The sequence below is a fragment of the Sporosarcina sp. So3-204 genome, from assembly GCF_058068165.1.
This window is the reverse complement of the sequence record NZ_CM176485.1, coordinates 1-230,686: the sequence shown is the minus strand read 5'-3', so window position 1 is coordinate 230,686 and position 230,686 is coordinate 1. Positions and strand designations below refer to the sequence as shown.

The 230,686-nt window shown below is 38.6% G+C and carries 204 protein-coding genes, 13 tRNA genes, 12 rRNA genes, 1 other RNA gene, 1 pseudogene, 1 riboswitch and 1 other annotated feature (1 of these 233 cut by a window edge); of the genes and pseudogenes, 57 read left to right on the top strand and 174 right to left on the bottom strand.

The features are described 5' to 3' along the window. Positions 1-1,225, bottom strand: partial view of a M20/M25/M40 family metallo-hydrolase gene (locus AC3RV6_RS01155; protein WP_489747654.1) — the 5' portion only. Its footprint begins 380 nt before the window's first position; only the first 1,225 of its 1,605 coding nucleotides appear in the window; its start codon is at positions 1,223-1,225; the stop codon falls past the left edge of the window. A 504-nt stretch (positions 1,226-1,729) separates the two neighbouring features. Between AC3RV6_RS01155 and AC3RV6_RS01150 the strand changes: the two genes are divergently transcribed. From AC3RV6_RS01150 to AC3RV6_RS01140, 3 genes are all read left to right on the top strand, one after another. Then, the gene (locus AC3RV6_RS01150) at positions 1,730-2,470 is read left to right on the top strand and encodes a metal ABC transporter ATP-binding protein (RefSeq protein WP_489747653.1); all 741 of its coding nucleotides are present in this window, start codon (positions 1,730-1,732) and stop codon (positions 2,468-2,470) included. Then, a complete protein-coding gene (locus AC3RV6_RS01145; RefSeq protein ID WP_489747652.1) occupies positions 2,470-3,330 on the top strand; it encodes a metal ABC transporter permease in 861 nt (286 codons plus the stop codon). Before AC3RV6_RS01150 ends, AC3RV6_RS01145 begins: the two co-directional genes overlap by 1 nt. A gap of 71 nt (positions 3,331-3,401) precedes the next feature. Next, positions 3,402-4,391, top strand: coding sequence for a metal ABC transporter solute-binding protein, Zn/Mn family (locus tag AC3RV6_RS01140; RefSeq protein WP_489747651.1), 990 nt, complete (start codon positions 3,402-3,404; stop codon positions 4,389-4,391). Positions 4,392-4,437: 46 nt separating this feature from the next. Here AC3RV6_RS01140 and AC3RV6_RS01135 read toward each other — a convergent pair whose 3' ends face one another. From AC3RV6_RS01135 to AC3RV6_RS01115, 5 genes are all read right to left on the bottom strand, one after another. Next, positions 4,438-5,265: an undecaprenyl-diphosphate phosphatase gene (locus AC3RV6_RS01135; RefSeq protein WP_489747650.1), complete on the bottom strand. Its 828-nt coding sequence runs from the start codon at positions 5,263-5,265 to the stop codon at positions 4,438-4,440. Between the two features lie 6 nt (positions 5,266-5,271). Further along, positions 5,272-5,883, bottom strand: coding sequence for a DedA family protein (locus AC3RV6_RS01130; protein ID WP_489747649.1), 612 nt, complete (start codon positions 5,881-5,883; stop codon positions 5,272-5,274). A gap of 508 nt (positions 5,884-6,391) precedes the next feature. Continuing rightward, the gene (locus AC3RV6_RS01125) at positions 6,392-8,014 is read right to left on the bottom strand and encodes a long-chain fatty acid--CoA ligase (protein WP_489747648.1); all 1,623 of its coding nucleotides are present in this window, start codon (positions 8,012-8,014) and stop codon (positions 6,392-6,394) included. Between the two features lie 138 nt (positions 8,015-8,152). After that, positions 8,153-9,301, bottom strand: a complete 1,149-nt coding sequence (locus tag AC3RV6_RS01120; RefSeq protein ID WP_489747647.1) for an acyl-CoA dehydrogenase family protein — start codon at positions 9,299-9,301, stop codon at positions 8,153-8,155. 15 nt (positions 9,302-9,316) lie between these two features. Then, positions 9,317-10,438: a thiolase family protein gene (locus AC3RV6_RS01115; protein WP_489747646.1), complete on the bottom strand. Its 1,122-nt coding sequence runs from the start codon at positions 10,436-10,438 to the stop codon at positions 9,317-9,319. Positions 10,439-10,627: 189 nt separating this feature from the next. On the opposite strand from AC3RV6_RS01115, the gene AC3RV6_RS01110 reads away from it, so the two are divergent. The 5 genes from AC3RV6_RS01110 (at position 10,628) to AC3RV6_RS01090 (ending at position 14,075) form a co-directional block, all read left to right on the top strand. After that, positions 10,628-10,978, top strand: a complete 351-nt coding sequence (locus tag AC3RV6_RS01110; RefSeq protein ID WP_489747645.1) for a lmo0954 family membrane protein — start codon at positions 10,628-10,630, stop codon at positions 10,976-10,978. 15 nt (positions 10,979-10,993) lie between these two features. Next, the gene (locus AC3RV6_RS01105) at positions 10,994-11,632 is read left to right on the top strand and encodes a PspA/IM30 family protein (protein ID WP_489747644.1); all 639 of its coding nucleotides are present in this window, start codon (positions 10,994-10,996) and stop codon (positions 11,630-11,632) included. An 82-nt stretch (positions 11,633-11,714) separates the two neighbouring features. After that, a complete protein-coding gene (gene liaF / locus AC3RV6_RS01100; protein ID WP_489747643.1) occupies positions 11,715-12,416 on the top strand; it encodes a cell wall-active antibiotics response protein LiaF in 702 nt (233 codons plus the stop codon). Beyond that, a complete protein-coding gene (locus AC3RV6_RS01095) occupies positions 12,413-13,468 on the top strand; it encodes a sensor histidine kinase (RefSeq protein ID WP_489747642.1) in 1,056 nt (351 codons plus the stop codon). The genes liaF and AC3RV6_RS01095 overlap by 4 nt, the downstream gene beginning before the upstream one ends. Then, positions 13,443-14,075, top strand: a complete 633-nt coding sequence (locus tag AC3RV6_RS01090; RefSeq protein WP_489747641.1) for a response regulator — start codon at positions 13,443-13,445, stop codon at positions 14,073-14,075. The genes AC3RV6_RS01095 and AC3RV6_RS01090 overlap by 26 nt, the downstream gene beginning before the upstream one ends. Before the next feature lie 147 nt (positions 14,076-14,222). Here AC3RV6_RS01090 and AC3RV6_RS01085 read toward each other — a convergent pair whose 3' ends face one another. The 6 genes from AC3RV6_RS01085 to AC3RV6_RS01060 all read right to left on the bottom strand — a co-directional run bounded on the left by AC3RV6_RS01085 (position 14,223) and on the right by AC3RV6_RS01060 (position 18,952). Then, a complete protein-coding gene (locus AC3RV6_RS01085; RefSeq protein WP_489747640.1) occupies positions 14,223-14,438 on the bottom strand; it encodes a hypothetical protein in 216 nt (71 codons plus the stop codon). 226 nt (positions 14,439-14,664) lie between these two features. After that, positions 14,665-14,877, bottom strand: coding sequence for a hypothetical protein (locus AC3RV6_RS01080; RefSeq protein ID WP_489747639.1), 213 nt, complete (start codon positions 14,875-14,877; stop codon positions 14,665-14,667). Between the two features lie 107 nt (positions 14,878-14,984). Further along, positions 14,985-17,240: a sensor histidine kinase gene (locus AC3RV6_RS01075; RefSeq protein WP_489747638.1), complete on the bottom strand. Its 2,256-nt coding sequence runs from the start codon at positions 17,238-17,240 to the stop codon at positions 14,985-14,987. Then, a complete protein-coding gene (locus AC3RV6_RS01070; protein ID WP_489747637.1) occupies positions 17,237-17,416 on the bottom strand; it encodes a hypothetical protein in 180 nt (59 codons plus the stop codon). Before AC3RV6_RS01070 ends, AC3RV6_RS01075 begins: the two co-directional genes overlap by 4 nt. Then, positions 17,394-18,086 (bottom strand): response regulator transcription factor, encoded by a 693-nt coding sequence (locus tag AC3RV6_RS01065; protein ID WP_489747636.1) that lies wholly within the window; start codon positions 18,084-18,086, stop codon positions 17,394-17,396. Before AC3RV6_RS01065 ends, AC3RV6_RS01070 begins: the two co-directional genes overlap by 23 nt. A 272-nt stretch (positions 18,087-18,358) precedes the next feature. Further along, positions 18,359-18,952 carry a DUF1836 domain-containing protein gene (locus tag AC3RV6_RS01060; RefSeq protein WP_489747635.1) on the bottom strand — a complete coding sequence of 198 codons (594 nt, stop codon included), beginning with the start codon at positions 18,950-18,952 and terminating at the stop codon, positions 18,359-18,361. A gap of 138 nt (positions 18,953-19,090) precedes the next feature. On the opposite strand from AC3RV6_RS01060, the gene trhA reads away from it, so the two are divergent. Together trhA and AC3RV6_RS01050 are read left to right on the top strand one after the other, a co-directional pair. After that, positions 19,091-19,738 carry a PAQR family membrane homeostasis protein TrhA gene (gene trhA / locus AC3RV6_RS01055; protein ID WP_489747634.1) on the top strand — a complete coding sequence of 216 codons (648 nt, stop codon included), beginning with the start codon at positions 19,091-19,093 and terminating at the stop codon, positions 19,736-19,738. Between the two features lie 131 nt (positions 19,739-19,869). Then, complete coding sequence (locus tag AC3RV6_RS01050) at positions 19,870-20,100, top strand: excisionase family DNA-binding protein (protein WP_489747633.1); 231 nt, start codon at positions 19,870-19,872, stop codon at positions 20,098-20,100. Positions 20,101-20,146: 46 nt separating this feature from the next. Here AC3RV6_RS01050 and AC3RV6_RS01045 read toward each other — a convergent pair whose 3' ends face one another. The 10 genes from AC3RV6_RS01045 to AC3RV6_RS01000 all read right to left on the bottom strand — a co-directional run bounded on the left by AC3RV6_RS01045 (position 20,147) and on the right by AC3RV6_RS01000 (position 28,371). Next, positions 20,147-21,133, bottom strand: a complete 987-nt coding sequence (locus AC3RV6_RS01045) for a homoserine dehydrogenase (RefSeq protein WP_489747632.1) — start codon at positions 21,131-21,133, stop codon at positions 20,147-20,149. A 188-nt stretch (positions 21,134-21,321) separates the two neighbouring features. Beyond that, positions 21,322-22,611, bottom strand: coding sequence for an O-acetylhomoserine aminocarboxypropyltransferase/cysteine synthase family protein (locus AC3RV6_RS01040; protein WP_489747631.1), 1,290 nt, complete (start codon positions 22,609-22,611; stop codon positions 21,322-21,324). A 114-nt stretch (positions 22,612-22,725) separates the two neighbouring features. After that, a riboswitch (SAM riboswitch) is annotated at positions 22,726-22,842 on the bottom strand. A 102-nt stretch (positions 22,843-22,944) separates the two neighbouring features. Further along, on the bottom strand, positions 22,945-23,724 hold the full coding sequence (locus tag AC3RV6_RS01035; protein ID WP_489747630.1) for a sulfite exporter TauE/SafE family protein: 780 nt from the start codon (positions 23,722-23,724) through the stop codon (positions 22,945-22,947). A 59-nt stretch (positions 23,725-23,783) separates the two neighbouring features. Then, the gene (locus AC3RV6_RS01030) at positions 23,784-24,011 is read right to left on the bottom strand and encodes a sulfurtransferase TusA family protein (protein WP_489747629.1); all 228 of its coding nucleotides are present in this window, start codon (positions 24,009-24,011) and stop codon (positions 23,784-23,786) included. A 29-nt stretch (positions 24,012-24,040) separates the two neighbouring features. Continuing rightward, positions 24,041-25,165 carry an MBL fold metallo-hydrolase gene (locus AC3RV6_RS01025; RefSeq protein ID WP_489749150.1) on the bottom strand — a complete coding sequence of 375 codons (1,125 nt, stop codon included), beginning with the start codon at positions 25,163-25,165 and terminating at the stop codon, positions 24,041-24,043. Positions 25,166-25,170: 5 nt separating this feature from the next. Further along, the gene (locus tag AC3RV6_RS01020) at positions 25,171-25,740 is read right to left on the bottom strand and encodes a sulfurtransferase TusA family protein (protein WP_489747628.1); all 570 of its coding nucleotides are present in this window, start codon (positions 25,738-25,740) and stop codon (positions 25,171-25,173) included. A gap of 54 nt (positions 25,741-25,794) precedes the next feature. After that, on the bottom strand, positions 25,795-26,088 hold the full coding sequence (locus AC3RV6_RS01015) for a rhodanese-like domain-containing protein (protein ID WP_489747627.1): 294 nt from the start codon (positions 26,086-26,088) through the stop codon (positions 25,795-25,797). A gap of 30 nt (positions 26,089-26,118) precedes the next feature. After that, positions 26,119-26,598, bottom strand: coding sequence for a DsrE/DsrF/DrsH-like family protein (locus AC3RV6_RS01010; RefSeq protein ID WP_489747626.1), 480 nt, complete (start codon positions 26,596-26,598; stop codon positions 26,119-26,121). A gap of 63 nt (positions 26,599-26,661) precedes the next feature. Then, complete coding sequence (locus tag AC3RV6_RS01005; RefSeq protein WP_489747625.1) at positions 26,662-26,925, bottom strand: metal-sensitive transcriptional regulator; 264 nt, start codon at positions 26,923-26,925, stop codon at positions 26,662-26,664. Between the two features lie 63 nt (positions 26,926-26,988). Then, on the bottom strand, positions 26,989-28,371 hold the full coding sequence (locus AC3RV6_RS01000) for an MBL fold metallo-hydrolase (RefSeq protein WP_489747624.1): 1,383 nt from the start codon (positions 28,369-28,371) through the stop codon (positions 26,989-26,991). 260 nt (positions 28,372-28,631) lie between these two features. Here AC3RV6_RS01000 and AC3RV6_RS00995 point away from each other — a divergent pair, with 260 nt between their 5' ends. The 4 genes from AC3RV6_RS00995 (at position 28,632) to AC3RV6_RS00980 (ending at position 31,904) form a co-directional block, all read left to right on the top strand. Beyond that, positions 28,632-28,856, top strand: coding sequence for a DUF2187 family protein (locus AC3RV6_RS00995; protein WP_489747623.1), 225 nt, complete (start codon positions 28,632-28,634; stop codon positions 28,854-28,856). Positions 28,857-28,994: 138 nt separating this feature from the next. Next, a complete protein-coding gene (locus AC3RV6_RS00990; protein ID WP_489747622.1) occupies positions 28,995-29,657 on the top strand; it encodes a lysoplasmalogenase in 663 nt (220 codons plus the stop codon). A 36-nt stretch (positions 29,658-29,693) separates the two neighbouring features. Continuing rightward, entirely contained in the window at positions 29,694-30,920 is a 1,227-nt protein-coding gene (pepT, locus tag AC3RV6_RS00985) for a peptidase T (RefSeq protein WP_489747621.1), read from the top strand. 12 nt (positions 30,921-30,932) lie between these two features. Then, a complete protein-coding gene (locus AC3RV6_RS00980; RefSeq protein WP_489747620.1) occupies positions 30,933-31,904 on the top strand; it encodes a DMT family transporter in 972 nt (323 codons plus the stop codon). A 206-nt stretch (positions 31,905-32,110) separates the two neighbouring features. Here the strand turns inward: AC3RV6_RS00980 and solA are convergent, their stop codons facing one another. The 5 genes from solA to AC3RV6_RS00955 all read right to left on the bottom strand — a co-directional run bounded on the left by solA (position 32,111) and on the right by AC3RV6_RS00955 (position 36,543). Continuing rightward, on the bottom strand, positions 32,111-33,232 hold the full coding sequence (solA, locus tag AC3RV6_RS00975) for an N-methyl-L-tryptophan oxidase (RefSeq protein WP_489747619.1): 1,122 nt from the start codon (positions 33,230-33,232) through the stop codon (positions 32,111-32,113). A gap of 102 nt (positions 33,233-33,334) precedes the next feature. Further along, a complete protein-coding gene (locus AC3RV6_RS00970) occupies positions 33,335-34,447 on the bottom strand; it encodes an ABC transporter substrate-binding protein (protein WP_489747618.1) in 1,113 nt (370 codons plus the stop codon). 14 nt (positions 34,448-34,461) lie between these two features. Then, positions 34,462-35,250 carry an ABC transporter ATP-binding protein gene (locus AC3RV6_RS00965; protein ID WP_489747617.1) on the bottom strand — a complete coding sequence of 263 codons (789 nt, stop codon included), beginning with the start codon at positions 35,248-35,250 and terminating at the stop codon, positions 34,462-34,464. A 4-nt stretch (positions 35,251-35,254) separates the two neighbouring features. Next, positions 35,255-36,076, bottom strand: a complete 822-nt coding sequence (locus tag AC3RV6_RS00960) for an ABC transporter permease (protein ID WP_489747616.1) — start codon at positions 36,074-36,076, stop codon at positions 35,255-35,257. Positions 36,077-36,189: 113 nt separating this feature from the next. Next, positions 36,190-36,543 (bottom strand): rhodanese-like domain-containing protein, encoded by a 354-nt coding sequence (locus AC3RV6_RS00955; RefSeq protein ID WP_489747615.1) that lies wholly within the window; start codon positions 36,541-36,543, stop codon positions 36,190-36,192. 150 nt (positions 36,544-36,693) lie between these two features. Here AC3RV6_RS00955 and AC3RV6_RS00950 point away from each other — a divergent pair, with 150 nt between their 5' ends. After that, positions 36,694-37,401: a hypothetical protein gene (locus tag AC3RV6_RS00950; RefSeq protein ID WP_489747614.1), complete on the top strand. Its 708-nt coding sequence runs from the start codon at positions 36,694-36,696 to the stop codon at positions 37,399-37,401. Positions 37,402-37,753: 352 nt separating this feature from the next. Here the strand turns inward: AC3RV6_RS00950 and AC3RV6_RS00945 are convergent, their stop codons facing one another. The 7 genes from AC3RV6_RS00945 to AC3RV6_RS00915 form a co-directional block, all read right to left on the bottom strand. After that, positions 37,754-38,029 (bottom strand): hypothetical protein, encoded by a 276-nt coding sequence (locus AC3RV6_RS00945; protein WP_489747613.1) that lies wholly within the window; start codon positions 38,027-38,029, stop codon positions 37,754-37,756. 102 nt (positions 38,030-38,131) lie between these two features. Then, positions 38,132-39,211, bottom strand: a complete 1,080-nt coding sequence (locus tag AC3RV6_RS00940; RefSeq protein WP_489749149.1) for an AI-2E family transporter — start codon at positions 39,209-39,211, stop codon at positions 38,132-38,134. Positions 39,212-39,451: 240 nt separating this feature from the next. Then, on the bottom strand, positions 39,452-40,570 hold the full coding sequence (gene menC, locus AC3RV6_RS00935) for an o-succinylbenzoate synthase (protein ID WP_489749148.1): 1,119 nt from the start codon (positions 40,568-40,570) through the stop codon (positions 39,452-39,454). A 30-nt stretch (positions 40,571-40,600) separates the two neighbouring features. After that, on the bottom strand, positions 40,601-41,392 hold the full coding sequence (locus AC3RV6_RS00930; RefSeq protein WP_489747612.1) for a GNAT family N-acetyltransferase: 792 nt from the start codon (positions 41,390-41,392) through the stop codon (positions 40,601-40,603). 115 nt (positions 41,393-41,507) lie between these two features. Beyond that, entirely contained in the window at positions 41,508-42,329 is an 822-nt protein-coding gene (gene tatC, locus AC3RV6_RS00925) for a twin-arginine translocase subunit TatC (RefSeq protein WP_489747611.1), read from the bottom strand. A gap of 8 nt (positions 42,330-42,337) precedes the next feature. After that, entirely contained in the window at positions 42,338-42,529 is a 192-nt protein-coding gene (gene tatA, locus AC3RV6_RS00920) for a twin-arginine translocase TatA/TatE family subunit (RefSeq protein WP_489747610.1), read from the bottom strand. Positions 42,530-43,002: 473 nt separating this feature from the next. Beyond that, the gene (locus AC3RV6_RS00915; protein ID WP_489747609.1) at positions 43,003-43,413 is read right to left on the bottom strand and encodes a hypothetical protein; all 411 of its coding nucleotides are present in this window, start codon (positions 43,411-43,413) and stop codon (positions 43,003-43,005) included. 179 nt (positions 43,414-43,592) lie between these two features. Here AC3RV6_RS00915 and AC3RV6_RS00910 point away from each other — a divergent pair, with 179 nt between their 5' ends. Further along, positions 43,593-43,781: a CsbD family protein gene (locus tag AC3RV6_RS00910; protein ID WP_489747608.1), complete on the top strand. Its 189-nt coding sequence runs from the start codon at positions 43,593-43,595 to the stop codon at positions 43,779-43,781. A 132-nt stretch (positions 43,782-43,913) separates the two neighbouring features. Further along, the gene (locus AC3RV6_RS00905) at positions 43,914-44,144 is read left to right on the top strand and encodes a hypothetical protein (RefSeq protein ID WP_489747607.1); all 231 of its coding nucleotides are present in this window, start codon (positions 43,914-43,916) and stop codon (positions 44,142-44,144) included. A 64-nt stretch (positions 44,145-44,208) separates the two neighbouring features. Here AC3RV6_RS00905 and AC3RV6_RS00900 read toward each other — a convergent pair whose 3' ends face one another. The 6 genes from AC3RV6_RS00900 to AC3RV6_RS00875 form a co-directional block, all read right to left on the bottom strand. Next, entirely contained in the window at positions 44,209-44,493 is a 285-nt protein-coding gene (locus AC3RV6_RS00900; RefSeq protein WP_489747606.1) for a hypothetical protein, read from the bottom strand. A 145-nt stretch (positions 44,494-44,638) separates the two neighbouring features. Next, entirely contained in the window at positions 44,639-45,340 is a 702-nt protein-coding gene (locus AC3RV6_RS00895) for an ABC transporter ATP-binding protein (RefSeq protein WP_489747605.1), read from the bottom strand. Beyond that, positions 45,333-46,106 carry an ABC transporter ATP-binding protein gene (locus tag AC3RV6_RS00890; RefSeq protein ID WP_489747604.1) on the bottom strand — a complete coding sequence of 258 codons (774 nt, stop codon included), beginning with the start codon at positions 46,104-46,106 and terminating at the stop codon, positions 45,333-45,335. Before AC3RV6_RS00890 ends, AC3RV6_RS00895 begins: the two co-directional genes overlap by 8 nt. Beyond that, positions 46,078-47,061: a branched-chain amino acid ABC transporter permease gene (locus AC3RV6_RS00885; protein WP_489747603.1), complete on the bottom strand. Its 984-nt coding sequence runs from the start codon at positions 47,059-47,061 to the stop codon at positions 46,078-46,080. The genes AC3RV6_RS00890 and AC3RV6_RS00885 overlap by 29 nt, the downstream gene beginning before the upstream one ends. A 4-nt stretch (positions 47,062-47,065) precedes the next feature. Then, a complete protein-coding gene (locus tag AC3RV6_RS00880; RefSeq protein ID WP_489747602.1) occupies positions 47,066-47,950 on the bottom strand; it encodes a branched-chain amino acid ABC transporter permease in 885 nt (294 codons plus the stop codon). A 109-nt stretch (positions 47,951-48,059) separates the two neighbouring features. Next, entirely contained in the window at positions 48,060-49,253 is a 1,194-nt protein-coding gene (locus AC3RV6_RS00875) for an ABC transporter substrate-binding protein (protein WP_489747601.1), read from the bottom strand. A gap of 409 nt (positions 49,254-49,662) precedes the next feature. Here AC3RV6_RS00875 and AC3RV6_RS00870 point away from each other — a divergent pair, with 409 nt between their 5' ends. Continuing rightward, positions 49,663-50,574, top strand: coding sequence for an EamA family transporter (locus AC3RV6_RS00870; protein ID WP_489747600.1), 912 nt, complete (start codon positions 49,663-49,665; stop codon positions 50,572-50,574). A gap of 20 nt (positions 50,575-50,594) precedes the next feature. Here the strand turns inward: AC3RV6_RS00870 and AC3RV6_RS00865 are convergent, their stop codons facing one another. Next, complete coding sequence (locus AC3RV6_RS00865) at positions 50,595-51,581, bottom strand: c-type cytochrome (RefSeq protein WP_489747599.1); 987 nt, start codon at positions 51,579-51,581, stop codon at positions 50,595-50,597. A gap of 678 nt (positions 51,582-52,259) precedes the next feature. Here AC3RV6_RS00865 and AC3RV6_RS00860 point away from each other — a divergent pair. Next, positions 52,260-52,688, top strand: a complete 429-nt coding sequence (locus AC3RV6_RS00860) for a GatB/YqeY domain-containing protein (protein WP_489747598.1) — start codon at positions 52,260-52,262, stop codon at positions 52,686-52,688. 265 nt (positions 52,689-52,953) lie between these two features. Here the strand turns inward: AC3RV6_RS00860 and AC3RV6_RS00855 are convergent, their stop codons facing one another. After that, a complete protein-coding gene (locus AC3RV6_RS00855) occupies positions 52,954-53,853 on the bottom strand; it encodes a M23 family metallopeptidase (protein WP_489747597.1) in 900 nt (299 codons plus the stop codon). 246 nt (positions 53,854-54,099) lie between these two features. Next, positions 54,100-55,770: a ribosomal protection-like ABC-F family protein gene (gene abc-f / locus AC3RV6_RS00850; RefSeq protein ID WP_489747596.1), complete on the bottom strand. Its 1,671-nt coding sequence runs from the start codon at positions 55,768-55,770 to the stop codon at positions 54,100-54,102. Positions 55,771-56,577: 807 nt separating this feature from the next. Here abc-f and yiaA point away from each other — a divergent pair. From yiaA to AC3RV6_RS00790, 12 genes are all read left to right on the top strand, one after another. Further along, on the top strand, positions 56,578-57,048 hold the full coding sequence (gene yiaA / locus AC3RV6_RS00845) for an inner membrane protein YiaA (RefSeq protein ID WP_489747595.1): 471 nt from the start codon (positions 56,578-56,580) through the stop codon (positions 57,046-57,048). Positions 57,049-57,281: 233 nt separating this feature from the next. Beyond that, the gene (locus tag AC3RV6_RS00840) at positions 57,282-58,058 is read left to right on the top strand and encodes an NUDIX domain-containing protein (protein WP_489747594.1); all 777 of its coding nucleotides are present in this window, start codon (positions 57,282-57,284) and stop codon (positions 58,056-58,058) included. 72 nt (positions 58,059-58,130) lie between these two features. Next, positions 58,131-58,679, top strand: coding sequence for a cysteine hydrolase family protein (locus tag AC3RV6_RS00835; protein ID WP_489747593.1), 549 nt, complete (start codon positions 58,131-58,133; stop codon positions 58,677-58,679). A 47-nt stretch (positions 58,680-58,726) separates the two neighbouring features. Next, positions 58,727-60,199, top strand: a complete 1,473-nt coding sequence (locus tag AC3RV6_RS00830) for a nicotinate phosphoribosyltransferase (protein ID WP_489747592.1) — start codon at positions 58,727-58,729, stop codon at positions 60,197-60,199. Positions 60,200-60,212: 13 nt separating this feature from the next. Further along, positions 60,213-60,836 carry a nicotinate (nicotinamide) nucleotide adenylyltransferase gene (gene nadD, locus AC3RV6_RS00825; protein ID WP_489747591.1) on the top strand — a complete coding sequence of 208 codons (624 nt, stop codon included), beginning with the start codon at positions 60,213-60,215 and terminating at the stop codon, positions 60,834-60,836. Positions 60,837-61,183: 347 nt separating this feature from the next. After that, positions 61,184-62,716 carry an AbgT family transporter gene (locus AC3RV6_RS00820; protein ID WP_489747590.1) on the top strand — a complete coding sequence of 511 codons (1,533 nt, stop codon included), beginning with the start codon at positions 61,184-61,186 and terminating at the stop codon, positions 62,714-62,716. A gap of 320 nt (positions 62,717-63,036) precedes the next feature. Beyond that, the gene (yedE, locus tag AC3RV6_RS00815; RefSeq protein WP_489747589.1) at positions 63,037-64,245 is read left to right on the top strand and encodes a selenium metabolism membrane protein YedE/FdhT; all 1,209 of its coding nucleotides are present in this window, start codon (positions 63,037-63,039) and stop codon (positions 64,243-64,245) included. After that, positions 64,235-64,474 carry a sulfurtransferase-like selenium metabolism protein YedF gene (yedF, locus tag AC3RV6_RS00810; protein WP_489747588.1) on the top strand — a complete coding sequence of 80 codons (240 nt, stop codon included), beginning with the start codon at positions 64,235-64,237 and terminating at the stop codon, positions 64,472-64,474. The genes yedE and yedF overlap by 11 nt, the downstream gene beginning before the upstream one ends. Positions 64,475-64,870: 396 nt before the next feature. Further along, entirely contained in the window at positions 64,871-65,368 is a 498-nt protein-coding gene (gene sigV, locus AC3RV6_RS00805) for an RNA polymerase sigma factor SigV (protein WP_489747587.1), read from the top strand. Further along, positions 65,365-66,237, top strand: a complete 873-nt coding sequence (gene rsiV, locus AC3RV6_RS00800; protein ID WP_489747586.1) for an anti-sigma-V factor RsiV — start codon at positions 65,365-65,367, stop codon at positions 66,235-66,237. The genes sigV and rsiV overlap by 4 nt, the downstream gene beginning before the upstream one ends. Positions 66,238-66,342: 105 nt before the next feature. Continuing rightward, positions 66,343-67,236, top strand: a complete 894-nt coding sequence (locus tag AC3RV6_RS00795; protein ID WP_489747585.1) for a polysaccharide deacetylase family protein — start codon at positions 66,343-66,345, stop codon at positions 67,234-67,236. 354 nt (positions 67,237-67,590) lie between these two features. Beyond that, on the top strand, positions 67,591-67,764 hold the full coding sequence (locus AC3RV6_RS00790) for a sulfurtransferase TusA family protein (protein ID WP_489749147.1): 174 nt from the start codon (positions 67,591-67,593) through the stop codon (positions 67,762-67,764). A 104-nt stretch (positions 67,765-67,868) separates the two neighbouring features. Here AC3RV6_RS00790 and cls read toward each other — a convergent pair whose 3' ends face one another. The 3 genes from cls to AC3RV6_RS00775 form a co-directional block, all read right to left on the bottom strand. Next, positions 67,869-69,323: a cardiolipin synthase gene (gene cls / locus AC3RV6_RS00785; RefSeq protein WP_489747584.1), complete on the bottom strand. Its 1,455-nt coding sequence runs from the start codon at positions 69,321-69,323 to the stop codon at positions 67,869-67,871. 400 nt (positions 69,324-69,723) lie between these two features. Beyond that, positions 69,724-71,022, bottom strand: a complete 1,299-nt coding sequence (locus AC3RV6_RS00780) for an arsenic transporter (protein ID WP_489747583.1) — start codon at positions 71,020-71,022, stop codon at positions 69,724-69,726. A 15-nt stretch (positions 71,023-71,037) separates the two neighbouring features. Continuing rightward, complete coding sequence (locus tag AC3RV6_RS00775) at positions 71,038-71,385, bottom strand: ArsR/SmtB family transcription factor (RefSeq protein WP_489747582.1); 348 nt, start codon at positions 71,383-71,385, stop codon at positions 71,038-71,040. A 280-nt stretch (positions 71,386-71,665) separates the two neighbouring features. Here AC3RV6_RS00775 and AC3RV6_RS00770 point away from each other — a divergent pair, with 280 nt between their 5' ends. The 5 genes from AC3RV6_RS00770 to AC3RV6_RS00750 all read left to right on the top strand — a co-directional run bounded on the left by AC3RV6_RS00770 (position 71,666) and on the right by AC3RV6_RS00750 (position 78,581). After that, a complete protein-coding gene (locus tag AC3RV6_RS00770; protein WP_489747581.1) occupies positions 71,666-72,787 on the top strand; it encodes a DNA topoisomerase in 1,122 nt (373 codons plus the stop codon). A 119-nt stretch (positions 72,788-72,906) separates the two neighbouring features. Next, positions 72,907-73,974, top strand: a complete 1,068-nt coding sequence (locus AC3RV6_RS00765) for a tyrosine-type recombinase/integrase (protein WP_489747580.1) — start codon at positions 72,907-72,909, stop codon at positions 73,972-73,974. Beyond that, on the top strand, positions 73,971-75,995 hold the full coding sequence (locus AC3RV6_RS00760) for a tyrosine-type recombinase/integrase (protein WP_489747579.1): 2,025 nt from the start codon (positions 73,971-73,973) through the stop codon (positions 75,993-75,995). Before AC3RV6_RS00765 ends, AC3RV6_RS00760 begins: the two co-directional genes overlap by 4 nt. After that, entirely contained in the window at positions 75,985-76,368 is a 384-nt protein-coding gene (locus AC3RV6_RS00755; protein WP_489747578.1) for a DUF6262 family protein, read from the top strand. The genes AC3RV6_RS00760 and AC3RV6_RS00755 overlap by 11 nt, the downstream gene beginning before the upstream one ends. A 53-nt stretch (positions 76,369-76,421) precedes the next feature. Beyond that, a complete protein-coding gene (locus AC3RV6_RS00750) occupies positions 76,422-78,581 on the top strand; it encodes a type IA DNA topoisomerase (RefSeq protein ID WP_489747577.1) in 2,160 nt (719 codons plus the stop codon). A gap of 308 nt (positions 78,582-78,889) precedes the next feature. Here the strand turns inward: AC3RV6_RS00750 and AC3RV6_RS00745 are convergent, their stop codons facing one another. From AC3RV6_RS00745 to AC3RV6_RS00725, 5 genes are all read right to left on the bottom strand, one after another. Further along, on the bottom strand, positions 78,890-79,174 hold the full coding sequence (locus tag AC3RV6_RS00745; protein ID WP_489747576.1) for a hypothetical protein: 285 nt from the start codon (positions 79,172-79,174) through the stop codon (positions 78,890-78,892). Between the two features lie 1,006 nt (positions 79,175-80,180). Further along, the gene (locus AC3RV6_RS00740) at positions 80,181-80,375 is read right to left on the bottom strand and encodes a DUF6980 family protein (RefSeq protein WP_489747575.1); all 195 of its coding nucleotides are present in this window, start codon (positions 80,373-80,375) and stop codon (positions 80,181-80,183) included. Positions 80,376-80,426: 51 nt separating this feature from the next. After that, positions 80,427-80,693 carry a CPCC family cysteine-rich protein gene (locus tag AC3RV6_RS00735; RefSeq protein ID WP_489749146.1) on the bottom strand — a complete coding sequence of 89 codons (267 nt, stop codon included), beginning with the start codon at positions 80,691-80,693 and terminating at the stop codon, positions 80,427-80,429. A gap of 125 nt (positions 80,694-80,818) precedes the next feature. Continuing rightward, entirely contained in the window at positions 80,819-81,295 is a 477-nt protein-coding gene (locus AC3RV6_RS00730) for a hypothetical protein (protein ID WP_489747574.1), read from the bottom strand. A 62-nt stretch (positions 81,296-81,357) separates the two neighbouring features. Next, a complete protein-coding gene (locus tag AC3RV6_RS00725) occupies positions 81,358-81,777 on the bottom strand; it encodes a hypothetical protein (RefSeq protein WP_489747573.1) in 420 nt (139 codons plus the stop codon). 450 nt (positions 81,778-82,227) lie between these two features. On the opposite strand from AC3RV6_RS00725, the gene AC3RV6_RS00720 reads away from it, so the two are divergent. From AC3RV6_RS00720 to AC3RV6_RS00695, 6 genes are all read left to right on the top strand, one after another. Next, positions 82,228-82,728, top strand: a complete 501-nt coding sequence (locus tag AC3RV6_RS00720; protein WP_489747572.1) for an RNA polymerase sigma factor — start codon at positions 82,228-82,230, stop codon at positions 82,726-82,728. Continuing rightward, positions 82,725-83,576: an anti sigma factor C-terminal domain-containing protein gene (locus tag AC3RV6_RS00715; RefSeq protein WP_489747571.1), complete on the top strand. Its 852-nt coding sequence runs from the start codon at positions 82,725-82,727 to the stop codon at positions 83,574-83,576. Before AC3RV6_RS00720 ends, AC3RV6_RS00715 begins: the two co-directional genes overlap by 4 nt. Positions 83,577-83,722: 146 nt before the next feature. After that, on the top strand, positions 83,723-85,600 hold the full coding sequence (locus AC3RV6_RS00710; RefSeq protein ID WP_489747570.1) for an ABC transporter permease: 1,878 nt from the start codon (positions 83,723-83,725) through the stop codon (positions 85,598-85,600). 1 nt (position 85,601) lies between these two features. Continuing rightward, positions 85,602-86,459: an ATP-binding cassette domain-containing protein gene (locus AC3RV6_RS00705; RefSeq protein ID WP_489747569.1), complete on the top strand. Its 858-nt coding sequence runs from the start codon at positions 85,602-85,604 to the stop codon at positions 86,457-86,459. Positions 86,460-86,464: 5 nt separating this feature from the next. Beyond that, positions 86,465-87,094 carry a hypothetical protein gene (locus AC3RV6_RS00700; RefSeq protein WP_489747568.1) on the top strand — a complete coding sequence of 210 codons (630 nt, stop codon included), beginning with the start codon at positions 86,465-86,467 and terminating at the stop codon, positions 87,092-87,094. A 798-nt stretch (positions 87,095-87,892) separates the two neighbouring features. Beyond that, a complete protein-coding gene (locus AC3RV6_RS00695; RefSeq protein WP_489749145.1) occupies positions 87,893-88,921 on the top strand; it encodes a type IA DNA topoisomerase in 1,029 nt (342 codons plus the stop codon). Between the two features lie 48 nt (positions 88,922-88,969). Here AC3RV6_RS00695 and AC3RV6_RS00690 read toward each other — a convergent pair whose 3' ends face one another. The 5 genes from AC3RV6_RS00690 to AC3RV6_RS00670 form a co-directional block, all read right to left on the bottom strand. Further along, positions 88,970-89,263, bottom strand: coding sequence for a hypothetical protein (locus AC3RV6_RS00690; RefSeq protein WP_489747567.1), 294 nt, complete (start codon positions 89,261-89,263; stop codon positions 88,970-88,972). Between the two features lie 84 nt (positions 89,264-89,347). Then, the gene (locus tag AC3RV6_RS00685) at positions 89,348-89,968 is read right to left on the bottom strand and encodes a zf-HC2 domain-containing protein (RefSeq protein ID WP_489747566.1); all 621 of its coding nucleotides are present in this window, start codon (positions 89,966-89,968) and stop codon (positions 89,348-89,350) included. Then, a complete protein-coding gene (locus tag AC3RV6_RS00680; RefSeq protein WP_489747565.1) occupies positions 89,958-90,467 on the bottom strand; it encodes an RNA polymerase sigma factor in 510 nt (169 codons plus the stop codon). Before AC3RV6_RS00680 ends, AC3RV6_RS00685 begins: the two co-directional genes overlap by 11 nt. 359 nt (positions 90,468-90,826) lie before the next feature. After that, a complete protein-coding gene (locus tag AC3RV6_RS00675; RefSeq protein ID WP_489747564.1) occupies positions 90,827-91,129 on the bottom strand; it encodes a hypothetical protein in 303 nt (100 codons plus the stop codon). 128 nt (positions 91,130-91,257) lie between these two features. After that, complete coding sequence (locus AC3RV6_RS00670) at positions 91,258-92,049, bottom strand: EcsC family protein (RefSeq protein ID WP_489747563.1); 792 nt, start codon at positions 92,047-92,049, stop codon at positions 91,258-91,260. 570 nt (positions 92,050-92,619) lie between these two features. Here AC3RV6_RS00670 and AC3RV6_RS00665 point away from each other — a divergent pair. Beyond that, complete coding sequence (locus AC3RV6_RS00665; protein ID WP_489749144.1) at positions 92,620-93,327, top strand: DNA alkylation repair protein; 708 nt, start codon at positions 92,620-92,622, stop codon at positions 93,325-93,327. Positions 93,328-93,473: 146 nt separating this feature from the next. On the opposite strand, the gene AC3RV6_RS00660 is transcribed toward AC3RV6_RS00665, so the two are convergent. The 18 genes and pseudogenes from AC3RV6_RS00660 to gabT form a co-directional block, all read right to left on the bottom strand. After that, positions 93,474-94,025: an S-layer homology domain-containing protein gene (locus AC3RV6_RS00660; protein ID WP_489749143.1), complete on the bottom strand. Its 552-nt coding sequence runs from the start codon at positions 94,023-94,025 to the stop codon at positions 93,474-93,476. Continuing rightward, positions 94,017-95,804, bottom strand: a pseudogene (gene ggt / locus AC3RV6_RS00655) (gamma-glutamyltransferase); the annotation flags it as partial. The gene AC3RV6_RS00660 and the pseudogene ggt, both read right to left, overlap by 9 nt. Before the next feature lie 393 nt (positions 95,805-96,197). After that, the gene (locus tag AC3RV6_RS00650) at positions 96,198-96,824 is read right to left on the bottom strand and encodes a nucleotidyltransferase family protein (RefSeq protein ID WP_489747562.1); all 627 of its coding nucleotides are present in this window, start codon (positions 96,822-96,824) and stop codon (positions 96,198-96,200) included. Between the two features lie 17 nt (positions 96,825-96,841). After that, positions 96,842-97,657 carry an XdhC family protein gene (locus tag AC3RV6_RS00645; RefSeq protein ID WP_489747561.1) on the bottom strand — a complete coding sequence of 272 codons (816 nt, stop codon included), beginning with the start codon at positions 97,655-97,657 and terminating at the stop codon, positions 96,842-96,844. Positions 97,658-97,678: 21 nt separating this feature from the next. Then, the gene (locus AC3RV6_RS00640) at positions 97,679-98,002 is read right to left on the bottom strand and encodes an XdhC family protein (RefSeq protein ID WP_489747560.1); all 324 of its coding nucleotides are present in this window, start codon (positions 98,000-98,002) and stop codon (positions 97,679-97,681) included. A gap of 5 nt (positions 98,003-98,007) precedes the next feature. Further along, entirely contained in the window at positions 98,008-99,198 is a 1,191-nt protein-coding gene (locus AC3RV6_RS00635) for a vWA domain-containing protein (RefSeq protein WP_489747559.1), read from the bottom strand. A gap of 33 nt (positions 99,199-99,231) precedes the next feature. Continuing rightward, positions 99,232-100,104, bottom strand: coding sequence for an AAA family ATPase (locus AC3RV6_RS00630; RefSeq protein ID WP_489747558.1), 873 nt, complete (start codon positions 100,102-100,104; stop codon positions 99,232-99,234). Between the two features lie 91 nt (positions 100,105-100,195). Next, a complete protein-coding gene (locus AC3RV6_RS00625) occupies positions 100,196-101,053 on the bottom strand; it encodes an FAD binding domain-containing protein (RefSeq protein ID WP_489747557.1) in 858 nt (285 codons plus the stop codon). After that, positions 101,050-103,398 (bottom strand): xanthine dehydrogenase family protein molybdopterin-binding subunit, encoded by a 2,349-nt coding sequence (locus AC3RV6_RS00620; RefSeq protein WP_489747556.1) that lies wholly within the window; start codon positions 103,396-103,398, stop codon positions 101,050-101,052. The genes AC3RV6_RS00625 and AC3RV6_RS00620 overlap by 4 nt, the downstream gene beginning before the upstream one ends. Continuing rightward, positions 103,395-103,907 (bottom strand): (2Fe-2S)-binding protein, encoded by a 513-nt coding sequence (locus AC3RV6_RS00615; RefSeq protein WP_489747555.1) that lies wholly within the window; start codon positions 103,905-103,907, stop codon positions 103,395-103,397. Before AC3RV6_RS00615 ends, AC3RV6_RS00620 begins: the two co-directional genes overlap by 4 nt. A 29-nt stretch (positions 103,908-103,936) precedes the next feature. Continuing rightward, entirely contained in the window at positions 103,937-104,383 is a 447-nt protein-coding gene (locus AC3RV6_RS00610; protein ID WP_489749142.1) for an SRPBCC family protein, read from the bottom strand. A 171-nt stretch (positions 104,384-104,554) separates the two neighbouring features. After that, positions 104,555-105,319, bottom strand: a complete 765-nt coding sequence (locus tag AC3RV6_RS00605; protein ID WP_489747554.1) for a LamB/YcsF family protein — start codon at positions 105,317-105,319, stop codon at positions 104,555-104,557. Positions 105,320-105,328: 9 nt separating this feature from the next. Further along, entirely contained in the window at positions 105,329-106,684 is a 1,356-nt protein-coding gene (locus AC3RV6_RS00600; protein WP_489747553.1) for an acetyl-CoA carboxylase biotin carboxylase subunit, read from the bottom strand. A gap of 17 nt (positions 106,685-106,701) precedes the next feature. Next, positions 106,702-106,956 (bottom strand): acetyl-CoA carboxylase, encoded by a 255-nt coding sequence (locus AC3RV6_RS00595; RefSeq protein ID WP_489747552.1) that lies wholly within the window; start codon positions 106,954-106,956, stop codon positions 106,702-106,704. 19 nt (positions 106,957-106,975) lie between these two features. After that, positions 106,976-107,947 carry a 5-oxoprolinase subunit C family protein gene (locus AC3RV6_RS00590; protein ID WP_489747551.1) on the bottom strand — a complete coding sequence of 324 codons (972 nt, stop codon included), beginning with the start codon at positions 107,945-107,947 and terminating at the stop codon, positions 106,976-106,978. After that, complete coding sequence (locus tag AC3RV6_RS00585) at positions 107,931-108,815, bottom strand: 5-oxoprolinase subunit B family protein (RefSeq protein ID WP_489747550.1); 885 nt, start codon at positions 108,813-108,815, stop codon at positions 107,931-107,933. Before AC3RV6_RS00585 ends, AC3RV6_RS00590 begins: the two co-directional genes overlap by 17 nt. Positions 108,816-109,257: 442 nt before the next feature. After that, positions 109,258-110,649 (bottom strand): NAD-dependent succinate-semialdehyde dehydrogenase, encoded by a 1,392-nt coding sequence (locus AC3RV6_RS00580; RefSeq protein ID WP_489747549.1) that lies wholly within the window; start codon positions 110,647-110,649, stop codon positions 109,258-109,260. A 39-nt stretch (positions 110,650-110,688) separates the two neighbouring features. Beyond that, positions 110,689-111,990 carry a 4-aminobutyrate--2-oxoglutarate transaminase gene (gabT, locus tag AC3RV6_RS00575; RefSeq protein WP_489747548.1) on the bottom strand — a complete coding sequence of 434 codons (1,302 nt, stop codon included), beginning with the start codon at positions 111,988-111,990 and terminating at the stop codon, positions 110,689-110,691. 106 nt (positions 111,991-112,096) lie between these two features. Here gabT and gabR point away from each other — a divergent pair, with 106 nt between their 5' ends. The 5 genes from gabR to AC3RV6_RS00550 all read left to right on the top strand — a co-directional run bounded on the left by gabR (position 112,097) and on the right by AC3RV6_RS00550 (position 118,723). Then, positions 112,097-113,512 (top strand): MocR-like transcriptional regulator GabR, encoded by a 1,416-nt coding sequence (gene gabR / locus AC3RV6_RS00570; protein WP_489747547.1) that lies wholly within the window; start codon positions 112,097-112,099, stop codon positions 113,510-113,512. 590 nt (positions 113,513-114,102) lie between these two features. Beyond that, on the top strand, positions 114,103-114,435 hold the full coding sequence (locus tag AC3RV6_RS00565) for a DUF485 domain-containing protein (RefSeq protein WP_489747546.1): 333 nt from the start codon (positions 114,103-114,105) through the stop codon (positions 114,433-114,435). Positions 114,436-114,450: 15 nt separating this feature from the next. Further along, entirely contained in the window at positions 114,451-115,998 is a 1,548-nt protein-coding gene (locus AC3RV6_RS00560; protein ID WP_489747545.1) for a solute symporter family protein, read from the top strand. A 180-nt stretch (positions 115,999-116,178) separates the two neighbouring features. Beyond that, positions 116,179-118,017, top strand: a complete 1,839-nt coding sequence (locus AC3RV6_RS00555) for a DUF294 nucleotidyltransferase-like domain-containing protein (protein WP_489747544.1) — start codon at positions 116,179-116,181, stop codon at positions 118,015-118,017. Positions 118,018-118,057: 40 nt separating this feature from the next. Next, complete coding sequence (locus tag AC3RV6_RS00550; RefSeq protein WP_489747543.1) at positions 118,058-118,723, top strand: 3'-5' exonuclease; 666 nt, start codon at positions 118,058-118,060, stop codon at positions 118,721-118,723. 115 nt (positions 118,724-118,838) lie between these two features. Here AC3RV6_RS00550 and AC3RV6_RS00545 read toward each other — a convergent pair whose 3' ends face one another. From AC3RV6_RS00545 to AC3RV6_RS00380, 34 genes are all read right to left on the bottom strand, one after another. Next, on the bottom strand, positions 118,839-119,228 hold the full coding sequence (locus AC3RV6_RS00545) for a hypothetical protein (RefSeq protein WP_489747542.1): 390 nt from the start codon (positions 119,226-119,228) through the stop codon (positions 118,839-118,841). A 75-nt stretch (positions 119,229-119,303) separates the two neighbouring features. Continuing rightward, positions 119,304-120,686, bottom strand: a complete 1,383-nt coding sequence (locus AC3RV6_RS00540; protein ID WP_489747541.1) for a sensor histidine kinase — start codon at positions 120,684-120,686, stop codon at positions 119,304-119,306. After that, a complete protein-coding gene (locus tag AC3RV6_RS00535; RefSeq protein ID WP_489747540.1) occupies positions 120,683-121,357 on the bottom strand; it encodes a response regulator transcription factor in 675 nt (224 codons plus the stop codon). The genes AC3RV6_RS00540 and AC3RV6_RS00535 overlap by 4 nt, the downstream gene beginning before the upstream one ends. Positions 121,358-121,701: 344 nt before the next feature. After that, positions 121,702-121,817, bottom strand: a 5S ribosomal RNA gene (gene rrf / locus AC3RV6_RS00530). A 154-nt stretch (positions 121,818-121,971) separates the two neighbouring features. Next, positions 121,972-124,927, bottom strand: a 23S ribosomal RNA gene (locus AC3RV6_RS00525). 232 nt (positions 124,928-125,159) lie between these two features. Continuing rightward, positions 125,160-125,235: transfer RNA gene (locus tag AC3RV6_RS00520), tRNA-Ala, on the bottom strand. 12 nt (positions 125,236-125,247) lie between these two features. Further along, positions 125,248-125,324 (bottom strand) — tRNA-Ile (locus tag AC3RV6_RS00515). Between the two features lie 307 nt (positions 125,325-125,631). Further along, positions 125,632-127,187 (bottom strand): 16S ribosomal RNA (locus AC3RV6_RS00510). A gap of 250 nt (positions 127,188-127,437) precedes the next feature. Beyond that, positions 127,438-127,510 (bottom strand) — tRNA-Ala (locus AC3RV6_RS00505). Positions 127,511-127,521: 11 nt separating this feature from the next. Next, positions 127,522-127,595: transfer RNA gene (locus tag AC3RV6_RS00500), tRNA-Pro, on the bottom strand. Between the two features lie 21 nt (positions 127,596-127,616). After that, positions 127,617-127,693 (bottom strand) — tRNA-Arg (locus AC3RV6_RS00495). A gap of 46 nt (positions 127,694-127,739) precedes the next feature. Then, positions 127,740-127,828: transfer RNA gene (locus AC3RV6_RS00490), tRNA-Leu, on the bottom strand. An 11-nt stretch (positions 127,829-127,839) separates the two neighbouring features. Then, a tRNA-Gly gene (locus tag AC3RV6_RS00485) sits at positions 127,840-127,914 on the bottom strand. A gap of 8 nt (positions 127,915-127,922) precedes the next feature. Then, a tRNA-Leu gene (locus tag AC3RV6_RS00480) sits at positions 127,923-128,004 on the bottom strand. A gap of 39 nt (positions 128,005-128,043) precedes the next feature. After that, positions 128,044-128,116, bottom strand: a tRNA-Lys gene (locus AC3RV6_RS00475). Between the two features lie 5 nt (positions 128,117-128,121). After that, positions 128,122-128,197, bottom strand: a tRNA-Thr gene (locus AC3RV6_RS00470). Between the two features lie 13 nt (positions 128,198-128,210). Then, positions 128,211-128,286 (bottom strand) — tRNA-Val (locus AC3RV6_RS00465). A 70-nt stretch (positions 128,287-128,356) separates the two neighbouring features. Continuing rightward, positions 128,357-128,472: ribosomal RNA gene (rrf, locus tag AC3RV6_RS00460) — 5S ribosomal RNA — on the bottom strand. A gap of 153 nt (positions 128,473-128,625) precedes the next feature. Further along, a 23S ribosomal RNA gene (locus AC3RV6_RS00455) occupies positions 128,626-131,581 on the bottom strand. Between the two features lie 389 nt (positions 131,582-131,970). Then, positions 131,971-133,526: ribosomal RNA gene (locus tag AC3RV6_RS00450) — 16S ribosomal RNA — on the bottom strand. Together the 16S, 23S and 5S rRNA genes with 11 tRNA genes alongside form the textbook arrangement of a ribosomal RNA operon. Positions 133,527-134,154: 628 nt before the next feature. Then, positions 134,155-135,645 (bottom strand): lysine--tRNA ligase, encoded by a 1,491-nt coding sequence (gene lysS / locus AC3RV6_RS00445; protein WP_489747539.1) that lies wholly within the window; start codon positions 135,643-135,645, stop codon positions 134,155-134,157. A gap of 379 nt (positions 135,646-136,024) precedes the next feature. Further along, positions 136,025-136,534 carry a 2-amino-4-hydroxy-6-hydroxymethyldihydropteridine diphosphokinase gene (gene folK, locus AC3RV6_RS00440; RefSeq protein WP_489747538.1) on the bottom strand — a complete coding sequence of 170 codons (510 nt, stop codon included), beginning with the start codon at positions 136,532-136,534 and terminating at the stop codon, positions 136,025-136,027. After that, positions 136,531-136,899 carry a dihydroneopterin aldolase gene (gene folB, locus AC3RV6_RS00435; RefSeq protein ID WP_489747537.1) on the bottom strand — a complete coding sequence of 123 codons (369 nt, stop codon included), beginning with the start codon at positions 136,897-136,899 and terminating at the stop codon, positions 136,531-136,533. The genes folK and folB overlap by 4 nt, the downstream gene beginning before the upstream one ends. Positions 136,900-136,911: 12 nt before the next feature. Continuing rightward, entirely contained in the window at positions 136,912-137,763 is an 852-nt protein-coding gene (gene folP, locus AC3RV6_RS00430) for a dihydropteroate synthase (RefSeq protein WP_489747536.1), read from the bottom strand. After that, positions 137,763-138,617, bottom strand: coding sequence for an aminodeoxychorismate lyase (gene pabC, locus AC3RV6_RS00425; RefSeq protein WP_489747535.1), 855 nt, complete (start codon positions 138,615-138,617; stop codon positions 137,763-137,765). Before pabC ends, folP begins: the two co-directional genes overlap by 1 nt. 5 nt (positions 138,618-138,622) lie before the next feature. Beyond that, positions 138,623-140,038, bottom strand: a complete 1,416-nt coding sequence (locus tag AC3RV6_RS00420; protein ID WP_489747534.1) for an anthranilate synthase component I family protein — start codon at positions 140,036-140,038, stop codon at positions 138,623-138,625. 126 nt (positions 140,039-140,164) lie between these two features. Next, positions 140,165-141,088: a cysteine synthase A gene (gene cysK / locus AC3RV6_RS00415; RefSeq protein WP_489747533.1), complete on the bottom strand. Its 924-nt coding sequence runs from the start codon at positions 141,086-141,088 to the stop codon at positions 140,165-140,167. Positions 141,089-141,282: 194 nt separating this feature from the next. Then, positions 141,283-142,206: a peptidyl-prolyl cis-trans isomerase gene (locus AC3RV6_RS00410; RefSeq protein ID WP_489747532.1), complete on the bottom strand. Its 924-nt coding sequence runs from the start codon at positions 142,204-142,206 to the stop codon at positions 141,283-141,285. After that, the gene (hslO, locus tag AC3RV6_RS00405; RefSeq protein WP_489747531.1) at positions 142,184-143,071 is read right to left on the bottom strand and encodes an Hsp33 family molecular chaperone HslO; all 888 of its coding nucleotides are present in this window, start codon (positions 143,069-143,071) and stop codon (positions 142,184-142,186) included. Before hslO ends, AC3RV6_RS00410 begins: the two co-directional genes overlap by 23 nt. Positions 143,072-143,140: 69 nt before the next feature. After that, positions 143,141-143,905, bottom strand: coding sequence for a type III pantothenate kinase (locus AC3RV6_RS00400; RefSeq protein ID WP_489747530.1), 765 nt, complete (start codon positions 143,903-143,905; stop codon positions 143,141-143,143). Positions 143,906-144,008: 103 nt separating this feature from the next. Beyond that, complete coding sequence (ftsH, locus tag AC3RV6_RS00395; protein WP_489747529.1) at positions 144,009-146,024, bottom strand: ATP-dependent zinc metalloprotease FtsH; 2,016 nt, start codon at positions 146,022-146,024, stop codon at positions 144,009-144,011. A 165-nt stretch (positions 146,025-146,189) separates the two neighbouring features. After that, complete coding sequence (hpt, locus tag AC3RV6_RS00390) at positions 146,190-146,732, bottom strand: hypoxanthine phosphoribosyltransferase (protein ID WP_489747528.1); 543 nt, start codon at positions 146,730-146,732, stop codon at positions 146,190-146,192. 29 nt (positions 146,733-146,761) lie between these two features. Beyond that, on the bottom strand, positions 146,762-148,165 hold the full coding sequence (tilS, locus tag AC3RV6_RS00385; RefSeq protein WP_489747527.1) for a tRNA lysidine(34) synthetase TilS: 1,404 nt from the start codon (positions 148,163-148,165) through the stop codon (positions 146,762-146,764). Between the two features lie 36 nt (positions 148,166-148,201). After that, positions 148,202-150,604: a SpoIIE family protein phosphatase gene (locus AC3RV6_RS00380; RefSeq protein ID WP_489747526.1), complete on the bottom strand. Its 2,403-nt coding sequence runs from the start codon at positions 150,602-150,604 to the stop codon at positions 148,202-148,204. Positions 150,605-150,892: 288 nt separating this feature from the next. Here AC3RV6_RS00380 and AC3RV6_RS00375 point away from each other — a divergent pair. Then, a tRNA-Met gene (locus AC3RV6_RS00375) sits at positions 150,893-150,966 on the top strand. Positions 150,967-151,153: 187 nt separating this feature from the next. Here the strand turns inward: AC3RV6_RS00375 and AC3RV6_RS00370 are convergent. From AC3RV6_RS00370 to metG, 25 genes are all read right to left on the bottom strand, one after another. Then, the gene (locus AC3RV6_RS00370; RefSeq protein ID WP_489747525.1) at positions 151,154-151,624 is read right to left on the bottom strand and encodes a S1 domain-containing RNA-binding protein; all 471 of its coding nucleotides are present in this window, start codon (positions 151,622-151,624) and stop codon (positions 151,154-151,156) included. A gap of 131 nt (positions 151,625-151,755) precedes the next feature. Next, complete coding sequence (locus AC3RV6_RS00365; RefSeq protein WP_489747524.1) at positions 151,756-152,175, bottom strand: FtsB family cell division protein; 420 nt, start codon at positions 152,173-152,175, stop codon at positions 151,756-151,758. 55 nt (positions 152,176-152,230) lie between these two features. After that, complete coding sequence (gene yabQ, locus AC3RV6_RS00360; RefSeq protein ID WP_489747523.1) at positions 152,231-152,698, bottom strand: spore cortex biosynthesis protein YabQ; 468 nt, start codon at positions 152,696-152,698, stop codon at positions 152,231-152,233. Beyond that, positions 152,695-152,991, bottom strand: coding sequence for a sporulation protein YabP (gene yabP / locus AC3RV6_RS00355; RefSeq protein WP_489747522.1), 297 nt, complete (start codon positions 152,989-152,991; stop codon positions 152,695-152,697). The genes yabQ and yabP overlap by 4 nt, the downstream gene beginning before the upstream one ends. Before the next feature lie 183 nt (positions 152,992-153,174). Then, positions 153,175-153,432, bottom strand: a complete 258-nt coding sequence (locus AC3RV6_RS00350) for an RNA-binding S4 domain-containing protein (protein WP_489747521.1) — start codon at positions 153,430-153,432, stop codon at positions 153,175-153,177. Beyond that, on the bottom strand, positions 153,429-154,901 hold the full coding sequence (gene yabN, locus AC3RV6_RS00345) for a bifunctional methyltransferase/pyrophosphohydrolase YabN (protein WP_489747520.1): 1,473 nt from the start codon (positions 154,899-154,901) through the stop codon (positions 153,429-153,431). Before yabN ends, AC3RV6_RS00350 begins: the two co-directional genes overlap by 4 nt. After that, on the bottom strand, positions 154,898-156,496 hold the full coding sequence (locus AC3RV6_RS00340; RefSeq protein WP_489747519.1) for a putative polysaccharide biosynthesis protein: 1,599 nt from the start codon (positions 156,494-156,496) through the stop codon (positions 154,898-154,900). Before AC3RV6_RS00340 ends, yabN begins: the two co-directional genes overlap by 4 nt. 216 nt (positions 156,497-156,712) lie before the next feature. Beyond that, a complete protein-coding gene (gene spoVT / locus AC3RV6_RS00335) occupies positions 156,713-157,249 on the bottom strand; it encodes a stage V sporulation protein T (RefSeq protein ID WP_489747518.1) in 537 nt (178 codons plus the stop codon). A gap of 90 nt (positions 157,250-157,339) precedes the next feature. Further along, a complete protein-coding gene (mfd, locus tag AC3RV6_RS00330; RefSeq protein WP_489747517.1) occupies positions 157,340-160,873 on the bottom strand; it encodes a transcription-repair coupling factor in 3,534 nt (1,177 codons plus the stop codon). A 95-nt stretch (positions 160,874-160,968) separates the two neighbouring features. Further along, a complete protein-coding gene (locus AC3RV6_RS00325; RefSeq protein WP_489747516.1) occupies positions 160,969-161,202 on the bottom strand; it encodes an anti-sigma-F factor Fin in 234 nt (77 codons plus the stop codon). 58 nt (positions 161,203-161,260) lie between these two features. Continuing rightward, positions 161,261-161,821, bottom strand: coding sequence for an aminoacyl-tRNA hydrolase (gene pth / locus AC3RV6_RS00320; protein ID WP_489749141.1), 561 nt, complete (start codon positions 161,819-161,821; stop codon positions 161,261-161,263). A gap of 169 nt (positions 161,822-161,990) precedes the next feature. After that, entirely contained in the window at positions 161,991-162,626 is a 636-nt protein-coding gene (locus tag AC3RV6_RS00315; protein WP_489747515.1) for a 50S ribosomal protein L25/general stress protein Ctc, read from the bottom strand. A 92-nt stretch (positions 162,627-162,718) separates the two neighbouring features. After that, positions 162,719-163,678, bottom strand: a complete 960-nt coding sequence (locus tag AC3RV6_RS00310; RefSeq protein WP_489747514.1) for a ribose-phosphate diphosphokinase — start codon at positions 163,676-163,678, stop codon at positions 162,719-162,721. 14 nt (positions 163,679-163,692) lie between these two features. Then, positions 163,693-165,063: a bifunctional UDP-N-acetylglucosamine diphosphorylase/glucosamine-1-phosphate N-acetyltransferase GlmU gene (gene glmU, locus AC3RV6_RS00305; RefSeq protein ID WP_489747513.1), complete on the bottom strand. Its 1,371-nt coding sequence runs from the start codon at positions 165,061-165,063 to the stop codon at positions 163,693-163,695. A 339-nt stretch (positions 165,064-165,402) separates the two neighbouring features. Continuing rightward, positions 165,403-165,690 (bottom strand): septation regulator SpoVG, encoded by a 288-nt coding sequence (gene spoVG, locus AC3RV6_RS00300; RefSeq protein WP_489747512.1) that lies wholly within the window; start codon positions 165,688-165,690, stop codon positions 165,403-165,405. 176 nt (positions 165,691-165,866) lie between these two features. Further along, positions 165,867-166,244 carry a RidA family protein gene (locus tag AC3RV6_RS00295; protein ID WP_489747511.1) on the bottom strand — a complete coding sequence of 126 codons (378 nt, stop codon included), beginning with the start codon at positions 166,242-166,244 and terminating at the stop codon, positions 165,867-165,869. Next, positions 166,241-167,074 carry a pur operon repressor gene (purR, locus tag AC3RV6_RS00290; protein WP_489747510.1) on the bottom strand — a complete coding sequence of 278 codons (834 nt, stop codon included), beginning with the start codon at positions 167,072-167,074 and terminating at the stop codon, positions 166,241-166,243. The genes AC3RV6_RS00295 and purR overlap by 4 nt, the downstream gene beginning before the upstream one ends. A gap of 73 nt (positions 167,075-167,147) precedes the next feature. Next, positions 167,148-167,996, bottom strand: coding sequence for a 4-(cytidine 5'-diphospho)-2-C-methyl-D-erythritol kinase (gene ispE, locus AC3RV6_RS00285; RefSeq protein ID WP_489747509.1), 849 nt, complete (start codon positions 167,994-167,996; stop codon positions 167,148-167,150). 205 nt (positions 167,997-168,201) lie between these two features. Then, positions 168,202-168,384, bottom strand: coding sequence for a small, acid-soluble spore protein, alpha/beta type (locus AC3RV6_RS00280; RefSeq protein WP_489747508.1), 183 nt, complete (start codon positions 168,382-168,384; stop codon positions 168,202-168,204). Between the two features lie 133 nt (positions 168,385-168,517). Beyond that, positions 168,518-168,784: a biofilm formation stimulator Veg gene (gene veg, locus AC3RV6_RS00275; protein WP_489747507.1), complete on the bottom strand. Its 267-nt coding sequence runs from the start codon at positions 168,782-168,784 to the stop codon at positions 168,518-168,520. 147 nt (positions 168,785-168,931) lie between these two features. Further along, positions 168,932-169,816 (bottom strand): 16S rRNA (adenine(1518)-N(6)/adenine(1519)-N(6))-dimethyltransferase RsmA, encoded by an 885-nt coding sequence (gene rsmA, locus AC3RV6_RS00270; protein ID WP_489747506.1) that lies wholly within the window; start codon positions 169,814-169,816, stop codon positions 168,932-168,934. After that, complete coding sequence (rnmV, locus tag AC3RV6_RS00265; RefSeq protein WP_489747505.1) at positions 169,809-170,372, bottom strand: ribonuclease M5; 564 nt, start codon at positions 170,370-170,372, stop codon at positions 169,809-169,811. Before rnmV ends, rsmA begins: the two co-directional genes overlap by 8 nt. 110 nt (positions 170,373-170,482) lie before the next feature. After that, complete coding sequence (locus AC3RV6_RS00260) at positions 170,483-171,727, bottom strand: ubiquitin-like domain-containing protein (RefSeq protein WP_489747504.1); 1,245 nt, start codon at positions 171,725-171,727, stop codon at positions 170,483-170,485. A gap of 135 nt (positions 171,728-171,862) precedes the next feature. Beyond that, positions 171,863-172,630 carry a TatD family hydrolase gene (locus AC3RV6_RS00255; RefSeq protein WP_489747503.1) on the bottom strand — a complete coding sequence of 256 codons (768 nt, stop codon included), beginning with the start codon at positions 172,628-172,630 and terminating at the stop codon, positions 171,863-171,865. A 201-nt stretch (positions 172,631-172,831) separates the two neighbouring features. Then, positions 172,832-174,787 (bottom strand): methionine--tRNA ligase, encoded by a 1,956-nt coding sequence (gene metG / locus AC3RV6_RS00250; protein ID WP_489747502.1) that lies wholly within the window; start codon positions 174,785-174,787, stop codon positions 172,832-172,834. A 265-nt stretch (positions 174,788-175,052) separates the two neighbouring features. Here metG and abrB point away from each other — a divergent pair, with 265 nt between their 5' ends. Beyond that, positions 175,053-175,331, top strand: a complete 279-nt coding sequence (gene abrB / locus AC3RV6_RS00245) for a transition state genes transcriptional regulator AbrB (protein WP_489747501.1) — start codon at positions 175,053-175,055, stop codon at positions 175,329-175,331. A 57-nt stretch (positions 175,332-175,388) separates the two neighbouring features. Here abrB and rsmI read toward each other — a convergent pair whose 3' ends face one another. From rsmI to ffs, 19 genes are all read right to left on the bottom strand, one after another. Next, complete coding sequence (gene rsmI, locus AC3RV6_RS00240) at positions 175,389-176,270, bottom strand: 16S rRNA (cytidine(1402)-2'-O)-methyltransferase (RefSeq protein ID WP_489747500.1); 882 nt, start codon at positions 176,268-176,270, stop codon at positions 175,389-175,391. Then, a complete protein-coding gene (locus AC3RV6_RS00235) occupies positions 176,248-176,535 on the bottom strand; it encodes a GIY-YIG nuclease family protein (RefSeq protein WP_489747499.1) in 288 nt (95 codons plus the stop codon). Before AC3RV6_RS00235 ends, rsmI begins: the two co-directional genes overlap by 23 nt. Continuing rightward, the gene (locus AC3RV6_RS00230) at positions 176,519-177,268 is read right to left on the bottom strand and encodes a tRNA1(Val) (adenine(37)-N6)-methyltransferase (protein WP_489749140.1); all 750 of its coding nucleotides are present in this window, start codon (positions 177,266-177,268) and stop codon (positions 176,519-176,521) included. Before AC3RV6_RS00230 ends, AC3RV6_RS00235 begins: the two co-directional genes overlap by 17 nt. Before the next feature lie 87 nt (positions 177,269-177,355). Further along, positions 177,356-177,718 carry a DNA replication initiation control protein YabA gene (yabA, locus tag AC3RV6_RS00225; protein WP_489747498.1) on the bottom strand — a complete coding sequence of 121 codons (363 nt, stop codon included), beginning with the start codon at positions 177,716-177,718 and terminating at the stop codon, positions 177,356-177,358. A 13-nt stretch (positions 177,719-177,731) separates the two neighbouring features. Then, positions 177,732-178,559 carry a PSP1 domain-containing protein gene (locus tag AC3RV6_RS00220; RefSeq protein ID WP_489747497.1) on the bottom strand — a complete coding sequence of 276 codons (828 nt, stop codon included), beginning with the start codon at positions 178,557-178,559 and terminating at the stop codon, positions 177,732-177,734. Then, a complete protein-coding gene (gene holB / locus AC3RV6_RS00215; protein ID WP_489749139.1) occupies positions 178,552-179,541 on the bottom strand; it encodes a DNA polymerase III subunit delta' in 990 nt (329 codons plus the stop codon). Before holB ends, AC3RV6_RS00220 begins: the two co-directional genes overlap by 8 nt. 65 nt (positions 179,542-179,606) lie before the next feature. Then, complete coding sequence (locus AC3RV6_RS00210) at positions 179,607-180,047, bottom strand: YaaR family protein (protein WP_489747496.1); 441 nt, start codon at positions 180,045-180,047, stop codon at positions 179,607-179,609. A gap of 27 nt (positions 180,048-180,074) precedes the next feature. Beyond that, positions 180,075-180,404 carry a cyclic-di-AMP receptor gene (locus AC3RV6_RS00205; RefSeq protein ID WP_489747495.1) on the bottom strand — a complete coding sequence of 110 codons (330 nt, stop codon included), beginning with the start codon at positions 180,402-180,404 and terminating at the stop codon, positions 180,075-180,077. 51 nt (positions 180,405-180,455) lie between these two features. Beyond that, a complete protein-coding gene (gene tmk / locus AC3RV6_RS00200; protein WP_489747494.1) occupies positions 180,456-181,088 on the bottom strand; it encodes a dTMP kinase in 633 nt (210 codons plus the stop codon). 1 nt (position 181,089) lies between these two features. Continuing rightward, positions 181,090-182,526, bottom strand: a complete 1,437-nt coding sequence (locus AC3RV6_RS00195; protein WP_489747493.1) for an aminotransferase class I/II-fold pyridoxal phosphate-dependent enzyme — start codon at positions 182,524-182,526, stop codon at positions 181,090-181,092. 320 nt (positions 182,527-182,846) lie between these two features. Beyond that, a 5S ribosomal RNA gene (gene rrf / locus AC3RV6_RS00190) occupies positions 182,847-182,962 on the bottom strand. Positions 182,963-183,057: 95 nt separating this feature from the next. Next, positions 183,058-186,013: ribosomal RNA gene (locus tag AC3RV6_RS00185) — 23S ribosomal RNA — on the bottom strand. Positions 186,014-186,378: 365 nt separating this feature from the next. Then, a 16S ribosomal RNA gene (locus AC3RV6_RS00180) occupies positions 186,379-187,934 on the bottom strand. 507 nt (positions 187,935-188,441) lie between these two features. Beyond that, entirely contained in the window at positions 188,442-188,705 is a 264-nt protein-coding gene (locus AC3RV6_RS00175; RefSeq protein ID WP_489747492.1) for a pro-sigmaK processing inhibitor BofA family protein, read from the bottom strand. Positions 188,706-188,764: 59 nt separating this feature from the next. Continuing rightward, entirely contained in the window at positions 188,765-188,974 is a 210-nt protein-coding gene (locus AC3RV6_RS00170) for a YaaL family protein (RefSeq protein ID WP_489747491.1), read from the bottom strand. Between the two features lie 15 nt (positions 188,975-188,989). After that, positions 188,990-189,586, bottom strand: a complete 597-nt coding sequence (gene recR / locus AC3RV6_RS00165) for a recombination mediator RecR (protein ID WP_489749138.1) — start codon at positions 189,584-189,586, stop codon at positions 188,990-188,992. Positions 189,587-189,597: 11 nt separating this feature from the next. Continuing rightward, positions 189,598-189,918, bottom strand: coding sequence for a YbaB/EbfC family nucleoid-associated protein (locus AC3RV6_RS00160; RefSeq protein ID WP_489747490.1), 321 nt, complete (start codon positions 189,916-189,918; stop codon positions 189,598-189,600). Positions 189,919-189,980: 62 nt separating this feature from the next. Next, positions 189,981-191,738: a DNA polymerase III subunit gamma/tau gene (gene dnaX, locus AC3RV6_RS00155; protein ID WP_489747489.1), complete on the bottom strand. Its 1,758-nt coding sequence runs from the start codon at positions 191,736-191,738 to the stop codon at positions 189,981-189,983. 127 nt (positions 191,739-191,865) lie between these two features. Then, positions 191,866-192,131, bottom strand: an RNA gene (ffs, locus tag AC3RV6_RS00150) — signal recognition particle sRNA large type. Between the two features lie 117 nt (positions 192,132-192,248). Here ffs and AC3RV6_RS00145 point away from each other — a divergent pair. Then, positions 192,249-192,338, top strand: a tRNA-Ser gene (locus AC3RV6_RS00145). A 230-nt stretch (positions 192,339-192,568) separates the two neighbouring features. Here AC3RV6_RS00145 and thrB read toward each other — a convergent pair. From thrB to AC3RV6_RS00130, 3 genes are read right to left on the bottom strand one after another with little or no spacing between them, the layout of a single operon-like run. Next, positions 192,569-193,462, bottom strand: coding sequence for a homoserine kinase (gene thrB / locus AC3RV6_RS00140; RefSeq protein WP_489749137.1), 894 nt, complete (start codon positions 193,460-193,462; stop codon positions 192,569-192,571). Continuing rightward, on the bottom strand, positions 193,462-194,520 hold the full coding sequence (thrC, locus tag AC3RV6_RS00135; RefSeq protein WP_489747488.1) for a threonine synthase: 1,059 nt from the start codon (positions 194,518-194,520) through the stop codon (positions 193,462-193,464). The genes thrB and thrC overlap by 1 nt, the downstream gene beginning before the upstream one ends. A gap of 2 nt (positions 194,521-194,522) precedes the next feature. Beyond that, entirely contained in the window at positions 194,523-195,818 is a 1,296-nt protein-coding gene (locus tag AC3RV6_RS00130) for a homoserine dehydrogenase (RefSeq protein WP_489747487.1), read from the bottom strand. A gap of 155 nt (positions 195,819-195,973) precedes the next feature. On the opposite strand from AC3RV6_RS00130, the gene AC3RV6_RS00125 reads away from it, so the two are divergent. From AC3RV6_RS00125 to AC3RV6_RS00110, 4 genes are all read left to right on the top strand, one after another. Next, positions 195,974-197,344: an aspartate kinase gene (locus AC3RV6_RS00125; RefSeq protein ID WP_489747486.1), complete on the top strand. Its 1,371-nt coding sequence runs from the start codon at positions 195,974-195,976 to the stop codon at positions 197,342-197,344. A gap of 119 nt (positions 197,345-197,463) precedes the next feature. Beyond that, positions 197,464-198,810 carry a sigma-54 interaction domain-containing protein gene (locus AC3RV6_RS00120; RefSeq protein WP_489747485.1) on the top strand — a complete coding sequence of 449 codons (1,347 nt, stop codon included), beginning with the start codon at positions 197,464-197,466 and terminating at the stop codon, positions 198,808-198,810. 302 nt (positions 198,811-199,112) lie between these two features. Next, positions 199,113-200,105 carry an agmatinase gene (gene speB, locus AC3RV6_RS00115; protein ID WP_489747484.1) on the top strand — a complete coding sequence of 331 codons (993 nt, stop codon included), beginning with the start codon at positions 199,113-199,115 and terminating at the stop codon, positions 200,103-200,105. Positions 200,106-200,236: 131 nt separating this feature from the next. Continuing rightward, a complete protein-coding gene (locus AC3RV6_RS00110; protein WP_489747483.1) occupies positions 200,237-201,721 on the top strand; it encodes a YjiH family protein in 1,485 nt (494 codons plus the stop codon). Between the two features lie 793 nt (positions 201,722-202,514). On the opposite strand, the gene AC3RV6_RS00105 is transcribed toward AC3RV6_RS00110, so the two are convergent. The 3 genes from AC3RV6_RS00105 to AC3RV6_RS00095 are packed head-to-tail and all read right to left on the bottom strand — an operon-like array spanning position 202,515 to position 204,468. Continuing rightward, positions 202,515-203,123 (bottom strand): acetylglutamate kinase, encoded by a 609-nt coding sequence (locus AC3RV6_RS00105; protein WP_489747482.1) that lies wholly within the window; start codon positions 203,121-203,123, stop codon positions 202,515-202,517. Positions 203,124-203,182: 59 nt separating this feature from the next. After that, a complete protein-coding gene (locus AC3RV6_RS00100) occupies positions 203,183-203,836 on the bottom strand; it encodes a deoxynucleoside kinase (protein WP_489747481.1) in 654 nt (217 codons plus the stop codon). After that, positions 203,833-204,468 carry a deoxynucleoside kinase gene (locus tag AC3RV6_RS00095; RefSeq protein ID WP_489747480.1) on the bottom strand — a complete coding sequence of 212 codons (636 nt, stop codon included), beginning with the start codon at positions 204,466-204,468 and terminating at the stop codon, positions 203,833-203,835. The genes AC3RV6_RS00100 and AC3RV6_RS00095 overlap by 4 nt, the downstream gene beginning before the upstream one ends. 363 nt (positions 204,469-204,831) lie before the next feature. Here AC3RV6_RS00095 and tadA point away from each other — a divergent pair, with 363 nt between their 5' ends. After that, a complete protein-coding gene (gene tadA / locus AC3RV6_RS00090; protein WP_489747479.1) occupies positions 204,832-205,335 on the top strand; it encodes a tRNA adenosine(34) deaminase TadA in 504 nt (167 codons plus the stop codon). 194 nt (positions 205,336-205,529) lie between these two features. On the opposite strand, the gene serS is transcribed toward tadA, so the two are convergent. The 3 genes from serS to pdxS all read right to left on the bottom strand — a co-directional run bounded on the left by serS (position 205,530) and on the right by pdxS (position 209,720). Continuing rightward, positions 205,530-206,813, bottom strand: a complete 1,284-nt coding sequence (gene serS, locus AC3RV6_RS00085; RefSeq protein ID WP_489747478.1) for a serine--tRNA ligase — start codon at positions 206,811-206,813, stop codon at positions 205,530-205,532. 51 nt (positions 206,814-206,864) lie between these two features. Next, positions 206,865-207,082 (bottom strand) — a binding site (T-box leader). Positions 207,083-207,262: 180 nt separating this feature from the next. Next, a complete protein-coding gene (locus AC3RV6_RS00080) occupies positions 207,263-208,711 on the bottom strand; it encodes an amidase (RefSeq protein WP_489747477.1) in 1,449 nt (482 codons plus the stop codon). A 163-nt stretch (positions 208,712-208,874) separates the two neighbouring features. Beyond that, the gene (gene pdxS / locus AC3RV6_RS00075; protein ID WP_489747476.1) at positions 208,875-209,720 is read right to left on the bottom strand and encodes a pyridoxal 5'-phosphate synthase lyase subunit PdxS; all 846 of its coding nucleotides are present in this window, start codon (positions 209,718-209,720) and stop codon (positions 208,875-208,877) included. A gap of 104 nt (positions 209,721-209,824) precedes the next feature. Between pdxS and pdxR the strand changes: the two genes are divergently transcribed. Further along, a complete protein-coding gene (pdxR, locus tag AC3RV6_RS00070; RefSeq protein ID WP_489747475.1) occupies positions 209,825-211,240 on the top strand; it encodes a MocR-like pyridoxine biosynthesis transcription factor PdxR in 1,416 nt (471 codons plus the stop codon). 18 nt (positions 211,241-211,258) lie between these two features. Here pdxR and AC3RV6_RS00065 read toward each other — a convergent pair whose 3' ends face one another. From AC3RV6_RS00065 to dnaA, 13 genes are all read right to left on the bottom strand, one after another. After that, complete coding sequence (locus tag AC3RV6_RS00065) at positions 211,259-212,602, bottom strand: serine hydrolase (protein ID WP_489747474.1); 1,344 nt, start codon at positions 212,600-212,602, stop codon at positions 211,259-211,261. Between the two features lie 143 nt (positions 212,603-212,745). Continuing rightward, entirely contained in the window at positions 212,746-214,212 is a 1,467-nt protein-coding gene (guaB, locus tag AC3RV6_RS00060; protein ID WP_489747473.1) for an IMP dehydrogenase, read from the bottom strand. 122 nt (positions 214,213-214,334) lie between these two features. Further along, positions 214,335-214,820 carry a glutathione peroxidase gene (locus AC3RV6_RS00055; RefSeq protein WP_489747472.1) on the bottom strand — a complete coding sequence of 162 codons (486 nt, stop codon included), beginning with the start codon at positions 214,818-214,820 and terminating at the stop codon, positions 214,335-214,337. Positions 214,821-214,947: 127 nt separating this feature from the next. Beyond that, a 5S ribosomal RNA gene (gene rrf, locus AC3RV6_RS00050) occupies positions 214,948-215,063 on the bottom strand. Positions 215,064-215,158: 95 nt separating this feature from the next. After that, positions 215,159-218,114: ribosomal RNA gene (locus AC3RV6_RS00045) — 23S ribosomal RNA — on the bottom strand. Between the two features lie 390 nt (positions 218,115-218,504). Continuing rightward, a 16S ribosomal RNA gene (locus AC3RV6_RS00040) occupies positions 218,505-220,060 on the bottom strand. 580 nt (positions 220,061-220,640) lie between these two features. Further along, positions 220,641-221,741 carry an HD-GYP domain-containing protein gene (locus AC3RV6_RS00035; RefSeq protein ID WP_489747471.1) on the bottom strand — a complete coding sequence of 367 codons (1,101 nt, stop codon included), beginning with the start codon at positions 221,739-221,741 and terminating at the stop codon, positions 220,641-220,643. A 130-nt stretch (positions 221,742-221,871) separates the two neighbouring features. After that, positions 221,872-224,391: a DNA gyrase subunit A gene (gene gyrA, locus AC3RV6_RS00030; RefSeq protein WP_489747470.1), complete on the bottom strand. Its 2,520-nt coding sequence runs from the start codon at positions 224,389-224,391 to the stop codon at positions 221,872-221,874. A gap of 30 nt (positions 224,392-224,421) precedes the next feature. Next, a complete protein-coding gene (gene gyrB / locus AC3RV6_RS00025; RefSeq protein ID WP_489749314.1) occupies positions 224,422-226,323 on the bottom strand; it encodes a DNA topoisomerase (ATP-hydrolyzing) subunit B in 1,902 nt (633 codons plus the stop codon). A 151-nt stretch (positions 226,324-226,474) separates the two neighbouring features. Continuing rightward, complete coding sequence (gene recF, locus AC3RV6_RS00020) at positions 226,475-227,590, bottom strand: DNA replication/repair protein RecF (protein WP_489749313.1); 1,116 nt, start codon at positions 227,588-227,590, stop codon at positions 226,475-226,477. Further along, positions 227,580-227,819 carry a S4 domain-containing protein YaaA gene (gene yaaA, locus AC3RV6_RS00015; RefSeq protein ID WP_489747469.1) on the bottom strand — a complete coding sequence of 80 codons (240 nt, stop codon included), beginning with the start codon at positions 227,817-227,819 and terminating at the stop codon, positions 227,580-227,582. Before yaaA ends, recF begins: the two co-directional genes overlap by 11 nt. Before the next feature lie 99 nt (positions 227,820-227,918). Continuing rightward, on the bottom strand, positions 227,919-229,055 hold the full coding sequence (dnaN, locus tag AC3RV6_RS00010) for a DNA polymerase III subunit beta (RefSeq protein ID WP_489747468.1): 1,137 nt from the start codon (positions 229,053-229,055) through the stop codon (positions 227,919-227,921). Positions 229,056-229,224: 169 nt separating this feature from the next. After that, a complete protein-coding gene (dnaA, locus tag AC3RV6_RS00005; protein ID WP_489747467.1) occupies positions 229,225-230,586 on the bottom strand; it encodes a chromosomal replication initiator protein DnaA in 1,362 nt (453 codons plus the stop codon). Positions 230,587-230,686 lie beyond the last annotated feature (100 nt).

Genomic DNA, 230,686 nt, shown 5'->3' with positions numbered 1-230,686 from the left:
CATACAAAATAACTGTGACCGGTGCGAGTTCTTGACATTGAATCATTAATTGGTCAACGATATGTAAAGACATTTCGCGATCGTCCCAGTCCATATTTTCAAGCACACTATTTATCAAGCGCTTAACCTCTTCAATTCCAAGTTTCTCTTCAGCGTAAGTAAGCAAATCTTCGTATCGAATAACTCGTACTTCCCCGATACCTTTAACTTGCTCCCTTTCGCAAATTTTAACATAGGCCTCGTTACACATTGCCATTGCTTCATTTGCAACCTTTTCAAATATCTCCATAATTTCAGAAGCATTACGTTTTAATAGAAACACATTATAAAGAGCAACTGCACGATATGGCGTTTGAGTTGAATATTGTTTTTTCAGATCCGCTTGTTTCAAAGATACTGGTAACGGCGTACTTTCACCTAGATCCGTTTCACGGAAAGCTGGATTCCATTCCATCAATTGTGTAAGAAAGGAAGCGATATAGTTCGCTGTAATTCCTTTCATCGGCTCTCCAACATGCGTTTCTCTACCATAGAAAAGCGCAGCAGGCATTATTTTACCGATTGTTCCTGTATAGATGTATTCCTTTGTATCACTAGGTCCTTGTGGAAAGGATGGTTCACTATTTAGGAATAATTTGTATTCCAAAGCAAATTTATCACGAAGTCGAACAAGCTCTTTTACCGCGACACGCATGCCCGTTGAATTGACTTCCTCATCAGGTACAGTTGTAAGTAAAAGATTGATTGGCCATTTTTCAACACTTGCCTTTTCGATCATTGACAAATGTAGGACAAGGCCCATTTTCATATCCATTGTTCCACGGCCAAATAAGTATTTGCCTGTCTCTAAATCAATGCGAGCAGCCTCAGGTAAATCCTCTTTACATTTATATAACTTTTTTGTTAATTCTTCTGGATAAAAAGCAAGCGGTTCTAATATTCCATATTCCTCAGTCTGAACTGTATCGAAATGACTAATAAGTACGATTGTTTCAGTCGCTTCTGGATGCTTATATAAGGCGGTAACTGCTTGCCTTCCTAACCCTGCATCGTGAAGTTCTAAGTTGTCCGGGTTTTCCTCAAAATAAGAAAGTCTAGCTATTTTAGCTTCTAATTTGGGAGCAAAAGTTTTCTCACCCTCAGTTAAGGTACGACTATCCCAACTGACAAGCTCACATAATAAAGCGCGAAGTTTCTCTGGCGTATTCCATAAATATTCATACATACTTAATCATCTCCTTGTACAATTAGGATTCTCTGTATCTAGATAATATCATGCGCTTTGCATTCCGAGCTATTAAGTTAATGTCTTAAACTCAACGGCGGTAAATATATATTTCTTTCCCTTAGGCAAATATCCTCTTTACTAGTTGCTGTAATGCATATCGTAACTGTATGTAATGGAAGTACCAACTGAAATATCAAACTAATTATAATTGAGAAATTTTTTAAATTAATCTCTTTACAAATTAATTTTTCTACGTTATAATAATAAAAGTTGCACTAGGGAAACAATAATCGCGTTAGTCTATCTAAATTGTTGCACTAGGGAAACTATTCTTCAAACAATTAAAATGGACTCACTCATGTCCAAGTAATTTATTAAATAATTATCCTAAAATGCATAAGTACTCCCCAAACCATTATATTCAATGTTTACTTTTACGCAAAAAGTTGGTCGAGGGAAACTTGCTGAAATAATAAACCATTTTTATAAGGAGGCGATAAAATGATTGAAACAATATCGGTTAAAAATATTAGTGTTTCATATGACGGTAATGAGGTCGTTAAAGATGTATCATTTTCGTTCGAGCCCGGGAATTTAATTGGTGTGCTTGGACCTAATGGGGCCGGAAAATCAACATTAATGAAAGCGATGCTAGGATTAATTCACCGAGACCATGGGGATGTTAAAATCGGCACAAATACGATTGATCAAATGCGTAAGCAAATTGCATACGTACCACAAAGATCAAATATCGATTGGAACTTTCCGATCATTGTGAAAGATACTGTGTTAATAGGAACTTATCCAAAAACTGGGTTGTTAAGACGGCCCAAAAAAGCGGACAAAGAATGGGCGCTGGATTGTCTAAAGCAAGTAGGAATGGAAGAATTCGCAAATCGACAAATTGGCGAGCTATCTGGTGGACAGCAACAACGTGTGTTTTTAGCGAGAGCACTTGCACAAAGAGCAGATTATTTCTTCCTTGACGAGCCATTTGTCGGCATCGATGTTTCAAGCGAGGAAGTAATTATCGATATTTTACGTAAATTGAAAGACGCCGGAAAAATCGTGTTCGTTGTTCACCATGACTTATCAAAAGTGAAGAGTTATTTTGATGAACTTGTCTTAATTAATAAAGAGCTTATAGATTCAGGTCCTGTCAATAAAGTTTTCCAATCAGACAATATGGCTAAGGCTTATAACCGCCAGCTTATACTTACTGACTTGGAGGGTTCAATGTAATGGAATTCTTTAATGATTTAATGACGTATGGTTTCTTGCAAAAAGCATTTGTTACGTCAGTAATGGTAGGTATTATTTGTGGTGTTATTGGTACTTTTATTGTGCTACGCGGAATGGCGCTAATGGGAGATGCCATTTCACACGCAGTCTTGCCAGGCGTTGCGATTTCTTACATGCTCGGTATTAACTACTTTTACGGAGCCGTTGTTACTGGTGTTTTGACAGCTTTCGGAATCGGAGCTATCTCACAAAATAGTCGTATAAAAAATGATTCTTCAATTGGTCTTGTGTTCTCTGCCTTTTTTGCTCTAGGGGTTATTTTGATTACAAAAGCAGGAAGTGCAACAGATTTATCACAAATCTTATTCGGGAACGTACTATCTGTACGTGATTCCGACATGTGGCTAACACTTATTATTGGATCAATTGTTATACTTGTCGTCGTATTATTCTTTAAAGAATTGCTCGTTTCCAGTTTTGACGAGACGATGGCGGCAGCGTACGGTTTAAAAACACGCTTTATTCACTATTCAATCATGTTTTTGCTCACACTTGTTACAGTTGCATCGTTGCAAACGGTTGGTGTTATTTTAGTCGTATCTATGTTGATTACACCAGCATCAACGGCTTATCTATTAACAAATCGTTTGTCAGTTATGGTGGTATTAGCTGCTTTCTTTGGTGCTTTGTCTTCTGTCATCGGCTTGTATTTTAGTTTCTTGTATAACTTGCCGTCAGGACCAGTTATCGCACTTGCAACGACAGGCATATTTTTAATTGCATTTTTGTTTGCACCAAAGCAAGGCATTGTGATGAAGAAGATTAGGAAAATGAACAAAGGGAAAGTTACACCAGCTTAAAGTTAATTTGGTATTACCGGCTTTCATGGAAAACATACAATACTTAAAAATGAAGGAGTAGAATTAATTACATGAAGAGTTTAATAAAATGGCTAGGCCTCTCATTACTTGCCGTACTTATGTTGGCAGCATGCGGTAACGATAGTGATGATGGAGCAAGCACGAGTAAGGATGACGGTAAAAATCAGGATACTACAGAAAAATCAGATGACAATGAGAAGTTGCAAGTCGTTACATCGTTCACGATTATTGCTGATATGGCAAGAGAAATTGGTGGCGACCTAGTTGAAGTTTATAACCTAGTCCCAAGTGGTACTGATCCTCATGAATATGAGCCATTGCCGAATGATATTAAAGCAGCTACAAACGCGGATATTCTCTTTTATAACGGATTAAATCTTGAAGGTGGCGAGCATGGATGGTTCATGAAAATGATGAGTGCGGTAAACCAGAAAGATGAAAATATCTTTAGTTTAACGGAAAAAGTTGAACCTAAGTATTTATCTGGTGGTGACGGCGAAGAAGAAGTTAACCCCCACGCTTTCATTGATCCAGCAGTAGGTGTTCTAATGGCTGAAGCTATGCGTGACGCGTTGATTGAGAAACACCCTACAGATAGCGATAAAATTCAAGAACAAGGTGATGCATATGTTCAACGTCTTCAAGATTTAGACGATGAATTTGCAGAGCGTATTAGCACAGTTCCTGAAGAAAACCGTGTTTTAGTTACAAGTGAACGTGCATTCCAATACTTGAATGACCACTACGGTCTTAAAGAAGCATTCATCTGGGAAATTGACACAGAAGAAAATGGTTCACCTAAACAGATTAAAGACCTTGTAAACTATATTAAAGATCATAAAGTTCCTGTTTTGTTTGTAGAATCTAACGTTGATACACGTCCGATGGAGACTGTTTCTAAGGAGAGCGGTGTTCCAATAGCAGAAAAACAAATTTACTCGGATGAAATTGGTGATCCAGGTGATGAGATTGATACGTATGTGAAGTACCTTGAGTATAATATGAACTTAATCCACGACGAACTTAGTAAAGAAAGATAATCAATAAAATGCCCGCGCATACCATATGCACGGGCATTTTATCTCTTTACATATAAATGATAACGGCCAAAACGGCTGCTAGAACAAGTCTATAAATCGCAAACGGCATTAACTTAATCTTCGAAATTAGTTTTAAGAAGAAACGAATTGAAATTAGTGCAAATACAAAAGCACTAATGAATCCTACAATATAAAATGATAAATCATCCATAGATAGATATTCCCAGTTCTTCAAAATTGAAACGAGGCTCGCACCCATCATAATCGGTACTGCCATGATGAAAGTAAAATCAGCCGCTGTACGGTGATTCATACCGAAAAGGACACCACCTGAAATCGTTGCACCCGAACGTGAAAATCCTGGCCAAAGCGACAAACATTGTACAAGTCCAACCGTAAACGCTTGTCGGTATGTAATTTGATCCAACGTCGTCACTTTTGGGTTTTTCGGTCCTAATTTATCCGCAGCAATCATGAGAATTGCACCTGCAACAAGTGCATAAATAACTGTTTCTGTTCCAAATAGATGTTCATCGATTAAATCCTTAAATGCAAATCCAAGAATGACCGCTGGCAACATACCAACAATTACATGAGCTAAATTGAAACGAGAACTCGTTTTGGCACCATCAATCTTATAAAGACCCACAAGACTAAAGAGTCGTTTCCAAAACACAACAATTACCGCCAAAATCGAACCCAATTGAATGAGAATCATAAATGTAAATTTAGACCTCGCGCCTAAAAATTCCTCTATTTGCAACCACATATCATCTACAATAATGAGATGACCTGTTGAAGATACAGGCGCAAACTCTGTCATACCCTCAACGAATCCAAGTATAAGTGCTTTAATTAATTCTAATAAGTCCATAAGTTATTATGCTCTCCTTCTGCGGAAACGAATGTACAAAATACATGCTACGATTCCACCCAATGCTATTATCGTGTACGCAATACTTGAATATACATTCATATAATCCACAATCATTGTCCAGTTCTCACCGACTGCTACACCTATCGTAACAAGTACTGTATTCCAAATTAAACTACCAATCAACGTAAGAAAAAGAAATAATGGAATGTTCATGTTAGACATACCAGCTGGAACAGATATAAGACTTCTTACTAGCGGTATAAGCCGACAAAAGAAGACGGTCCAAGGTCCATATCGATCAAACCAAGCATCAGCACGGTGAATATCTTTCCTAGTTAGTCGAAATATAGTCCCCCATCGATCAACTAGCCTCTCAAGCCTTTTAACGTCTAATAAAAGGCCAACACAATATAAAACCATAGCACCAATCACGGAACCCAAAGTCGACGCCACGATGACACCAAGCTTTGTCATGGATGTATATGTTGTCATAAATCCACCGAAAGTCAAAATAACTTCTGATGGTATTGGCGGAAAGACATTTTCAATCGTAATTAATAAGAAAACACCAAAATAGCCAAACTGCTCCATAAATTCCGTTATCCAATTTTCCACGCTATGCCTCCAGTTAACTATAAGTCTACTAAATAATAGCCTGTAACTCAAGACGATACTGTTCCCAAAAAAGTTGCGAGTCACTGACTACAATTTACGTAGAAAAGAATAATATTATACCTAATCTTTTACTAACACAACTATATTTGTGGATATCTTTAAGTTATGAGAAGTTATACTCATTTTCCGTGCACAGTTTATAGTGATTGTGGACAATTTCAGAAAAGTTTGTTTACTTATACACATATATGTTATTATTATCCTTTTCCTTTAAATTGAGATTTAGTTATCCACAAGTTCATTGTTTGTACTCAAAAACAAATTACTAACGTAATGAGATAGTAAAGGAATAATTAGAACAAAAAAAGCGATTTTCCATTCTAAATCGAACGGAAAATCGCTTTCGGACATCCTTTATTAATAAAATTTTAATGCGTGTTTTCAGCAACCTTGCATAAAAAAGTGTTATCTAAGTTAATTCAATTGAATTTTATATTTCCTAAAAAAACTATGCCTCTTGGTAATACTCGTTTAATTCACTCCGCAACGCCCTCTTCAGAAACTTTCCAACAGATGTTTTCGGTAATTCATTCAAGAAGATAATATCGTCCGGAAGCCACCATTTCGCAAATTGCCCCTCTAAATAGGTTAACAATTCTTTTTTCATATCTTCATCACCTGTTTGTCCTTCATTTAGAACAACACAAGCCAGGGGACGTTCTTGCCATTTCTCATGTGGTAATGCAATTACCGCAGCTTCAAATACGGCATCATGTGTCATGAGCGCATTTTCTAAGTCTACTGACGAAATCCATTCTCCGCCACTCTTTATCAAGTCCGCTGTACGATCCATCAATTTGAGATACCCATTATCTGTCATTACAGCAATGTCACCGGTATAAAGCCATCCATCTTTAAATGCCGAAGCGGTACGTTCGTCCTTATAATACTCACTTGCAACCCAAGGTCCGCGAACAATTAGCTCACCCATCGTTTTTCCGTCCCACGGTACTTCACCGTCCTCATTAACAATGCGAACTTCTAGTCCCGGCATTGGTAGTCCTTGAAGTGCACGAATGTCGATTTTTTCATCCATAGTCAAATCTTCCATTCCAGACGTATACACTGAGAGACTGACAAGCGGCGATGTTTCTGTTAATCCATAACCAACAATAAATGGCACACCGTACTTCTCCTCAAATGCTCGTATCAAGCCCTTCGGCGAAGCAGACCCTCCGCAAATAATCGCACGCAATGAAGACAAATCACGCGGACCTTGTTCTAGCGCTTTCAATACCGCGAGCCAAATTGTCGGAACACCCGCTGTCACGGTTACTTTTTCTTGCTCAATTAAATCTAAGATTAACGCTGGATCAAACCCAGGTCCCGGTAATACTTGTGTCGTGCCAAAGAAAACAGATGCAAACGGTATTCCCCATGCGTTAACATGGAACATCGGAACAATTGGCATCGCAACATCGCTTTCACGCAAGCCCATTGCATCAGAAAGTCCTAGCGCAAAACTATGGAGAACAATTCCGCGATGCGTATAGACGACACCTTTTGGGTTTCCAGTAGTCGCAGACGTATAACACATCCCTGCAGGTGTATTTTCATCAAGATCTTCAGGAAATTCAAAAGTATCTGATGCCTCTTCTAGTAACGCTTCGTAAGAATAGACATTTTCAAGTGCTGTCTCCGGTACTTCTTTACTATCACCCATAATGACATAATGTTTGACAGTTTTCAGCATTGGAGCTAGCTGCGCTAGATGCGGAAACAGACTATCATCTACCAATAAAATTTCATCTTCTGCATGGTTGATGACATAAGCAATATGTTCAGGCGATAAGCGGATATTGATCATATGAAGAATTGCACCCGTACTTGGTACGCCGAAATAAGCCTCCAAATGACGGTGATGATTCCAACCGAATGTTCCAACCTTTGTGCCGTGTACCATGCCAAGTTGCGTTAAAGCATCCGCCAGTTTTCGCGTTCGTTTCGCAAATTCACGATAGGGAATACGATGAATTGTATCCTCAGCTGTTCTAGATATAATTAGTTTGTTCGGAAAAAATTGCTCTGCTCTTTTGATGAAGGACGATAATATTAATGGTGTTTGCATCATAATAATCCATCTCCTTTTTTATCAATCAATTAGCGTAATCCTACTTTAATAATTAATAACAACCGAGACTAGTCCCATATGAAAAGACATATGGCTTCTGACGATACTATGCGACGAACCGCATGCTTATGACTTAACCTACATCCCCATTCCCTTCGCAATAATCACTTTCATGATCTCGTTTGTGCCTGCGTATATCGAAGCAACAGGGATATCCCTATAACGTCTTGCAATCTTGTATTCTTCCATATATCCATAACCGCCGTAGAGTTGCATACAATCAACTGATATTTCTCTTGCCGTCTCCGTCAACCAATACTTCGCCATCGATACTTTCGTAACGACATCTTTACCTGCAATATGGTCTTCTATAAGAGATTCTAGAAATGCTTTTCCAAGTTCGACTTTTGTAGCTATTTCTGCAATTTTGAACTGTGTGTTTTGAAATGAACTAACCGGTTTGCCAAATGCAACGCGTGATTTAACATAATCAAGCGTCATTTCAAGCATATCTTCCGAAGCAATTTGTGCAGCAATTGCTACGACGAGTCTTTCTTGTTGTAAATTCTTCATTAAGTAATGAAAACCTTTACCTTCTTCCCCTATTAAATTAGCAACTGGGACTCGGCAGTCTTCAAAAAATAGTTCAGCTGTATCTTGCGCATGCAAACCAACTTTACTCAGTTTTTGTCCTTTATTAAAACCCGGTGTTCCTTCCTCAAACATAATTAAACTTATGCCACGATGTCCGGGCTCTGCCTGAGGATTTGTTTTCACAACAACAAGTGATAAATTGCCGTTAATACCATTTGTAATAAAAGTTTTTTGACCGTTCACAATATAATGGTTACCATCTTTAATAGCAGTCGTTTTTATATTTGCCAAATCTGATCCAGTGCCAGGTTCCGTCATAGCAATAGACGTAATATAATCTGCATTTATACAGCCAGCTAACCAACGTTCTTTCTGTTCATTTGTTCCGTACGACTCGATATAAGGTACAACAATATCATTATGCAAACTAACACCGACCAGACTAGTACCCACACGTTCCATCTCTTCACCAATAATGACGCCGTAACTAAAGTCTAATCCGAGTCCACCGTGTTTTTCATCGACTTGCGGACATAAAAAACCCATTGCCCCGAGCTTTTTCCAAAAAGCAATTGGAATAATACGTTCTTTTTCCCATTTTTCGTAATTAGGTACGGCCTCTTTCTCGAGAAACTTTCGGAGTGATTGACGGAACATAATATGTTCATCGCTTTCAAATCTGTATCTTTTCAAAGCATCCCCTCCTAGTTAGATACGTTCGATAATGGTTGCGTTTGCCATACCCATTCCTTCACAAATCGCTAGAAGACCATAACGTCCACCGGTCCGCTTTAATTCATACATCATGGATATGAGAAGTTTTGTTCCTGTAGCACCAAGTGGATGACCTAGTGCAATGGCGCCGCCGTTTGGGTTTAACTTCAATGGATCTGCTCCTGTTTCGTTTAACCATGCAAGCGGAACTGGCGCAAATGCTTCATTCACTTCATACGTATCCATATCCTCAATCGTTAAGCCGGCCTTTTCCAATACTTTCCGTGTTGCTTCAATCGGGCCCGTCAACATCAAGGTCGGATCAGATCCAACGACTGTTCTGGCAATCACTTTTGCAATCGGCTTTAACCCAAGTTCATCTGCTTTTTCACGCGACATGAGCAATACCGCAGAGGCACCATCGCTCATTTGACTTGCATTACCTGCTGTTATCACACCATTTTCATCGAATACTGTGCGAAGTCCAGCAAGAATTTCCTCTGTTGAATCAGGACGCGGCCCTTCATCTTGTGAAACTTCTCCAACAGATACAATTTCACTATGAAACTTACCTGAATCTATCGCTCTCACTGCACGTCTATGACTTTCAACTGCGTAACGATCAAGCTCTTCACGTGAAAAACTCCACTTTTCAGCAATACCTTCTGCTGAAAGTCCTTGATTGATAATCTTATGTTGCTCCGTTAGTTTAGGACTCAACAACGCTTCACCCAAATTTGAAAACATCGGTGACCTCGTCATACTTTCAACACCACCCGCGATGACGATGTCCATATCTCCTGATAAAATTGCTTGAGAAGCAAAATGGACAGCCTGCTGACTAGAACCACATTGTCGGTCAATCGTTACTCCTGGTACGTGTACGGGAAATCCTGCAATTAAAGCCGCGGTTCGTGCAATATTACCGCCTTGTTCACCCGATTGCGTCACACAACCTAATACAACATCTTCAATTACCCCTTTATCGATACCTACCCTGTCGACAAGCTCACTTAGAACAATTGCCACAAGTTCATCAGGTCTATAACTTGAAAACGCTCCTTTTGCTCGTCCGATTGCCGTACGCACACCTTCTACAATAACAACTTCCCTCACATACACACCCCATTCCCTGAATAAACAGATATTTTATGATATTACTAGCTTACATGAAACAAACTAGAAATTCCAATTCGACTTACTTCAATTTCAGCCTAAAGTCGTAGAAGAAAATCCACACTACGCCCGTTTGGACAAGCAACAATTTATTATAAGATTAAGTTACAAAAGAAGGGAGGAATAAAAATGAAAAAATTTGGTTTAGTACTACTAGGGGTTATTGCTGCGATTGTCTTCCTTGCGAATCTTGGCTCTTTACTTGGACTTGGATTTTCGGCTCTTGTCACATACGCAGGTTTTCACTATTTCAGAAAAACAAACTCTACTCTTAAGAAATGCTTCTGGGGTGCTGTCATGCTCATTGGTTTGTTCACAGCTATTTCTAACGTCCCCGCTTTCTTCGGCATCATTGCGTTCATAGGTGTTTTATTCGTGTGGCGTAAATGGAACGAAGCGAAAGGAGATCATATAATTTCATCAACTGAAAACGATCCATTTTTAAACTTTGAAAAAGAGTGGAGCAATATCAAAAGATAAAGAGGAGGAACTCAAATGAACGCACTTTGGAACAGATTCAAATACTCGGTACAAGCAGACCTTCACACATTATTCGACAAAAAGGAAAGCAAGAACCCAATTGCGATGCTCAATCAATACATTCGCGAAGCAGAAAAACAAACGGAGTCAATCGGGAAGTTACTAGAACGCCAATCGAAATTAACAAACGAACTTCAGAAAGAATTAACTGAAGCAAAAGAAATGGCAAACAAACGACGTAGCCAACTCGATCTTGCAATTACTGCTGGTGAAGATGACCTCGTTGCATTCGCTCAGGATGAAATTACTGCATATGATACACGAGCAAATTCACTTATTAATAGCATTGAAGAAACAACGAATGAACTACTGTCACTTGAACGTAAATTCGAAGAAATGAAACATAAAGTGAAAGATATGAAAGTCCGTCAACTTCAATTAATGGGTAAAGAAAATGTTACTCGTGCCCACCACCGTATGGATAAAGTTATTTCTCCAGAAGAAGCAGAGAGTAGACTTGCAACAGTTAGTGAAATGAACGAATATATCCAAAATCTTGGGGGTAAAATTGACCGAGAATATGAAATCTCTTCAATGGAGCGTCGTCTAGAATCGCTTAAAACACCTAGTGTAAAAGAAACCAGTATCGTGTAAACTAGTATTTAAGAGGAAGGCACTCGCCTTCCTCTAATTAATTCACTAAAAATTTCCCGACATCAAGAAGGAGGTATATATAATGAAAAAAAATGATACTAATAAAATGGCGTTTGGAGGATTTCTATTTTTGCTCCTTGTTTTTACAGAATCATTTTTCTTTGGAAATGGTAGTTTTATATTCGTCCTTCTTGGTGCCGGACTTGTTTACTTGGGATTACGCCGAAGATCGAAACTCTTATTTATACCCGGATTACTTTTTATTTTAATCGCTTTATTTAATTTATGGAGTTTACGTCTTTTCATTTTCGGCGTTGTTTTGTACATCCTCATAGCATTGTGGAGAGGTGTACCCGCGGACAATATTATGCGTCCGGTACGTGAATTTCGTCAAGATACGCCGAATGGTATTTGGAAGAATAAATTATTTTCCATTCAATCATCTCCTTTCTCATCATACGAGTGGGAGGATATTCACATTCAAGGTATATTCGGCGACATTCATATTGATGTCACAGACACAGTGCTTCCAAAAGGTACTTCTTTAATTTCTGTTAGACAAGGTATCGGAAAAGTGAAGATTGTTTTGCCGTACGAAATTCCTGTCCGCATTCATTACACGACTTTATACGGCGAAGCCAACCTGTTTGGTACTTATCAAAAAAGACTTGTAAACGAATTTCTTCATATGAAAGAAGGCTACCCTGCTCAATCCGAACAGAACACAGAACTAATTATCACTCTATCCACATGGCTAGGAGATGTTGAGGTGATTAGAAAATGAAAGCAATTTTAAGAAGGGGATTCTTCTTCACTTTTTTGCTTCTTTTCATAGCCGTTGGATACATCTATTTGCTTGTTGATTTACCAATTCAAGAGCTTTGGTTTACTTTTTATAACCTGGAATTCTATAGATTTCCAAACATTCCTCTTGGTTGGTGGATTTTAAATACAATCTTGATACTTGCTTGGAGCATTGCTATTTGGACGAGTTTTCTTGGACGTTCAAAAGAAAAATCAATTGAGAAAAAGATTACTGGTCTAGTTAATCAAGAAGAAAATGTATATGCTCGTAAAAAGTTTTCTCCTCGTATCGATAGAGCACTCGATTCGGTTTCTAACGTACTCGTTACACAGCGTAAAAGTTTACAAAGAATTACAGACGAGCGGGCCGAAACACAAGATCAGCTTATTCAAGAACGTATTGTTCAAGAAAGGCAACGACTTGCACGTGAACTGCATGATTCAGTTTCACAGCAATTATTCGCTGCTTCAATGCTATTATCTGCATTAACCGAGCGCAATGAAAATAGTGAGTTGCAAAAACCAATTCTTCAAGTCGAGCGCATCGTCCAACAAGCACAATTGGAAATGCGCGCCTTGTTACTTCACTTACGTCCTGCTGCATTGAATAACAAGTCGCTGAAAGAAGGACTCGAAGAACTGCTCGTAGAATTAAAAGAAAAAGTGTTGTTTGACATCCGCTATCGTTTGGAGGAAGTATCCTTATCCAAAGGGGCTGAGGATCATTTATTTAGAATCGCGCAAGAAACGTTATCAAATACACTTCGCCACGCACAAGCAACTGAGGTCGATGTTTTATTTGTTGAACGCGACGGGCTTGCAATTTTCCGTGTGCAAGACAATGGAATTGGATTTAAGGAAAAAGATAGTCAAGGAGGTTCTTATGGACTTCAAAATGTTCAAGAACGTGCAATTGAAGTAGGTGGGACATGCAAAATTGTCTCAGTACCTTCGCAAGGAACCATTGTTGAAGTGAAATTACCTACGCTAAAAGAGGAGGCGTCAAATGATACGAATTCTACTTGTGGATGATCATGAAATGGTTCGCATCGGTGTTTCTGCATATTTACAAGTACAACCTGACATGGAAGTTGTCGGCGAAGCAGTAAATGGACGGGAAGCTGTTGGAAAAGCGCTTGAGTTACGTCCAGATATTATTTTAATGGACATGGTCATGCCTGAGATGGACGGTGCTGAAGCAACAGCCGCTATTATTAAAGAATGGCCAGAAGCAAAAGTCGTCATTGTCACCAGTTTTTTGGATGATGATAAAGTTTACCCTGCGCTTGAAGCGGGCGCAATCAGCTATATATTAAAAACGTCAAATGCAAAAAGGATTGCAGGGGCAATTCGAGAAACATTAAAAGGTCAAACAGTGTTAGAACCTGAAGTAACAACAAAAATGATGCAAAAAATGCGTACAAATAATGTGCGTCTACCTCACGAAGACTTAACAGAACGGGAACTCCAGGTATTGTTGCTTCTATCTAAAGGAAAATCAAATCAAGATATTGCGGATGATTTGTTTATAGCATTGAAAACCGTGAAAACGCATGTCAGTAATTTATTGTCTAAATTAGAAGTACAAGACAGAACGCAGGCAGTTATTTATGCTTTTAATCATGAGCTAGTAAGATGAAAAATAAAAAAAGCAGCTGTTCAAAACCTATTGGAATGAGGTTTTGATTAGCTGCTTTTCTGTTCTATTTTTATTTCATCATCTTTGACATTGGATATGTTTTTTGTAGTAAGCTTGAGGAAAATCCCCGTTAGAGAACGCTTACATTCAACATGACCTTTTTTTATTTTCACTAAATGCTGATGGTATATGAATAAATTGTTTGTTATGTTCATGCCTCTGGAATACTTCTGTCGCTGATGCACTTGACTCAGATGGGTCTGATAGGGGTAAATCATGAAGCTTTCCACAGGGTTTTAGGTTAACGCCATAATTAGGAGCAAAATCTGTTTCATTTGGGTATCTTCCGCTTCGCTTTTTCATATATCAATCAACTCTCCTTTTAGTTCAATTTTCAGTACTTGTGTATACATGTTTCATATTATTGTATTTAGTAATAATAAAAAAACCAATGTCATTATAGATGATACTTAATCATACCATTTTTCAGACAACTCCACAAGATAAATTTAATTTATATTTCATTCTACAGTTTATTACCTAAAAAAAAGAAGCAGCCACTAACTTAAGCCGCTTCTTTCCTGAATCATTAATCTTTTTTCGCATCTTTATTTTCACCAAATGCAGATTTTTTATGCTCATCGTCTGTATTGGTTTCGTTCTCCCGAAAGACTTTTGTAGAGTTGGATTCTGATGGATCAGAAAGTGGTAATTCATCTAAATTTGTACCTTCTTTTGTATATCTATCAACATTCGGTTCAAAGTCTGCTTTATTTGGGTATTTGCTATTATGTTTTTCCATAGTTTGCAACACTCCTTCTCGTTCACTCTTACTTTACCCTTTTAATATATGTTTAAAACATAAAATGATTCGATCCACTCCATATGAGCAGAACGAACCGTTTCATTTTAGTATGTTAAAGGCACAGTCACAGTTACTTTGAATAAATCACCATCTACTTCAATTTTCATCTCACCATTATGCATATCAACAATTGACTGCGCAATAGCAAGCCCCAACCCTGAACCTTCTGTATGGCGTGATGTATCCGCTCGTTTAAATCGTTCAAACAGTTCATCCGTATTTTCACCAAGCTCATATTTGGTCACATTTTTCACAACAAACTCAGCATTGCTACCCAATGCGCGAAGCGTTATATACACACGTGTACCTGGTAAGGTGTACTTAATGGCATTTACGATTAAATTATCAAGCATACGCCACCACCGTTTTCCGTCTATATGTGCAACGAGTGCATTGTCGGGTAGACTCACACGAAAGTCGAGTTCTGACGCTGTAATTTCCTCTTCATGTTCGGCTAATGCTTGTTGAAGAAGCTGTGTTAAATCAACACGTTGTTTATTCAACTCCAAGTTCCCACTTGCCATTTTCGATACTTCAAATAAATCCTCGATTAGCGTTTTTAGACGTTGTGATTTCATATCCAATATATCAACATATTTCATACGTTCTTCTACCGGAAGTTCAGCATTTTTCAATAAATCCGTGTACGTAATAATTGAAGTAAGCGGTGTACGAAGATCATGACTTACATTCGTAATAAGCTCTGTTTTGAGTCGTTCACTTTTCGCTTGTTCACTCATTGAACTGCGTACCCCTTCACGAAGATTATTTAGGTTCTTCGCATGTTCTGCAAGGGGCGACTTCCCTTCAATTTTAATTTCATCATGAAGTCGTCCTGCCGCCATTTGTTCAGTTGCGATCATAATTCGATTTAAGTATGCAGCTCGCTTAACAAAAATGTAGAGTATTGGTAATCCAAAGAATAACACGCAGAACATATAAATAATTACATTATACGGATGGAAGAACATCACCACAAACCCGATACCTGCTAGAAAGAAACCGATAAGTAATAAAAACATTTGAGTACCAATCTTTTTATTCAAAAACATATCTCGAATAGCTATGAGAAAACGTATTGAATAACTATCTTTAATGTCCTGCTCAAGTAATCCTTTATGCTTCCATCTCTCGACAATATTGACGAGCTGGAAAGCAATGAAAACGATAGCAATTGCTAACGCCACAAAAGTAAAAATTCGATCCGTCCAAATTCCTGCGTAATAATTATTGTAAAAGAATGCAGATTGTGCACTTGAAAGAATAAGCTCAATAGCAATAAATAAAGAAATGAACAATAGCGCTGCTTTCACATCAATCTTCAATTTATCGTACCTTACAGTAAATCTCGTATTCGTCACCCATTCCTTTTTAAAACGAAGGACCTTGAATAATGCAATTGCCGACAGTAGACCAAGTATCCAAAGAATGTACGAAGTATATTTCATGTTATTATAGTTCTTCACCATACCGCCTAAGTAACCTGACTTTAAAGCTGTGTTCGGTATGACAACTACACCTTCAAATGTTCGCACTGTATTTTTTATTGAAGATAATTCACCTTCCATTGACTCGAAAGCGACTTCTGAAAATGGGGAATCCACGGTAGAAGCCCAAGTGTTTTCACCATAGTTATTGTCAGACCAATATGAATCATAGTTTTCCCGATAGATTGAATTCGCCCTAAATAAACCATCATTATTGTTAAATTGTTTTTTATAAGCGGCCGGTAGTAGATCCACGTCACCCTTCGAGAATATTTCTCCGGTTTCAGTGTCGACAAAATGATACGAAATGGGAAAGTTTTGTGAAGTAGCGCCTATATTATCTGCTATATAATGATCAATTGCTACAGCTTTTCTCGCACGAATTTTCTTTTCAACATGGTCATCGCTTTCAAAGTTTTTTTGTATGTCAGCCACTTTTGCATCTCGTTCTTTAACTAATGTTTCTTTTAATATTTCATTTTTTGCATCTTCAGCTTCATTAATACGTCCTTCATATTGATTTTGAATATTACTAATCTGGTCTGATAACATGCCATATTGACTTCTATGCTCTTCAATTTCATCTTGCGTAACTATAATACCTTTCTTTGCCTCATCTGCGTCAATAGGGTTCAGTACGAATGCCCCGACATTATCATAAAAAATAGATATTTCTCTTTTAAAATCATCAGTGTCAACAAATTTTTTACCAACCAACTGTGGTCCATTTTGTATGAGGGATGGGATTCCAATTAAAAGGAGTGCAGCGAGACATGCCCATATAAATAGCTGGTATCGATTATTCTTCATCATGCAGTTCCCCCTTTAATGATGCGTGTGAAATAGGCAATAGCTCGGGTTGATCGCTCCCACCCACCATTCATTATTTCAATTAAATGAGTAAAACAGTACCCAATACTTATTCCTGCAATAATGAGCGCAATTATTGAGCCAATGAAGGCTTGCTCATTTTTCGATTTTGTAGCCAACGCCCCACACCACCTTTATATATCTTGGATTTTTTGGATCTGCCTCAATTTTTTCTCGAATTTTACGAATATGAACTGCTACAATATTTTCGGCGTTATATGCTTCCTCTTTCCAAACTCTTTCATATATTTCATTAATGGAGAATACGCGTCCTGCATTTTTCATCAGTAGTTCAGTAATTTTATATTCAATAGGCGTTAGTTTAACCGCAATACCTTCAACCGTTATTTCTTTCGCATCTTCATCAAGTTCGAGTCCATCAACAACAACATTTCGCTGTTGCCCATCATACGTACCAAATTGAACATAACGACGAAGTTGCGATTTCACACGCGCCATTAATTCCATCGGATGAAATGGTTTCGTCACATAATCATCTGCGCCTACAGACAAACCATGAATTTTATCAGAATCCTCCGCCTTGGCACTCAACATGATGATCGGAATATTCAAGTCTTCTCTAATTTTGAAAGTTGTCGTAATCCCATCCATATTTGGCATCATAATATCGAGAATGAGGAGATGGACTTCATTCGTTTCGAGAAGTTCTAACGCCTCTTTCCCATCTGCCGATTTTATCACGTTATATCCATCATTTTTTAAATAAATTTCGATTCCGTCACGGATTTCCTGATCATCATCAGCTACGAGTACTGTGAATTTAGCCATCATCCGCACCTCACTTTCTCTTATGATACTTATTATAGCGCTTGAATCTTAATATTTACCTATCGCAATTATGAAGAAATTCTTAAGATTACTGTTTGGTTTTATAGAAAAGTCATTTGAAATAGCAAATAATTTCTAACCACAGCCTCGCTCAGAATATAAAAAATGCCATCAAGTGCTAAACTTTGATGACATTTCTCTTTTTCTTTAAGAGTGGTTAAACTAGGGTGAAAACTACGTATGAGACAACGAGAACGATTAATCCTCTCAATTTATGCGTCTTTATCCAAGACTTCTTCCTCTAGCCCTATCCCATCTACCAACTTCTCCGCAGCTCTTCTATAGAAATTACTCATATTAACTAGAGAAGCAATCATTAGTGTGCGCTCCAATTCAGTCGCGTTTGCATCTCCGATTTTTTCAATCTCTTCTTGTACTTCTACCATTTTAAGCTCGAAGTCTTTTTTAAATACGTCTGCATTTTTATGATAGAGCAATAAATAACTTTCATAGAAGCTTCCCAAGTCAAACGCTTCGTTTGCTACGTTGTCATTAAGATGGCTGAGCGTCACTTTAATATCATTAATTGATAGTGCACCTTTTAACTGATAAATTAAATTGATTAACATGATATGTTCTTTAGAATACTTCTTGCTTTGTAACGGAAAGAATAGTTTTCCTTTTGCGTAGTTGTTAACCATCGTTTTCGTCAATATCTTTTCTTTCGGATTCCTCTTTGTTTCATTGAAACTGTTTTCAAATAGTTCTATGACTTGGTCTATGTATAAGTCCATTTTTGGAATATCATCGGTAGCAATATTATTTTCTAATGCAAGGCTATGCACAAGTTCATTTATTGTTTTCATTTTAAACCCCTCAATTCATTAGTTTGTGTAAGTAATTTTACATTAACATCCATGTATAGTAAACCTTGACCACACAAATGAATAGTAGTATTATATTAAGTAGTTAACTAAACCACCAAAGGTAATAGGAGGATTAATATGAAAAATTACGTTAGAGAACCATTCAATGCTTTCTCGCACTTGGTTGGTGCGGTACTTTCATTTAACGGACTCCTCGCCATGGTCATAAAAGCTTCAATATCTGGCGCTTCTGCATTGCATATTGCTGCCGTCATTATTTTCGGAATCAGCTTGTTACTACTTTACTCCGCATCAACGATTTACCATATGGCTGTTACAAATGATAAAGCAATCGCTTTCTTAAGAAAGCTTGACCACTCAATGATTTATGCTTTAATCGCAGGATCATATGCGCCATACTGTTTAATCGCTTTGAACGGCACCACAGGATGGCTTGTTTTTTCTATTGTTAGTATAGCTGCAGTAAGTGGAATCCTATTTAAAATGGTTTGGTTCAATTGTCCAAGATGGCTTTCAACAGCACTTTATATCGTACTTGGTTGGGTCATTGTTTTCGCTATCGTTCCACTGTCCTCCGTTTTAGGTATTGGCGGATTATCACTATTAATTGCTGGTGGTGCTATGTATACGATTGGCGGCATAATTTACGCAATTAAGCCGAAGTTCTTAGAATTAAAGCATTTAGGGTTCCATGAAATCTTTCATTTATTTATACTAGCTGGAAGTTTAGCTCACTTCTGTTCTGTATATTTCTATGTATTATAAAAATCCACGGTTTTTTCCGTGGATTTTCTTTGTTTATGATTTAGCCATGCGACACACATCTATACTCATAGTCCTGAACCGTATATACTAACCATAGGGTATATGTACTTTGGAAAATAGGAGGAATACGTATGTATATTACAATTCCAGAAGCAGCCGAACACCTCAGTATGCCAGTTGAGCAAATTCACAAATATGTCGTCGAAGGTCGCATTCGCTCAGTTTATGATGGTGAGCAATATTTAATAAATAAAAATCAATTCGGTCTTTACTTCGAACAACTTGAAGCGTTAAAAAAGCAAATTGAAGACTACCAAAATGAACCGATGCCACCTGACCGTGATATTAAAGATGAAGATTAAAAGTAAATAGCGACAAAAAAGCGATTCCACTAAGGAATCGCTTTTTTTAATTATTCACAAGAGTTTTTTCACGTTTGCCAACTATTTGAAGCAAATCTCCAACCATCGCACTAGCTGTAGGATACATACCTGCACCTGGGCCAATGAGCGTTAAAGAACCGAGATATTCAGTATTAATAATGACTGCATTATCCACACCATCGACACCGTATAATGGATGATCTACGCCCACAAGAATCGGTCCTACAGTTCCCCGTAGTACACCGTCATTATCTACCGAAATATCAGCAACATGTCGATAACGTAGATTTTCTTTCGTTGCTAGCATGACATCTTCCACAGTAATTTTGTCAACACCAACAACCGGAACATCTTCCCATTTTGGCTGACCTTCAAATACCAACATACTTAGAATCATTAATTTCCGAAACGCGTCTCTCCCACTTATATCATCAGCGGGGTCTACTTCTGCAAATCCAAGCACCTGCGCTTCATCCAGTGCCGCCTTAAACGGAATTCCTTCTTCCCTCATTTTTGTTAAAATGAAGTTCGAAGTCCCATTCAACACCCCTTGAATACGTCTCACACAATCTCCTTGCAATAAGTTTGTCACGGTTCGGATAATCGGTACACCGCCGGCAGTTGTCGCTTCATAACCAACTTGAACATCCCGTAATTCAGCATGCTTCACCAGTGCAGAACCATGTTTTGCAAACATCGTTTTATTCGCTGTAATGATATGGAATCTCTTTTCTATTGCTTCAGAAAGATATGTGTAAGCAGGTTCCTCGCCAACTATCGCTTCAAAAAGCACATCTATATCTGAGTTTAACAATATTTCATTAATATTATCTGTAATAAGCACATCGGGCGCAACTAGACGATCTTTGGTCTTGTCTCGCACCAGGATTGCTGCAACTTCAATTGTATAACCTGTATTCTTTTTGATTTGTTCTTTTTTTTCATTTAAAACTTTGTAAATACCTTCTCCTACAGTACCAAAGCCTAATATAGCTACTTTGATTGATGACATTTCGCCACCTCCATAAACTACTCAATCAAATTATCCAAAAAAACATTCGCCTTCCACCACAACCCTGTGTAATTGCTTCCAGACCTTTTTGGGCTCATTCGAAAAATACCCCTGGAGATCAGTAACATCCGACAGCCGGTATTTTCGGCACTAGTAACTACTTTAAGTTGGAACTTAACCTAATTTAGTTAAACGTTTACCGGAACCGCTATTTCAATCGCTTGGGCTAGATCTGCAATCGTATCTTCTACAGATTCAAGTCCGACTGATAGACGAATCAAATCTTCAGAAACGCCCGACTTTACTAAATCTTTAGCACTCAACTGTTGATGTGTCGTTGAAGCAGGATGTATAATAAGTGACTTCGCATCCCCAACATTTGCAACATGCGACCAGATTTTCACGTTATCAATTACTTTACGACCCTCATCACGTCCACCTTTAATACCAAAGTTTACAATTGAACCAAAGCCGTTTTTCAAATATTTTTTCCCGAGCTCATAAGATGGATGATCTTCAAGCCCATTATAGTTAACCCATTCTACAGAAGGATGTTCTTTCAAGAATTTCACAACTGCTAACGCATTTTCATTATGTCTTGGAACTCGTAAATGAAGCGTCTCAAGTCCTTGTAAGAAATTAAATGCACTATCCGGATTTAAGCAAGGGCCAAAGTCGCGTAATAATTGAACTCGAAGTTTCGTTGCAAATGCCGCGCCTGCTGCATCGATACCGTATCGAAGACCATGATACGTCGTGTCCGGCTCCGTAAAGCCAGAAAATCTTCCTTGCGTCCAATCAAACTTTCCAGCATCAACAACTACGCCACCGATTGTTGTACCATGTCCGCCAATCCATTTTGTTGCTGAATGAATAACCACATCTGCACCAAATTCAATTGGATTTGAACCATAAGGTGATGGGAATGTATTGTCAATAAGTAATGGAAGTCCATTTTCATGTGCAATATTTGCAACAGCCTCGATATCAAGAACATTTAAACTTGGGTTACCCACAGTTTCAGCAAATATCCCCTTCGTTTTATCTGTAATCGCTGCTCGGAAGTTTTCAGGGTCAGTCGAATCAACAAACTTCACATTAATACCATAACGTGGAAGTGTTACTGCAAATAAGTTAAATGTACCACCATACAAGTTGCTAGCTGCAATAATTTCATCCCCAGCTTCTGCGATATTCATAACAGAGAAAGCAATTGCTGCCATACCTGAAGATAAAGCAACTGCTGCGGAACCACCTTCTAATAATGCAACACGCTGTTCAAACACATCAACAGTAGGGTTTGTTATACGGGAATAGATATTACCTGCCTTTTGCAATGCAAATACACCTTGTGCATGTTCCGTATCAGGGAATACATATGCAGTCGTTCTATAAATTGGTACAGCGCGTGATCCTGTTGTTGGATCTGGTTGTTGTCCGCCGTGCAATAATTGTGTTTCAGGTTTTAAGTTTGTCATTTTCTATTACCTCCAGTGTTTTTTAGATAGATATACGGGTGCGTTAGGGATAATTTCAGAAAATAAAAATACCCCCTTCACTTAAGAAGAGGGTTATGCTTTCGCTAATTCCTCCTCTTATCTTTCAGAATCGTTTGCACGAAACTGTAGGAAGTAGCACCTGTGCAAGTTCATAACTTGCCGGTTGCTGGGCATCACAGGGCCTATTCCCTCTGCCGCTCTTGATAAGAGTATGATTGATTCTGTTTTCCATCTTGTTACACAGTATAGAGGGACACTCTATTGAATGTCAAGCGTTATTTAGTAATTGTTCTGAAGTTTCATACTAGCAACTCAATATAAGAAGTCTAGCCATATTTTAATAGCCGTCCCTAAAATAAGGAACGCTAAAACCCCTTGCAATACTTTCGTATTTGATTTCCGCCCAATCTTCACGCCTAATGGTGCAGCGATTAAACTAGCTACAATCAAGACCAATGCAGGTCCGTAAAGCACTTGATCAGTTGACACCTTGCCAATTGTTGACCCGATCGAGGAAATAAGTGTAATTGCTAGTGAAGTCGCAATTGTCATTCGAGTAGGTATTTTCAACACAACCAACATAATTGGTACAAGAATAAAAGCACCACCTGCGCCTACAATTCCTGCTGCAATTCCAACAATAAAAGAAAATGCCGCCGCTAACCAATGATTAAATATTAATTGATCAGCTGGAACATCATCTAACTGCTTTTTCGGAATGAACATCATAACTGCTGCTATTGTCGCTAAAATGCCGTATACGAAATTCACAGCTCCTTCAGACATCGCGGTTGACCCAAAACCACCTATAAAACTCCCGATAATGATGCTGGATCCCATATATATAACTAGTTTTTTGTTAATGTAGTCACTTTTACGATAAGCCCACACGCCTGATAGTGTTGCAAATAATACTTGTACCGCACTAATCCCTGAAACTTCATGCGAAGAGAATGCTGCAAACCCTAGTAGAGAGGGGATATATAATAACATCGGATAATTAATAATTGCACCACCAATTCCAACCAAACCAGAAACAAAGGAACCGATAAATCCAATGGCAAATAGCATGATGATGAATGTGAAACTCATCACATCAACTCCTTTCAAAAAAACAAGGGTATCTCTCTATCAAGATACCCCCATATTCATTATCCTTTTTTAATCCAAAACGTAAAAATGCCATTTGATTCTTCATGTTTCAGTAACTCGTGACCACCTGATTTTGACCAAGCAGCTAAATCTGCAACAGAACCTTTATCAGTGGCCAGAATTTCTAGCACCTCATTTGTTGCCATTTCCTTCATCACTTTCCTTGCTCTCACAATAGGCATCGGACACGCTAAGCCTTTTGCATCTAATACTTTATCTACTTTCATTTCAATTTTCCTCCTCAAATTTTAAAAAGTTATCTTACCGCACAACGATTTGGCCCTATTTCCATTTCACGTTGCGTTTCTTCATCAGGGTTTATGTGACCCATATTCACTTTACGAATTTCTTGATAAGCATTTGGCTGTGGCGGTAAGTTTTCCGTTACAAGCTTTCTAAATTCAATTTCACTCTCAATATTTAGACCATGATTTTCTGCAAATAAAGTACCAATTTTCTCTGACACACTTCCATCTGCATTTAATTCTTCAATCACCATAAAATGCGCTGGAAGAACAATGAGATCTTTTGCTAACTTTTTGTAACGTGTGTACAATGTCTCCCTTAAATCCCCAACCCAATCCTCGGCAAGTCCTGCAAGATCAGGACGTCCAATCGAGTCGATGAAAAGAATATCGCCAGACAATAAATATTGGTCGTCTACAATAAATGAAGTTGAACCAATTGTGTGGCCTGGAGAATAAAGTGGTTGAATGTCAATTGACGTATGCCCAATCGTAATCACTTTTCCTTCTTCCAATGCTCCATATGAAAATGTAACCTCTACGGCATCTTTGGGTGGCAGCCAATATGTTCCACCTACTTGTGTTGCGATTTCCCTACCCCCGGAAATATGGTCTGCATGAAGATGCGTATCTAACACATGCTTAATCGTTACATTTAGTTTTTCCGCAAATTTTATAAACACATCCGTCATACGCGTTGCATCAATAATAGCTGCCTCGCCATTTGAGACAACCATATAAGACAAGCATCCTTTACCTATTCGAACGAATTGATATAATTCTCCACCATTCTTCAAATCACCAATTTTTACCGGTTCTAAATGTTCACTCCACATCTTCATGCCGCCTGCTAAATAATAAACGTCGCGCCCTTCTTCAGCGATCATCTCGGCTACCATTAATGAGGAACCTTCTTTCGCACAGACGACAACAATGTCCTGATCCTCGGGAAGTTGATCCATTATTTCCTCAACCCCATCTAACAAATCAAAATAGGGAATATTAAGGTATTGAATATTTTTCCCTTCTATTTTCCAATCATCAAACGCATCACTATTTCTTACATCTAAAATAAAAAATGATTCCTTGTTCACAACTTTTTTTGCGATTTCACTTGCAGACATCGATATAGCCATCATACTCATAAGCCCCCCGCCGTATTTTCCGTAAGTCCATTCCATTGACTCATACCTGGTATAACATTTTTCACATATTTAAATCCTTCTTCGGTTAACTTCTGAGCCGCGACATCACTACGATTACCTGTACGACAAATGACGTAAATATCCGCTTCTTTATCAAAACTATCAACTACATTTTCTAAATCCGCCAAAGGAATAGACTGCGTCCCTGGAATATGATTGAATGCATACTCCGCAGATTCACGAACATCAAGTATGATTGGCTTTTCATTCAAAATAGCTTGTAATGCTTCATTTGAAATGACATGTGGATGCTTCGTCTCATTCTTTTCTTCTCCACTCGTTTTACGAACATAGTGTTTCAGCACCCCTTCTTCTTCTATTGTTCCAAGATAGTCATGACCTACTCCTTCTGCCCAAGCTTTTAAGTCTGCAGTTGATCCTTTATCCGTTGCTTGCACTTCGATTACATTTCCAGGTTCTAACTCTTTAACAGCTTTTCTCGTTTTAACAATTGGCATTGGACATGCTAATTGTTTTGCATCTAGTACAAAATCTACTTTTATCATTCCATCTTCTCCTTTTACCTATACGTGTATGGGTATATTTTTTAATTAAAAAAATTACTCGATCGGGCCTTTATAAGCTTGCATACCGCCTATCATATTAACAGCTTGATATCCCCATTTTTTTAAAAAGTTTGTCGCTTGACCGCTACGCCCACCTGATTGACAGACCTTTATATATTCTTTCTTTTTATCCAACTCATTCATACGAGCCTCTAGTAAGCCTAGCCGGATGTTAATAGCTCCTGGAATTTTCCCATTACGAACTTCATCCACTTCACGCACATCTATAATGTGAAGAGGTTCTTTTTGCGCTAGTAATTTTTCAACTTCTATAGTCGTTGTTGTCATTTCTTAACCTCTCCTTGTAAGCTTCATCCATTAGATAAATAAGTTCACATTTCCATCTTGCGCATTGCCGAGATATGCGGCGACTCCAGCATACTCAATGCCGTCTAGCAGTTCTTCTTGACGTAATCCAAGGAGATCCATGGTCATCGTACAAGCAACAAGCTTAACCTCTTGCTCTTCTGCCATTTCAATTAGCTGCGGTAAAGTCATTGCATTATGCTTTTTAATGACATGTTTAATCATTTTTGGACCCATACCCGCAAAATTCATTTTTGAAATACCCATCTTATCTGCACCACGTGGCATCATTTTGCCAAATACTTTTTCTAACAAGTTTTTCTTAACCGGAACTTGCTCATCTTTTCGTAACGCGTTCAGACCCCAAAATGTATGGAATATCGTTACTTCATGATCATAAGCCGCTGCTCCATTCGCAATAATATAAGCAGCCATCGCTTTATCATACTCACCACTAAATAATACAATCGTTGTTTTTTTCGTTTCTGACAATCAAATCTCTCCTAATTACCCACAGGGGTATTATTTTATTAAAAAAAGAAAAAGTCCTCTTAATTAGCGACTCTTTACAAGTAATTCTACAGCTTCTTTAATAATTTCTTCTTTTGCCAATGTATCATTTTCTTCTGCTTCAAGTATACACTCAATTAAATTGGAGCTAACGATGACACCTATCGCTCGGTCAATGGCAGAACGAGAAGCTGACAATTGTGTAATCACGTCTTTACAATCTTTTTCCTCTTCAATCATACGCAAAATACCCTTAATCTGACCTTCAATACGCTTCAATCTATTTTTAACTTTGTCATCATATACCATGTTCTCAGCTCCTCTCTGTTAGTACGATAACTCCACATTATACCCCGATAGGTATAATGTCAACTATCTTAATTGATAAGCATTATATCCACCCGCCATATGCTGCACTTGATCATAACCGCGTGAAAGTAAAATACTAGCTGCAATTGCCGACCGTGCACCACTTTGGCAGTGAAGAAGTACTTTTTCTTTTGATGGGATAGGTATATTACGTAATTTACCAAGAAACAAGTGTGTTGCCCCTTCCAAATGACTGTCTTTCCATTCTGAATCATTTCGCACATCTACGACAAGGGTATCCGTGTCTTTCATTTCTTTAATAAACGCATCAACTGAAATCGTTTCATAGGTTGCTAACTCCATACCTTCAATCGCAATTGGATCAACAATCGCTTGGATATTATCCAAACCAATAGATTGTAGAGCTGTCACTATTTTTAAACGCTGCTCAGTATCTGCAATAACGAGTAAACTTTCATCGTATTTAGCAAGCCAGCCTGCCCAATTTGTAAATGATTTGTTAAATGGAATATTAATTGAACCCTTTACAAGACCCTGCTTAGCCACATTTGCTTCTCTTGTATCAATGACAAGTGTATTTTCCTCTAACATAGCTGATTGGAATGATGCTTGATCTGTAATTATTTTCACTTCTACATTTTTCAACACTGCCGGACCGACTTTGTTCAACTTTTTCATTTCCGCAAAATAAACCGGGGCTTCTGGTTGATCTTTCAATAATTCATTTACAAACAATTCCTCATCATCAATTTGCATTGCCCAGTTAAATTTCTTTTCATAACCAACTGTTGAAATTGGGACCGATCCAAGGGATTTACCACAAGCAGAACCTGCTCCATGCCCTGGCCACACGATTAAATGATCAGGCAACGCTTTAAAACGTTCAACAGACCTGAACATGTCACGTGCACCACTATCTGCTGTCCCCATAATTCCAGCCGCTTCTTGTAATAAATCAGGTCGACCGACATCACCGACGAATACAAAATCTCCCGTGAACATACCCATCGGATCTGTTGCACCGCCGCCGCGATCCGTTAAAATAAGAGAGATACTCTCAGGGGTATGACCAGGTGTATGCCATACTTCAAAGTCGATATTCCCAATAGAAAATATTGAACCTTCCTTCACTAACTCAACATTAAGATCATCTATATATTCATACTTCCAATTTTCATCACCTTCATCAGATAAATACAATTTCACACCGTGCTCAACTGCTAATTGGCAAGCACCAGAAACATAATCTGCGTGGATATGCGTATCGGTGGCAGCTATAACTTGTAATCCTTCTTTATTTGCAACCTCAATGATATGATTAAATTCACGTGGAGGATCAATAATAATTGACTGTCCCGTCCGTTGGCACCCTATTAAATAAGAGTTTTGTGCCAAGTTTTCATCTGTAAATGATTTAAAAAACATACCGCATTCCTCCAAAAAATATGATGTGTAATACTTATTGTTAATATACCACCTGGGGTATATCGCGCGCAAGTCTTTTGTTTCAATAAAGTATAAACCCCACAAATCCTTTCAAATTATGCTATAATATCTAGTAGACAATATAAGCAAGAAAGTTATCACTTCACTTTATAATCCTCAACTCTCACGCTAGGATATTATTGCCTGCGTATTTTCAAATTGATTTTGTGGACAAGAGTAAACAATTAGGAGGGATTCAAATGGCGTTTCCGCGTAAAGAAAAACCTGTATCCGATTTTGTAGCAGCGCGCAAAATTGATGAGGAAATTTCATTTGTTCGAAATAACCATGAGGTGCATGGCACTATATATAAGATCCTAGAAAATTCCGTTATTGTACAAATTACTAAAAAAGATGCCGATTTGATTGGTTCTGCATCAAATCTAACTGTTGTTTCACATAAAAATTATTCTGTTGAAGAATAATCTTTTTCATAATCACCTTGTAGTCTGTTTTTATCGCGGACTGCTAGGTGATTTTTTTATTATACAAAATAGTTTTCACTAAGTGCAGGAGAAAAATTCATTTTACTTGAATAATACAAGTTGAAAGGCGGTTTATTAATGGCGAGAAAAACACTAATTACAGCAATTGTTATAATTGGTTTAATTTACGTATTTTTTATCCCACAAGAACCTGTTGGGTTCAAGATTTTTATAAAACTCATTCCTATGGCACTCATTATTATTTTGGGCATAACAACGAGAACCCGTCTTCCGTATACATACAAACGAACAATTCTCATCGGGCTACTCATTTGCATGGTTGCCGATGGTGTTATTTATTGGTTTCTTGCAGGTCTAATTACATTTTTTATTGGACATATCTTTTATATTTTTGCATTTCGTCAAATTCTGCACAAACCTATGCCGATATGGGCGGCTTTTCTACTCATTATATATAGCACTGTAATGGCTATTTGGGTTGCCGGCTCACAGTTCAAAGAAGGGAATTACATACTCGGATTTGCAATACTCGCATACATATTCATAATTTTAACAATGGGTTGGATGGCAATACGTACTCGAATTCCGCTCGCAATTATCGGGGCAGTGCTATTTATTTTTTCAGATTCAGTACTGGCTATTGATCGCTTCGTATATGAAATCCCCTTTCGAGATGCATTCGTCATGTTAACTTATTATTCGGCACAGTTATTGATTGCGCTGAGTATCGGAAGTCATTTCGTTAAGTATTCCGTAAAGCGAAATAATCTGATAAGATAAAGAATAAGTTCTATAACTTTTAGGAGGAATTAATCAATGAAAGAAAAACTAATTGAACGCCTTGTGCGTTATGCAAAAATTGATACACAGTCAAATTCGGACAGTACGGAATGCCCAACAACTGAAGGCCAATGGGAATTACTTCACGTTTTACAACAAGAACTCGCCAACATCGGTTTAACTGAGATTACGCTTGATGAAAACGGCTACTTGTTTGCAACGCTTCCTTCCAATACAGAACACGATGTGCCAGTTATCGGGTTTCTTGCGCATGTTGATACAGCAACAGATTATACAGGTAAGAATGTAAATCCGCAGCGTTTGAACAACTATGACGGAAAGGATATTCAACTAAATGCAAACACAATTATGACGGTGAATGACTTTCCAGATTTGAAAAAATATATCAACCATACACTTATCACAACTGATGGAACAACACTTCTAGGCGCTGACAATAAAGCCGGGATTGCTGAGATTGTTACAGCCATGGAGTTTTTAATTAACAATCCTACTATTAAACACGGTAAACTGCGTATTGCTTTTACGCCAGATGAAGAAATCGGACGTGGACCTCATAAATTTGACGTCGAAAAATTCGGTGCAAAATATGCCTATACAATGGACGGTGGGCCTTTGGGTGAATTACAATATGAAAGTTTCAATGCCGCAGGCGCAAAATTGACATTTCGCGGCACAAATATTCACCCGGGTTCTGCCAAAGATAAAATGGTAAATTCAATTTTACTAGCAAATCGATTCCAAGCCGCTATGCCTGTTGATGAAGTTCCTGAAAAGACGGAGAACTATGAGGGGTTTGTTCATCTCATGCAGTTTAACGGAACGATTGAAGAAACAACAATGAGTTATATCATACGTTATTTCGATAAAGAAACATTTGAATCCAGAAAAAAGTTATTCAAGGATACAGTAGTTATTCTCCAACAAGAATTTGGTGACGACGCAGTAACATTAGAACTTGAAGATCAATATTACAATATGGGTGAAAAAATAACTCCAGTCATGGAAATTGTAGATATTATTTCCGAGGCCTTTTCCGTCCTTGATATTGAACCAAATATCGTACCGATTCGCGGTGGAACTGACGGATCTCAACTGTCTTTCAAAGGTATGCCAACACCAAATATTTTCACTGGCGGCGAGAATTACCATGGGAAATATGAATTTATTTCAGTTGATAATATGGAAAAAGCAACGAATGTTATTATTGAAGCAGTGCAACTTTACGAACGGCGTGTTTAAGGAGGGGCCACTTTGAAAGAAATATGGATTGCAATCCTTTCTTCAGTATTCTTTGCCGTTACATTTATACTAAACAGAATGATGGAGCTTTCAGGGGGAAGTTGGCTCTGGAGTTCTTCCCTCCGTTATTTCTTTATGGTTCCATTTCTAATAGCAATTGTTGCTTACAGAAAAGGTTTTACACCACTAAAAACTGAAATGAAAGCCAAGCCAATTCCCTTTTTCATATGGAGTTTCGTAGGTTTCGTACTATTTTACGGACCTCTTACATATGCTGCGGCATTTAGCCCTGGATGGTTGCTGGCGGGGACTTGGCAATTAACAATTGTAACAGGCGTTCTGCTTACTCCACTTTTCACCTTTATCGTGAAAACAGCTGACGGCGAACGAAAGGTGAGACAAAAGATACCAGCCGTTTCACTTGGCATTTCACTTATCATCTTAGTTGGGGTCGTACTTATACAAATTCCACATGCCCAAAGTGTCGAAGCTAAAACACTTTTATTCGGTATTTTACCAGTGATTGTGGCGGCATTTGCTTATCCGCTTGGTAACCGGAAAATGATGGGGCTAGTTGGCGGAAGACTTGATACCTTTCAACGCGTTCTTGGCATGACTTTGATGACATTACCCGTATGGTTTGGTGTCGCTATTTATGCATTGCTCACAGTTGGTCTACCTTCATCTTCACAAGTGTTCCAGTCGTTTGTCGTTGGTGTAAGTTCGGGTGTCATCGCTACTACATTATTTTTCATGGCAACTGATATGGTTCGTGATGATCAGGGGAAACTTGCTGCGGTTGAAGCCTCTCAATCTACACAACTAATTTTCGTTATTATCGGCGAAATGCTCCTTATTGGCATTGCGCTACCTGAACCAATCGCACTATTCGGTATTTCTATAATCATAATCGGGATCATATTACATAGCGTTCATTCAGCAATTATGAATAAAAAGAAATTAAAAACACAGAAACCCCATTAAACAGACTAATTTTAAGATTTGTGTTGAAAAACTTGCCTAAACCTTTGATTAGGTTTGAAATGGCATGGTTCCAAAGTCCTGATTCGCGGATATAATGGTTGTAGTGTCGGATAAAAGTACTTGTAGCGTGGATATACCACATTAACTGTCGGATATACTCATACCAAGGAAAAAACACCATGTGGAGAGTACTCCGCGTGGTGTTTTTAGTTAAATCTATTCAATTTGAACTTACTAATATCAATTTCAATTTTCCCTTCCATAATCATTTCGGATAACATTTCTCCAACAATACTGCTAAACTTAAAGCCATGTCCCGAAAACCCGCTTGCAATTAAAATATTTTCGTGCTGTGGATGCTTATCAATGATAAAGTCTTCGTCAGGCGTCATCGTATATGTACAAGATTCCCCTCTTTCATGGTTCCCTAAATTCGGAATATATTCCTCCGCAAAACTCGTGACATCAGCTTCATCCTCCAAATACGAACCAAATCTTTGTATGGACTCCTGCATATTTCTCAAATGTCCTCCATCATGACGTCCAATTTTAACACCCGCCTGTTCAATAGAAGGAAATCCATAATATATGCCTTTACCTGTTTGGAATGCAAACGCTGGAAAGTGACTATGCGTATCCTCATCACTATCAAACCACGAAAATGTCTTCCTTATTTCAGTTAGAGGTAATTGAATGCCTAGTAACTTTGAAAGCTCACTTGTCCCTGCACCTGTTGTAATAATTAAAGACTTAGCGGAATACCTATTAGTCGATGTCTGCACTTCTACTTTAGCGTCACTTATTTTTATATCTTTAACTACCGCATTTACTTTTAATGTAGCACCCATTTCCACTGCAACTTTCCGATAGGCGGCAACACACTTTTCACTCATTAAAACACCCGAATCCTCTTCAAATAAACCAATATATTCGTCCGGCAGATTAAATCCTGTCCATCTTTGATTCACTTCCTGTGCTGATAATAACTTAACTGGCAATGAATACTTCTTTGCACTTTGTCTAACATTCTGAATAAAAATCGATTTAGGTGATCCTACATTTAATACACCTGTTTTGAGAAACAATTTCTCATTCGACAAATCTTGCAACTCCAACCATAATTGTTGGGCCCTTAAAGCCATTTCAACATAACTATCGCCTTCACCGTAAGCATGACGAATAATCCTTGTTGAACCATGATGCGATCCGTATGAGTGAGGCGGATCATTGGCATCCAACAACAACACTTTCCTACCCTTTTTGGATAAATAATAGCCAGTAGCCATGCCCATAGACCCTGCACCAATAATAATTACATCATAATCCATAACAATTCCTCCTCACTATAATTAGAATTATCTCATACTTCCTAGATAAAAAAACTTCTCCGCGATGAAAAACATCTGGAGAAGTTTTTTGATCTTATTCGATTAGTCCCGATCATATACACCAATCGTTTCAACCGCTTTTTCAGTGATTGAAGTATCGATTGCTTTATTAAAATCTATATCACCACGAATTGCTCCGTTTGCTTTATAAGAGTCATATTGTAATAAAATATCATCAACGAACATTTTACCATCAGGGTCAAGTCCTGTGACAAACACTTTATTCCACAACTCAGGATCCTTCATCGCAGTATGTTTCATCATAATTTCAATGATTTCATCTTTTCCTATATCCTTCTTAAAGGCATCATTATAGTCCCTAACACCTTTTAGATAAGCAGCCATAAAGCGTAAAGATACATCCGTTTCTTCACTCATAAATTGAGGTGACCCAAGCACTAATGCAATTTGAGAATTTGGCGCATAATCTGTCGTATCTCCAAATCGTACGTGGAAACCTTTGTCGACTCCTTGTGCAATAAGTGGCTCGATATTAAGTGCAGCATCAATAGTTCCACCGTCGATTGCCCCAAGCATCGCTCCAAAATCAGCAATATGCACGTACTCCACTTCATCTTCAGTCAATCCAGCATGCTTTATCATTTCTTCAAAGATGTAACCGTCGATAGTATTACGAGACGATACGCCAATTTTCTTCCCTTTGAAATCACTATACTCTTTTATTTCATCAACCATATGGTTCCCTATTACAAATGAGAAATAGGATTTCCCTGGCTCATTATGCCCTTTATCTGCAATAATTTTCACGTCTATCCCCTGAGCAATTGCGTTGAAGAATGATGCTGTCGATACACCGCCTGCTATGTCTACCTCACCAGCTGCAAGTGCTGGTAACATATCATCACTATTGCTAAACTGCGCGAACTGTACTTCAATATTATAATCTTCAAAATATCCTTTTTCCTTAGCAATATAGAAACCTGCACCAGACGCTGCACCATCTTCAGCGATTACTACTTTCGCTTTCTCTTCCAATGGGCTTAAATCGCCTGATGGGTAAACCTCTTCATTTACATCAGCATCTACATCTACCTCTTTTACAGGCTTCACTATTTCCTTTGGTGAACAAGCACCAAAGACTAGCACAAGTAATAATAATGGGATGAACCAAATACTTTTCAACCACCTTGTCATGAAACCTCTCCTTTTCACTTTTGTTCGTCTCTTGACCTCTGTACTTCTTCTTGTAGGTGATTCCATATACTAACGAATTGACCTGCCACAACAGGATCTTCTCGTATATCTTGCATAGTTCTCGGACGAGGTAAATTAACTTCAATTTCTTCAATGATCTTACCTGGTTGTGAACTCATAAGTAAAATACGATCACTGAGCAACAACGCTTCATCAATACTATGCGTAATAAACAAAACTGTTTTCTTCGTTTCTGCCCAAATCGATAATAGTTCTTCTTGTAGAATGAATTTATTTTGTTCATCAAGCGAGCCAAAAGGTTCATCCATTAACAAGATCTCAGGGTCATTTGCAAATGCACGTGCTATACTAACACGCTGTTTCATTCCGCCTGAAAGTTCTTTTGGATAAAGGGTTGAAAACTTTTCAAGTCCTGTTTTTTTCAAATAATAAGAGGTTCGTTCTTTCACAATACTCTTGGGCACGCGGCGCATTTTAAGACCAAAAGCCACATTTTCCTCCACTGTTAACCACGGAATAACGCCTCTCTCCTGAAAAACCATTGACTGAAGTGGTCGTTCTTCCCCTTCTGTCGCGATGGTAAACTCACCAATACTTGGTTTTTCAAGTCCCGCTAGTATTCTTAGCAGTGTTGTCTTTCCACATCCACTTGGGCCAACAATACAGACAAACTCGCCTTCTTCAATCGTGAGCGAGATATCATCAAGCGCAGTAACACTTCCTTGTTTTTTATAAAAGGCTTTCGTTAGATTATTTATAGTAATTTTAGTTTTCCGGCTCACTTATTCACCTCCACGGTAATATCTTTTTCTGAATTCCTCTGAGTACGAGCGAAAAGACATAGCCGAAAAATGAAATTAAAATGAGTCCGACATACATCTCTTGTAGAAGAAACGCTTTGTAAGACGTCCAAATAAGAAAGCCTATTCCGGAAGTTGCACCCATCATTTCTGCAGCTACTATTGTTAAAAGTGCAATCGCCTGCCCCATCTGAATACCTTCAAGCATAACTGGCATTGCGCCTGGTAAAGCAATTTTCCAAAAAAAGTTGAATCTACCTGCCCCGTAATTTGTAGCAACATCTAAATGGATTTTCTCAATATTAATAACGCCCGCCGCGGTATTTATTACGACAGGAAAAAATACACTTCCCGCAATTGTTACGACTTTCGATAAATCTCCAATTCCAAATAAAATAATAATAATCGGAAGTAGAGCTAATGTTGGTATTGGCATAAGTGCCATCACAATCGGTGAAACAAAATGCCTTATTGGTGAGTAAAGACCCATTAAGAGTCCTACTACAATACCCGGTATAACCCCAGCCAAAAATCCAAGAGCAATTCGATATAACGAAACACTTACATGTCCGATGAGTTCCCCACTTGAAATCATTCCGAAAAGCGTACCTACAATGGCAGACGGGGGCGGAAAGAATCGAATATCAATCATCCCAGTCCTAGAGAGAAATTCCCAAAGTAATAGAAGGAATATAGGAGACGCAATCGTTAAAAGCTGTTTCAGCCGTTCTTTCGTTTGTCTCTTATTCCATTCTTGCTGTTCAACCTCAAACGGATCATGACGGACAACCGTTTCATTTTTACTCAACGTTCACCACCTCTTCATATAAATTGTATGTGTATACCTAAACAATTGGTTGGGCGAAGAATAACAAAAAAATTCCACGAAGCATTAAAGCCTCATGGAATTTCTTATTTTATTCACCCTCGCCACACACTCATGCCGCCTTTAACATTTATTACATTTGGAAACCCTGCCTTTTTAAGTATATTCGCGGCTTTTGAACTTCTCATGCCACTTTGGCAAATAACAAAAGTCTCTTTTGATTTGTCTAGATTCGCTAAATGTGACTGAAGCTCATTTAAAGGAATATTTTTAAATTCTTTAATGTGATTAGCTTTATATTCATTTTTCGTTCTGACGTCAATAAACTGCTTTGACTTATCCGTTAGCAAACCCTTTAAGTTTTCTACCGTTATTGATTTAACACCCTTCGCAGGCATCACTTTCCATACTACAAAACCTATTATCAATATTATTATAACTACTTTCATCTTTTATTCCCCCATTAAGTTCTAAACTTTATTACAAATAAATATACCATACAGGGTATGCGACTACTATAAAATTGCTTATTAGTTTTTCTAATAAATTATAGCTTCACTTTTATACCTATTCGTACATTGAATAGATATACTAGATATATGACAAACTTAACAGTAGATCAAATCAGACAACTGAATATGTATAGTATTTATCTCGATAAGCCTGAACGAACTTTATTCACCCTTAGGGAATTGCTTGATCCTATTAAAACCAAAGAAGCTATTCTTTTGGTGCAAGCAGTAAGTAAAAGTCCAAATAAAACAGTTGCCGCCTCTTACTTCATGCGACGCTTCGGAATGTTCACTGCGATGCAATTGTTTAATTTAGCAGCGTATGACGAAATATGGAAAGGTTCCCCCGACCAAATATCTTTTGGCGCATTAGAAGAGTACGGAAATCTAGCTGTAAGTACATTTGCTGTGGATAGCGACTGGACGGACGTTGAAGAAGACGAACGAGAAGTTGTCATACGCCAAATCCTCGTAGATAGCGATGCCGTTATCCGACAAATTCGAACGGTTGCAAACGTATCGACACTCACATTATGGGAAAACATCTTTGGATTTCTCCTTTGGCAATACCATGTTTTATTGGAAAACCCAGTTACTGCCGAAGAAGCACGCGCTGACCTTGATACATTAAAAGACGATAACTTATGGAAAGGTATCGCCCCACGTTCATTATTTGCTGTTTATTTAAATGAAAGTACGCCATCATCACTTTTAAACACTGTAGTACGAAAAACATGCTGCTTATCAAAAGATGTGCCAGGACTCATGCAATGCGGGTTTTGTCCATTGAAGTAAATGAATTACTTCATTTATTCCACAGAGCTTTGAAGTAAATGAATTACTTCATTTATTCCACAGAGCTTTGAAGTAAATGAATCACTTCATTTATTCCACAGAGCTTTGAAGTAAATGAATCACTTCATTTATTCCACAGAGCTTTGAAGTAAATGAATCACTTCATTTATTCCACAGAGCTTTGAAGTAAATGAATCACTTCATTTATTCCACAGAGCTTTGAAGTAAATGAATCACTTCATTTATTCCACAGAGCTTTGAAGTAAATGAATTACTTCATTTATTCCTTAAATCTTTGAAGTAAATGAATTACTTCATTTATTCCACAGAGCTTTGAAGTAAATGAATCACTTCATTTATTTCGGTAAGCATTAAAGGAAGTTTTTGCTGAATAAATTGTTCCAATTGCTGCACCACTATAGAAAAATCCCATAAAAATACCTGCAGAAAGATTTCCGCGATGACTAATAAAAATCGACAAAATTAGTCCAACAGCTGTAGCAACTGTAGAAAACCAGCTTTCAGGTAGCTTGAAAAGTAATTTGAATGCAATTATCACTATTAGGATGACAGGGATTGCCCAGACAGCGTCCCAAATATTTGTATGGATTGTAGGAAATTCAGTCAATTTTATGTCAGTCCTTTTTTCAAAAGGATACCCATTTCAAGCGCATATTAATACATGAAAAGAAGCGCATTCCCATACATGGGAATGCGCTTCTTTTCTTAACTACACAGTCTTAGTCGCTGCTTGCTTAATATTCACTCTGGCTGCATAGATATTTTTAACAATCGCTTTTAAAACTGCATAAGTTGGAATGGCAATTATAATCCCAAGAAAACCAGCAATATTTCCTGCTGCTAAAATAACCGTGATAACTGTAAGCGGATGTATTTCCAGCGATTTACCCATAACATTTGGTGTTATCAAATTGCTTTCAACTTGTTGCGCGACAACCATTATAACAGCAACCCATATCACTAACTTTGGATCTTGTAGAAAACCAACGATTAGTGCCGGAATGACCGAAATCCATGGACCAATAAATGGAATCAAATTCATAAACAAACCAAAGATAGCAAGTAATAATGCATATTCAAGTCCGATAATTAAATAGCCCACAAGTAGTAATATACCAAGGAGAAAACTAATTAAAAATTGGCCTTGGATATAAGAACGAAGCACACCATCAATATCTTCTAGCGTCTTTTTTACCCACGCTCTGCGCTCTCCTTTAAAGAAGTTATAAATAAAAGGTGCGAATTTCTCATGATCCTTCAACATAAAGATGAAGAAAAACGGAACGAGGATTAACAAGAACATTGCCTGTAAAAGTGATTGGATAAATTGAACAATCCACTTTCCGAAACCAATTGCAATTGATTGGACTGAATCCATCGCATGATCAATCGACTCCTGAATTTTAGGTGGAAGATCATGTTCTTGTTGCAAAACATTATCTTTCACTTTATCAATTTGCTCGATAATTGCTGGTGCATTTTTCACTAAGTTATTTACTTGATCCGTAATCTTTGGACCAATAATCGCAATAAAAATCCAAAGCGTGATGATTAGAATGCCAAATATGGATAAAATGCTTGCCCATCTTGGAAATTTTCTCTTTTCCAAAAACCGCTGAATGGGTTCCGACATATAATACAGCACGCCGCCAAGCAATAGCGGTAAGAAAATGGTCTTCGCTATAATAATGACTGGTGAGAATATAAAACTAATCTCCATAAAGTATTTAATGACAAGGATTGCCAGCAGAAGTCCAACACCTACTTGAAACCATCGCTTCTTTAACAAATCTATCACTTCCTTTTTCGTTAGAATACTTTTTAAATCTTTCAATAAGTATACACTTCTATATGAATTACGTCTAAAATGACTCGATTTTTCACCAAATATTACCGCAGCAGGTACAATAATAAACGTGTATGCATAAGGATTTGGGAATAAACTCACGCATAACAATTACATCACAAGGAAAAAGACTACAGAAAACTCCTGAACAGAGTATATCTACAGTCCCGAAAAACCGACAAATTAAGTCGCACTTCTAAATACTTTCTCGTTGATCAAATGCTTGGCAACTTTATTAAGATTAACTTCATAACCAATACCCGGCTTGTCTGTTAGCGTAATATAACCATCAGTCACCATCACTTCCGGATCAATAATATCTTCCTCCCAATAACGGGATGATGCCGCTGTATCGCCTGGCAGATTGAATCCTGGAAGGCTTGTAATCGCAATGTTATGCGCGCGCCCCACGCCTGCTTCAAGCATACCACCACACCAAAGCGGGATATTATTTTCAATGCAAAAGTCATGAATCTTTTTCGACTCTGTTAATCCACCAACACGGCCAATTTTCAAATTAATAATTATGCGACTGTTAAGTTTAAACGCTTTTCTTACATCACCCAAAGAATGGATACTTTCATCAAGACATATCGGTGTTTTAATTTGTGCTTGCAGTTCCCCGTGGTCAACAATATCATCATATCCTAGTGGCTGCTCAATCATCATTAAATTCAATTCATTCAACTGCGCCAATGTAACCGCGTCTTCTAGTGTATAAGCAGAGTTGGCATCAGCCATAAGTAAAATTTCAGGAAACTTTGCTCTAACCGTCTTTATGACTTCTACATCTTCACCTGGTTTAATCTTTAATTTAATACGCTTATAACCCTCAGTAATATACTGATTGACCTGTTTCAACAATTCCTCTATATTCTCTTGGATCCCAAGACTAATGCCAACTTCAATTTCTGTACGTTTACCACCTATAGCTTCAGCTAATGAAATACCTTGCTGTTTTGCATATAAATCCCAAATAGCACCTTCTATTGATGCTTTCGCCATATTATTTCCACGTATGTTTTTAAAACGCTCACTAACTTCATCGGGATGATATATCGGTTTACTATTAAGGATAAGCGGAATTAGCATATCTTCTAACATATGCCGAGTTGTTTCTACCGTCTCCGGGCTGTAAAAAGGATAATCACCTGAAACAGATTCCCCCCACCCACTCAAGTTATTTTCGTCAACAGCTTCTATTAGATAAAATGAACGATCCTGTTCCGTGCCAAAACTTGTCGTAAATGGATGAAGCATTTTCATGTTTAACTTTCTCAAAATAATTTCTTTAATTATAATTGGTTTCAAATGCAGTCTCCCCAATCCAACTTATTTTTCTAAAACATAATAATTTACTAAACTATCACTTTGCACCACACCTACAAGTATATATCCTAATTCAAAGACAGTCATTAAAATTTCTCTTGTTTTGTGTCTCCAATCCATCAATAACTCCACACTTGTTTCTTTTATTTGCTGAATATCTTTCGGAATGGCAAGCAAATATCCTGAATCATTTTCTATATCACTGCTTAAACCAGGAGAAGGAAATCCATTATAAACTGTCCAATCAAGGATAGAGCGATAATCCTTCCAACATTCATCTCTTTTACCCACATCAACGTCAGTTAAATTCCATTCGAGTAATAAGCGATCAGAAGGTACACCCTTATTAATTTTGTCTTTCATTTCACCATAAAACTCAGGAATATATTTATTTACAGTTCCACCCAACTTGCATAAATTTAGATAGCCATTACGAATTACAAGCGGATCAAATGTCCATTTTATCATTGTATATCCATATTGAATTGCCCACTTCTTCTGCTCTTTTTTTAATCTTTGCCCTAGCCCCTGATTGTGATAATCGGGATGTATGGCAAGCATATGGGAATACAAATACGGTTTAAACGACTGATCAATCCCAGCAAATCCATAACAAAACCCTACCATTTCGTTATGTACTGACTCGAAGGCAGCTAAGATAATTCCGCCGTTATTAAGAGCCGCGATTAAATGCGGTACAGGAACAACACTCTCTACTCCCCATGCCTTTATCTGTAATTTTACGACTTTTTCGAGATCCACATTATCAGTTATACACTTCATGGAGTAATCCATTGCCATACCTCACTTTAAAATTATTTTCAGTTTATCTTCCTACTATAACACAAAATTTTCAAAACATTGCGTCATAAAAAAACTGAAGTAAAAATCCCGATTTGGGACTTTAACTTCAGTTAGTAACTGCACTTTTGCGTTCTGCACGTACAACAATATAAATACTTGCTTCATAAAGCAACATCATCGGAATAAGCACAATTAATTGGCTAATAAAATCTGGTGGGGTGATTAAAGCGGAAATAACAGCAAGTGCAATATAAGACCATTTCCTAACTTTCTTCAATGAATCGCCAGTCAATATTCCGATAGAAGCAAGAAATAGTACTACTATTGGTAATTCAAATAATAAACCTAATGGAACTGTCGTCATCAATAAAAAACTAATGTATTCTTGAGCTGAAATCATCACACTAAAGTTTACGGCACCAATTGCAATTAAGAAGTTATAACTAATTGGATTGACAATAAAGTAGCCAAAAGATAAACCAATTAAAAATAACAACAGCATTACTGGTGAATATAAACCGAGAAATCTACTCTCTTTATCATTTAATCCAGGTTTCACAAACCCCCAAAGAAAATGACAAAGAAAAGGTAAGGATAAGCAAAGCGCAAGAACTGTTGAAATTGACATATAAAACTTTACGACTTCCAAAGGTCCAAGAACGATTAACTCGTGGCCACGAGTCACATAAGGAAACCAAATGTTTATTGTTGCTAAAACCGTGAAGAGGAAGAGAAGAAAAATTACCGCACTTTTTATCAACTGTTTCCTTAAATCGCCCAGGTGTTCAACTAGAGATGGATCTACACCTGAGTTCTCGCCCTCATCAGTTGCTTTTTCAATCTTCACTGATTTTTCTTCTAGCTTGTCCTTATCAATCTCATCAAGCGGACTTATAACCTTCCGTTCATGATCATCATTTGGATCCATAATTACACCTACTTATCGTTATCCTGTTTTTTCACTTCTATTTCATCATCACTCATAATTTCTCTTGTTGATTTCTTGAATTCTGCTAGCGTTTTACCAACAGCAGACCCTACTTCTGGTAATTTCTTTGGTCCAAATACAATTAAAACGATAACAAGTATAATAATTAAACCCGGTACACCTATTGCTGCTAAATTCATAACTTAATCCTCCTCTATTTTTTTACATGCGATTCCTGCTCTTTCTACACTTTGTACTGTACACTTCAAGCATAATACTATACTAGAGTACTTAAATCTAAAGTACTCACACCTTTTTCCACCTTCTATACAGGACATCGGGCAAACAGCAATACTTTATATATTATACCCAATGGGATGCCCAGATAAGCCTATATCAACTATAAACTTCACAAGTAACTCTAGTTGTAAACAGTAGAACACACTTAGACAGTTCAATTGCTAAGAATTCTAAGGATATCCACATGTATAAAGATTATTTCCATATTGTATTATAACATTTTACTTTACTAATCACATAACTTTATTTCCAAAAACTAAAAGAAATATTTAATTAATATAATTTTTTGCATTTTTTCCATGAATAGTAAAGATTGCCTAACGTTTACTATATAACCATATAAAAAAACAGCGAGTAAAGATAATGTCTTTACTCACTGGAAAATGTTTTCAAATCCCAAAATAGGTAGTCGGTCTTCTAAAACTTCGAATCCTTTATATGGGATTTCCATTATGTATTCAAATTTCCCATAAGGACGTACATCAACTTTTTTTTGGACAAAAGGATTATTTGTTACTAAAGCAATTGTTTGCATTTCTTTATTATAGCCTTCAACCTTAAATCGATACCCAGAAATCATTGCATAAGGGAATATCTCGTAAGCATCCTCAAGCTCAGAGGCAGTAATTAACCTTATAAAAAATCCTTTTTTATTTTGTAGCGTTGTGAATCCTTTTTCAAGTTTTGCTTCGTCTTCTGACAACAAGTAATATTGTCTTTGATAAGAAATGAGTTCGTACTCCTCGTTATTCCAAATAGCGAAACGTCCTTTTCTTATCATCATGATTCCCCCAATCCTATTATCTTCCATATTATTACTTAATTATACAAAAAATGCAGTTACTTAGATACACTCGCTTTGTTGCATTTTTCAATCAACATTCTAGCCCTTTACTCCCAACTCTGTTTAAAAATATATGAACGGGGTATATATAGACCAACACAAAAAATGGAGGTTATAATATGACAGATAAAAATAATGGTTTTTCAGACAAAGTAAAAGGTACAGTCAACAAGATTAAAGGAGAAGCTAAAGATCAGATAGGAAATGCGACAGATAATACTTCGCTCCAAGCCGAGGGTAAAGCTGATAAATTAAAAGGTGCTGCCCAAAAAAAGATTGGTGAATTAAAAGACAAGTTCAGTGATTGAAAAATACCTATTTAATAAACGGGCTACTCCATGACGCGGTAGCTCATTTACTGTAAATAAGTATTATTAAATATAAATTGATGTTTAACCTATTTAACATGAGACTACAATGTAATAAAAGGAGTGGTGTAAATGGGCAATAAAAAACCGTTTACTGAGCGAGATCGGAAAGATGCAGACGGACCTTATATGGATAACCCCGAAAACATGAAAACCGACAAAGAAAGTATATACGATATGCATGAAGATATGAAATTCGTAGATGCAATTCCTTTAGAAGATGTGAAAATGGAGGAAAAAGAAGAAGAAAATCGACGCGATACAAAAAGTAACTCTTCTAGTGCAGAAAAATATCCTGATTAAAATAACAACAACCTCTTTTTGTTTAGACAAAAAAGAGGTTGTTGTTTTAATATAATTCATTGTATTAACTGAACATCTGTGATCCAATGGATGCACTAATTGAATATATAATAATCGAAAAAATTATTGCAATAATAAACATAACGGCCATAATAATTAAGTAAGCACGTGAAAAATTACGCCGCTCGCTCATTCCATCAAAAGCCCATATGAACAGCATAATAATATTAACGAGTGGTACTGATAATATTAAGAAAGTTATCACCCATTGTCCAATAGACATCTGAGGTGCAAATTGTTTTTGAGTTATGTTACTCCTCTGTTCCACATCTGATACTGCCTCTTCCATAATACCCGCCTCCTAGTAAAATAGCTTTCTTCTATCTATACTATGTGACGCAAGTTAAGAGAAGGTATAGTTGTGAAATCTTTTCTAGCCACTTAAATAAAAACAAAAAAAAGGTAGCGGAATATCGCTACCTTTTTACTCTTTATTAATGACCTAAATAAGCTTTCTTAATCGTATCATCTTGCAATAACTCTTTCGCACTACCAGAAGCTACTACTCTGCCTGTTTCAAGTACATAACCATGGTGGGCCACTTTTAATGCTTGTCGCGCATTTTGTTCAACAAGTAAAACAGTTGTACCTGCTTCATTTATTTCTTTAATAATTTTAAATATATCCGCAACAATTAACGGCGCCAGCCCCATTGAAGGCTCATCCAATAAGAGAAGTTTCGGTCTAGACATGATTACTCTTGCAATCGCTAGCATTTGCTGCTGTCCTCCTGAAAGAGTACCGCCGTATTGTGCTTGTCTCTCTCTTAAAATCGGAAAGCGATCCATTACTTTTTCAATATCTGCTCCGACTTCTGAATCATTGCGATGATAAGCCCCCATTTCTAAATTTTCCAAGACCGTCATCGTAGCCAAAATACCTCGTCCTTCTGGAACAAGTGCCAGGCCCTGTCTTAAAAGTTGGTCTGGTCGACGACCTGTAACGTCTTTCCCTAAATAGTGGATAGTACCTTCTTTAGGCTTTAAAAGACCGGCAATCGTATTCATCATTGTTGTTTTACCAGCACCATTAGCACCTAGAATAGTTACAATTGTTCCTTCTTCAACCGATATGTCAATACTTTTTAATGCTTGTATTTTATCATAATACGTACTGATATTTTTTAGTTTAAGCAAGCTCATCTTCCTCCTCAACCCCGAGGTAGGCTTCAATTACTTCTTTATTGTTTTGAATACTGCTCGGTGTACCTTCTGCAATTTTTTTCCCAAAGTTTAAAACAATAATTCGGCTACATATACGCATAACAAGCGGCATATCATGCTCAATGAGTAACACTGTAATATTTAACTTTTGAATTTTCTTAATCAAATCAAATAAATCATTCGTTTCTTTTTCGTTCATACCAGCAGCCGGCTCATCAAGAAGTATTAACTTTGGTCCACTTGCTAAAGCTCTCGCAATTTCCAATCTGCGCTGCGCACCATATGAAAGGTTCTTTGCGATTGTTTCCTTATCATCTGCTAAGCCAACAACTTCTAGTATTTCATCTGACTTCTTTAATACTTTTGCTTCTTCCGCTTTTTGGGACTTAGTACGGAAAACACTTTGTAGAACATTCGTTTTAAGTCGACAATGATTACCTACCATCACGTTTTCACGAACAGTTAAGTCTGAGAACAATCTAATATTTTGAAACGTACGGCATATACCTTTTTCTGTAATTTGATGTGGTTTCAAATTCGAAAGCGGATTACCAACAAACGATATTTCACCAGAACTAGGAGGATACATAGCAGTGATCATATTAAACATCGTCGTTTTTCCAGCACCGTTAGGACCAATTAGACCAAGAATTTCGCCTTCTTCAACTGAAAATGATACATCGGTCAATGCTTGAATACCACCAAAGTTTTTACTGATCTGTTTTATTTCCAGTACCATGCTTTTTCTCCCCTTTCTTCTTGGGCTTTAATCGTTTAAACCGATTAATCATATTCACATCGATAATTCCTTGTGGACGGAACGCCATCATTAGAACAAGAAGCGCACCATAAATCATGAATCGATATTCGTTAATGAAACGTAAAAATTCTGGCATTGCAGATAGGAATACAGCTCCAAAGATAGATCCCCAAATGACTTCGCTTCCTCCGAATATAGAGAATATTAATATTTCTACAGCTCTGTGATAGTCAAAGTCTGATGGACTAATATAAGCCATCATATGGGCGTATAATGCTCCTGCAAATCCTGCCAAAAGTGCTCCTTGTCCAAAAGCCAACACTTTATAATAGGTAATATTAATACCCATCGCTTCTGATGCTTCTTCATCCATCTTAATAGCTGAGAAAGCACGTCCAATTCTAGAGTTATTTTGTCTCACGAAGAACCAGATGACACAAATACTGATAATGAGTAATAATAGAAAGACCGATAAACTTATAAATTGGTTATTTTTCAACCCGAACATATCTGGTTCTAATCCGAAACCTTTACTTAAACTTAGTATTTCCCGGCCAAGATGCGGGATACCTGATAGACCAATTGCACCATTCGTTAAACCATCCCAGTTAATGAAAAGTACCCGAATTACTTCACCGAATCCGAGTGTTGCAATAGCTAGATAAACACCTTGTAATCTTAAAGCTGGAATACCTATTAGCGTACCGACAATCCCTGTAAATATAGCAGCTATGATAACACCTAGTACAAGTGGTACATTATAATTAAGCGTTAGAATAGCTGTTGTATATGCACCTATACTCATAAAACCCGCATGACCAAGCGATAATTGCCCCGTTCCAAGCGTTATGTATATACTGACAGCAAGAATAATATTAATTAAAACAAATGAAGCGACTTGTAGATAATACGGGTTTATTAATTCGCCTAACATCTAATCACCCCTTTCTCCCGGTTGTAGCTGTTCCAAATATTCCTTGTGGTCGTACGATTAAAATTACGATGATCGCGATAAACGCAACGGCATCACGGTAACCCGAATCTCCGTATGCAACGATAAATGTTTCAGCTAGTCCTAAAATTAAGCCACCTGCCATTGCTCCCCTTACATTACCTAAACCACCTAAAATAATAATAGCCAAGCCTTTAAGTCCAAAAGATAGACCCATTTGTGGGTTAACCGAGTTGAACGCAATCCCAACCAATATTCCCGCGATTCCGCCCATTGCAGATGCAATAATAACCGTTTGCGTAATCGTTCTTTTCGTATTTACACCTAGGAGACTCGCTACCGCTAAGTTTTCAGCACTCGCCCGCAACGCTTTTCCTGCTTTCGTTTTTGAAAGCCAAAATGTTAGTCCAAACATAAGTAAAATAGCAATAACAAAAATAATAATTTGTACATAGTAAACTGTTGTTGAGCCTAAAACGATTTTTAATTCAGAAAGAGATGTACGGAACGGGTGATTACCTGAACCAAAAAAGTGATGTGCAACATTCTCTAGAAAAATGGATACACCGATTGTACTAATCAAAGGTGCAAGATGTGAGACACCTTCTTTTCCTCTTAATGGTCTCAGTGCAAAACGTTCAAGGAAATACCCTAAAATTCCCGTCACAACAATAGCTACAACAAATGCTATATATAATGGCCAACCTAATACGTTTGTGACAACGACGCCCATAAAAGCACCAAACATAAAGATTTCCCCGTGTCCCATATTTACTACGTTCAGCACACCAAAAACCAGTGTGTAGCCCAGAGCAACGATGACATAGATACTTCCTAATGTTAAGCCATTTATTAATTGTTCAATTAACAATAGTCCTCCTCCTTCTTCATTTTCGACTTATATTGTCGTTCTTATTTTTCATTTGTCATATAGGAAGACAATCAGGCTAGGAAAATTCCTAGCCCGATTCCCAAATAAATTATTCAAATACTACGTATTCGTCGCCTTCAATAATTAAAACTGTTGGCTCCATAATTACGTCGCCGTCTTCATCAAATGACATCGTTCCAAGAACGCCTTCAAAATCTTTTATTTCAGCTAGTGCATCACGAATTGCATCTCGATCTGCTTCACCTGCATCTTTAATCGCTTGAGCCATTACATACATACCGTCATATGCTTGTGCTGCAAACTGATCTGGTTCCATACCATAAGCTGCTACGTAATCTTCAACAAACTTCTTAACTTTTTCATCATCTTTTTTGGCAAACCATGGTGTTGCAACGATTAGACCGTTTGCAGCATCGCCAGCAATTTTAATAACTTCTGGTGAGTTAAAACCGTTACCGCCAACAAATGGTACGTCTATTCCCATTTTGCGAGCTTGGTCAAGAATAACTGATCCTTCATTATATAGAGCAGATGCTAAAACCAAATCTGGGTTAAGATTCTTAATTTTTGTTAATTGCGCCTTATAATCAGATTGTCCTAATTGGAAAGTTTCTGTTGTTACAACTTCTAAATTTAAGTCTTCAGCAACTTTTTTCATTGTGTCATATCCAGCTTTTGTGAATACATCATCATTTCCATATAAAATAGCAACTTTTTTCGCGCCATATTTATCAATTGCCTTCTGCACAGATGCAGGAATTGCTAATGTTTCAGGAATTGAGTTTCTAAATACATATTCTCCGAGTTGAGGAATACCTTCAGCTGTATTAGATGTACCAAGAATTGGAACACCATTTAAATCTGCTTCCGGTCCAACGATTTGCATTTCAGTACTTAGTGTAGGTCCAATAATTGCGTCTACATTATCTGAGTTCATTAATTTTTGTGCAGCAGATAGTGCTTCTTCTTGTTTACCAGCAGAGTCTTCAATCTTCAACTCTATTTCAACTTCGCCTGCTTCAGTGATTTCTTTATGTGCAAGCTTTATTCCGTTAGTAATCGCTTCACCATAACTAGCTCCTGGACCAGTTAGGTATGAAATAACACCCACTTTAGCTTTTACTGGGCCGTCAGTACTTTCAGTGCTTTCAGTGCTTTCAGTTCCTTCGCTTTTGTCTTCTTCTTTTTTTCCATCATCACTTGCAGAGTTTCCGCATGCAGCTAAAACTACTAAAGTGAAAGCCATTAAAATCGTTAATACTAATTTGATTCTTTTGCTCATTTACTTCATCCCCTTTTTATATAATTGAAAATTCAATCAGTACAGATTGTTGTTGTCCTAACTGATTGTTAGTTGTACTAATCAGCATTTCCGTTTATTTTAATCAAAAATTCAAAAGCTCAGGTTATCTTATGACTTAATGACTATTAGACTCTAATTCACGGACTGCAAGATAGCTAGATTACTAACATTCTGATTATACCCTATAATTAGTATTATAGGAATGTTTTATTGCAATATTTAAAAATATGAAATTCACCAAATGTAACTACTTTTGAAATAGCTTTTTTATTCGAATCCATAGTGATCTGTTCTTCAAATTACTTATCATTCTTAATCACTAATATATGTTACGCCAGTTCGCCATGCCTATGTTATAATATCCTGATGGAACTGGAGGTTTTCTCTTTTGAAACAGTGGATATACCCGTTGATGATTGTGTTTGCTGCAAGTTGTTATGGCACACTTTCCACTATTATAAAACTTGCAATATTAGATGGTTTTACCGCTGCTGAAGCAGTGACGAGTCAATACTTTATTGGTTTTGCCCTCGCACTTTTTATATTTATTATCGTTCGTCGTAAAATACCTAAAATCGGTGGTGGATTAAGCCTAATCCTGGCAGGATTATTTACTGCAACAACTGGAACCTTTTACGGACAAGCTGTTGAATATATGCCCGCTTCCCTTGCTGTTGTTATGCTCTTTCAGTTTACATGGATTGGCATGTTGTTTGACTGTATCGCAACTAGAAGATTACCTAAACGAATAGAAGTCATTTCACTATTATTTTTATTCGCGGGTACAATTTTTGCTGCTGGTGTAATTGATGCTGACATTAGTGGCATACCTTGGTATGGTTGGGCTTGGGGAATGGCTGCTGCGGTCAGTTTTTCAGCATTTGTTATGGCTAACCAAAAACAAACTGGAAATATGGACACGGAGACAAGACTTCTATTTGTTTCATTTATTGCGGCAGTAGCCATATTCTTCTTTCAAACACCTGAAATCGTTTGGAACGGAACTTTATTCGGCGAGGGCTTATGGGTTTACGGATTAATTCTGGGACTGCTTGGCATCGTAACACCTATATACTTGTTTTCAATTGCCGTACCTAAAGTTGGAACAGCAACAGCTTCAATTTTAAGCGCCGCTGAACTTCCAGTAGCTGTTACAGTTTCCGTAATTTTATTAAGTGAAACAATAACAATTCTACAAATTGCTGGAATAGGAATAATTTTTGTCGGTATGACGTTGCCTACGATAGCTCAAAGAAGATTAAAGTATATGACAAATCATAAAAAGACTTCCACTTCATAAGAGGTGGAAGTCTTTTATATTTATTTATTCTTACCTAATACTTCATCCCAATCAATTGTACCGTCTTGTACTTGTTGGCGTAAATCCTTCGTCATAACATCTGTCGGGCGATCGCCAGCTGGCCAGTCTGTGTCATGCTTTTTCCATTCTGGACGATCTTGCGATAAAATGTACGCTGCAAGATCACTCGCTTCCTGGTCCGACAATGTTCCTGCTGCACCAATCGGCATATTGTTTTGAATATACCCTGCCATTTTAGACATACGTGCAATTCCAGCGCCGTCGTTAAACGAGCCATCTCCCCATAGCGCGGGTCCCGTGTTGGATCCCGTTCCTGATCCGTCGCCTGCATGACATGTCATACAAGATTTCTGATAAAGTTCTTCACCATCATCTACGTTTGGTGTAGGTACATCATCAAGGTTATTTTGATGACGCCAAGAAAGTTCAGCCCCTAAAGGAATTCCTTCAGAAATATAAGTCAAATAAGCAACCATTGCATCTAAATCTTCATCATCTTCCGCAAACTTTTGACCATTCATACTTCTTACCATGCAGCCGTTAATACGTTCTTCCAATGTTACAACTTGTCCTGAACGCGCGATATGCATAGGGTAAACTGCAGCCATTCCTACTAATGAAGATGTTTCTTCATCTAAACCGGCACCAGCATGACAACTTGTACATGATAATTCATTTACACGGGCTTGCCCGTCCTCGACCGAGGCTGCTTCTCCTCTTAATACATTCGAAGTATCATTCGTTAACTCATAGCCCCTTAAAATCGCTTCGCCGAGAGGTCCTTCTGGCACATCATCCATTGATGGAGGATTATGTGCAATTCCTGCCACTTGTTCAGTTGGTACTTCGTTTTCAGTTGGTACTCCAGTTTCATCTAAAGCTTCTTTGTTACTTTTTAGTTGGTTTGCCATTAAGACAACAATACCAATTGTGACGACTAATAAAAATCCAAGTATTATCGTAGTACTTCTTGAGGTATTTTTCATTTCCATTACCACCTTTCCTCACTACAAATTTACCATTTTACCTCAACGAACGTCTACGTTTTTTTACAATATTCTCTATTTATTTAGGACATTTCATCAGAATTAGGACATTTTTGTTTTGTGATTGACTTTTGTATGATAAATACCCGAAGAACGTACGATCTTAACAGAATAATTCATAACTAAGAACATTAAAAGTCGAGCTCCTTTTTTGGGGTTCTAAGTCAAATGTTGGGTGGCGTGATTTACACGTCACCCTTTTTCGTTGTTTAGACAAGAAAGTAGTGTTGATTTCCGCTTCAGGCGAACGTTTTCTGAGGGCACGGCTTCAGCCGCGCTATTCCCGCTAGAGTCGTCGCCTTCCGCTCCAATCAACTAGATTCTGCTATACAAAGGATATTTTCCAGTGGCCTCTCTTTTATATGAACTCGCCTCTTCTGTATTTTTACGCTTCAACGCTAGTTATTCATTTTTTTCTCTTCTTTTTGTAAATAAATAAATGAAAATACTTTACATTCTTCAATTACTTATTAGGTGACCATGTTAAAATCAGCATTCGACTGAGCAACTCTACTTTAACGTAGCCTAAAGTTGCTTTTCAACTGCTTCTCTTCTATAATCTTTTAACACAACCTTTAAGGATACTTGTTTTTTAAAATAGAGAGGAGTTTTAAAAAAATGTTAAAAACAACCGTATTTGAACTATTAAAACGTGCAATGAAAGAAAAAGATGTGCTTGCGAAAGGGGTTCTGACGATATTAAAATCAGAACTTGATCGTGCTGAAAAAGAAAAGGGTTCAACCCTCACTGAGGAAGAAGAAATCGTCATCGTGAATCGTGAAATTAAACAGACCAATCAAGCTTTAGAAGGTGCTGAAAAAGCGCAGCGTGAAGATTTGATTGAAAAAGAAAAAGCGAAATTGGTTTTACTTAAAACTTTCTTACCTAAACAACTAAGTGAAGAAGAAGTTATGACAACGTTAACAGAAGCAGGAATCGCAAAGGGCATGAACATGGGAGACGCCATGAAAATTGCAAAACCATTACTTGCTGGAAAAGCAGACGGTGCAATGATGTCGAAAGCTGTAAAAAGTCTAATTCAATAAGTTAGTTCTGAAGTCCATCCAATCAACAGTCGATGGACTTCTTTATTTTAGTAATTTCCCTACAAATAAAAACTTTCCAACTATCATTGCCACTTCTTCAGCACTCCGGTTTGTTTTTTTAACTTCATATAGTTTGAGTACTTAGGTTTCCCCTTTAAAACACAGTCTGTAACTTATTTGATTAGGCTAAGTAAAATAATTTTAATTACTAGATAAAAAAACTGCGCATGCTTGCGCAATAAATAATATTAGCAGTCACTCTTTTTTAGCGCACCAAACTATTTCTCACAAGAAATCTATTATTAAATTTAATCGGTATACCTACCCCATCTTTTTCAGCATGAATATGCAAATGAGGTTCACTTGTATTTCCCGAATTCCCAACTTTACCAATCTTCTGCCCTACATTTACTATCTCGTCTTTGCTTACTGTTACACTACCCTTTTGCATATGTGCTAAATAAATAATTGCGTCCGAATTTTCACATGACAAAGCCACAAAATTACCTGTTGCATTTTCCCGGTCTGCTTCTGGTGGTATAAAATCAGGCAACCCATTTTGCGCTTCAACAACTTTGCCGTTACAAGGACTATATAAGTCATCTTCGAAAATATGGTACTTTTCAAGTTCTTTCGGATAAAGACCTTTTGCCCGGAACCCTAATTTATTTACTTTTAAAATATCTATTGCATATTGTTGAGATAGATACGCCTGATGATAGTTCATTTGTACATGATTTCCGCCTTGACCGATATAATAAGTACCCTCTTTAAGTGGAAAAGATAATTTAATCGCTTCCTCATCCGTAGTGTAACTCGTAATGGCAAATACGTTAAAAATACCAAACACAATTAATAGTAATGTGTTAAAACCAAGCGTAAACTTTTGATTGAAAGTGTATTTTATTCTAAAAGGCAGATATCTAATCTTTTTCCATGAAATAATCAAAACAATTAATAGTAAAGCTAAAAAAAGAAAACGGAAATAGTATCCTACCCAACTCCAATTTCCTGATTGGTATAACCAAACAACTAGCGCAGTAGTTGATAGTGCATCTAATAACCATTCCAGCTTACTTTTATATGAAGTCACCCAAAGCACGAATAATAGTATAGCGGGTAAGATAATTAACAAACCTATTGAGAAAATTTGTAGCATTATCATTTGCATCACTCCTCCTAGGAACATATTCTCCGTTGCTATTGATACGTTCTATACACCTGGAAGTTTCATTTAAATGGTAATTAGAAATTTTCACTATATCTTATCAGGATTTTAATAATAAAATTATTGAACAACTAAAATCCCTTAAGACTTTTTTTTCAAATTAAAAAGAAACCCTTCTTAGAAAGGATTTCTTATTATTTGTAAACGACAATAGTACTATTGGTCTTCTATACTGTACACGGCTCACATCAACTCTCTTAATCGCTTTGTTAACACATGAAACTTTTTATCCAATGTATCATATTCTTTATCTTCTTTTTTCATCATGCTTAACTTTCCTAGTACTGCTTGAAGTTCCGTTTCAAGAAGAAGCTGCTCCTCTTCATTCTTATCCGATTGTAAAGCTTTGCTACGGTCTTTCCAGTCTGCAAATGTCATCGGTACCTTGTGTATGGATTGATCTTCGAATAAAAGCAAACCACCCGCCATCCGCTCTGTAAAATATCGGTCATGCGAGGCAAATAAAAGTGTCCCTGGAAAGCTTTCCAGTGCTTTTTCAAGCTCCTCTCTTGAAGGTAAATCGAGGTGATTTGTTGGCTCATCCAAAATTAATACATCTGTCCCTTCCAGGATAAACTGCATCAATTTCACCTTTACACGCTCTCCCATACTCAACGCAGACAGCGGTATCTCCCAATATCGTTTCGAAAAACCTAGATTCCTTAAATTCGTTCGAATCATCCCTTGTTCTTGGAAAGTCTCTGTATGAAAATACTCTTTCATTGTCATATCTAATGGAAGATCGAGCACAGACTGACTTAAATAACCGATTGTCATTCCTTCTGTTTTCCACAAACTACCTTCATACGCCTCTTCCCCAAGCATCATACGAAACAATGTTGATTTCCCTGCCCCATTAAGACCAATAAGCGCAACTCTCTCGCCCGCTTGCACGGTGAATGACACATCTGCAAACAGTTCTTTCCCATCGAATGTCTTCTTAACATCCTTCAACTCAAGAATTCGTCTGCCTTTTTTCTTACGTCCCTTCATATCAAACGAGACCCCAATTTCATCTTTGGGCTGTTCAATACGTTCTTTCTCTAATTCAGACTCCAGTCTTTTCCGCTTGGAACGAACCTGTACATCCTTCTTTTTCGCCTTCATTCGGAAATATTCTTTACCTCCAGCTAAACCCTCACCTTTCTTCCTAGATTCTGCATGCCCCTTCGCTGACCAATTTTCAAGCTGATCGATTTGCCCTTCCACCCGCGCAATCTTTCTTTGTTGCTGTTCATACTGTTTCTGCTGGAGTTCACGGTCTGCTTCTTTCTTCTTCCGATAATCTGAATAATTCCCTTTGTATATCGTCAGTATTCCGTACTCGATTTCAAACACATAATCCGCAATTTTATCAATAAAATACCGATCATGTGAAACAATTATATACGTACTTTCACTCTTATGAATGAGATGAATTAACTCTTCTAAACTGTCACTATCTAAGTGGTTCGTTGGTTCATCAAGAAGTACAAGTTGACTGTTTTCAGCAAGTGCAACTGAAAGACGAATTTTCATCCGCTCCCCACCACTCGCTGATTTATATTCAGTCTGCTCTGGCACTTTCCATTTCCTTCGGTACATATGCGTGTCCGCCTGTTCCCAATTCACTCTGCCTTCATCTTCCTGCTCTTGTCTGAAATACGTAGTAGAAGGCATTTTTTCGTTCCAACTAATCGAACCCGAAGTCGGCAATGTTTCTCCTGAAAGGATTGATAGTAACGTCGTTTTCCCTGCACCATTCGCACCAACAACAGCAATACACGACCCTTCTGGAATATCTGCAGACACCCCGTCAAGAATCACTGTCTCACCTTGCACAAATGTTAATTGATTTAATGTTCCAATAAGCATAAAAATCCTCCTAACCGAAGGGATCTATTACGCCTCGGCGTAATTGCGTCCGGATTTTTTCGAGCGCGCTCGAAAAGCTTCCCTAAAAATCCGTGACATCCGCCGGAGGCTTTATCTGAAATCAGCGGGAGTTTGGACCCTCGCTGGATTCAGATAAAAAAATCCCCCCGAAATATAATCGGAAGGATTAGTCATTGTTCATCCAAATTTAAAAGTTCCCAAAAAACCTCTTGCCCGTGCTAAGAGGAAGGAGGTGATTTGAAAATGGACAGACTAATCCTGTTTCCGTTTGAAAAGTTAATTTTCCGGAATCAAAAGATTAGTTATCCATCGTCCACCCTCAGTCCTTCCTCTTCATCATTACCCACATTATAGCATATTACATTGTGCCCGAAAACAATACTGTTTGATTTGGGTGTAGAAGTATTAAAGAGAATATTATTAGATACAATTTAGTTGTTTGGGAGAAGCACTATAAGAAGGTTAGAAGAATAGTCTACTCGTAAATGATACAATTCTACGTTTTGAATTCAAAAGATAGATTCTTGAAAAATGGGGTAGATATTTCACTAAAATAGATTTAGTCACTTTTAACCAACATCCAAACCCCAACCCGAACAAATCAATCAATGTTACAAGATTTTACACCATAAATAGTAAAAACCTCCCAAGTACTTCAATATCCAGTCAGAACCTAGTACCTACACTGTTTGAACGTCTAAAGCTTTTTGGAAAGTTGGGTATTTTTTAAACATTGCCCATTTAAATCCTTTTATATATGATTGTCAAAAGGGGTGGATATATTTAATGGCTAAAGATCATGAAGACTTTTTTGATAAAGAAAAGCAAAGTACCCAAAAGATTAAAATAGACAGAAAGAATGGAGAACCGACTGCTGCTTTCAAAGGAGCAGCTTTGGCAGCGCTGTTAATTGGCGTGTTAGCATATCTTTTAGGTTTATATAATGCAGCTATGGAACTAAATGAAAAAGGATATTACTTTGCAATTTTAATATTTGGACTCTACTCATCTGTATCTTTACAAAAAGCAGTAAGAGATAAAGATGAAGGGATTCCCGTTACAAGTATCTATTTGGGAATTAGCTGGTTTGCACTTATTACATCGATTTTATTAATGGCTATCGGCTTATTTAATGCAAGTAGTATTGTTTTAAGTGAAAAAGGTTTTTATGGAATGGCATTTGTGCTTAGTATTTTTTCGTCCGTAACAGTTCAGAAAAACGTTAGAGATACGCAGCAGGCTAGAGAAACGGATTAAGATGCCTTTCGTTGTCTTTACAATTTAGTCCCGTTCGATAACAAACAGACCCTCAACTCTAAATGTAGAGTTGAGGGTCTATTTGTTTATGTAATGATTAAACTATGTCATTTCAGAAAAGTATAAACTTAGTTGACATTGTTGATCTTTTAACATATGCTATGAATAACAATTAACAAACCGTTAATTAATAATTAAAGTAATAATTAATTTATTACGTGGGAGGTATTGATGTGCTAAACGACAAATCACTTCAGCAATATGATATTAGTCAATTTAGAACACCCGATGGCTACACATCCGATATCGCAGTTTTCACAATTACATCTCACTATGCGGCTGAATACAAACCTCCAAAAATGACGCTGAAATTAATGTTGATCAAACGGGCTCTATTAAATGCAGAAGGTCACACAAATATTGAAGCAGGAAAATGGGCTTTACCTGGTGGATTCGTTCAAGATGATGAATCTGGTTACGAAGCAGCAAAGAGAGAATTAGAAGAAGAAACCGGCGTTACCAGTATACACATCAAGCACTTTGGGGTATATGACAAACCCGGAAGAGATCCACGTGGTTGGATTATCACGAATGGACATTACGCAATTGTGCCAGAAAACTCCTTACAGAAAAGAAAAGCAAGTGATGACGCGTCGGAAGTTGGATTGTTTTCAATTGGAGATGTTTTAAAGCTAGATTTGGCTTTTGACCATTATACGATTATAAAAGATGCAATCTCTAGAATCACAAGCGACTTACTTCAAACAACAATTGCAAAAAACTTTTTGCCCAAGTATTTTACTTATTCTGAACTCCAAGCGATATTGCTCACAGTTACAACAGACACAGCCATTTCAAGTGATCAGAACTTTGCGCGCAAAATAAAGACACTTCCATTTATTCAATTTGTACCGGATAAGAAAACTCAAAGGACATCTAAGACCCCTACCCAACTATATGAATTCATTGAAATGGAAGTTGTAAAACCTATTTACACGGCTAGATATTAATATTTTATCCGCGACTATTAACAATCCGTTAAAAGGTATTATAAGTTCGTAAACTAATAGGAGGAATTTATTATGAAAAAAGCATTACTTAATATTGATTACACGTATGACTTTGTTGCATCCGAAGGGAAATTGACTTGTGGAGAACCCGGACAAAATTTATCTGACTACATTTCTAACTTAACTCTTGAGTTTATTGAAAATGAAGATTTAGTTGTGTTCTCGATTGATCTTCATGAAGAAAACGACCCTTACCACCCGGAAACGAAGAACTTCCCTCCTCATAACATCATCAATACAAATGGCAGGGATCTTTATAGCGATTTGAAAACAGTATATGAAGCGAATAAACATAAAGATTTTGTCATCTGGCAAGACAAAACAAGGTTTTCGGCTTTTGCTGGAACTGACTTAGAGATTAAGTTACGGGAACGCGGAATTAACGAGGTTCACCTTGTGGGTGTTTGCACAGATATATGCATCTTACACACTGCAGTAGATGCATACAACAAGGGCTTTAAAATTGTAATTCACGAAAACGGGGTTGCCAGTTTCAATCAAGCCGGACACGATTGGGCTTTAGGACATTTTAAAAATACACTTGGCGCAAAAGTCGTTTGATTATATTATGAAGAAACTCTACTTGACTTGAACTGGAGGTAATTGGTTTGAATACTAAGTATAAGGATGACAGTTTAGCACTTCACACTGATTTGTATCAAATTAATATGGCAGAAACATATTGGGACGATGACTACCACAATCAGATAGCAGTATTTGACGTTTATTTTAGGAAACTACCATTCAATAACGGCTATGCTCTATTTGCTGGATTAGAAAGAGTCATTGATTATCTGAAGAACTTCAAGTTTTCGGATAGTGACATTACTTATTTACGTGAGGATCTAGGATTCCAAGAGGACTTCTTGGGTTATCTACAAAACGTCCGTTTTACTGGAACTGTACAATCAATGGTGGAGGGCGAATTGGTTTTTGCAAATGAGCCTATTATGAGAATTGAAGCACCTTTAATCGAAGCGCAATTGATTGAAACTGCCGTGCTTAATATCGTTAATTACCAAACGTTAATCGCAACGAAGGCCTCTCGAATCAAACAAGTCATAGGCGAAGATTCTGCAATGGAATTTGGTACTAGAAGAGCTCAGGAAATGGATGCCGCCATTTGGGGAACTCGTGCTGCTTATATCGGAGGATTTGATGCTACTTCCAATGTTCGAGCAGGTAAACTGTTTGGGATTCCTGTTGCTGGAACACATGCACACTCAATGATCCAAGCGTACCAAGATGAATATACTGCATTTCACAAATATGCAAATCGTCATAAGGATTGCGTATTCCTAGTGGATACGTATGATACGTTAAAATCGGGTGTACCAAACGCAATTAAAGTAGCCAAAGAACTTGGGGATAAGATTAACTTTAAAGGGATTCGTTTAGATAGTGGGGATTTAGCGTACTTATCGAAAGAAGCTAGAAAATTGCTGGATGCCGCTGGTTTTATAAACACGAAGATTGTTGCCTCAAATGATCTTGATGAAGTCACAATTAGTAACTTAAAATCACAAGGCGCTAAAATTGATACATGGGGAATCGGTACAAAGTTAATCACTGCTTTTGATCAACCCGCTCTCGGTGCTGTTTACAAACTAGTTTCAATCGAAGATGCGAATGGACAAATGAATGACACGATTAAATTAAGCAGTAATCCTGAAAAAGTCACGACTCCAGGTATTAAAAATGTCTATAGAATTATCAACAGGGTAAACAATAAATCAGAGGGCGACTATGTCACGCTCGCATACGAAGATCCACAAAATGAAAAACGGTTAAAAATGTTCCATCCAACCCACAATCTTGTTAGCAAGTTTGTTACAAATTTTGAGGCAAGAAATCTGCATACACCTATTTTCGTAAATGGTGAACTCGTTTATACATGTCCCAAGCTTGATGAGATACAAACACTTGTAAAATCTAATCTAAAGCTACTTTGGGATGAATACAAACGTACAATGATGCCCGAAGAATATCCTGTCGATTTAAGCCAGGCATGCTGGGATAATAAAATGAAGCACATCACAAAAGAAAAAACTAAAGTAATGGAATTTACTTCTACCAACTAGGAGGAATGACGATATGGCGAAAATCGGAATTTACGGATCATCTTTCGATCCAATCACAAATGTACACTTATGGACAGCAAGCACGATTGCAAGCAGATGTAAGCTAGACAAGGTAATATTCCTCCCCTGCTCTAGTAAGAGAAGAGATAAAACAATGAATACGGAAGACGAGCACCGTTGGAATATGGTAGAACTCGCCATTAAAAATAATGATAAATTCATTGCTGATGATTTCGAAATGAATCAAGATGCTTGGAAAATTACGACTTATGAAACACTTAAACATTTCAAAGAAAAATATAAAGACGATGAGATATTCTTCATAATGGGTGCAGATCTACTTATTGACATTGGCGCTGGGAGCTGGGGGCAAGCAGAATTATTGATTCAAGAAAACAAGTTTATTGTAATGGCCCGAGATGGTATCAATATGTTACAAGCGATTAGCAAGTCCCCTATTCTCAGAAACAATGATAATGGGAACACCTTCCATTTACTAGATAAAGGATTATCAATGGAGATTAGTTCTACTTATATTCGGGATGAGTTTTCGATGAACGGTGAACCTAGGTATCTTTTACCTGACTCATGCTATTACTATATAAAAGAACATAACTTGTATACGCGCGGTGAATAATAGGAAGGTTTACAATTAGACTTTCATTTATCGTATCAGGTTCTAAAACAATTTAGAGTTTAATAATAACCTGGTACGCGAAATTATTTTACTCAATTATAAATAAGCATCACCCCAATTCAATATTTAGAATTGGGGTGATGCTTATTTACTATATTAAAAACTATCAGATGTAGATGTGAATCAGTTATTCACTATTGCCTGAATAGTACCAAGTTTCCCCTAATTTAATTATTTCAGGAAAGCATTTAATTATTCAAAGTTCTTCTATATACTAAGTTGAGCTTAACAATTTAGTATAATTACATAATAATTCATAACATTTTTATGTTTGAGAGGAGTTCTTCATGAAAACTGAAAAAAGAGGGTTTTTCCAAAAGTTTTTAGATATGATCGAGAAAACAGGTAATCGATTACCACATCCTGTTACTTTGTTTGCTTTTCTTGCAATTTTAGTTGTGGTTTTATCAGCAATAGTTTCATCATTCGGCATCAGTGTCGCCCACCCTGGTAAAGAAGGCGAAATGATTGAGGTTCATAACTTGCTAAGTAGTGAAGGTATCAATTACATCATCACAAATATGACGACCAATTTCATTCAATTCGCCCCACTTGGCGTTGTATTAATTACGATGTTGGGAATTGGACTCGCAGAAGGTTCCGGGTTAATCAGTGCCTTGCTTCGCGGATTTGTCATGTCTGTACCGAACCGTTTAATTACACTCGGTTTAGTATTTGCTGGCGTTATGTCTAGTGTTGCTTCTGACGCAGGATACGTTGTATTGCCACCTTTAGGAGCTGTTTTGTTTGCTGCTCTTGGTAGACATCCTTTAGCTGGATTAGCCGCCGCTTTTGCAGGTGTTTCAGGTGGATTCAGTGCCAACTTATTGTTATCCGGAACAGATGCTTTACTAGGTGAATTAACCATTATGTCTGCTGCCATTATTAATCCTACCTATGCTGACGGGATGAATATTGCGATGAACTATTATTTCATTGCATTTTCTGTAGTTATACTTACACTAGTCGGTACTTGGGTAACAGAAAAAATTGTTGAACCACGTCTAGGAGAATATAACGGTGAATACCGTGAAAAAGTTGAAAAGTTAAATGCAATAGAAAAGAAAGGTCTAATTTTGGCTGGTATTTCGGTTGTCATCGCAGGAATTCTAGTTGCCTTGCTTGTCATTTTCCCAGGTGCACCACTGCGCGGGGATGAGGCAGATATGCCAATCATTAAATCACCATTCATGAAGTCTCTTGTGCCAATCATTGCATTCCTGTTCTTTGTACCAGGACTTGTATATGGAAAAGTAACAAAAGAGATTCGAAACGACAAAGACGTAGCTGCCATGATGGCCTCTACAATGTCTGCAATGGGTATGTTCATTGTCTTGTCTTTCACAGCTAGTCAATTTGTTGCCTTTTTCTCTGAATCAAATATGGGATTAGTATTAGGCGTATACGGTGCGAACTTCCTCGAGAGTATTAATTTAAAAGGAATTCCATTGCTCTTATTATTTATTCTCATTGCAGCCTTCATCAATCTGTTCATTGGAAGTGCTTCCGCAAAATGGGCGATGATGGCACCGATATTTGTACCGATCATGATGCAGCTTGGTTATTCTCCGGAATTAACGCAAATGGCTTATCGGGTCGCAGATTCTTCTACAAATATTATTTCTCCGCTAATGACATATTTTGCAATCATCATTGCATTTGCGCAGAAATACGATAAAAAAATGGGCATTGGAACACTAGTAGCCGTCATGTTCCCTTACTCCATGTTCTTCTTATTATTCTGGAGTTTGACACTTGTAATTTGGTTGTTATTCGGCTTTGATTTAGGTCCTGGTTCTCCGGTTTATTACAACAACTAAATTTTTGTTATTAGTGTATTCAACAAAGAGTAACAAGGCTATACAGGAGTTCAGTATAAACTGACTTTCTGTAATAGCCTTGTTTTTTACTTATTTATTTTTAGGATATGAAAAAGTGATATTTTCGGAAAGAGAAAACGTTCATTTCTATATAATAAAAACACTTATTTCTGTTACTTTAAACTATACAATGTCATTCCTTTCCATCTTTGAATCTAATGATCCCAATATACTAAAATATAACCATGCAACATAAACTTACTTAGGTTACACTAAATAAATAATAAAATAAAAGGACTTTATATGAGGAGTAACAAGACATGAAAACAATGATTCAAACTATTTTCCAACGCTATTGGAATCCTTATGTCGTACTGCTCATTGCTGGATTTCTCAGCGCTTTGTACTTCGGCCTTACTTCAACCGTTTGGGCTGTAACCGGTGAATTCACTCGACTTGGAGGAGATATTCTACTGCTGTTCGGGGTTGATATTTCCGACTGGCAATATTACGATATGGTACACCTAAAAGGAACGACCTGGAGCCGCCCCGATGGCTGGATTGTCTGGGGTATGTTTATCGGTGCTCTAATGATGGTGTTATTAAGTAATAACTTCAAAATTCGTCTTCCGAAACAGAAACGCCGCTATATTCAAGGACTTGTCGGCGGTATTATTGCTGGATTCGGTGCACGTTTAGCGCTTGGCTGCAACTTGGCTGCGTTCTTCACAGGTGTCCCACAATTCTCTCTTCACTCATGGATCTTCATTGTTGCGACTGGAATCGGAACCTTTTTCGGAGCAAAACTGACCAAAATGCGTTGGTGGAAAGGTCGCCTTACCTTAACGAAAGGTGCAGCAAAACCCTCTAAGGTTAAAAATCACGTTATTCAGCCTTATGTTGGCGGCGCAATCGCAATTATCTACATCAGCCTAATTATCTACTTCTTTGCAACTGGACAAAAACTGCTTGGTTTAGGTGCGCTATTTGGTCTTGCCTTTGGAATTCTTATTGAACGCGGACAAATCTGCTTCACCTCAGCATTCCGTGACCTGTTTCTCGTTGGACGTAGTATTATGGCAAAAGCAATTATTGTCGGAATGGCCGTCAGCTCTGTTTTAACTGTCATTATTATTTCAATATATGACTTAACACCAATCACCCAAATCGCTGCACTTAGCACATTTGTCGGCGGCGCGTTGTTCGGGCTAGGCATTGTCATGGCGTCTGGTTGTGAAACTGGAATGATGTATAGATTAATGGAGGGCCAGGTTCTTTTCCTACCAGTCTTCGCCGGCAATATTATCGGCGCAACCTTCCTTGCTTATGCGTGGGATCATTTAGGTGTTTATAATGTATTGGTCAAAGGCGGCTCAAAAATCAACCTATTGGATTCTTTGGGTCCTATCGGCGCTATTCTCGCAACACTCGCAATGCTAGGCGTACTTTATGCCTTAACGATATATAGAGAAAAACACTATCATCGTATTTTGGAACTAAAAAGAGGAGTGAAAGAACATGCAAGCTAATAAGGAAGCTGATTTTACGCTGGATCTTCGCGGAGAATCTTGTCCCTATCCAGTTATCTATACACTAGAGGCACTAGAAGGAATGAACAAAGGAGAACTTTTACTAGTTATCACAGATTGTCCTGGCTCCTTCCGCAATGTTCCTGAAGAAGCAATTGCCCATGGATATACATTTGCACAAGAGCCCGTTAAGAATGGACAGGAATATCTATTTTATATTTATGCGTGAGTAAGAGCAGGGGCCATTAGTGGGCACCTGCTTTTTTTATTCTTGAGGAAATTCATAGTATGGGATACGTGTATAAAAGTGATTATGAATACTACACCAATTAGAATGTTAAAAAATACTTAGTGTTGGAATTAACATGTTTTTCTGTGCTATAAATCCCGTATAATGTTTTACTTGAATTGAAGACCAGTCACAAATGGTGTAGCTTCCATCTTACGCCCCTCTCGAACCTCATTTTCTTCTCTCCTGATTTACAATTATCTTATAATAAGGACTGTAAACAATCCGCCAATGATTTTATTGTTAATCAATCAAAACTTTTTAAGTACAAAGCCCGTCAAATTACTAGAACGTGTTCGCGACATGTTAAAAATTAGAAAAGGTGATAACTTTGTCATGACAAAAACAGAAAAATTTAAACTCATAGAGGAATTTATATTAGAAAATCGAGAATCCCATTATCGACTTGCATACAGCTATGTTAGAAATAAAGAAACTGCGCTCGATATTGTACAAGATTCTATAGTCAAAGCACTTAATTCAATTGATCGTCTCGAGGAAATCGCCTATTTGAAAACGTGGTTCTACCGAATTATTATCAATACTTCCATTGATTTTATTAGAAAACACCAACGGGTTACGGTAATGGATAATGAAATTCTGAGTGTGCACTTGCCGCAGTTAGAGGATGAAATGACTGATATGGATTTGCAAGATGCCATTGATCAGCTACCTCCAAAATATAAAACACTGATTATTCTCCGCTTTTTCGAGGACTTAAAAATCGAGGAGATTTCAGCGGTAACTGGACTAAATGTCAATACCGTTAAAACTAGGCTCTATAGTGCATTAAAAAAATTACGCATTGAAGTTGGAGGAGATTTAAAATTATGAAAAGAATAGATAAGTTAAAAAAAGATTATGACGAAATAGAAATTCCATCAGAGTTGGAAGATGTCGTAAAAAAATCCATTCGTCAGGCAAAATCAGCACAGAAGAAACGCCCAATTCTAAAAAAATGGTCGATTGGTGCCGCTGCAGCGGCTGCTTTATTTATTTGTAGTATCAACATGAGTCCAGCTATGGCACAATCAATGGCAAATATTCCTGGTTTAGAAGCCATTGTGGAAGTTTTCACTATTCAAAGATTAACTGTAGATGAAAAGACATATCAAGCCGAACTAGCTACACCCGCGATTGAAGGTTTAGAAAATGAAGAGCTACAGTCTACATTGAATGATAAATATATCGAGGAAAATAAAGCACTCTTCGAACAATTTGAAGAAGAAGTTGCTGAAATGAAAAAATCAGGAGACGGTCATCTTGGACTTGACACCGGCTACGAAGTGCTGACAGATACCGCTCAACTTCTATCGATTGCTCGTTATTATGTAAATACTGTAGGCTCCTCTTCAACAACGATGAAGTACGACACAATCGATAAACAGCAGAATATATTAATCACACTTCCAAGTCTTTTTAAAGATGACAAATATATAGATACAATTAGTTCATATATATCAGGGGAAATGAAGCGACAAATGTCGATAGATGAAGAGGTCTCTTATTTCTCGTTTGATGGATCCGAATTGGACTTTGAAGTCATTAATCCTGAGCAAAACTTCTATATTACTCCTAATAATAAACTCGTTATTTCATTCGACAAATATGAAGTCGCACCTGGTTACATGGGGATCGTAACGTTCGAGATTCCGTCGGATATACTGGAAAATTTGTTGTTCAGTGACACATACATTAACTAATCATGTTGAATTTCAAAGTAGCAAACACATTTATATGTTTGCTACTTCTACAAAATATATAGAAAACGGAAGTGTCTAAACGGCCAACAGGAGGATATAATCACGATGAAAGAAACGGAAAGTATACATAGCAAACGAAGAAAGAAAATAAGAATACATTTCATGCTAATCCTGCTAACTTCTGCTCTATTTATCAGCATTATTGTAGGAAAATCGTATGCCGCTGATGGAAAAAATATCAAGCAAAATGTCACCGAGAGAGTAGAGCCCACAATTAGCCAAGATAATGAAAGTAGCAAACAAGATTTGACCGAGGAAGTAGAAGCCCCAACCACACCAGATAAAAAACAAACTGAAAAACAAACAAGCGCAGAAGAAGAACCTTTAGGCAAAGTGGTCTACCTCACTTTTGATGATGGGCCTAGTAAACTAACTGACCAATTTCTAGAAGTTTTACAAGAGCAAGATGTGAAAGCGACCTTTTTCATGCAAGGGAGTAACCTGAAAAAGGAGAATCTCCAAGAAAGCGTGAAACGCGCAATAACGGAAGGACATTATATCGGCGGCCATAGCATGACGCATGAATTCAATACATTATATAAAGATAACCAGTTTGTGCCTGAGATGACTGAAACGTTAGCTCTAATTCATGAGCTTACTGGTACAAATCCCAGTTTAGTTCGCTCTCCTTATGGTTCCGTACCGGGATTGAACAGTGAACAGCTTCGCAATCAAATTGTAGAAGCAGGCGTTCATGTTTGGGATTGGACAATTGATTCAAATGACTGGGCGTTAAAAGATAATCCAACACAAATTATAGAAAATATTAAAAGTGGTACAAATGCTGACAGAGAAGTTGTGCTGATGCACGAAAAGCCACAAACTTTGGCGGCACTTCCAGGAATCATTGCATTTTACAGAGAACAAGGATATAAGTTTGTCGTATATAATGAAGCTAATCATTTCGTCCTCAATTTCCAGAATGATATACGGATGTAAATTCTTGATTAATGGTACCAGGTTCTAAAATAATTCGGAATTCAATGAGAAACTGGAACCTAAAACGATACTTAAAAGAGATTGATGATATTTTCAAGTTTATCTTTCTCTTATTAGTTCATCACTTTTTATATTAACTCAATGATTTCGTTCTTTTTTTGCAGTTCCCTCCCTATAAAAATATCATCAGAACAGACCAAAATTCTTCATCAAACTTTTAATGTTGCTCTATTATCTGTAGTAAACCAAATTTCGGGATTAGCTATCTTTTCCCCCATCAACTAGAAATCCGGACTCTTCTACTTAAACAATATCAGCTGCTAATAAGAGAACCAGGTTCTTTTCCTACCAGTTATCTATACACTAAAGGCACTAGAAGGAATGAACAAAGGAGAGCTTTTACAAGTCATCACCGATTGTCCTGGCTCCTTCCGCAATGTTCCTGAAGAAACAATTGCCCATGGATATACATATGCACAAGAGCCTGTTAAAAATGGACAGGAATATCTTTTTTATATTTATGCGTGAGTAAAGTTGGGTCTATCTTGCAGGTACAGTGGTTAATTTTTAAAAACATAAAAAAAGAACGCTAATTCGAATATGAATTAGCGTTCTTTAAATTAAATAACATTTCACAAAACAGGCGAAAGAAGACGAGAAACACCCTCTTTAAACTTAATAAGGAGTGACCTTTCCGCGTACCGTTCCGGTGTTAGTTGCGAACTTAAATCGATGTCTTTTAAAAACAGTTCATGTAATTGCTTCGCTACTTTTTCATCATAAACAATAGCACTTACTTCAAAGTTCAGCCTGAAGCTTCGGGTATCAATATTCATCGTCCCAACCGCTGCTACTTCCTCATCAACCACGATTGTCTTCGCATGTAGGAAACCATTTTCATATAGTAAAATCTTCGCACCATAGTCTAGTAAATCTCCGGCATATGCCCAAGTTGCCCAATACACGAATGGGTGATCTGGCTTACTTGGAATCATGATCCGTACATCCACTCCTGAAAGTAAAGCAATTTTACAGGCATCCATAAAGCTTGTATCTGGAATAAAATACGGCGTTTGGATATAAACACTCTTTTTGGCAGACAATATAAGTTTAATGTACATAATCTTCAAGTGTTCAGTTTCAGAGTCTGGGCCACTTGAAACGATTTGAATTGGACTTGTACCGCCTTGTTTCTCATGCTGAAATGAATATTCTCCCCACTCACCAGGTTTGTTATTCCCAGCCTGATGCCAATCCAAAATAAACTCTCCTTGAATATGGTTGACGGCATCTCCCACTATCCTAAGATGAGTATCCCGCCAATATCCAAACTTTTCATTAAGCCCAAGGTACTCATCACCTACATTGAACCCACCAATATAAGCAATTCTTCCATCGATAATGACAAGTTTCCGGTGGTTTCTATTGTTAATTCTGAAATTCACTAATCTAAATAACGACGGAAAGAAAAATTCGACTTTGCCGCCCGCAGCTCGTAACTCGTCATAAAACTTTGGCGGTGTTTTCTTTGAGCCAACTTCATCATAGAGGAGTCGTACTTTAATACCTGCTTTTGCTCTTTCAGTTAAAGCATCTCTAATTCTTTTACCCAAAGCGTCTGGTTGGATAATGTAGTATTGAATATTTATCTCTATTTGTGCAGATTTAATATCCTCTACTAACGCATCGAATTTCTGATGTCCATCATCAAAAATTGCAAGGTCATTATCATAGGACAAAATGGCATCGGATGAGTTAAGATTCATTTGAATCAATTCAGCATGCTTTTTTAACAATGGAGAGTTTTGAATTCTCTCGACATTCTCTGCTGAAAATTGTTTTTCAACTTCCGATTCAATAGACGCTCTTTCTCCATCTGTAAGTTTATAAAAGTTTTTCTGTTTCAGATTCCGTCCGAGAAATAGATATATGAAGAAACCTACAATAGGAAGGAACACTAACACCATTATCCAAGCCCACGTATTTCCAATATCCCGCCTTTCAAAAAACAAAACACCCCCAATTAGAATGACGTTGATAACTGTGGTAATTGATAAAATCAGGGTAATTAAGTTTCCTATTTCCAATACTATCACCATCCTTTTATTACAATTGTAAATGTAGCAAGGATCTAAAACAATTCTGAGATTAATGAGAATGCGATATCCCCTAACAAAATACTTCTAGATAAGCCACCCGCCCGAATAAACTATTATTATAGGACAACTATTTATTGTTTATCCGAAAGAGATGCCCCATGAAACCAGTAATTCTAGCTGAAAACCCATCAAAAGTGAAAGCCTACGAAACAAAATGGGCAGATCGTTTTGGCATCAACGAATTGGGTTAAGCCAAAAACATGCGGATCTACACGATTTGTGTTTTTTTACTTTACTTTGAATTTAGTTCCAGTGGCTATGGCATGAGTTACCTGTACATAAGAAATAGAGTTTTTTTTGAAATAATAAAAATTCCCTTTCTCATGACTTATTGTATAATTGACAGCCATAAATACAGTCCGATTAGTGTAATCAGTAGTGTTGGGACCGTTAAGATAATACCGATTTTAAAATAGCTACCCCAAGAGATTTTCACACCTTTTTGAGACAGTACATGCAACCATAGTAAAGTGGCCAAAGAACCGATTGGTGTAATTTTCGGACCTAAATCCGACCCAATGATATTTGCATAAATCAAAGCCTCGCGAATTGGACCTGTCGTAGTTGTTTCTGATATAGCTAATGCGTTAATCATAACCGTAGGCATATTATTCATCAGTGAAGACAATATTGCTGCAATAAAGCCCATCGAAATCGTCGCGACAAAGAGTCCTTGATTTGCTGCCACTTGAATGACATCTCCCAATACACCTGTTAAGCCAACATTACGCAATCCGTAGACGACAACGTACATGCCAACAGAGAAGAATACGATAGCCCAAGGCGCTCCTTTTAGCACTTGCTTCGTTTGAACAGCAGGACTTCTTTGTGCCATCATCATAAAGAATATAGCAGTGATTCCAGCAATTATTGAAACAGGAAGTCCTGTAAATCCACTAGAGAAATACCCGATGAGCAATACGCTTAATATCACCCAAGCTAGTCGAAACATCTTTATGTCTTTAATAGCATCCTTCGGTCGTTTTAAATCTGATACTTCATAGTTTTTAGGAATATTTTTACGGAAGAATAATAACAACACTAAAATACTAGCAACTAATGCAAATAAATTTGGGACAATCATTCGGGATGCATACTCGACAAAACCAATTCCAAAAAAGTCTGCCGAAACAATATTAACTAAGTTACTCACGACTAATGGTAACGAAGTCGTATCTGCAATAAACCCACTGGCAATAATAAATGGGAAAATCATTTTTTCATTGAAATTCAAATTTCTTACCATTGCAAGCACAATTGGCGTTAGTATAAGGGCGGCCCCATCGTTTGCAAACAAAGCAGCAACGACTGCACCTAGAAGACTGACGTAAATAAACATTCGAATACCGCTACCTTTGGCTAATCTAGCCATATGTAGGGCAGACCACTCGAAGAATCCAATTTCATCTAAGATTAATGAGATGATTATGATGGCGATGAAAGCAAGCGTAGCATTCCATACAATCCCTGTTACATCAATTACATCTTGAAAATTTACTACTCCTACTAACAATGCGATTATCGCACCAATGCAGGCAGACCATCCAATCGATAAGTTTCTAGGCTGCCAAATAACAAAAATTAGAGTGATTACAAAAATCAATGATGCTGTTATAACTGAAACCAACGTACTTTCTCCTCCTTATTCACAACAAACTCGAAGCCCTTGTGCTTCTAGTTCAGCGATTGATTCATTCTGCTCCGGTAGATGTTCAAGGATGCTATGAATAAACGGGTAATCTTCATGGTTTTCATTAATTGAGAAGAAAATCCATTGACCTTTGCGTTCTTCTTTTACCAACCCAATATCTCTAAGTTTACGCAAGTGCTGGCTAATCGCCGGCTGACTCATTTTAAAAATCTCAACAAATTCACACACACAGCATTCGTGTGACTCAAGTAACTTCATCATCGTCAAACGAGTAGAATCACCAAGTAATTTTAATAATTGCGAAGCACGATGAATATCGATTGTTTCTGACTTATTCATCTAACATCCCTCCATTTAGTTATTATTATATAAACATATGCTTATATAAGCAAGTGTGTTATTTTGTTTTAAAAAACCTCTAATAGATTTTCTTTTCATACTGAAGATCTTACCGGCTGTACTTCATATTAACGTTACCTAACTTTAAAACTAACATCTGATTTCTCTAAATCCAGAACCTACAATATTTATCCACCTGACATTACCCACTAGCCCCCCACCCCCAAATAAGCTATCATTATAGAACAACTATTTATTGTATAACCGAAAGAGGTGCGCCATGAAACCAGTAATCTTAGCTGAAAAACCATCTCAGGCGAAAGCGTATGCGGACGCTTTTTCTGTGCGCCGCCACGAGGGCTATTTGGAGATTTCACCATGCCCTACCTTTCCAGACGGTGCATATATTACGTGGGGTATCGGCCATCTCGTTGAATTAAAAGAACCGAAAGCCTATGATCCGAAATGGGCAAAGTGGGCACTCACTAATTTACCTATTCTACCAGACCGCTACGAGTTCCAAGTCGCAAAAGGTAAAAGTAAGCAGTTCGCCATTGTGAAAAAGTTAATTAAGGGCGCAGATACAGTCATTAATGGCTGTGATATCGACCGTGAAGGATCCAATATCTTCTATAGTATATTTAATCAAACAGGTGCGAAAAATAAAACGATTAAGCGGCTTTGGATTAATTCTCTTGAAGCTGACGAAATACGAAAAGGATTTTCAAATCTTCGTGATAATCAAAAGGATTTACTCATGTACGAAGAAGCAAAATCTCGTCAAATCAGTGATTGGCTTGTCGGCATGAACGGTTCCAGACTCTACACGCTTTTATTACAGCAGCAAGGCCTTCAAGATGTCTTTTCTATTGGACGCGTTCAGTCCCCTACGGTTTACTTAATTTATCAAAGACAAATGGAGATCGAAAAATTTGTCTCTGAACCATTTTTTGAAATTGAATCTACTTTCACGGCTGAGCACGGGACATATAAAGGGAAAGCCAAAGCAAAAGAAGCGAAAAAAGAAGATATTGTTGCCCTTCTCAGAAAGCATGCGCTAAGTCCGAAATCACCTGGAATTATTACTTCTGTCAAACATACCGAAAAAAGAACGCCGCCACCCCAGCTACATGCGTTATCAACCTTACAGGCGACGGCGAACCGATTGTGGAAGACAAGTCCAGCAGATGTACTTAAAATAGTGCAGGGTCTTTATGAAAAGAAACTTGTAACCTATCCACGTACCGATACTCGGCATATTACAACGAGCGAATTTAATTATTTGTTGCCACAAGTAGATGCGTACCAACAGCTTATAGGTCATTCATTCCAGGTAGCTTCATCTACACCTAATAAGCGTTATGTTGATAATGCAAAGGTTCAAGAGTTATCTAGAGTATAATATACGTATGTAGTTAAAGTATCTTAAGAATATAGATGCTTATTTTTTTAACTTAAAACACTAAATATCTATATAAGAATTTTAAAGTCTTTAAGGTATTTAGAGATAAGGGGTGGAGTATGGCAAAAGTTATTAAATTTAAAAATGAAAACTCTGATGATCTTTATCTTTTAACTTCCAATAAAGGTGTACCCTTTCTTTATCCGAATAAATATTTGAAGTTCTTGAAAACTATAAATATGGCATCAAACACTATTAAGTCCTACGCTTATAGATTGAAGTTATATTGGGATTTTATTGAACTAAATCAGATAGATTTTAAAAATATTTCAATGGAGGATTTAGTGAAATTTATAGGATGGCTGCAAGGTAAATCCAATATTAATGCAAAAAAGAGGCAACCTAGCACTATAAATTACAACGTTATGGCAGTTTTCGGTTTTTACAATTACTTGGAAAGATTTCATTCGGAAATACTTGAAAGTAAGTTGGACTTTTATTCCAATTCAAACAAAAAGTATGCCTATAAATCTTTTCTAGAACACACAAAGTCCAGTGTTAAATATAAATTAAATGCTATAAAACTGAAAGAAACAAAAAAACCATATAAAAAATTATCTGAAGGACAATTAAATCAAATATTCCACTCCAAATTAAATATAAGAAATATGCTGCTAGTAAGTGTGCTTTATGAATCTGGTATAAGAATTTCGGAGGCATTAAACATTAAACTTGAGGATATCGATCTGTCTGATAAAAAAATAATGATAACCAAATCTAAAACACCATCAGGCGAAAATAGATTAGTTTATCTATCAGCAGAAACAATCAATTTATTGCAGGATTATATATATGAGGTGCACGAAAAAAATAACTTTGATAGCGATTATTTATTTTTAAAGTTAAGTGGATTTTCTAAAGGCCAAGTTTGTGATTATGAAACCATAGATGCGTTTTTTAGGGATTTATCAAAAAAACTAAAATTCAAAATTACCCCTCATATGTTTCGACATACCTTGGCTACCGAACTTCACGAAAATGGTGTTGAAATATCAATAATTAAAGCTTTGTTGGGGCATAAGGATGTTCAAACAACTATGAACATGTATATTCATCCTTCAGAAAAATCCATCAGAGAAGAATACAACAAGGTAGTTCTAAATAGAGAGAGGAGTTATATAAGATGAACCCTGAAACTGTTAGAAAACAAGATATTATTGAAGATTTTTTTAACCATAATTCATGTTTTAAACCTGATCTTTGGCATAGTGATGAAATGAAGGTAGCAAAAGAATCCATTAGACCAGTGAATCGTTCTAGAAATAAAATAGACTTTACAATATGTAACAACTTTTACATAAAGGAAGAGATAAAATATTATTTCGGGAGAAATCTCAAGGAAAGTTTGTATTCTGTCATTACTATATTCGAAGGAAAAGCCCATCACTTAAGACGGATGTTAAGATTTCTAGATAAAAGATACCCTCAGATAAAAACTGTTTTAGAAATTCCTAAAGAAGAGTTAATGTTAAGATATACAAACTACTTAATCGACTCTGGTATTAAAGTTAAAAGCATAAACAAGAAAACAAAGAGTGTAGCTGTTACACCACCCGTTTCATTAATGAGCACATTTTATAATTATATATATGACGTGTTTGACCAGACACCTGAATATGAAAAAGATATTTGGGATGGAAAAAAATTACCCATAGAATTGAACTATACTAATACAGGCACTAAAAGAATAAAATTCACAAAAGTAAATCAAGTACACAAAGAGTTAGTGAAAAAATACCTATACACCCGGATTGTAGAATTACAAAACCTAACTTTTTCAATTGGGATCCGATATCTTCGCGAAATTACCCTGTTTTTGAATTTCTTGAATAATAATTATCCAAATTTACTATTACAAGATATTGACCGTAAACATTTAGTAATGTATTTACAATATATAAAGAGCAAAAAAATATTAAACAAAAAAACTCGTGAGAAAATAACAGCTACAAATGTTTATGTAAGTAGTAACCTAACGATAGTAAGAAAGTTCCTTACAGACTTGAAAATTTTCGACTGGAAAGAAGCACCACTCCAACATATTGAAGCTTTATTTCTACCAAATGATAATCCACGTCGCACTAGAAGTCAGAGCTATGATAACCCCAAGTATATTCCAGACTATATATGGGACCAAGTCGTTGAAAATATTCATTTAATTGGCGATAGATATGTACCAATTATCTTAATTATTGAAGGAACAGGGTTTAGAGGTACTGATGTATTAGGATTAAAGATTAATTGCTTAGAAAGAGATAATAAAGGTGATTATTGGTTAGTTGGAGATCAAAGGAAAGTAAATTATAAAGATCACAAAGTTCCTATTTCGGTAGAACTAGCCGAAGTTATTATGTCTCAGCAAGAGATATGTAAACAAAATTCAACTTCTGAAAATAATCCAGATGGCTATCTTTTTGTCTCTTACCGAGGTCCACGAAAAGGAAAACCACAAACCACAGCAAGTCTTTCTACTGTTTTAAATAATTTTTCAAAAAAAGCAAATATAAGGGATGTTAACGGTGAAATCTATAGATTTAAAAATCATGGGTTTAGACATAGATATGGTGTAACGCTTATTAACAATGGTATGAGTATCGTGCACGTGCAAAGATTAATGGCTCATGCTTCACCTGAAATGACATTAGCCTATGCGAAAATACATGACCAAACCTTAAAGGAAGCTTATTTTAAAGCGAAAAGTAAAGATGGGGTTAGATTTGATATAGAAGGTGCTTTAGTCAAATCTAATATTGATGAACAAGCTTTGGCAAATGATTTAGAATTAGAATGGGTTAGACATAATTATGATTCAATACGAATGGATCATGGAATGTGTATTAAAAGCACAAAAATGAAGTGTGATTATGCGGAAAAAGTCATAGAACCCCCATGTATTGCAAATAATTGTAGAAGTTTTCATGTAGACAGTTCCTTTGGTGATTACTATAAATCTCAAATAGTTGCTCTAGAAAGTGATATACAAATTTACGAAAAAAATGGCCATGTGCGATCATTGGAGTTTGCTAATAAAAAGATTCAAAACTATAGAAAGATTTTAAATGAAATTACTGAAAACCAAAATGTAAGTGGTATGCCAAAAGAAAGACGTGAATATGTGGGAGAGGAAAGAGTAAATAGTGGCCAATAAAAAACCAAATACATCTAAAATTATCTCTTTAGCTAAGCAAAAGTCTTATGATACAGAGAAAAAAGTGTTCGAAACTATTAAAAGCATGATTAGAGAGAAAAAAGTAATCAATTACAATACAGTGTCGCAAGAAAGTGAAACCTCCAAATCCTTCCTATATAAAAATGATGGGATTAGGAAAAAAATAGATATGCTCAGAAACGACCAATCCAAATTAAAAAGTGTAGTCAATCATAAACCAAATACATCGGATAAATCCAAAGATATCATAATTGAATCTTTAAAATTTAAAATTGAACGTTTGATAAAAGAAAACAAAGAATTAAAAGAAGCTCTAGCAAGCAAGTATAATGATTTCTATGAAGATTTATAATTGTAATAATGAACTTTCATGTTTGTTTTTTATATTATTTTGGAGGTTAGAATATGCTTAGTTTAATTATTACGGAAAAGCCTTCTGTTGCCAAAAATATTGCAGATGCTTTAAAAATCAAAAACAGAAAAGACGGCTATTTTGAAGGAAATGGATATATTATTACCTGGGCGTTTGGTCATTTGCTCCAACTATATGATGCAAAGGATTACGATGAAAAAATGGCAAGATGGGATCTAGAGAACTTCCCTTTCATTCCGTCAGGTTTTCGATACAAGGTGAAAAGTGATCCACGAAATCGAGGAAAAGAAGATCTAGGGGCAAAAAAGCAGTTGAAGATTATATCTGGCTTAATGAAACGAGACGATGTAGATAAAATTATTTCAGCCTGTGACCATGATAGAGAAGGTCAAATTATAGGAGATACAATTATTTACAATCTCAAGACACAGAAAAAAGTATATCGACTTCTGCAAAATGAATGGACGCCTGATGAGGTATTGAAAGGGCTTCAAAACATAAAGCCTAATACTGAAATGAGACCCCTTCTGGATGCCGGTATTAGCCGGCAATGGGCTGATTGGGTAATTGGCATCAACTTAACATCAGTGGCAACATTGCAGTATCAGAAAGGTGCAGGACAAGCCCTAAATATTGGACGAGTATTAATGCCGACCTTAAAAGTTATTTATGATCGAGATAAGGAAATAAAGAACTTTGTACCAAAAGATTTCTTTAAACTTGAAGCTACATTTAAAACTAAAGATGCCAAAGAATACAAAGGAACGTATTTTGAGAATGAAGTAGAAAAGTTTAAGTCTAAAGAAACCTTAGAGCTAATTGAAAAAGCTTTGGCAAATCAAACGGCTTCCATCAATGACAAGCAAGTTGAACGAAAAAGAGAGTACCCTCCCTATTTGTTTAATCTTTCAAATCTGCAAGGTTATATTACAAGCAAATACAAAGGATGGACATCTGATAAAGTTTTAAAGGTAGCCCAATCGCTTTATGAAAAGAAGTACATTACGTATCCAAGGACCGCGAGCGTTGTATTAGAGGAAAGTCTAGTAGAAAAAACTGCAAAGGTACTAGATAATTTGAAAAAAGGATTACCATATGAGAATGAAATTAATTTCACTAAGTTAAAACGTGTTTTCGACAATTCAAAAGTCGATAGCCATAGCGCCATCATACCAACCTATCTGATACCTAAAACTTTAACAAGCGATGAACAGATGGTATATATAGCCGTAAAAAACCGTTTCATCATGCAGTTCATGCCTATCGCGGAACATGAAGAGACAAAAATAATCACTAAAGTTAATAGTAGTGAAGTAAAAGGACGGTTTGTATCTAAGGGGCGAGTACAATTGGTTGAAGGCTGGAAAAAAGTCGAGAAGATTGAATCTAAAGATACAATCTTACCCCTTGTCAACACAAATGATATCGTAAGTATTGTAAGCCACAACCTGACATCACATGTTACGAAGCCCCCCAAGCATCATACGGAAAGAACATTACTAAGGGTAATGGAAACCTGCGGAAAGGGTTATGAGGATGAAGACAGCGAAGAAATGATGGCTGCGATTTTAAGTGGCTATAGTATTGGGACCCCCGCTACAAGGGCTGAAACTATAAAAAAACTTAAAGATGTTGGCTACATTGAAGGACAACAGAAAAATTTAATATGCACTGAACTTGGAAGAAAGCTAGTAGAAACGTTTCCAATTAAAGAATTATTTGACTTAGAGTTTACGGGGCGATTGGAAAAAACGTTGTCTGATATTGAAAAACAAAAGTTTAGTAAAGAAGCGTTCCTTGACTTAATTTATGAATTTACCACTAATGCTGTTGATAGAATAAAAAGTGGAAAAAAAGAAATTATTAATGAAGTCCAACAAAAAGAAGTACAGAAAGAAATATTGGGTAAATGTCCCCTCTGTAGCCATGGGATCATAGAAGGAATAAAAGGATACGGTTGCAGTAATTGGAGAAATGGCTGTAAATATGTTATTTGGAAGAACGATAAGTTCTTGGCTTCAATGAAGAAAAAACCGACAAAAACTATGGTGAAAACACTTTTGAAAAATGGATTAGTAACGGTCAAAGGATTAACTAGCAAAAAAGGAAATAAGTTTGATGCTAACATGAGGTATGAAAAAAATCAGGAAAATGAATATTTCAGTTGGAGGATGGAATTTAATAAAGAGTGATTAATTACAATTAACGGTTCCCGTTTAAAGGTTCAAACGGGTTGACTAATAACATATGTAGAGCCTTAAACTTTAATGGGTTTGGCTCGGGCTTGTCAAATAAAGTTGTATAGAAATAATAAAGTCGTTTAATTCTACTTTCAAAAAAACAAAGGAGATACTACTTAAAAACTAGTATCTCCTTTTAAAGTTCTATAAAAATATTCGTTTTAGCTTAACTGTAGATATTAAAACAGAAAATAAAGTTATTTAATTCTTCTTAAACTCAAGCAACCCGTTAGTTGAAGAACATTAAGCAGTATTTTGAACTAAAATCCTAAAACTTTAACAGTTATAATGATTAACAGTAAAATGATATTTAGCCAAACGATAAATTTAATTATAACCTCAGCCCATAACTTCCTACGCAATCCAAAATAAAGAATAACACCATAAATCAAGAGGCTAATAACTACACGATATTTAGTAACTTCTTCAATTCCCAAATCAAAAAAATCAATGAATGTATTTATTAAAACAGAGATAACAAATAAAAGAAGGTATATCTTAATTTTTTTTTCTTTTCTCTCGGACTCATCTTTAAATTCATACATTTTATCTCGCCTCAATTTATCGTCTTTTTCCTTTAGTTTAACAAATGTGTACTTAAACTAAACTGCCCTGTTAGTTCAATAAGAATAAGAGTTACCTCTGGCAACCCCATGATTTTTTACTAAAGTTGGCAATAGGTAAGCATTTGAAGTAATCTCCAGCTTTTCCCCTGCTCCACACGGAACGTGACAGTTTCCCGTCATTCCGCGTTCCATCTAACGATTTGTACTAGACTATAAGTTCCTCGTTACCCTCAGACAAATATAGTGCCTAAATTCTTTCTGCTAAGAGCTCGCACTGTGGAAATCCCACATTCTTACCCGATCGGTGCGACGAACGTTTGGAAAATAATCATTCCATTTCGCTAGACTTGGGGCTGTTCCTCCACCTCTATTACAGAGGTTTCACTGGTCGTACCCCTACCCTCATAAGGACAAATGCATTTTGCCATAAGGCTTATAGCAACCGTTTCGGGTGACAGCCCTTGATTCAACGTTCCTTACTTTCCAAGTACCTTACAACGCAGCTATACATTCTAAACGTAGGTGCTTCCTTTAAGCCTGTGAACTGGATACCGCCATTGTTCGGTATAGTGTATTTCAGAGGGTGCATTTTTACTCTACACCATTCACCCCATCGTTGGATGGGACACAAGTTTCCTCATGTTCTAACTTTAGACCTGTACCTTCGGAAGTTCGTCAGTTCCTTTATATAGGAACTATTCTCACCATATCTAGTTTTTCAGCCATGCGGTCTATCCTTCGGCATACCTTTTCATATGAATGGCTTCAGCCTAGTTCAACCGAATCTACCTGTGCTTCACACCCCATGACCAGTCAATCATGACGCATGCAGGAGTATTGATGGGATAGTTTCAGGAAACATGGCTCCATCATTCCTACCCTCCGTTGTAAAGTTGAAATTTATTTTTATAAATCTCCTGTATTTTTACGCTAAAAAGCGCTTATAACAGAACTTGTCGCGCGCACCCGTTAGCTGAATAACAAATTATAATTTCGAACCACACCACGGACAAAAATCAATTCCTATACTTGAAGAACCACCATCATGAATTATCAATCCGTAGTCATTATCTTTTTCATCGAATATGATTATTTTATCAGGACAGTCAAAGGGATTTTCATGAATATCACACTTGAAATTTGCATGATAATCCATATCCTCACAACAATGTTTTTTCATATTTCACCTCTCCTTGTAAAAGTCAAGCACCCGTTAGCATAATAACTCTTTCTAAATTAACGGTTTCCAATTAGGGTCTTTTATATCTTTCTTATTTGGCTTTCTCACAAATTCAATACAGTCTTCTTGACATGCCCCGAACTTAATGTAGTTTTGTTGTGCTTGTCTTAATGATAAATCATTCGCACCACCTTCATAATCAGGGTCTCGAAATTGAACACCGTCATCTTCCCAAAAACATACTTCGCAAATTTCATATGTATCAGTTGGCTCTTCACTTAATGTTTTATAACCACAACAAGGACAAGTATATTTCACGCTTTCACCTCGGTACTGTTTTATAAATTTTACCATAGTCTTATGCAACTAAACTGCCCCGTTAGTGAAAAGCGGCTCCACTTATTTTAGAAACGCACCTCGTTAGTTGAACAAGTATTTGCCACTTAATTATTCGTTAAAATCACAACATCATCACTTCTTATTACTTCAAATGTCAAGTCATCCTTAATATTAAGAACTGAGGAAGAGTTCGCCACTGTTTTATTGTGGCTGGAAAAATATATCCCATATCCATTATTTTGTGGGTATACATACAAATAACATACAACTTTTCCATCCTTCAAAAAAACGATTTGGTTCATTCCTTCACTAACCGTTTGACTGATATTATCCCATTTATAACCTACTGTTTCATATATCGTATCTTTTGTTGTATATGGGTCAAAGGAATACGCTACATCCCATTCAAAAGGGGTTATATCGGATAAATTTACTGTTTCAACGGATTTTTCAATAGACAACACTTCTTCTTTCAATAAATCTGCATTAACATCCCATAAATCCTTCTTTAATAGATTTACTAAAACAAATATAATCAAAATAACAATTGCCACTATTGCTAATGTTATTTTATTTTTCATATAAAATTTCCCCCTCGCATCTTAAACTCTTCTGCCCCGTTAGTTCAATAAGAAAATTTCCACTATTTTTTTAAGAAAGTAACAGGAAATCCTTTATAAACTGCAAAAGCAATCATATTTAAAACAAATAAAATCAAGAATTGTAACGTCGAAACAAATAAAACAAATAAAACATCTGCGTGTAGTATCGTTTCGCCAGGTGGAAGTTCTTTTGAAGGATCTAAACTCATAAAAAAGAAAACAATAATAGAACAAAAGAAACCTATATATGCGTAAATCCAGTGCTGGTAAAATGCAATTTTAAATTTACTAAACCAAAGAAAAATGCTTGTAAGCGCGATAATTAAAGGGAAATATAAAAGTTGAAAAGCTATCATATCAATTTTGTCTCTCAGTATTGACCAAAATAGAAATTGAGCGAGGCAAATAATAATAACGTTTGTAAATGCTACTACAATAGATGAGCGCTTACTTGTACGCACTTTCCCCCTCCTTTATATAGAAATTTTTTATTCAACTAAACTGCCCCGTTAGTTGAATAAGAAAATTATTACTAGCCTTTAATAAAGCCTACTATTTCCAAGCAAATGCAAAATGTCCACTCTTCCTATACGATAATATCACACTTTTCAGTATATACAACATCCCATAAAATCTCAGCATAATTCTCTGTTACAATGACCATTGTACATTGAAAAATTCTTGCTAAAACTGTTGCGCTTTTCAATGATGAAACCATAGGAATGGCTGTACACCAACAAAAAGGGGACCTATCCGCTATTGCAAATGGGTCTGTACTTTACCCTTCTATTTTGTTGTTTTGTCCCCATCAAGAGAGCACGTTATTAAAAAAAATAGGATTTTTTTCGACTTTTTCAAATAACTTGTTTACCTTTTGTAGAGTGAAACGTTTAAGTAGTAGGAGGGTGGATATGAATGACCAGCAATTAGAAGTCTTTTTGGCAGAAAAGTTAAAAGTAATCTATGCTTATTTAATAAAGATGGGGGCAAAAAAAGAAGATGCAGAAGATGTATTGCAGGAAACAGCGTATCAATTCATTCGATACATCAATGAAATTGAGGAAGCGTATGCAGTTCGTTGGTTATTTCGTGTCGCAATCAATCAATATTATGACCTACTCCGTAAACAAAAAGTACGTTCTGAGAAAATGCTTCATTTAGATGTAGCTGAAATCGTTGGTGACGAATCAGCTGAACATATCATTCTACAATTGGAGGTTAAGGCAGATATTATTCGTACCCTCGAGCGAATAAAACAAAATGAAAAGGAACTACTTTTATTAAAGTATAGTGCCAATTTATCTTTAAAGGAAATTGCTGAGCTTTTTTATACGACAGATAAAACAGTGAAAACCCAGTTAGCACGAGCGCGTAAACAGTTCATTAAACATTACAAAGGAGGCACGATATGAGTAATTCAAATTTATTTGGAAGTGACCCCTCTTTCGAAAAAATCGTCAAAAGGGCGAAAAAGCACTCGTTATTAAAAACCATCTTCATTTCTTTTGTCGTTTGCTGTGTGACTCTTGTTTTACTACTTGCAATTGGTACATATGTAATGGAACGAAACTATGAAAAGTCTTCGACACAATCTACAGAGGAATATATTGTTAAGGGGGCCAATGTGCAAATGACTGGTTCCACGGCTACGGCATTCTTCATTGCAAAACTAGCCAATGAGCCCGCAGTCAAATTTGTAGGTGAGATACCTATCCCTTGGCAAGAAAATATGCATCTATTTACAGTGCTAGGGACACATACGGAATTTCGTAAAAATGAATTGTATCACCTACCAAATGGTGCAGCTTATTTAAATGGACACAGGATGATTGAGTTTGTACCAAGTCATCTTCAAGCGACAAATTCAGCTGACTCGCTATTAGAACGGATAGATGATAAAACACTTGTAGAAATCGCATTATCTTTTGACCAACCATATGATCCGAATTTTGTAGAAGAGACCTTTCAACCACATCTTGTTTGGAATTGGGTTGACGCTGAGAATGTTCGAGTAATTGGAGATGAAGCCTATGGTTTTCAATATTTATCTGATGACATGGAAAACTCCATTAATGCATTTAAAGTGACCGCTGAAGGTTTAATGAAAAAAGATAGAAAATATGAGAGGTTACAAAATGTCATTTCAAATGATGTGAAAATATCAGGTGTTGTGTTGACGGGAACATACGAAGAGGTTCGTCCATATTTATTACTAGATGTTGTGAAGTATATTAGTGTCGGTGTCACTATTCGTGAGTAGAGGTGAAGAAGGTGCGGAGATTTTGGCAATTAACACGGTTTTTTATGAAACGGATGCTACTTAGTAAGCTTTATTTGGGATCAATGTGTTTTTTTATAATCACCTTTACCTCTAGATTTGTAATTCGAGCAAATGAGGCTTATGGAATGAGTGATTATGGAAACCTTTTAGGTGAAATGTTTATCATTATTCAAGTTTTGATGCTGTTTCATCTTGTCTATTTTTACAAGCTTTTTTCCGATGAATTAAAGTACGGTGTTCAATCATTTTTTGTAGATTCGTATCAAATATTACTACAAAAAATCAGCGCAATTGTTGTAGTCCATATAATTATTCAATGGTTATTTTTTCAGGGTCAGTTTGTATTGTATGTATTGTTAAATCGACTTTGGGGGATTGTCGATAGCAGTTTTTATTTAGATGCTTGGATGTTTATGATCATTTATTTTGTTCTACCACTTATAGTGTCAATGTTAATAGGCTTAATAATCGCATTTGTATTTGGAAAACATAAAATCAGTTTTGCAGCCCTTTTTCTTAGCTGGATTTTGATTGGCCCGTTAACGACTGAGATTTTTACAGGTTTTTTCCGTACTATTCCCGCTGAAGACATACAATCCCTTTTCTTCTTAGGTGTACAAAATATGAATCACGTTTATACGGATTATATTGGATTCAATTTTACGGGTGCCAATGCATTGAAAGTCTTCTTCTGGATTGTGATAGGTTTCGCGATTCTGTTACTACTGACATTACGTTATGTACGGATTCAGCGAGATAAAATGATGGTTATCAGTATCATCGTTTGTTTCTTACTGCTCGGAATCGTTTTTGTGCCGATGATAAAAACAACAACGAAATATTACTCATACGAAGACCGGGAATTAGCATCAATGTATTATAAAAGTTTACCCGAGACACAGCCAGACTTGCGCTATGACATAGAGAGGTATGATATGGAGCTTATCAATAATACAGACGTTTCGGTTATTGTTAATGTTTATTTTAAAGAACTTCAAACAAACACACCTACGTTTCAGCTATATCATGCCATCGAAGAACTTAAGATTACAACAAAGGAAGGGGAAAACATTCCATTTACTCAGATTGGTGACCAGTTGCAATTACATTTAGAGCATCCTTCTTCTTTACGCTTTACATATAAGCTCATAGATACCGCACTTCTTCCTGTGCGCAATGGCTCTATGATGCTACCTGGTTCACTTAGTTGGTATCCAAGAAAAGTGGAGGGACATATTTTTCAATTTGAAAAAGAAGGAGCACCATTACAGCAGCCTATTCGTCATGTGGAACATGACGATATAACATTAACAACGACTGGTTACAAATCCATTGTAACGAACTTAAAGGAAGTAAAGGCGAATCAATATGAAAATTATACAGGTGGGGTCCTGTTCATTAGCGGTCAATTTGAAGTTTTAGAAGTAGGACAAAACAGTGTTGTAATACCATCAGATTGGAACAATAATCATGAACCGGTTATAAACTTTTTTGCTGTGTCGGAAAGCGTATTTTCAGAAATGGAACATATACTGTCGCTTGATGTACAGTCAATTCCAGGGCTAGTTATTTTCCAATCGCCTTTGCACGCTTCTTATATGGATGAAACAAATTGGTTGTATCATACTGACTCACTTTATCCAATCGATAAGATTGTTACGCTGTATGAATTGCCATATCAACTTGTCGAAACGTTTATTGTTAATCAAGTAAAGAATCATTCGACAAAAATGTATTCAGAGTGGCAAAGTTTAATGGGTTTGACGCTGCAACTGCGATGTAATCTACAATTGGGAAGCTTTTTTCTTGAAAGCTCCTATCCATCTTCCTACGATTATGAGTTAACACCATCAGAACAGATGCGATTAGAGGAAGTGTATGCAAGTTATTTCAACTTATCAGAGGAGAAGCAAAATGCCTTTTTAAAAGCTTGGTACGAAAAGATAGAAATAATTCAAAACGATTGGGAACAAATCAGACTACTAATGGATGAGGTGAAATAGGATGCAGGTTGAGATAAAAGGCGTATGTAAACGATTGAAAAAGAACGATATATTAAAGCATATCGATTTAACGATTGAAGGCATTTACGGATTAGTTGGACCAAACGGAGCTGGTAAAACGACACTCATGAAAATTTTAGCGAGTTTACTCTCTTTTCAAAAGGGTGATGTAAGTATTGATGGGCAATCTTATGTTAAGCGCGGCTACGTGCAACAAAATCCACTTATCGGTTATTTAGCGCAAGAGTTTATGGTGTATCCGAAGATCACTGTAGACGAAGTGTTGGACCATATTGCTGTTCTTCAAGGAATCAATGACAAACTAACCAGAAGAAAAATGATACAAGAAGTATTACAAAAAGTAAATTTGGAGTATCACGGTCAAAAGAAAATGTTTGAGCTATCAGGAGGCATGCGAAGACGTGTCGGTATTGCACAACTGTTACTAAGAAAGCCTAAAATTCTGATTTTCGACGAGCCAACAGCAGGATTGGATATTGAAGAACGTATTCGTTTCCGAAACTTACTGAAAAATTTAGGGAACGAACATACAGTTGTTATATCTTCACACATTGTAGAAGACATTGAATTTTTGTGTAATAAAATTGGTGTCATTAAAGAGGGTAATGTTTTGTTTGAAGGTCCCCCCGAAGCATTAAAAGCACAGGCCATCGGTTGCGTTTACGAATATGACATTTCATTTGAAGAAATAGATGCCTTCTTACATGAGAAAGAAGTTGTACAAATTACTGAAATGCACAATCATTTAACAGTTCGTATTTTCTCAAGAGAAGCTGAAGAAGGTAAACAAGTATCACCACGTTTAATGGATGGATATTTAGCGGTAGTAAGGGGCTGATGAACGTGCAAAGTATTGAACTATTTAAGTTTGATCGAAGAAATATGGGCACAGTTTATTACGTACCATTACTTGTGTGGTTTGTGAGTGCTCTACTCATATGGCAAGCAAGTACAGAAATTGATTCATATATGTTTAGTTTTGTCGTTATTCAAGGCATATTCATTCCTTTTAGTTGCTGGCATGTTTTATTTCGATATAGCGATTTATTTGAAGACGGTGCATTTGAAACACTTTCTCCTTATTACCAAAAATATGTTTGGCTCGACTTGGTGAGGTATACCCTATTGAATTTGACAGCATTCAGTTTATTACTCGTAATGATTTACTTTAAATTCGGATCAATCGTATTTTCGTGGATACTTCTTGTACATCTAACGTTATTAGTTGTATTTTACGTTTGTGTGGGATTAACTCTCATTCTACTTTGTAAAAGTGTAGAAGTCGCATTAACAATCATCTCGATTTATACGGTCATTGAAGTAGTAACAGAAGGTACGTTCATGCCCTGGCCAAGAATCTTTATATTTCTACCACCATATTGGGATGTTGGGATACAGCTTAAATTTGTGTTCATAATAATGTGCGTGGTGGTAATGTTAATTTCCCTACCCAGATTACTTAGAAAGGATTAAATCCTTTTGGTTTTCTTACTTTTTTACAATTATCCAATTGAATCAATTTAATAATTTGTTTTATTTACGATTTTTTAGGAATAACTCCGAATTTAACAATTAAATGAACCAGTAAAAATACAAAACAACTAAAACCAGTATTCTCACTTGTAAGTATATTTGACTGGATAATTTGCATCGCAACTAAAACGTTTAATATATAAGAAATGAGAAAACACAAAAATGAAACACCCGTTACATAATTACCGAATAACGACCTTCTGTAATTAGATACATCTGTTTTATTAGCTTTTTGGATAGTCAAAGTATGTTGAAATTGTCTAACTAAACCGTTGAAACCGATAATTTAAAAAACAACAACTACATAACCAATTACATCAACCAATAATTCACCCTTCCGATTTTCCGGTTTATACCAGTTACTGTTACCTTTGTAGGGATTTTCCTTTCAAGAACATTAATTTATCTCCTTTTCTTGATAATGGCAATCATATTCAATGGGCCAATAAGCATTGGGAAACTTTTAACCGTTTGTTTAGGAGATCCGATTCTTAATTGCTTTATGTTATTTATTGAAAAGGTATTGAACAACCTCACAATAAAAAACTCTAGAACTATTTAGAAGCATTTCTTAATGATTCTATAATCTAGTTAAATAACTTTATGATCTTCTTACACCTAGAATTAAATGATTTTATTTTCTTTTTACAATAACGTTGAATATATGTGTTCAATGAATTAAATACTATTAAATAAGCAAAAGTATTAATATACTCTTGATTTGCTGAACATCATGCGATTATTCCAACGAAAAAGGTTCCATCAGCGGCAGTACTCAATGGGTTATCAGGTATAGAACGGAACTTATATGAAGAGATCGTGCGCACGACACTTGCGATGTTTCATACAGATTATTTATACACGGAAACTAAAGTGACAACTGATGTGAATGGCTTATTATTTTTCACAACCGGGAAAACTGAACGTGATAAAGGTTGGAAAGCAATATTCAAAAGTCCGACCAATAAAGAAAGTAAAGAAGAACCTTCCTTACCTCCACTTACGGAAAACGAACCCGTAAAAAGTAATATCGGTATTAAAGAGGGCAAAACGCTGCCGCCAAAGCCGTATACAGAGGGTCAACTTATCGCGATGATGAAAACTTGTGGAAAGCTTGTTGAGGACAAAGAAGAAACGGAAATTTTAAAAGAAGTTGAAGGATTAGGCACTGAGGCAACGCGTAGTAGCATTATTGAAACGATTAAGAGACATAATTATATAGAAGTGAAAAAGAATATTGTTTACATTACGGATAAAGGCCGAGTTCTCTGCCAAGCTATTGAAGGTAATTTACTTGCTAGTCCTTCAATGACCGCCAAATGGGAAACGTATTTACGCAAGATTGGAAATGGAGAAGGAACGGGTGAACGTTTCCTTGGCAGCATCGCAAAATTCATTAATAGCTTATTGGAAGATGTACCGAATCAACTTAGTGCGAAACCCATTGATGCAAAACTGGCCGCCAATGTAGTAAGCAAGACGACTAAACGAACATCTTACAAACAAGTCGAAGTCGCGCCCTGCCCTACTTGTAAAGAAGGTGTCATTATCGCACGAAAAGAATTCTACGGCTGTAGTGCATATAAAGAAGGCTGTAAACAAACTTTTCCCGGCATCTTTTTGAAGAAAAAGCTAACACCTAGTCAGGTTAAGCTTTTATGTACGAAAGGGAAAACGAATGTGATCAAAGGGTTTACAGCCAATACCGGTAATAAATTCGATGCTCAGCTTGCGCTTGTCGAGGGAAAAATAACAATTGAACAATAAGGGGTACCGGGTTCAATAATTCAATGAGAGCCTGGTACCCACTATGATTTACTCAATAATTTCAATTTTTTTTGCAGTTCCTTCCCCATTGGAAACATCATCCGACCATACAGAAACTTTTAATCCTACTTTTAATATTTCTATATCATCTGTAGTAAACCAAATTTCGGGGTTATCTATTCTTTCTTTCTCAACTACTAGCAATTTATTTCCATCTATTTGAACAATCTCCCCAGTTATAACGGCTCCAATATCTTCTTTTGCTTCATTATCTTTTGAACAACCAAATAAAAGTAAGCTGGAAATTAACAACATTATCAATAATGCTCTACTAGATTTCATTAAACTTCCCCCCTTTACAAAATAAAAAATGGTGCCATGTTCTTAAAAAATTGGAATTCAATGAGAACCTGGTATCCGCCAAGATTATGTTGCATTAATACTATAACGTCCTTCAGGTGCTTTTATTTCAAAGAAGTATTTCTCATTTCTCTTTAAATCTTCTAATTTGATGCCTTTACCTGGTGACACTTGAAACGCATCAATGAGTATATTCCCCTGTTCGTCTTTTATTCTGAGCAACACATTACTTTCACTATTCGCATCATTAATAACCCTCTTTGACCAAAAAATTCTATCATAGATTACATAATCCTGATTATTTATCCCATCAAAAGAGAAACTTACGCTTTGCCATTCTTCACGCTCATCAGTTATATTTACGATACCATGAACCATTGGAAAGAAGTATTGATTAACAACGCCTACATCTTGTATGACTTGCGCACCGATTATAGTAATCATAGAGGTCATCAAGATAGCTATGATCACTTGGAAACGCCGCTTTTGGTTGATGCGCTTAAACGGTTCTTTCGCCACTTCTACATCCGTTTCGATAATAGGTTTTGTTGGTTGTTGCATAATGTGCATGTGGTGAGTACATTCCACGCAACTCTCAAGATGTTTTTCCACTGCAGCAACCGTTTCTTTACTGCAAATATCGTCTATATACGACGGTAATAAATCTTTGATAATATTACAGTTCATTCAAATCCATCCTTTCTGCTAGTTTGCACTTTGCACGATAATAGGTAACCCTGGCCCAGTTCTCACTTTTTTCAAAGATATCTCCTATTTCTTTAAAATTTAAGTCAAGCGTTGTTCGAAGCAAAAAGATTTCTCGATAAGGCTCCTTTAAATGTTGAATTTCCTGATGTATTGCAAGTAGTGTACTTTCTTTTATTAGCGCGACATCCGGTAAATCTCCATTGGATTGAATATCCACACCGGTTTGCGCTAAATACTCAAGACTGGCATGATTCCGATACTTTGCCTTTTTTAAATAGTCATAATATTTATGCTTGGCAATTTGGCATAACCAGACAGATATTTTGCACTTACCATTGTAGCGATGAATAGATTTGACGGCTTGATAAAATGTTTCCTGGGTCAACTCTTCTGCTAAATCTACGTTCGATGTCAAACAAAGAAGAAAACGCTTTACTTCATTCGCATAGGATTTATATGTTTCGCTTAAATCCTCCACTTGATTCCCCCTTTCCTATAATGTTAGCTGGGATACTTATATATAGAATGAAAACCCTATTCGTTACAAGAAATGCCAAATTATTTTCATAATTAAAAACACAGACGCTATTTAGTGTCTGTGCTTAGTGAATGGTATCAGGTTCTATAACGGTTCTGAACTTAATTAAAGCCTGGTACTCTTGTCTAATTAATAAAGTTTGAAATCGATTCAAATACATAAAATCAACGAAATGATCTTTTAATAGTAGCTTTTAAAAGTTTCCCACGTAAACCGATGTTAGAAAACAATACTGAACTTCTTGCCAATTATTTAGCCGTGAATAACCAAATACATCTCAGGTATATAGGGGTGTAATCTCACCAGTTCCGTGCATAGTTCAAGTAATGGATTTCAACCCGGTTAATCGTGTTTTTTAAATGTTTCTGTAAAAAGGGATTCACTTTCCCGGTATAATCCTCAAGAGATTTGCATTCAACACACTCGTCCATAAAAGCAGTAAAGCGACAAGTGATGACAATAAATTGTTTCCCACTAGCATTTGAAAACGGCTCGGAAACTTTGGTAATCTGCATATTTACATATTTTCTTTTCATGAATGTTGTTGATTTGGGTGATAATTTAGTTGACAGAAAAGAGGTGACACCTTTTACAAGAATCATTCTTTTCGCCTCCCCTCTATCTTTATTTACAAACCGTGACGAGAACAAAATTCACTTTAATTATACAATTTCTATACGTATGTTATAAAATGAAAAAATCGAGGTACTCAAGCTAATTGAGTTATTTTTTATATGTTCAACCTTTCAATCAGTCGCCTTTTCCGATAAAGCATCTGGCTTGCTTCAGCAATATCATTGACAGCCGATCGATTAATGAACGCGCCGAACACGAGCCCTGCAATCGGAATCATTTGGAAAAGCTTTTTCCAACCGAGTTTATCCCGATAGGAAAAAGCAACTTCTCGCCAGCCTTGGAGTTCAGAAAGGACTTCACGTTTGGTAGATTCAGAAGGATCATCAAATTTAGACAACTGAGTCAGAATAACTTGTTTTCCTACAATATCAGCCGAAACAAATTGTAGACATTTCACAATAAACAAGCGTTCTTCTTTTTCGTTTGGATCATAGCCATAACAGATCGCAATGTCTTGTAATGTCTTTAATTGCAAACTTAGCAACAATGGAATATCAATCGTTAAAGTGAAAATACCACCAATTCCAGTACTAGCACCTTGTAACGTTGCAAGTTTTTTTCGGTTATCCGTTATTTTTTCCACTGCGATATCCATTGTTGAAATCGGAAGCTTCTCTACATTCTCTAATGTACACACTGCCAAGTCAGGATAATATTTAGGGATTTTAGAAACCGAACTTAAATAGCTTCCCCCTGTTTGGATGTACTGGCCAAGCTCGTCCAATAGTAAACCAATTTTATTTTGAATGAAAGTAGGCGTCAATTTATCAATTATTTTAAACGGTAAACGCCCTAGCTTGTCCCAAAACCACAAATCACTTTGATCTTTCTCCCATGCATTTACTTTGTTTAGTTCTGCTAAAAGCCATTCATTCGATTCAGTCATTGTATGTTTTCTCCACTTTCTTTGAATAGTCATCGTTCATATATTAAAAGAAGCGATATAACCACTTTTTGGTCATATCGCTTCTGCAAAGTAAAAGAAACCTCACCAAATAGTCATTAAGTTCTCTCATTCAACTACTGTTGACAAGAATACCGCGAAATAAGCCCGTACTGATGTCTTTGCTGTTTAGCTACTCTCCATAATGGAAGTTCGATATTTAATTAGTTTGAGTATAAGGGTTTCCCGATTGGCAGTCAATTCAAAAGGACTACGAGTAAATGGGCCAATGTTCTAAAGAAATTCTGAATTCAATGAGAACCTGGTTCACGACATGGGGGGGAATAATATACCTTTAAGCGTTGCAAGCAACTGAATCAGAAGGCATTGTAAAAAGATTCATACCACCAATTAGAGAGCATAGTGCCAACAGCCATTAAGTGGATTCGTTCATAGTACTCATACGCTGAAACAGTGGTTTTGCTGACAAATGGTAGCTTGTTATAGGATAATGGTTGTGAATTTGATATTCAAAATGCAGGAATAAATTCAAAAAGAAGGAAGTGCTAAATGATGAATTTAGAATTAGTTATGCAGGAGCTTGAAGCCCTTGGCAAAGAACGAATGAAAAAAATATACATTTCCAATGGTGCTCATGAACCGCTTTACGGCGTGGCTACAGGTGCTATGAAGCCGATTGCGAAGAAAATAAAAATAAATCAAAGCCTAGCTGAAGAACTTTATGCCACAGGGAACTACGATGCCATGTACTTTGCTGGTATTATTGCAGACCCAAATGGCATGACTGAGTCAGATTATGAACGTTGGATGGATGCGGCGTATTTTTATATGTTATCCGATTTTGTAGTGGCTGTAACTTTATCAGAGGCAGATATTGCACAAGAAGTTGCCGACAAATGGATAGCAAGCGATGAAGAGCTAAAAATGTCAGCAGGCTGGAGTTGCTACTGTTGGCTTTTAGGGAATCGACGAGACGACGAATTTTCAGCAAGCAAGATTTCCACTATGCTTGCTATTGTAAAAAACACGATTCATGATTCCCCAGAACGAACAAAGTCTTCTATGAATAACTTTCTAGCAACCGTGGGTATATCATATTTGCCGCTCCATGAAAAAGCAATCGAAACTGCAAAGGAAGTAGGCGTAGTAGAGGTCAAACGGGACAATAAGAAAACTAGTTTCCTAAATGCTGAAGAAAGTATTCAAAAACAAGTCGATAAAGGCAGAATTGGTTTTAAACGCAAGCATGTGAGATGTTAAAATTAGCCTCGCCTTGCGAAACAATCTTCACTAAAAATTTCTTCCCATCTAACAGCTCATTTTCATCTTTAAGAGTGCTATCAAGTGGAGTTCATAAATAAAAAGGGAGAATCCGTTCAATATCGAACGAATTTCTCCCTTTTTATTCACTCTATATTTGTTTTAAAGTTTGCGAGTATTTTCACTGCATGTGCACGAGTTGCTGGATTGCTTGGGTTAAACTTTCCATCCGAACCTGTTGCAATACCAAGTTCGTGTAACATGGAAATAGCTTCAACTGTTTCCGCAGCATAATTTCCGTAATCAGTATATGGTGCCTTTATTGAAGGGGTATACTTCGCGCCTGTTTTATACTCATAAGCACGCTGAATCATTAATGCGATTTGTGCACGTGTGACTTGCTCTGTAGGGTTAAAGTTACCATCCCGTCCTTTCACAATTCCAAATTTATAAGCAGCATTAATTTCAGATTTCGTATCGTCTGCATAGCCATCAATGTCTTTAAATGGTGCTGGCTCATCTGATCTTAAATCTAATGTGCGAACCAATAAGGAAGCAGCTTGTGCACGTGTTAAATAATTATTTGGTTTGAATGTTCCATCTGGATAACCTTTGATAATCCCGGACCCGACAGCTTTTTCAATAAATTCTTTCGCCCAGCTATCAGAAATATCCGTGAAGTGAACTGGTTTTTTCACTTCTGTTACTCCAATTGCTGAACCTTCTCTAGTTGAATCTGCCGCCCCCACATATACGCCTTTATCATTCACTAGAATACTATTTACATTACCAATTTCTTGGGGTTTTTCTCCGAGTACATGCCCCATCTGTTTTAACTGATTCTGCACGTCTTTCGGAATTCCATATTCCCACCTAATATTTGGATAGCTGTTGCTATAAATACGGGGTTCCTCAATCGCATCTTTTATGTCCATTTCATAACCAATAACATTTAGTACAATTTGTGTAACGGAAGTGATAATTGTGGCACCTCCTGGTGAACCCACTGTCATAAATGGTTTATCATCTTTAAATACAATTGTTGGTGTCATACTACTTAATGGTCGTTTATTCGGTTGGACTTCGTTTGCTCCACCTGGAATTGCATCAAAATCAGTCAATTCATTGTTCAATATAATTCCTGTTCCAGGTGCCATAATGCCTGATCCAAATACCTGTTCAATGGTTGTGGTATATGAAACAAGATTGCCCCACTGGTCAGCTACAGTAAAGTGAGTTGTTTCGCCATCCTTTTTGTCGTCTTTTATGAGAGTTGCCGGCTTAGCCAAATTGCCATCTTGATAATCCCAAGGGTTTCCTGGCTGAACATTTGAATTAGCCTTTTCTGAATCTATCATTTCCACACGTTTACTCAGATAAGCAGGATCTAGCAATCCTTTTTCCGGTACTTCAATATGTTCTGGATCACCAATGTAGGCTCCGCGGTCTGCATAAGCAAGATGCATTGCTTCTGCCATTAGGTGATACTTTTCTGTGGATTTTATATCATGCTTCGTAAGGTCAAGCATTTCAAATTTTTTAAGTAACTGTAGCATTGTTAATCCACCAGAACTTGGAGGGGGCATAGTAGCTATATCATACCCTTTGTAATCTCCCCATACAGGTGTATCGTGTGTGACATCATATCGATTGAGGTCATCTAGTGTCAAACTACCTTCATATGCTTGGACCACGTCTGCAATTGCAGTGCCTATTTCACCTTTATAAAAGACATCCGAACCTTTTTCACCAATAAGTTTAAAGGTTTTAGCTAGGTCTTTTTGAATAAGAAGATCCCCTTCTTTTAACGGTTGTCCGCTTGGGAAAAATACATCCTTTGCCTCACTCTTAGATAGTTTCGATTGGTTACTAGAAATTGCCTTCCCAAGTACCCAATTTACTTTTACTCCTTCCTCAGCCATTTCAACTGAGGGTTGAATGAGCTCCTTTAGCGGTAACGTTCCCCACTTATCCAAAGCAGCTTCTAATCCTTTAAGTGTACCTGGTACTCCTACCGAAAGACCGCTTTGAACTCTTTCGGAAAAAGGAAGAGGTTTACCTTCACTATTACTTTTATCAATAAACATATCAGGGGTGGCTCCCGCAGGTGCACGTTCCCTACTGTCAATAATAGAAACATGATCTTTAGCGGCATCATAGTACATCATAAATCCGCCCCCGCCAATCCCAGACATCATTGGCTCAACAACATTCAATGCAAACTGAATAGCAACAGCCGCATCAATAGCATTACCTCCACGCTCAAGAACTGCCGCTCCTACTTTTGAGGCTAGTGGGTGAGCCGTCACAACCATTCCTTTTTCACCGACTGCCATCTGTTCATCTTTAATGCCTGGGTTCTCTGGTTCATATTCAGTATTGCTACCCACTTGGGCTTGGACCGATGGTATCCCAAGATTAATCACTAGTACTAATGTAAATAGCATTGAAAGTATCTTATTATAACTTTTCACTATTATTCCTCCTTTGATTAAAATAATATGGAATCTGAAACACCTAAACTAAAGGATAGCTGTATAATATACGTCTAAAATAAAAAGTAAACTAAACTTTTTCTCTCTTTTTTAACTTTTACGCATTCATTATCTATCTTTATTTCACACCTTGAAAAAGATGTAAAGACAAATTCCACAAAATCTGATCTAGTCCTGCATTTCACTCTTCTCATACTTTCTCAAAGGCTAAATTATACTTTTCCAGTAAATGAAAGACTTCTTTTTATATCATCTGATCCTATCGTTTGTTCATTCAACAACTATCGGCATTTGGTATGTAGCTCTAGTGGAAGAATTGAAATCTGCTTTTATAAATTCTTATGAACATCTTCAAGTGGATGGTCCACCGTACATTTACTCCTGATTACGTCTCCATTTTTTTTTAGCTTCTACATAATCTTTAGGAGTATCTATATCAAATAATATCCCCGGGTCTTCAACTTCAAGAAGTAGATGATTGGAGATTCTTTTCATTATAGGCTTGCCACCATTGTCACCTTGTAATTGCGAAAAGAGATGTTTGTTTATATTTCCAAAAAATACCGGATGCCCTGGAACTTCTTTGTACGTTGGACGAATGACGAAAGGTTCCTCATTTTCTTTTAACTGTTCCTCGCCAAATTGATAAATTAAACGAATCGTTTCAGCTTGAATAAATGGAAGGTCGCCAAGAAATATCATTGTATTCGTATGATGTTTTTGCAAACTTTCTATTCCTACCCTTAATGATGAGCTTTGTCCAGTAAGATATGCTTCATTCTCTACCCAACGAAAGCGCTCATTATCTATAGGAATTTCACTTTTTATCAATTCAGCCTCATAACCAATAACTGCAATTACTTCTGCAAAGTCTCCATTTACTAAACGATTAATTGTATGTTCTAAAAGTACTCGCTCTCCCAAAGGAAGAAGTTGTTTTGTCTTTCCCATTCTACTGCCTGTTCCAGCAGCAAGAATGATTGCACATATAGATGAATTCATCTTAACCCTTTCCTTCTTCAGAATATAAGCTGTGAGTTATTATGAATATATTCGGCACCTTGCAAAAATCCGCCTGCATGTCCATTTCTAATCGCAATTACTTCTGCTAATATACTAATGGCAATTTCTTCAGGGGTACTAGCCCCAATGTCTAAACCGATTGGGCTATATAAGCGCCCAAGCTGAGGTTTTGAAAAAACAAACCCATCTTTTTTAAGGGCATCCAATATGCGTATTCGTCGCGAACGTGGTCCAAGAAGTCCGACATAAGGCGCCTGCGTATTTAAGACAAACTTTAAGGTCTCTTGGTCTTTTTCCAAGTGATGGTTCATCACAATGATATATGTTCGGCTCCCAATTTCAATGTTCGCTTCATAACTCTCTTCGTTTGTAACAATTCTTCTCGTATTCGGAAAACGTTCCTCGCTATTATAAAAGGCTCTTGAATCAACCACTGTTGTCCGTAGCCCAAGCGATACACTATAATTTGCGACAGGTATAGCATCATGTCCAGCCCCAAAAATGATAAGGTCTATTGGTGGTGTGTACACATCGATAAATATGCTTATTTCTTGTTCATCTGGCAAAATAAAGATTTGTGTTTCTGACTTCGGATTTTTTTCTCTTAATTTATTTTTAGCTACATCTACAATTTGCGCATCGATTGTCGTATTTCCGAGGCTCCCTATTGGTAATCCCTCGTCGAATATATACATACGACCAGATTCTTGATTCGTTAAAGAGGATTCTGTTTGTAAAACTGTTGCAAGTACACTCGCCTGCTCTTTTTTTATACTAGTAAGCCATGCCTCAAATGCCAATTGGTTAGTCATGAGTTCCCCTTCCTTTAATCCTCAATTTAAAATAGGTTCGATGTAAATTTCAACTTTCCCAGGACATCCTAAACCGAGTCCCCATACGAGATCTTCATCCATATCATACATTTTTAATAAGGGCTTACCCGATTCGATAACTTGTTTTGCTACTTCCGCAACATCTGATTCTAGACATCCTCCAGAAATCATTCCTGTCCTATTTTCATCCTCATCAATGAGCATTTTTGCTCCTTCTCTTCGGTAAGCCGATCCGAAAACACGGACAACTGTTGCCAATGCGGATTTTTTTTGCACTTCTTTTAGTTTAGCTAACGCTTCAAATACCAGAGCATTTTCTTGCAAACCATTCACCTCCTAATTTGTACCTGACGTGCTAGTTGAAGAAATGTTGAAGAAGAAGTTGCCCCTGAAAATAAATCAATGTACGGAAGTGCCGTTTTCATTCCTCTTGCAATGGGCTCGTACCCATCAATGTTAAGCAATGGGTTTAACCAAATAATGGCTAATGTCCGCTGATAGATTTCTTTCATGGCCAATTGAAGGTAATCAATTTCACCTGCATCTAATCCATCGCTTGCAATGAGGACGACTGTATTTTTCTTTATAAACTTCCCATATTGTCGGACAAATGAATATAAGGACTCACCTATGCAAGTTCCTCCACCCCACTCATTTCCTTTTATCGAAAGCACAGGGAATTGATCTTGTTTCGTTCTTTTCAATTGTTCTGTTACACGTTTTAGTTTTGTGGAAAAAAGAAATACCTCTACATTATCTGCACATTTTGTCATTGCATATGCAAATTGTAAAAAGGGTTCTGCGCTAGAAGACATTGAACGACTACTATCACATAGTAAAACAAAATTCGCTTTTTGTTTTGTTGGCCCAGTCCATACTGGTTTTATTGGGAAGCCCCCAAATTGGATACTTTGTCTTAAAGTTTTCCTTACATCCATTCTTACTCTTTTTTTCACTACTTTATAGCGTCTGGAATTTTTTAAAGTGATTTGCTTAACAAATGCTTTTGCCGCTTTTACCATTGCAGAAAACTGATAGGAAGAAATTGAAACCTGTGCTTCTTGGACGTTTTGGTTCATGATATTTGTAGCTGTCCATACGGTTATTTCCTCTTTTTCTTCTCCAGTATCCTCATCTATCGATTGATCTTGTTGTATGCTAGTTATGGAAGGGACTACTGAACTTTTTTCTTCTAATTCAACGATGCTATCCACTGGATTCTTTTCTTCATTTTTCTTTTTTTCTTCTGTTAAAAAATGAAGGAGATCATCTGTTTTTTGATTCTCATTATTGTTTATAAAGAATCTTAGAAATGCATGATCGAATATTTCCTGCTCTTCTCTACTTGAACAAAGTACGATTCGTAACGCTAACCTAAACTGCTGAAGGTCTGTTATATCAATAAATTCAAGTGCCCGTAATCCATCGCTCATTTCTTTTATACCAATTAAAAATTCTTTATCACGCAAATAGCGAAAAAAAGATAGCAACACATTAGAAATCTTTCCAGACTGCAACATAAAGGTTCCCCTTTCGATGTTTATCGGGGCGTATCAACGTAAGAGCGTACCTTGTTTTAGTTCTTGTTCAATCGTTTCCCAATCATCTTTATTTTTTAAAAAACAACCAAGTGTTTCTTGAACAGTTTCCTCATTTAGCTCACTACGATGCATGGAGATAAGCGCTTGTGCCCAATCTAAACTTTCCGCAACGCCAGGCACTTTTTGCAATGGCATTTCGCGTAATTTTTCCATTAACTTTGCAATTTGAGCAGCCAAGTCGTTATTGATATCTGGAAGGCGAGCTTGAAGGATTTCGGCTTCTTTATTAAAGTCTGGATATGATACCCATTGATATAAGCAACGTCTGCGAAGTGCATCGCTAAGCTCGCGCGTTCGGTTCGATGTTAAAATAACATAAGGTCGATGTTTCGCTTTTATCGTTCCTAATTCTGGAATTGTAATCTGAAACTCAGCAAGTGCCTCAAGTAAAAATGCTTCAAATGCTTCATCAGCTCTATCAACTTCATCGATTAATAAAACTGGCGGAGCATCTTCTTCCATAAATGCTTCTAAAATAGGACGAGTTAAAAGAAATTCTTTCCCGAAGATATCCGCCTCTCTTTTTGCAAGTGTTACTTCACTATTTTCAGTCATACGAATATGAAGCATTTGTTTCGCATAATTCCATTCATACAGCGCGTTATTCACATCTAAACCTTCATAACATTGCAATCTAATTAACTTGGTGTTTAAAGACTTAGCCAACACTTTTGCAATCTCTGTTTTCCCTACACCGGCTGGACCTTCTACTAGTAATGGTTTCTTTAAAGATTTCACGAGATGTAAAGCCGTTAAAATGGATTGGTCTGTTATATAACCATATTCTCGAAAAGTTGTTTCTATTGAATTAGTATACTCATGCATACAAACCACTCCTCTTGCTACGTAAGTTTTAATAGAAAAAGAGCGAAGAGGCTCGTGACAAACTTATCACAATCCTCTTTGTTCCTTTAATTTAAAACAACACTGATTTTAAAGCACGAGCTGTATATACTTTACTAAGATTTTCTCTATATTCTTCGGAAGCGAATGAGTCACTACCCATTTCACCGTCTTCAATTGCTTTTTCTGAAGCTAATTGAATGTTTTCTTCAGTAGGTTTTTGGCCTAATAAAGCTTCTTCAACTGCCCTTGCACGGTACGATACTTCGCCAACACCTGTAATGCCTACCCTAACGTAATCAATTAAACCATCGTTATCTACACCTGCAACAACTGCGACACCAACGACTGGATATCCTGTTGCATGATGGAAAAATTTAAGATAGGTTGATTTCGTATTTGATGGCGGAATTTCAAAACTAACACCCGTTATGATACTATTTTCAGGCAGCATCGTAATAAGTGGCCCCAAAATAAAACCTTCGATGCTCATGACATCGCGTCCTTCATCACCTTCCATGATAAGTTCTGCACCAAGAGCAAATGCTGGAGCTGGTAAATCAGCTACCGGATCACCGTGAGCAATATTTCCTCCGATTGTACCCCTGTTTCTAATTTGGATGTCACCAATCTGACCTGCAGCATCAGCAAGTACAGGAATTTTCTCGTTGATAATTAAGTTATTCTTCACTTCATAATGTGTTGTCATTGCACCAACAATAATCCGATCACCTTCAATGGTCACACCTTTTAATTCAGGGATTCTACTAATATCTATAATTTTTCCTGGTTCTGTTAGTCTGAATTTCATAAGTGGAAGTAAACTATGGCCACCAGCAATAATTGTGGCTTCACCATCACTTTCACGTAATAGCTCAACTGCCTGTTTTACTGACTCTGCACGAACATAGTCGAATTTAGTGGGTATCAATTATTTCCCCTCCCATTTTGAATAACTTGCCATACCTTTTCAGGAGTGAGTGGCATTTCAATATCAGTAACACCATATTGTTCTAGCGCATCAACAACTGCATTCATCACAGCCGGAATTGACGCCGTCGTTCCCGTTTCTCCAATTCCCTTTGCTCCAAGTGGATTAACTGGTGAAAGCGTTTCTGTAAAAGCAGTTTCAATATGTGGGAAGAAACGAGCTTTCGGCATTGTATAGTCCATAAATGAACCCGACGTAAGTTGACCCTTATCGTTATAAGTGATACCTTCCCATAATGCTTGCCCAACACCTTGGGCAATTCCACCGTGAACTTGACCTTCTGATGTAAGAGGATTAATAACACGTCCAACATCATCTACAGCGAGATAACGTTGCAAGTCAATCTCACCTGTATCTTTATCAATTTCAACGACGACAATATGAGTACCGAATGGATATACAAAATTTGATGGATCAAAGAAAGCTTGTGTTTCAAGTGACGGCTCCATATCTTCTGGTAAGTTCCATGCAAAGTTTGCAGATTTCGCAATTTCTTTGAATGTACGTTGCTGTCCCGGTACGCCTTTCACTTGAAAGATTCCATCATTCAAATCGATGTCTTCTACGGAAACTTCTAACTCGTGAGCCGCAATTTTCTTCGCCTTATCAACAATTCGATCAGCAGCTATTGAAACAGCTCCTCCACCTACCGCGACTGAACGTGAACCGTACGTCCCCCATCCCATGGAAATTGCACGTGTATCATTAAATACAAATTCGATATCCTCCATTGGAATACCTAGTTTATCGGAAACAATTTGTGAAAATGTCGTGTCATGGCCTTGACCATGTGGCGAAGTCCCTGTATAAACACTCACTTTCCCGGAGGGATGTACTCTGACTGTGGAGTTTTCCCACACGCCACCTTGGAACCCAATTGCACCAGCTACTGCTGAAGGTCCGAATCCACACAGTTCCACGTAAGTTGACATACCAATTCCAATTAATTTACCTTCTTTTCGTTTTGCTTCTTGTTCTTCACGCAACTGTTTATAATCAATCATTTCGAGTGCTTTATTCAAAGGCTTTTCATAATCACCGCTATCATAAACTAACCCTTGTGCATTCGTATATGGGAAATCTTCTTTTTTCGCAAAGTTCTTCCTTCTTATTTCAATTGGATCCATACCAATTTTTTTGGCAAACAAACTAATTGCACGCTCAATCTGATACGTAGATTCAGGTTTCCCAGCACCACGATATGCATCTGTCGGTGTTGTATTTGTATATACACCAAACGTTTCACACGATGCTTTCGGAATATCGTATGCGCCCGTTATCATTAGACCAAAGTCAATTGTGGAAACACCAGGGCCCATTGTCGATAAAAAAGCACCCATATTTGCTGTGTTTACTACACGTAAAGCTGTTAATGTACCATCTTTCTTTCCTGCCAACTCTACATCGATAACTTCGTCACGACCGTGGTTGGATGCAGAAAAGTGTTCATTTCGTCCTTCAATCCATTTAACCGGCCTTTTCAAATCACGTGCTGCATAGCCAACTAATGCTTCATCCGGGTACACACCGATTTTCCCGCCAAAGCCACCGCCCATATCTGGAACGATAACTTGTAGTTTCGCTTCAGAAATACCTAGCACTTCTGATAAAACCATTCTATGAATATGTGGATTTTGCGAACTACACCATAGCGTTAAATCGCCACTTCCTGGATTATACTGTCCAATTGCAGAACGTGTTTCCATCGGATTTGCCGCAACACGCTGAACATTAAAACTTGCTCGAACAACAACTTCTGCTTCGTCGATGTCTTTATCTTCCACTTCGCCGGCTTTCCAATGAAAAGCAATATTATTCTCAATATCATCATGAACAAGTGGCGCATTTTCAGCCATAGCATCCTTCTGTTTAACCGATACTGGAAGTACCTCATACTCTACTTCAATTAAATCCAACACGTCACGCACAGCAAAACGACCTTCTCCAACAACGAATACGACGCCGTCCCCAACATATCTCACACGATCGACCGCTAGAGGGTTATGAAATGCTTCTTTCAAGTTCGCACCAGGAACTAGCCATGATGATGGAATTCGGCCTATTTTACCCTCAATGTCTTTTCCTGTATAAATTGCTACAACTCCAGGAGCTTCTAACGCCTTTTCAATATTTATATTTTTAATAAGCGCATGCGCATGAGGGCTTCGCAAAATAGCTGCATATAACATTCCAGGTAATTGAATATCATCAGCAAAATGACCATTTCCAGTTATTAATTTAGGATCTTCTTTTCTTTTTATACGTGCGCCAACTTTTTTATTCATTGTAAAAGCCCCTCCTCTGTCAGACTTTTCCCTTCAGCCATCAATTTAGCCGCATGTTTTACTGCGCTAACAATAAACTGATAACCTGTGCAACGACAGATGACGCCTTCAAGGCCCATACGGATTTCGTCGTCTGTTGGATCTGGATTGTCTTTAAGAAGTGCCATCATCGCAATCATAACGCCAGGTGTACAAAAACCACATTGTAATCCATGTTCTTCCCAGAATCCTGTTTGCATAGGATTCAGATTATCAACTGTTCCTAATCCTTCAACCGTTGTAATTTCCATGCCGTCCGCCTGTACTGCAAGCATCGTACATGATTTGACTGCTTGGTCATTAACAAAAACTGTACAAGCACCACATTGACTTGTGTCGCAACCAACATGCGTACCCGTTAAATTCAAATGATCGCGGATATAATAAACGAGTAACGTACGTGGTTCTACTGCTGCACTTCTTTTTACGCCATTGATTGTTACACTGACATTAAATGATTGGTTCGCCATAAATTACACCTCCATGATATTTTTATAAATTAAAGATCAACTGCTTGTTTTGCTTCTTTTTCTATATCCTTGAAAAACTGCCCAATAACCACTTTCGCCACGCCGCCAATGATGCGTTGGCCAATCGATGCAAGTAACCCTGTTACCTCTACATCAGCGTTACAAGTCAGTAAAACATCATTATCAACTGCCACCAAATTCATTTCCGCATCAGCTTGGATTTCTCCCGGTTTTCCTTTCGCATGAACAAGCAAACGATAAAATTCAGGTTCTTTCATGTCTACTTGCTTAACATCAGCAGTAAACTCTCCTTTTATAGGGCCGATATTTATACCAAGCACGCTATAAAACACATTTTCTTCAACTTCATCAAATACTTTACAACCAGGTAAAGACTTTTGTAATGCGTCTTTATCTTGAATTGTTTTCCACAGATTTTCTATTGTCATATCTTTGAATGTGTAGGTATGAACCATTTCCACAGTAAATCACCCTTTCAATTTCCGTATAATCCAATCTTTTATTCATACTATTTATAACTATCGTTGATTTTATAAACTTCCTATAAACTGATTAAAATATTTTTTGAAAATTTAATTGCGTTAATCTCATTTTTTTATTTCAACTTATAAAAAGTTAGAACAATATTAAATCATATTTTTTATAGGTACTATCTCTATATTATTTTTTTTACATGCAGCAACAATTTCTTTAACTAATTGTGGTGCACCAGGTGTATCACCGTGAATACAAATCGTTTCTGCTTCGATAGAGACTTCTTTTCCATCGTGAGTGATTACTTTTTTATCTTTAACCATCCTAACAACACGTTCAGCCATCTTACTATAATCTGTAATTGCAGTACCTCTTCGCGTCAATACAATAGATCCATCCTCTGTATGCTCCCGGTCAGAATAGGCTTCTTTTGCGACTGGAATGCCCATCTTAATCGCTTCTTCCATAAATATGGAGTTGTTTAAGGAAAAGACAATCATCTCCGATTGAACAACATCAATAGCTTCTAGGATTGCACGTGCTACTTGCCTATCTTCCATTGCTTTCATGAACAATGCACCATGTGGTTTACAATGTTGAATTTTAACGTTGTAAGCGTTTGCAAATTCACGTAGTGCACCCATTTGATACATGACATAGTCCTTTACTTCAGAAGGCGTACATGCCAAATCACGACGACCAAAGCCTAGCAAGTCTGGGAAACCAGGATGTACACCGATTCCCACTTCATACTCCTTAGCTAATTCAATCGTTTTTCTCATGACATGTGGGTCTCCCGCATGAAACCCACACGCTATATTTGCAGAAGTAATATATTTCATCATTTCCTCATCGTTACCTTGTTCATAAATACCGAATCTTTCACCCATATCGCAGTTCAGATCAACTTTATACATTTGAAAACCTCACTTCAGATTAGATATATGGCTAATTTCAGTTAATAAATTGGTTGTATAGTTCCCACTAACAAATTGATCTGCCTTCATGATTCTCTCTAGTAATGGTAAATTTGTTTTTATCCCTACTACTTCCATTTGCTCAAGTGTTCGCTTCATTTTATCTATCGCGAGCTGACGATTATCATCATAAACAATTATTTTGCCAATCATTGGGTCATAATAAGGTGATACAACACTACCTTCTTCAATTCCGAATTCATATCGTGCTTCTTTTTCTGGAAGCGACAAGCGCTCTATTGTTCCAGGAGAAGGAAAATAGGTGTCCGGATCTTCCGCATAAAGTCTACACTCTATTGAATGACCACTTTTCTTTATTTCTTCTTGCTGAACTGGTAATGGTTGTCCTGCTGCAATTCGTAGTTGCCATTCGACTAAATCTATTCCAGTAATCTCTTCGGTTACTGGGTGTTCTACTTGTAATCTAGTATTCATTTCAAGGAAATAGAAATTCTTATCACCATCAAAAATGAATTCCATTGTACCTAAATTCGTATAGCCTATTTTATTCACGCCAAGGAGTGCGGTTGAAACTAACTTTTCTCTAAGCGCTTCATCTAAATATGGTGACGGACTTTCTTCTACAACTTTTTGATGTCTTCGTTGAGCAGAGCACTCGCGTTCAAATAAGTGAACTGCATTACCATGCGTATCCGCTGCGATTTGGACTTCAATATGACGCGGTTCTGAAATCCACTTTTCCACAAATACAGCTCCATCTCCAAAGAACGATATTGCTTGTTGTTTTGTAGGATTAAACGCAGCCGCCAATTCATCACTGCTTTGAACTAACTTCATGCCAATTCCACCACCACCAGCACTTGCTTTTAGCATAAGTGGATAACCAAGACTTTCAGCTACCTCTAATGCTTCCTCCACTGTTTCCAAACCTTTTTCCGATCCAGGTACAACAGGAATTCCTGCAGCATGCATCTGTAAACGGGACTCCAGTTTACTGCCCATTATCTTCATCACTTTAGCTGTTGGTCCGATAAATACAATGCCTTCTTTTTCGCATTGCTCAACGAATAATGGATTTTCCGATAAAAAACCATAACCCGGATGAATTGCATCTGCTTTTGTTTCTTTTGCTGCTTGAATTACTTTTTCTATGTCCAAATAACTTTTCTTTGCTTGGCTCTCTCCAATACAAACTGCTTCTGTTGCTTCTTTAACAAAGGGAGCATCTGCATCTGCATCTGAATAGATAGCAACTGTTTGAATACCAAGACTGTTACAAGTACGAATAATTCTTCGGGCAATTTCTCCCCGGTTTGCAATTAAAACTTTATCAAAGAGTTCCATTGGTTTATTCACTCCAATCAGGCATTTTGCTCGATAAGTAATGCAAGTTCTGCTCCTGCATCTACCATTGCTTCGTGCTCAGTCAAAAACCTTTCAATTATTCCAGCTTTTTCTACTTTTATTTCATAAAATGTCTTCATTACTTCAATTAGTCCGATAACATCGCCAGCTTCAACTTTGCCGCCTTCTTCTACATAAATAGCTTCTTCTGGTGATGGCTTACGATAAAACACCCCTGGAATTGCTGCTAGTACTTTTATGGATTCACTCATTTATTATTCCTCCCAATTCTTAATTAAGCTGTTCTTTAATTTCTTTTAGTTGGTTTTTTAATTCACTTCTTGCAGCAAGCGCCTCTTCTATTCCAACTGAAATAAATCTTACTGTTTCATTTGTTTTTATTTGCCCCATTTTATTTAAATCCGTACTAATTATCGTTCCAATTGTTGCATAGCCACCACCGGTTACTGCATCATTTAATAAAGCAATTGGCTCTATGCCGTCTGGTACTTGAATCGAACCGATTGGATAACCTAAGTCAACAACGTTCGATGGATTACTTCCTGCACCGAATGGTTGTTCACGCTCTACGAAATTTAATCGTTCACCGCTAAATCGATAACCTACACGATTCGCTTCAGTTGTGACACGCCAATCAAGTGAAAAGAAACGTTCAATACTCTCTTCCGTGAAACGGTAACTACATAAACCAAGTATCACACGAATTTCATGATGTTTTGAAAATGTAGGAATGAATTTCTCATTGATTCGTGCCCCTACTCTGGGAGTATTTTTACTGTCAGTACCAATTTTTAGTTTATCAGTTTCTTGAAGCTGCCTTCCTTCTAACCCACCAATTCCACACAGCGTATATGTAGAACGTGAGTCCATTATTTGAGGAACATCTATACCACCATTTACTGCAAGGTACACTCTAGCCCCTTGTGTAACAAAATCAAATGATAGTTGATCACCAGCTTTTATAGCTATCGCTTCCCACATAGGTACCAATTCGCCGTTTACTTTAGGTGGAATTACTCCTCCAGTAAGCGCAATCACTGTATCTTCTTGAAATTCAAGAGTAGGTCCTAAATACGTAATTTCTAATGTGGAGGCATTTTCATTATTGCCAACAAGTAGATTGCTAACTGTGTAAGAGTATTTATCCATTGCTCCTGATGGCGGCATCCCTACTTCATAATGACCAATTCGGCCATTATCTTGAACAGTCGTTTGTAGACCAGGATTAATAACATGTATCATGTGCATATAACCTCCTTAATACGTCTTCAGAAAAGCCTTTCGGATCTTCAAGTACTGTTTTCGGTGTAAATGTAACGTCTTTTGTTAAATAGCGGAAAGTACCCTCTTCTACTTGTTTGCGGATTTCTTCGTATTCATCAATTGTTATACTCCGATACCTAAATATATCTCCTTGTCTAGGAAATGTGATAGAGTCTTTAAAATCGTAAGAGCGTTGATCTTTTTCAAAGATTGGCGTTGCGGATATACCGAATAATTGATACCCACCAGCACCTTGCACTGGATAAATTACAGCAAATGCGCCCCCAAATCCAAAAGCTCTCTCTGGCGTAAATGTACGTGGACGCACATACTTAGGTACTTCTATTTGCTCTTCTCTTGGGACCATCTGATAACACCAAGGTAATCCCGGAACAAAACCAATCATTGAAACAAGATAAGGAGCATCCGTAATTGCTTTAATAAGTTCTTCTTTCGAATCGAAACCGTTTATACGAGCCGAATACTCTAAATCTGTTGACTCAGGATCTTGATGGCGATCCCTAAAGCGCATTAGCGCCTCATTTGTCCAAGGATCATCAAATAAAATTGGAACATCAACAATACGTGCAGAAATTTCAAAATCATGAACAGTAACGGTCTGCTCTAACTCTTTTAGCTTGGCAATCAATTCGTCAGGATGAATTTCATCTGGTTCAAAGCGAATCATATATGAGGCGTTTGAAGGACAAATATCTATAATACCCGGATGATTCTCTTCTCTTAATTTCGCGGTGATAGCCATTGCTTGAAAGTTAACTTCTAGACTCATTTCTTCTGATAGTTCAACAAAGATAAATTCATCTCCACCATATTCATAACGGGCCATTTCTACTCCACCTTTCGCTCAATAAATATCTCTCATTACATAAAATTTTCTTCAGTATACTTATTTCCATAATTAATTGTAAAATTATTATTATTATTTTTTAAGTTTTCAGACTTTTGTGGCCTAATTGTACTATTAAAATTTAGACTAGTCAAAAGAATAATAGAATGGGAAGTTTGTTAGTTACTTTAACGCATCATATCTATACGTCAATGCACTTTCAATTTGAATTGAGTTGGCTTTATTTACACCATTTTAAATGTATGAAACCAGTTAGAAAATCAGTCCTACTGGGTCAAATTAAACTATATTTCCCCTATTAATTACTCAGGCGTTATCACAACATAAATGAATATTGCTATATCATTAAAGAATTACTCTCGAAATTAAGAGTTTTGCTTCAATTTTTCACTAATATAGTTTGAACTTCTGCTGAATAAAGTTAAAGGTTACCGATTGACAAATATTTTGTTTCCAAATAAGGCTCGATTCCCTCTGTTCCACCTTCGCGTCCAAGTCCACTTTCTTTCATACCACCAAAAGGTGCATGTGCCGCTGATGGAGCTCCATCATTCCAACCAATAATTCCGAAATCTAAATGATCATGTAAATAAGTTCCGGTTTTGTAGTCATTCGTAAAGAAGTAAGCTGCTAAGCCATATGGTGTATTATTTGCAATTTCCACCGCTTCTTCCAGCGTCTTAAAACTAACAATAGGAGCAACCGGGCCAAATGTTTCCTCTTGCATAATATCCATACTTCCATCAACATTTTTTAATACAGTTGGATAAACAAAGAAATAACCTTTCTCGGCATCCGATTCGTACTGATTTCCTACAAGTACTTCTGCACCTTTTGAAACTGCATCGTTTATTTGAGAGATGATCTTATCAAAACCCTTTTCATTTATAATTGGTCCGACATCGGTCGTTTCATTTAATCCATTGCCTACTTTTAATTGTTTCGTTGCCTCCGCAAATTTCTCAGCAAATTTATCAACGACATTTTCATGAACAAGAATACGATTCGCACATACGCATGTCTGACCAGCATTTCTAAACTTTGAAATAATTGTTTGAGCAACTGCAAAATCAAGATCCGCATCTTCAGCAACGATAAGTGGCGCATGCCCGCCTAATTCCATCGTCACATGTTTGATTGTATCGGCGCTGCCTTTAATTAATGATTTCCCAACTGGTGTGGAGCCCGTAAACGTAATTTTTCGGACATATGGGCTATCTGTGAACAGTTGACCGACGACAGAGCCTTTTCCATTTACACATTGAATTGCATCTTTCGGAATGCCTGCTTCGTGAGCAAGTTCAACAAGTCTAATTGTCGTTAATGGTGTTTCTTCCGCTGGCTTCACAATAAACGAACACCCTGCCGCTAAAGCAGGTGCTGCTTTTCTTGTCATCATCGCCGCCGGGAAATTCCACGGTGTAATCGCAGCAACTAAACCTATTGGCTGCTTGCTTACAACAATGCGTTTGCCTTCCGACGCAGCTGGGATAGTTCTTCCGTAAATACGTATGGCTTCCTCAGCGTACCAATCGATATAACTCGTTGCATAGTTCACTTCACCAAGCGATTCCGACAACGGTTTCCCATTTTCCAACGTCATTACTTTTGCAATTTCCTCTTTTTTTTCCTGTATGAGTAGCGCCCACTTTTTTAACAACTTTGAACGGTCATGTGCATTTACTTTCGCCCATTTTTTAAATCCCTTTTGTCCATTTTCTAATGCTAGGTTAATTTCCTCTTTCGTATGTCTTGTTACTTCTTGGATTACTTCACCTGTAGCTGGATTTTTCACCATAAAGATTTCTGACATATCTGACACTCCCTTTACTAGTTGTTTATTTATGTCTTTTTAATTAAATGCGTCTTCTAAAATAGAAAAGCCTTTTGCTAACTCCTCATCTGTGATAACTAATGGCGGTAAAAACCGAATTACGTTTCCTTTTAAACCAGCAGAGAGCAACAATAATCCATTGGCATTGGCATATTGAGCAATTTCTACTGTTTTGTCTTTGTTCGGAAGTTTGCTCGTGCGATCTTCTACTATTTCAACAGCTACCATTGAACCCATACGACGAATTTCACCGATGTAACTGTGCTTTTCAGCTAATTCATTTAATTTATCTTCTATCTTTTGTCCGAGTACTTCTGACTTGGCTAATAAATCTTCTTCTTCAATAATATCAATCACAGCTATTGCCGCTGCACATGCAACTGGACTACCAGCATAGGTACCACCTAATTCTCCTGGAGCTGCTGCATTTAAAATTTCAGTTCGACCAATTACCCCACTTAAAGGTAAACCTGCCGCGAGAGATTTAGATACTGTTATAACATCTGGGACCACGTCAAATTGTTCCATAGCAAACATTGATCCTGTACGGCCAAAGCCGGTTTGGATTTCATCTGCCACAAAAACAATTCCATGCCCCTTACAAAACTCGCTTACAGCCTGAACAAACTTCTTCGGAGGTATGACAAAACCACCTTCTCCTTGAACTGGCTCCATAACGACACAAGCTACAGTTTCAGGTGCAACAGTTGAAATGAAGAAGTCTTTAAATTCTTCAATTACACGATCTACATATGCTTCTTCTGACATTTCATTTGGTCTTTGATAGAGATAAGGAAATGGTGCTTGATAGATTTCTGGTGTAAATGGACCAAATCCAAATTTATAAGGTTTAACCTTACTCGTCATTCCCATCGTCAAGTTCGTTCTTCCGTGGAATCCGCGAACAAATGAAACCACTGCTTGTCTTCCAGTATATTTACGTGAGACTTTGATGGCGTTTTCAACAGCTTCAGCACCTGAGTTGAAAAGGATCGCTTGCTTATCGAAGGTGCCAGGTGTAATTTCGCATAGTTTTTCTGCTAGTTCAATATAGCCTTCATACATCATGACGTTAAAGCCAGGATGTAAAAACTTATTGACTTGATTATTAACTGCTGCAGTCACTCTCGGATGGCTATGGCCCACATTCAACGTGCCAATTGCAGCTGCAAAGTCAATCCATTCGTTTTGATCAATGTCTGTAATTGTAGCTCCCGTTGCTGAATGCGCAATATTTAAATTTCCGTTACTTACACCTCGCGGAACAAACCTTTTTCTTTTATTACCCAATTCTTCAGTTGTTAGATTAGATTTCAACATGACTTTCTCTCCCTTACTGCAATTTTGTCCTAATTATCCCAATCATCTGATACAATAAAAAGCACCAGATTTCATTTTTTTTAGGTACCAGATTAGGAGGATAACTGTGACTTTCTCTAAAATTGATACGAATAAAGAAAAGCAAAGGTATATTTACCAGCAAATATATAAAGATATCAAGAAAAAAATACTAGCGGAAGAGCTTCCCTCTCATGAGAAATTACCGTCTAAAAGAAACTTAGCCAATCAATTGGATGTCAGTGTAAACTCAGTTACCAATGCTTATGAGCAATTACTCGCAGAAGGCTATATCTATTCATTAGAAAGAAGGGGCTATTACGTTGAGCATATTACGCAGTTCATCGTAAAAGGTAATATTATGAAAACAAAATTACCTAGCGAATTACAGGAAGTAGTCATCGATAAAAGAGACTGGTTATCACTCTCACATATGACATCAGATGTCTCCTTATTCCCTTTTAAACAATGGATAAAATATCAAGAGAAAGCTATTCAAAATCACGAGATGGAGTTATCAGAAATTACGCATCCTCAAGGTCCTTATTTGGTAAGACAAACAATTTCTCGAATGATTGCATTATCTCGTGGCGTAGTTTGCGAGCCCGAGCAAATTGTAATTGGAGCAGGTACACAGTCTTTAATTCGCAACTTAATGAGTATGCAGCAAACAAGGACAGGTGTTGCCATTGAAAATCCAGGCTACTCACGCTTTTATACTTTGTTAAAAAAAATGGATCTAAACGTGCTACCAATCCCATTGGATGACGAAGGTATCGACATTAATCAAATTAAGTCCACTAATGCCAAATTTATATTCGTTACACCTTCCCACCAGTTTCCGACGGGCCAAATCATGCCGATTTCTAGAAGAATCGAACTACTCAATTGGTCAGTTGAATCAGATGATCGATATGTTATAGAAGATGATTATGATAGCGAATTCAAATATAAAACGGATAACATTCCATCACTGCAAAGTTTAGACCGTAATCAACGTGTTATTTATACGGGGACTTTTTCAAAATCAATGCTACCTGGTTTCCGAATCAGCTATATAGTCTTACCACCTAAAATACTGAAAGACTATCGTCATCACTATTCCGATCTCATCCAGGATAGTAACTCATTAGGTTTGTACACATTACATTATTTCATTGAGAGTGGTGACTATACCAAACATGTGAGAAGAATGAATCACCACTACGAGATGAAAAGGAAACTCTTAATCAAACATTTACTGCTTCGATTCAACGATACTTTATATATTGAGGATATACCTGCGGGACTCCATTTTGTTGCACATTTCAAAACTTTAAGAAGTTATAAAGAGATTGAAGCGAGAGCTATAGATGAGAAACTAGAAATTTATACAATGATGCGATTTTTGTTAAAGGAAATTGAACTCTTTGAAAGTAAAATTAAACTAGTAATCGGTTTTGCAAATATTAATGAAGAAAATATACCTGAAGCTGTTGAGCGATTGTATAAGATTATTAACTAATAAACAGAAAACCCATTTGTTGTTTTTATTAATGAGCTTTCTCTCATAAATAAAGCACTTACCATTTTTCGTTGTACGGATAAAATTCAATGCAAAATACCCGTTTAATCTGAAAAATGGAATGAAAATATTTATAGAACGCAGTTAAAATAACTTTGTATGTTCAGATAAGAATTACTACAATATTAGGGTTTATTTCAAAGGGACATAAAAGTATGTGCTAATGCAAATCATTGATAGAAAGAATGAGAAGGTTATACTTTCAATGTACTTTGAGTTTCATAAAATGTAAAATTGTTTCCTGTGCTGTTGCAGTAAACAAAACATCATTATAATGATTGTTGATTCATACAAAACCTTGCTAATAATGTAGGTATATTTGATTAACTTAGTGCCTAATTTTACAAATGATAGCTTGCCTATTCATTAATTGTTTGCTATTGTAAGTCCAGGGTAATATAAGAATATTCATATTAATCTACTGTCCATAAAGTGAAGTCTTCACAGGACAGATTAATAGATATTTATGAAACCGATTACAATCAATAGAGAGAAATTTAGTTTTAATAACTTAGAAAGGGGATGAGATCATGAGTACTCAGAAGAAAAAGAATTCCGGAGCAATTGTGCCTGATTATGAAAAGATTGTAGAAACACCTGAATTCAAATCATTAGTGAAAAAGAAAGCTAGGTTTTCAAGACCATTTGTCATTTTATTCTTCGTAGTGTTCTTTACACTACCAATTCTAACAAGCTATACTTCTATTCTTGAAAACGATGCAATCGGTCATATGACTTGGACTTGGGTATATTCATTTAGCATATTCATAATGGTTTGGGTTTTAACCTCCATATATATGAATAAAGCAAAAGAGTTTGATACCGACGTCGACGCAATTATTAAAAAACACGTTATAAAATAAAGGAGGGGTATACACGTGGATTTTATATCAATAGCAATATTTCTTTCAGTTATTATACTAACACTTGCTATTACATACTGGGCTGCTAAACAGACCACAACTGCGAGTGATTTTTATACAGCTGGTGGATCACTAACCGGTTGGCAAAACGGAATGGCCATTGCAGGAGACTACTTGTCAGCTGCTTCATTCCTTGGTATTGCAGGCGCCATCTCTCTTAATGGGTTTGATGGTTTCTATTACAGTGTTGGTTGGTTAACAGCTTATCTAGTTGTATTATTCCTAATTGCTGAGCCACTTCGTAATCTTGGTAAATTTACAATGGCTGATATGATTGGTTCACGTTTTGGTGCTAAAAAGGTTCGTGGAGCTGCAGCACTAAATACAATTACGATTGTTTTATTTTACATGCTTGCTCAGCTCGTAGGTGCAGGTGCACTTATTAAATTACTATTGGGAATTGACTACTGGCTCTCGGTCCTTATCGTTGGAGTCATGATGACAATCTACGTTCTATTCGGTGGTATGACTGCTACAAGTTGGGTACAAATTATTAAAGCTATCTTACTTATGATAGGAACTATCATCATTTCGTTCCTTGTTTTATTGAAATTCAACTTCAATTTTATCGGCATGTTCGAAGTCATGAGAACAGCTACCCCACACGGCGATGCATTCTTACACTCCGGCGTGGTCTATAAAGATCCAATTGGTCTGATATCCGTCCTAATTGCGCTCGTTTTAGGTACGGCAGGATTACCACATATTCTTATGCGCTTCTTTACAGTAAAAGATGCAAAAACGGCTCGTTCTTCTGTAATTTATGCGGTTTGGATTATTGGTATATTCTATGTTCTAACAATTTTCCTAGGATTCGGCGCAGCGAAATTTGTTGGTGCTGATGCAATTATTGCAGAAAATGCTGCTGGAAATATGGCTGCACCAATGCTTGCAGGTGTGCTAGGTGGTCCTGCATTAGAATCGTTCGTTGCCGCAGTTGCATTTGCTACAATTCTTGCAGTTGTTGCTGGTCTCGTTCTTTCAGGTGCTTCTGCAATCGCACACGATATTTACGGAGAAATTATTAAAAAAGGTAAAGCTACAGAGAAACAACAAGTACGCGCTGCAAGAATTGCTTCACTAAGTGTTGCTGCAGTTTCAATCATTTTAGCTCTTGGGGCAGAAAAATTGAATGTTGCGTTCCTAGTTTCACTTGCATTCTGTATTGCTGCATCCGCAAACGTACCAACAATTCTTTTAACAATTTATTGGAAGAAATTTAATACGACAGGTGCAGTAGCTTCAATGTTAACAGGTTTAATAACAGCACTTGTACTCGTTGCAATGAGCCCAAGTGTCGTAAACCCAGTAGAAGGTGCAGCATTCTTCGTCGGAAATCCAATTTTCCCTTATGCGAACCCAGCTATTGTTTCAGTTCCCGCTGGATTCCTAGCCGCTGTTGTCGGTACAATGTTGGGTGCTAAGAAAATTGAGGCCGAAGAAATATCTTACGCTGAAGTTAAATTTAAAGCAGAAACCGGTTACCGAGAATTAGAAAATTAATTTCAAATAATATTTAACAAGTAAACTGTATCCCCCTCTTCTTACTTTTAAAGTAGACGAGGGGGATATTTTTAAATAGGGAGGCTTACGACAATTAATATGATAAGCGAGAAAGAACTTTATCAAATTGTACACGAACAGCCATTGTTTAAAAATATATCAGTAGAAGAGTTTTCAAAAATGATGATAGAATGTAAACTTTGTCATTACAAAAGATCTGAAATAATTGATTACTTCAGAAGCCCCGACGAGGGTTTGCTACTTATTCTAAAGGGAATGGCCGAAGTCTTTATTAAGTCTGAAGACAAATCACCAGTAGTTCTAGAAATTCTACAAGAGGGTGAAATTGTAGGTTTCTCAAACTTCGCGAACTATTTAGGAGAGTCAATTAGACCGCTTGACCGTCATAAGATAGCGATGAATATTATAGCTGATTCACATTGTTTACAAATTCCTTACTCAGTTATACAAAAAAGATTAAAAGTTAGAGATGTTCGCGATTTTGTTATGAGAAAAATGTCTTCGAGATTAGCAAACGTCTACTCATCACTAGGAGAACAGGTTAAATTAGCAAATGAATGGGGAGAAAGCGAGCAGTATGTAAGACGCGTTAAAGACTTAATGAATACGCCAGCAATCACTGTAAATCAGGATGCTCTAATTCAGTATATTGCACAAATAATGGTAGAAAAGTCTATAAGTTCTGTCATGGTTGTTGATTACAAAAAACGACTTCTAGGTATAGTAACGGAAAAAGACTTAGTTCAACGAGTTGTAGCTAATGGACTGAGCGGCCCTATAAGAGCAGAAGATATCATGACTAGAAAGCTGCATACCGTATCACAACATGATTATTATTATGAAGTGCTGTCTACATTCTATAAATACGGCGTGAAGCATTTACCAGTTATTGAGGAAGAGCGTTTAATCGGAGTAGTGACGTTTTCAAATTTGATTTATAAGAGGGACCGAGGATCAATGGGCATTCTGAAGACTATTGAAGAGGCTTCCTTTGAAAATCTACCCGTTGTAAAAAATGCAATTTATGATGTATTATCAAGTTTAGTAAGCGATGAGATTTCCACTATTCATACTCTAGAAATTATTACAAAGCTTTACGACAGACTAGCACGACAATGCATAGATCTTGCGATAAAATCACTTGTAGTACAAGGTAAAGGTTCGCCACCAGTTCCATTTTCCTGGTATCAAATGGGCAGTGGCGCAAGAGGTGAACAGTTTATGTTAACTGATCAAGATCATTTTCTTGTCTATGCAGACATAAAAAGTGGCGATAAACACATTGTAGACAAATATTTTGCCTTACTTGGTAATGAAATTGTTCTTTATCTAGAACAAGCGGGTTATTCTCGATGTAAGGGATTAATGATGTCGAGCGAAAGTAACTGGCGTGGTTCTGTAACCGAATGGCAACAACGACTTCGCACTTGGGCGATAGAATCTACGAATGACCATATTTTATTAGGCTATAATTTTTTGTCTTTCCGCTTTCTGTTTGGAGATTCTTATTTAAATGAACAATTTATCGACATGGTTCAAAGGCAATTAATGTACTCACAAACATTTCTCTATTATATGGCTCAACAAGAACAGGATAACCCTATTCCTCAATTGGAACAGCAGTCCTTCCTAGCTCTATTTAAAGGGAAAGAAAAACGTCAGACAATTGACATTAAAATGCATGCTTTATTCCCACTACATCATTGTTTACAAATACTTGGCGTCCATAACAATATTATTAATGCTACGCCTTTACAATTATTGGATGGTTTAGTAAGTAAAAAGGAGATTTCAGCTGAATTTGCAGAGGATCTTCGACATGCTTATGAAGTAGCACTTAGCACAAGAATACAAATGTCTTGGAAAAAACATCTTCGTGGGGAAGAAATTACAACTGAAATTAAATTTGCACATATTCGAAAATGGGAACAAGATAAAATTAAATCAATGTTAAACACCACACGCTCGTTGCAATCACATCTACTTACAAAACTTTAGATGTAAATTGACATCAATTTAAAAGTATGGGGGAAAGAGTATGTTCTGGAGGAAAAAGCGGTTAAATTACGCATTGAATCAGCCAATACAACTTGATACTAAATTACGGAATATGTCCTTCACAATCTTCGATACAGAAACAACGGGCTTTGCAATTGGAGCAGATGACCGTCTCATTGAAATAGGGGCAGTACATGTCGAACAACTGGAAGTAACAGACAGAACATTTCAGACTTTCGTCAATCCCTCACGTGAAATACCAAAAAACATTATTAAACTGACATCAATTGAACAACATCATGTAGATACAGCACCATCTCCCCTTGAAGCAATAGAAAGTTACTTTCAATATATAGAAGATAACAAAAGCGCAGGTTGGATTGGGCATCATATTAGCTTTGATGAGATGGTTATAAAAAAAGAGCTTAGTCGGGAAAAGTATTCCTTTGAGCAGCCTTCCTCTTTCGATACGTTTGATTTGATAAATCATTTAAATCCACATGGAGATCAACTCGATCTAGAAGCTTATGCTAAAGAATATGGTACTAAAACATTTGAACGCCACCGTGCACTAGGAGACGCACTAACAACTGCCCATTTATTTGTAGAAATATTAAATAGACTTGAATTAAAAAACATAACAACCTTAGCTGATTTAATTAGAGTTAGAAACGGTCGATTACATCAACACGCTTCGCATTTTTAAATAATATTATTATAAATCAAAAAAATAAAATGACCAAACAATTTATTTGAAGGGTCATTTTATCCAGTATTTACTTCAAAACTAGTAACATCTTAATAGTAATAACACTTAAATATTATTTCTTTTCAGTCATAAAAGTCATAACTACAAACAATGCAAAACTAATTAGCAGAACAGTTCCGCCAACGATATAAAAGATAAGTGAAAATGTGGGATTTATATCAAATGGTTTTAAGAACTGTAACCACATACCCGTCGTAAGACCGATCGATCCGATAATAGCAGACCAACCATGAAATGCCAATAGCTTTTTTGCACGTACTTTATAAATCTTGTAAAAGACACCCCACGAGAACATAGACAACCAACCAACTAGTAATATATGTGCATGAATTGGTTTAAAGGCATATGATCCAGACCCTGCCATATGTGAGCCTAGTACTGTACCTATTAAGCCAAATATTGCAGCCAGACGAATTAAGCGTAAACTCCATTTTTCTTGCATAATAAATTCCTCCCGTATTGTTCATATGATAATCCTATCTTAAATTCTCAATATGAACAGAGTATTAACTAGACATTACAACTTTGGTAAAGTCACAGTAAATTCAGTGCCTTTACCTTTGTTACTATTAACGATTATCTTTCCACCATGTAGCTTTACGACTTGGTGAACGATAGCAAGCCCTAGACCCGTTCCGCCTATTTTCTGAGTTCTTGAATTGTCTGCCCTATAAAAACGGTCGAAAATTCTTCCAAGGTTCTCTTCAGCAATCCCGATTCCATTGTCCTGTACTATTATCTCCACAACTTCCTCTTTATCTATTAGTTCAATTTCAATTATTCCGCCATTTTCTGTATATTTTAACGCATTTGACAATAAATTCTCCCATACTTTCTCAAGAAATGCCGGATTTCCAATTATTTGAACTTCCTCAATATCCATAGATAAAGTTAGTTCTTTCTCTTCAAGCAACCACCTATATTTTCGAATCGTTTCTTTTAATTGTTCATCTAGCCTAAACTCTTTGCTCTCAAACGGAGTTGATAATTGGTCCAACGAAGTCAAAAGCAAAAGCTGCTTTGTCAATAACGACAAACGTTCCGTCTCTGTTCGAATAACATTTGCATAATTTCTTTGACTTTCTTCTGGAAGATTACTTTCTAATAGAAGCTCCGAATAACCCTTTATATTGAGTAGAGGTGATTGAAAGTCATGTGACACATCGCTAATAAATTCCTTTCTAATACGATCATTCTCTCCTAATTTCTCAGTCATTCTTTGAAAACTTTTAGCTAATTGTCCAATTTCATCTCTGCGATTAATATGAAGTTTACCAGTAAATTTTTCCTCCCCAACCTTTTGTGTAGCAATGGTTAACTTTGAAATAGGTTTAATCATTTCTTTAGCTACAATCAACATAGCAATTAAGCTAACAACCGCCATAACCAGCACCATACCACCGAGAAGATAATGTACTTCTGTAAATAGCATTTTCACATCTGGTCTTAAGAAGAGTGCATAAACCTTTCCATTATGCTTAAAGGGTACCCCTACAGTATTCGCAAGTTCATCCGAAAAAAAACCAGTTACAAATGTCTCCCCTGGTAAATCTCTCATTCCATGATAAAGTTCTCCACCTAATACTTTATTCACAGATTCGTTTGAGAGATTATTTAAACGAAAGCTTTCACCATATAAAGTTGCTTGCTTGCTTTCGTCAACAATATATAACTTATAACCCGTTGCAGACTGCGTTTCTAAATACTTTTCAACATCAAGATCTTTTTCTTCTATAATAAACTGGCTAATACTTTTTGCGATATTCATATTCTTTTCATCATTTTGTCCTTTTAACTTCTGATGGTAAAATGTATTCATAGCTAAAAAAGCAAGTAGTCCACTTACAAACATTGTTGCAACTGTAATCACAACGAACTTTCCATATAACGACTTCATCATCTATCTTTCACCTCAAGTTTGTAGCCAACGCCACGCACAGTTGAAATTGTCACCTCTTCTGTTAAACGCTCTAGCTTATCCCTAACTCGTTTAATATGTACATTCAATGTCTGATCATCACCTTCATAATCATAGCCCCATACGCGCTCTAGTAGCATCTCACGTGTGAAAACCATGTTTACCTTAGAGGCCAGAATTGAAAGTAACTCAAACTCCTTTAAAGGAAGAAGCACTACTTTTTTACCGACAGACACCTCATAACTCTGTCTATTTACCTTTAACGGCCCGGCCTGTATAAAAACATCTACCGCCTTGTCATACCTACGAAGAATCGCATTAATCCGGAATAACAATTCCTTCGGTTCAAATGGCTTTACGACATAGTCATCTGAACCTGCTAGGAAACCTTTTTCTTTATCATCAAGTTCGCCCTTTGCTGTTAGTAATAAAACTGGTATGTCCGCTTCCGTACGAATCTTCCTTGTTAAGGTATAGCCATCCATACCAGGCATCATAATATCAACTACCGCAAGATCCGGTAGTTCTACACTTAACTTTTCAAGCGCTTCATAACCATTTGACGCCTTTATTACAGTGTAACCTGCCGACATCAATTGAATGCTAACAAGTTCCAATATATTTGGATCATCATCTACAACAAGTATATTCATATTTAACATCTCCTGTATAATTTGAGCTTAATTTTCATGGATTATTAATCGTCCTAGAAATCATCTTACCATTTATATAATAGTTATGAGTAATACTTATAACTTATTAGGTTTATTTTAGATTATTATTGATATTAAAAACACTTACTTTTATTTCCGCAAAGTCCACGTAAATCACGCAGATAATCTAGGATTCTTTTGGAATCCTAGATTTTTGCAGTGGGAAACCCCCAACTACTTTCGCACTGAAGAGAATAATTATTATTTAATTTAATCTTACGATAAAAAGGTATTTTTAAAAACAAAAAAAAGCCACTACCATTTAAGGTAATGACTTCTTCAGTGCTTGGCAACGTCCTACTCTTGCAGGGGGAAACCCCCAACTACCATCGGCGCTGAAGAGCTTAACTACCGTGTTCGAGATGGAAACGGGTGTGACCTCTTCGCTATCGCCACCAAACTGTATAGCCTTTTTAAGGTTATTAATAAATTATATCACCTTTAATGCAAATTGCAAGCATTATTTCGAAAGAAATTAATTGTTCTTTCAAAACTGAATAAAACAGATAATCTTCACAAATCAGGGGAATCAGCCCACTTGCTTCTTACGTTATTTGGTTAAGTCCTCGATCAATTAGTATCCGTCAGCTACATACGTCGCCGTACTTACACCCCGGACCTATCAACCTCATCATCTCTGAGGGATCTTACTTACTTGCGTAATGGGAAATCTCATCTCGAGGGGGGCTTCATGCTTAGATGCTTTCAGCATTTATCCCGTCCACACGTAGCTACCCAGCTATGCCTTTGGCAAGACAACTGGTACACCAGCGGTGTGTCCATCCCGGTCCTCTCGTACTAAGGACAGCTCCTCTCAAATTTCCTGCGCCCGCGACGGATAGGGACCGAACTGTCTCACGACGTTCTGAACCCAGCTCGCGTACCGCTTTAATGGGCGAACAGCCCAACCCTTGGGACCGACTACAGCCCCAGGATGCGATGAGCCGACATCGAGGTGCCAAACCTCCCCGTCGATGTGGACTCTTGGGGGAGATAAGCCTGTTATCCCCGGGGTAGCTTTTATCCGTTGAGCGATGGCCCTTCCATGCGGAACCACCGGATCACTAAGCCCGTCTTTCGACCCTGCTCGACTTGTAGGTCTCGCAGTTAAGCTCCCTTATGCCTTTGCACTCTGCGAATGATGTCCAACCATTCTGAGGGAACCTTTGGGCGCCTCCGTTACTCTTTAGGAGGCGACCGCCCCAGTCAAACTGTCCACCTGACACTGTCTCCTGCCCCGATAAGGGGCATGGGTTAGAAGTCCAATACAATCAGGGTAGTATCCCACCAACGCCTCCTCCGAAGCTAGCGCTCCGGATTCTAAGGCTCCTACCTATCCTGTACAGATTGCATCAGAATTCAATATCAGGTTACAGTAAAGCTCCACGGGGTCTTTCCGTCCTGTCGCGGGTAACCTGCATCTTCACAGGTACTATAATTTCACCGAGTCTCTCGTTGAGACAGTGCCCAGATCGTTACGCCTTTCGTGCGGGTCGGAACTTACCCGACAAGGAATTTCGCTACCTTAGGACCGTTATAGTTACGGCCGCCGTTTACTGGGGCTTCGGTTCAAAGCTTCGCTTGCGCTAACCTCTTCCCTTAACCTTCCAGCACCGGGCAGGCGTCAGCCCCTATACATCACCTTGCGGTTTTGCAGAGACCTGTGTTTTTGCTAAACAGTCGCCTGGGCCTATTCACTGCGGCTCTCTCGGGCTTTAACACCCTACCAGAGCACCCCTTCTCCCGAAGTTACGGGGTCATTTTGCCGAGTTCCTTAACGAGAGTTCTCTCGATCACCTTAGGATTCTCTCCTCGCCTACCTGTGTCGGTTTGCGGTACGGGCACCTCCCGCCTCGTTAGAGGCTTTTCTTGGCAGTGTGAAATCAGGGACTCCAGGGAATAATTCCCCTCGCCATCACAGCTCAATGTTATAGAAATGGGATTTGCCTCATTTCACACCTCACTGCTTAGACGCGCATAACCAACAGCGCGCTCACCCTATCCTACTGCGTCCCCCCATTACTCAAACGGCGGGGAGGTGGTACAGGAATATCAACCTGTTATCCATCGTCTACGCCTTTCGGCCTCAACTTAGGTCCCGACTAACCCTGAGCGGACGAGCCTTCCTCAGGAAACCTTGGGCATTCGGTGGAAGGGATTCTCACCCTTCTTTCGCTACTCATACCGGCATTCTCACTTCTAGGCGCTCCACTAGTCCTTACGGTCTAACTTCGACGCCCCTAGAACGCTCTCCTACCACTCACATCTAAGATGTAAGTCCACAGTTTCGGTGCTCTGTTTAGCCCCGATACATTTTCGGCGCAGCGCCACTCGACCAGTGAGCTATTACGCACTCTTTAAATGGTGGCTGCTTCTAAGCCAACATCCTGGTTGTCTGGGCAACGCCACATCCTTTTCCACTTAACAGAGACTTGGGGACCTTAACTGGTGGTCTGGGTTGTTTCCCTCTCGACTATGAATCTTATCACCCACAGTCTGACTCCCAAACATAAATCATCGGCATTCGGAGTTTGTCTGAATTCGGTAACCCGGGATGGGCCCCTAGTCCAAACAGTGCTCTACCTCCGAGATTCTAAAGTTTGAGGCTAGCCCTAAAGCTATTTCGGAGAGAACCAGCTATCTCCAGGTTCGATTGGAATTTCACCGCTACCCACACCTCATCCCCGCATTTTTCAACATACGTGGGTTCGGGCCTCCAGTAAGTATTACCTTACCTTCACCCTGGACATGGGTAGATCACCTGGTTTCGGGTCTACGACCTCATACTAATTCGCCCTATTAAGACTCGCTTTCGCTGCGGCTCCGCATTCTCTGCTTAACCTTGCATGAAATCAGTAACTCGCCGGTTCATTCTACAAAAGGCACGCCATCACCCGTGACTCTCCCGAAGGAAAGTCAACAAGGGCTCTGACTACTTGTAGGCACACGGTTTCAGGATCTATTTCACTCCCCTTCCGGGGTGCTTTTCACCTTTCCCTCACGGTACTGGTTCACTATCGGTCACTAGGAAGTATTTAGCCTTGGGAGATGGTCCTCCCGGATTCCGACGGAATTTCACGTGTTCCGCCGTACTCAGGATACATGCTGGAGAGAATGAACTTTCGACTACGGGGCTATTACCCGCTACGGCGGACCTTTCCAGGTCGCTTCGCCTAATCCATTCCTTTGTAACTCCGTATAGCATGTCCTACAACCCCAGGAAGCAAGCTTCCTGGTTTGGGCTGTTCCCTTTTCGCTCGCCGCTACTCAGGGAATCGATTTTTCTTTCTCTTCCTCCGGGTACTTAGATGTTTCAGTTCTCCGGGTTTGTCTCGATTACGCTATGTATTCACGTAAACGTACTACTCCATTACGAGCAGTGGGTTTCCCCATTCGGAAATCTTCGGATCAAAGCTCACTTACAGCTCCCCGAAGCATATCGGTGTTAGTGCCGTCCTTCATAGACTCCTAGTGCCAAGGCATCCACCGTGCGCCCTTTCTAACTTAACCAAAAAATAGGTCTTAACGTCGCATTGCGTCGCTAATTCTTATCTTTTAAATAAACGTAATCTTACAGCGATGTAAAAATCTACGTTTCGTAAAAAGGTCGTTCTTTAAAATAAACAAAAACATGTTTATCATAGATAAACGAAGTTCTGTTTATCTTGGTTGATTCTTGATTTGTTTCAATTATTGTTTTATCCAGTTTTCAAAGAACAAAAATACCCCAAGTGGAGTAAGTTGGTGGAGCCTAGCGGGATCGAACCGCTGACCTCCTGCGTGCAAGGCAGGCGCTCTCCCAGCTGAGCTAAGGCCCCGAAAGAAATTAATGGTGGGCCTAAATGGACTCGAACCATCGACCTCACGCTTATCAGGCGTGCGCTCTAACCAGCTGAGCTATAGGCCCCTTCAAATAATTATGTGCAAGATTTGAATTATTATTAGTAACCACAAAGTTCAAAACAGGTGTAGCTTATTTGTTAAGATATCGTATACGCTAAGCGTATTCCGGCAGTACATTTCCGATTGAACCCTCGAAAATTGCCTCAATATCAAAACGCTGTTTTGATTAGTATTTATGGACGATTAGTTAAGCAAAAAACGCTTAATTAATCTTTAATAAACCTTCAAAACTGAACGCAAAACGTCGATTTTCCGTATGCCTAGCTTTCATACACCAAAGGTGTAATCCGACTATGGACATATATCCTTAGAAAGGAGGTGATCCAGCCGCACCTTCCGATACGGCTACCTTGTTACGACTTCACCCCAATCATCTGTCCCACCTTCGGCGGCTGGCTCCCCTAAGGGTTACCTCACCGACTTCGGGTGTTACAAACTCTCGTGGTGTGACGGGCGGTGTGTACAAGACCCGGGAACGTATTCACCGTGGCATGCTGATCCACGATTACTAGCGATTCCGGCTTCATGCAGGCGAGTTGCAGCCTGCAATCCGAACTGTGAACGGTTTTATGGGATTAGCTCCCCCTCGCGGGTTGGCGACCCTCTGTACCGTCCATTGTAGCACGTGTGTAGCCCAGGTCATAAGGGGCATGATGATTTGACGTCATCCCCACCTTCCTCCGGTTTATCACCGGCAGTCACCTTAGAGTGCCCAACTTAATGATGGCAACTAAGATCAAGGGTTGCGCTCGTTGCGGGACTTAACCCAACATCTCACGACACGAGCTGACGACAACCATGCACCACCTGTCACCACTGTCCCCGAAGGGAAAAGTATATCTCTATACCGGGCAGTGGGATGTCAAGACCTGGTAAGGTTCTTCGCGTAGCTTCGAATTAAACCACATGCTCCACCGCTTGTGCGGGTCCCCGTCAATTCCTTTGAGTTTCAGCCTTGCGGCCGTACTCCCCAGGCGGAGTGCTTAATGCGTTAGCTGCAGCACTAAGGGGCGGAAACCCCCTAACACTTAGCACTCATCGTTTACGGCGTGGACTACCAGGGTATCTAATCCTGTTTGCTCCCCACGCTTTCGCGCCTCAGCGTCAGTTACAGACCAGAAAGCCGCCTTCGCCACTGGTGTTCCTCCACATCTCTACGCATTTCACCGCTACACGTGGAATTCCGCTTTCCTCTTCTGTACTCAAGCCTATCAGTTTCCAATGACCTTCCCCGGTTGAGCCGGGGGCTTTCACATCAGACTTAACAGGCCGCCTGCGCGCGCTTTACGCCCAATAATTCCGGACAACGCTTGCCACCTACGTATTACCGCGGCTGCTGGCACGTAGTTAGCCGTGGCTTTCTAATAAGGTACCGTCAAGGTACGGGCAGTTACTCCCGTACGTGTTCTTCCCTTACAACAGAGCTTTACGATCCGAAAACCTTCTTCGCTCACGCGGCATTGCTCCATCAGACTTTCGTCCATTGTGGAAGATTCCCTACTGCTGCCTCCCGTAGGAGTCTGGGCCGTGTCTCAGTCCCAGTGTGGCCGATCACCCTCTCAGGTCGGCTACGCATCGTTGCCTTGGTAGGCCATTACCCCACCAACTAGCTAATGCGCCGCGGGCCCATCCTGCAGTGACAGCCGAAACCGTCTTTCAGAGTTCGTCCATGCGGACGAACTGATTATTCGGTATTAGCCCCGGTTTCCCGGAGTTATCCCCATCTGCAGGGCAGGTTGCCCACGTGTTACTCACCCATCCGCCGCTAACAAAATTTGAAGCAAGCTCCAAATTTCGTTCGCTCGACTTGCATGTATTAGGCATGCCGCCAGCGTTCGTCCTGAGCCAGGATCAAACTCTCCATAATAGTTGACTTCCAATACACTTCGCATAGCGTTATGCACCAAAGGCCAACAACATAAAGAAAATGAAAGCTCATTTCTTTTTGCTGGCATTAATAGTTGTAGCGTTAACTACTTCTATTGAATGACAATTTTGTTTCATATAGAAACGTTTATACTCAAGTGCGCCGAAGCGTCCTGAGTTGTTAATCATATCGTGTAAACACGAATGACTTATATCGACGTTTTGCTGTTCAGTTTTCAAGGTTCATAAGGTGGAGCCTAGCGGGATCGAACCGCTGACCTCCTGCGTGCAAGGCAGGCGCTCTCCCAGCTGAGCTAAGGCCCCATATTTAAAGATCGGGAAGACAGGATTCGAACCTGCGACCCCTTGGTCCCAAACCAAGTGCTCTACCAAGCTGAGCTACTTCCCGATTATAAGACAAATAAAATTATGGCGCGCCCGGCAGAAGTCGAATCCACAACCTTCTGATCCGTAGTCAGACGCTCTATCCAATTGAGCTACGGGCGCATATAAAAAACGGTATAAAACGGAATATAAAAAACTCTATAAAAAATGGTGCCGAGAACCGGAATCGAACCGGTACGGTAGTTACCCACCGCAGGATTTTAAGTCCTGTGCGTCTGCCAGTTCCGCCACCCCGGCAAATAAATATATGGAGCGGAAGACGGGATTCGAACCCGCGACCCCGACCTTGGCAAGGTCGTATTCTACCACTGAACTACTTCCGCAATAAAAGTGCGGGTGAAGGGAGTCGAACCCCCACGCCCGAAGGCACTAGATCCTAAGTCTAGCGTGTCTGCCAGTTCCACCACACCCGCATAATGTATTTATGACGAATACTATAAGTCATAAAATAGTGTGCCATGTAGGATTCGAACCTACGACCCTCTGATTAAAAGTCAGATGCTCTACCAACTGAGCTAATGGCACAAAAGTGGTGCCGGAGAAAGGACTTGAACCCTCAACCTACTGATTACAAGTCAGTTGCTCTACCAGTTGAGCTACTCCGGCGTCGATTAAATAATGGTGGAGGATGACGGGCTCGAACCGCCGACCCCCTGCTTGTAAGGCAGGTGCTCTCCCAGCTGAGCTAATCCTCCTGGGTATAATTTAGATGTTATAAGCTACTGAATCATTTTAAGTCCTATTGCTATGTAATAAATATTACAAGCATGGCAACGTCCTACTCTTGCAGGGGGAAACCCCCAACTACCATCGGCGCTGAAGAGCTTAACTACCGTGTTCGAGATGGGAACGGGTGTGACCTCTTCGCTATCGCCACCATACTTATAAAGTCTTTTAAGGACATTATTCATTATATCATTTTTAATGCAAATTGCAAGCATTATTTTGAAAGAAATTAATTGTTCTTTCAAAACTGAATAAAACAGATAATCTTCACAAATCAGGGGAATCAGCCCACTTACTTCTTACGTTATTTGGTTAAGTCCTCGATCAATTAGTATCCGTCAGCTACATACGTCGCCGTACTTACACCCCGGACCTATCAACCTCATCATCTCTGAGGGATCTTACTTACTTGCGTAATGGGAAATCTCATCTCGAGGGGGGCTTCATGCTTAGATGCTTTCAGCATTTATCCCGTCCACACGTAGCTACCCAGCTATGCCTTTGGCAAGACAACTGGTACACCAGCGGTGTGTCCATCCCGGTCCTCTCGTACTAAGGACAGCTCCTCTCAAATTTCCTGCGCCCGCGACGGATAGGGACCGAACTGTCTCACGACGTTCTGAACCCAGCTCGCGTACCGCTTTAATGGGCGAACAGCCCAACCCTTGGGACCGACTACAGCCCCAGGATGCGATGAGCCGACATCGAGGTGCCAAACCTCCCCGTCGATGTGGACTCTTGGGGGAGATAAGCCTGTTATCCCCGGGGTAGCTTTTATCCGTTGAGCGATGGCCCTTCCATGCGGAACCACCGGATCACTAAGCCCGTCTTTCGACCCTGCTCGACTTGTAGGTCTCGCAGTTAAGCTCCCTTATGCCTTTGCACTCTGCGAATGATGTCCAACCATTCTGAGGGAACCTTTGGGCGCCTCCGTTACTCTTTAGGAGGCGACCGCCCCAGTCAAACTGTCCACCTGACACTGTCTCCTGCCCCGATAAGGGGCATGGGTTAGAAGTCCAATACAATCAGGGTAGTATCCCACCAACGCCTCCTCCGAAGCTAGCGCTCCGGATTCTAAGGCTCCTACCTATCCTGTACAGATTGCATCAGAATTCAATATCAGGTTACAGTAAAGCTCCACGGGGTCTTTCCGTCCTGTCGCGGGTAACCTGCATCTTCACAGGTACTATAATTTCACCGAGTCTCTCGTTGAGACAGTGCCCAGATCGTTACGCCTTTCGTGCGGGTCGGAACTTACCCGACAAGGAATTTCGCTACCTTAGGACCGTTATAGTTACGGCCGCCGTTTACTGGGGCTTCGGTTCAAAGCTTCGCTTGCGCTAACCTCTTCCCTTAACCTTCCAGCACCGGGCAGGCGTCAGCCCCTATACATCACCTTGCGGTTTTGCAGAGACCTGTGTTTTTGCTAAACAGTCGCCTGGGCCTATTCACTGCGGCTCTCTCGGGCTTTAACACCCTACCAGAGCACCCCTTCTCCCGAAGTTACGGGGTCATTTTGCCGAGTTCCTTAACGAGAGTTCTCTCGATCACCTTAGGATTCTCTCCTCGCCTACCTGTGTCGGTTTGCGGTACGGGCACCTCCCGCCTCGTTAGAGGCTTTTCTTGGCAGTGTGAAATCAGGGACTCCAGGGAATAATTCCCCTCGCCATCACAGCTCAATGTTATAGAAATGGGATTTGCCTCATTTCACACCTCACTGCTTAGACGCGCATAACCAACAGCGCGCTCACCCTATCCTACTGCGTCCCCCCATTACTCAAACGGCGGGGAGGTGGTACAGGAATATCAACCTGTTATCCATCGTCTACGCCTTTCGGCCTCAACTTAGGTCCCGACTAACCCTGAGCGGACGAGCCTTCCTCAGGAAACCTTGGGCATTCGGTGGAAGGGATTCTCACCCTTCTTTCGCTACTCATACCGGCATTCTCACTTCTAGGCGCTCCACTAGTCCTTACGGTCTAACTTCGACGCCCCTAGAACGCTCTCCTACCACTCACATCTAAGATGTAAGTCCACAGTTTCGGTGCTCTGTTTAGCCCCGATACATTTTCGGCGCAGCGCCACTCGACCAGTGAGCTATTACGCACTCTTTAAATGGTGGCTGCTTCTAAGCCAACATCCTGGTTGTCTGGGCAACGCCACATCCTTTTCCACTTAACAGAGACTTGGGGACCTTAACTGGTGGTCTGGGTTGTTTCCCTCTCGACTATGAATCTTATCACCCACAGTCTGACTCCCAAACATAAATCATCGGCATTCGGAGTTTGTCTGAATTCGGTAACCCGGGATGGGCCCCTAGTCCAAACAGTGCTCTACCTCCGAGATTCTAAAGTTTGAGGCTAGCCCTAAAGCTATTTCGGAGAGAACCAGCTATCTCCAGGTTCGATTGGAATTTCACCGCTACCCACACCTCATCCCCGCATTTTTCAACATACGTGGGTTCGGGCCTCCAGTAAGTATTACCTTACCTTCACCCTGGACATGGGTAGATCACCTGGTTTCGGGTCTACGACCTCATACTAATTCGCCCTATTAAGACTCGCTTTCGCTGCGGCTCCGCATTCTCTGCTTAACCTTGCATGAAATCAGTAACTCGCCGGTTCATTCTACAAAAGGCACGCCATCACCCGTGACTCTCCCGAAGGAAAGTCAACAAGGGCTCTGACTACTTGTAGGCACACGGTTTCAGGATCTATTTCACTCCCCTTCCGGGGTGCTTTTCACCTTTCCCTCACGGTACTGGTTCACTATCGGTCACTAGGAAGTATTTAGCCTTGGGAGATGGTCCTCCCGGATTCCGACGGAATTTCACGTGTTCCGCCGTACTCAGGATACATGCTGGAGAGAATGAACTTTCGACTACGGGGCTATTACCCGCTACGGCGGACCTTTCCAGGTCGCTTCGCCTAATCCATTCCTTTGTAACTCCGTATAGCATGTCCTACAACCCCAGGAAGCAAGCTTCCTGGTTTGGGCTGTTCCCTTTTCGCTCGCCGCTACTCAGGGAATCGATTTTTCTTTCTCTTCCTCCGGGTACTTAGATGTTTCAGTTCTCCGGGTTTGTCTCGATTACGCTATGTATTCACGTAAACGTACTACTCCATTACGAGCAGTGGGTTTCCCCATTCGGAAATCTTCGGATCAAAGCTCACTTACAGCTCCCCGAAGCATATCGGTGTTAGTGCCGTCCTTCATAGACTCCTAGTGCCAAGGCATCCACCGTGCGCCCTTTCTAACTTAACCAAAAAATAGGTCTTAACGTCGCATTGCGTCGCTAATTCTTATCTTTTAAATAAACGTGATCTTACAGCGATGTAAAAATCTACGTTTCGTAAAAAGGTCGTTCTTTAAAATAAACAAAGTTCTGTTTATCATAGATAAACGAAGTTCTGTTTATCTTGGTTGATTCTTGATTTGTTTCAATTATTGTTTTATCCAGTTTTCAAAGAACAAGTTTTGAATTATTATTAGTATCCATAAAGACACAAAAAAATGGTTTTATGGCCGATTAATTAAGCGAAGCTTAATTAATCTTTAATAAACCTTCAAAACTGAACGCAAAACGTCGATTTTCCGTATGCCTAGCTTTCATACACCAAAGGTGTAATCCAACTATGGACATATATCCTTAGAAAGGAGGTGATCCAGCCGCACCTTCCGATACGGCTACCTTGTTACGACTTCACCCCAATCATCTGTCCCACCTTCGGCGGCTGGCTCCCCTAAGGGTTACCTCACCGACTTCGGGTGTTACAAACTCTCGTGGTGTGACGGGCGGTGTGTACAAGACCCGGGAACGTATTCACCGTGGCATGCTGATCCACGATTACTAGCGATTCCGGCTTCATGCAGGCGAGTTGCAGCCTGCAATCCGAACTGTGAACGGTTTTATGGGATTAGCTCCCCCTCGCGGGTTGGCGACCCTCTGTACCGTCCATTGTAGCACGTGTGTAGCCCAGGTCATAAGGGGCATGATGATTTGACGTCATCCCCACCTTCCTCCGGTTTATCACCGGCAGTCACCTTAGAGTGCCCAACTTAATGATGGCAACTAAGATCAAGGGTTGCGCTCGTTGCGGGACTTAACCCAACATCTCACGACACGAGCTGACGACAACCATGCACCACCTGTCACCACTGTCCCCGAAGGGAAAAGTATATCTCTATACCGGGCAGTGGGATGTCAAGACCTGGTAAGGTTCTTCGCGTAGCTTCGAATTAAACCACATGCTCCACCGCTTGTGCGGGTCCCCGTCAATTCCTTTGAGTTTCAGCCTTGCGGCCGTACTCCCCAGGCGGAGTGCTTAATGCGTTAGCTGCAGCACTAAGGGGCGGAAACCCCCTAACACTTAGCACTCATCGTTTACGGCGTGGACTACCAGGGTATCTAATCCTGTTTGCTCCCCACGCTTTCGCGCCTCAGCGTCAGTTACAGACCAGAAAGCCGCCTTCGCCACTGGTGTTCCTCCACATCTCTACGCATTTCACCGCTACACGTGGAATTCCGCTTTCCTCTTCTGTACTCAAGCCTATCAGTTTCCAATGACCTTCCCCGGTTGAGCCGGGGGCTTTCACATCAGACTTAACAGGCCGCCTGCGCGCGCTTTACGCCCAATAATTCCGGACAACGCTTGCCACCTACGTATTACCGCGGCTGCTGGCACGTAGTTAGCCGTGGCTTTCTAATAAGGTACCGTCAAGGTACGGGCAGTTACTCCCGTACGTGTTCTTCCCTTACAACAGAGCTTTACGATCCGAAAACCTTCTTCGCTCACGCGGCATTGCTCCATCAGACTTTCGTCCATTGTGGAAGATTCCCTACTGCTGCCTCCCGTAGGAGTCTGGGCCGTGTCTCAGTCCCAGTGTGGCCGATCACCCTCTCAGGTCGGCTACGCATCGTTGCCTTGGTAGGCCATTACCCCACCAACTAGCTAATGCGCCGCGGGCCCATCCTGCAGTGACAGCCGAAACCGTCTTTCAGAGTTCGTCCATGCGGACGAACTGATTATTCGGTATTAGCCCCGGTTTCCCGGAGTTATCCCCATCTGCAGGGCAGGTTGCCCACGTGTTACTCACCCATCCGCCGCTAACAAACTTTGAAGCAAGCTCCAAAGTTTGTTCGCTCGACTTGCATGTATTAGGCATGCCGCCAGCGTTCGTCCTGAGCCAGGATCAAACTCTCCATAATACTGGCTAGCCGATACGCAGCACATTGCGTTGTCAACTTCTCTCACTTAGTCAGTCACGTACTAATGTACGCTCCTTCCTTCGCTCAATCGTTTCCTAGCACTGCACTACGTCTCGACCGCCAGAACAAGAAGAAAATGAAAGCTCATTTCTTTTTGCTGGCATTAATAGTTGTAGCGTTAACTACATCTATTGAATGACAATTTTGTTTCATATAGAAACATTTATACTCAAGTGCGCCGAAGCGTCCTGAGTTTTTGATTATACCATGTAAACATGGATAATCTTTGTTAATCATATCGTGTAAACACGAATGACTTATATCGACGTTTTGCTGTTCAGTTTTCAAGGTTCATAACAGAGGAAGCGTTTCGTGTTCCTCTTTTTCGTATAATGCCGTTTCGCAACAGCAACTCTTATATCATAACATGCTTTATTCACCGTGTCAACAACTAATTTCAATTTCTTTTTCGTTGTTTAAGTGGTTGTATCGGCAACGTCATTAAATATAACATGTCTCTTTTAGAAATGCAACATTAAATTTAAAAAGAGTTTAGTTTACTTTCTAATCAAGTATAAAAAAACATACAAACCCTTTGGTATGAAGGGTTTGTATGTCCATTAACTCATTAATCTTTATTGCGCATTTGTGGAAAGAGGAGAATATCTCTTATTGAAGGTGCATTCGTTAAAAGCATTACAAGACGATCTATTCCGATACCTAGCCCACCTGTAGGCGGCAAACCATATTCTAAAGCTTCAATAAAGTCCTCGTCCATTTCATGTGCTTCGTCATTACCTTGTTCTTTTTCTACTAGTTGTGCTTCAAAACGTTCACGTTGATCAATAGGATCATTGAGTTCTGTGAATGCATTAGCGTGTTCACGTCGTACTATGAACAATTCAAAACGATCTGTAAAGCGTCCATCTTCTGGATTTTTCTTCGCTAAAGGAGAAATTTCCACTGGATGCCCAAATATAAATGTAGGTTGTACCAGTTCTTCTTCTACTTTTTGTTCAAAGAACTCATTTAGCACATGACCAACTTCCATAGCCGCAGTAACATCTACCCCGTGTTCCTTAGCAAGTGCTTGCGCTTCCTCTTTAGACATTTCATTCCAGAAGTTAACGCCTGTATATTCTTTTACAGCATCAGCCATATGCAGTCGTTTCCAACCAGGAGCCAAGTTAATGATGTCGTCTCCATATGTTACTTCCATAGTACCTAAAACTTCTTGTGCGATATGCGCAATCAAGTTTTCAGTTAAAGCCATGATGTCGTTATAATCAGCGTATGCTTCATAAAGCTCAATCATTGTAAATTCAGGGTTATGACGTGTTGAGATTCCTTCATTACGGAATACACGACCGATTTCATATACCTTTTCAAGTCCACCTACAATTAATCGTTTCAAATGGAGTTCAATTGCAATACGCATGTAAAGCTCCATATCCAATGTATTATGGTGCGTAATGAAAGGACGTGCAGCCGCACCACCCGGAATAGAGTGCAACATTGGTGTTTCGACTTCTAAAAATCCTTGGTCATCTAAGTAGCGACGCATTGATTGAATGATTTTACTTCTAAGTACAAATTTTTCCTGACTACCTTCTGTAGTTATCAAGTCAAGATAACGCTGACGATAGCGTTGCTCTACATCCTGAAGACCGTGGAATTTTTCAGGTAACGGACGAAGCGCCTTCGTTAAAAACGTAAACTCTTTTACTTTAATAGAGAGTTCTCCAACCTTCGTTTTAAAAACTGTTCCAGATACACCTATGATATCGCCAAGGTCTATTGTTTTATAAAGACTGTATGCTTCTTCACCAATTGCATCTTGTCTAACATAAATTTGTATTTGACCCCCAAAGTCTTGTATGTGCGCAAAACCAGCTTTTCCTTTGCCGCGATTTGTCATAACACGACCCGCTACGGTTACTTCATATGATGCTTCTTCAAGATCCTCTTTTGTTAATGCATCATATTCACTATGGATTGCATTAGATAGATGTGTCCGTTCAAATCTTGAACCAAACGGATCTAGGCCACTTTCTCTTATATCTGACATCTTCTGGCGTCTCACCAGAAGCTGATCATTTAATTCATCAAGATGGGACATTTGTGACACTCCTTATTTTATATAATTACTATTTTCTATTGTACACAAAAAAAAGAGTTACCACAACGAGTGGCAACCCCTTTCTATTTGAGCTAGACAGTACTTACGTCTAGTAGCCCACAGCCTTGTTCCATTACTTCTTAGACAAAAGTATTATAAAGATTCGTAAATTGATCCCTAATCTCTGTTGAATCAATAAATTCCCAAACCTTTTCTTTGCCATGTATTCCTTCACAGTAAATCTGAATGCAGAATTATTAATTCCAACCATAGATGCCATAACGACTTTGTTATCCATTGAAGTGTTACTGATATTAAAAGGTTTGCTCTTTAAATCAATCGCTTTACTTCGCCCATCAAAGTATACAAATACAAAAACCTATTTTAGTAATCCTTCGACCCCATTACTTTTCTTCCACAACACAACGCCCTCATCTTTAACTACAGACCTATCTGAATACGACTCGCCATTTAATGGATCCGTAACTATTGGGTTAATTTCAAGCAAAGGAATTAAAACAAACGCACGCTCATGCATACGTGGATGTGGTATCAATAAATTCTCTGTTTCAATATTATCTTGATTATAAAGTAAAATGTCTAGATCTACTGTCCTTGGACCCCACCTAATATCCCGGACTCGCCCCTGACCTTTTTCAACGTTCTGACAGATAGTTAGCAATTCCTGCGCTACTAAGTTAGTTTTCACGAAAACCACTAAATTTAAAAATTCCGCCTGATCTGTATAACCAATTGGCGCAGTTTCATAAATTGAAGAAACCTCGAGAACATTTATAGCTTCGTGCGAATGAAGTGCACGAACCGCTTCGGTTAAATGATGGAGTCTATCCCCAATATTTGAGCCTATCGAAATATATGACGCGTTCAAACGAAGCGCCCCCTTGTAATATCTACCGCTACTGACGCGTAATGGCCCGGAATTGGTGGATCAGGCTTAATGAGCACAATGCGAACCCCGTAAACTTTCCCCTTAAATACTTCTAATAAGTATTCTGCCATTTTTTCAGCCACTGTTTCGATAAGTTTAAAAGGTGCACCCTCAACGATTGATTGGCAAATCATAAAGACTTCTGCATAGTTCACAGTTTTATCCAAATCATCCGTTGTGCCCGCAACCGACAAATCAGTAGCCAGCGATACCGTTACACGAAAGCGCTGCCCGAGTTTTGTTTCCTCCGCTAGCGCACCATGATAACCATAAAACGCCATTTCGTTTAAATGAATATAATCCATATTAGATCCCCCCTACTCACTAAAGACAGATTTACCTGTTAGCACGTCCATCATTTTTGCCGTACGTGCTATTTCTTTTACATCATGCACGCGCATAATATGGCATCCCTTTTCAATTCCAAAACAAACCGTCGCCGCAGTTCCTTCAAGTCGCTCTCCAACTGGAAGACCAAGGACGTTCCCGATTAACGACTTTTTCGATGTGCCAAGTAAAATCGGGTAGCCCATATTCGAAATTCTCCGAAGTCCTTGCATAGCCAAAATGTTTTGTTTCGTGTCCTTTGCGAAGCCAATACCCGGATCCAGCCAAATGTTTTTGGTAATAACGCCTGCCTTTTCTGCGATTAAAACACTTTCTTCCAAATCCGCAAGCAGTTCTTCTATTAGCTGTCCTTCATATATAGCTTGATTACGATTATGCATTAGAATAATCGGCACGCCATAAGTTGCAGCTACATTTGCTATTTCTGGCTCACGCTTCGCTCCCCAGACATCATTAATAATACTAGCACCCGCTTTAACCGCAGCTTCTGCTACACCTGCTTTATATGTATCAATAGATACTGCACAACCGAGTTCTTTCGTTAATGCCTCTATTATAGGAACCGTGCGTTCGAGCTCTTCTTCAAGTGAAACCGGTGCATGCCCTGGTCGTGTTGATTCTCCACCAACATCAATAATTTTAGCTCCATCACGGATCATTTCTTCAGCATGACTTAATGCTGCATCAATTCGACCATATTTTCCGCCATCTGAAAACGAATCTGGGGTCACGTTTAAAATCCCCATAATCACCGTTTCTTTTCGAAAATCGATTTCCGTATCCCCGAAACGATAAACAGTTTGCGCATGATTCAACTCCATTAATGTCCACCTTCTTTCAACTGAACAATTGCCTGCTCATAAAGATTATACAATTTATTATAATAAACACCTGAAGCACCCGGTAAAATTACTTCCCCTATACTCGAAAGGGGGACAAGTTCTTGAATCGCATTCGTTACAAATATTTCATCCGCTTGCTCCACATCGGATTTAGTATAAAATCCTTCATTTACTATAATAGCTGCATCCTGCGCCAGGTCCATTAAAAACGATCTAGTCGTCCCTGGTAAAATTCCCGTTCCAATAGCAGGCGTGAATAGAACATTGTCTCTCACCCAAAACACATTGGAAGTAACGCCTTCAGCAACAAAACCTTCAGACGTTACAAATAATCCTTCTAAGTCTTTTAAAGAAGGTAGTTCTAGCCGACCACGTACATTATTCAAGAAGTTATGTGACTTATGACGAATACTACTTTCAGGACTATTGCGCGATGTTTCGAGCCAAACCCCTTTTTTCGATACTCCGCGGGCAGCTGGAAGCAAAGCTTTTCTGAACAAAATTACATTCGGCATTGAATAAGCGGAAGGTGCAAGCCCGATGTCATGCACACCACCAGAAACATTTAATCTGAAATAACCATCTTCACCGCCATTTGCATCATTAAGTTCTTTTACCACGCTCAATATCTCTGCTTCAGTATAAGGCATATAGATTTTATATTCTTCAAGTGCATTACCTAACCTTTCCATATGCGCTTGAAATAAAAACGTATTACCATCATACGTTCGAAACGTCTCAAAGAAACCAACGCCGTATAAAAAACCATGATCATACGGTGAAATCTTTATATCCTCAGCCTTTACATACTCGCCGTTTATCCAACACAACATGTTTTTCACCTTACTTCTTCAGCCATCACTTTCGCCTGCCATAATGCTTTCGCCTTACCAATGGACTCAATATATTCCTCAGAAGGAACTGAATCTGCAACCAATCCTGCACCAGCTTGAATATGGACCTTTTCATTTTGAATAAAAGCCGTGCGAATCACAACATTTAACTCAAAGTCACCATTGAAACCAAACCAGCCGATAGAACCCGTGTACAAACCTCTGCGAACTGGTTCAAGTTCTTCGATAATTTCCATTGTACGTAATTTCGGTGCCCCGGTAATTGTGCCCCCTGGGAACACACCTCTAACAATTGCTGCATTTGAAATGCCTTCAGCTGCCGTGCCGCGTACATTCGAAACAAGATGCATGACGTGTGAATACTTTTCGATGACTAAAAACTCATTTGTCTCTACTGTTCCGGATTCACAAATACGCTTAAAGTCTTCACGCTCTAAATCAACAAGCATAATATGTTCGCCAGTCTCTTTCTTATTCGACAACAAGTCAGCTTCATACGACGCATCTTCCTCTTGATTCGTTCCTCTCGGTCTTGTCCCTCCGATTGGGCGCGTACTTAGTTCCGTCCCTCTCTTTTTCAGGAGGAGTTCCGGTGAACCGGACACAACCGCAAATTCTTTTGCCCCAATTGCCCCCATATAAGGAGAAGGGTTGAATGAGCGAAGCGCTTCATACATCGTAAGCGGGTCTGCTGTTAATGATTTTGACTGTCTAACTGTAAGATTTACTTGAATCACTTCATCTTTGGCAATATAGTCCTGCACATCACGCACCATCTGCTCAAACTGTGGTCCAGTTACAGATACCTCTCGGTTATACGAGTTCTCGGGAATATCTACCGCTTCGCCCGGCTTAAATAATTGTTTTTCTAATCCCATTGATGCAGCTTCCATCCATTTTGAAGCTATGTCAGTTGGATTGAGACCACTATTTGAAAGTGTCATAAAGTATGCTGTTTCTGTTTTAAGATCTAAAATCGCCCATTCTTCGAATAAATAAAAGAACAAATCCGGCGTATCTAAATCATCTTCAGCAATTACAGGTAATGTCTCATAACGTCTGACGTAATCATAGCTAATAAAACCAGCTACGCCTCCCTGAAATTCAGGTAATTCCGGAATCGCTTCTACTTCGTAGGCACTCACAAAATCAGTAAGCAAGTCAAGTGGCTCACCATTTCTCACTTCTTCCTTACCATCACGCCATTTAATATGTAAATTATTATCTCCACCCGCACTTAAAACAGCCAATGGATTAATACCAGCTATGCACAATTCTCCACTACGTCCGCTTTCAAGCAGTAAATGTTCTTCGCAGTCCGTTGCTAGATATTTATATGCGTAAAAAAATTCTTCCTTAGTCATTGCTTGAGTAGAATAATTAAGTATTTGGCGCACCATTTTTAATTCCCCCTGATATAAATTACTCCTTCTATCTTAACGTAAAAAACCATTTTTATGCTACTAGGATACATAAATAAGAGAAAAAAAGAAGGAGCATAATAGGCCCCTTCTCTTTAATACTTATTAATCATCAAAATGGTAAAGAGGTGTGCTTAAGTAGCGTTCTCCATTTGACGGTAAAATTGCGACAACTGTTTTCCCTTTGCCAAGCTTTTTGGCCACTTGAAGTGCTGCATGAATCGCCGCTCCTGATGAAACACCACCAAGAATACCTTCTTCACGCGCTGTACGTCTTGCAGTTTCATAAGAATCTTCATTTGATACGAGTATAATTTCGTCATATATTTCAGTGTCTAGCACTTTTGGAATAAATCCTGCACCAATTCCTTGGATTTTATGTGGTCCAGGCTTTCCACCAGATAAAACAGGAGAGTCTGTTGGCTCAACTGCAATAATCTTCACATCTGGAAAACGTTCTTTTAATACACTACCTACACCTGTAATCGTTCCACCTGTTCCAATACCAGAAACAAAAGCATCTACTCTATCGAGCGCATCTGCAATTTCTGGACCTGTCGTCAAGCGATGAATTTCCGGGTTTGCTTCATTGTTAAACTGTTGTGGCATGAACCAACCATTTTCTTCTGAAAGTTCTTCAGCTTTTCCAATAGCACCCTTCATACCTTCAGCACCTGGTGTAAGGACAAGATCTGCTCCGTACGCACGAAGTAAATTACGTCGCTCGGAACTCATTGTATCTGGCATAACAAGTACTGCTTTGTAACCTTTAGCCGCAGCAATCATTGCAAGACCAATCCCAGTATTACCACTAGTTGGTTCAACGATCGTGCCGCCCTCTTTTAACTCTCCAGATTTTTCAGCCGCCTCAATCATAGCAAGCGCTATACGATCCTTAACACTTGAGCCCGGGTTAAAGTATTCTAATTTTAAATAAACATCTGCATCTTCTGCACCTGTTAATCTATTTAGTTTAACAAGTGGTGTTTTTCCAACTAAATCCGCTACCGAATTCCCGACAATTGTCATATATAACATCCCCTAATCCCTACTATTTTGGTGTGCTTTAATATTTTTATCATACTACTAATTTATGGTTATTGTCAATGTGTAACTACAGATTTATCAATCATCTATACCTCATTCAAAATTGTTCAACGCTAAATATACAAAAATCGTCTTGCAATACCGATATTCATCAGCTGTAAGACGATTTCCATGATTTATTCTCCGTAAAACCACTTAGCATTAAACTCTTTCCAAAACGCTTCAGGACTTACCGATTCTGGCAACTGTTCCATCGCCAACTCACGCCTAATGTGATCTTTTACTTCTTTAAATTTAAATGATTGACCTTGAATAACATTACTTACACGTAAAATTGCATACGTTCCATCATTTAATGCAATAATTTCACTTGTTGATTCTTCCTTCGTTTTCGCGGCAGTTTCAACAATTTTTCTATCAATATTTTCATTCGCATCATTAATATAGCCAATATCTCCGCCCAGATTTGCCGAAGCTGCATCTATTGATCGTTCCTTAGCTAGAACGCTAAAGTTTGAGCCACCAGATAACTCACTCAACGTTTGTTTTGCATCTTCTTTTGAGGCCAGGTATATAATTGCTGTGCGATAAGCCGTTTTAATGTTGTAAAGTGAAGCATATTTATCGTAATTGTCTTTAATAGCCTTATCTTTTATAACAATATCTTTTGTTAACACCTTTTCCAGTATTAACATAGATCGAATCTTTTGCCGCTCTCCCCCTGTATCTAATCCAGAAAATGCTTGATTATCGACGGAGTGAATAAGGGCCAGTTCTAGATCAATCTCCTTCTCAGAAACATTGATTCCGTAATCCTTTGCCGCTGTATCCATGACTTTATCATTAACTAAAGCAAGCAATGTTTCACGACCGACTTCTTTTTCCATAGCAGTCATCCAAACTTCTCGTGTTATCGGTACGCCTTTAACCGATGCGACTTCTTCACCCGTCTTCCAAGATTTGTCCGGAATGATCCATGCGATGAACCAAAAAACATTACAAACTAAAAGAACAGCAATTAATAAAAGTAACGGTTTTGTCTTTAGTTTGCGCGTTTCATTTCCGGCCACTATTTCCTCACGACTGCGACCGTATTTCATTTAGAAAACCTTTCAATTCTTCTTCCGGAAACACATAAGCCTCTAAACAAAAATGGCAGCTCGCTTCGGCTTGTCCATCTTCTTCGATTATATCAACTATTTCTTTTTCGCCTAGTCCGATAATCGCATTACCGAAGCGTTCTCTTGAGCAATTACATTCAAACTTAACGTCCATTCGATCAAGAACATGAACATTTTCAGCACCAAGCACTGTATCTAAAATTTCTTCGGGTGTTAGTCCCTTATCTATCATTGTTGATATAGGTTCCATTTTAGATATATAACTTTCCAATAACGATATGGTTTCATCCGTCGCCCCAGGCATTACTTGAATAATAAAACCGCCAGCAGCTTTCACTGTATTGTCTGGATTTACGAGTACACCCAGCGCTACTGCCGAAGGAACTTGTTCAGAGTCTACAAAGTATTGCGTAAAGTCTTCCGCTATTTCCCCGGAAACTATTGGTGTTTGACCTGTGAAAAAGTCACGTAGCCCCAGATCCTTAACTACAGTTAACATACCTTCTGTTCCAACCGCACGCTTAACATCGAGCTTACCGGCTTCACTTAACTCAAAATGTGTTTGCGGGTTTATAGCATATCCACGAACTTCCCCATGGGCATTTGCATCAATAATCATTGCACCTAGTGGGCCATTCCCCTGAACTTTCACAGTAATCTTATCTTCGCCTTTAAGCATCGCACCCATCATCACTGATGCAGTCATCGCTCTACCTAGTGCGGCGGTCGCAGTTGGCCACATTCCATGCCGGCTCTGTGCTTCGCTGATTGTATCTGTTGAACGAACAGCATACGCACGAACCGTCCCTTCAAATGCAATTGCTTTTACTAAATAATCATTCATTCATTTCTACTCCTTCAATATAAATGTTGAAATTAATCTCACAAAATACACTCAAACAATGTAGTTCATTTATATATTACGTTCATAAATCAAATGTAGTCCTTTTAAAGTTAAATAATTATCAACTACATCAATTACTTCCGTTTCACTAGCAATTAAATCCGCCAGCCCGCCTGTTGCAATGACAGTCGGTTTCTCTTTACTCTCTGCTTTCATCCGGTTAACAATGCCTTCAACTTGCCCAACATAACCATATACAATTCCAGCCTGCATGGCCGATACTGTATTTTTGCCAACCACACTTTCTGGTCTAGCCAATTCAATACGTGGCAATTTAGATGCGCGGTCAAAAAGTGCCTCCATTGATATACCTACACCTGGCGCAATCGCCCCACCCATATAGCCACCATCACTATTGACATAGCAATACGTTGTTGCAGTTCCAAAATCCACAATAATAAGTGGACTACCATACTCTTCGATTGCAGCTACAGCATTAACAATCCTATCTGCACCCACTTCACGCGGATTATCATATTTAATATTTAGTCCTGTTTTAATTCCTGGGCCAACTATTAGTGGTTTTCTATTAAAATATTTCTGACACATCTGCTCCAATGGGAACATCACGGGCGGTACGACAGAAGAAATAATAATGCCATTCACATCTTCAAACTTCAAACCAACATGAGTAAAAAGAGATTTAACTTGCATCGCATACTCATCTTCCGTTTTTTGTCGATATGTTTCCATTCTCCAATGATGTTTTAATTCTCCGTCTTCATACACACCAAGAACAATATTTGTATTCCCTGTATCCATCACTAATAGCATAGTAAATCCCTCATTCACTTATAGATTTTCCAACATATCATACCACATTTAAGAAAATAAAAAAGAGCTGACTGCTTCAAATAGAAACAGTCAGCTCTCACTTTTAATCTTTACGTTCTTCTTGAAATCCATCTATTGGCGGCTTTGGTTCAGATTCCTTTGGCAAATCACCAATTGATGGATCTGATGGTGCACCAACTGAATCAGAAAAATCACTGTTTTTTTCATCTTTAACAACTTCTGTAACCAAAACATCTGGTTTATTATCATATCCACGCTCTGGCAATGTACCATGATCTTTCAAATGGTTAATTTGCTCAGCATCTAGCGTTTCTACTTCTAGAAGGGTTGTGGCAATTAAAGTTAGAAGCTCTTTTTGCTCCGTAAGAATCTTAGTCGTGCGCGCATACTGTTCCTTAACAATTCTTTGCATTTCAGAATCAATCTCATATGCAATCGTTTCAGAATAATTTTGCTCATTACTAAAATCTCTACCAAGGAAAACTTGCCCACCTTGTGCCGGTCCAAATTGAATCGGTCCAAGCTTTTCACTCATTCCGTATTCTGTAACCATTGCACGAGCAATTCCAGTAGCACGTTGGAAGTCATTATGTGCACCAGTAGATACTTCGCCCAGAATGATTTCTTCTGCAACACGTCCTCCAAGTAGGCCGGAAATCTTATCCAGAAGTTCCGGTTTTGTCATGAAGTAACGATCCTCTTTAGGAAGCATAACCGCATAACCGCCAGCCTGACCACGAGGAACAATCGTTACTTTGTGAACTATTTCAGCATCATCTAAAGTTAAGCCAACTACAACGTGACCCGCTTCATGGAACGCAACAATATTACGTTCTTTAGTTGAAATAACACGACTCGTTTTCGCAGGACCAGCAATAACTCGGTCTGTAGCTTCGTCTATATCAGACATGTCAATTTTCTTTTTATTACGCCTCGCTGCAACAAGCGCTGATTCGTTTAGCAAGTTTTCAAGATCAGCACCTGAAAATCCTGGTGTACGTTGTGCCAATGCTTTTAAATTAACCGTATCATCGAAAGGCTTGTTACGAGAATGTACTTTAAGAACTGCTTCTCTTCCTTTAACATCTGGACGACCTACCGTAATTTGACGGTCAAATCGACCTGGACGAAGAAGTGCTGGATCCAAAATGTCTGCTCTGTTTGTAGCTGCAATGATAATAATTCCTTCATTTACACCAAAGCCGTCCATTTCAACAAGTAATTGGTTAAGTGTTTGTTCACGTTCATCGTGTCCACCGCCAAGACCCGCACCACGTTGACGACCCACCGCATCAATCTCATCAATAAAGATAATACAAGGTGAATTCTTTTTTGCATTTTCAAATAGGTCACGAACTCGTGATGCACCGACTCCTACAAACATTTCTACGAAGTCTGAACCCGAGATAGAGAAGAACGGAACGCCCGCTTCACCTGCAACAGCACGTGCAAGCAACGTTTTACCTGTACCCGGAGGTCCTACAAGCAAGATACCTTGTGGAATTCGAGCACCAACTTCAATAAACTTACGTGCGTCTTTCAAGAAGTCAACAACCTCAACAAGCTCTGCCTTCTCCTCATCTGCACCAGCAACATCATCAAAACTTACTTTAGCTTTATCATCAGTGTGTAGCTTCGCTTTACTCTTACCAAAATTCATTACTCGGCCACCGCCTCCGCCGCCTTGCGATTGGTTCAGCAAGAAGAAGAAGAGAATAATGATAATAATGAAAGGTACGAGCCCTGTGAAAAACGCAACAAGTGGACTAGTTTTAGGTGCTGGTTCGTACTTAATGACTGTTTTTTTCGTTAATGCAACTTCGTCAATTAAATTAAGCAAACTCTCATTGCTCTGTGGAATGTTCGTAATGAAGGTCTCGCCTTCCTTATAACCTTCCATTTCACCATTTACTTCATAAACAAGTCGATCTGGTTGGAGTGTTGCACTAGTTACTTTTCCACTTTCCAACGCAGTTCTGAACTCGTCATAGGTAATAGGCTTTATCTTCGGATCAGTATTGTTCAGTGAACCAAAAATTCCCATTATCGCAAGGAATATTAGTCCGTATAATAGAAAGTATCGAAGTATACGATTCATCCCAAAGCCTCCTCATATCTTTAAACAGAAAACTATTGTAAATCTTATCATAAGTTAGTTTGAACTCCAACGAAAATGCTTTACTTCATAATTAGTAGATTGAAGTTTTACTTTCCCCGTAAAAAGCTTCCAACTTCCCTAGCCAATTAGGGTTTGTCGGAGGTTTCAAAAAGAGTAAATTTCTTTTTTCAATACTCCGATATATGATAGGTTTCTGTATTTTTCCATATAATCTAACCCGTATCCAACGACAAATGCATCTGGTACTTCGAAACAAATATGATCCGCTTCTAAATTCACTTTTCGACCACTCGGCTTATCGAGGAGTGTAACAATCTTAATTGAATTCGCTTTTCTATACTTCATTAAATCAACGAGATAGCTAAGTGTTTTACCGCTATCGATAATATCTTCAATTATTAATACATCGCGACCCTCAACACTTGTATTCAAGTCCTTCACGATTTTTACTTCTCCTGACGAAACGGTCGCATTGCCATAACTTGATATATCCATAAAATCAAGTTCAATATGAGTGTCAATTCGTTTTATAAGATCACTCATAAAAGGTAAAGCACCTTTTAATACACCTATAGCGAGTGGAAACTTATCTTTATACTCTTCGGTAAGCAAAGCACCGAGTTCAACAACTTTTTCCTGAATTTCTTCTTCAGTAATTAGCACTTCTTGAATGTCTTTGGCAAGCATTATATTTCCTCCTTTTCCAAACGAATCACTTAACACTTTTCGAATACAAATATGTATTTGCTAGCGTCTGTTTTTCTTTTAGTAAACGAAACTCCATACCGCAATCCAGGCACAGCACAAACTTCGTCCTGTGCCGTTACTATAATTGGTAATCGATCACGTTCGATTTTACTAACTTTTTCATCAATAAACAATCTTGATAATCGTTTTGCATGGTTCATGCCCGGCAACAGCATGCGATCGCCGTCTTTCCTTCTTCTAATCGAAAGGGGGAGCGACACATCCGGTAAATCAAAGTACATAATATCTTCCTTATTCGTAAATACACTGATATCTACTTCGTCTACTTTAGCCCAAAAAAGCAGTGAATGATCCTCCCAATCTATTTTCAAACCCCTTGGCATATCCTTTTGAGTGCTGACAGTTAGATTTTTATGTACTTTCATAAATTTCAGGTCATCATACTCCCGGATAAATCGATAGCCTTGTGGTAAGTCGATTGAAGTGCTTCCATCTGTTGAATGAAGCTGTTGAAACAGCAAATCAACAAGACTGATTTTATAATAAATAGGTACATCTTCCTCATCATAAAGATAACCTAATAATAGTGTAATCATTCGTCTTTGTAAAGCAGTTGGCATGCGACTAAGTCTTACACGATTTACGGATGGAAGTCTCTCATCTGTAAATTCAACAATCTCTTCTAATTGCTCTTTTGCTAACGACTTGAGGAAATTTTCATCTTCCTGGATATTGATTGTCACGGTGACTACTCTTTCTGCCGCACTTCGGTTTTCTGCAATAATTAAAGGCGTAATATGTCGACGAAATCTATTGCGCATATAGTCATCACTGTTATTACTGGGGTCTTCACGAAACACTAATTCATTTTGTGCAACGTATGAATAAAGGGCATCCTTTATTAGCGGTAAAAATGGTCGAATAATAACGCCACCCTTAACATTTCGCTTAATCGGTATACCAGATGGCGTAACACCTTTTGTCACTTGCATTAAAACAGTTTCAAGCTGATCTTCCGCATGGTGCGCTGTCACTAAGACATCATATTTATGTTCGCTCATTACTTTAGCGAAAAAATCATACCTGCCATTACGACAAACAGTTTGTACGTTCCCACCTCCACTTTTAATAATCTCAGGTACAGGAACACTACCGCCGAAAAAAGCAATACCTAACGACTTACATAAATCTTTAACAAGTAATCCATCTGCTGCTGATTCAGGCCCTCTCAACATATGGTCGACATGAACAGCAGCAACTTCCACACTAAGCACTTTACGATTTACCGCAAGAAAATGCAGCAACGCTACAGAATCCACGCCTCCTGAACAAGCAACAAGTATGCGATTTCCAGTCGATAGTAAATCTTGGTCTTGTATAAAAGCCATAACTTTCTTACCAAGTCTATCCACTACCACACCCTCTTCCTTTTATTAATTTGAAAGCATCTACCGAGCTGTAAGTTGCGAATACGGTGTGAAACTTGACCATTCAGTTAATACATGATCAATTTTCATAACTAGAATAGTACAATCATCTTCCACAGCCTGAAATTTTCGTTCCATCTCACCCATTATACGGTCTGCAATATATTCACAGTCATAATGACCATATTTTCTAATTGTATTGTACAGCGTCTTTTCCTGAATTTCTAGGGATATATCGCCCTGGAACATGCCATCTGTCATCATGACTAACACGTCACCTGACTTCAATTCTTCGTGTTTTGCTTCAATAGAAAATGAGGGAAGAAAACCAACCGGTACAGACTTACTATCAAGTCTCATAAAATCATTCCCACGTTTAATATACGTACTCATTGATCCTGCCTTCCAAGACCAAAGACGACCATCTTGCAAATCGACTAGCGCAAGATCAAGTGTCGCATACATATCATCAAGCCCATTTAAAGACATCATGTAATGAAGCGTATGCATCGCTGTTTCAGGATCCATTTTACGGTCTAGACACTCTCTCATCAAGCGAATTACTTTCCGACTTTCATGATAAGCATTTAAATCCTGACCCATACCATCCGATAAAAGTACTGCAGTTAATCCATCGTGAATCGAGAATACTTCATATGCATCCCCTGCATGGAACGCGTCAGTTCCTGAAGTAGCAACAATCCCATAATCGAAAGTAAAACGAACCGCTGAACCAAGTGTAACCCTTAAATGAGGAAAAGGATCATCTTTAACTGAGGAATCAATTACTTTAAATGGCTCATCATATAAATCCTCTAGAATTGGCAAGATAAATCTTTCTGCTAGCGTTGTATCTGTTTCAAAATCAGACTTTTTCTCAGGTATACAACAAACAACTCTTCTCGCACCGCGTTCTTCCGATAAAACATCAACCTGAAAGTACTCTATTCCTTGTTCTGATAGACGCTTAGCTAATTCCTCCTCTGCGGGTCTAAATACCGCTATGTCCTCTTTAATATCTTTCATAACTTTATCTAAATGTGTGCTCATATCCCTTAATTGTAATGCTAACATTTTTCTACCATGTTGGAGTTGTCCATTCAAAAGCTTCGCGGCAGCCTGTTCTTCAAGCTCTTCAACAAGTCCGTTAAAACGGATACACTTATACTTGATTTTTACTTCAACCCGATGCCGAGAAGCTTTTTTTGTCATAGAATACGTGGCATCCCATTCGTTGATTAAACGATCCATATCCTCGTCTGAGCTTTCCCAACATTTTTCGAAACGAAAACACGATTGACAAATTAAGGGTGTAACTTTCAACTCATTATCCGCCGGTCCTCCCCGGTCTCCTGAGCGTCCGCCTACAAGTGTTGACATAAACTCCGCAAACTGCTGGAAATCATTAAGCTGCTCATCTAACCTTTCCGCAAGCCACTTCTGGCGTTTATCTGTCTCTTCTACTTTTTCCGGATAGAAAATACGCTGCAACGGCTCTACTTTTTTTGAGGGGATTACTAAAAACAAGAAAGTTGCTACGCCAATTGTTGTAAAATGCGTAATGTCGAGTGGTAACGTTAAATCATACATAAGAAAAAATACTGAAACTGCGCTAGCGCCTACAGCAATACCCAATTTTCCGAAACGCCTAAGCGCGCCTGCAAAAAAACCAGTCATACCATAAACCGCCATCATTCCCGTGAATGACAATTCAGCAACTCCAATAACAACCGCAATAATCATTGCAATCATAGTAGAAAACGGAAGACCTCCAGCTGAAGCTGCAATAAGAATGGCAAGATGTATTAGAACCCCTGATAGAGAGACGTGCCCAATCATAATGCCTTGCATGCCTGTCATCGCCATAGCTCCAATAATACATGCAGCTCCAAGTCTTTCTGGCGTCCATTCTCCAAAGTAAATGCGATCTGCCGGTGGAAATGCAATGAATAAAAAGAACGTCATAAATAATGCCAAAATTACTTCGAAGCCAATAAACAATTGAACATCAATTGGTAATTGACCGACATGCATTAGAAGTTGCCATATAACTTGGACGACTAATATACAGCCCGCAACTGTAAACTGGACTAACTTTTGAGCAAATCCATATCGAATAATAGTATTAAAAAGCGCAAGTTCCAGTAAATGAATGACGGCTTGTCCAACACCGAGGAACATACTACCGGCTAATCCGCCAATAAATACCCATAACAAATACTTTCTAAAACGGGCTCGCGCTAAAGCCCAGACCGGTAAAAAGAAGGGTACTGCTGCATCAAATAATACTGCCTGCGATAAAAGAAAAGAGCCAACAAGAAATAAAATCGTCATAATAATATCAATCTTCTTCTTCCCAATCATCTCAAAAAACACACTTACTTGTTGAACAATTGGTCTTTCCATATTCTCAGTTATCTTCATTTTTCATCCCCCTATGTCAACGTATGTTTGAGTATACATAGAAAGGGGAAAAGAATTTGTCTGTTCATGGCAACTAGATAATTAAATCTTTCGACTATTTCCGAACTCTTTTTCTGTTAACTTTAAAATATGCCATAGTACATTTACGTTATTTTTAGAAGGCGGCAATTTCTAATAACGATAGTATGAAGTTTAAACTATTTATATCTCGGTCTCAGACCATAATATATATAAAAGGGGTTGACACTTCGTTGACTCCAATGTAATATACATATTGTCCATTGTATAGGCGGTGTAGCTCAGCTGGCTAGAGCGTCCGGTTCATACCCGTAAGGTCGGGGGTTCGACTCCCTCCGCCGCCATATTTGAAATATCACGGGCTAAATAGTCCTAGCAGTCTCCATTTTAAAGGGAGACTGCTTTTTTTGTTGTTTTTTATCGTAATTGAGTCAATTTCATAATAGGAAAAAAAGTGACAGACATGAAAAGAACTCATGTCTGTCACTTCGGGATTTTATACATTTCCTTTAAATTGAAACAGCTAGCAAGTTACCCTCTTTTCGAGCCCCGGCCACCGCGTTTTGATTCTGTAGCTCTTTTTAGAGTGGTAAGCCGCTCTTCACTATCTTTTATAAATCGTGCCATTTTTTGCTCGAAATTTTCCGGACGTGCTGCAGGACTTGGTCTTCCACCTGGACGACCTCCGCCGCCACCTGGACGACCTCCGCCACCAGTACCACTAGTACGAGGGCGTTGCTGAGCTGGACGTTCTGGACGTTCAGATTCAGGTTTAGCTCTTCGAATCGACAGTCCAATTTTACCGTCAGATCCTACATTCATTACTTTTACTTCAACCGTGTCGCCGACTTTAAAATGATCGTTAATATCTTTAACATAACTATCCGCGACTTCACTAATATGGACCAATCCCGTTGAACCGTTCGGCAGCTCAACGAATGCTCCGAAGTTTGTAATTCCTGTGACCTTACCCTCTAACTTGCTATCTACTTCAATTGACATAAAAAAAATGCTCCTCCTTAAGATTTAAGCGGGCTCCACATGGGAAGCCTTCCAACCATATTCACGAGTCCTGATAAAATACAAGATTCCTATCATCATTATAACGGACAAAAAAAAGAGTGTCAATAAGACTACTCTTTTGAATCAGCTTTCTTTTCGTCCTTATCTACAGTTTTTGGAAGCGAAAAGATAATTTCATTCTTATCTGATAGAAAATATTCCTGCCTTGCTAGTTTTGCGATATACTCATCATCGCTCAACTTTGCAATTTGTATCGTCAGCGCTTGCTGTTCATTTTCAATTTCTTCAAGTTGAACAAGTAACGCCTTCTTTTCTTGCTCTTTCTTTGCTAAAATTTGATTTTGGTTAACAAAAGTATGCGTGAGTATGCTTAGAATAATTACCGCAGCAATTGCAAACACAGTTAGTCTGCGACGCAAACCAATCTTTTGCACTTTCCTTCGATGTTCTTTTTCTTTAAGCGTACGGACATAATCTGTTTGGATTGTTGAGACGGTTGCTGTAGGCTTACCCTTTTTTCTTAGTCCCATGCCCTTGCACTCCCTTTCAATATAGCTCCCTTAACATACATTCCTTAATGATATATCATTTCAGTTTGCTTTTAAAGGGATTTCTATAAAGCTTACGGAATGTTAAGACAAAAGGTCTACATAATAAGGCAATTATTCTTACCAAAAGCAGTGCAACTGTCCGAATAACAGTTACTAACATCCGGGCTATGAACCATAAAGGTTTTATAAGAAGTATTAAAACTACTCTTCCAATGACTCGTAAAGGTTTATGAAGATAACTGGCGTAGAGCAGAATCCCACTAAGTTGGGCAAAAGGATCATACACACGCCAAGCACCATCTCGGAAAATGAATAAAATATAGAATGTCCAAAAACCTGCTACAACCCAACCGGAAATTTCCAAAAAGGCTGCATATTTTCTAACTAAAGACTTTTTTCCGGCATTTCCAATTCCAGTTCCAATCATATCAATAAAAGCTGCCGATACAACGCCTGTTCCAACCATGGCTAGAAGGCTAAGAAACTGTACGGATAGGCTCATCCAAATAATTTATGGAGGAAGTTACGCGAACCTGATTCTTCTTCATCGTATTCAAGTGTGCCGACTGTGCCCTCTAGCGTGAGAAGTCCTTTGTCAACATCCAGATGTACAATGCGTAATTCCTCTCCGCGTATTTGGAGTAGTCCTTGTGAAGTTCGAATTATAAATTCTTCCTGGTCAAAGCGATCAATCGATTTTACAGATGTCAAATCCATCCGCTTACGATTGCGCATAGTTACGACATGATCACCCGACGGGATTGCGTATGTTGAGCTGTCTGTTTGAATTTGCATGTGCCTCCTCCTCCTGTGCTTGTACGTTCACTGCCATCTTATGCATACAATAAAAAAACATGACAAAGTTTCCCTTGTCATGTTATCTAAATATGTTGACTAAAATCTCAATTATAAAGAAAGTCGTTGAAACGGCTACCTTCCAGACTAAAGGTTACACGTCATTCTTTTAACAAAAATAGTTTATTTAATTACCTCTTCAGTCAACAAAGTATACATTGATTCAGCCTCTTCTTTTTTCGTTGTATTTTTCAACATTTCAACTTTGACCGTTACAACCTTTTGACCAAATCGAATGGCAATTTCATCACCTTCTTGAACCACTGAGGAAGCCTTCGCCACTTTCCCGTTAATTTCCACCCTACCTTGGTCAGACACTTGTTTAGCTAATGTTCTTCGCACTATAATACGTGAAACTTTCAAAAACTTATCTACTCTCATTGATTATCTCCCTCTCTTTTTTTAGCTTCTTGCCAAAACAACTCCAGCTCATCCAATGTATAATCACTAAATTGACCCTTTTGTTCTTTCACACACGTTTCAACAAATGTAAATCTCGCTTTAAACTTTCCATTAGCATGAACCATAGCTTCCTCTGGTGATAATTTCAAAAACCTGGCAATATTCACAACAGTAAAGAGAACATCACCAAGTTCATCTAGCTGACGTTCGGCGTTACCGCTTGTTACTTCATGTTGGAATTCCAACCATTCTTCTTTAAACTTATCAAGAGCACCTTGCAAATCAGGCCAATCAAACCCGACTTTCGCCGCCTCTTTTTGATAATTAAACGCAGTTAAAAGTGAAGATGAATAACGGCTTTGTTCATCTAAAGTTGATTTCCTAGTCGTTTTCTCACTTTGCTTAATTTCTTGCCAATTACGTAAAACTTCATCTGCGTTTTCTACTTTATCACTACCGAAAACATGCGGATGACGTCGAATCATCTTTTTACTAACCGCTTCTAATACATCTTCTAAAGTAAAGTAGTCCTGATCTTGCCCGATTTGTGCATGAAGAAATACTTGCAATAGGACATCGCCCAGTTCTTCAATCATTCCTTCATCATCTTCATTGTTAATGGCTTCAAGTAGTTCATGTGCTTCTTCAACTAAGTAAGATTTCAATGTTTCATGTGTTTGTTCACGGTCCCACGGACATCCATCAGGTCCACGAAGTATTGAAATGATTTCTCTAAAGGTTGACCACTCTTTCAAACGATGCTCTCGTTCTAGTACAGGCGGCACATACACAGTCGTTAAATTGTCGATTTCTGTTACGCGGTCCAATTCAAAAAGTGGCACGGTACGCAGTTTTTCATTCATAGAACCGGCTGCTGTGACAATTGTGACTGGATGATCATATGCATACTTCTCCATCAAAGAAAGCTTCACTTCTGAAGCAACAAACGCATCGTATACTTGCCCAATCAATACATGTTGCGTCATATGCACATCATCCCGAGATATGTCAGTCCCATCGAGTAACTGGAAACCCTCAATCGGATCGATTCGTAGCGCTGCAAACATCGGATCAAGAAAACTATTACCACCTGCTATTTCAAGTTTAATAACACCCGCAAGCTCTTTATCAATTAACAACTGTACCGTCTTTTCAGCAACGAGTGGATGCCCTGGTACAACGTATGTAACAGGTTTTTCTACACACTTTACTAATAGTTGACTTACAATTTCTTCATATACGTGTTCAAATGAATCATTTTTTTCATAAATCGAATCAAAACTTTCAACAACGATTCCTTCTGACCTTAATTCCATAATTGCTGGGTGCTGGTCAGTTCGCGCTATTATGTAACTTGCTTCTTTTAATTTACGATATACACCGAGTGATAGCTGATTTAAATCACCTGCACCAAGCCCAATAATTGTTAATGGATACACTACGTTCACCTTCTTTTATTAGAATTAATTAAGAATAACTGTATTGTCGCAAGGCGCTTCCCAAACGGCAAGAGATACCATTCCTTTTCAGACATAATACGCGATTTCATTATAATAAGGAGAAAAACACTGGCACCAAGTATCACAGAAGTTAATGCTATAAGCGTTGCACTAATTCTTGGTGATAACAGTTCGAACAAGAAACCGTCAGATAGGAGTAACCACGGTAAAGTAATCGTGATCATAAATATAGTCGCGACCGTAATCCATCCGTAAAACCGGCTTGGCGCAAGTCGAATTGGAAATACCTTTTTAAAATAAATTACGAGTCCTATCGTAATAACCGCGAAACCAATATTACCTGCGACTGCCGCCCCAGTGACGTCTAATAACGGTACAAGGAAACGATTCGCAAGTATTTTCACGGCAAGTCCAACGAGTAATAATAACGTTGGTACTTTCACTTTTCCCGCACCTTGAAGAATTGCTGTTAATGGTAAAGTTAATGATAACCAAAAAATTTGGAACGAAAAAATAATTAACGCAATTGATCCGTCTCGTGTTTCAAACAACATCTCGTTAACATAAGGCAAAACAAGCGCAAGTCCGACTGCTGCAGCCCATCCAAACAAGAACGCAGTACGAAATGTTAGACGGATAAAGGGCAACGCACCCTTTCCACTGTTTTTCTTCATATGATGGGCAATTAAAGGAGCAATGGCTAAAGCCAAAGTAGAAGCGATTAATATCCCCATTTGCACAAGTGGCTGTCCACGATCGTAAACACCCTTCATATTCATCGCTACATCTTGCGAAAAACCATTCGTTAGAAGCATATTATAGACAGTAAATGAATCAACAAGTTGGAACATTAAAAGAATGAGGGAACTAGCGCTGACACTAAGACTTACAACCGTCAAGTCTTTCACAACACGCCAAGTATCTACCTTTTCCATCGGACCTTTGAATGTATCTCGAAAATAAAACGCTAAAATTAGGACACCGGTAACTTCTCCAATTACTGCACCCCACATCGCAATTTCACCCGCCGCGTAAAGTGAAGCACCAGAACGCAGTGCCAACCAAGTCCCTACTAATATCACCACAACACGAAAAGCCTGCTCACCAACACCAGACACAGCTACTGGAATCATCTGTCCTGTCGATTGAAATGAACCTTTCATTACAGCAAGCGCTGGCATCGCGAGAACGATATACGCTCCTGCTCTAAGTAGAGAAACAAGTTCTGGATTACCCATTGAACGCGCAAAAAATGGTGCAAATACCATCAGAACAAGAAAAAAGATTGTTGATAAAATCACTAAATATGTAAACGCAACACGCATCATCGACTTTGATTCACCGGGATTTCGACTTCCGGCGAGCAACTTTGACACAGCTACTGCAAAGCCATAAGAGGTCCATACAATGAAAATACCGATGAAAGGATACACTTGTTGATATATATAAAACCCTTTATCACCAACCATATTTTGATACGGTACCCGATAAATCGCACCCAAGATTTTAACAACAATTGCAGAGATTGTTAAAATAGACGCACCTTTCATAAACGTTTTCATATTCCATTCCGTTGATGACATGGTCAAGCCTCTTTCATTATTTATTGAACTCAGTATACCATTACTTGAAAATGGATTCGGGTTTTATAAACTTTACAAAGTTTCCAGCAAAGTAAGCAACATGACAAGAAAGCTTTACACCGTCATCGGCTAACCTTGCAACATTAATTACATTCCCATGAAAAAACAAAAAGCTCCCGTGTATCGGTTTGAAATCCGATACACGGGAGCTTTTGTTTAGTGCTCCATTTGCTTAGCTAAAAAATGGGCCGCCGTTTCAGCTGCCTTTTGTTCAGTTTCGCCAATAAAATGTACTTTCGATAACAAGTAAACTGCACCTATTATGTCACCATCCGCAATAATCGGTGCAATACAATATGACTTTACTTGCTCTACTTGACCAGGCACCCATTCAACTGCTTTTTCCAGCTTCTCCGTGACTATTTTTCGATCCGACATAATCGCTTCAATATCCGGCGACAACTGGCGATTCAAATAATCTTTTTTCGATAATCCAGATACTGCAATCATTTCATCTCGGTCACTAATTAACGCAGGTGTTCCTAACGTTTCGTATAGCGTCTCGGCATACTCATTCGCGAATTGACCAAGTTCTGATATCGGCGAATACTTCTTCAAAATCACTTCCCCGTCTCGATCCGTAAAAATTTCAAGTGGATCTCCCTCACGAATACGAAGTGTACGTCTGATTTCTTTTGGGATAACCACCCTTCCCAAATCATCTATTCTGCGTACGATACCTGTTGCTTTCATAAATGATGCCTCACTTTCCACAAAATTAAAAGCTTCCTACTTTGCTATCTTAGTATGCCTCAAGTTTGGGGAAAATATGCATTGCTTCCTCTAGGTGGTGCTAGATGAACTTTTTTCCTTGATAGAAGATGGAATTAGTTCCATTACTACTTCAAGTACATCAAATATTGTTTTATTACCTATATGTTGTTCATTGATCGTTAAAACAAGTTGATCGCCTTCCATGGAAAAACCTATTGCGCGTCCTAACTCCATCGTATCCGTCATTAGTTTTGCGCCATCCATTTTAGCAGTTCCATCCAATGTTAATCGTATTTCAATTTTTTTCTGCTGTTTTTTAATAGATTCAACACCAGCGATACGGCACCATACTTTTATTCGTGAAACACGCAGAAGATTATCAGCTTCCAGTGGTAGGTCTCCAAAACGATCAATCATTTCATCAACTAGTTCCGAATAATCTTCTATACTATCAACTGCTTTTACGCGCTTATACATTTGAATCTTTTGGAATCCGTCACGAATATAATCATCTGGTAAGTAGGCATTAATAGGTATTGAAATCTCGATTTCCGGTATTTCAGATTTTACAACGCCTGTTTGTTTCTCTTCAATTGCCTCTTGTAACATTTGTGAGTATAAATCAAATCCAACTGAATCGATAAATCCATGCTGCTGTGAACCAAGGAGATTTCCAGCACCGCGAATAGATAAATCTCGCATCGCAATTTTAAAACCAGAACCAAGTTCAGTGAACTCTTTAATTGCTTGCAAACGGTTTTCAGCAACTTCAGTCAAAATTTTATCACGCTGATAAAGGAAATAACCGTAAGCAACTCGGTTAGAACGCCCAACTCTTCCGCGCAGTTGATACAGTTGGGATAAACCCATTCGATCCGCATCTTGAACAATAAGTGTATTAACATTCGGTATATCAATACCTGTCTCAATAATTGTTGTCGTTACGATGACATCATATTCGCCTTCTAAGAAACCAAGTATGGTCGATTCAAGCGTTGTCTCATTCATCTGTCCATTAGCAAAACCGACTCGTGCATCCGGAACAAGTTGTTTAATTTCATCAACCTTTTGCGCCATATCTTCTACTCGATTATATAAATAAAATACTTGGCCGCCACGTGCCATTTCTCTTTCAATTGCTTCCCTAATCAATGCCGTATTATGCTCCATTACATATGTTTGCACCGGGAATCGATTAGCGGGCGGTGTTTCAATAATAGATAAATCACGTACACCGAGCATTGACATGTGAAGTGTCCTCGGAATAGGTGTTGCTGTCAACGTTAAAACGTCCACATTCGTCTTTAACTGTTTAAGTCGTTCTTTATGCGTTACACCGAAGCGTTGCTCTTCATCAACGACAAGGAGTCCTAAATCACGGTAAATGACATCTTTTGAAAGTAGACGATGTGTCCCAACAACAATATCAACAGTACCTGCTTTAAGTCCTTTTAATGTTTCAGTATGTTGTTTTTTTGTTCGGAAACGATTCATTAACGAAACTTCCACCGGGAAGCCAGAAAAGCGTTCCTTCATCGTTTCATAATGTTGTTGCGCAAGAATCGTAGTTGGCACAAGGAATGCAACTTGCTTCCCATCCAATACCGCCTTAAATGCAGCACGTATTGCAACTTCCGTTTTACCATATCCTACATCCCCGCAAAGTAACCGATCCATTGGACGTTCCTTTTCCATATCTATTTTAACTTCTGAAATTGAACGCAACTGATCAACTGTCTCCGTATACGGAAATGAATTTTCAAACACAGTTTGCATATCATCATCAGGTGAAAAAGCATACCCTTTTTGAGATTCCCGTTCTGCATATAATTTAATTAAATCATCTGCTATATCTTGAACTGCAGCTGTGACTTTGCTTTTGGTCTTTTTCCATGCAGCTCCGCCAAGTTTGTGCAAAGCGGGTTCACGTTCACCTGATGCAATATATTTTTGAATAAGATCTATTTTATCTATAGGTACATATACTTTGTCTTCCGCACGGAAATGAATTTCCAGATAATCTTTTGCTATGTCGCCTGTTTTCATATTTTTTATGCCGATATACTTACCAATTCCGTGATGAGCATGAACGACATAATCACCTGGTTTTATTTCTGAATAACTTTTAATTCTTTCAGCATTGGACATTTTTTTAGGGCGTGATTTTGCTTTCATCTTACCCTTAAATAGTTCGGCATCAGTAATTACCGCAATTCGTTGAAACGGTAGTTCAAATCCCGCGGATAACTCACCATTAATAATAAAGACTCCACCTGCTTGCGTAGGTGTCCCATCTATTACCGACTCCATATCATAGTCTCGAAGAATGGACTGTACCTTTAGCATACGTTCTTTTCCATCCGCGACTAGAAACACATTGTATTGACCTTCATGCCAACGTTTCATTTCGTCTTTCACAAAATTCATTTGACCTTGAAATTGCTGCATCGGTTTGCAGGATACTGTCATAGTACTTTTTACAACTATTCTCGGAATAGCTCTTACAAATAACGACAGGTACAATATGTTCTGATTAATCATTTTGTACAATTCGTCAAATGTGTAAGACAGCTTTGCCCCATGAACAATCTGACCATCTTCAAGAAGAGACATGAACCAATCCTGTTCTTCTTTTTCAAGTGATTCTAAAACATCTATACTTCTACCAACTTCATCAAAGAGAACTAAACCATCACCCGGGAAATAATTGATGAGTGATGTTGGTGGTGTATCGGCTAGTGATACATACTTCAAGATGTTTCCAGGAACTACTCCTGTCTTCATAAGTTCAATATCTTCTGTAATCGTCAACATCAATCGTTCTTTAGTCTCGATACTTTTAATTCTTTTTAAACTTTTACCAAGCTCGTTTTCAAGTCTAGTCGCAATTGACTTAACTTCTTCATCAGACCAAACAAATTCTGAGGCAGGAAGAATTGAAATCGATTCTAGCTTGCCTGTTGAACGCTGATCCTCTGCCGAAAAAGTTCTAATAGAATCGATTTCTGTATCAAATAACTCAATACGTACAGGTTCTTCTAAGTGTATCGGGTACAGGTCTAGAATTCCGCCACGAAGTGAAAATTCACCAGGTGCAGTCACCATTGGTTGTCGTATATAACTCATTCTAACAAAGCTCTGAAGCCAATTATCAATATCTATTGTGTCCCCGACTTTTGCCAAAAGACTATTATTCAACCACTGTTTTTTATTTGGTAAGAATTTTCTAATGCCTGCGATTGGAGTAATGTAAATCCCTTCTCCAATAGACGCCATATGGTCAATGGTTTCAATACGCTGCGCTCGAAGCTCATAACTAGAAATTGTAAAGTCGGCAGCAATAAGTTCCTCAGCTGGATACAAATGAACTAATGATTCACCGAGCATTTTCACAAGATCTTCGTATGTACGCTGCGCTTGCAATAAATTTGGAGATATAATTAAAATTGGTTTTTTTATTGCTTGCTGAATACCTTTAAAAAATAACGGCTTAGCACCACCTGATAATCCCGCTATTAGTTGACGATCCTTTCCGGCCTCTAACTCTTTTACAAGTTTACCAACGTCCATGTCCTGCAAATAATAATCAATGAGTGCTTCCACTATTACACACCCTTCTCTCACTTAATGTTCTTTCTTTAACCCCACAAAGAAAACAGAAAAAGCTTTGGGCGTCTTTTCAGCGCCAAAGCGTATAATTATTGAAGCCATTTTTTAAATGTGTAATAATCCGGAAAATTTTGTAATGCCTGTTCACAATGTTCGCATATGCAACGCACGGTTACAGCACCATCTTTTCCGAGGGCTAGGAATTGTTCATCTTTTCCCTCTTTGTCTAATTCTTGTAATAGGCCTAACGTTTCTTTCGCTGATTCGAATGGTAGTGAACCTACCTCAATCTCACAATGCCTACATTGATAACGAACTGCCATTTTGCCACCTACCCCTTTTCCTCAAAGTATAGGCGGCATTCATACTTATTATTCCTAATTAAGTATTATAATTATTCATTACTTCAAGAAAGGGCTTTTTCAACCATTCTTCACAGGCATCTGTACTTTTTTTAATCATCTCTTCAATTAATGGTAATTCTTCCTTACTAAAAGAGGATAATACATAATCAGAAATTTTCATGCCATTTGACGGTCTTCCAACCCCTACTCGAATTCGGTTAAAATTATCCGTTCCCAAATGCGCTATTAGTGACTTCATTCCGTTATGACCGCCAGCACTTCCTTTTTGACGTAGTCGGATTTGACCGGGATTAAAATCAAGATCGTCATAAATAACAAGAATTTGATCTATATCGATTTCAAAATAATCTATAAGGGGACGAATACATTCACCAGATAAATTCATATAAGTAAGTGGCTTTACAAGAATAACTTTTCCTTCAGGCCTATGAATAACAGTGTACATACCGTTAAACTTTGACTGCATCTGAGGTGCATCTAAACTTTTAGATAGTTCATCAATAATTTGAAAGCCGATATTATGACGTGTTGTTTCGTATTGCTTACCTGGATTACCAAGCCCTATTATTACTTTCATCAATAATCTCTTCCTTTTAAAAAAGATTTACTTATACACCAGTAAACCTTGGTGCACTTATGCACAAGGTTTGAATTCATCCCACTCTAATCAGCAGGGTATTAACTATCAATTGAATAGGCACAAATAGAAAAGAGGCGCACGGAAATCCGCGCGCCGTTATGTTCTATTATGCTTCTTCTTTTTCGCCAATTACTGCAGTTTCTGCACTTACTGCTTCAGTGCTTTCTGCATCAAGTGCTTCAAGATCTTCTTCAGTACGAGGAGCAGAGATAAGAACAAGTGCATAATCGTCTTCGTCTAAGATTTCAAACTTAGAATCTTTACGAATGTTCTCAACTAAAATCGAATCACCAATATCCAATTTTGAAATATCAATATCAAATGAATCTGGAATATCAGATGGTTTAACTTTGATATTTATTTCACGGTTTGGCTGTTGAAGAACGCCACCAGTTTTTTCTCCGATAGACTCTCCAACAAGATTAACATGAACACTTACTTCAAGTTCCTCTGTCATATTAATTGCTAAGAAATCCGCATGAAGAATATTACCTTTTAGTGGATCTGATTGGTAATCGTTTAATACAACATTTAACTCTTTACCTTCAGTTTGTAATTTGATAACACCATTACGACCAGTAACACGTAACGTTTTTAGTAGTTCACGTTCGTTTACTGTAATTGAAACTGTTTCAGTTTTGTAGCCGTAGACAGTCGCGGGAATAGACCCGGCCTCTCTTAGTTTCGTTAGTGTTGACTGCTTATCTTTTGTCCTTAATTCGGACTTAATTACTGTACTCATTTTGTTTAGTCACCTTCCTGATTATCTTTTTATTCTAATGTAGTTCATTTGTTTTAGACTGTTCAATAGGTTACACGCTACAACCCGAATTGTCAATCAAATAGTGTACTAACTGATTTTTCTTCAAACACTCTAATAATTGCATCAGCAAGAAGACTGCCAATTGAAAGCTGTTTAACTTTTGATGATTGTCTTTCAGGTGCAAGCTCTATTGTATTTGTTACGACAAGTTCCACGATTTGTGAATTGTCAATCCGTTCAATTGCAGGTCCTGATAAAACTGGATGTGTACAGCAAGCATACACTGCTTTTGCGCCACTTTTCATAAGCGCATCAGCGGCCGCTGTAATTGTTCCTGCTGTATCAATAATATCATCGATTAGAATAGCTATTTTCCCATCAACTTCGCCAACAATGCTCATAACTTCGGAAACATTTGGACGCGGTCGACGTTTGTCGATAATCGCAATTGGTGCTTTCATTCGATCCGCCATTTTACGAGCTCGAGTAACACCACCATGATCAGGAGATACAATTACAAGTTCATCCTTATCAAAACCTTTTTTCTTAAAGTATTCGGTCAGGATTGGCTCAGCAACAAGGTGGTCGATTAAAATATCAAAGAATCCTTGAATTTGCGGCGCATGAAGATCTATTGCTATTACACGGTGTGCACCCGCTGTTTCAAGCAAATTCGCAACAAGTTTAGCAGTGATTGGTTCCCGTGAACGTGCTTTGCGATCTTGTCGCGCATAACCATAATAAGGCATAACAACATTAATTGTGCGTGCAGATGCACGCTTTAATGCATCAATCATAATGAGTAATTCCATCAGATTTTCATTAACAGGGTCTGACGTAGACTGGATAACAAATACATCACAGCCACGAATACTTTCTTCAATATTGATTTGAACTTCTCCATCACTGAATCGTTTAACCGAACATTCGCCAAGTGGACGGCCAATTTCTTTAGCAACTTCGCGTGCAAGCGGTTCGTTTGAGTTCAAAGAGAATATCTTTAGTTTAGCATTTGGATAGTGATTAGTCATCATGGTCCCCCTGATTATTTGTTATTAGATTTTTTAACATAGTCTTCTTTATTCTGCTGTCGCGCGCGTCCAATTGCAAGTGAATTTTCTGGGACATTTTCTGTTATCGTGGATCCTGCAGCTACATAAGAACCTTTTCCAACAGTTACCGGTGCTATTAGATTTGCATTACAACCAATAAAGGAGTCATCATTTAGTTTTGTTAGGTGTTTATTGACCCCGTCGTAATTCACAGTTATTGTCCCACATCCAATATTTACACGAGAACCTATTTCAGCATCCCCTATATAACTTAAATGTGAAATTTTACTACCTTCTCCGACAAATGACTTTTTGACCTCAACGAAGTTTCCAACTTTAACATGATTACCCAGATCTGAATCTGGACGAATATGCGCAAAAGGTCCAACGGATGTATCTTTTCCAATTTTACTCATACGCACGACAGATGAATGTACCGTTGTCCTGTCATCAATCACGCTGTTTATGAGTTGACTATTGGGCCCAATTATACAACCTTCACCAATAACCGTATTGCCCTCAATCATTGTACCAGGTTCAAGAACAGTATCTTGTCCAATTTCAGCATCAGCACTTATATAAGTATTTTCTGGATTAACTATCGTTACCCCATTTTGCATATGTTTAATCGCAATACGACGACGCATCACACGCTCTGCTTCAGAAAGAACAACACGATCATTTATTCCAAGCGTTTCGCTGAAATCCTCAGTTATATACGCTGAAATCAGTTCACCTTCTGCTTGTAAAATACCTATGACATCAGGAAGATAATATTCACCCTGTGCATTGTCGTTCTTTACCTTTTTCAAAGTCTCGAAAAGCGCTCGATTATCAAAGCAATAAGTTCCAGTATTTATTTCAGTTACTAGTCGTTCCTCTTTCGTTGCATCTTTTTGTTCCACATTTCGCCGTACTTGGCCACTCTCATCACGAATGATGCGACCATAACCACTTGGCTCATCAGTTATTGAAGTTAAAATTGTTGCTTTCGATTTTGTACGCTTATGATGCTCAATTAGAGAAGCCATTGTTTCAGGGCGAATAAGGGGGGTGTCACCACACACAACAAGTGTTGTACCGTCTAGGTCACCTAGTAAGCTTTCTGCCTGTTGAACGGCATGTGCTGTCCCTAGCTGCTCTTCTTGGAGTGCATACTCACTTTTATGACCAAGTGCTTCCTCAACTTTTTCAGCACCATGGCCAACAATTGTTACAATTCGGCTTGTACCAAGAGCAATAATGTTATCTACAACATGTGCAACCATCGATTTACCACAAACAGGATGGAGCACTTTATACAACTTAGACTTCATTCTCGTCCCTTGGCCAGCAGCAAGTACGACCGCATATGTATTTGTCATTAATTAGCCTCCATCAAAGGAAAGTTATATTATTCACACTCATAAGTGCAAATTAGTCACGTTTTCATACCATTAGTAATTTAATTCATTTTCTTTTATGTTTAAGAATATTAATTCTATCATAAATGTTTTCACTATAGACTATAGACGAAAACAGACTGTTTTTCAACCGTACACCACTTGACGTGCGGATTAAAATCTTTTACTATAATTTACTTTATTTGTAAAATGCTTTTGTAAAAAAAATAATAGCTATAAACATAATAAAAACTGCCTTCAATAAGTCAGGCAGCTTCCAATTGAAATTAAAAAGTAAGATTAATAAAGTATTTAGCCAAATTAGACACCCGCTTTATCGTAGACAACTGTCTCCTCTGAAGATAGATGGTATGCAGCAAGTACTGCATCTTGGATTTTCGTCCTTGTATTTGAATTTATTGGATGAGCTACATCTCTAAATTCGCCATCCGGCGTTCGCTTACTTGGCATTGCAACGAAAAGTCCTTCATCTCCGTCTATGACACGAATATCATGCACAACAAAAGAATCGTTGAATGTAATGGAAACAATCGCTCTCATTCTCCCATTTGTATCTACTTTCCTTAACCTCACATTTGTTACTTCCATTGTTCATAACACTCCTTCTATTTACGTTTCCTAATAACTATATTCCACAAAAGGAAGCATTTTCCTTTATTATTTATACTAATTATTAGTTTATTTTAAAAGTAGTGTATGAAATAGTATGCTTTGGAATAGTTCTTATATCATACCAGCTTAAAGTAGCCTAGTTTTTCATTGTTTTATTTAGAGATAAGAGCAATAACTTCGATTTCAATATTTGCATCTTTTGGAAGCTTCGCTACTTGAACACATGATCTTGCAGGCGTATGCGCCCCGAAATGGCTAGCATATACATCGTTTACTGCCGCAAAATCATTCATGTCTGTTAAGAAAACGGTAGCTTTCACAACCTGATTAAGTGAAGAATTAGCGGCTTCTAGTACACCTTGCAGATTCTTAAACACTTGGCTTGTCTGTTCTTCAATCGTTCCTTCAACTAGCACACCCTCAGTCGTCACCGGAATTTGCCCAGACGTATAAATAAATCCGTTCACACTAACTGCTTGAGCGTATGGACCAAATGCCTCTGGTGCTTTGTCTGTCGATATATAATTCATAGTAAATTTCCACCCTTCAAAAAGTAGTTTCCTTCACTTAATTCAACTGTACGATCTTTCTCATTTACTTCACAAAGTTTCACAAGAGAAATATATTTATCTACTAGCACATCTTCATGGTGTTCTGCCTCGACGAGAACCGCAATACCTGCAAGTTCACAATCAAACTCCTCCAAAAGATTTCTCATACCTGTCATCGTTCCGCCAGCTTTCATAAAATCATCAGTCAAAAGAACTTTTTGACCGCTTTTCATACTTCTTTTGGACAAAACCATTGTTTGTATTCGTCTTTTCGAACCCGAGACATAATTGATACTTACCGTTGAACCTTCCGTAACCTTACTATCGCGTCGAACAATCACAACAGGAACATTTAAATGACGCGCAATTGCATGTGCAATCGGGATTCCTTTCGTTGCAACAGTCATGATGACGTCAATGGGTGTATTTGCGTAGGCGGAAGCAAATACTTTACCGACTCGATCCATAATTCGTGGGTTACCAAGTAAATCAGCCATAAATAAATAGCCCCCTGGTAATAGGCGATCTTTTTGAACGAGTTCCTCCATAAGTAGGGAAATAACCCCACGAACATCCTCATCAGCCATTTTGGGAATTAGCTTAACGCCCCCAGCTGAACCAGTCACTGTTATTAATTCCCCTACTCCCTTTTCCTCAAAAGTTTCTTTTACAATCGTTAAATCCTCACTGATTGAAGACTTTGCTGACTGATATCGATCAGAAAAGAAAGCTAAAGCAATTAGTTCATGAGGGTTATCCAACAGATGGCGGGTCATATCTACGAGCCGCTCACTTCTTTTCCATTTCATGCAACCAACTCCTGAACACGAATGTTTACTGTTAGGTTATCATAATCGTACGTATCTGAGCAAGAAAATGTCGTCAACCACTCATTCGTATTGCATACACTTCTTGACAGAATCCTTTTAACCCATTATAAATTCGCGGGACTCTAGATTCATGTTTTACGAAGCCAAAAACTGTTGGACCACTTCCGCTCATAAGAACCGCATCAGCGCCAAATTTTTTCATTTGTTCTTTCAAAACAACGACTTCAGGATGAAGCCCCATTGTAACCGACTCAAGTACGTTACCAAGTGAGCCACACATTCTTTCATAGTCACCTTCTACAAGCGCATCCATCATACCCGATGTGTCCGGATGTGCAACAGACGATAAATTTAATTTACCGTAAATTGACGCCGTTGAAACTGAGATTGCAGGCTTCGCAAGAATAACCCAACAATTCGGCGGTGCAGGAAGACGTCTTATTATTTCTCCGCGCCCTGTCGCAAGCGCTGTGCCACCGTATACGCAAAACGAAACATCCGAACCTATTCTCCCACCAAGGGTTGCAAGCTCGTCAGCACTCAATCCTAGCTCCCACAACCGATTTAGCCCTCGAAGCGTAGCCGCAGCGTCTGAGCTACCACCTGCTAGTCCCGCCGCCACGGGAATATTCTTATCTAGCGTAATCTCCACACCTTTGGTTATTCCATAAGTTTTTTTAATAAGTTCTGCTGCTTGATAAGCAAGGTTTTTACGATCATTGGGAACATACTGCACAGATGATTTTATAACTATTTTTCCATTTTCATTAGAACTGAGCCAAACGCGGTCTGCTAAATCCACAGTTGTCATAATCATTTCAACCTCATGATAATCATCCAAGCGTTTATGTAAAACATCAAGCGTCAAGTTAATTTTTGCTGGTGCCTTCTCGTAAAGCATCTGCCTCTCCACCTCCAGTACAAAAAATCTTTGTACTTTACTTTATCATAAGACAAGAGGATTGCGCGATGATTTCATTACTAACTACATATTATTATGTAGTAAGCGCATTCATTTCAATTAAATAAGGACTGCCTCGTTATCAAATAAATGATGACGAAACAGCCCTTACTTTTTGTCAGACGGTTTTGGAAATACGGGAGCCTTATAACTGACGTTTACTGTCTGTTAGGCCTCTTTCCGCCATTTCAAGTGCACGCTTTACCATATTACCTGCGTCACTTGATTTAATGCCGCCCCAACCTTCTCGCTCAACAACATCGTAAAATCCAAGTTCTTTTGCAATTTCTTCTTTCAACTGCGTAGACATTACTCGTTTTCTAGCCACTTGGTTACCTCCTTTACGACTGACAATAATAGTATGTACTAAAGCAAATAAAAAACACCTATCTTAATTCCACTAAGGGAATTAAGATAGGTGCTACAGATACTAATTAAATTAAATTTAATAATGATTGCAATTATTTTACAGTGAAAGCAACTTGACCTGCACCATCAAGAACTGTTATTTCAACCACATCGGTCAAAATATCTGCATAACTGTAAGAAACTCTTTCAAAAGCGTTTTCTTCTTGATCAAGTTCAACAACAAATACAGCACGATATGTTTCACTAAGGACGCCTGTTCTTTCAATTGTTCTTCTACGGCCACCGTTTACTTTTAAATGCAAACGTTTCCCAATATGGGAATCCAATAAATTCTTAATGTCCGCTAATGTTTTTGGCATTTCGCTAACACCTCACTACATATAACTATAACCTATATGCAATACTTTGTCAACTAAATGATTTATTGTAACAATGAACAGTAAGTTTTGTCAATCCTTTTATCATAAAAATAATGTGTCAAAAGTGTGCTTATTTTCCGCCTATATTTATGGCGTAGTAAATTCTTCGTGTAGTGCGTTTGATAACTTTCCAAACTCCTCTATCGACAAGGTTTCCCCTCTTCTTTGAGGATCTATACCCGCATGCTTAAGCGCATTTAAAATACTCTCTTTTTTAGCCTTACCATTTGGAAGTGACGTCTGTAAGTTGTTCAAAATCGTTTTCCTACGTTGAACAAATGAACCCCTGCTTACGAAGAACAGAAAGTCTTCATCAATCACATCAACTGGTGTTGTTTCTTTTCTCGTCAATTTTAGTACCGCTGATTCTATCTTAGGTTGTGGTATAAACACTGTCCTAGGTACAATCATTGCCACACTCGCGTCCATATAATACTGGATTGCAATGGACAAAGAGCCGTACGCTTTCGTTCCAGGATTCGCAGTTATTCTGTCTGCTACTTCTTTTTGCATCATAATTACCATTCCCGCAATCGGTATCTTTTCCAGTAAAAACTTCATGATGATTGGCGTTGTCACGTAATAGGGCAGGTTCGCAACGACAACAACTTCATCGTAGTCTGCAAAGTGATCTGCCATCGCCTTCCCAAGATCTGTTTCTAAAATGTCTTGATGGACGATTGTTACATTATCATACGGCGACAATGTATCTGCTAGAACTGGCAACAAGCGACCGTCAATTTCGTATGCAACAACTTTGCCAGCACTTCTTGCAAGATGTTCAGTTAACGCACCAATCCCAGGTCCAATTTCAATGACACCTGTACGCTTTGTTAATCCTGCATGCATGACAATATTTTGTAATACATTTGGATCAATTAAAAAGTTTTGACCTAGACTTTTCTTAAATGAAAAACCGTGTTTCTCCAATATTTCCTTCGTCCTGACCGGAGTAGCGATGTCTTTAGTCATTATTTAATTCCTCCTCGTCAAGAGCTTTAATTACCTCATCCAATTTATCTTGACTAATTCTAAACATTTCAAGTCTCTTTTTTAACCCTTTACCATTCACTTGACCAATGCGTAGTATCTCGCTTAACCGCTCACGTCTTTTCCTTGCATCTATGTGACCAATCAACTTTGCCTCCATTAAGAGTGTAAAAGGTATCTCTACAACAGGTCGGTCTTCTGTTGTATAGACGGCACGTATAGCTTCTCTTATATGTTCATCTTGTGCATGTTCAATACCTAGGCTTTGCCCATTCTTTGCAATCGTCTTCTTTTTTTCTAAAAATGCATGTTTTACTGTCGGAATTCGTTCCTCAATAATCGCCCGAATACGTCTTCCTGGATAATCAGGATCCGTGAAAACAATTACACCACGTGTTTCCTCCGCATGCTGAATTCGGCTGAGTGTCTTTTCGTTAATCGCGGAACCATTGGTCTCAATTGTATCAGCGCCGGTTGCACGTTTTACTGCGACAGTATCAGATTTTCCTTCTACTACAATAATTTCTTTTATATTCACAAAAATCCTCTTCCCATTATACTGTTTACACAATTCTACTCTGCATACAAGCAGTTGTACAATAAAAACAAAAATATCCACAGGACCTATTAAAGTCCTGCGGATGCATGTTAATTTATTATTTTTACTTTTACTTGCCTTCTACCAAAGTTATAGGCTGCTTGTTTATTCGGTACATGTAAATCTATCTTCATACCTTTAATAGCCCCACCAGTGTCGCCTGCAACCGCGTAGCCATATCCCTCTACCCAAACCTTTGAACCTAGCGGTATAACGTTAGGATCGACGGCTATGACTTTTAAGTTCGGATTTGCTTTTAAATTGATACCAGTTCTCGTAATTCCTGAACAGCCGTTACAACCTGCCGTATAAGCAGTGGCTGTTACATAGAACTCTTTCCCACCTGCTGGTGATTCCGAGTTACTACGAGATACACCTACACCGCTTCTTTTTGCAGTAGTCGCAGTAGTTGCACTTGCCACAACTACTTTAGAACCAACAGCAATAATTTTCTTTTTAGGCTCTTTAATTACAGTTTCTTCAATAACTGCACGGGAAACTTCAACCCCATTTTCCATGACGATTTCAAACTTCTTAGAAACCTTGCCTTTCTCACCTTGCTGAACGACTTTCTCGCGCCCTTTTAGCAAAGATTGATCGCTGCGAGTTTCAATCGCAAAGTTTTCCGCCTCTTCCACTACATCGGTGACTTTTTCAACACGCACAACTTGAACGACAGAATTTGGTTTAATCAATTCGTCACTTTCCACTTCAAGTCGGTCAAACTCACTCAATTGGATGTCTTCTCTTTTTAAAAAGTCATCGACCGTAGTCGAAGTTGACCAGTAGCTCTTTTCTTCTTTGCCATCAATCAACGTAAATTCATAAGCTTTTTGAATTGAAACTTGATTATTATCTTCAATCTTAGTATTTAAACCCGGACTTACACTATCATGTTCAGTTATTTCTATATCAGCTTCTTTTAACGCTTCGCCTATTGTTTTTTTTGTTGTCCTAATAGACTCTTTAACTTGATCAATACTAATTGCTACTGTCTTTGATTGTTCCCACCTAATCGATAGACCACTTTCAACAGGTGTATTCACTGAGGGTGTTACGAGATCGTGCTCGGAAACTTCTATATCTCTTTCAGATAAAAGTTTACCTACAGTTGCTGCATATGTTGTAACTTCGAATGCTTCGCCATTAACTGCTAACTTAACTGTTTTTTTATTCCCTTCAAACAAAACAAGGGATAATACCGAAACAAATACCACAGAGACAATCACTGTAATTGCTATTTGTTTACTCCTCAATGACTTTAAGAACAGACTTTTCATGGTAAAATTTGACATGAAAATAACTCCCCCTTTATCACTTGTGTGATTATATAGCGTACTTTTTACCATGTCAACTATTCGGAATCAATGATTTAAATAGACTTCGAATCTTAACATATTGAAAGTATGGAAGACTATATCTAATTTTATTCAATTAATCTTAAATAATCTTAAAGCGTTTTCCGTAGTAACTTTTGCCACTTCCTCAATTGACAAGTCCTTAAGTCTTGCAATTTCCTCTGCAACAAGTGCTACATACGCTGGTTCGTTCCTTTTTCCGCGAAACGGATGGGGTGCTAGATAAGGTGCATCTGTTTCAATCAAGAGGTTATTTAAAGCAATTTCAACAGCTACTTCTTTGGGTGTTTTTGCATTCTTAAACGTAACAGGTCCACCTAGTGAAATTAAGAAATTCATAGCAATACATTCTTTTGCAGTTTCTACACTTCCGCCAAAACAATGCATGATCCCGCCAACTTTTTCAGCCCCTTCTTCTTTTAAAATCCGAACGACATCTGCTGTCGCATCCCGGTTATGAATAATAATCGGTAAATCTACTTTTATAGCAAGCTCTATTTGCTTTCTAAAGACCTCTTGCTGTATATCCTTAGGTGATTTATCCCAATGATAATCTAGCCCGGTTTCGCCAATACCAACGACTTTTGCGTGTGCCGAGAGTGATTCAATCCATTCTAAGTCCTCATCGGTGCAATCTATTGCATCGACTGGGTGCCATCCAATAACGACATATAAAAAAGAATAGCGCTCAGTAAGAGCCATCGCTTTTTGAATGGTCTTTCTATCAAATCCAACGACAATCATTTTAGTTACACCCGCTTCAAGCGCACGTGCAATAACTTCTTCGATATCGTCATCATATTGGTCTGCATTTAAATGAACATGTGTATCTATAAACATTACTCCCACTCCTTATACCGTTATCATTGTAAGCGCGGAAAAGATTTCTTTCTTCTCAAACACATTACAAAAGTGTTACAAACTTTAAATTAAAACGCATTTTCCAAATCGTGCATAAAGTGAAAAACACAGTTAATGTTGAATTGCAAGAAAAAAAGCAGCGCCTCATTTGAGGAATGCTGCTTTTTTAAAGTTTATTACTTATTTAACCGATGCACCGTTTTCTAGTGTTTGATCAACTGTGGCAAGTTTTAGAACGCCATCAGACTTTCCAGCTAAAATCATACCTTGCGACAATTCGCCGCGTAATTTTACAGGTTTTAGATTTGCTACAACAATTACTTTTTGGCCTACAAGTGTTTCTGGTTCATAGTGTTCTGCAATACCTGATACCACTTGCCTTTGTTCAGAACCTAAATCCAACTGAAGTTTTAACAACTTGTCTGCTTTCGGAATTCTTTCACAAGCGGTAACCGTCGCAACACGTAAGTCAACTTTCATAAAATCATCTATTGTAATTTCTTCCGAAGATTTCTCCTCTTTTTTTGGTGATTTAACTTCTTTTGGTGCTGTTACAGCCATCTCTTTACGAATAAACTCAATCTCAACATCCGCGTCGAGTCTAGGGAATATTGGAACACCTTTTTCAACAACTTTCGTACCCGCAGGTATAATAGTAAAGTCACCTAAAGTCTCCCATTTAAGCAACGACTCGTCTAAACCAAGTTGTGCAATAATCTTTTTCGGCGACTGCGTCATAAAAGGTTGTAACAGAATAGCAACATGGTGAAGGGCAGATGCAAGACAAGCCATAACTGAAGCCAACTTACCTCTCTCAGCTTCATCGCGTGCTAAAACCCAAGGCGTTGTTTCATCAATATACTTATTTGTACGTGACACAAGTGCCCATACATCACCCAAAACGATGCTAAACTGCATTTCTTCCATAGACACTTCATACTTGTTTACAGTTTTTATCATGAACTCTTTCAGTAAGTCGTCAAATTCTGTCGCTTCAAAACCTTCTGTCGGAATATAGCCGTCAAAGTATTGGTTAATCATTGAAACAGTACGATTCAATAAATTCCCAAGGTCATTTGCCAAATCATAATTTGTTCTTTCCACAAACGTTTCAGGCGAAAACACACCGTCTTGACCAAATGGTAATTCTCGTAATAGGAAATAACGTGTCGCATCCAGGCCATATCTGTTTACAAGCATATCTGGGTAAACGACATTCCCTTTTGATTTCGACATTTTTCCATCTTTCATCATGATAAAACCATGGGCAAACACTTTCTTTGGCAACGGCAAATCAAGCGCCATTAAGAATATTGGCCAATAAATCGTATGGAACCGAACAATATCTTTTCCAACTACATGTACATCGGCAGGCCAATATTTATTAAATAAAGACTCGTCATCAGACTCGTATCCAAGTGCATTTATATAGTTTGTTAACGCATCAACCCACACATAAATTACATGTTTAGGATCTCCAGGAACTTTTATTCCCCAATCGAAAGACATTCTAGAAACCGAAAGATCTTCTAATCCAGGTTTAATAAAGTTATTAATCATTTCTCTTTTCCGTGACTCTGGTTCAATAAACTTTGGATTATCCTCATAAAACTGTAATAAACGGTTTGCATACTTTTTCATATTAAAGAAGTAAGATTCCTCTTTAACTTTTTGGACAGCACGTCCACAATCTGGACAATTTCCATCGTCAAGTTGCATTTCTGAAAAATACGATTCACACGGTGTACAATGCCACCCCTCATATTCTCCTTTGTAAATATCACCATTATCAAGAAACTTTTTGAATATCTTTTCAACGCCTAACTTGTGACGCGTTTCAGTCGTGCGGATAAAGTCATCATAAGAGATGTCCATAACATTCCAAACATCTTGTGCAACTTTTGCAATTCTATCCACATACTCTTGTGGTGGAAGACCTTGCTTCTCCGCAATTTGTTGAATTTTCATACCATGCTCGTCCATACCAGTTAAAAAACGGACATCATATCCCTTAAGTCTTTTATAACGGGCCATCGCATCTGAAGCAACAGTTGTATAAGCAGTACCAATATGAAAGTTTCCACTTGGATAATAAATTGGTGTTGTAATATAATATGTCTTTTTCTGTTCAGTCACAAAAATTCCTCCAATATAATAGTATATTAACTATATTCTATCTAAATTATGGCACCGATACAACGAAATTAAGCCGATGCCTTCTAACAGAAACTATTTCACATCAACTTACTATTACAAATATAGTAATAAAAGGACTTTTTGTTGTATTTTTCAAGCTTTTTTAATTGACGGTAACTTCAAGCCTTGTTATTATAATAAAAAGACAATAATAAAAAATTTACCGATATATAAAATAGAAATACATCGAAAGGAGTTCTTTATTTTGAAATCTACAGGTATCGTTAGAAAAGTCGACGAACTCGGACGTGTTGTCATACCAATAGAACTTCGTAGAACACTTGGTATAGAACCAAAAGATACGATAGAAATTTATGTTGATGAAGATAAAATAATTTTGAAAAAGTATATATTAAATATGACTTGTGCAGTAACAGGAATTGTCTCAGAAGACAATTTAAGTCTATTGGATGGAAAGTTAATATTAAGTAAAGAAAGTGCAATAGAACTTGTCCAAAAGATTCAAGAAGATATTATAACATAACTTTAAATTTCCCGGTCCGGTTATCCGCTCCGGTTTTTATTTGGGGAAATTTAGCCTTTAATCACTTTTAACATGATATTCCTGGTATACTTCGCGACGACCTATCTTACGATCTGCTGCAACTTCACGAATTGCCTCCTTTGAACGTAGGCCCTTATCTTTCATTAATGTCTCTACATGATCCGGGATAGATAATGGTGTCCACCAAACGGGCGCGTTTTCCTTTTCACTAATTCCATCGCTTCCTTCTAACACAATACAAAACTCACCCCGTATTTGGCTAGACTCGACCCATAAAACAGCTTCATCCAGTGTACCTCGTAGAAATTCCTCAAACCGCTTCGTTAACTCCCGCGCAAGAACAATCTTTCGTGTACCTTCGACCTGTTCAGCCAATGCGCGAACTGTTTCCTTAAGCCTGTGTGGGGCTTCATACAAAACAACTGTCTCTACTCTATTCTTTATATCTTCTATTTGAGTACGTCTGTCTTTTTTATTACGCGATAAAAAACCATAAAACAAGAATGGTTGCGGATTTAATCCCGCGGCAACGAGTGCACTAATCGCTGCATTCGCGCCAGGCACAGGTACGACATCATATCCAGACGCAATTGCTTTAACCACTATATCTGCGCCCGGGTCTGATATACAAGGCATACCTGCATCACTAACCAACGCAATTGTTTTCCCAGCTGCAAGCATCGCTAAAATCTTTTCTCCGCCTACTTCAATATTATGTTCATGATAACTTACAAGCGGCGTTTTAATTTCAAAATGATTACAAAGCTTAATTGTATTTCGTGTATCCTCAGCGGCAATCAAGTCAACCTCATTTAATATACGAACTGCCCGAAAAGTCATATCCTCTAGATTACCAATAGGAGTTCCGACAAGAAATAGTTTTCCGCCTCCAGCTTCAGCACTTTTTTGGGATTTCATCTATAATTCCCTCCTTTTCAATATAACGCTCTTTTTCATTCCGTTTTAATTGCTTAAATCTATATTCAGCTTGCATCGCTGCTCTCTTTGTTTCAAATGCCTCAGAATAAATGCATTGAACCGGAAGTTTTGCGCGCGTATACTTTGCACCCTTTCCTTCATTATGAACTTGTACTCGCTTTTCAAGGTTATTTGTATAGCCGGCATAATAAGACCCATCACCACATTCTAAAACGTAGAATAGATGCTCACCCGTTCTCTCCATAAAGCAATAGCCTCACTTCTTTTGTATAATTACCTTCTCGATCATATACATACAATGGCGGTAATATTTTCAAATCAGGCTTACCATCTTTCGTTCCCTCTATTAATAGAGTATTTGCTTCTTTACCTTCTTTTGGATATACAAACTGAATTCTCTTTGGTTCTATCCGATGCGCACGCATTGATGTAACAATATCCAGTAATCGTCCTGGCCGATGTACAAAAGCCGCTTTCCCGCCCTGCTTTAAAAGCTCACTTGCTGATTTCACTGCTTGATCAAGGGTTAAATATATTTCGTGTCTGGCAATTGCCAGGTGTTCTAATAAATTCTTATCACTCGCTTCATGGGCTGGAAAATAAGGCGGATTACAGGTCACTAAATCGTATTTATCGTAACCAATCTTTTCAGCTATCCCTTTCACATCATCGTTCATAATCTCAATTTGATTATTAAGTTTGTTATAAGTAATACTTCTTTCCGCCATATCCACTAGACGCTCCTGTAACTCAACTGCCGTTATTTGAGCCTTTGTTCTGGCACTTAAAAAGAGTGGTATTACACCATTTCCTGCACATAAATCCACAATTTTTCCCGAACGGAAAGGCACATAAGTAAATTTAGCTAGCAATACCGCATCAAGTGAAAACGAAAATACAGACGGACTTTGTATAATTCGTAAATCCTCTGCTAATAAGTAATCAAGTCGTTCATCATCCTTCAATAAATCCACAATAGCATAACCTCCATATAAAAAACGTTTAACACAGATTACCACAATAATAAAAAAGCCGATGCCTAATATAAATAGGATCGGCTCATTTCAAACATTTTGTTTATTCAAAAAAGATAAGCAGAAGAGACAATCTTCTCCTTTACGGATACTACCGTAATGGACATTACATACATGAAATCCTTCATTATAAAGACGCGCTAAATTATCAACGCCTTCTCCGACATCAACTGCATGAGGTTTCTTCTCGGTCTTTTGCTTTACTTTTGGTTTCTTTTCTAAATCATCCATTTCTTCAAGTCGCTTTCGCAGATGATGGTTTTCGAGTTGAAGTGAATGGTTCTCTTCCGTCATTTTCGCTACAAATCCCATAAGTTCCCGAAACTGCGTATGCGTTGACTCGAGCTGCTGTTCAAATTCCATAATTCTGTCTAGAAATTTCCTTTCTTTCAACTTTCCCACCCCATCACTTTATCAAATGAACCATCTTATTTTGCGAATCCATAATCTCTTCTAATGTATATTCAAGGATATGCTCATCTTCTTTTAACTTCACTTGTAGAAGACGCTCGAGAAGATTTAAACCTACAACCTTACCTGGGCCTTGAGGTGTTTCCACACGCGTCCCTATATCTGGCATAAGTTTTTTCGCTTCTTCGTAATCGTCATTTTCATACTTTAGACAACACATGAGGCGACCGCAAAGCCCAGATATTTTAGATGGATTAAGTGACAAATTCTGATCTTTAGCCATCTTAATAGATACAGGCTCAAAATCTCCTAAGAATGTTGAACAACAAAGCATTCTTCCGCAAGGACCAATTCCACCAAGCATTTTTGCTTCATCACGTACACCTATTTGTCTAAGTTCAATTCTAGTTCGGAAAATAGAAGCTAAATCTTTTACTAAATTACGGAAATCAACACGACCTTCCGCTGTAAAGTAAAAAATAATTTTATTTCTATCAAAAGTATACTCAACGTCTACAAGTTTCATGTCAAGCTGATGCTCTTCAATCTTACTTACACCTGTTTCATATGCTTTTTGCGCTTCAATCCCATTTTCTTCAACTTTTTCAAAATCTCCGTCTAATGCGGGACGAACTATTTTCTTGAGTGGTAATACAACGTCATTTTCTCCTACTTCTCGCGCTTTAATAGCTACCTTACCATATTCAATGCCACGTGCAGTTTCGACAATTACATAATCATCTTTATCAAACTCATAGTCCAATGGATCGAAATAATATATTTTACCCGCTTTTTTAAAACGGACACCTATCACTTTATACAACAAGTAACCTCCCTTGCATGTTCAGCACCAATTGTTCCATTAGTAGCGTACGATTCATATTGCTACGCAGATGCCTCTTTGCTTGTAACACAGCTTCTATCATGACAGATAACTCGCTATATGTCACTCTCATTGCAAGTCCGTTTAAAAGTTCTAACTCATCTGGATATGCTCGTGCTGACTGCAAACCTGCTTTACTAGCGGCAATATCACGATACGCATATAGAAGCAAATCCAAACCCCGGTCAGTATCTTCTCTTTCCTTAAAAGACTGATTCCATTCAGATTGAATTAATAATAACGCTTCATTAATATTACGTCCTGACGCTTCGACTAATCTTAACACCGTCTTTCGCATATGTGCAAATTCATCACAGTTAGCTAAGCGAAATCCTTCATCATTATTTGCGGTTATCATAGAAACAGTCGCTGCCATAGATGTAGTAATTCCTTTTTCCACAAGAGAGATAATCATTTTATCGCGAGAAGGTGGTAGAAAAGAAATTCGCTGACAACGCGACTGAATGGTAGGTAAAATCGCTTGATAAGAATCGGTCAATAAAATTGCCGTAACATCGCCTTCTGGTTCTTCTAAATATTTTAGAAGCGTATTTGCTGCTGCAATATTCATTTTATCTGCACAAGAAATAATATATACTTTCCTTCCTGCTTCATAACCTTTTTTAGTCATATTAAAAATAAGTGCTGCAATCTGCTCTTTTTTTATACCTTGACCATCTGGTCGAATAACTGTAATATTTGGATGGTTTCCAGAAGTAATGCGCCTGCACGAACTACATGTTTCACATGGAACAAATTTCTCCAAGTTTTCACATAGTGAAAGTTTTGCGAAAAACAAAGCAACATCTTCTTTTCCGGTTCCTCTTTCCCCATCAAATAAGTAAGCATGGCCAACCCGATTATTTTTGAATGAAGCAATTAACCTATCGATTACAAGTTTCTGTCCTTCAATCAGTTTAATCGCCCCTCCCTATAAAAATGTAACCCTTTATTGCTTTACTTACACAAGAAAAAAGGTTTCAAAAGTTATATATATATACTAATAAGTAGCCCTTTTATTTCTCCTATTTTCCCAAGCAAATCGACAGCAGTTGATTCTTCATCCAATAAGACTTCGGCTAACTCAATTAACTTCTCATCGATTGTTTCGATAATCTTTAACTGGCGCCCTTCACCATATTGATTCCATGTATGCGACTGTTTTATTTCAAATCCTGATTCAACGGCTTCTTTTAAAAATCGTCGGACTAACATTTTAAATTTTGCCATATCACGTAAGTTTCGTGATCTAGCTATCCGGTCACCAGCAGATGATATATCGCCTAGTAGTCGTGTAAATTGTTCACCATGAAGTTTATCAACTTGCTTCGTGACCATTTGGCCAAACCCATTACTGCCCTGAGTTCTTTGCAATTGTTCATTTCTGGATTTATCCATCCCCGCACGATAATCACTATTAACCTTCATTCGTGTTCACCTCGGTTAATGCCGTATTTAGAAATGGTGAAAATGTTCGATTGGTAGCACGAATACCGTAGCGCCTCCAACCTCAACTTCCACTGGATAAGGAATATATGAGTCAGCATTACCACCCATCGGTGAAACTGGTGCGACCATCTGATCACGTGAACGACAATTCTCTCGAATTAAATCAAGTGCCTTGTCAACAAGACTTTCATCTGTACCTATTAGAAACGTCGTATTTCCCGATCTAAGAAATCCGCCTGTACTTGCTAATTTTGTTGCTCTAAAATCGTTTTTCGTCAATGCGGCGGATAACCGATTACTATCCTGATCTTGCACCACTGCCACTATCAATTTCACGGTCATCTCTCCTTTTTCATCTTTAATACCATTATAACATGAATCCATCTGTTACATGAGTTCGGTACTAATCATTTTCCAAACATTTTCAATTACTTCGACAACAGGAAGCCTTGCATCAGTCTTTATTATCCGTTTAGGATAACGCTTCATAAGTTCCTGATAGCCCTCATAAACAGATTGATGAAATTCAATATCTTCTTTATCTAAACGATTCTTTTCTCGTAAATGATTCTGTGCAATACGAGTTAGACCCTCTTCTGGACTAATATCGAAAAATATGGTTAAGTCAGGCATCTTCTCTCCAATCGCAAACTGGTTGATGGTCAGGACCTCATCAATTCCGAGGTCCCGCGCATATCCCTGATAAGCTAGTGAACTATCGATAAAACGATCACATAAAACAATTGTGCCTGTTTCCAATGCTGGAATTATCTTTTCTACAAGATGTTGACGTCTAGCTGCGGCATACAACAACGCCTCGGTTTTTCCATCCATTTCTTTATGTTTATTATCAAGAATAACGCTACGAATACTTTCTGCTATTGGGATACCGCCAGGCTCCCTCGTTAAAATAACATTAAGACCCTTTGCTTGTAGTCTATCATACAAAGCTGAAATTACCGTTGTTTTCCCAGCACCTTCAGGTCCTTCAAAAGTGATGAACTTACCCATTTGTTCCATGCTATTCCTCCATCTTGTTAATTACGACAAATACTTGCTGTTCCTTTATACGTATTCCACCCTGGAAACGAGAACCCTTTTCCATCAAGACATTTAGTAAGTCTATATGGGCTTGACTAACCTTCTCACCTTTAAGTAATAATGGAATTCCAGGTGGATAAGGAATTATAGACTCAGCAATCACTTTACCTAAAGCTTTTCCATATGGAACCCACCCTACTTCAAGCTTTTCCATTTCTCTCGTCGTATACGAGAGCTCTGTTATATCTAATTCCAAATCTGATGGCTCGATAGCTTCAAGACTTCTAACTTTTTTATCCAAACAATTAATCGCGTTTGAAATTCTATTTATTATCTCTTCAATTTCATATTTATAAGTTATTTTCAAAAGCGGTAATATAAACAGCACTTGATAAATATCTGCAAGTTCTGCATACACCCCCATTTTTTCAAATACATTTTGCAAGTCATAACCTGAATATCCATTCATACGGATAATAATCTTTAAAGGATCATCCATCTCGATTACTTGAAGATTTGGAATTTTTCTAAGCCTTTCAACAAAAACCTTACGCTGCTCACTAAAGAATCCTATATCCTCTATTGTAAATGATTCCGCGTACGCTCTTGCGTCATCGAGTGAAGCCATTAGAAGATAAGAGGGACTACTTGATTGTAGCATCCTCAAATAATGCGCGACTTTCTCAACCGAAACCAATGAAGACCGAATATGTAAAAATGAAGCCATCGTCATAGCTGGTAATGTTTTATGCGCAGAATGCACAACAATATCAGCCCCCATATCCAAAGCCGAACTTGGAAAAGGGTCTCCTACAACAAAATGAGCACCGTGCGCTTCATCAACCAATACAGGAATGCTTTTCAAGTGGCAAAGTTTGATAATCTCCTTCAAATCATTGCCAACCTTACCATAATATGATGGATAAGTTAAAATTACAGCCTTAATCTCAGGATAAATTCCAATTGCGCGCTTTATTTGTTCCGTCGTTATAGAACCTGTCGTTTTAGTATTATTATCCCATTTCGGTGTAATAAATACAGGCCTCGCACCAGTTAATTCAATTGCATTAAAAATTGATTTATGCGCATTTCTTTGCACAATAACTGTATCTCCAGAACGACAAGTCGCATAAACCATCGCTAAGTTTCCCACCGTTGATCCGTTCACAAGAAAAAAGCTTTTTTCAGCGCCATACAAAGCACTAAGCCTTCTCTCTGCTTCACGAATGACGCCCATTGGTTCATGCAGATCATCAAGACCCTCAAGCTCTGTTACATCATATTTGAGTGCACGACTTAAGGTTTCCGGTAATCCAGACAGCATACCATTTTTATGACCCGGTACATGGAATGAAAATGAATCCGCTTCTGTAAATTCCACTAGCCTTTTAACAAGTGGGCGATTCTCATATTTCATTATTTAACTCACTTCCTCTTTATATCCCTATTATAATGGTAGCAACTTTAATAATCGAGATTAGTGGTTACTAATTTGTTATATACTAACTACATTTAGCTACAGTTTTTTATTAATAAGTATAAAAAAAGCCACCACCAGTTAAGGTAATAACTTCTTTATCGCGATGCAACGTTAATTATACTAACTTCGATTTCTAAAATGAGCGCATAAATCACACTGTAACCCCGGATTATAATTAACACCAAAGTGCCTAACTCCTATACATTTTTTCTTGGTACAAAAAAGCCACTACCAATTAAGGTAATGACTTCTTTAGTGCATGGCAACGTCCTACTCTTGCAGGGGGAAACCCCCAACTACCATCGGCGCTGAAGAGCTTAACTACCGTGTTCGAGATGGGAACGGGTGTGACCTCTTCGCTATCGCCACCATACTTATATTGAAAGAATTTAATTGTTCTTTCAAAACTGAATAAAACAGATAATCTTCACAAATCAGGGGAATCAGCCCACTTACTTCTTACGTTATTTGGTTAAGTCCTCGATCAATTAGTATCCGTCAGCTACATACGTCGCCGTACTTACACCCCGGACCTATCAACCTCATCATCTCTGAGGGATCTTACTTACTTGCGTAATGGGAAATCTCATCTCGAGGGGGGCTTCATGCTTAGATGCTTTCAGCATTTATCCCGTCCACACGTAGCTACCCAGCTATGCCTTTGGCAAGACAACTGGTACACCAGCGGTGTGTCCATCCCGGTCCTCTCGTACTAAGGACAGCTCCTCTCAAATTTCCTGCGCCCGCGACGGATAGGGACCGAACTGTCTCACGACGTTCTGAACCCAGCTCGCGTACCGCTTTAATGGGCGAACAGCCCAACCCTTGGGACCGACTACAGCCCCAGGATGCGATGAGCCGACATCGAGGTGCCAAACCTCCCCGTCGATGTGGACTCTTGGGGGAGATAAGCCTGTTATCCCCGGGGTAGCTTTTATCCGTTGAGCGATGGCCCTTCCATGCGGAACCACCGGATCACTAAGCCCGTCTTTCGACCCTGCTCGACTTGTAGGTCTCGCAGTTAAGCTCCCTTATGCCTTTGCACTCTGCGAATGATGTCCAACCATTCTGAGGGAACCTTTGGGCGCCTCCGTTACTCTTTAGGAGGCGACCGCCCCAGTCAAACTGTCCACCTGACACTGTCTCCTGCCCCGATAAGGGGCATGGGTTAGAAGTCCAATACAATCAGGGTAGTATCCCACCAACGCCTCCTCCGAAGCTAGCGCTCCGGATTCTAAGGCTCCTACCTATCCTGTACAGATTGCATCAGAATTCAATATCAGGTTACAGTAAAGCTCCACGGGGTCTTTCCGTCCTGTCGCGGGTAACCTGCATCTTCACAGGTACTATAATTTCACCGAGTCTCTCGTTGAGACAGTGCCCAGATCGTTACGCCTTTCGTGCGGGTCGGAACTTACCCGACAAGGAATTTCGCTACCTTAGGACCGTTATAGTTACGGCCGCCGTTTACTGGGGCTTCGGTTCAAAGCTTCGCTTGCGCTAACCTCTTCCCTTAACCTTCCAGCACCGGGCAGGCGTCAGCCCCTATACATCACCTTGCGGTTTTGCAGAGACCTGTGTTTTTGCTAAACAGTCGCCTGGGCCTATTCACTGCGGCTCTCTCGGGCTTTAACACCCTACCAGAGCACCCCTTCTCCCGAAGTTACGGGGTCATTTTGCCGAGTTCCTTAACGAGAGTTCTCTCGATCACCTTAGGATTCTCTCCTCGCCTACCTGTGTCGGTTTGCGGTACGGGCACCTCCCGCCTCGTTAGAGGCTTTTCTTGGCAGTGTGAAATCAGGGACTCCAGGGAATAATTCCCCTCGCCATCACAGCTCAATGTTATAGAAATGGGATTTGCCTCATTTCACACCTCACTGCTTAGACGCGCATAACCAACAGCGCGCTCACCCTATCCTACTGCGTCCCCCCATTACTCAAACGGCGGGGAGGTGGTACAGGAATATCAACCTGTTATCCATCGTCTACGCCTTTCGGCCTCAACTTAGGTCCCGACTAACCCTGAGCGGACGAGCCTTCCTCAGGAAACCTTGGGCATTCGGTGGAAGGGATTCTCACCCTTCTTTCGCTACTCATACCGGCATTCTCACTTCTAGGCGCTCCACTAGTCCTTACGGTCTAACTTCGACGCCCCTAGAACGCTCTCCTACCACTCACATCTAAGATGTAAGTCCACAGTTTCGGTGCTCTGTTTAGCCCCGATACATTTTCGGCGCAGCGCCACTCGACCAGTGAGCTATTACGCACTCTTTAAATGGTGGCTGCTTCTAAGCCAACATCCTGGTTGTCTGGGCAACGCCACATCCTTTTCCACTTAACAGAGACTTGGGGACCTTAACTGGTGGTCTGGGTTGTTTCCCTCTCGACTATGAATCTTATCACCCACAGTCTGACTCCCAAACATAAATCATCGGCATTCGGAGTTTGTCTGAATTCGGTAACCCGGGATGGGCCCCTAGTCCAAACAGTGCTCTACCTCCGAGATTCTAAAGTTTGAGGCTAGCCCTAAAGCTATTTCGGAGAGAACCAGCTATCTCCAGGTTCGATTGGAATTTCACCGCTACCCACACCTCATCCCCGCATTTTTCAACATACGTGGGTTCGGGCCTCCAGTAAGTATTACCTTACCTTCACCCTGGACATGGGTAGATCACCTGGTTTCGGGTCTACGACCTCATACTAATTCGCCCTATTAAGACTCGCTTTCGCTGCGGCTCCGCATTCTCTGCTTAACCTTGCATGAAATCAGTAACTCGCCGGTTCATTCTACAAAAGGCACGCCATCACCCGTGACTCTCCCGAAGGAAAGTCAACAAGGGCTCTGACTACTTGTAGGCACACGGTTTCAGGATCTATTTCACTCCCCTTCCGGGGTGCTTTTCACCTTTCCCTCACGGTACTGGTTCACTATCGGTCACTAGGAAGTATTTAGCCTTGGGAGATGGTCCTCCCGGATTCCGACGGAATTTCACGTGTTCCGCCGTACTCAGGATACATGCTGGAGAGAATGAACTTTCGACTACGGGGCTATTACCCGCTACGGCGGACCTTTCCAGGTCGCTTCGCCTAATCCATTCCTTTGTAACTCCGTATAGCATGTCCTACAACCCCAGGAAGCAAGCTTCCTGGTTTGGGCTGTTCCCTTTTCGCTCGCCGCTACTCAGGGAATCGATTTTTCTTTCTCTTCCTCCGGGTACTTAGATGTTTCAGTTCTCCGGGTTTGTCTCGATTACGCTATGTATTCACGTAAACGTACTACTCCATTACGAGCAGTGGGTTTCCCCATTCGGAAATCTTCGGATCAAAGCTCACTTACAGCTCCCCGAAGCATATCGGTGTTAGTGCCGTCCTTCATAGACTCCTAGTGCCAAGGCATCCACCGTGCGCCCTTTCTAACTTAACCAAAAAATAGGTCTTAACGTCGCATTGCGTCGCTAATTCTTATCTTTTAAATAAACGTGATCTTACAGCGATGTAAAAATCTACGTTTCGTAAAAAGGTCGTTCTTTAAAATAAACAAAGTTCTGTTTATCTTGGTTGATTCTTGATTTGTTTCAATTATTGTTTTATCCAGTTTTCAAAGAACAAGTTTTGAATTATTATTAGTATCCATAAAGACACAAAAAAAATGGTTTTATGGCCGATTAATTAAGCGAAGCTTAATTAATCTTTAATAAACCTTCAAAACTGAACGCAAAACGTCGATTTTCCGTATGCCTAGCTATCATACACCAAAGGTGTAATCCAACTATAGACATATATCCTTAGAAAGGAGGTGATCCAGCCGCACCTTCCGATACGGCTACCTTGTTACGACTTCACCCCAATCATCTGTCCCACCTTCGGCGGCTGGCTCCCCTAAGGGTTACCTCACCGACTTCGGGTGTTACAAACTCTCGTGGTGTGACGGGCGGTGTGTACAAGACCCGGGAACGTATTCACCGTGGCATGCTGATCCACGATTACTAGCGATTCCGGCTTCATGCAGGCGAGTTGCAGCCTGCAATCCGAACTGTGAACGGTTTTATGGGATTAGCTCCCCCTCGCGGGTTGGCGACCCTCTGTACCGTCCATTGTAGCACGTGTGTAGCCCAGGTCATAAGGGGCATGATGATTTGACGTCATCCCCACCTTCCTCCGGTTTATCACCGGCAGTCACCTTAGAGTGCCCAACTTAATGATGGCAACTAAGATCAAGGGTTGCGCTCGTTGCGGGACTTAACCCAACATCTCACGACACGAGCTGACGACAACCATGCACCACCTGTCACCACTGTCCCCGAAGGGAAAAGTATATCTCTATACCGGGCAGTGGGATGTCAAGACCTGGTAAGGTTCTTCGCGTAGCTTCGAATTAAACCACATGCTCCACCGCTTGTGCGGGTCCCCGTCAATTCCTTTGAGTTTCAGCCTTGCGGCCGTACTCCCCAGGCGGAGTGCTTAATGCGTTAGCTGCAGCACTAAGGGGCGGAAACCCCCTAACACTTAGCACTCATCGTTTACGGCGTGGACTACCAGGGTATCTAATCCTGTTTGCTCCCCACGCTTTCGCGCCTCAGCGTCAGTTACAGACCAGAAAGCCGCCTTCGCCACTGGTGTTCCTCCACATCTCTACGCATTTCACCGCTACACGTGGAATTCCGCTTTCCTCTTCTGTACTCAAGCCTATCAGTTTCCAATGACCTTCCCCGGTTGAGCCGGGGGCTTTCACATCAGACTTAACAGGCCGCCTGCGCGCGCTTTACGCCCAATAATTCCGGACAACGCTTGCCACCTACGTATTACCGCGGCTGCTGGCACGTAGTTAGCCGTGGCTTTCTAATAAGGTACCGTCAAGGTACGGGCAGTTACTCCCGTACGTGTTCTTCCCTTACAACAGAGCTTTACGATCCGAAAACCTTCTTCGCTCACGCGGCATTGCTCCATCAGACTTTCGTCCATTGTGGAAGATTCCCTACTGCTGCCTCCCGTAGGAGTCTGGGCCGTGTCTCAGTCCCAGTGTGGCCGATCACCCTCTCAGGTCGGCTACGCATCGTTGCCTTGGTAGGCCATTACCCCACCAACTAGCTAATGCGCCGCGGGCCCATCCTGCAGTGACAGCCGAAACCGTCTTTCAGAGTTCGTCCATGCGGACGAACTGATTATTCGGTATTAGCCCCGGTTTCCCGGAGTTATCCCCATCTGCAGGGCAGGTTGCCCACGTGTTACTCACCCATCCGCCGCTAACAAAATTTGAAGCAAGCTCCAAATTTTGTTCGCTCGACTTGCATGTATTAGGCATGCCGCCAGCGTTCGTCCTGAGCCAGGATCAAACTCTCCATAATACCGGCTAGCCGATACGCAGCACATTGCGTTGTCAACTTCTCTCACTTAGTCAGTCACGTACTAATGTACGCTCCTTCCTTCGCTCAATCGTTTCCTAGCACTGCACTACGTCTCGACCGCCAGAACAAGAAGAAAATGAAAGCTCATTTCTTTTTGCCGGCATTAATAGTTGTAGCGTTAACTACTTCTATTGAATGACAATTTTGTTTCAAATAGAAACGTTTATACTCAAGTGCGCCGAAGCGTCCTGAGTTATTAATCATATCGTGTAAACACGAATGACTTATATCGACGTTTTGCTGTTCAGTTTTCAAGGTTCATAACAGAGGAAGTATTTCGTGTTCCTCTTTTTCGTATAATGCCATTTCGCAACAGCAACTCTTATATCATAACATGCCTTATTCACCGTGTCAACAACTAATTTCAATTTCTTTTTAGTTGTTTAAGTGATTGTATCGGCAAGGTAGTTAAATATAACACGCCTCTTTTAGAAATGCAACACTTAATTATAGTATTAATGCAAAAGCGCATACAGACGCTACTCCGGGTATACCTAGTAAAGCTATTACAAGTCCTGAAGCGATATTAATTGGTACGTAAACACCAAAGAATCCAGCTGCGATGTTCATAATAAACAAAACTAAGAAGGAAAACGCTAGACGAAACCAATAGATAGATAAACGTTCAAATACTTTTCGAATCTGTTTGTTATCCATTAAGAATAGAAGTAAGACAAAACCTGCAATTGATATACCGATGGCTAATTTCATGGAATCGCTCCTTTTTTAAATGATATATAATCATATGCGATCCCATGAAGAACTATTAGTCACCTTCCAAGATGGCGAGCCTTTGCTTCTTTATATAGATAGAAATGAATACTTTCTGCAATCTTTCGGCGAAGAATTACTTCTTGATCATAATCATTAAGGTACTTTTCAATCTCTCTAGCTTGTTCCCACTCTTTTTTGGTTTCTATCATTAAGGCCCGTAGTCGATCATCATACTCTTCTTTTAACTTATTCCTTCGTTTAAACAAAGTTCAAACTACCTCCTACAATTCCCGACGACCCTCGAGCGCCTTTGATAGCGTTACTTCATCCGCGTACTCTAGATCTCCACCGACTGGAAGTCCATGTGCAATTCTCGTGGTCATTATACCTGAAGGTTTTACAAGTCTTGAAATGTACATCGCAGTTGCTTCTCCTTCAATAGTTGGATTAGTAGCTAAAATTAATTCTTCTACTTGTTCATCTTGGAGTCGCGTTAATAAAGTAGGAACATTTATATCTTCAGGGCCAATACCATCCAACGGGGATATAGCACCGTGAAGAACATGGTAGAGCCCTTTATAATCACGCATTTTTTCAATTGCAATTACATCTTTAGGATCTTGAACGACACATATTGTCGATCCATCACGTGATTTGTCTTGGCATATATGACACGGATCAATATCGGTAATATGTCCACATATTGAGCAAAAACGAAGATTCCGTTTTGCATCGACAAGCGCTTTTGCAAAATCAAGCACTGTATCTTCCTTCATACCTAATACAAAAAACGCCAGTCGACCCGCTGTCTTCGGGCCGATACCTGGCAGTTTCATAAAACTATCAATTAACTTTGAGATTGGTTCAGGGTAATGCATCATAGTTCCTCCTAGAACATTCCAGGAAGGTTCAATCCTTTCGTGAATTGTCCCATCGTAGAGTTCGTCAATTCTTCAGCTTTAGTCATTGCTTCATTCGTTGCTATTACTACAAGATCTTGTAACATTTCAACATCTTCTGCATCTACAACATCTGGATTAATAATAACTTCCAAAACTTCTTTACTACCAGATACAACGACCTTCACCATACCGCCGCCCGCTGAACCTTCAATTCTTTCTTCCCCTAATTTCTCTTGCGCTTCCGCCATTTGTTTTTGCATCTTCTGCATTTGCTTCATCATACCTTGCATATTTCCCATACCCTTCATAATCATTTCCTCCTCATTTTTTTCGCTACAAGTAGCTTTTTGAATTTAATTCACACAGTCTGTTAATCATCATGTATTTCTATGAAATCTTTCCCAAAACGCTTTTCAGCTTCAGTTACGAGCGGATCTAAGTTTTCCTGTTCCGCTTCTTTTACAAATGAGAGCATGTCATCCACGTCTACATTTTCTTGTGTTTCCGCATTGGATACTTCTGGTTTCCCTAGATTGTTACTACGAATAAACTCTTCTCTAACTTTCAACCAACCTTCTTCGGGTACGTAGACAACTTCATACGCCTTACCAGTACGTGAACTTAGTGCATCAGAAAGGCCTGAACGGAGAGATACATTTTCAGAAGCCATGAGGCAATGTATTTCATATTTGAATTTTAACACAAATGCATTCTCAGATGCAGCTACAGGTTCTGTATCTTCTAAAAGTGCAGCATGAGACTTTTGCATTGTTTGCATCATTTGAGCCCATTCCTCACGAATGGTTTTAATATCTTGTTTCGTTGCAGATTTGAGTACTTCATTTATTCTGCCAGTAGGAATTTTAAAGGTCTGCGATGATTTCGACGCATTTTTGCGCGGCGGTCCAGCATTACCTTCAGTAGGCTGTGCAATTCCACCTACTTTAATTTGGCGCTGCAACTCACCGACAAGACGCTCTAATTCCTCGACCTTACTCGTTAGTTTTGGATCAATTGCCGCATTGCTCGTTTGAACAGATTCAGCATCAAGGTGAATCATTTTCAAAAGGGCTGATTCCAAATATACTTTTGCATGATTTGAGAAACGCATTTCTTGTTGCGTCTTTGCTAGTATGTCAATAAACAAATACAACATATTTGAATCGAAAGCCTGAGCTATCTCCTCAAAACGACTATCTCCTGATATTAGCTCAAGTAAGTTTTTTAAATCCGGAGCAGTACGCAGCAGAAGCAAATCCCTAAAAAATGTAATCAGGTCTTCAGCTAGACGCGTAACATCTTTCCCTTCTGAAATTAAAAGATCTAGAAGAGATAGTACAGAACCTGCGTCCTTACTAATTAACGCTTCAGCTAGTTGATGAAAAATATCTTCTCCTATTGAACCAGTAACAAGTAAAGCATCTTCAACAGTTAGTTTTTCTCCACTAAACGACACTACCTGATCGAGCATACTAAGTGCATCACGCATTCCGCCCGAAGCAGCTTGCGCTATGACCTTTAATGTACCCTCGTCTGACTCAATATGAACATCTGCCAGTACTACCTTCATCCGCTCAATTATATCAAATGTAGTGAGTGGTTTGAAGTCGAAACGCTGACATCTCGAAATAATAGTCAATGGAAGCTTATGTGGTTCAGTCGTTGCCAAGATAAAAACAACATGGGAAGGTGGTTCTTCTAGCGTTTTCAAAAGTGCATTAAATGCAGAGTTTGATAGCATATGAACTTCATCAATAATATACACTTTGAATCGAGAATTAGAAGGTGCAAAACGAACCTTCTCTATAATATCCCGCATTTCTTCTACGCGAGAATTAGAAGCAGCATCAAACTCGATTACATCCGTATCAGAACCCTCAGTAATACTTAGACATGTTGGACATTCATTACACGGTTCTTTCGCTGGTCCCTGTTCACAATTTAACGCCTTCGCAAAAATCTTTGCAGCACTCGTCTTACCAGTACCCCTCGGACCCGAAAAAAGGTATGCGTGCGTCGTCTTATTATGAAGGAGAGCGTTCTGCAATGTCTGTTTGACATGTTGTTGACCTGACATTTCTTTGAAGGATTGGGGTCGATATACACGATAAAAAGCTTGATACACCAACAGGTTCAACTCCTTTCGACGCGACGCCATAATATTTCAATTGTACCACAAGTGGTACTCATTGTACTTTTCTATGTAATAAAAAAACCCGCCCACTAAACGGACGAGTTGGATTATAAAATTAAAGCCGTGCACCTTCCTTCGACAGCCGAACACAAGCGTTACTCTTGTCGTTAGCTCAGTCTAGGTGACCCTGCGGCACATAGAAAACTCCACTTAATGCTGCTTCCTTCCGGACCTGACATGGTTCGTGGGTTTCCATTGCGCAGGACCCAAACGTCAACACTACGTGCAAAAGGCAGACCAAACATTCGGACAGCCTTGAGAAGGTATTCAGTCTTGCTAGAGCGGATTGCAAGTTACAAGGCACCGCTATCTCCCCACCTAGCACGGCAAGACTTAGTATACTCAACTTTAAGGCTTAAATCAACCGATTAACATTAATTTATTATTTTCAATAAAACAGTTGACATAAGTTTCTATACATGATAAATTATTAATTGTTGCTACGGAGGTATACCCAAGCCCGGCTGAAGGGATCGGTCTTGAAAACCGACAGGGGTGTCAAAACCCGCGGGGGTTCGAATCCCTCTACCTCCTTAATAGTTAAACGAAAAGCAGCCCAAGCGGCTGCTTTTTTTGTTTCTGAAATTAATTAGATTTCTATTACCTACTTTCACTTTTCCACTTAAAGATTTTACTAATTAACCGTAGTAATATACGTAAACTTAAGAACAACAATGATGAAAAAGCAATTCAGTTCTCTGTTTTATTATTGTAGTGAATAACAAAAGTAGCGGCACTCGTAAAGAGTACCACTACTTTTTTATTTACTTTATTCTCGCACCAATAACTGAGGGACGTGTAGGAATACATTGATAATATTTAAAGCGTGCTGCTAATTTTTCAGCAACTTCCTTTTCCATCCCCATCTTCACTGCAACAAAGATTGAGGGTCCGGCACCACTTATCGTCATACCGTATGCACCAACTTCCTTACAAAAAATACGAATAGCATCGAAATCAGGAAATAAGTGCTTTCTGTATGGCTCATGGAAGACATCTTTTTCCATCATTCGACCAACCATCTCCCAATTATCTAAAGCCATTGCAGCCGAAAGCACGCTTCCTGCGGCACTACTTAACGTTGCTTCACTATGCTTTAGTTCATTTGGAAGAAGACCTCTCGATGCTTCTGTTAGTAGCGCCTCTGGTGGAACGAGTATTACAGCACCCATTGTAGGTTCTGGTATATGGATAAAATCCATTTCCTCTTCCTCATAATGAGATATAACTGCTCCACCAAGAAGTGCAGGTGTAACATTATCCGCATGCCCTTCTAACTCACTACCAATTTGCACCTTTTGGCGATCTGTTAGTGATAAATCGAGAAGATGGTTCGCTATCTCAATACCTGCAGCGATTGCAGCTGCACTACTTCCTAACCCTTTACCTAAAGGGATATCTGATTGTACCGATAACTGTAAAGGCCGAACAGCTAAATTATGACGCTTAGCTACATTCACTATTGTTGTGACTATTAAATTATCATCGCCGCCTGTTATGCCTTCAAATCCGTCGTCTTCATATGTAACTTTCCAAGCATCAGATGGTGAAACAGTAACAGTCATTTCAAGACTAAGTGCAAGCCCAATACTATCGAAACCAGGGCCAAGATTAGCGGTAGTCGCAGGAACGACAACCGAAAAACTCGGAACTCCCATCACTTCTTACCCGCTTTCAACTCGCTTAATAGATGATCGAACTGCTCACGAGATAACAATGCTTTATCTTTATTCACTTCGATTGCTGTATCAGGATCTTTCAATCCATTACCAGTCAAAACAGCAACAACAGTAGACCCTTTTTTCAATGAACCATTTTCTACTTGTTTTTTCACACCTGCAATAGATGCACATGATCCCGGTTCAGCAAACACACCTTCAGATGATGCAATCAAACGGTATGCTTCTAAAATTTCTTCATCTGTTACAGCTAGAATTGTCCCATTTGATTCAGCAAGCGCCGATTTTGCAAGGTCCCAACTCGCAGGATTACCAATTCTAATCGCAGTTGCTACTGTTTCAGGATTATCAAATACGCGGTCATAAACGATTGGTGCTGCTCCGTCTGCTTGTACACCAAGTAGCTCTGGCAATGCCGTTCCCTTTTTATCCGCATACTCTTTGAAACCTTTCCATGCAGCAGAAATATTTCCCGCGTTACCTACTGGAAGTGCAAAAATATCAGGAACTTTACCAAGTTGTTCAATTGCTTCGAAAGCAATCGTCTTTTGTCCTTCTAAGCGATAAGGATTCACTGAGTTTACAAGCGCGATATCCCCTTCACCAGCTTCACGAACCATCCTAAGTGCCTCATCAAAGTTTCCTTCAATTTCTAGAATTTCAGCACCGTACATTTTCGCCTGTGCTAGTTTACCAAGTGCAATGCGACCTTCAGGAATAACGACAATGGTACGCATACCTGCACGGGCACCGTAAGCTGCAGCAGATGCAGATGTGTTACCCGTAGATGCACAAATTAAAATCTTCTTGCCTTCTTCTTTAGCTTTCGCAACAGCCATGACCATTCCGCGGTCTTTAAATGAACCAGTAGGATTAGCCCCTTCAACTTTAACGTATAAATCAATTCCCCACTGCTCGGATAGATTTTCCATATGAATGAGTGGTGTATTTCCTTCTTGTAATGTTAGCATAGGTGTCTTATCAGTTACTGGAAGCCACTCTTTATAATGATCAATTAATCCTGTCCATCTTTTCATTATTATTCGTCCCCTTCAACTCGGTAATGACTTAAAACGCGAAGAACTTCAGGTGTTTTTTCTAATTCAGACATGACGTCAAGATGTTGCTGACGTGACATACGATGTGTAATGAAAACAAGTTCCGCTCCCGCTTCTTCAATATCTGTATGTTGTACTACTGTCGCAATACTAGCGCCGTTCGCACTATAGATTGCAGATAACTTTGTTAACACACCAATTTCGTCTTTTACAAGTATTCTATGGAAGTAACGTGCGTACATTTCGCAATCATTCTTCACTTTACGCGCATGTTGTGGTGCATGAAGTCGCTTGCCATTTACGCCTAAAAGTATATTACGGCAAGCCGCGACAACGTCCGCTGTAACAGAAGTTGCTGTTGGTAGTGAGCCAGCACCAGGTCCGTAAAACATCGTTTCTCCAACTGCATCTCCGTAAATGTATACAGCATTGTATTCATAATTAACAGATGCAAGTGGATGTGAGTCTGAATAAAATACCGGCTCAACAGCTACTTCAATACCGTCTTCATTCTTCGAAGCTGATCCTACCATTTTTACTGTATAACCAAAACCTTTTGCCAATTCTAAATCACCATCGCGAATTTCTTTCATTCCTCTGACAAAGACATCATCAAGATGCACTTCTGTTGAGAATGCAAGCGACGCAAGAATAACCATTTTTCGTGCTGCGTCAATTCCATCAACGTCTGCTGAAGGGTCAGCTTCAGCATATCCAAGCGCTGTTGCTTCTGCTAAAGCATCTTCATAAGACATATTTTCATGTTTCATTTTCGTTAAAATAAAGTTCGTTGTGCCATTTACAATCCCCGATAATGCACTAATTCGGTCTGAAGCCAATCCATCCTCCATCGTACGAATAAGCGGAATCCCACCACCGACACTTGCTTCATAAAATAAGTCACAACTATTCTCATCAGCAAGTTTTAATAAATCTTGTCCAAATTCAGCCATTACATCTTTATTTGCAGTTATAACACCTTTTCCTGCTTTTAGTGATTGTTCAATGGCCTCCTTTGCTTCATTAATTCCTCCCATCACTTCTATAATTATATCAATTGATGGATCATTAATCACTTCAGTTATACTTGATGTAAATACCTCATTTGCCAACTCAGTTGTTCTCTTTTTAGATGTATTTTTAATTAAAACCTTTTTTATATTAACATCCACACCAAGCTTGTGTTTTAAATCTTTCTGATGGTCATGTAGAATTTGCGCTACACCGCTACCAACTGTTCCAAATCCTAATAAACCAATGTTAATTTCATTTTTCATTTGACGATTCTCCTAACTGTATGTACACTATGGGAAAACAATTGACCTCCACATAAGGACATTATAAAGAAAACTATTAATAAAAACAACCCATACCCACATTTCTATGATAAACTTTCAGTATATTAATAATAAAAAGATAGGACTTGATGTAGATGAAAGTATGTAAGTTTGGCGGAACATCAGTCGCCTCGGCTGAGCAAATTAAAAAAGTTGCTGACATAGTAAAAAGTGACCCCTCTAGAAAAATTATAGTCGTATCCGCACCTGGGAAACGTTCAAGTGATGACATCAAGGTTACGGATTTATTAATAACATTAGCTAATGCTGCACTTAATGGTAGTAATGTAGAAAAAGAACTAGCGGATGTAGTAAACAGATACCAATCAATTGCTACTGACTTAGGCTTAAATGAAGATATCATCGATATTATTAAAGTTGATATGCAAAGGCGACTCTCTTCAAATAAGGAAGATATTAGTCTCTTTACCGACTGTATTAAAGCTGCTGGTGAAGACAATAACGCCAAACTAATTGCCGCCTATTTTGTGCATATCGGAATGGAAGCACAGTATATTTGTCCAAAAGAGGCCGGATTACTTGTAAATGATCGTCCTGAACGCGTCCACGCGCTGCAAGAAGGATACGATCGTCTAGAAAAGTTAAAAGACATTCCCGGTATTATTGTATTTCCTGGTTTCTTTGGCTATACAAAAGACGGAACACTCCGTACATTCAATCGTGGAGGATCCGATATCACTGGCTCTATCGTAGCGGCAGGAACTCGTGCTGAACTATATGAAAATTTTACCGATGTTGACTCCGTTTTTGCAGCAAATCCGAACGTCGTAGACAATCCAGTCGGTATTGATAAATTAACATATCGTGAAATGCGCGAACTGGCTTACGCTGGATTTACAGTTTTCCATGATGAAGCACTTATGCCTGCATTTTTACGCTCTGTTCCGGTTTGTGTTAAAAATACGAACAACCCTGATGCACCGGGAACACTTGTTGTAAGAAATCGTGATTACTCTACACAGCCAGTTGTGGGAATCGCGGCTGATAGTGGCTTTACGACATTATTTGTTTATAAATACTTGATGAATCGTGAAATTGGTTTTGGACGCCGTTTACTTGAAATTCTTGAAGATGAAGAAATTCCATACGAGCATAGCCCATCAGGAATTGATAATTTATCTGTTATTATTCGAAGTATTTATTTAACGCCAGAAAAAGAAGAACGTATCATTAAACGTGTAAAAGAAGAATTAGATGCTGATGACGTTCATTTATACGATAAGGATTATTCAATGATTGTTCTTGTTGGTGAGGGAATGCGTCACACAACTGGCCTTGCTGCACGTGCCGCTACTGCAATTGCCCGTACAGGTGCCAATATTGAAATGATTAACCAAGGTTCGTCTGAAGTGAGTCTCGTTTTCGGTATTAATAAAGACGATGAAACAAAAGTATTGAGGGAATTGTATAAAGAGTTTTTTAGTGAAGTTGTCGTCGCGAAATAAAACCCAAAACAGCACACCATTTTAGAAGGTGTGCTATTTTTTATACCCATTAACAGTAACAATAGAACTAATCGTCAAATATGACTACCGTATAGTCATTGTTGAATAGGGGGCGTAAAATGTTATTAAAACAGACTAATTTAATATTAGAACATATTCTCAAGTATTCTTTTGATGAAATTTTTATCACAAACTCATTTGGGGATATTGTGTATGTGAGTAAACGATTTATGAATTTGTTTGGAATTAACCAAGATGAAATAATTAATCAGAATGTTTATTTGTTAGAAAAGCAAGGTTTGTTAACCCCCAGTATTACAGGAAAAGTACTACAAACAAAACAAATAGAGACAATCATTCAAGAGACACCTATGGGTGGTAAAATTGTTGTTTCTGCTTATCCAATTTTTGATGACAAGCAAAACCTTATGGGAGCGCTCAGTTTCTCACGAGACATTACAGAACTCGACTACTTAAAACAGACGAATGAACAAGTGGCTAAAACGATTGCTTTATATGAAGAAGAGATTAAGAAAATGAAAGTAATTCAAGCTAGCTCGGATACGATGGGTAGCGAAATGATGAATAAGGTTTTTAATGTTGTGGAAAAGGTTTCTAGCCTAGATGTGACCGTTCTTTTAGAAGGAGAATCAGGCGTTGGAAAAAATTATATTGCTAAAAAGATACATGAAACGTCCAACCGTAGAAATGAACCCTTTATTGAAATTAACTGCGGTGCTATTCCCGAGTCTTTAATTGAATCAGAGCTATTCGGATACGAGGAAGGATCATTTACAGGTGCTAAAAAGGGTGGAAAGATTGGACATTTTGAAGCTGCAAGAAACGGGACTATCTTTTTAGATGAAATATCAGAACTACCACTAAATCTACAAGTGAAGTTGTTATCCGTCCTACAGAATCTAACAATACAACGTTTAGGAGCCAATTCAGTTGTATACTTAAATTGTAGGATTATATGTGCAACGAACCAAGACCTTCAACAATTAATTGCTGAAAAAAGGTTTCGCGAGGATTTATATTATCGGATAAACGTGATTAAAATTGCAATCCCCTCTTTAAGAGAAAGAAGAGAAGAAATTGAACATTTAAGTAGGGATTTGTTGAGTGAATTTAATGAAAAGTATGTGATGAATAAAAGATTTTCTGAAAATATGATCGCTTGGTTACACAGACAAGATTGGCCGGGAAATATTAGAGAGCTTAGAAACTTCATTGAGAGAATCATGATAACTTCCAATGAGGATATAATTGATGTTGACCAAATCGGGATTTCAATTCCCGAGGAAGATGATCTTCCTTTAGATGAATACATTGAAAAAGTGGAAAGGAATTATATTCGCCAGATGTATGAAAAGTATCCTAGTAGTGTGAAATTAGCAAAGAAATTAAGCATTAGCCAATCTACTGCAAATAGAAAAATAAATAAGTATATAAATCTTTCCTAGTCAAAGTTGACTAGGTTTTTTAATTTCACAAAATTAAGTGCGTCAATACTTAAATTTAGATTAGTCTCCTAAATATTTTTAACACTATTTACTTTTAATGATCAATGAACGCAAAGGGATTAAAGACCCTTTTTCTTTATTTTACTAAGTAAGGATCTACCTTCCCCTATAGTTGGCACATTAATTGCAATAGTCTTACTACGATAATAAAAATTCATTAATAATTGAAAGCTTTACTTTCAATTTACATTAGTGAATGAATAAATCTCTATACAAAAATCCATTTAGGAGAGTGAAGATTAATGACGAAACAAAACGAAAAACAAATACTTAACTTACCATTTACAGGAATCTGCTCATTTGGTAAATATCCAATATGTACAGATATCAACGAACTTGATGCTGAGGTAGCGGTTATAGGTGTTCCTTACGACATGGGAACACAATGGAAATCTGGCACAAGGATGGGGCCACGTGGAATGCGAGAAGGTTCAACATTATATAGTTTTGGTTTGGAGGGTGCTTATGATATTGAAAAAGATATTATGTATTTAGGCCCCGACTGTAAGATTGTGGATTGTGGGGACGTTGACATTGTTCATGGAGATTTGGAACAAAGTTTTGATAATGTTGAAGCGTCTATTAGAACAATCGTCTCTAAAGGGGCAATTCCCGTAGTACTTGGTGGGGATCATTCAATTACAATCCCTGTTGGAAGAGCGCTCGATAACGTTGGAACATTCCACGTAATTCAAATAGATGCTCATCTTGATTGGGCAGATCATCGCTCTGGACAAAGATTCGGACATGGCAGTACGCTTCGTCGTTTAGCAGAAATGGATCATGTTGATAAAATGTTCCAATTTGGAATCAGGGGTATTAGTAGCAGCATAAAAGAAGATGTAGACGCCGCGAGAGAATATGGTAGCAAGATTTTATCTCCACGACAAATGAGAAAAATGGGTATTGAATCAATCTTAGAGTTAATTCCTGAAGGGGAGAACTACTATGTAACGATTGATATCGATGGACTAGATCCTTCATTAGCACCGGGAACGGGAACTCCCTCTCCAGGTGGATTGTATTATGACGAAGTGAACGAGCTTATAGAAGGAATTGCAAAAAGAGGTAGTGTGATTGGTTTCGACTTAGTTGAAGTATCACCTCCATACGACCCTACAGGAATCACGAGTCAAGTAGGCGCTCGAATTGTTCTTGACTTTATTAGTTTTATTTTAAAAGAAAAGGAACTTAATGAGTTGAAAAATCAAGAAATAAAAACATTGCAAGTATAATATTTTATTTAATGTTAATGGAGGAGGCATTACCCTATTCCATTAACATTATCTTCATCACCTACAACCTATTTAGTTGAATTTTGCATACTACCAGATATGAAAACTAAAACTACTGGAGGTTTACTTGTATGAATGAGAGGGCAATTATTAGTGAGAAAAACCAAGCTTTTAGTGAGAACTTAGATCCAACAATCGAAATTGTTGATCGCGATGATCCAGGGTATATAGACACGATTACTATCACGAAAAGGCAATATAAAATTGGGTTAGCCAAATCATTTATATTTACGTCAATTGCTATTCTCGTGTTTTTCATACCAATAACAATAAATGGTGAATCAGATATCTTATTCAGTACAATATATAACTTCTTTCTCGACTTAGTAGGGATTGTTGGACTATGGTTTGTGGCTGCTCTAGCAGTGGCTAATTCAATTGTAGGTATTTATGGTAAGTTTATGGCTAAGAATGGAACTTTTTTTTCCAATTACTACGGTCACGACTCCATTTTCCATCCCTTTTTCTATCTATTAGGAGCATTTTATACAGTCGTTTACACATTAGATGTCACCTTCACTCAATATACAGGACCTGAATGGATAGTCGGTGGCGGCACAGGTGGAACTGTCATCCCAAGTATTGTATTAGGGGTATTATGGATTATTATAGTTGGTGCATTTTTTATGCCTTTTCTATTGAATTACGGGGGTATTGATTTTGTAGGCTCTATTCTTGAACCATTAATGAGGCCACTCTTTAAAGTTCCAGGAAAAAGTGCGATTGATGCACTTGCGTCATTTGTCAGTTCTTCATCAATTGCAGTAATTATTACAAGTAAATTATATAAAATGAATGTCTATACAAAAAGAGAAGCTGCTTTTATCGCAACTTCATTCAGTGCAGTCAGCGTTGGATTCGCTTTATTAGTAATCAATACTGCTGGTTTAGGTGAGCACTTTTTAAAAGTTTATTTTTCATCTTTAATTATCACATTTATTGTATCTATTTTTATGGTCAGAATACCGCCCCTTTCTAGAAAAGAGGATATGTACTTTAGTGGCAAGATTCAAACGAATGCAGAACGAACTAGTGAAGCAAAGTTTGAAAGTGGCATGTTTAAACGAGGTTTGGAGCGTGCTGCAAAAAGGGCTTATACAGCGGAAAGTATTTATAAAGAAGTAAAATTAAGTCTCATAGATGGATTCAGAGTCATTCCAAAAGTTTTATCATTAATAGCAGCTGCAGGAATTTCAGGTTTAGTAATTGCAGAGTATACACCAATCTTCAAATGGATTGGACAAGCCTTTGTTCCGTTATTAATGGTACTCGGGGTTCCTAACGCTCAGGAAATTGCACCTTCCATTCCAGTAGGGTTTGCAGAAATGTTCTTACCCGTATTATTAATCGCAGATCAAATAGACGTTCTTGATATTGGGGCACGGTATTTTGTTACTGCATTATCAATGGTGCAAGTAATATTCTTGTCAGAAACTGTTGTCGTTATGATGGCAACTCGATTACCCGTTAAGTTTTGGGAGTTAGTCGTGTGTTTCATTCAACGAACATTAATTGCAATCCCCATTGTTGCATTAAGTATGCATATTCTTTTTTAAGTTTATCAATAATAAAATCAAAACAGTCGACCTTTTTTATAATTAATCAGTTCAGTTCAGTGGTACAAAATACAAAATTAATATTAAAATTGATATATGTATCAAACAACTTAAAGCAATTATTCAAAGGTTACATTTTCGTGTTAAAGCATTGCTAATTAAGTAGTTAATTTGAAGGGAAATAGAAATAGAAATAAAAGATAAAACTTATTCAAAACAAAAACACTGAAAATAATTCAGCGTTTTTGTTTTTTATTAACCTCTTACAACTCCAACCTTAACAATCAAGCACCCCTTTGTTTAATAATCGTTTATCTCGAATTGTTATACACTAAAGACAAACCACAAAAGAAGAAGAAATATGCTAGTAAGTGCAGTATTATTAAATATTTTTTTATAACCTTTTTTCAAATAAATTAAAACAAAAACAAGAAAAGAAGTTGTATAAATAACATTGGGATACTGATTGCAAGAAAAAGCATAAATTCCTTAACTTCTGTTAACATTTATCCTTTACTCTCGTCAATTCTACTCAGCAAAACAATAATTTCGGTGATTTTGGTAGAAAGCAATATAAAAACACCCCAAGAGTTAGATTTTCAGCTCTAACTTTCGGGGCGCAGTACCTAAATGAGATGCAAATTACTCACTATAAATGGGTTTAAAAACCTGCTAAAGGTTGTGTGATTTTGAGTTTTGTATCGCTCAACTAAACGAATTATTTTTGACTTAATTGTATTTGGTAGTGGATTATTACAAAACGACAACCAATAGTAAAAAGAACTTATCATATTTATTTTATATCAAATTGCTGTCGAATTGTACTTGATAGCATATCCGCCATTTCCAATCCTTGTTCTATCATTTTATCAAATACTGTCACGCCAGCTTTAAAGTCATGATCCATGATGTAAATAATTTCTGACTTTATAAGCCTCAAATGCGCATAAAACATCTCTCTAATTTCGTCTCTGTCGATAAATGGATTAATTCTACTTATAAACAGCGAAATTTCATCACCATTTCGATACCAATGCTTTTCAATTTCAACGGACTCTTTATGATTACCCGCAATCATCGCTTTAACCAAATCCCCTGCAAGCTCTATATGTTCTTTCATCAACTGACTGTACGTGTGCGCCACAAGCTCACCGTAAAAAGGTAAGAGTGAATCACCGATATCCGTCCCAGTTTTCACAAGACGCTCAACAACAACATCTGTATCTGGTAGATGAAAGATGAGACTATTAATAGTCGTTCGCGTCCACGCAATATGCTGTTGCCAGAGATTCCGCATTTGATTCATTAACACAAGCTCCTGCTTACTAATACTATTCGAAGGTTGTTGATAATAATGTAGCTGTAGTGGATCATAAAAAAGATCCTCACCAAATAGATTCAATTGTTTTCCACTCCTAATATCCGGAAGTGCATACAATCTATCCTATTCATGGTGTTGGTTTATCGTGTTATAAAGTAATCACCTATTTGTTTAATAATTACTTCAACTTCATGAGGGTTTTCCAGTAAATCATAATCAGTAATCGTTAACCTAAGTACTGGACAAACATTAAATGAAGCAATCCACTCCTCATAACGACGATACAACTCTTCCCAATAAGTAACTGGTGTCTGCTGTTCCATCTCGCGTCCTCTCTCTTCAACGCGAGATACAATTGCATCGAGTGGACCATCTAAGTAAACGAGCACATCTGGCTTCGGAAAGAAGGGCGTCATAACCATCGCTTCAAACAAATTCGTATATGTATCATAATCGATTGCCGCCATTGTGCCCTCGTCTTTGTGCATTTTAGCAAATATCCCTGTATCCTCATAAATTGAACGATCTTGTACAAATCCACCGCCTGATTCAAAGATGCGCTTTTGCTCTTTAAAACGCTCTGCTAAAAAGTAAATCTGTAAATGGAAACTCCACTTTTTAAAATCTTCATAAAAAAGGTCGAGATAAGGATTTTCATCCACTTTTTCAAGAGATGTTTTAAATTGCAAAGCATTTGCAAGCGCATTAGTCATAGTTGATTTTCCAACCCCTACTGTTCCCGCTACAGTAATGACAGCATTACTAGGAATCCCATACTTCTCACGTAAATTCATTTAACAACCTCCTTTTTAATCGTTTGCACCAATTCATCTAAAATAATCTGTAAGTCATTTTTATTTCGAATAAAATCAAAGTTATCCCCGTTTATACGCAATACTGGAATTTCGGGGTGTTCCTGCTCAAATTGATTGATAAACTTTTCATAATCTGTTGCTAATTGAAGTAAATAGGCAGGATCCATCTCTTTTTCAAACTCACGCCCGCGCATAGCAATTCGTTTTAAAAGTGTTTCTTGGCTTGCATACAAATAGATGACGATATTCGGAAACGGCAAATCCTTCGTCAATATCTTATATATTTCTTCGTATTTTCTATATTCAGCATCCTCTAACGTTCGCTTTGCGAAAATGAGATTTTTAAATATATGATAATCTGCAACAACTGTTTTCTTACCATTTTGAAGTTCATACTTTAAGTCTGTTTGTTGCTTATATCGATTACAGAGGAAAAACATTTCCGTTTGAAAGCTCCAAGCTTCTATATCCTCGTAAAATTTTGATAAGAACGGATTTTCATCTACAATTTCTTTTACAAGGTAGTAATTCAGTGACTGCGCAATTTGTAAAGATAAAGAGGTCTTACCTACACCTATTGGGCCTTCTACTGCAATAAACGGATTATTCATGGGAAATCTCTCCTTCAGTTCATCTTCAGCTGCAATTCATTTTACCATAACAGTGCGATTATTCCACGTGGAACAATTATAGAAAAGCGGAAGGAGCCCGGTAGTTCCGACAAGCGCTGGAGAGTTTGTAGATAAAGGTGGTCTTTCCTTTATCAACAAAATCGAAGCGACTCGAGGAACTGGCTCCTGCAGACTAGACAGTACGAAAAGCGGAAGGAGCCCGGTAGTTCCGACAAGCGCTGGAGAGTTTGTAGATAAAGGTGATTTTCCCTTTATCAACAAAATTGAAGCGACTCGAGGAACTGGCTCCTGGAGACTAGACAGTACGAACCGTGCTACACTATTCAATAAGGAGCGATGAATATGGATTTATTAAAAATTGATGGAAAATTTATGCTATTGGCACTTGAAGAAGCAAAAAAAGCACAATTAATTGGTGAAGTACCTATCGGCGCAATCATCGTTCATAACGAAAAAGTCATTGCTCGAGCACATAATTTACGGGAAACAACACAACTTGCAACGACTCACGCAGAACTATCTGCAATCCAAGATGCTTGCCGTGCGGTCGGTAGTTGGCGTCTAGAAGAAACAACACTTTACGTTACACTCGAACCCTGTCCGATGTGTGCAGGCGCGATTTTACAATCACGTATTCCACGCGTTGTTTACGGAGCAAGAGATCCTAAAGGTGGTTGTGTTCATTCCTTTTATGAATTACTCAATGACTCTCGTTTCAATCATGAATGTGAAGTTACAGAAGGAGTACTTGCTGACGAATGCGGAGAAATCCTTACTTCATTTTTCAAAGGTATCCGCGCGCGGAAAAAGTTGTTGAAAAAAGCGGCTACTAGCGACGAGGAATAATATATCAGCACCAAACCGTAGGATATCGGACAGTTTGTGCATTATATCAGCGCAAACCATACATATATCAGCACCTTTTTAACTTATATCGACGTTCATCACACTTATATCGGCAAATCGGGACTTCCAACCCACCAAATAAAAAAAAAAACTCAGCATCCATCATACGGAAGCTGAGTTTTTTTGATTAGAATTTAATTATTTACTGTAATTCTTTCTTTTCCACCCATATACGGACGCAGTACTTCCGGTATGATGACTGAACCATCTTCTTGCTGGTAATTTTCTAGAATTGCTGCAACTGTACGACCGATTGCTAGTCCGCTACCGTTCAACGTATGAACAAATTCAGGTTTTGCACCGGCTTCTTTACGATAACGAATATGAGCACGTCTCGCTTGGAAGTCCTCAAAATTTGAACAAGAAGAAATTTCACGATACATGCTTTGTGTAGGAATCCACACTTCAATATCGTATTTCTTCGCTGCCGTAAATCCTAAGTCTGCCGTACACATGCTTAGTACACGATATGGCAAGTTCAACAGCTGCAATACTTTTTCAGCGTGACCTGTTAACTTTTCAAGCTCCGCGTAAGAATCTTCTGGCTTAACCATACGCACAAGCTCAACTTTATTAAACTGATGCTGGCGAATTAATCCGCGCGTATCACGTCCAGCAGAACCTGCTTCAGAACGGAAATTTGCACTATAAGCTGAGAATGCGATTGGCAACTGTGAAGCCTCTAAAATTTCATCACGGTGGAAGTTTGTCACAGGCACCTCTGACGTTGGAATTAAAAAGAAATCTTCTTCTTCTATATGAAACAAGTCTTCCTCAAACTTTGGAAGTTGGCCTGTCCCTTTCAAACTTTCACGGTTTACAATATAGGGAGGTAAAATTTCCTCATAACCGTGCTCGTCTGAATGCAAATCCATCATAAAGTTGATCAACGCGCGCTCTAAACGTGCACCAAGTCCACGGTAAAAGACGAAACGGCTTCCCGTTACTTTTGCTGCTCTTTCAAAATCTAGAATATTGAGATCAGTTCCTAAATCCCAATGCGGCTTAGCTTCGAAATCAAATGCTCTCTTTTCACCCCAAGATCGGACTTCAATATTGTCATCTTCACTATCACCAAATGGAACACTATCATGCGGAATATTAGGGACGCGCATCATAACGTAATTTAGACCTTCTTCAACTTCACGAAGCTCATCGTCCAATTGTTTAATCTCATCGCCTACTTCACGCATGCGTAAAATGAGGTTGTCCGCATTTTCTTTATTGCGTTTCAATTGTGCTACTTCTCCAGAAACTTTATTACGCTCTGCTTTTAAAACTTCTGTTTTTGCAAGAAGCTCTCTTCTTTTTTCATCAAGGCCACTGAATTTATCAAACTCCGATAAGTCTTCACCGCGTTTTGCAAGCTTTCCTTTAATTTCCTCAAAATTAGCACGAACATTTCTTATATCAAGCATCGATAATTCCTCCTTTAAATTCAGACAAAAAAAATAGCCTACACCCCCTAAAAAAGGGACGAGAGCTACCCGCGTTGCCACCCTGATTGACCGGAATAGAAATCCAGATCCTCTTCATTGAAATAACGGCTCAAATACCGGCACAGGTCTACTCTTTTTTCAACCCAGCTACTCAGGGACGGATTCACAAATGTATTTACTGACTTACACCAACCGCCAGTTCTCTTTGAAAATACATACTTGCTACTGCTTCCCATCTTCGTCTCGAATTTTAAATTATAATTACTTTCACTTTACTATAAAACAATTTTATTAGCAAGTAAGCGTTCGCAGCAGCAACTATAACCAATTAATCTAAATAACTTCCTAATTTGAAGTTATTGGATAAACTTAATCTATATATAAAGGGTTTTGTATATATAGATCCGTGTGAAGCCTTGAATGCCAAACTAAAAATCACAACGTAAATAACCTCTAAACGCTTCTTCAATTTTTTCTCCAAGTTGGAGTAGTGCATCTTCATTCCCGCTTTTACTAATTAATTGCACACCAATTGGCATTCCAGCATCATCCGTTCCCACAGGTATTGTCAATGCGGGCAACCCCCACACATTGGCATAAGCGATAAAAGGTAAATAAGTTTGGTATGTCTTCTTAATAGAGAATATCTCTTTATATACACGTCCATGTCGCTGTGCAGCCGTATGATAAACAGGCAATATAAATAGCTTATCTTCTAAATAGTCCCTTAAAACTTTATCACCACTTGTAACAAACTCTTCGATTTCTTTTACACGTTTTTTACTTGGTTTGAATAATGACGTACCAATTAGTGCCCATGACATATAAGGATGAAGTTCTGACTTACCAGAAAATTTCTGACCCAAGAAACTACGAATCGGTCGTACAGGTCTCTCCCCATAAGCAAGTTTTGCATGTTCCTTTGCACCATTAATCGACATAATTTCTTGCCAAATAGTTGCTGTTTCATTGAAAAAAGGTGGAATACTTTGTTTTGTAATAAAGTGTTCTCTGACAAAATTCTCAATAGATTCAAGCAATTTCTTTGTTTCATTAGAAAGTGGAAAATTTGTTTCCGAGAGCATATGAACCGTAAAATTCTCTAACTTCTTAGTAGCTACCGGATCTTTAGCAATGATATTGTAAATTAACTTCGCATCTTTAACCGACTTTGTAATTGGTCCTATGCCTAGCATTCGCTGCTGTAACCAATGGTCTTCTTCGGGAAAACTACCTTCTGATGAAACTTGAGCATTGCCAGATTTAAAGCCAATAACGCCATTAAAATGACTTGGTATGCGAATCGATCCGCCGATATCAGAACCTATGCCAGCTGCAGCACCGCCTACCGCAATACTTACAGCTTCCCCACCACTAGATCCACCTGCAGTTCTTGTTAAATTCCAAGGATTATTTGTCCGTCCATATAAGTTATTATCCGTCTCCTGACAAAAACAAAGTGCTGGCGTATTCGTTTTTCCAATAATAATAGCGCCCTCATCTTTTAACTTCTGAACAACGCTAGCATCTCCATCTTGTATATAATCTTTGCGATGAATTAATCCACCCGTAGTCTTCATTCCCGCTACATGAAATGACTCTTTCATACTGATGGGGACGCCCAATAATTTACCTTCAGCAAGATTATTTGCTATTAATCGATCAGCTTCAGTAGCTTCTTGTAATGCTTCCTGAAATCTGTTTTCCACTAAAAAATTTAAAGTTGGATTTACTTTATTAATATGTTCAATATAAATTTTGGTTGCTTGAAGTGAAGTAATTTCTTTATCTTTAATCATTTTAGCAAGCGTGGCTGCATCTGCATTGAGTACTTCATTTTTCCCTATTTCAGACCGACTCTCTTTTATAGACGTCATAAACATTGCACACCCCTCTGAATAGTTCGTCTTCTCTTCTTATTATTGTATATGCCGCCGACTAATACAAGTATGCTTAATGAATATAAGGCTTCAAATAATACATAAACTAAAAAAGCCTATAACCATGATTTTCATCACAATTATAGACGTTTACACTTCATTATTGACTTCGATCGGCCATACGTTCTCCAGCTAAAAGTGTGCTCATTTCAATTCCCTTCATTGGTGTACCCAAATCTTTTGATAACTTTACAAGTAAAGCGTAGTCTTGGTAATTTTGTGTTGCCTGTACAATCGCTCGTGCAAACCTTTCAGGATTATCTGATTTAAAAATACCAGAGCCTACAAATACACCATCTGCCCCAAGTTCCATCATCAATGCTGCATCAGTCGGTGTTGCTATACCACCTGCTGCATAATTCGTGACTGGTAGACGACCCGCCTCTTTAATTGCCAATAAAACTTGATACGGTGCACCTAAAATACGTGCTTCCGTCATAATTTCAGCTTCATCCATATGAATTAACTTGTTCACTTGTGCATGTACCTTACGAAGGTGGCGAACAGCCTCGACAATATTTCCTGTTCCTGGCTCACCTTTTGTACGAATCATTTGTGCACCTTCACCAATTCTTCTCGCTGCCTCACCAAGATCCCTCGCACCACACACGAACGGTACTTTGTAGGTATTTTTCAGTAAATGGAATTCATCATCTGCAGGTGATAGCACTTCGCTTTCATCAATAAAGTCAACACCCATTGCTTCTAGTAAACGTGCTTCTGATATATGTCCAATACGTGCTTTAGCCATCACTGGAATAGATACTGCACGTTGCACTTCTTCTACAATTCGTGGATCCGCCATCCGCGCAACCCCACCATCTGCCCTTATATCTGATGGAACACGCTCAAGCGCCATCACTGCAACTGCACCTGCCGCCTCCGCTATTTTCGCTTGCTCACCGTTAATAACGTCCATGATGACGCCGCCATATTTCATACTCATGTTAATATCCCCCTTCTATTCTTATTATTTAGTATAATAGAGATTGAACACATTGAAATAACCAGTTTCAATGAACATGAAGAGGTCAGATGGAGTTGAAGATAATGGAAATGCTTTTATTAGAACTCATTAAAGATAGCGAAACTCCTTTATATGAACAAATTTACGACCAAATTCGCTTGGATATTACAGATGGAAAATTGCCTGTCGATATGAAGCTCCCCTCAAAAAGAAAACTTGGTGAATTTCTCGATGTCAGTCAAACAACGATTGAACTTGCTTATGGCCAGCTTACTGCTGAAGGCTTTATTTCCTCAATCCCAAGAAAAGGTTTTTACGTACAAGCCATTGAAGAACTCGCCTATGTTCGACCTGCGGGAATCACAGAAACTCTCGAAGAATGTGCTGTCGAAAAGATTAACATTGACTTCTCACCAGGTCATATTGATACAGATTCATTTCCTTTCACACAATGGAGAAAATACTCTAAAGACGTGATAGATGAAAGTTCAAAAGATTTATTATTATTAGGGGATCCCCATGGTGATATTGAATTACGGAAAGAAATCGCGCGTTATCTGTATCATTCACGTAGTGTAGATTGCACCCCAGAACAAGTTATAGTTGGGTCTGGAACAGAACAACTTATGCCACTCGTTATACGGATTCTTGGTACCGATGCAAAATATGCAATTGAAGATCCTGGTTACCCTTTAACGCATCATGTTTTTTACCATAATAATAGAGAAGCTATACCTATTTCTGTAGATGATGAGGGGATGGACGTACAGTCACTCCAGTTGTCCGGCGCAACAATTGCATATGTTACCCCTTCTCATCAATTCCCGACAGGTACAGTGCTTTCAGCAGCTCGCAGAACAGCATTATTAAACTGGGCTTCTGCAAATACCCAGCACTTCATTATTGAAGATGACTACGACAGTGAATTCAGGTACACAGGTCGGCCAATTCCCGCATTACAAGGCATGGATAAAGGTGATAGCGTTATTTATTTAAGTACATTTTCAAAATCACTAATGCCTTCACTGCGTATTGCCTATATGGTACTTCCTGCACAATTGCTTAAAAAATATCAAGAAGCATTTATTCACTACTCTTCAACTGTTCCACGACTTGATCAACACATACTTGCACGTTTTATGGAAGACGGTCAATTTTCTCGTCATTTAAACAGAATGAGAAAAATTTACAAAAAGAAACTTCAAATACTAACAGAATTACTGCTTCACTATAAACCATACATTTCATACTCTGGTGAAGAAGCTGGTATGCATATCATCGTCACAGTTCATACGAATAGAAGCGAAGAGCATCTTACTCAGTTGGCAAAGGAAGTTGGTATCCGCATCTATGGGTTAAGTAAATACAGAACGGAAAGAAAGATAGAAGAACCTTCGTTTATAATCGGATTTGGTGGGCTCACTGGAAATTCGATTCATGGAGCAGTCAAAAACCTAATGGCAGCATGGAATATAAAAAAACACAGTAAATCTCAATAGAGACTTACTGTGTTTTTGTTATTTAAATAACCCTTTAATAAAATCAATAGAACCATTCCATATACTCGCAAAGAAATCACCAATCGCGTGCATTGTTAAAGAAAACCAACCTGCTTTTTCAATAGCAGCAGTAGTTACAACATCTGCTGCAAATTGATCCGAATTAATATAACCATAATCAGTACCTTCTGTACGTACAAGATTCACATGACCAACTACCATATCTTTTTTAACAGGTGCTTGAAGCACACCATCTTTAAGTTTCGATTCATCCATAACAAGTTCTGGTTTATACAAGTCTTTTTCACTCGTTTTCACCATCATTTTAATTGGATCTTTTACTTCAAGACCGATGGACTTTTCTTTACCCTTACTTACATTTAAAGTTTCTTGTCCCTTGAATGTATAGCCAGCAGGAGTAAATTCAACTTCTGTAAATTGATTAAAACCATAATCGAACAAAGCACGTGTTGCATCAAAGCGCGCTTTATATGAACCTACACCTTTAGCGTCAACGGCTTTCATCACAACGGCAATAACCCTTTTCCCATTACGTTTTGCAGTTCCAGTGAAACAGTGTCCGGCAAAATCTGTAGTTCCTGTTTTTAAACCATCAACGCCTTCATATTCATAAACAAAACCTGGAAGCATAAAGTTCCAGTTATCCATTTTAATTGCATCCTCAGTTCCTTCACGAAAAATCTTCGTTTTCATACTCGTCATTTCAAGAACCTCAGGGTAATCCTTCAGTAAGTGGTAGCCAAGTTTCGCAACTGATTTTGCTGGCATTACGTTTTCATCATCTGGACCTGTTCCTTCAGGATACATGCCTTGTAGATGACTATTATTTAATCCTGTTGAATTGACAAATTTATAATCTTTTAACCCTAACTCCTTAGCTTTGGCATCCATTAATTTCAAAAACTCTTTTTCTGTACCTGCAATTGTTTCTGCGATTGCTATCGTTGCTGCATTTGCAGAATAAATAGCCATTGCCTCATATAACTCACGTATAGTATATGTACCATCCTCACGAAGTGGAACATTACTTAAACGACGATCTTGTGATACTAAATACGTATAATTATTAACTTTATATTCCTGATCCCAAGTCACTTTCTTATCTTTAATTGCCTCAAAGAGAATATATTCAGTCATCATCTTCGTCATACTTGCAATCCCAAGTGGTGTATCAGCATTTTCTTCATAAAGAATCTTACCACTATCAGCATCAATTAGTATTGCACCATCAACGTGAATACCAATTTCACTCTCTGCATAAGCAGGATTTGTTCCAATTGTCATAATAAAAAGAATCGGTATCATTAATAAAGTAATCGACTTTTTAATCTTCAGTTTCAAAATACTACCTCCGTCATTACAATTTCCCCAAAACCATTTTACCACAACTAAAATACGCCGTGGGGTCTATATCTAAAAAAGCATCTTTCCGCATATATGTAGACGCAGGAAAGATGCTAAAGTTCCTTTATATTACTTACAAATTAAGAAAGCGTATAGTTTGGAGCTTCTTTTGTAATTTGAACTTGGTGTGGGTGACTTTCAAGAAGTCCTGCGCCCGTCATACGAATAAACTGCGCATTTTCACGTACTTCTTTAAGATCTTTTGTCCCAATATAACCCATACCCGAACGAATTCCACCAACTAATTGATGAATCGTATCTGCTAGATCACCTTTGAATGGTAAACGTCCTTCAATTCCTTCAGGAACAAGTTTCTTTTCATCTTCCTGGAAGTAGCGGTCCTTTGATCCTCGTTCCATCGCACCAATTGAACCCATACCACGATACACTTTATAACGTCGTCCTTGGAAAAGTTCTGACTCCCCTGGACTTTCAGTAGTACCTGCAAGAAGACTTCCTAACATAACGGCATGTCCACCCGCTGCAAGTGCCTTCATGATATCACCTGAATATTTAATTCCACCATCAGCAATCATCGCTTTTCCTAATTTACTTGCTACTTTTGCACATTCATATATAGCTGTAATTTGAGGAACGCCAACACCTGCTACAACACGTGTTGTACAAATTGAACCAGGACCAATTCCAACTTTGATAACGTCTGCACCTGCTGCATATAATGCTTCTGCAGCTTCTGCTGTTGCAATATTTCCTGCAATAATATCAAGTTTAGGATAAGCATTTCTAATCTGCGTAACGGTATCTAGAACGCCTTTGGAATGACCATGAGCTGTATCAATTACTATTACATCAACTTCTGCATCGACCAGTTTTGCAACACGTATCATCGTATCCTTTGTAACACCAACCGCTGCACCAACCAGAAGTCGGCCTTGCTTATCTTTAGCAGCATTCGGATATTCCATTACCTTTTCAATATCTTTTATCGTAATTAGGCCTTTTAAGATGCCTTGATCATCGACAATGGGTAATTTCTCAATCTTATATTTCTGCAAGATTTTCTCCGCATCATTCAATGTTGAGCCAACAGGAGCCGTTACTAAATTTTCTTTAGTCATTACATCTTTTATTAGAAGTGAATATTCTTGAATAAACCGCATATCTCGGTTTGTAATAATACCAACAAGTTTTAGTTCCTCTTCATTGTTTACAATTGGTACACCAGAAATACGATAGCGACTCATTAAGTGTTCCGCGTCAAAAACCTGATGTTCAGGCGTTAAATAGAATGGATTAGTAATTACACCATTCTCAGAACGTTTGACTGTAACGACTTGCTCAGCCTGCTCTTCAATACTCATATTTTTATGAATAATGCCTAGTCCGCCTTGGCGAGCCATAGAAATTGCCATTCTTGATTCTGTAACGGTATCCATACCAGCACTTATAATTGGTATAGTTAATTTAATCTTATCAGTCAGATCAACTGAAAGTGATACGTCCTTAGGTAATACATCCGAAGGTCCCGGTATTAGTAACACATCGTCAAAAGTAAGTCCTTCACGTGCAAATTTTGAATCCCACATTAAAGTATGCCTCCCATAGATCAATTCTTAGTTAAATTAATAACCAATATTGAATATTATTAAAATGTTATCAACGGAGATTAAGACTGTCAAGGATGTATATCATTAAAACTAATTTCTAACTATTCATTCAAAAGTTTTTCAATGGATTTCACTAGTTTTCGAGGCGAACTTTGCGGCGCTAAACGTTCTACAACTTGTCCGTTTTGATTAATTAAAAACTTCGTAAAATTCCATTTGATACCGCCTGTAAGCAATCCTTTTTTTGCAGCAGTAAGGAATTTAAAGAGCGGATCTATTTGTTCGCCGACCACATCTACTTTTTGAAACATTGGAAAATTAACACCATAATTAATTTTGCAAAATGACATTGTTTCATTTATATCGGCAAATTCTTGATCACGGAAATTATCGGAAGGGAAGCCTAGTACTATTAAACCTTTGTCTTTATATTCATCATATAGTTGTTGTAACTCTTCAAATTGATCAGTAAAACCACATTTACTTGCAGTATTTACAACCAAGAGCAACTTCCCTTTATAATCTGCAAGTGATTGAGGTTCCCCGTTTGGTTTTTGTACAGATAAATCATAAATAGTTTTATCCACTATAACCCACCTCCAATAGAATTTATAAGTAGTTAACTGAACCTTACAATATCACAAAAAGTAAAAGCTTAATAATAATATGTGTTAAAAAAAAGCCACTACCAATTAAGGTAATGACTTCTTTAGTGCATGGCAACGTCCTACTCTTGCAGGGGGAAACCCCCAACTACCATCGGCGCTGAAGAGCTTAACTACCGTGTTCGAGATGGGAACGGGTGTGACCTCTTCGCTATCGCCACCATACTTATATTGAAAGAATTTAATTGTTCTTTCAAAACTGAATAAAACAGATAATCTTCACAAATCAGGGGAATCAGCCCACTTACTTCTTACGTTATTTGGTTAAGTCCTCGATCAATTAGTATCCGTCAGCTACATACGTCGCCGTACTTACACCCCGGACCTATCAACCTCATCATCTCTGAGGGATCTTACTTACTTGCGTAATGGGAAATCTCATCTCGAGGGGGGCTTCATGCTTAGATGCTTTCAGCATTTATCCCGTCCACACGTAGCTACCCAGCTATGCCTTTGGCAAGACAACTGGTACACCAGCGGTGTGTCCATCCCGGTCCTCTCGTACTAAGGACAGCTCCTCTCAAATTTCCTGCGCCCGCGACGGATAGGGACCGAACTGTCTCACGACGTTCTGAACCCAGCTCGCGTACCGCTTTAATGGGCGAACAGCCCAACCCTTGGGACCGACTACAGCCCCAGGATGCGATGAGCCGACATCGAGGTGCCAAACCTCCCCGTCGATGTGGACTCTTGGGGGAGATAAGCCTGTTATCCCCGGGGTAGCTTTTATCCGTTGAGCGATGGCCCTTCCATGCGGAACCACCGGATCACTAAGCCCGTCTTTCGACCCTGCTCGACTTGTAGGTCTCGCAGTTAAGCTCCCTTATGCCTTTGCACTCTGCGAATGATGTCCAACCATTCTGAGGGAACCTTTGGGCGCCTCCGTTACTCTTTAGGAGGCGACCGCCCCAGTCAAACTGTCCACCTGACACTGTCTCCTGCCCCGATAAGGGGCATGGGTTAGAAGTCCAATACAATCAGGGTAGTATCCCACCAACGCCTCCTCCGAAGCTAGCGCTCCGGATTCTAAGGCTCCTACCTATCCTGTACAGATTGCATCAGAATTCAATATCAGGTTACAGTAAAGCTCCACGGGGTCTTTCCGTCCTGTCGCGGGTAACCTGCATCTTCACAGGTACTATAATTTCACCGAGTCTCTCGTTGAGACAGTGCCCAGATCGTTACGCCTTTCGTGCGGGTCGGAACTTACCCGACAAGGAATTTCGCTACCTTAGGACCGTTATAGTTACGGCCGCCGTTTACTGGGGCTTCGGTTCAAAGCTTCGCTTGCGCTAACCTCTTCCCTTAACCTTCCAGCACCGGGCAGGCGTCAGCCCCTATACATCACCTTGCGGTTTTGCAGAGACCTGTGTTTTTGCTAAACAGTCGCCTGGGCCTATTCACTGCGGCTCTCTCGGGCTTTAACACCCTACCAGAGCACCCCTTCTCCCGAAGTTACGGGGTCATTTTGCCGAGTTCCTTAACGAGAGTTCTCTCGATCACCTTAGGATTCTCTCCTCGCCTACCTGTGTCGGTTTGCGGTACGGGCACCTCCCGCCTCGTTAGAGGCTTTTCTTGGCAGTGTGAAATCAGGGACTCCAGGGAATAATTCCCCTCGCCATCACAGCTCAATGTTATAGAAATGGGATTTGCCTCATTTCACACCTCACTGCTTAGACGCGCATAACCAACAGCGCGCTCACCCTATCCTACTGCGTCCCCCCATTACTCAAACGGCGGGGAGGTGGTACAGGAATATCAACCTGTTATCCATCGTCTACGCCTTTCGGCCTCAACTTAGGTCCCGACTAACCCTGAGCGGACGAGCCTTCCTCAGGAAACCTTGGGCATTCGGTGGAAGGGATTCTCACCCTTCTTTCGCTACTCATACCGGCATTCTCACTTCTAGGCGCTCCACTAGTCCTTACGGTCTAACTTCGACGCCCCTAGAACGCTCTCCTACCACTCACATCTAAGATGTAAGTCCACAGTTTCGGTGCTCTGTTTAGCCCCGATACATTTTCGGCGCAGCGCCACTCGACCAGTGAGCTATTACGCACTCTTTAAATGGTGGCTGCTTCTAAGCCAACATCCTGGTTGTCTGGGCAACGCCACATCCTTTTCCACTTAACAGAGACTTGGGGACCTTAACTGGTGGTCTGGGTTGTTTCCCTCTCGACTATGAATCTTATCACCCACAGTCTGACTCCCAAACATAAATCATCGGCATTCGGAGTTTGTCTGAATTCGGTAACCCGGGATGGGCCCCTAGTCCAAACAGTGCTCTACCTCCGAGATTCTAAAGTTTGAGGCTAGCCCTAAAGCTATTTCGGAGAGAACCAGCTATCTCCAGGTTCGATTGGAATTTCACCGCTACCCACACCTCATCCCCGCATTTTTCAACATACGTGGGTTCGGGCCTCCAGTAAGTATTACCTTACCTTCACCCTGGACATGGGTAGATCACCTGGTTTCGGGTCTACGACCTCATACTAATTCGCCCTATTAAGACTCGCTTTCGCTGCGGCTCCGCATTCTCTGCTTAACCTTGCATGAAATCAGTAACTCGCCGGTTCATTCTACAAAAGGCACGCCATCACCCGTGACTCTCCCGAAGGAAAGTCAACAAGGGCTCTGACTACTTGTAGGCACACGGTTTCAGGATCTATTTCACTCCCCTTCCGGGGTGCTTTTCACCTTTCCCTCACGGTACTGGTTCACTATCGGTCACTAGGAAGTATTTAGCCTTGGGAGATGGTCCTCCCGGATTCCGACGGAATTTCACGTGTTCCGCCGTACTCAGGATACATGCTGGAGAGAATGAACTTTCGACTACGGGGCTATTACCCGCTACGGCGGACCTTTCCAGGTCGCTTCGCCTAATCCATTCCTTTGTAACTCCGTATAGCATGTCCTACAACCCCAGGAAGCAAGCTTCCTGGTTTGGGCTGTTCCCTTTTCGCTCGCCGCTACTCAGGGAATCGATTTTTCTTTCTCTTCCTCCGGGTACTTAGATGTTTCAGTTCTCCGGGTTTGTCTCGATTACGCTATGTATTCACGTAAACGTACTACTCCATTACGAGCAGTGGGTTTCCCCATTCGGAAATCTTCGGATCAAAGCTCACTTACAGCTCCCCGAAGCATATCGGTGTTAGTGCCGTCCTTCATAGACTCCTAGTGCCAAGGCATCCACCGTGCGCCCTTTCTAACTTAACCAAAAAATAGGTCTTAACGTCGCATTGCGTCGCTAATTCTTATCTTTTAAATAAACGTGATTTTACAGCGATGTAAAAATCAACGTTTCGTAAAAAGGTCATTCTTTAAAATAAACAAAGTTCTGTTTATCATAGATAAACGAAGTTCTGTTTATCTTGGTTGATTCTTGATTTGTTTCAATTATTGTTTTATCCAGTTTTCAAAGAACAAGTTTTGAATTATTATTAGTATCCATAAAGACACAAAAAAAATGGTTTTATGGCCGATTAATTAAGCGAAGCTTAATTAATCTTTAATAAACCTTCAAAACTGAACGCAAAACGTCGATTTTCCGTATGCCTAGCTATCATACACCAAAGGTGTAATCCAACTATGGACATATATCCTTAGAAAGGAGGTGATCCAGCCGCACCTTCCGATACGGCTACCTTGTTACGACTTCACCCCAATCATCTGTCCCACCTTCGGCGGCTGGCTCCCCTAAGGGTTACCTCACCGACTTCGGGTGTTACAAACTCTCGTGGTGTGACGGGCGGTGTGTACAAGACCCGGGAACGTATTCACCGTGGCATGCTGATCCACGATTACTAGCGATTCCGGCTTCATGCAGGCGAGTTGCAGCCTGCAATCCGAACTGTGAACGGTTTTATGGGATTAGCTCCCCCTCGCGGGTTGGCGACCCTCTGTACCGTCCATTGTAGCACGTGTGTAGCCCAGGTCATAAGGGGCATGATGATTTGACGTCATCCCCACCTTCCTCCGGTTTATCACCGGCAGTCACCTTAGAGTGCCCAACTTAATGATGGCAACTAAGATCAAGGGTTGCGCTCGTTGCGGGACTTAACCCAACATCTCACGACACGAGCTGACGACAACCATGCACCACCTGTCACCACTGTCCCCGAAGGGAAAAGTATATCTCTATACCGGGCAGTGGGATGTCAAGACCTGGTAAGGTTCTTCGCGTAGCTTCGAATTAAACCACATGCTCCACCGCTTGTGCGGGTCCCCGTCAATTCCTTTGAGTTTCAGCCTTGCGGCCGTACTCCCCAGGCGGAGTGCTTAATGCGTTAGCTGCAGCACTAAGGGGCGGAAACCCCCTAACACTTAGCACTCATCGTTTACGGCGTGGACTACCAGGGTATCTAATCCTGTTTGCTCCCCACGCTTTCGCGCCTCAGCGTCAGTTACAGACCAGAAAGCCGCCTTCGCCACTGGTGTTCCTCCACATCTCTACGCATTTCACCGCTACACGTGGAATTCCGCTTTCCTCTTCTGTACTCAAGCCTATCAGTTTCCAATGACCTTCCCCGGTTGAGCCGGGGGCTTTCACATCAGACTTAACAGGCCGCCTGCGCGCGCTTTACGCCCAATAATTCCGGACAACGCTTGCCACCTACGTATTACCGCGGCTGCTGGCACGTAGTTAGCCGTGGCTTTCTAATAAGGTACCGTCAAGGTACGGGCAGTTACTCCCGTACGTGTTCTTCCCTTACAACAGAGCTTTACGATCCGAAAACCTTCTTCGCTCACGCGGCATTGCTCCATCAGACTTTCGTCCATTGTGGAAGATTCCCTACTGCTGCCTCCCGTAGGAGTCTGGGCCGTGTCTCAGTCCCAGTGTGGCCGATCACCCTCTCAGGTCGGCTACGCATCGTTGCCTTGGTAGGCCATTACCCCACCAACTAGCTAATGCGCCGCGGGCCCATCCTGCAGTGACAGCCGAAACCGTCTTTCAGAGTTCGTCCATGCGGACGAACTGATTATTCGGTATTAGCCCCGGTTTCCCGGAGTTATCCCCATCTGCAGGGCAGGTTGCCCACGTGTTACTCACCCATCCGCCGCTAACAAACTTTGAAGCAAGCTCCAAAGTTTGTTCGCTCGACTTGCATGTATTAGGCATGCCGCCAGCGTTCGTCCTGAGCCAGGATCAAACTCTCCATAATACTGGCTAGCCGATACGCAGCACATTGCGTTGTCAACTTCTCTCACTCCGTCAGTCACGTACTAATGTACGTTCCTTCCTTTGCTCAATGGTTTCCTAGCACTGCACTACGTCTCGACCGCCAGAACATAAAGAAAATGAAAGCTCATTTCTTTTTGCTGGCATTAATAGTTGTAGCGTTAACTACTTCTATTGAATGACAATTTTGTTTCATATAGAAACGTTTATACTCAAGTGCGCCGAAGCGTCCTGAGTTATTAATCATATCGTGTAAACACGAATGACTTATATCGACGTTTTGCTGTTCAGTTTTCAAGGTTCATAACAGAGGAAGTATTTCGTGTTCCTCTTTTTCGTATAATGCCGTTTCGCAACAGCAACTCTTATATTATAACATGCTTTATTCACCGTGTCAACAACTAATTTCAATTTCTTTTTAGTAGTTTAAGTGTTTGTATCGGCAACGTCATTAAATATAACATGTCTCTTTTAGAAATGCAATACCTAATTACAAATATGTTTAAAATTATTTATAATTAGAGTTAACAAGCCCGTAAGTAAAGCTTTTAATCTATTAACTACTATAATATAACCCTTTGAATTGATAAATGTCGATTCGTAGTTAAATCAAGATTTGAATTATCTGCATGAATCTTAACTATTGGTCTCAAGACAGAATCTCTATGAATAAAGATAATTTCACCTAATTCTCCATTTGTTAATTGAACAACTGTACCAATTGATAAATTACATACCAAATCGTACAAAGCCTGAACGACACTAATATTGAACTTTCCAAACTCTTCTTGTTTAATCATCTCTATAACTTTAAAGGGAGACTCTTTAGAGCGATAAACGCGCTCCGATATCATTGCATAGAATACATCTGCTACTGCTAATATTTGTGAATACGTAGATACTTCTTCTAACTTAATACCACGTGGATATCCACTTCCATCCAAACGTTCATGATGCTGTAGAATTGCCATTTTCAATTCTGTACGTAGTAAGGGAGTCGCTTGAACCATTTGGTAGCTATATAATACATGCTTTTTAACTTCATTAAATTCTTCTTTTGTTAGAAATGCTGCTTTTTCTGTAATTGTTTCATCTATTCTAGCCATTCCACAGTCAGCAAGCACCCCAGCTACACCTATTTGCATTATCTCTCCTGAAGGTAACCCCATCTTTTTGCTAATAGTAGATGCAATTAGCCCGACTGCTATTGCGTGGTGGTATTTATAATTTCTTTCATCTGATAGTTCCCCTAACATACTTATTAAGTTTTCTTGATCGATAAATACTTCTAAGAGTGGTATTACAATTGAACGAATCTTAGCTATGTCAGGACGAGTACCAGATGTCCAACTTAAGTATTCCTTTTTGTAACCAGTTATTGCTTTATTATATTCTAATTCAAAGTTTGGTATCTCAATATTAAATTCAGCAAGTACTTCATCTGAATTAAAAGCCATCATACTAACAGATTTGGTTTCTTTATCATTTTTATAGATTGGATCTATAATCATTATTTTTCTAATACCAAAAGCATGAAGTACTTTTATATGCTCATCTGTAATCCTTGTATGCTTATTAATTATTGGATTAATCGTATTTATATATAAATCTTCACTTAAGATTATCCCTGGATGAATTTCATTTACCATAACGTATGATACCAACTAAACTCCCCCCATTTCCAACTAGACCTTTACTCACATAGTACCCTATTAACATAATAATATCGATGACTAAATAGAAAAAACGTTGCTGATCTGACCATTTAGTCAAATCAACAACGTTTAATGTTAGTTATTCATTACTTTCTTCATTCACAGAACTTGACTCATCTGGTTCATGAATTTTTTCAGTTACTTCTTGATCTTCGTCAAATACTTCAATTTCTTCCTTCTCAACTTTAGCTACTGTTGCAACAACTTCATTTTCACCAAGTCGAATCAGTCGAACGCCTTGAGTACTACGACCAATTATTGAAATATCATTAATGTCCATTCGAATTAAAATACCGTTTATTGTAATAAGCATTAAATCTTCTGTTCCATCTACTGCTTTCATAGCAATAAGAGAACCATTCCGTTCCGTGACATGCAAGGTCTTCAAACCGAAACCACCACGTGACTGGATACGGTATTCACTTTGAGGCGTACGTTTACCAAAGCCTTTTTCTGTGACGACCAAAATTTCTTTTTCTTCGTCCACAACATCCATACCGACAGCAATATCACCTTCGCGAAGACGAATACCGCGAACACCGCCTGCAATACGACCCATTGAACGAATATCAGTTTCCTTAAATTTAATTAACATACCGGCTCTAGAACCGATTACGATTTCTTCTTCACCGCTCGTCATTTTAACACCAATTAGTTCATCGTCATCTCGGAGCGTAAGTGCAATTAGACCATTTGCTCGAATATTAGCGAAAGCTTCTACTGGTGTTCGTTTGGCAGTACCATTTTGGGTAACAAAGAAGAAAAACTTACCAGGTTCAAATTTATCCACTGGTATCATTGCAGTTACTTTCTCTTCTTTATCAATGCCAAGTAAATTAATAATCGGCAGTCCTTTAGCCGTTCTACTATATTCAGGTACTTGATATCCCTTCGTTCTAAATACGCGACCTTTACTTGTAAAGAACAAGATTGTGTCATGAGTTGATGTATTTAAAAGATGTTCTACAAAGTCATCATCATTCGTTCCCATGCCTGTTATACCACGACCACCACGTCGTTGGCTGCGGTAAGTATTTGCAGGTAAACGTTTAATATAACCATTATGTGTAAGTGTTAAGACAGAATTTTCAACAGGTATTAGATCTTCATCTTCAAGCATTTCTGCACCGCCTGTTGTAATTTCAGTCCTACGCTTGTCACTAAAACGTTCTTTTACTTCTAATAATTCTTCACGAATAATTGAAAGAAGTTTGTCTTCATCTGCAAGAATTGCGCGCAATTCATCGATTAATAAAATAAGTGCACTATATTCATCCTCTATCTTATCTCGTTCAAGTCCTGTTAAACGTTGAAGACGCATATCTAGAATTGCTTGTGCCTGGCGATCTGACAGGTCAAACTTTTCAATTAAACCTGTTTTTGCCTCATCTGCCGTTTTCGAAGCGCGGATTAATGTAATAATCGCATCAATATTGTCTAATGCGATACGTAATCCTTCTAAAATATGTGCCCGATCTTCAGCTCTTTTCAACTCAAACTGCGTACGTCTACGAATAACAACTTTTTGATGCTCTAAATAATGAAATAGGATCTCTTTTAAAGCAAGCATCTTCGGTTGACCATCAACAAGTGCAAGCATATTAACACCAAAACTTGATTGCAAAGCCGTTTGTTTATAAAGATTATTTAATAAAACATTAGCGTTTGCATCACGACGTACTTCAATTACAATACGCATTCCTGTACGGTCCGATTCATCACGTAAATCTGTGATACCATCAATCTTTTTATCTCTGACAAGCTCAGCAATTTTTTCAATAAGTCTTGCTTTGTTTACTTGGAATGGTAATTCATTAACTAAAATTGTTTCTCTACCGTTTGGTTTTACTTCAACTTCAACTTTACCACGAATAACGACAGAGCCCCGTCCTGTTTCATAGGCTCTTCTTATGCCGCTTCTACCAAGAATTATACCGCCTGTCGGAAAGTCGGGACCTGGAATAATTTCCATTAATTCTTCCGTTGTAATAGCTGCGTTGTCAGCTAATGCTAGAACGGCATCAATTGATTCCCCAAGGTGATGCGGCGGAATATTTGTTGCCATTCCTACGGCAATACCTGTCGTACCATTCACAAGTAAATTGGGATAACGACTTGGCAGAACAATAGGCTCTCGCTCTTGTCCATCGTAGTTATCTTGATAATCAATTGTATCTTTGTTTATATCACGTAATAGTTCCATCGCAATGCGTGACATACGAGATTCTGTATACCGCATTGCTGCAGCAGAGTCTCCGTCTACGGAACCGAAGTTACCATGCCCATCTACAAGCATATAGCGGTAGTTAAAGTCCTGCGCCATCCTAACCATCGTGTCATATACAGCACTATCGCCGTGTGGATGGTACTTACCGATTACGTCACCAACAATACGTGCAGACTTCTTATGTGGTTTATCTGCAGTGTTACCAAGATCTTGCATTGCATATAAAATCCTACGATGCACGGGTTTCAGTCCATCTCTTACATCAGGAAGGGCACGTGAAACAATAACACTCATTGCATAGCCAAGGAATGAGGTCTTCATTTCTTTACTAATATTAATTCCTTTGACTCCACGAATCGGCATATCTGCCATGTTGTTAAACCCCTTTCAATTACCCAATTCTCACGTATCTATATTCTCAGCATATTGAGCATTTTCTTCGATAAATTTACGACGCGGTTCAACATCATCGCCCATAAGTTGTTCAAATGTTGCATCTGCATCTAATGTATCTTCTAGCTCTACTTGGAGTAATGTACGCTGGTCTGGATCCATTGTTGTATCCCAAAGCTGAGTCGCATCCATTTCGCCTAGACCTTTATAACGTGTAATGACTGGTTTCGGTGATATTGGAAGTCTCTCTAATATTTCTTGCAATTCTGGTTCAGTGTAGCAGTACTCTTGATTGCGTCCTTGTTTAACGCGATATAGCGGTGGTTGCGCAATATAAATGTAACCAGCTTCAACAAGCGGTCTCATAAAACGGAATAGAAAAGTTAGAAGTAATGTTCGAATATGAGCACCATCGACATCGGCATCTGTCATAATTATGATTTTATGATAACGTGCTTTCTCGAGCTGAAACTCTTCACCAATTCCTGTTCCAAGTGCAGTGATAATCATACGAATCTCAGCATTACCTAAAATTCTATCTAGTCTTGCTTTTTCAACGTTTAAGATTTTCCCTCGAAGTGGTAATATCGCTTGGAAATGTCTATCTCGACCATTTTTAGCTGAACCGCCCGCGGAATCACCCTCAACTATATACAATTCGCTGATTGCTGGATCTCTCGAAGAGCAATCTGATAGTTTACCGGGAAGACTTGAAACTTCTAATACTGATTTACGTCGCGTAAACTCTCTAGCATTTTTTGCAGCGAGTCTTGCTTGCGCAGCAATTAAACTTTTATCAATAATTTTATGAGCTGTAGCTGGATTTTCAAGTAAAAACCGTTGAAGTCCTTCTGAAAACAATGAATTTGTAATTGTACTTACTTCAGAGTTTCCTAACTTCGTTTTTGTCTGTCCTTCAAACTGTGGATCAGGGTGTTTTATTGAAATAATAGCTGTTAATCCTTCACGTACATCATCACCTGATAAATTTTGATCAGCTTCTTTTAGCCCACCATTTTTCCGCGCATAATCATTTACAACGCGCGTTAATGCTGTTTTGAAACCTGATTCATGTGTTCCGCCTTCGTAAGTGTTGATATTATTTGCAAATGAAAAAAGATTCTCTGCATAACCACTGTTATATTGCATGGCAATCTCGATGGAAATCCCATCTTTTTCGCCCTCTATAAAAATTGGTTCTTCATGAATAGGCTCTTTGTTCTGATTTAGATGCTCTACGTAGGATTTTATTCCACCCTCATAATAATACGTATCCGTGCGAAGTTCATCAGAACGTTCATCTGTAATAGTAATGCGAAGTTTTCGATTTAAATAGGCAAGTTCTCTTAAACGATTGACAAGAATGTCGTATTCATAAGTTGTAGATTCTTTAAAAATGTCAGAGTCTGCTTTAAATCGTACTTTTGTTCCTGTCTCTTCTGAAGTGCCTATTTCACGTAACTCAACTACAGGTATACCGCGTTCAAACTTAATATAGTATTCTTTATTATTACGTTTAACATAAACTTCAGCTTCGGCCGACAATGCATTTACAACAGCAGCGCCTACCCCGTGCAAGCCTCCAGATACCTTATATCCCCCACCGCCAAATTTTCCTCCGGCGTGAAGGATTGTCATAATTACTTCAACAGCTGGTCTCCCAGTAGATTCTTGAATACCAACAGGCATACCACGTCCGTTATCTTCCACTCGAATCCAATCATCTTTTTCCATTGTTACTTCAATATGATCGCAATAACCTGCAAGTGCTTCATCAATACTATTATCAACAATTTCCCAAACTAGATGGTGGAGTCCTCTTGAACTCGTAGTCCCTATGTACATACCTGGACGTTTACGAACGGCTTCTAATCCTTCAAGCACTTGAATCTGGGATTCATCATAAGCCATCGATACATCTTTTTCTTCTAATGGCAAACTGTTCACCTTTCCCTTCTGAAACGTACACCGATTTAATCGGTACGCACTTACGTAAACTTTAAAATGAAATAAGAAACTAAATCAACTTGACCATTATTATATAGCTAACTAGTAAAAATTCTTACTTTTCATTTACTACACCAGCTGATACATTAAAAATATTTGCTTGTTGAATTGTTTTGTGGTCAATTCCAGCAATATTTGTTGTTGTGATGAATGTTTGTACTTCTCCTTGAATAGTATTTAATAAATGAGACTGACGATAATCATCAAGCTCAGACAAGACATCATCAAGAAGTAAAACCGGTGCTTCACCAATCTCTTGTTTCACAAGTTCTATTTCTGCAAGCTTCAAAGACAAAGCAGTTGTTCTTTGCTGGCCTTGTGAACCATAAGTTTGAATGTCATACCCATTCACGAAAAAGTAAAGGTCATCTCTATGCGGACCTAGTAGTGTAATGCCTCTTTCTAATTCACGTTTTCTCACTTCTAGTAATTTTTGTTCTAGTATTGATTCCATCTCTTCTTTAGTATGCCCAGATTCAATGCCTTTTAATGTTCCATATGAAACTTTTAATGTTTCCATTCCCCGGGAAATGCCTTTATGGATTGGTTCAGCCCATTTTTGTAGCAGTTCCATGAAATAAAAACGTTTCCGAATAATTTGTACGGCAACTTGAATATATTGTTCTGTATATACGTCAAACATGACATCAGTGAAGTCTAGTTTACCTCGATTTGCTTTTAGAATAGCATTACGTTGTTTTAATACTTTTTGAAATATTAAAAGATCGTGGAGATAAACTGAAGAGATTTGTCCAATTTCCATGTCTAGGAATCTTCTTCGTACTTGAGGACTGCCTTTAACAATATTTAAGTCTTCAGGTGCAAACATGACAACATTCAATTGGCCTATGTAAAGGCTCAACCGTTTTTGTTCAAGATGATTTACTCTTGCTCTCTTTCCACTTTTCGAAATAACTAGTTCAAGCGGGAGTTTTCCATATTTCCGTTGGATGTCCCCTTCTATTTTACCATATTCTTGGTCCCAGCGTATTAATTCTCGATCATTAGATGTTCTATGGGATTTAGACATTGAAAGAACATAAATTGCTTCCATGATATTCGTCTTCCCTTGAGCATTTTCACCAATTAACACATTGATTTTGGGAGAGAAAGTTAGATCAAGTGAAGTGTAATTTCTGTAGTTCCTTAAAGCAAGACGTTCAATGTGCATCTGATGAGCCATATGACGTGTCATTTATTTTAAATGAACCTACATCTGGAATCTTAATCACATCTTCATGGCGCAATTTTTTTCCGCGACGCTGTTCCTTTTCATCATTTACATAAACAATATTTTCTTCAAGAAACCACTTTGCCATACCTCCAGAGCTAATTAGATTAGTCATTTTAAGAAGTTGTCCAAGCGTTATATATTCTGTAGAAATCTTTAGTTCATTCATCGAACTCCAACCTTTCGTAAACATAGTTTGTTCTTCTATTTTAACGGACTTTCGCCCATAAGTAAAAGAGGATAGTCATTTTTCGACTATCCTCTTTTATCAATATGTTCGAACTGGGAGAATTAATTGAAGTATTGTATCATCATTTACTGATTTTAAGATGAATGGTCGCATTGCACCTGTAAACTGAATTTCAACATCCTGTCCATCAATTGCACGCAAGGCATCCATCATATATTTTGCACTAAACGAGATTTTTAACTCTTCACCTGTTATATCTATTGCTTCGACCATTTCTTCAACTTTACCTACTTCAGGAGAATTTGAAGAAATTTCAATAACTTTTCCTTCATCTGCAGAAAAACGAACAATATTATTTCTTTCCTCTTTTGCGAGAAGTGAAGCACGGTCAATTGCTTGAAGAAGCGAACGACCATTTACAGTAATTGACGTTTTATGTTCTGCTGGAATAAGCCTTGATGTATCTGGATAATTACCTTCGAGTAATCGCGAATAAAATAATACATTACGTGTTTTAAAGAGTACTTGCTGATCCGCAATAATAATATCAACTAATTCACTGTTGTCTGGCAGTATTTTATTTAATTCTTGTAAACTTTTGCCTGGAATTACAAAACTAAATGGAATTGTAGGCATATTTTCTGGTGAAGTAAGTCTTCTCGCCAGTCTATGACTATCTGTTGCAACGCATGAAAGTTTGCCTTCCGTTGCTTCCCAATGAACACCAGTTAAGATTGGTCGCGTTTCTTGTTGAGAAACCGCGAAAACTGTTTCTCTAATAATTGATTTCATCAAGTCCGCTGGTAATGAAAAACGATGTTCATCTTTAACTTCCGGCAATACTGGATAATCATCAGGGCTAGAACCGATTAATTTAAATTCAGATTTACCTGATTTGACTTGGGTTTGTAATCCCTCTGTTACTTGTATTTTTACATCGTTCGTTGGTAACTTACGAATAATTTCACTAAATACTTTAGCTTGTAGAATTATGCTTCCTTTTTCATCTACCTTAATAATTTGTTCTCCATCTCTTTCAGCTGGAATGAAGGTACAGATTGTAATGTCAGAATCACTTCCTGTCATTGTCATGCCTTTTTCATTCACTTCAATTTTTATACCTGTCAAAATTGGAGTAGTTACTTTATGACTGATTGCTTTCATTACATCGCTCACTGCATCAAGCAGTTCATCTCTAATAATTTCAAATTTCATTTCATTACCCCGCTTATATATTTATATTAGTTATTAAGAACTTTAGTAGTAATAGTAATAGGGGCTGTGGATTTGTTAGTAAGTCACTTATTCATTACAGACACTTAGTTTTCCACATGTGTATAACCTGTTCGCTAGTATGCACCAGTTATTCATAGTTATGAACAGATTAGCTTCGCCCAAGTAAGTTCTTAATATCTTTAACATCTTGCTGTAGTGATTTATCTTCTTTTAACATTCCTGAAATTTTCTCATGTGCATGAATAACAGTAGAGTGATCTCGACCGCCAAATTCTGAACCTATTTTAGGCAATGAAAAGTCGGTTAATTCCCTAGATAAATACATAGCGATTTGACGAGGGAATGCAACAGCTCTCGTTCTTTTTTTTGCCGAAAAATCTTCTAATCGCATATTGAAATGCTTACCGACAGTTTTTTGGATGTCGAGTATAGTTACTTTGCGCGGTCTTGCGTTTGGAATGATATCTTTTAATGCTTCAGCAGCTAAATCCATAGTGATGTCGCTATTTACTAATGAAGAGTAGGCAACAACTCTAATGAGTGCACCTTCTAGTTCGCGAATATTTGAATCAACTTCATTTGCAATATGCATCATTACTTCATTAGGAATATCCATGAGTCCATCAGCTTTCGCCTTTTTCCGTAATATTGCAATCCGAGTTTCCAAATCTGGTGGAGTAATATCCGTTATTAATCCCCATTCAAAGCGTGATCTAAGCCGATCTTCCAAGGTTGGTATTTCTTTGGGAGGTCTGTCACTAGAGATAACAATTTGCTTGGATTCTTGGTGGAGCGTATTAAAAGTATGAAAGAATTCTTCCTGAGTCTGTTCTTTTCCAGCAAGGAACTGAATATCATCAATTAAGAGAACATCGACGTTTCTATATTTATTTCGAAACTCAACTGCTTTATTATCACGAATAGAGTTAATAAATTCATTCGTAAATTTTTCAGAAGTTAAATAAACAACTTTTGCTGACGGATTTTGATCAATTACATAATGACCAATTGCGTGCATTAAGTGTGTTTTACCAAGACCTACGCCTCCGTAGATAAATAGCGGATTATATGCTTTAGCTGGTGCTTCAGCTACTGCTAGTGATGCAGCGTGAGCAAAGCGGTTTCCAGAACCAATTACAAATGTGTCAAATGTATATTTAGAATTAAGCATGCCGGTGGCTGTGTTTGAGTATTCCTTTTCAACATCAACTTCAACGGGTTTTTCGATGGGTTTTGGCAACATATAGTCATTTTCTGTCATGTTTTCGGGAACGATAAAATGAATAAGCCGGTCTTCTCCAGTTAATTCGGATAATAGACCAGTTATTAGATGTATATAATGACTTTCTAGCCACTCTTTTGCAAAAGTATTTGGTGCAGCAATTGTGACATTTTCTTCCTCATAAGAAAGGAGTTTCGTCGATTTAACCCAAGTTTGAAAACTGGGCCTTGAAATTCTTTCTTCAATCTTTAGTAATACCTGTGCCCATAATTCATCTAAGTGCTCCAATTCAGTGCCTCCTTTTTATAAAAGTTAAGTGCATGAAGATATGTATTATACACATTATTATAGTCTGTGGATAAATGTTATTAAAAGATGTGGAAAAAAT

Excerpts from the sequence above, each read along its gene's own strand:
- AC3RV6_RS01150 (WP_489747653.1), top strand. The coding sequence starts at position 1,730 with ATGATTGAAACAATATCGGTTAAAAATATTAGTGTTTCATATGACGGT.
- AC3RV6_RS01145 (WP_489747652.1), top strand. The coding sequence starts at position 2,470 with ATGGAATTCTTTAATGATTTAATGACGTATGGTTTCTTGCAAAAAGCA.
- AC3RV6_RS01140 (WP_489747651.1), top strand. The coding sequence starts at position 3,402 with ATGAAGAGTTTAATAAAATGGCTAGGCCTCTCATTACTTGCCGTACTT.
- AC3RV6_RS01135 (WP_489747650.1), bottom strand. The coding sequence starts at position 5,265 with ATGGACTTATTAGAATTAATTAAAGCACTTATACTTGGATTCGTTGAG.
- AC3RV6_RS01125 (WP_489747648.1), bottom strand. The coding sequence starts at position 8,014 with ATGATGCAAACACCATTAATATTATCGTCCTTCATCAAAAGAGCAGAG.
- AC3RV6_RS01110 (WP_489747645.1), top strand. The coding sequence starts at position 10,628 with ATGAAAAAATTTGGTTTAGTACTACTAGGGGTTATTGCTGCGATTGTC.
- AC3RV6_RS01105 (WP_489747644.1), top strand. The coding sequence starts at position 10,994 with ATGAACGCACTTTGGAACAGATTCAAATACTCGGTACAAGCAGACCTT.
- liaF (WP_489747643.1), top strand. The coding sequence starts at position 11,715 with ATGAAAAAAAATGATACTAATAAAATGGCGTTTGGAGGATTTCTATTT.
- AC3RV6_RS01095 (WP_489747642.1), top strand. The coding sequence starts at position 12,413 with ATGAAAGCAATTTTAAGAAGGGGATTCTTCTTCACTTTTTTGCTTCTT.
- AC3RV6_RS01090 (WP_489747641.1), top strand. The coding sequence starts at position 13,443 with ATGATACGAATTCTACTTGTGGATGATCATGAAATGGTTCGCATCGGT.
- AC3RV6_RS01085 (WP_489747640.1), bottom strand. The coding sequence starts at position 14,438 with ATGAAAAAGCGAAGCGGAAGATACCCAAATGAAACAGATTTTGCTCCT.
- AC3RV6_RS01080 (WP_489747639.1), bottom strand. The coding sequence starts at position 14,877 with ATGGAAAAACATAATAGCAAATACCCAAATAAAGCAGACTTTGAACCG.
- AC3RV6_RS01075 (WP_489747638.1), bottom strand. The coding sequence starts at position 17,240 with ATGATGAAGAATAATCGATACCAGCTATTTATATGGGCATGTCTCGCT.
- AC3RV6_RS01065 (WP_489747636.1), bottom strand. The coding sequence starts at position 18,086 with ATGGCTAAATTCACAGTACTCGTAGCTGATGATGATCAGGAAATCCGT.
- AC3RV6_RS01060 (WP_489747635.1), bottom strand. The coding sequence starts at position 18,952 with ATGAAAACAATAAATGAACTTGTGCATAGCCTTGCATTAGAAAATAAT.
- trhA (WP_489747634.1), top strand. The coding sequence starts at position 19,091 with ATGAAAAATTACGTTAGAGAACCATTCAATGCTTTCTCGCACTTGGTT.
- AC3RV6_RS01050 (WP_489747633.1), top strand. The coding sequence starts at position 19,870 with ATGTATATTACAATTCCAGAAGCAGCCGAACACCTCAGTATGCCAGTT.
- AC3RV6_RS01045 (WP_489747632.1), bottom strand. The coding sequence starts at position 21,133 with ATGTCATCAATCAAAGTAGCTATATTAGGCTTTGGTACTGTAGGAGAA.
- AC3RV6_RS01040 (WP_489747631.1), bottom strand. The coding sequence starts at position 22,611 with ATGACAAACTTAAAACCTGAAACACAATTATTGCACGGCGGACAACAA.
- AC3RV6_RS01035 (WP_489747630.1), bottom strand. The coding sequence starts at position 23,724 with ATGAGTTTCACATTCATCATCATGCTATTTGCCATTGGATTTATCGGT.
- AC3RV6_RS01030 (WP_489747629.1), bottom strand. The coding sequence starts at position 24,011 with ATGAAAGTAGATAAAGTATTAGATGCAAAAGGCTTAGCGTGTCCGATG.
- AC3RV6_RS01025 (WP_489749150.1), bottom strand. The coding sequence starts at position 25,165 with ATGGCTATATCGATGTCTGCAAGTGAAATCGCAAAAAAAGTTGTGAAC.
- AC3RV6_RS01020 (WP_489747628.1), bottom strand. The coding sequence starts at position 25,740 with ATGATAAAAGTAGATTTTGTACTAGATGCAAAACAATTAGCATGTCCA.
- AC3RV6_RS01015 (WP_489747627.1), bottom strand. The coding sequence starts at position 26,088 with ATGACAACAACGACTATAGAAGTTGAAAAATTACTAGCGCAAAAAGAA.
- AC3RV6_RS01005 (WP_489747625.1), bottom strand. The coding sequence starts at position 26,925 with ATGGTATATGATGACAAAGTTAAAAATAGATTGAAGCGTATTGAAGGT.
- AC3RV6_RS01000 (WP_489747624.1), bottom strand. The coding sequence starts at position 28,371 with ATGTTTTTTAAATCATTTACAGATGAAAACTTGGCACAAAACTCTTAT.
- AC3RV6_RS00995 (WP_489747623.1), top strand. The coding sequence starts at position 28,632 with ATGGCGTTTCCGCGTAAAGAAAAACCTGTATCCGATTTTGTAGCAGCG.
- AC3RV6_RS00990 (WP_489747622.1), top strand. The coding sequence starts at position 28,995 with ATGGCGAGAAAAACACTAATTACAGCAATTGTTATAATTGGTTTAATT.
- pepT (WP_489747621.1), top strand. The coding sequence starts at position 29,694 with ATGAAAGAAAAACTAATTGAACGCCTTGTGCGTTATGCAAAAATTGAT.
- solA (WP_489747619.1), bottom strand. The coding sequence starts at position 33,232 with ATGGATTATGATGTAATTATTATTGGTGCAGGGTCTATGGGCATGGCT.
- AC3RV6_RS00970 (WP_489747618.1), bottom strand. The coding sequence starts at position 34,447 with ATGACAAGGTGGTTGAAAAGTATTTGGTTCATCCCATTATTATTACTT.
- AC3RV6_RS00955 (WP_489747615.1), bottom strand. The coding sequence starts at position 36,543 with ATGAAAGTAGTTATAATAATATTGATAATAGGTTTTGTAGTATGGAAA.
- AC3RV6_RS00950 (WP_489747614.1), top strand. The coding sequence starts at position 36,694 with ATGACAAACTTAACAGTAGATCAAATCAGACAACTGAATATGTATAGT.
- AC3RV6_RS00930 (WP_489747612.1), bottom strand. The coding sequence starts at position 41,392 with ATGGATTACTCCATGAAGTGTATAACTGATAATGTGGATCTCGAAAAA.
- tatC (WP_489747611.1), bottom strand. The coding sequence starts at position 42,329 with ATGGATCCAAATGATGATCATGAACGGAAGGTTATAAGTCCGCTTGAT.
- tatA (WP_489747610.1), bottom strand. The coding sequence starts at position 42,529 with ATGAATTTAGCAGCAATAGGTGTACCGGGTTTAATTATTATACTTGTT.
- AC3RV6_RS00915 (WP_489747609.1), bottom strand. The coding sequence starts at position 43,413 with ATGATGATAAGAAAAGGACGTTTCGCTATTTGGAATAACGAGGAGTAC.
- AC3RV6_RS00910 (WP_489747608.1), top strand. The coding sequence starts at position 43,593 with ATGACAGATAAAAATAATGGTTTTTCAGACAAAGTAAAAGGTACAGTC.
- AC3RV6_RS00905 (WP_489747607.1), top strand. The coding sequence starts at position 43,914 with ATGGGCAATAAAAAACCGTTTACTGAGCGAGATCGGAAAGATGCAGAC.
- AC3RV6_RS00900 (WP_489747606.1), bottom strand. The coding sequence starts at position 44,493 with ATGGAAGAGGCAGTATCAGATGTGGAACAGAGGAGTAACATAACTCAA.
- AC3RV6_RS00890 (WP_489747604.1), bottom strand. The coding sequence starts at position 46,106 with ATGGTACTGGAAATAAAACAGATCAGTAAAAACTTTGGTGGTATTCAA.
- AC3RV6_RS00885 (WP_489747603.1), bottom strand. The coding sequence starts at position 47,061 with ATGTTAGGCGAATTAATAAACCCGTATTATCTACAAGTCGCTTCATTT.
- AC3RV6_RS00875 (WP_489747601.1), bottom strand. The coding sequence starts at position 49,253 with ATGAGCAAAAGAATCAAATTAGTATTAACGATTTTAATGGCTTTCACT.
- AC3RV6_RS00865 (WP_489747599.1), bottom strand. The coding sequence starts at position 51,581 with ATGAAAAATACCTCAAGAAGTACTACGATAATACTTGGATTTTTATTA.
- AC3RV6_RS00860 (WP_489747598.1), top strand. The coding sequence starts at position 52,260 with ATGTTAAAAACAACCGTATTTGAACTATTAAAACGTGCAATGAAAGAA.
- AC3RV6_RS00855 (WP_489747597.1), bottom strand. The coding sequence starts at position 53,853 with ATGATAATGCTACAAATTTTCTCAATAGGTTTGTTAATTATCTTACCC.
- abc-f (WP_489747596.1), bottom strand. The coding sequence starts at position 55,770 with ATGCTTATTGGAACATTAAATCAATTAACATTTGTGCAAGGTGAGACA.
- yiaA (WP_489747595.1), top strand. The coding sequence starts at position 56,578 with ATGGCTAAAGATCATGAAGACTTTTTTGATAAAGAAAAGCAAAGTACC.
- AC3RV6_RS00835 (WP_489747593.1), top strand. The coding sequence starts at position 58,131 with ATGAAAAAAGCATTACTTAATATTGATTACACGTATGACTTTGTTGCA.
- nadD (WP_489747591.1), top strand. The coding sequence starts at position 60,213 with ATGGCGAAAATCGGAATTTACGGATCATCTTTCGATCCAATCACAAAT.
- AC3RV6_RS00820 (WP_489747590.1), top strand. The coding sequence starts at position 61,184 with ATGAAAACTGAAAAAAGAGGGTTTTTCCAAAAGTTTTTAGATATGATC.
- yedE (WP_489747589.1), top strand. The coding sequence starts at position 63,037 with ATGAAAACAATGATTCAAACTATTTTCCAACGCTATTGGAATCCTTAT.
- yedF (WP_489747588.1), top strand. The coding sequence starts at position 64,235 with ATGCAAGCTAATAAGGAAGCTGATTTTACGCTGGATCTTCGCGGAGAA.
- sigV (WP_489747587.1), top strand. The coding sequence starts at position 64,871 with ATGACAAAAACAGAAAAATTTAAACTCATAGAGGAATTTATATTAGAA.
- rsiV (WP_489747586.1), top strand. The coding sequence starts at position 65,365 with ATGAAAAGAATAGATAAGTTAAAAAAAGATTATGACGAAATAGAAATT.
- AC3RV6_RS00795 (WP_489747585.1), top strand. The coding sequence starts at position 66,343 with ATGAAAGAAACGGAAAGTATACATAGCAAACGAAGAAAGAAAATAAGA.
- AC3RV6_RS00775 (WP_489747582.1), bottom strand. The coding sequence starts at position 71,385 with ATGAATAAGTCAGAAACAATCGATATTCATCGTGCTTCGCAATTATTA.
- AC3RV6_RS00770 (WP_489747581.1), top strand. The coding sequence starts at position 71,666 with ATGAAACCAGTAATCTTAGCTGAAAAACCATCTCAGGCGAAAGCGTAT.
- AC3RV6_RS00765 (WP_489747580.1), top strand. The coding sequence starts at position 72,907 with ATGGCAAAAGTTATTAAATTTAAAAATGAAAACTCTGATGATCTTTAT.
- AC3RV6_RS00760 (WP_489747579.1), top strand. The coding sequence starts at position 73,971 with ATGAACCCTGAAACTGTTAGAAAACAAGATATTATTGAAGATTTTTTT.
- AC3RV6_RS00750 (WP_489747577.1), top strand. The coding sequence starts at position 76,422 with ATGCTTAGTTTAATTATTACGGAAAAGCCTTCTGTTGCCAAAAATATT.
- AC3RV6_RS00745 (WP_489747576.1), bottom strand. The coding sequence starts at position 79,174 with ATGTATGAATTTAAAGATGAGTCCGAGAGAAAAGAAAAAAAAATTAAG.
- AC3RV6_RS00740 (WP_489747575.1), bottom strand. The coding sequence starts at position 80,375 with ATGAAAAAACATTGTTGTGAGGATATGGATTATCATGCAAATTTCAAG.
- AC3RV6_RS00730 (WP_489747574.1), bottom strand. The coding sequence starts at position 81,295 with ATGAAAAATAAAATAACATTAGCAATAGTGGCAATTGTTATTTTGATT.
- AC3RV6_RS00720 (WP_489747572.1), top strand. The coding sequence starts at position 82,228 with ATGAATGACCAGCAATTAGAAGTCTTTTTGGCAGAAAAGTTAAAAGTA.
- AC3RV6_RS00715 (WP_489747571.1), top strand. The coding sequence starts at position 82,725 with ATGAGTAATTCAAATTTATTTGGAAGTGACCCCTCTTTCGAAAAAATC.
- AC3RV6_RS00710 (WP_489747570.1), top strand. The coding sequence starts at position 83,723 with ATGAGTGATTATGGAAACCTTTTAGGTGAAATGTTTATCATTATTCAA.
- AC3RV6_RS00705 (WP_489747569.1), top strand. The coding sequence starts at position 85,602 with ATGCAGGTTGAGATAAAAGGCGTATGTAAACGATTGAAAAAGAACGAT.
- AC3RV6_RS00690 (WP_489747567.1), bottom strand. The coding sequence starts at position 89,263 with ATGAAATCTAGTAGAGCATTATTGATAATGTTGTTAATTTCCAGCTTA.
- AC3RV6_RS00685 (WP_489747566.1), bottom strand. The coding sequence starts at position 89,968 with ATGAACTGTAATATTATCAAAGATTTATTACCGTCGTATATAGACGAT.
- AC3RV6_RS00675 (WP_489747564.1), bottom strand. The coding sequence starts at position 91,129 with ATGATTCTTGTAAAAGGTGTCACCTCTTTTCTGTCAACTAAATTATCA.
- AC3RV6_RS00670 (WP_489747563.1), bottom strand. The coding sequence starts at position 92,049 with ATGACTGAATCGAATGAATGGCTTTTAGCAGAACTAAACAAAGTAAAT.
- AC3RV6_RS00665 (WP_489749144.1), top strand. The coding sequence starts at position 92,620 with ATGAATTTAGAATTAGTTATGCAGGAGCTTGAAGCCCTTGGCAAAGAA.
- AC3RV6_RS00650 (WP_489747562.1), bottom strand. The coding sequence starts at position 96,824 with ATGAATTCATCTATATGTGCAATCATTCTTGCTGCTGGAACAGGCAGT.
- AC3RV6_RS00645 (WP_489747561.1), bottom strand. The coding sequence starts at position 97,657 with ATGACTAACCAATTGGCATTTGAGGCATGGCTTACTAGTATAAAAAAA.
- AC3RV6_RS00635 (WP_489747559.1), bottom strand. The coding sequence starts at position 99,198 with ATGTTGCAGTCTGGAAAGATTTCTAATGTGTTGCTATCTTTTTTTCGC.
- AC3RV6_RS00630 (WP_489747558.1), bottom strand. The coding sequence starts at position 100,104 with ATGCATGAGTATACTAATTCAATAGAAACAACTTTTCGAGAATATGGT.
- AC3RV6_RS00620 (WP_489747556.1), bottom strand. The coding sequence starts at position 103,398 with ATGAATAAAAAAGTTGGCGCACGTATAAAAAGAAAAGAAGATCCTAAA.
- AC3RV6_RS00615 (WP_489747555.1), bottom strand. The coding sequence starts at position 103,907 with ATGGCGAACCAATCATTTAATGTCAGTGTAACAATCAATGGCGTAAAA.
- AC3RV6_RS00610 (WP_489749142.1), bottom strand. The coding sequence starts at position 104,383 with ATGGTTCATACCTACACATTCAAAGATATGACAATAGAAAATCTGTGG.
- AC3RV6_RS00605 (WP_489747554.1), bottom strand. The coding sequence starts at position 105,319 with ATGTATAAAGTTGATCTGAACTGCGATATGGGTGAAAGATTCGGTATT.
- AC3RV6_RS00600 (WP_489747553.1), bottom strand. The coding sequence starts at position 106,684 with ATGGAACTCTTTGATAAAGTTTTAATTGCAAACCGGGGAGAAATTGCC.
- AC3RV6_RS00595 (WP_489747552.1), bottom strand. The coding sequence starts at position 106,956 with ATGAGTGAATCCATAAAAGTACTAGCAGCAATTCCAGGGGTGTTTTAT.
- AC3RV6_RS00590 (WP_489747551.1), bottom strand. The coding sequence starts at position 107,947 with ATGATACATGTTATTAATCCTGGTCTACAAACGACTGTTCAAGATAAT.
- AC3RV6_RS00585 (WP_489747550.1), bottom strand. The coding sequence starts at position 108,815 with ATGGCCCGTTATGAATATGGTGGAGATGAATTTATCTTTGTTGAACTA.
- AC3RV6_RS00580 (WP_489747549.1), bottom strand. The coding sequence starts at position 110,649 with ATGTCAGAAATCTTTATGGTGAAAAATCCAGCTACAGGTGAAGTAATC.
- gabT (WP_489747548.1), bottom strand. The coding sequence starts at position 111,990 with ATGTTGAAATCTAATCTAACAACTGAAGAATTGGGTAATAAAAGAAAA.
- AC3RV6_RS00565 (WP_489747546.1), top strand. The coding sequence starts at position 114,103 with ATGAGTACTCAGAAGAAAAAGAATTCCGGAGCAATTGTGCCTGATTAT.
- AC3RV6_RS00555 (WP_489747544.1), top strand. The coding sequence starts at position 116,179 with ATGATGATAGAATGTAAACTTTGTCATTACAAAAGATCTGAAATAATT.
- AC3RV6_RS00550 (WP_489747543.1), top strand. The coding sequence starts at position 118,058 with ATGTTCTGGAGGAAAAAGCGGTTAAATTACGCATTGAATCAGCCAATA.
- AC3RV6_RS00545 (WP_489747542.1), bottom strand. The coding sequence starts at position 119,228 with ATGCAAGAAAAATGGAGTTTACGCTTAATTCGTCTGGCTGCAATATTT.
- AC3RV6_RS00540 (WP_489747541.1), bottom strand. The coding sequence starts at position 120,686 with ATGATGAAGTCGTTATATGGAAAGTTCGTTGTGATTACAGTTGCAACA.
- AC3RV6_RS00535 (WP_489747540.1), bottom strand. The coding sequence starts at position 121,357 with ATGAATATACTTGTTGTAGATGATGATCCAAATATATTGGAACTTGTT.
- lysS (WP_489747539.1), bottom strand. The coding sequence starts at position 135,645 with ATGTCCCATCTTGATGAATTAAATGATCAGCTTCTGGTGAGACGCCAG.
- folB (WP_489747537.1), bottom strand. The coding sequence starts at position 136,899 with ATGGATTATATTCATTTAAACGAAATGGCGTTTTATGGTTATCATGGT.
- folP (WP_489747536.1), bottom strand. The coding sequence starts at position 137,763 with ATGGAGTTGAATCATGCGCAAACTGTTTATCGTTTCGGGGATACGGAA.
- pabC (WP_489747535.1), bottom strand. The coding sequence starts at position 138,617 with ATGTTGTGTTGGATAAACGGCGAGTATGTAAAGGCTGAGGATATAAAG.
- AC3RV6_RS00420 (WP_489747534.1), bottom strand. The coding sequence starts at position 140,038 with ATGGTGCGCCAAATACTTAATTATTCTACTCAAGCAATGACTAAGGAA.
- cysK (WP_489747533.1), bottom strand. The coding sequence starts at position 141,088 with ATGACAATTGTCGGGAATTCGGTAGCGGATTTAGTTGGAAAAACACCA.
- AC3RV6_RS00410 (WP_489747532.1), bottom strand. The coding sequence starts at position 142,206 with ATGAAATACGGTCGCAGTCGTGAGGAAATAGTGGCCGGAAATGAAACG.
- hslO (WP_489747531.1), bottom strand. The coding sequence starts at position 143,071 with ATGAATGATTATTTAGTAAAAGCAATTGCATTTGAAGGGACGGTTCGT.
- AC3RV6_RS00400 (WP_489747530.1), bottom strand. The coding sequence starts at position 143,905 with ATGCTATTAGTGATGGATACAGGGAATACAAATATTGTTCTTGGTGTG.
- ftsH (WP_489747529.1), bottom strand. The coding sequence starts at position 146,024 with ATGAATCGTATACTTCGATACTTTCTATTATACGGACTAATATTCCTT.
- hpt (WP_489747528.1), bottom strand. The coding sequence starts at position 146,732 with ATGCTTGCCAAAGACATTCAAGAAGTGCTAATTACTGAAGAAGAAATT.
- AC3RV6_RS00380 (WP_489747526.1), bottom strand. The coding sequence starts at position 150,604 with ATGAAGATAACTGAGAATATGGAAAGACCAATTGTTCAACAAGTAAGT.
- AC3RV6_RS00370 (WP_489747525.1), bottom strand. The coding sequence starts at position 151,624 with ATGTCAATTGAAGTAGATAGCAAGTTAGAGGGTAAGGTCACAGGAATT.
- AC3RV6_RS00365 (WP_489747524.1), bottom strand. The coding sequence starts at position 152,175 with ATGGGACTAAGAAAAAAGGGTAAGCCTACAGCAACCGTCTCAACAATC.
- yabQ (WP_489747523.1), bottom strand. The coding sequence starts at position 152,698 with ATGAGCCTATCCGTACAGTTTCTTAGCCTTCTAGCCATGGTTGGAACA.
- yabP (WP_489747522.1), bottom strand. The coding sequence starts at position 152,991 with ATGCAAATTCAAACAGACAGCTCAACATACGCAATCCCGTCGGGTGAT.
- AC3RV6_RS00350 (WP_489747521.1), bottom strand. The coding sequence starts at position 153,432 with ATGAGAGTAGATAAGTTTTTGAAAGTTTCACGTATTATAGTGCGAAGA.
- AC3RV6_RS00340 (WP_489747519.1), bottom strand. The coding sequence starts at position 156,496 with ATGTCATCAACGGAATGGAATATGAAAACGTTTATGAAAGGTGCGTCT.
- spoVT (WP_489747518.1), bottom strand. The coding sequence starts at position 157,249 with ATGAAAGCAACAGGTATCGTACGCAGAATAGATGATTTGGGAAGGGTG.
- AC3RV6_RS00325 (WP_489747516.1), bottom strand. The coding sequence starts at position 161,202 with ATGGCAGTTCGTTATCAATGTAGGCATTGTGAGATTGAGGTAGGTTCA.
- pth (WP_489749141.1), bottom strand. The coding sequence starts at position 161,821 with ATGAAAGTAATAATAGGGCTTGGTAATCCAGGTAAGCAATACGAAACA.
- AC3RV6_RS00315 (WP_489747515.1), bottom strand. The coding sequence starts at position 162,626 with ATGAGTACAGTAATTAAGTCCGAATTAAGGACAAAAGATAAGCAGTCA.
- AC3RV6_RS00310 (WP_489747514.1), bottom strand. The coding sequence starts at position 163,678 with ATGACTAATCACTATCCAAATGCTAAACTAAAGATATTCTCTTTGAAC.
- glmU (WP_489747513.1), bottom strand. The coding sequence starts at position 165,063 with ATGACAAATACATATGCGGTCGTACTTGCTGCTGGCCAAGGGACGAGA.
- spoVG (WP_489747512.1), bottom strand. The coding sequence starts at position 165,690 with ATGGAAGTAACAAATGTGAGGTTAAGGAAAGTAGATACAAATGGGAGA.
- AC3RV6_RS00295 (WP_489747511.1), bottom strand. The coding sequence starts at position 166,244 with ATGAATTATATATCGACAGACAAAGCACCAGAGGCATTTGGTCCATAC.
- purR (WP_489747510.1), bottom strand. The coding sequence starts at position 167,074 with ATGAAATGGAAAAGAAGTGAGCGGCTCGTAGATATGACCCGCCATCTG.
- ispE (WP_489747509.1), bottom strand. The coding sequence starts at position 167,996 with ATGCTTTACGAGAAGGCACCAGCAAAAATTAACTTGACGCTTGATGTT.
- veg (WP_489747507.1), bottom strand. The coding sequence starts at position 168,784 with ATGCCAAAAACATTAGCGGACATTAAGAATTTATTGGATTCCCATATT.
- rsmA (WP_489747506.1), bottom strand. The coding sequence starts at position 169,816 with ATGACTAAAGACATCGCTACTCCGGTCAGGACGAAGGAAATATTGGAG.
- AC3RV6_RS00260 (WP_489747504.1), bottom strand. The coding sequence starts at position 171,727 with ATGTCAAATTTTACCATGAAAAGTCTGTTCTTAAAGTCATTGAGGAGT.
- AC3RV6_RS00255 (WP_489747503.1), bottom strand. The coding sequence starts at position 172,630 with ATGTTTATAGATACACATGTTCATTTAAATGCAGACCAATATGATGAC.
- rsmI (WP_489747500.1), bottom strand. The coding sequence starts at position 176,270 with ATGAAATCCCAAAAAAGTGCTGAAGCTGGAGGCGGAAAACTATTTCTT.
- AC3RV6_RS00235 (WP_489747499.1), bottom strand. The coding sequence starts at position 176,535 with ATGGAGAGAACGGGTGAGCATCTATTCTACGTTTTAGAATGTGGTGAT.
- AC3RV6_RS00210 (WP_489747496.1), bottom strand. The coding sequence starts at position 180,047 with ATGAAGGTTAATAGTGATTATCGTGCGGGGATGGATAAATCCAGAAAT.
- tmk (WP_489747494.1), bottom strand. The coding sequence starts at position 181,088 with ATGGAACAAATGGGTAAGTTCATCACTTTTGAAGGACCTGAAGGTGCT.
- AC3RV6_RS00195 (WP_489747493.1), bottom strand. The coding sequence starts at position 182,526 with ATGAAATATGAGAATCGCCCACTTGTTAAAAGGCTAGTGGAATTTACA.
- AC3RV6_RS00175 (WP_489747492.1), bottom strand. The coding sequence starts at position 188,705 with ATGAAATTAGCCATCGGTATATCAATTGCAGGTTTTGTCTTACTTCTA.
- recR (WP_489749138.1), bottom strand. The coding sequence starts at position 189,586 with ATGCATTACCCTGAACCAATCTCAAAGTTAATTGATAGTTTTATGAAA.
- AC3RV6_RS00160 (WP_489747490.1), bottom strand. The coding sequence starts at position 189,918 with ATGAAGGGTATGGGAAATATGCAAGGTATGATGAAGCAAATGCAGAAG.
- thrB (WP_489749137.1), bottom strand. The coding sequence starts at position 193,462 with ATGGGAGTTCCGAGTTTTTCGGTTGTCGTTCCTGCGACTACCGCTAAT.
- thrC (WP_489747488.1), bottom strand. The coding sequence starts at position 194,520 with ATGAAAAGATGGACAGGATTAATTGATCATTATAAAGAGTGGCTTCCA.
- AC3RV6_RS00130 (WP_489747487.1), bottom strand. The coding sequence starts at position 195,818 with ATGAAAAATGAAATTAACATTGGTTTATTAGGATTTGGAACAGTTGGT.
- AC3RV6_RS00125 (WP_489747486.1), top strand. The coding sequence starts at position 195,974 with ATGAAAGTATGTAAGTTTGGCGGAACATCAGTCGCCTCGGCTGAGCAA.
- AC3RV6_RS00120 (WP_489747485.1), top strand. The coding sequence starts at position 197,464 with ATGTTATTAAAACAGACTAATTTAATATTAGAACATATTCTCAAGTAT.
- speB (WP_489747484.1), top strand. The coding sequence starts at position 199,113 with ATGACGAAACAAAACGAAAAACAAATACTTAACTTACCATTTACAGGA.
- AC3RV6_RS00110 (WP_489747483.1), top strand. The coding sequence starts at position 200,237 with ATGAATGAGAGGGCAATTATTAGTGAGAAAAACCAAGCTTTTAGTGAG.
- AC3RV6_RS00100 (WP_489747481.1), bottom strand. The coding sequence starts at position 203,836 with ATGAATTTACGTGAGAAGTATGGGATTCCTAGTAATGCTGTCATTACT.
- AC3RV6_RS00095 (WP_489747480.1), bottom strand. The coding sequence starts at position 204,468 with ATGAATAATCCGTTTATTGCAGTAGAAGGCCCAATAGGTGTAGGTAAG.
- tadA (WP_489747479.1), top strand. The coding sequence starts at position 204,832 with ATGGATTTATTAAAAATTGATGGAAAATTTATGCTATTGGCACTTGAA.
- serS (WP_489747478.1), bottom strand. The coding sequence starts at position 206,813 with ATGCTTGATATAAGAAATGTTCGTGCTAATTTTGAGGAAATTAAAGGA.
- AC3RV6_RS00080 (WP_489747477.1), bottom strand. The coding sequence starts at position 208,711 with ATGACGTCTATAAAAGAGAGTCGGTCTGAAATAGGGAAAAATGAAGTA.
- pdxS (WP_489747476.1), bottom strand. The coding sequence starts at position 209,720 with ATGAGTATGAAATATGGCGGCGTCATCATGGACGTTATTAACGGTGAG.
- pdxR (WP_489747475.1), top strand. The coding sequence starts at position 209,825 with ATGGAAATGCTTTTATTAGAACTCATTAAAGATAGCGAAACTCCTTTA.
- guaB (WP_489747473.1), bottom strand. The coding sequence starts at position 214,212 with ATGTGGGATTCAAAATTTGCACGTGAAGGACTTACTTTTGACGATGTG.
- gyrA (WP_489747470.1), bottom strand. The coding sequence starts at position 224,391 with ATGGCAGATATGCCGATTCGTGGAGTCAAAGGAATTAATATTAGTAAA.
- gyrB (WP_489749314.1), bottom strand. The coding sequence starts at position 226,323 with ATGGCTTATGATGAATCCCAGATTCAAGTGCTTGAAGGATTAGAAGCC.
- recF (WP_489749313.1), bottom strand. The coding sequence starts at position 227,590 with ATGCACATTGAACGTCTTGCTTTAAGGAACTACAGAAATTACACTTCA.
- yaaA (WP_489747469.1), bottom strand. The coding sequence starts at position 227,819 with ATGAATGAACTAAAGATTTCTACAGAATATATAACGCTTGGACAACTT.
- dnaN (WP_489747468.1), bottom strand. The coding sequence starts at position 229,055 with ATGAAATTTGAAATTATTAGAGATGAACTGCTTGATGCAGTGAGCGAT.